The 229394-nt window shown below is 61.6% G+C and carries 191 protein-coding genes, 4 tRNA genes and 3 pseudogenes (1 of these 198 running past the window's edge); 102 read left to right on the top strand and 96 right to left on the bottom strand.

Features of this window, described 5'->3' with window-relative positions; all coding sequences use genetic code 11:
• Together AU074_RS08165 and AU074_RS08160 are read left to right on the top strand one after the other, a co-directional pair.
• Window positions 1-3588: the 3' portion of a non-ribosomal peptide synthetase gene (locus AU074_RS08165; RefSeq protein ID WP_076014289.1), read on the top strand. It extends 6804 nt beyond the left edge of the window; the window shows 3588 of its 10392 coding nt (coding positions 6805-10392); its start codon lies beyond the left edge, outside the window; it ends in the stop codon at window positions 3586-3588.
• A gap of 60 nt (window positions 3589-3648) precedes the next feature.
• Window positions 3649-4608: an alpha/beta hydrolase gene (locus AU074_RS08160; RefSeq protein WP_076014288.1), complete on the top strand. Its 960-nt coding sequence runs from the start codon at window positions 3649-3651 to the stop codon at window positions 4606-4608.
• Between the two features lie 75 nt (window positions 4609-4683).
• Here the strand turns inward: AU074_RS08160 and AU074_RS08155 are convergent, their stop codons facing one another.
• The 5 genes from AU074_RS08155 to pvdM form a co-directional block, all read right to left on the bottom strand.
• On the bottom strand, window positions 4684-7143 hold the full coding sequence (locus AU074_RS08155; RefSeq protein WP_076014287.1) for a TonB-dependent siderophore receptor: 2460 nt from the start codon (window positions 7141-7143) through the stop codon (window positions 4684-4686).
• A gap of 95 nt (window positions 7144-7238) precedes the next feature.
• Window positions 7239-8897, bottom strand: coding sequence for a cyclic peptide export ABC transporter (locus tag AU074_RS08150; RefSeq protein WP_076014286.1), 1659 nt, complete (start codon window positions 8895-8897; stop codon window positions 7239-7241).
• 203 nt (window positions 8898-9100) lie between these two features.
• Window positions 9101-9949: a formylglycine-generating enzyme family protein gene (locus AU074_RS08145; protein WP_076014346.1), complete on the bottom strand. Its 849-nt coding sequence runs from the start codon at window positions 9947-9949 to the stop codon at window positions 9101-9103.
• An 87-nt stretch (window positions 9950-10036) separates the two neighbouring features.
• Window positions 10037-11317: an aminotransferase class V-fold PLP-dependent enzyme gene (locus AU074_RS08140; protein WP_076014285.1), complete on the bottom strand. Its 1281-nt coding sequence runs from the start codon at window positions 11315-11317 to the stop codon at window positions 10037-10039.
• Window positions 11318-11326: 9 nt separating this feature from the next.
• Window positions 11327-12673 carry a pyoverdine-tailoring dipeptidase-like protein PvdM gene (gene pvdM, locus AU074_RS08135; RefSeq protein ID WP_076014284.1) on the bottom strand — a complete coding sequence of 449 codons (1347 nt, stop codon included), beginning with the start codon at window positions 12671-12673 and terminating at the stop codon, window positions 11327-11329.
• A gap of 172 nt (window positions 12674-12845) precedes the next feature.
• Between pvdM and AU074_RS08130 the strand changes: the two genes are divergently transcribed.
• Window positions 12846-14474 (top strand): PvdJ/PvdD/PvdP-like protein, encoded by a 1629-nt coding sequence (locus AU074_RS08130; RefSeq protein ID WP_076014283.1) that lies wholly within the window; start codon window positions 12846-12848, stop codon window positions 14472-14474.
• Window positions 14475-14501: 27 nt separating this feature from the next.
• Here AU074_RS08130 and AU074_RS08125 read toward each other — a convergent pair whose 3' ends face one another.
• From AU074_RS08125 to AU074_RS08115, 3 genes are read right to left on the bottom strand one after another with little or no spacing between them, the layout of a single operon-like run.
• Window positions 14502-15896 carry an efflux transporter outer membrane subunit gene (locus tag AU074_RS08125; protein WP_076014282.1) on the bottom strand — a complete coding sequence of 465 codons (1395 nt, stop codon included), beginning with the start codon at window positions 15894-15896 and terminating at the stop codon, window positions 14502-14504.
• Window positions 15897-15903: 7 nt separating this feature from the next.
• Complete coding sequence (locus tag AU074_RS08120) at window positions 15904-17871, bottom strand: MacB family efflux pump subunit (protein ID WP_076014281.1); 1968 nt, start codon at window positions 17869-17871, stop codon at window positions 15904-15906.
• Window positions 17872-19044: an efflux RND transporter periplasmic adaptor subunit gene (locus AU074_RS08115; RefSeq protein ID WP_076014280.1), complete on the bottom strand. Its 1173-nt coding sequence runs from the start codon at window positions 19042-19044 to the stop codon at window positions 17872-17874.
• Window positions 19045-19314: 270 nt separating this feature from the next.
• On the opposite strand from AU074_RS08115, the gene AU074_RS08110 reads away from it, so the two are divergent.
• The 4 genes from AU074_RS08110 (at window position 19315) to AU074_RS08095 (ending at window position 23498) form a co-directional block, all read left to right on the top strand.
• Window positions 19315-19797, top strand: a complete 483-nt coding sequence (locus tag AU074_RS08110) for a sigma-70 family RNA polymerase sigma factor (RefSeq protein ID WP_076014279.1) — start codon at window positions 19315-19317, stop codon at window positions 19795-19797.
• A 128-nt stretch (window positions 19798-19925) separates the two neighbouring features.
• A complete protein-coding gene (locus AU074_RS08105) occupies window positions 19926-21263 on the top strand; it encodes a lysine N(6)-hydroxylase/L-ornithine N(5)-oxygenase family protein (protein WP_076014278.1) in 1338 nt (445 codons plus the stop codon).
• A gap of 184 nt (window positions 21264-21447) precedes the next feature.
• On the top strand, window positions 21448-22668 hold the full coding sequence (locus AU074_RS08100) for a putative DNA modification/repair radical SAM protein (RefSeq protein ID WP_017476886.1): 1221 nt from the start codon (window positions 21448-21450) through the stop codon (window positions 22666-22668).
• A complete protein-coding gene (locus AU074_RS08095) occupies window positions 22665-23498 on the top strand; it encodes a TIGR03915 family putative DNA repair protein (protein ID WP_076014277.1) in 834 nt (277 codons plus the stop codon). The genes AU074_RS08100 and AU074_RS08095 overlap by 4 nt, the downstream gene beginning before the upstream one ends.
• Window positions 23499-23617: 119 nt before the next feature.
• Here the strand turns inward: AU074_RS08095 and AU074_RS08090 are convergent, their stop codons facing one another.
• The 7 genes from AU074_RS08090 to ctlX all read right to left on the bottom strand — a co-directional run bounded on the left by AU074_RS08090 (window position 23618) and on the right by ctlX (window position 29671).
• Window positions 23618-24115: an Lrp/AsnC family transcriptional regulator gene (locus AU074_RS08090; RefSeq protein ID WP_003208571.1), complete on the bottom strand. Its 498-nt coding sequence runs from the start codon at window positions 24113-24115 to the stop codon at window positions 23618-23620.
• 12 nt (window positions 24116-24127) lie between these two features.
• Window positions 24128-24973, bottom strand: coding sequence for an ABC transporter ATP-binding protein (locus AU074_RS08085; RefSeq protein ID WP_305886493.1), 846 nt, complete (start codon window positions 24971-24973; stop codon window positions 24128-24130).
• A 3-nt stretch (window positions 24974-24976) separates the two neighbouring features.
• Window positions 24977-25690 carry an ABC transporter permease gene (locus AU074_RS08080; RefSeq protein ID WP_076014276.1) on the bottom strand — a complete coding sequence of 238 codons (714 nt, stop codon included), beginning with the start codon at window positions 25688-25690 and terminating at the stop codon, window positions 24977-24979.
• The gene (locus AU074_RS08075; protein ID WP_076014275.1) at window positions 25687-26388 is read right to left on the bottom strand and encodes an ABC transporter permease; all 702 of its coding nucleotides are present in this window, start codon (window positions 26386-26388) and stop codon (window positions 25687-25689) included. Before AU074_RS08075 ends, AU074_RS08080 begins: the two co-directional genes overlap by 4 nt.
• A 144-nt stretch (window positions 26389-26532) precedes the next feature.
• Window positions 26533-27312: an ABC transporter substrate-binding protein gene (locus AU074_RS08070; RefSeq protein WP_076014274.1), complete on the bottom strand. Its 780-nt coding sequence runs from the start codon at window positions 27310-27312 to the stop codon at window positions 26533-26535.
• A 374-nt stretch (window positions 27313-27686) separates the two neighbouring features.
• Window positions 27687-28733, bottom strand: coding sequence for an ornithine cyclodeaminase (locus AU074_RS08065; RefSeq protein ID WP_076014273.1), 1047 nt, complete (start codon window positions 28731-28733; stop codon window positions 27687-27689).
• 11 nt (window positions 28734-28744) lie between these two features.
• On the bottom strand, window positions 28745-29671 hold the full coding sequence (ctlX, locus tag AU074_RS08060; protein WP_076014272.1) for a citrulline utilization hydrolase CtlX: 927 nt from the start codon (window positions 29669-29671) through the stop codon (window positions 28745-28747).
• Window positions 29672-29959: 288 nt separating this feature from the next.
• Between ctlX and AU074_RS08055 the strand changes: the two genes are divergently transcribed.
• Window positions 29960-30856, top strand: a complete 897-nt coding sequence (locus tag AU074_RS08055; protein ID WP_076014271.1) for a GNAT family acetyltransferase — start codon at window positions 29960-29962, stop codon at window positions 30854-30856.
• A gap of 139 nt (window positions 30857-30995) precedes the next feature.
• Here the strand turns inward: AU074_RS08055 and AU074_RS08050 are convergent, their stop codons facing one another.
• From AU074_RS08050 to AU074_RS08030, 5 genes are all read right to left on the bottom strand, one after another.
• Window positions 30996-32015 (bottom strand): branched-chain amino acid aminotransferase, encoded by a 1020-nt coding sequence (locus tag AU074_RS08050; RefSeq protein WP_076014270.1) that lies wholly within the window; start codon window positions 32013-32015, stop codon window positions 30996-30998.
• Window positions 32016-32243: 228 nt separating this feature from the next.
• Entirely contained in the window at window positions 32244-33623 is a 1380-nt protein-coding gene (lpdA, locus tag AU074_RS08045) for a dihydrolipoyl dehydrogenase (RefSeq protein WP_076014269.1), read from the bottom strand.
• A gap of 3 nt (window positions 33624-33626) precedes the next feature.
• Window positions 33627-34910 (bottom strand): dihydrolipoamide acetyltransferase family protein, encoded by a 1284-nt coding sequence (locus AU074_RS08040; protein WP_076014268.1) that lies wholly within the window; start codon window positions 34908-34910, stop codon window positions 33627-33629.
• Window positions 34911-35969 carry an alpha-ketoacid dehydrogenase subunit beta gene (locus AU074_RS08035; protein WP_003212859.1) on the bottom strand — a complete coding sequence of 353 codons (1059 nt, stop codon included), beginning with the start codon at window positions 35967-35969 and terminating at the stop codon, window positions 34911-34913.
• 1 nt (window position 35970) lies between these two features.
• Window positions 35971-37206, bottom strand: a complete 1236-nt coding sequence (locus AU074_RS08030; protein WP_076014267.1) for a 3-methyl-2-oxobutanoate dehydrogenase (2-methylpropanoyl-transferring) subunit alpha — start codon at window positions 37204-37206, stop codon at window positions 35971-35973.
• A 195-nt stretch (window positions 37207-37401) separates the two neighbouring features.
• Here AU074_RS08030 and bkdR point away from each other — a divergent pair, with 195 nt between their 5' ends.
• Window positions 37402-37887, top strand: a complete 486-nt coding sequence (gene bkdR, locus AU074_RS08025; protein WP_003212855.1) for a Bkd operon transcriptional regulator BkdR — start codon at window positions 37402-37404, stop codon at window positions 37885-37887.
• A 122-nt stretch (window positions 37888-38009) separates the two neighbouring features.
• Here bkdR and AU074_RS08020 read toward each other — a convergent pair whose 3' ends face one another.
• Complete coding sequence (locus AU074_RS08020; protein ID WP_076014266.1) at window positions 38010-38873, bottom strand: MBL fold metallo-hydrolase; 864 nt, start codon at window positions 38871-38873, stop codon at window positions 38010-38012.
• A gap of 179 nt (window positions 38874-39052) precedes the next feature.
• Between AU074_RS08020 and AU074_RS08015 the strand changes: the two genes are divergently transcribed.
• Entirely contained in the window at window positions 39053-40297 is a 1245-nt protein-coding gene (locus tag AU074_RS08015) for an FAD/NAD(P)-binding oxidoreductase (protein ID WP_076014265.1), read from the top strand.
• A gap of 9 nt (window positions 40298-40306) precedes the next feature.
• Window positions 40307-41122: a sulfite exporter TauE/SafE family protein gene (locus AU074_RS08010; RefSeq protein WP_076014264.1), complete on the top strand. Its 816-nt coding sequence runs from the start codon at window positions 40307-40309 to the stop codon at window positions 41120-41122.
• Between the two features lie 38 nt (window positions 41123-41160).
• On the opposite strand, the gene AU074_RS08005 is transcribed toward AU074_RS08010, so the two are convergent.
• Window positions 41161-41826 (bottom strand): response regulator transcription factor, encoded by a 666-nt coding sequence (locus AU074_RS08005; protein ID WP_076014263.1) that lies wholly within the window; start codon window positions 41824-41826, stop codon window positions 41161-41163.
• 237 nt (window positions 41827-42063) lie between these two features.
• Here AU074_RS08005 and ercA point away from each other — a divergent pair, with 237 nt between their 5' ends.
• From ercA to AU074_RS07975, 5 genes are all read left to right on the top strand, one after another.
• Window positions 42064-43227 (top strand): alcohol dehydrogenase-like regulatory protein ErcA, encoded by a 1164-nt coding sequence (ercA, locus tag AU074_RS08000; RefSeq protein ID WP_076014262.1) that lies wholly within the window; start codon window positions 42064-42066, stop codon window positions 43225-43227.
• Window positions 43211-44581 (top strand): hybrid sensor histidine kinase/response regulator, encoded by a 1371-nt coding sequence (locus AU074_RS07995; RefSeq protein WP_076014261.1) that lies wholly within the window; start codon window positions 43211-43213, stop codon window positions 44579-44581. The genes ercA and AU074_RS07995 overlap by 17 nt, the downstream gene beginning before the upstream one ends.
• 79 nt (window positions 44582-44660) lie before the next feature.
• A complete protein-coding gene (locus tag AU074_RS07990; RefSeq protein ID WP_076014260.1) occupies window positions 44661-46139 on the top strand; it encodes a DASS family sodium-coupled anion symporter in 1479 nt (492 codons plus the stop codon).
• A 1082-nt stretch (window positions 46140-47221) separates the two neighbouring features.
• The gene (locus tag AU074_RS07980) at window positions 47222-48880 is read left to right on the top strand and encodes an MFS transporter (protein ID WP_076014259.1); all 1659 of its coding nucleotides are present in this window, start codon (window positions 47222-47224) and stop codon (window positions 48878-48880) included.
• Window positions 48877-50022, top strand: a complete 1146-nt coding sequence (locus tag AU074_RS07975; RefSeq protein ID WP_076014258.1) for an HlyD family secretion protein — start codon at window positions 48877-48879, stop codon at window positions 50020-50022. Before AU074_RS07980 ends, AU074_RS07975 begins: the two co-directional genes overlap by 4 nt.
• Window positions 50023-50144: 122 nt before the next feature.
• Here AU074_RS07975 and AU074_RS07970 read toward each other — a convergent pair.
• The 9 genes and pseudogenes from AU074_RS07970 to copC form a co-directional block, all read right to left on the bottom strand.
• Window positions 50145-50973 (bottom strand): annotated as a pseudogene (locus AU074_RS07970) (aldose 1-epimerase).
• A 166-nt stretch (window positions 50974-51139) separates the two neighbouring features.
• Window positions 51140-52420, bottom strand: coding sequence for a TRAP transporter large permease (locus tag AU074_RS07965; RefSeq protein ID WP_010166793.1), 1281 nt, complete (start codon window positions 52418-52420; stop codon window positions 51140-51142).
• Window positions 52421-52948: a TRAP transporter small permease gene (locus AU074_RS07960; RefSeq protein ID WP_076014345.1), complete on the bottom strand. Its 528-nt coding sequence runs from the start codon at window positions 52946-52948 to the stop codon at window positions 52421-52423. It abuts the gene before it with no gap.
• Window positions 52949-53015: 67 nt separating this feature from the next.
• Window positions 53016-53987, bottom strand: coding sequence for a TRAP transporter substrate-binding protein (locus tag AU074_RS07955; protein ID WP_076014257.1), 972 nt, complete (start codon window positions 53985-53987; stop codon window positions 53016-53018).
• A 51-nt stretch (window positions 53988-54038) separates the two neighbouring features.
• A complete protein-coding gene (locus tag AU074_RS07950; protein ID WP_076014256.1) occupies window positions 54039-54914 on the bottom strand; it encodes an SMP-30/gluconolactonase/LRE family protein in 876 nt (291 codons plus the stop codon).
• Window positions 54915-54944: 30 nt separating this feature from the next.
• Window positions 54945-55766, bottom strand: coding sequence for an NAD(P)-dependent oxidoreductase (locus AU074_RS07945; RefSeq protein ID WP_076014255.1), 822 nt, complete (start codon window positions 55764-55766; stop codon window positions 54945-54947).
• A gap of 295 nt (window positions 55767-56061) precedes the next feature.
• Window positions 56062-57330 carry an OprD family porin gene (locus tag AU074_RS07940; RefSeq protein WP_076014254.1) on the bottom strand — a complete coding sequence of 423 codons (1269 nt, stop codon included), beginning with the start codon at window positions 57328-57330 and terminating at the stop codon, window positions 56062-56064.
• Between the two features lie 148 nt (window positions 57331-57478).
• A complete protein-coding gene (gene copD, locus AU074_RS07935) occupies window positions 57479-58336 on the bottom strand; it encodes a copper homeostasis membrane protein CopD (RefSeq protein WP_076014253.1) in 858 nt (285 codons plus the stop codon).
• Window positions 58337-58339: 3 nt separating this feature from the next.
• Window positions 58340-58705 carry a copper homeostasis periplasmic binding protein CopC gene (gene copC / locus AU074_RS07930; RefSeq protein WP_076014252.1) on the bottom strand — a complete coding sequence of 122 codons (366 nt, stop codon included), beginning with the start codon at window positions 58703-58705 and terminating at the stop codon, window positions 58340-58342.
• A 229-nt stretch (window positions 58706-58934) separates the two neighbouring features.
• Here copC and AU074_RS07925 point away from each other — a divergent pair, with 229 nt between their 5' ends.
• Window positions 58935-59555, top strand: a complete 621-nt coding sequence (locus AU074_RS07925; RefSeq protein WP_003207828.1) for a TetR/AcrR family transcriptional regulator — start codon at window positions 58935-58937, stop codon at window positions 59553-59555.
• 38 nt (window positions 59556-59593) lie between these two features.
• On the opposite strand, the gene preA is transcribed toward AU074_RS07925, so the two are convergent.
• The 3 genes from preA to hydA form a co-directional block, all read right to left on the bottom strand.
• Entirely contained in the window at window positions 59594-60868 is a 1275-nt protein-coding gene (gene preA / locus AU074_RS07920; protein ID WP_076014251.1) for an NAD-dependent dihydropyrimidine dehydrogenase subunit PreA, read from the bottom strand.
• Complete coding sequence (locus AU074_RS07915; RefSeq protein WP_076014250.1) at window positions 60868-62235, bottom strand: NAD(P)-dependent oxidoreductase; 1368 nt, start codon at window positions 62233-62235, stop codon at window positions 60868-60870. The genes preA and AU074_RS07915 overlap by 1 nt, the downstream gene beginning before the upstream one ends.
• A gap of 163 nt (window positions 62236-62398) precedes the next feature.
• The gene (gene hydA, locus AU074_RS07910; protein WP_076014249.1) at window positions 62399-63838 is read right to left on the bottom strand and encodes a dihydropyrimidinase; all 1440 of its coding nucleotides are present in this window, start codon (window positions 63836-63838) and stop codon (window positions 62399-62401) included.
• Window positions 63839-64439: 601 nt separating this feature from the next.
• On the opposite strand from hydA, the gene AU074_RS07905 reads away from it, so the two are divergent.
• Together AU074_RS07905 and AU074_RS07900 are read left to right on the top strand one after the other, a co-directional pair.
• Window positions 64440-65927, top strand: coding sequence for an NCS1 family nucleobase:cation symporter-1 (locus tag AU074_RS07905; RefSeq protein WP_076014248.1), 1488 nt, complete (start codon window positions 64440-64442; stop codon window positions 65925-65927).
• 179 nt (window positions 65928-66106) lie between these two features.
• Complete coding sequence (locus AU074_RS07900; RefSeq protein WP_076014247.1) at window positions 66107-67390, top strand: Zn-dependent hydrolase; 1284 nt, start codon at window positions 66107-66109, stop codon at window positions 67388-67390.
• Between the two features lie 18 nt (window positions 67391-67408).
• Here the strand turns inward: AU074_RS07900 and AU074_RS34425 are convergent.
• From AU074_RS34425 to AU074_RS07880, 4 genes and pseudogenes are all read right to left on the bottom strand, one after another.
• Window positions 67409-67498: pseudogene (locus tag AU074_RS34425) on the bottom strand (outer membrane lipoprotein carrier protein LolA); the annotation flags it as partial.
• 228 nt (window positions 67499-67726) lie between these two features.
• Window positions 67727-69163, bottom strand: coding sequence for an efflux transporter outer membrane subunit (locus AU074_RS07890; RefSeq protein WP_076014245.1), 1437 nt, complete (start codon window positions 69161-69163; stop codon window positions 67727-67729).
• On the bottom strand, window positions 69147-70313 hold the full coding sequence (locus AU074_RS07885) for an efflux RND transporter periplasmic adaptor subunit (RefSeq protein ID WP_076014244.1): 1167 nt from the start codon (window positions 70311-70313) through the stop codon (window positions 69147-69149). The genes AU074_RS07890 and AU074_RS07885 overlap by 17 nt, the downstream gene beginning before the upstream one ends.
• The gene (locus AU074_RS07880) at window positions 70303-73524 is read right to left on the bottom strand and encodes an efflux RND transporter permease subunit (protein WP_076014243.1); all 3222 of its coding nucleotides are present in this window, start codon (window positions 73522-73524) and stop codon (window positions 70303-70305) included. The genes AU074_RS07885 and AU074_RS07880 overlap by 11 nt, the downstream gene beginning before the upstream one ends.
• 216 nt (window positions 73525-73740) lie before the next feature.
• Between AU074_RS07880 and AU074_RS07875 the strand changes: the two genes are divergently transcribed.
• Complete coding sequence (locus tag AU074_RS07875; protein WP_076014242.1) at window positions 73741-74151, top strand: hypothetical protein; 411 nt, start codon at window positions 73741-73743, stop codon at window positions 74149-74151.
• Between the two features lie 4 nt (window positions 74152-74155).
• Here AU074_RS07875 and AU074_RS34145 read toward each other — a convergent pair whose 3' ends face one another.
• On the bottom strand, window positions 74156-74317 hold the full coding sequence (locus tag AU074_RS34145) for a hypothetical protein (protein WP_173860366.1): 162 nt from the start codon (window positions 74315-74317) through the stop codon (window positions 74156-74158).
• A gap of 262 nt (window positions 74318-74579) precedes the next feature.
• Here AU074_RS34145 and AU074_RS07870 point away from each other — a divergent pair, with 262 nt between their 5' ends.
• Complete coding sequence (locus AU074_RS07870; protein WP_076014241.1) at window positions 74580-75209, top strand: peptidase C39 family protein; 630 nt, start codon at window positions 74580-74582, stop codon at window positions 75207-75209.
• A 45-nt stretch (window positions 75210-75254) separates the two neighbouring features.
• Here AU074_RS07870 and pbpG read toward each other — a convergent pair whose 3' ends face one another.
• Together pbpG and folD are read right to left on the bottom strand one after the other, a co-directional pair.
• A complete protein-coding gene (pbpG, locus tag AU074_RS07865; protein WP_076014240.1) occupies window positions 75255-76187 on the bottom strand; it encodes a D-alanyl-D-alanine endopeptidase in 933 nt (310 codons plus the stop codon).
• Window positions 76188-76396: 209 nt separating this feature from the next.
• The gene (gene folD, locus AU074_RS07860; protein WP_076014239.1) at window positions 76397-77251 is read right to left on the bottom strand and encodes a bifunctional methylenetetrahydrofolate dehydrogenase/methenyltetrahydrofolate cyclohydrolase FolD; all 855 of its coding nucleotides are present in this window, start codon (window positions 77249-77251) and stop codon (window positions 76397-76399) included.
• Between the two features lie 230 nt (window positions 77252-77481).
• On the opposite strand from folD, the gene AU074_RS07855 reads away from it, so the two are divergent.
• From AU074_RS07855 to AU074_RS07810, 10 genes are all read left to right on the top strand, one after another.
• Window positions 77482-77558 (top strand) — tRNA-Arg (locus tag AU074_RS07855).
• Window positions 77559-77590: 32 nt separating this feature from the next.
• Window positions 77591-77666: transfer RNA gene (locus tag AU074_RS07850), tRNA-His, on the top strand.
• A 55-nt stretch (window positions 77667-77721) separates the two neighbouring features.
• Window positions 77722-77806: transfer RNA gene (locus AU074_RS07845), tRNA-Leu, on the top strand.
• An 83-nt stretch (window positions 77807-77889) separates the two neighbouring features.
• Window positions 77890-77965: transfer RNA gene (locus AU074_RS07840), tRNA-His, on the top strand.
• A gap of 402 nt (window positions 77966-78367) precedes the next feature.
• Window positions 78368-79678 (top strand): trigger factor, encoded by a 1311-nt coding sequence (gene tig, locus AU074_RS07835; RefSeq protein WP_076014238.1) that lies wholly within the window; start codon window positions 78368-78370, stop codon window positions 79676-79678.
• Window positions 79679-79770: 92 nt separating this feature from the next.
• Window positions 79771-80406, top strand: coding sequence for an ATP-dependent Clp endopeptidase proteolytic subunit ClpP (gene clpP, locus AU074_RS07830; protein ID WP_003174822.1), 636 nt, complete (start codon window positions 79771-79773; stop codon window positions 80404-80406).
• A gap of 112 nt (window positions 80407-80518) precedes the next feature.
• On the top strand, window positions 80519-81802 hold the full coding sequence (gene clpX, locus AU074_RS07825) for an ATP-dependent Clp protease ATP-binding subunit ClpX (RefSeq protein WP_003207856.1): 1284 nt from the start codon (window positions 80519-80521) through the stop codon (window positions 81800-81802).
• Window positions 81803-81952: 150 nt separating this feature from the next.
• Window positions 81953-84349: an endopeptidase La gene (lon, locus tag AU074_RS07820; RefSeq protein ID WP_076014237.1), complete on the top strand. Its 2397-nt coding sequence runs from the start codon at window positions 81953-81955 to the stop codon at window positions 84347-84349.
• Between the two features lie 146 nt (window positions 84350-84495).
• Complete coding sequence (locus AU074_RS07815; protein ID WP_003174819.1) at window positions 84496-84768, top strand: HU family DNA-binding protein; 273 nt, start codon at window positions 84496-84498, stop codon at window positions 84766-84768.
• A 230-nt stretch (window positions 84769-84998) separates the two neighbouring features.
• Window positions 84999-86873, top strand: a complete 1875-nt coding sequence (locus AU074_RS07810) for a SurA N-terminal domain-containing protein (RefSeq protein WP_076014236.1) — start codon at window positions 84999-85001, stop codon at window positions 86871-86873.
• A gap of 91 nt (window positions 86874-86964) precedes the next feature.
• On the opposite strand, the gene nhaA is transcribed toward AU074_RS07810, so the two are convergent.
• Both nhaA and AU074_RS07800 read right to left on the bottom strand, forming a co-directional pair.
• On the bottom strand, window positions 86965-88299 hold the full coding sequence (gene nhaA / locus AU074_RS07805) for a Na+/H+ antiporter NhaA (protein ID WP_076014235.1): 1335 nt from the start codon (window positions 88297-88299) through the stop codon (window positions 86965-86967).
• Between the two features lie 115 nt (window positions 88300-88414).
• Window positions 88415-89593 (bottom strand): MFS transporter, encoded by a 1179-nt coding sequence (locus tag AU074_RS07800; protein WP_076014234.1) that lies wholly within the window; start codon window positions 89591-89593, stop codon window positions 88415-88417.
• Between the two features lie 127 nt (window positions 89594-89720).
• Between AU074_RS07800 and AU074_RS07795 the strand changes: the two genes are divergently transcribed.
• The gene (locus AU074_RS07795) at window positions 89721-90620 is read left to right on the top strand and encodes a LysR family transcriptional regulator (protein ID WP_076014233.1); all 900 of its coding nucleotides are present in this window, start codon (window positions 89721-89723) and stop codon (window positions 90618-90620) included.
• Window positions 90621-90709: 89 nt separating this feature from the next.
• Window positions 90710-91540 carry a DUF2242 domain-containing protein gene (locus AU074_RS07790; RefSeq protein WP_076014232.1) on the top strand — a complete coding sequence of 277 codons (831 nt, stop codon included), beginning with the start codon at window positions 90710-90712 and terminating at the stop codon, window positions 91538-91540.
• Here the strand turns inward: AU074_RS07790 and aceE are convergent, their stop codons facing one another.
• Entirely contained in the window at window positions 91541-94210 is a 2670-nt protein-coding gene (gene aceE / locus AU074_RS07785) for a pyruvate dehydrogenase (acetyl-transferring), homodimeric type (RefSeq protein ID WP_076014231.1), read from the bottom strand. It lies immediately after the preceding gene.
• A gap of 145 nt (window positions 94211-94355) precedes the next feature.
• Between aceE and AU074_RS07780 the strand changes: the two genes are divergently transcribed.
• Window positions 94356-94826, top strand: coding sequence for a MarR family winged helix-turn-helix transcriptional regulator (locus tag AU074_RS07780; RefSeq protein WP_076014230.1), 471 nt, complete (start codon window positions 94356-94358; stop codon window positions 94824-94826).
• A 144-nt stretch (window positions 94827-94970) separates the two neighbouring features.
• On the opposite strand, the gene AU074_RS07775 is transcribed toward AU074_RS07780, so the two are convergent.
• The 3 genes from AU074_RS07775 to AU074_RS07765 form a co-directional block, all read right to left on the bottom strand.
• Entirely contained in the window at window positions 94971-95960 is a 990-nt protein-coding gene (locus AU074_RS07775; RefSeq protein WP_076014229.1) for a pyruvate dehydrogenase, read from the bottom strand.
• Window positions 95961-96290: 330 nt separating this feature from the next.
• A complete protein-coding gene (locus tag AU074_RS07770) occupies window positions 96291-97325 on the bottom strand; it encodes an AraC family transcriptional regulator (protein ID WP_076014228.1) in 1035 nt (344 codons plus the stop codon).
• 4 nt (window positions 97326-97329) lie between these two features.
• Window positions 97330-98460, bottom strand: coding sequence for a carbon-nitrogen hydrolase family protein (locus AU074_RS07765; RefSeq protein WP_076014227.1), 1131 nt, complete (start codon window positions 98458-98460; stop codon window positions 97330-97332).
• Window positions 98461-98671: 211 nt separating this feature from the next.
• Between AU074_RS07765 and AU074_RS07760 the strand changes: the two genes are divergently transcribed.
• Both AU074_RS07760 and AU074_RS07755 read left to right on the top strand, forming a co-directional pair.
• Complete coding sequence (locus AU074_RS07760; protein ID WP_076014226.1) at window positions 98672-100711, top strand: NADPH-dependent 2,4-dienoyl-CoA reductase; 2040 nt, start codon at window positions 98672-98674, stop codon at window positions 100709-100711.
• A 57-nt stretch (window positions 100712-100768) separates the two neighbouring features.
• Window positions 100769-101656 carry a 1-aminocyclopropane-1-carboxylate deaminase/D-cysteine desulfhydrase gene (locus AU074_RS07755; protein WP_076014225.1) on the top strand — a complete coding sequence of 296 codons (888 nt, stop codon included), beginning with the start codon at window positions 100769-100771 and terminating at the stop codon, window positions 101654-101656.
• A gap of 97 nt (window positions 101657-101753) precedes the next feature.
• Here AU074_RS07755 and AU074_RS07750 read toward each other — a convergent pair whose 3' ends face one another.
• The 3 genes from AU074_RS07750 to AU074_RS07740 form a co-directional block, all read right to left on the bottom strand.
• Window positions 101754-102314, bottom strand: a complete 561-nt coding sequence (locus tag AU074_RS07750; RefSeq protein WP_076014224.1) for a cytochrome b — start codon at window positions 102312-102314, stop codon at window positions 101754-101756.
• Between the two features lie 123 nt (window positions 102315-102437).
• A complete protein-coding gene (gene phnX, locus AU074_RS07745) occupies window positions 102438-103265 on the bottom strand; it encodes a phosphonoacetaldehyde hydrolase (protein ID WP_076014223.1) in 828 nt (275 codons plus the stop codon).
• 144 nt (window positions 103266-103409) lie between these two features.
• Window positions 103410-104519, bottom strand: a complete 1110-nt coding sequence (locus AU074_RS07740; RefSeq protein WP_076014222.1) for a 2-aminoethylphosphonate--pyruvate transaminase — start codon at window positions 104517-104519, stop codon at window positions 103410-103412.
• A gap of 112 nt (window positions 104520-104631) precedes the next feature.
• Between AU074_RS07740 and AU074_RS07735 the strand changes: the two genes are divergently transcribed.
• Window positions 104632-105489, top strand: a complete 858-nt coding sequence (locus AU074_RS07735) for a LysR substrate-binding domain-containing protein (protein ID WP_003212427.1) — start codon at window positions 104632-104634, stop codon at window positions 105487-105489.
• Between the two features lie 125 nt (window positions 105490-105614).
• Here AU074_RS07735 and AU074_RS07730 read toward each other — a convergent pair whose 3' ends face one another.
• The gene (locus AU074_RS07730; RefSeq protein ID WP_076014221.1) at window positions 105615-106487 is read right to left on the bottom strand and encodes a LysR substrate-binding domain-containing protein; all 873 of its coding nucleotides are present in this window, start codon (window positions 106485-106487) and stop codon (window positions 105615-105617) included.
• Between the two features lie 266 nt (window positions 106488-106753).
• Between AU074_RS07730 and AU074_RS07725 the strand changes: the two genes are divergently transcribed.
• Both AU074_RS07725 and AU074_RS07720 read left to right on the top strand, forming a co-directional pair.
• Window positions 106754-108067 (top strand): MFS transporter, encoded by a 1314-nt coding sequence (locus AU074_RS07725; RefSeq protein WP_076014220.1) that lies wholly within the window; start codon window positions 106754-106756, stop codon window positions 108065-108067.
• Window positions 108068-108176: 109 nt separating this feature from the next.
• Window positions 108177-108884, top strand: coding sequence for a YebC/PmpR family DNA-binding transcriptional regulator (locus tag AU074_RS07720; protein ID WP_076014219.1), 708 nt, complete (start codon window positions 108177-108179; stop codon window positions 108882-108884).
• Between the two features lie 122 nt (window positions 108885-109006).
• On the opposite strand, the gene AU074_RS07715 is transcribed toward AU074_RS07720, so the two are convergent.
• Entirely contained in the window at window positions 109007-110329 is a 1323-nt protein-coding gene (locus AU074_RS07715) for a leucine-rich repeat-containing protein kinase family protein (protein ID WP_076014344.1), read from the bottom strand.
• Between the two features lie 10 nt (window positions 110330-110339).
• The gene (gene zapE, locus AU074_RS07710) at window positions 110340-111455 is read right to left on the bottom strand and encodes a cell division protein ZapE (protein ID WP_076014218.1); all 1116 of its coding nucleotides are present in this window, start codon (window positions 111453-111455) and stop codon (window positions 110340-110342) included.
• 229 nt (window positions 111456-111684) lie between these two features.
• Between zapE and AU074_RS07705 the strand changes: the two genes are divergently transcribed.
• Genes AU074_RS07705 through AU074_RS07675 form a run of 7 tightly spaced genes read left to right on the top strand, consistent with a single transcriptional unit; the run spans window position 111685 to window position 118016 of the window.
• Window positions 111685-112176: a spore coat U domain-containing protein gene (locus AU074_RS07705; RefSeq protein WP_076014217.1), complete on the top strand. Its 492-nt coding sequence runs from the start codon at window positions 111685-111687 to the stop codon at window positions 112174-112176.
• Complete coding sequence (locus AU074_RS07700) at window positions 112170-112712, top strand: spore coat protein U domain-containing protein (protein WP_076014216.1); 543 nt, start codon at window positions 112170-112172, stop codon at window positions 112710-112712. The genes AU074_RS07705 and AU074_RS07700 overlap by 7 nt, the downstream gene beginning before the upstream one ends.
• A gap of 18 nt (window positions 112713-112730) precedes the next feature.
• Window positions 112731-113267: a spore coat protein U domain-containing protein gene (locus AU074_RS07695; RefSeq protein WP_076014343.1), complete on the top strand. Its 537-nt coding sequence runs from the start codon at window positions 112731-112733 to the stop codon at window positions 113265-113267.
• A 52-nt stretch (window positions 113268-113319) separates the two neighbouring features.
• The gene (locus AU074_RS07690; RefSeq protein WP_178124259.1) at window positions 113320-113772 is read left to right on the top strand and encodes a spore coat U domain-containing protein; all 453 of its coding nucleotides are present in this window, start codon (window positions 113320-113322) and stop codon (window positions 113770-113772) included.
• Between the two features lie 26 nt (window positions 113773-113798).
• Window positions 113799-114584 (top strand): molecular chaperone, encoded by a 786-nt coding sequence (locus AU074_RS07685; protein ID WP_076014214.1) that lies wholly within the window; start codon window positions 113799-113801, stop codon window positions 114582-114584.
• Between the two features lie 41 nt (window positions 114585-114625).
• Window positions 114626-117016, top strand: a complete 2391-nt coding sequence (locus tag AU074_RS07680; protein ID WP_076014213.1) for a fimbria/pilus outer membrane usher protein — start codon at window positions 114626-114628, stop codon at window positions 117014-117016.
• Between the two features lie 16 nt (window positions 117017-117032).
• Entirely contained in the window at window positions 117033-118016 is a 984-nt protein-coding gene (locus AU074_RS07675; protein ID WP_371916613.1) for a spore coat protein U domain-containing protein, read from the top strand.
• Here AU074_RS07675 and AU074_RS07670 read toward each other — a convergent pair.
• Both AU074_RS07670 and AU074_RS07665 read right to left on the bottom strand, forming a co-directional pair.
• Window positions 118013-118765 carry an anti-sigma factor gene (locus AU074_RS07670; protein ID WP_076014212.1) on the bottom strand — a complete coding sequence of 251 codons (753 nt, stop codon included), beginning with the start codon at window positions 118763-118765 and terminating at the stop codon, window positions 118013-118015. The two genes, AU074_RS07675 and AU074_RS07670, sit on opposite strands and share 4 nt — an antisense overlap.
• Window positions 118762-119268 carry a sigma-70 family RNA polymerase sigma factor gene (locus tag AU074_RS07665; RefSeq protein WP_076014211.1) on the bottom strand — a complete coding sequence of 169 codons (507 nt, stop codon included), beginning with the start codon at window positions 119266-119268 and terminating at the stop codon, window positions 118762-118764. The genes AU074_RS07670 and AU074_RS07665 overlap by 4 nt, the downstream gene beginning before the upstream one ends.
• Window positions 119269-119439: 171 nt before the next feature.
• Between AU074_RS07665 and AU074_RS07660 the strand changes: the two genes are divergently transcribed.
• Window positions 119440-120522: a catalase family peroxidase gene (locus AU074_RS07660; RefSeq protein WP_076014210.1), complete on the top strand. Its 1083-nt coding sequence runs from the start codon at window positions 119440-119442 to the stop codon at window positions 120520-120522.
• Window positions 120519-121058 (top strand): cytochrome b, encoded by a 540-nt coding sequence (locus tag AU074_RS07655; RefSeq protein WP_076014209.1) that lies wholly within the window; start codon window positions 120519-120521, stop codon window positions 121056-121058. Before AU074_RS07660 ends, AU074_RS07655 begins: the two co-directional genes overlap by 4 nt.
• Window positions 121059-121113: 55 nt before the next feature.
• Here AU074_RS07655 and AU074_RS07650 read toward each other — a convergent pair whose 3' ends face one another.
• Both AU074_RS07650 and AU074_RS07640 read right to left on the bottom strand, forming a co-directional pair.
• Window positions 121114-122265, bottom strand: a complete 1152-nt coding sequence (locus AU074_RS07650; RefSeq protein WP_076014208.1) for a M14-type cytosolic carboxypeptidase — start codon at window positions 122263-122265, stop codon at window positions 121114-121116.
• 467 nt (window positions 122266-122732) lie between these two features.
• Complete coding sequence (locus AU074_RS07640; RefSeq protein WP_076014207.1) at window positions 122733-123095, bottom strand: DUF6124 family protein; 363 nt, start codon at window positions 123093-123095, stop codon at window positions 122733-122735.
• Between the two features lie 130 nt (window positions 123096-123225).
• Here AU074_RS07640 and AU074_RS07635 point away from each other — a divergent pair, with 130 nt between their 5' ends.
• The gene (locus tag AU074_RS07635; protein WP_076014206.1) at window positions 123226-123873 is read left to right on the top strand and encodes a LexA family transcriptional regulator; all 648 of its coding nucleotides are present in this window, start codon (window positions 123226-123228) and stop codon (window positions 123871-123873) included.
• On the opposite strand, the gene AU074_RS07630 is transcribed toward AU074_RS07635, so the two are convergent.
• The 4 genes from AU074_RS07630 to AU074_RS07610 form a co-directional block, all read right to left on the bottom strand.
• Entirely contained in the window at window positions 123870-125807 is a 1938-nt protein-coding gene (locus AU074_RS07630) for an acetyl/propionyl/methylcrotonyl-CoA carboxylase subunit alpha (RefSeq protein ID WP_076014205.1), read from the bottom strand. The genes AU074_RS07635 and AU074_RS07630 overlap by 4 nt on opposite strands.
• The gene (locus AU074_RS07625) at window positions 125804-126610 is read right to left on the bottom strand and encodes a gamma-carboxygeranoyl-CoA hydratase (RefSeq protein ID WP_076014204.1); all 807 of its coding nucleotides are present in this window, start codon (window positions 126608-126610) and stop codon (window positions 125804-125806) included. Before AU074_RS07625 ends, AU074_RS07630 begins: the two co-directional genes overlap by 4 nt.
• Before the next feature lie 133 nt (window positions 126611-126743).
• Window positions 126744-128351 carry a carboxyl transferase domain-containing protein gene (locus AU074_RS07615; RefSeq protein ID WP_076014202.1) on the bottom strand — a complete coding sequence of 536 codons (1608 nt, stop codon included), beginning with the start codon at window positions 128349-128351 and terminating at the stop codon, window positions 126744-126746.
• Between the two features lie 14 nt (window positions 128352-128365).
• Window positions 128366-129529 carry an isovaleryl-CoA dehydrogenase gene (locus AU074_RS07610; RefSeq protein ID WP_076014201.1) on the bottom strand — a complete coding sequence of 388 codons (1164 nt, stop codon included), beginning with the start codon at window positions 129527-129529 and terminating at the stop codon, window positions 128366-128368.
• Window positions 129530-129674: 145 nt separating this feature from the next.
• Here AU074_RS07610 and AU074_RS07605 point away from each other — a divergent pair, with 145 nt between their 5' ends.
• Window positions 129675-131318: an AMP-binding protein gene (locus AU074_RS07605; protein WP_076014200.1), complete on the top strand. Its 1644-nt coding sequence runs from the start codon at window positions 129675-129677 to the stop codon at window positions 131316-131318.
• 1242 nt (window positions 131319-132560) lie between these two features.
• Here the strand turns inward: AU074_RS07605 and AU074_RS07600 are convergent.
• The 3 genes from AU074_RS07600 to AU074_RS07590 form a co-directional block, all read right to left on the bottom strand.
• The gene (locus AU074_RS07600) at window positions 132561-133460 is read right to left on the bottom strand and encodes a hydroxymethylglutaryl-CoA lyase (RefSeq protein ID WP_076014199.1); all 900 of its coding nucleotides are present in this window, start codon (window positions 133458-133460) and stop codon (window positions 132561-132563) included.
• A 12-nt stretch (window positions 133461-133472) separates the two neighbouring features.
• Complete coding sequence (locus AU074_RS07595) at window positions 133473-133871, bottom strand: MerR family DNA-binding transcriptional regulator (protein ID WP_003211806.1); 399 nt, start codon at window positions 133869-133871, stop codon at window positions 133473-133475.
• A gap of 145 nt (window positions 133872-134016) precedes the next feature.
• Window positions 134017-134946 (bottom strand): LysR family transcriptional regulator, encoded by a 930-nt coding sequence (locus AU074_RS07590; protein ID WP_076014198.1) that lies wholly within the window; start codon window positions 134944-134946, stop codon window positions 134017-134019.
• A 150-nt stretch (window positions 134947-135096) separates the two neighbouring features.
• Here AU074_RS07590 and AU074_RS07585 point away from each other — a divergent pair, with 150 nt between their 5' ends.
• Window positions 135097-136326 carry an acyl-CoA dehydrogenase gene (locus AU074_RS07585; protein WP_076014197.1) on the top strand — a complete coding sequence of 410 codons (1230 nt, stop codon included), beginning with the start codon at window positions 135097-135099 and terminating at the stop codon, window positions 136324-136326.
• Window positions 136327-136434: 108 nt separating this feature from the next.
• On the opposite strand, the gene AU074_RS07580 is transcribed toward AU074_RS07585, so the two are convergent.
• Window positions 136435-137775, bottom strand: coding sequence for a substrate-binding domain-containing protein (locus tag AU074_RS07580; protein ID WP_076014196.1), 1341 nt, complete (start codon window positions 137773-137775; stop codon window positions 136435-136437).
• A 97-nt stretch (window positions 137776-137872) separates the two neighbouring features.
• Window positions 137873-138685, bottom strand: coding sequence for an exodeoxyribonuclease III (gene xthA / locus AU074_RS07575; RefSeq protein ID WP_076014195.1), 813 nt, complete (start codon window positions 138683-138685; stop codon window positions 137873-137875).
• Between the two features lie 202 nt (window positions 138686-138887).
• Here xthA and AU074_RS07570 point away from each other — a divergent pair, with 202 nt between their 5' ends.
• The 7 genes from AU074_RS07570 to AU074_RS07540 all read left to right on the top strand — a co-directional run bounded on the left by AU074_RS07570 (window position 138888) and on the right by AU074_RS07540 (window position 149910).
• Window positions 138888-139538 (top strand): N-acetyltransferase, encoded by a 651-nt coding sequence (locus AU074_RS07570; RefSeq protein ID WP_076014194.1) that lies wholly within the window; start codon window positions 138888-138890, stop codon window positions 139536-139538.
• 64 nt (window positions 139539-139602) lie between these two features.
• The gene (locus AU074_RS07565; RefSeq protein ID WP_076014193.1) at window positions 139603-141330 is read left to right on the top strand and encodes an autotransporter assembly complex family protein; all 1728 of its coding nucleotides are present in this window, start codon (window positions 139603-139605) and stop codon (window positions 141328-141330) included.
• A complete protein-coding gene (locus tag AU074_RS07560; protein ID WP_076014192.1) occupies window positions 141330-145001 on the top strand; it encodes a translocation/assembly module TamB domain-containing protein in 3672 nt (1223 codons plus the stop codon). The genes AU074_RS07565 and AU074_RS07560 overlap by 1 nt, the downstream gene beginning before the upstream one ends.
• Window positions 145002-145146: 145 nt before the next feature.
• Complete coding sequence (locus tag AU074_RS07555) at window positions 145147-145620, top strand: MarR family winged helix-turn-helix transcriptional regulator (RefSeq protein ID WP_063028678.1); 474 nt, start codon at window positions 145147-145149, stop codon at window positions 145618-145620.
• Complete coding sequence (locus AU074_RS07550) at window positions 145617-147080, top strand: efflux transporter outer membrane subunit (RefSeq protein ID WP_076014191.1); 1464 nt, start codon at window positions 145617-145619, stop codon at window positions 147078-147080. The genes AU074_RS07555 and AU074_RS07550 overlap by 4 nt, the downstream gene beginning before the upstream one ends.
• 15 nt (window positions 147081-147095) lie before the next feature.
• Complete coding sequence (locus AU074_RS07545) at window positions 147096-148313, top strand: efflux RND transporter periplasmic adaptor subunit (protein ID WP_076014190.1); 1218 nt, start codon at window positions 147096-147098, stop codon at window positions 148311-148313.
• A 64-nt stretch (window positions 148314-148377) separates the two neighbouring features.
• Window positions 148378-149910 (top strand): DHA2 family efflux MFS transporter permease subunit, encoded by a 1533-nt coding sequence (locus tag AU074_RS07540; RefSeq protein ID WP_010166975.1) that lies wholly within the window; start codon window positions 148378-148380, stop codon window positions 149908-149910.
• Window positions 149911-150038: 128 nt separating this feature from the next.
• Here AU074_RS07540 and lpxH read toward each other — a convergent pair whose 3' ends face one another.
• Window positions 150039-150788: a UDP-2,3-diacylglucosamine diphosphatase gene (gene lpxH, locus AU074_RS07535; protein WP_076014189.1), complete on the bottom strand. Its 750-nt coding sequence runs from the start codon at window positions 150786-150788 to the stop codon at window positions 150039-150041.
• Complete coding sequence (locus AU074_RS07530) at window positions 150785-151288, bottom strand: peptidylprolyl isomerase (RefSeq protein ID WP_076014188.1); 504 nt, start codon at window positions 151286-151288, stop codon at window positions 150785-150787. Before AU074_RS07530 ends, lpxH begins: the two co-directional genes overlap by 4 nt.
• Before the next feature lie 246 nt (window positions 151289-151534).
• Here AU074_RS07530 and AU074_RS07525 point away from each other — a divergent pair, with 246 nt between their 5' ends.
• A complete protein-coding gene (locus AU074_RS07525; RefSeq protein WP_076014187.1) occupies window positions 151535-153235 on the top strand; it encodes a glutamine--tRNA ligase/YqeY domain fusion protein in 1701 nt (566 codons plus the stop codon).
• Window positions 153236-153250: 15 nt separating this feature from the next.
• On the top strand, window positions 153251-154639 hold the full coding sequence (gene cysS / locus AU074_RS07520) for a cysteine--tRNA ligase (protein ID WP_076014186.1): 1389 nt from the start codon (window positions 153251-153253) through the stop codon (window positions 154637-154639).
• A gap of 645 nt (window positions 154640-155284) precedes the next feature.
• On the opposite strand, the gene AU074_RS07515 is transcribed toward cysS, so the two are convergent.
• Window positions 155285-155836 carry a dihydrofolate reductase family protein gene (locus AU074_RS07515; protein WP_076014185.1) on the bottom strand — a complete coding sequence of 184 codons (552 nt, stop codon included), beginning with the start codon at window positions 155834-155836 and terminating at the stop codon, window positions 155285-155287.
• Window positions 155837-156000: 164 nt separating this feature from the next.
• Here AU074_RS07515 and lepB point away from each other — a divergent pair, with 164 nt between their 5' ends.
• A complete protein-coding gene (gene lepB, locus AU074_RS07510) occupies window positions 156001-156669 on the top strand; it encodes a signal peptidase I (RefSeq protein WP_076014184.1) in 669 nt (222 codons plus the stop codon).
• 144 nt (window positions 156670-156813) lie between these two features.
• Here lepB and AU074_RS07505 read toward each other — a convergent pair whose 3' ends face one another.
• The 7 genes from AU074_RS07505 to AU074_RS07475 all read right to left on the bottom strand — a co-directional run bounded on the left by AU074_RS07505 (window position 156814) and on the right by AU074_RS07475 (window position 163891).
• Window positions 156814-157734: a hypothetical protein gene (locus AU074_RS07505; RefSeq protein ID WP_076014183.1), complete on the bottom strand. Its 921-nt coding sequence runs from the start codon at window positions 157732-157734 to the stop codon at window positions 156814-156816.
• 87 nt (window positions 157735-157821) lie between these two features.
• Window positions 157822-158190: a Na+/H+ antiporter subunit G gene (locus AU074_RS07500; RefSeq protein ID WP_076014182.1), complete on the bottom strand. Its 369-nt coding sequence runs from the start codon at window positions 158188-158190 to the stop codon at window positions 157822-157824.
• The gene (locus tag AU074_RS07495) at window positions 158187-158465 is read right to left on the bottom strand and encodes a K+/H+ antiporter subunit F (RefSeq protein WP_010209507.1); all 279 of its coding nucleotides are present in this window, start codon (window positions 158463-158465) and stop codon (window positions 158187-158189) included. The genes AU074_RS07500 and AU074_RS07495 overlap by 4 nt, the downstream gene beginning before the upstream one ends.
• A complete protein-coding gene (locus AU074_RS07490) occupies window positions 158462-158950 on the bottom strand; it encodes a Na+/H+ antiporter subunit E (protein WP_076014181.1) in 489 nt (162 codons plus the stop codon). Before AU074_RS07490 ends, AU074_RS07495 begins: the two co-directional genes overlap by 4 nt.
• A complete protein-coding gene (locus tag AU074_RS07485; protein ID WP_076014180.1) occupies window positions 158947-160629 on the bottom strand; it encodes a monovalent cation/H+ antiporter subunit D in 1683 nt (560 codons plus the stop codon). The genes AU074_RS07490 and AU074_RS07485 overlap by 4 nt, the downstream gene beginning before the upstream one ends.
• Complete coding sequence (locus AU074_RS07480; protein WP_076014179.1) at window positions 160626-160970, bottom strand: Na+/H+ antiporter subunit C; 345 nt, start codon at window positions 160968-160970, stop codon at window positions 160626-160628. Before AU074_RS07480 ends, AU074_RS07485 begins: the two co-directional genes overlap by 4 nt.
• Complete coding sequence (locus AU074_RS07475; protein ID WP_076014178.1) at window positions 160970-163891, bottom strand: monovalent cation/H+ antiporter subunit A; 2922 nt, start codon at window positions 163889-163891, stop codon at window positions 160970-160972. Before AU074_RS07475 ends, AU074_RS07480 begins: the two co-directional genes overlap by 1 nt.
• 186 nt (window positions 163892-164077) lie before the next feature.
• Here AU074_RS07475 and AU074_RS07470 point away from each other — a divergent pair, with 186 nt between their 5' ends.
• Window positions 164078-165655, top strand: coding sequence for an ABC-F family ATP-binding cassette domain-containing protein (locus AU074_RS07470; RefSeq protein WP_076014177.1), 1578 nt, complete (start codon window positions 164078-164080; stop codon window positions 165653-165655).
• A gap of 5 nt (window positions 165656-165660) precedes the next feature.
• Here the strand turns inward: AU074_RS07470 and AU074_RS07465 are convergent, their stop codons facing one another.
• The gene (locus tag AU074_RS07465) at window positions 165661-166581 is read right to left on the bottom strand and encodes a DMT family transporter (RefSeq protein ID WP_076014176.1); all 921 of its coding nucleotides are present in this window, start codon (window positions 166579-166581) and stop codon (window positions 165661-165663) included.
• Between the two features lie 92 nt (window positions 166582-166673).
• Between AU074_RS07465 and AU074_RS07460 the strand changes: the two genes are divergently transcribed.
• The 6 genes from AU074_RS07460 to AU074_RS07435 all read left to right on the top strand — a co-directional run bounded on the left by AU074_RS07460 (window position 166674) and on the right by AU074_RS07435 (window position 172597).
• On the top strand, window positions 166674-167237 hold the full coding sequence (locus AU074_RS07460; RefSeq protein WP_076014175.1) for a helix-turn-helix domain-containing protein: 564 nt from the start codon (window positions 166674-166676) through the stop codon (window positions 167235-167237).
• 154 nt (window positions 167238-167391) lie between these two features.
• Window positions 167392-168588, top strand: a complete 1197-nt coding sequence (locus tag AU074_RS07455) for an SfnB family sulfur acquisition oxidoreductase (RefSeq protein WP_076014174.1) — start codon at window positions 167392-167394, stop codon at window positions 168586-168588.
• A 12-nt stretch (window positions 168589-168600) separates the two neighbouring features.
• On the top strand, window positions 168601-168942 hold the full coding sequence (locus AU074_RS07450) for an acyl-CoA dehydrogenase (RefSeq protein ID WP_017477002.1): 342 nt from the start codon (window positions 168601-168603) through the stop codon (window positions 168940-168942).
• Complete coding sequence (locus AU074_RS07445; protein WP_076014173.1) at window positions 168942-170321, top strand: LLM class flavin-dependent oxidoreductase; 1380 nt, start codon at window positions 168942-168944, stop codon at window positions 170319-170321. The genes AU074_RS07450 and AU074_RS07445 overlap by 1 nt, the downstream gene beginning before the upstream one ends.
• 183 nt (window positions 170322-170504) lie before the next feature.
• Window positions 170505-171092 (top strand): AMP-binding protein, encoded by a 588-nt coding sequence (locus AU074_RS07440; protein ID WP_076014172.1) that lies wholly within the window; start codon window positions 170505-170507, stop codon window positions 171090-171092.
• A gap of 86 nt (window positions 171093-171178) precedes the next feature.
• Window positions 171179-172597: an FAD/NAD(P)-binding protein gene (locus AU074_RS07435; RefSeq protein WP_076014171.1), complete on the top strand. Its 1419-nt coding sequence runs from the start codon at window positions 171179-171181 to the stop codon at window positions 172595-172597.
• Between the two features lie 104 nt (window positions 172598-172701).
• Here the strand turns inward: AU074_RS07435 and AU074_RS07430 are convergent, their stop codons facing one another.
• From AU074_RS07430 to AU074_RS07415, 4 genes are read right to left on the bottom strand one after another with little or no spacing between them, the layout of a single operon-like run.
• Window positions 172702-173967 (bottom strand): efflux RND transporter periplasmic adaptor subunit, encoded by a 1266-nt coding sequence (locus tag AU074_RS07430; RefSeq protein ID WP_076014170.1) that lies wholly within the window; start codon window positions 173965-173967, stop codon window positions 172702-172704.
• The gene (locus tag AU074_RS07425; protein ID WP_076014169.1) at window positions 173957-175438 is read right to left on the bottom strand and encodes a TolC family protein; all 1482 of its coding nucleotides are present in this window, start codon (window positions 175436-175438) and stop codon (window positions 173957-173959) included. Before AU074_RS07425 ends, AU074_RS07430 begins: the two co-directional genes overlap by 11 nt.
• Window positions 175431-176630: an ABC transporter permease gene (locus AU074_RS07420; RefSeq protein WP_076014168.1), complete on the bottom strand. Its 1200-nt coding sequence runs from the start codon at window positions 176628-176630 to the stop codon at window positions 175431-175433. Before AU074_RS07420 ends, AU074_RS07425 begins: the two co-directional genes overlap by 8 nt.
• Window positions 176627-177331, bottom strand: a complete 705-nt coding sequence (locus tag AU074_RS07415) for an ABC transporter ATP-binding protein (RefSeq protein WP_076014167.1) — start codon at window positions 177329-177331, stop codon at window positions 176627-176629. Before AU074_RS07415 ends, AU074_RS07420 begins: the two co-directional genes overlap by 4 nt.
• 366 nt (window positions 177332-177697) lie before the next feature.
• Here AU074_RS07415 and AU074_RS07410 point away from each other — a divergent pair, with 366 nt between their 5' ends.
• Entirely contained in the window at window positions 177698-178450 is a 753-nt protein-coding gene (locus AU074_RS07410; RefSeq protein ID WP_076014166.1) for a TetR/AcrR family transcriptional regulator, read from the top strand.
• Window positions 178451-178680: 230 nt separating this feature from the next.
• Here the strand turns inward: AU074_RS07410 and AU074_RS07405 are convergent, their stop codons facing one another.
• A complete protein-coding gene (locus AU074_RS07405; RefSeq protein WP_076014165.1) occupies window positions 178681-179526 on the bottom strand; it encodes an alpha/beta fold hydrolase in 846 nt (281 codons plus the stop codon).
• 106 nt (window positions 179527-179632) lie between these two features.
• Here AU074_RS07405 and AU074_RS07400 point away from each other — a divergent pair, with 106 nt between their 5' ends.
• On the top strand, window positions 179633-180496 hold the full coding sequence (locus AU074_RS07400) for a LysR family transcriptional regulator (RefSeq protein WP_076014164.1): 864 nt from the start codon (window positions 179633-179635) through the stop codon (window positions 180494-180496).
• Here the strand turns inward: AU074_RS07400 and AU074_RS07395 are convergent, their stop codons facing one another.
• The 3 genes from AU074_RS07395 to AU074_RS07385 form a co-directional block, all read right to left on the bottom strand.
• Window positions 180497-181558 (bottom strand): FUSC family protein, encoded by a 1062-nt coding sequence (locus AU074_RS07395; protein WP_076014341.1) that lies wholly within the window; start codon window positions 181556-181558, stop codon window positions 180497-180499.
• Window positions 181559-181718: 160 nt separating this feature from the next.
• On the bottom strand, window positions 181719-183344 hold the full coding sequence (locus AU074_RS07390) for an NADP-dependent glyceraldehyde-3-phosphate dehydrogenase (RefSeq protein WP_076014163.1): 1626 nt from the start codon (window positions 183342-183344) through the stop codon (window positions 181719-181721).
• 78 nt (window positions 183345-183422) lie between these two features.
• Window positions 183423-184685 (bottom strand): MFS transporter, encoded by a 1263-nt coding sequence (locus AU074_RS07385; RefSeq protein WP_076014162.1) that lies wholly within the window; start codon window positions 184683-184685, stop codon window positions 183423-183425.
• A gap of 127 nt (window positions 184686-184812) precedes the next feature.
• Between AU074_RS07385 and AU074_RS07380 the strand changes: the two genes are divergently transcribed.
• Both AU074_RS07380 and AU074_RS07375 read left to right on the top strand, forming a co-directional pair.
• The gene (locus tag AU074_RS07380; RefSeq protein ID WP_076014161.1) at window positions 184813-185535 is read left to right on the top strand and encodes a helix-turn-helix transcriptional regulator; all 723 of its coding nucleotides are present in this window, start codon (window positions 184813-184815) and stop codon (window positions 185533-185535) included.
• A gap of 28 nt (window positions 185536-185563) precedes the next feature.
• Entirely contained in the window at window positions 185564-186424 is an 861-nt protein-coding gene (locus tag AU074_RS07375; protein ID WP_076014160.1) for a Dyp-type peroxidase, read from the top strand.
• A gap of 826 nt (window positions 186425-187250) precedes the next feature.
• Here the strand turns inward: AU074_RS07375 and AU074_RS07365 are convergent.
• Window positions 187251-187697: a winged helix-turn-helix domain-containing protein gene (locus AU074_RS07365; RefSeq protein ID WP_076014158.1), complete on the bottom strand. Its 447-nt coding sequence runs from the start codon at window positions 187695-187697 to the stop codon at window positions 187251-187253.
• Window positions 187698-187769: 72 nt separating this feature from the next.
• Window positions 187770-190988 (bottom strand): type III effector HrpK domain-containing protein, encoded by a 3219-nt coding sequence (locus tag AU074_RS07360; RefSeq protein ID WP_076014157.1) that lies wholly within the window; start codon window positions 190986-190988, stop codon window positions 187770-187772.
• A gap of 563 nt (window positions 190989-191551) precedes the next feature.
• On the opposite strand from AU074_RS07360, the gene AU074_RS34140 reads away from it, so the two are divergent.
• From AU074_RS34140 to AU074_RS07330, 7 genes are all read left to right on the top strand, one after another.
• Entirely contained in the window at window positions 191552-191713 is a 162-nt protein-coding gene (locus AU074_RS34140; protein ID WP_003207273.1) for a hypothetical protein, read from the top strand.
• Between the two features lie 115 nt (window positions 191714-191828).
• A complete protein-coding gene (locus tag AU074_RS07355; protein ID WP_076014156.1) occupies window positions 191829-192722 on the top strand; it encodes an FHA domain-containing protein in 894 nt (297 codons plus the stop codon).
• 28 nt (window positions 192723-192750) lie between these two features.
• The gene (locus AU074_RS07350) at window positions 192751-193107 is read left to right on the top strand and encodes a hypothetical protein (RefSeq protein WP_017477038.1); all 357 of its coding nucleotides are present in this window, start codon (window positions 192751-192753) and stop codon (window positions 193105-193107) included.
• Window positions 193107-193442 (top strand): lipopolysaccharide assembly protein LapB, encoded by a 336-nt coding sequence (locus AU074_RS07345; RefSeq protein ID WP_076014155.1) that lies wholly within the window; start codon window positions 193107-193109, stop codon window positions 193440-193442. Before AU074_RS07350 ends, AU074_RS07345 begins: the two co-directional genes overlap by 1 nt.
• Window positions 193439-195577 (top strand): type III secretion system export apparatus subunit SctV, encoded by a 2139-nt coding sequence (gene sctV, locus AU074_RS07340; RefSeq protein ID WP_076014154.1) that lies wholly within the window; start codon window positions 193439-193441, stop codon window positions 195575-195577. Before AU074_RS07345 ends, sctV begins: the two co-directional genes overlap by 4 nt.
• The gene (locus tag AU074_RS07335; RefSeq protein WP_076014153.1) at window positions 195574-196854 is read left to right on the top strand and encodes a type II and III secretion system protein family protein; all 1281 of its coding nucleotides are present in this window, start codon (window positions 195574-195576) and stop codon (window positions 196852-196854) included. Before sctV ends, AU074_RS07335 begins: the two co-directional genes overlap by 4 nt.
• 14 nt (window positions 196855-196868) lie before the next feature.
• On the top strand, window positions 196869-197249 hold the full coding sequence (locus AU074_RS07330) for a hypothetical protein (protein WP_076014152.1): 381 nt from the start codon (window positions 196869-196871) through the stop codon (window positions 197247-197249).
• A gap of 545 nt (window positions 197250-197794) precedes the next feature.
• Here the strand turns inward: AU074_RS07330 and AU074_RS07320 are convergent.
• Window positions 197795-198559, bottom strand: coding sequence for a tetratricopeptide repeat protein (locus AU074_RS07320; protein WP_076014150.1), 765 nt, complete (start codon window positions 198557-198559; stop codon window positions 197795-197797).
• 48 nt (window positions 198560-198607) lie between these two features.
• On the opposite strand from AU074_RS07320, the gene AU074_RS07315 reads away from it, so the two are divergent.
• The 14 genes from AU074_RS07315 to AU074_RS33085 all read left to right on the top strand — a co-directional run bounded on the left by AU074_RS07315 (window position 198608) and on the right by AU074_RS33085 (window position 208857).
• The gene (locus AU074_RS07315; RefSeq protein ID WP_076014149.1) at window positions 198608-199174 is read left to right on the top strand and encodes a type III secretion protein; all 567 of its coding nucleotides are present in this window, start codon (window positions 198608-198610) and stop codon (window positions 199172-199174) included.
• A gap of 31 nt (window positions 199175-199205) precedes the next feature.
• On the top strand, window positions 199206-199436 hold the full coding sequence (locus AU074_RS07310) for a hypothetical protein (RefSeq protein ID WP_003208330.1): 231 nt from the start codon (window positions 199206-199208) through the stop codon (window positions 199434-199436).
• A 9-nt stretch (window positions 199437-199445) separates the two neighbouring features.
• Entirely contained in the window at window positions 199446-199883 is a 438-nt protein-coding gene (locus AU074_RS07305) for a hypothetical protein (protein WP_076014148.1), read from the top strand.
• Window positions 199884-199887: 4 nt separating this feature from the next.
• Complete coding sequence (gene sctJ / locus AU074_RS07300) at window positions 199888-200670, top strand: type III secretion system inner membrane ring lipoprotein SctJ (RefSeq protein WP_076014147.1); 783 nt, start codon at window positions 199888-199890, stop codon at window positions 200668-200670.
• On the top strand, window positions 200667-201284 hold the full coding sequence (locus AU074_RS07295) for a type III secretion protein (RefSeq protein ID WP_076014146.1): 618 nt from the start codon (window positions 200667-200669) through the stop codon (window positions 201282-201284). The genes sctJ and AU074_RS07295 overlap by 4 nt, the downstream gene beginning before the upstream one ends.
• A complete protein-coding gene (locus AU074_RS07290; RefSeq protein WP_076014145.1) occupies window positions 201277-201855 on the top strand; it encodes a FliH/SctL family protein in 579 nt (192 codons plus the stop codon). The genes AU074_RS07295 and AU074_RS07290 overlap by 8 nt, the downstream gene beginning before the upstream one ends.
• Entirely contained in the window at window positions 201852-203174 is a 1323-nt protein-coding gene (locus tag AU074_RS07285) for a FliI/YscN family ATPase (protein WP_076014144.1), read from the top strand. The genes AU074_RS07290 and AU074_RS07285 overlap by 4 nt, the downstream gene beginning before the upstream one ends.
• A gap of 570 nt (window positions 203175-203744) precedes the next feature.
• The gene (locus AU074_RS07280) at window positions 203745-204194 is read left to right on the top strand and encodes a hypothetical protein (protein ID WP_076014143.1); all 450 of its coding nucleotides are present in this window, start codon (window positions 203745-203747) and stop codon (window positions 204192-204194) included.
• Window positions 204191-205192: a type III secretion system cytoplasmic ring protein SctQ gene (sctQ, locus tag AU074_RS07275; RefSeq protein ID WP_076014142.1), complete on the top strand. Its 1002-nt coding sequence runs from the start codon at window positions 204191-204193 to the stop codon at window positions 205190-205192. The genes AU074_RS07280 and sctQ overlap by 4 nt, the downstream gene beginning before the upstream one ends.
• Window positions 205189-205842 carry a type III secretion system export apparatus subunit SctR gene (gene sctR, locus AU074_RS07270; RefSeq protein WP_003208316.1) on the top strand — a complete coding sequence of 218 codons (654 nt, stop codon included), beginning with the start codon at window positions 205189-205191 and terminating at the stop codon, window positions 205840-205842. Before sctQ ends, sctR begins: the two co-directional genes overlap by 4 nt.
• A 10-nt stretch (window positions 205843-205852) precedes the next feature.
• Window positions 205853-206122, top strand: a complete 270-nt coding sequence (gene sctS / locus AU074_RS07265; protein WP_003208314.1) for a type III secretion system export apparatus subunit SctS — start codon at window positions 205853-205855, stop codon at window positions 206120-206122.
• A 6-nt stretch (window positions 206123-206128) separates the two neighbouring features.
• The gene (gene sctT / locus AU074_RS07260; RefSeq protein WP_003208312.1) at window positions 206129-206941 is read left to right on the top strand and encodes a type III secretion system export apparatus subunit SctT; all 813 of its coding nucleotides are present in this window, start codon (window positions 206129-206131) and stop codon (window positions 206939-206941) included.
• Window positions 206942-206944: 3 nt separating this feature from the next.
• The gene (locus AU074_RS07255) at window positions 206945-207991 is read left to right on the top strand and encodes an EscU/YscU/HrcU family type III secretion system export apparatus switch protein (RefSeq protein ID WP_076014141.1); all 1047 of its coding nucleotides are present in this window, start codon (window positions 206945-206947) and stop codon (window positions 207989-207991) included.
• A gap of 122 nt (window positions 207992-208113) precedes the next feature.
• A complete protein-coding gene (locus AU074_RS33085; RefSeq protein WP_143503548.1) occupies window positions 208114-208857 on the top strand; it encodes a hypothetical protein in 744 nt (247 codons plus the stop codon).
• 72 nt (window positions 208858-208929) lie between these two features.
• On the opposite strand, the gene AU074_RS07245 is transcribed toward AU074_RS33085, so the two are convergent.
• The 6 genes and pseudogenes from AU074_RS07245 to AU074_RS07220 form a co-directional block, all read right to left on the bottom strand.
• Window positions 208930-212400 carry a hypothetical protein gene (locus AU074_RS07245; protein ID WP_076014139.1) on the bottom strand — a complete coding sequence of 1157 codons (3471 nt, stop codon included), beginning with the start codon at window positions 212398-212400 and terminating at the stop codon, window positions 208930-208932.
• 131 nt (window positions 212401-212531) lie between these two features.
• Window positions 212532-212744, bottom strand: a pseudogene (locus tag AU074_RS07240) (GntR family transcriptional regulator); the annotation flags it as partial.
• Between the two features lie 13 nt (window positions 212745-212757).
• On the bottom strand, window positions 212758-214131 hold the full coding sequence (locus AU074_RS07235; RefSeq protein WP_076014138.1) for an LLM class flavin-dependent oxidoreductase: 1374 nt from the start codon (window positions 214129-214131) through the stop codon (window positions 212758-212760).
• Between the two features lie 25 nt (window positions 214132-214156).
• The gene (locus AU074_RS07230; RefSeq protein ID WP_076014137.1) at window positions 214157-214987 is read right to left on the bottom strand and encodes an amino acid ABC transporter permease; all 831 of its coding nucleotides are present in this window, start codon (window positions 214985-214987) and stop codon (window positions 214157-214159) included.
• Entirely contained in the window at window positions 214984-215802 is an 819-nt protein-coding gene (locus AU074_RS07225; RefSeq protein ID WP_076014136.1) for an ABC transporter substrate-binding protein, read from the bottom strand. The genes AU074_RS07230 and AU074_RS07225 overlap by 4 nt, the downstream gene beginning before the upstream one ends.
• 230 nt (window positions 215803-216032) lie before the next feature.
• A complete protein-coding gene (locus tag AU074_RS07220; RefSeq protein ID WP_076014135.1) occupies window positions 216033-217238 on the bottom strand; it encodes a DUF1835 domain-containing protein in 1206 nt (401 codons plus the stop codon).
• A gap of 193 nt (window positions 217239-217431) precedes the next feature.
• Between AU074_RS07220 and AU074_RS07215 the strand changes: the two genes are divergently transcribed.
• From AU074_RS07215 to fetB, 3 genes are all read left to right on the top strand, one after another.
• The gene (locus tag AU074_RS07215; RefSeq protein WP_076014134.1) at window positions 217432-217896 is read left to right on the top strand and encodes a metallophosphoesterase family protein; all 465 of its coding nucleotides are present in this window, start codon (window positions 217432-217434) and stop codon (window positions 217894-217896) included.
• Window positions 217897-218108: 212 nt separating this feature from the next.
• Complete coding sequence (locus AU074_RS07210; protein ID WP_076014133.1) at window positions 218109-218786, top strand: ATP-binding cassette domain-containing protein; 678 nt, start codon at window positions 218109-218111, stop codon at window positions 218784-218786.
• The gene (gene fetB, locus AU074_RS07205) at window positions 218783-219577 is read left to right on the top strand and encodes an iron export ABC transporter permease subunit FetB (protein ID WP_076014132.1); all 795 of its coding nucleotides are present in this window, start codon (window positions 218783-218785) and stop codon (window positions 219575-219577) included. The genes AU074_RS07210 and fetB overlap by 4 nt, the downstream gene beginning before the upstream one ends.
• Window positions 219578-220599: 1022 nt before the next feature.
• On the opposite strand, the gene AU074_RS07195 is transcribed toward fetB, so the two are convergent.
• Together AU074_RS07195 and AU074_RS07190 are read right to left on the bottom strand one after the other, a co-directional pair.
• Window positions 220600-221646: an L-idonate 5-dehydrogenase gene (locus AU074_RS07195; RefSeq protein ID WP_076014131.1), complete on the bottom strand. Its 1047-nt coding sequence runs from the start codon at window positions 221644-221646 to the stop codon at window positions 220600-220602.
• A gap of 12 nt (window positions 221647-221658) precedes the next feature.
• On the bottom strand, window positions 221659-222432 hold the full coding sequence (locus AU074_RS07190; protein WP_076014130.1) for a glucose 1-dehydrogenase: 774 nt from the start codon (window positions 222430-222432) through the stop codon (window positions 221659-221661).
• Window positions 222433-222621: 189 nt separating this feature from the next.
• On the opposite strand from AU074_RS07190, the gene AU074_RS07185 reads away from it, so the two are divergent.
• From AU074_RS07185 to AU074_RS07160, 6 genes are all read left to right on the top strand, one after another.
• Window positions 222622-223494 carry a LysR family transcriptional regulator gene (locus AU074_RS07185; protein WP_076014129.1) on the top strand — a complete coding sequence of 291 codons (873 nt, stop codon included), beginning with the start codon at window positions 222622-222624 and terminating at the stop codon, window positions 223492-223494.
• Between the two features lie 124 nt (window positions 223495-223618).
• Window positions 223619-224239: a glutathione S-transferase family protein gene (locus AU074_RS07180; RefSeq protein WP_076014128.1), complete on the top strand. Its 621-nt coding sequence runs from the start codon at window positions 223619-223621 to the stop codon at window positions 224237-224239.
• A gap of 149 nt (window positions 224240-224388) precedes the next feature.
• The gene (locus tag AU074_RS07175; RefSeq protein ID WP_076014127.1) at window positions 224389-225309 is read left to right on the top strand and encodes a LysR family transcriptional regulator; all 921 of its coding nucleotides are present in this window, start codon (window positions 224389-224391) and stop codon (window positions 225307-225309) included.
• The gene (locus AU074_RS07170) at window positions 225309-226208 is read left to right on the top strand and encodes a LysR family transcriptional regulator (protein ID WP_076014126.1); all 900 of its coding nucleotides are present in this window, start codon (window positions 225309-225311) and stop codon (window positions 226206-226208) included. The genes AU074_RS07175 and AU074_RS07170 overlap by 1 nt, the downstream gene beginning before the upstream one ends.
• A gap of 2 nt (window positions 226209-226210) precedes the next feature.
• Window positions 226211-227176, top strand: a complete 966-nt coding sequence (locus tag AU074_RS07165) for a pyridoxamine 5'-phosphate oxidase family protein (RefSeq protein WP_076014125.1) — start codon at window positions 226211-226213, stop codon at window positions 227174-227176.
• Between the two features lie 134 nt (window positions 227177-227310).
• Window positions 227311-228651 (top strand): sorbosone dehydrogenase family protein, encoded by a 1341-nt coding sequence (locus AU074_RS07160; RefSeq protein WP_076014124.1) that lies wholly within the window; start codon window positions 227311-227313, stop codon window positions 228649-228651.
• Window positions 228652-229394 lie beyond the last annotated feature (743 nt).

Below are 229394 nucleotides of genomic sequence, written 5' to 3'. Positions count from 1 at the left end.
GACATGGCACGGGACGAGCGCCTGCGGGGCTTCAACCTCGACCAGGCGCCGTTGCAGCGTGTGGTGCTGATCCGCCTGGCGGATGACCGTTATCAACTGATCTGGACCTATCACCATATCCTGCTGGACGGGTGGAGCACGTCCCAGTTGATGGGCGAAGTGTTGGCCCGATATTCCGGGCAAACCCTGGACCCTGTGGTGCCGTATCGCAATTACATTGGCTGGTTGCGCCAGCAGGACCGCGTGATCAGCGAAACCTTCTGGCGTCGCCAGTTGGCCGAGTTCCAGGAGCCGACTTACCTGGCGGATGCCTTCGCCAGCGGCGAGCGCGAGCATGGGCACAAAGCCCTGTACAGCCGCTTTACACCCCAGGTGACCCAGGGTTTGAAGGCGTTTGCCGCGGCGCAGCGCATCACCCTGAACACATTGGTACAGGGCGCATGGCTGTTGTTGCTCAGCCGTTACAGTGGCCAGCGCAGTGTGTGTTTCGGGGCTACCGTGGCCGGGCGTCCGAGTGCCTTGCCGGGCGCGCAGAGCATGTTGGGGCTGTTCATCAACACGTTACCGGTGATCCACGACGTCGATCCGCAAGCCCGTGTGGGCCAGTGGCTGCAGGCTGTGCAGCGGGTCAACCTGGAGCTGCGCGACCATGAATACACCCCGCTGGGGGATATCCAGCGTTGGGCCGGGCGTTCCGGGCAGGCTTTGTTCGACAGCATCATCGTCTTTGAAAACCAACCGCTGGATCGCACTTTGCGGGAGTGGAAGGATGATTCGCTGCGTTTCGGCGACGTCGGCGGGGCGGGCCTGACAGACTTCCCGATGGACCTGATGGTGACCCTGGAAGACTACCTGGCGATTGAGTACATGTACCTGCGCCAATGCTTCAGCGATGTGGCGGTGGAAGGGATCCGGGCCAACATGGAAGCGTTGCTGCTGGCACTGTCGGCGAACGCCGACCAGCGTGTCGGCAATCTCGGCCTGCTGCACACGCCGGCCGTGTACGCCCCGACCCCAGTTCAAAACCTGCCGCAGCCTTTGGTCCACCAACGCATCCAGTACTGGGCCGAGCACCAGGGCAGCGCAACGGCGGTCAAGGTCGGCAACCGAAGCCTGTCGTTCGCCGAGCTGGAATCCCGCGCTAACCAACTGGCCCATCAACTGATCGCCGAAGGCGTGGGGCCGGAAGTACGGGTCGGCGTGGCGTTGCCTCGTAGCGAAACCATGATCGTGGCTTTGCTCGCGGTGCTCAAGGCGGGGGCCGCCTATGTGCCTATCGACGCCGCTTACCCGCGTGAGCGCCTGAGCTATTTGATCCAGGACTCCGGCATCGCTTTACTGTTGACCGATTCGCGGCTCGCCGCCAGCCTGCCAATCAGCCCGGCGTTGCATGTGCTGGAGCTTGACCGCCTGGACGGCAGCCAGTGGCCTGTTACCGCGCCAGCGCATCGGGTGCACGAGGAAAACCTCGCCTACGTGATCTACACCTCCGGTTCTACCGGCCAGCCCAAAGGCGTGGTGGTCAGTCATGGACCGTTGGCGATGCATTGCCGTGCGGTGGGCGAGCGCTACGAAATGAGTCCCGCCGACTGCGAGTTGCTGTTTATGTCATTCGCCTTCGACGGTGCCCACGAGCGCTGGCTCACGACGCTCACGCACGGCGGTTGCCTGTTGCTGCGTGACGACGAGCTCTGGACCCCCGAGCAGACCTACGAGGCCATGCACCAACACGGCGTCACTGTGGCAGCGTTCCCACCGGTGTACCTGTTGCAGTTGGCCGAACACGCACGGCTCGATGGCAACCCGCCGTCGGTGCGGATCTACTGCTTTGGCGGTGACGCGGTGCCAGAGGCCAGTTATGCCCTGGCCCGTGAGGCGCTTAAACCGCAGTACATCATCAATGGTTACGGGCCGACGGAAACCGTGGTTACGCCACTGATCTGGAAGGCTGCTGAAGGCCAGGCGTGTGGGGCGATTTATGCGCCGATCGGCGAATGTGTGGGCCAGCGCAGTGCCTACGTCCTCGACATCGACCTCAACCCGCTGCCGGCGGGTGTCGCGGGGGAGTTGTACCTGGGCGGGGAGGGTGTTGCACGGGGCTATCTGAACCGTGCCGCGCTCACGGCCGAGCGCTTCGTGGCCGATCCGTTTACCCCGGGTGGCCGCCTGTACCGCACCGGCGACCTGGTGCGCCAGCGCGAGAGCGGTACGTTCGACTACCTCGGTCGCCTGGATAACCAGGTGAAAATCCGCGGGTTCCGTATCGAGCTTGGAGAGATCGAGGCCCGCCTCAATGCGATGCAAGAGGTCGGGCATGCCGCCGTCGTGGTGCGCGAGGGGCCTGGCGGCAATCAACTGTTTGGGTACGTCACGCTTAACGGCGATGAGGACGGCGGGATCGTCGAGCAACTGCGCGAGCGCTTGAAGCAGGCGCTGCCGGAGTACATGGTTCCGGCGCAATTGATCGTGCTCGACCGGCTGCCGCTCAATCCCAATGGCAAGCTGGACCGCAACGCCCTGCCGATTCCGGATGCACGCAGTGAATATGTGGCACCGCGCAACGAGCTGGAACAGGCCATGGCGGATATCTGGCAAAGCATTCTCAAAGTGGAGCGGGTCGGGGTAACGGATAACTTCTTTGAGCTGGGGGGTGATTCGATCCTCAGCATGCAAGTGGTGGCCAAGTCCCGCAGCCTGAAGAAGTTCGGTTTCACCCTGCGCCTGCGGGACCTGATCCAGAAGCCGAGCATTGCGCAGCTCACCGCCGTGCCTGGCAAGAACGTGCCGCTGCTGGCCCTCAATGCCGAGCTCGGTGCCACGCCTGCGTTGTTCTGTGTACATGCCGGTTTCGGCACGGTATTCGACTATGAGCCGCTCGCACGCCGTCTGAACGGCAAGTGCTCGGTGATCGGTATCCAGGCCCGACAACTGCTGGACCCGAGCTGGCAGGATCAATCGCTGGTGGCCATCGCCCGGGACTACGTCGGCTATCTGCGGAACAAACAGCCCCAAGGCCCTTATCGCTTGTTGGGCTGGTCCTTGGGCGGCACCTTGAGTCTGCTGATGGCGGCTGAGCTTGAGCAGCAGGGGCAGACGGTCGAGTTTGTCGCGTTGCTCGACAGTTTTGTGCCGTCACCCGCCAACGCCGAACAGCAGGACCATTGGCTGGATGATTTGAGCGAGCTGTTGCGGGCGACGGCACCCGACGCGGGGGCCGTGGATGTCAGCGATACCCGCCAGGAAAGCCCGCAGCTTGCGCGTGCCCTGATCAGTGAGGCCCTCAGCCAACGGCCGGCCACGCATGGCCTGGGGGTGGATGAGCTGGCGCAGGTATTTGCCTGCGCCCGTACCCTCAAGCGGCTGTCCCGCGAGCTGGATTATTGCCCGAAAGTGACGGCGCGCCCCCTGAGCTGGTGGGTGGCGGGGCGTGAAGATGAACAACGTGAGCTGGCCCGGCAGATCGGTTGCCCCGACCTGCCTGGCCTCCCGCTGACCTGCGGGCACTTTCAGGTGCCCAGGGAGCTGTCGGTGTTGCTTGAACTGGAAGACGCCCTGGATGGTTTGACCATCGTCGCCGAGCCTTCCTGAACCTTGACCTGTGTCGACAGGCGCCGCCACCGGCGGCGCCTGTCTGGAGAAACCTTGCCCATGCCCCTTAATCCTGATCTCGCCGCCTACCTCCAGTTGGTGGAAAGCGGCCGCCGCAGCGGAAAAGCGCTGCCGATGCACCAGCTGCAACCGGAAGAAGCCCGTCGCCAGTTCGATCAATCCTCGGCACTGATGGACCCGGGTGCCGATGAGCCGGCGTTTATCGAGTCGCGTACCTTCACGGCCCGCGATGGTCACCGTGTAGAGGCCCGGTTGTACCGGCCGCCCGAACTGGACGCTAGCCAACTGAGTGGCGCCGTGCTTTACCTGCATGGCGGGGGTTATGTGGTGGGCAGTCTCGACTCCCACGACGCCCTGTGTTGGAACCTGGCTCAGGAGTGCGGGTTGCCGGTGTTGTCGGTGGGTTACCGGCTGGCCCCGCAGTGGCGGTTTCCGACGGCATTCAATGATGCCCAGGACGCGTGGCAATGGCTGGCGCTCAATGCGCGGGAACTGGGTATCGATGCTGAGCGCATGGCGGTCGTTGGCGACAGCGTTGGCGGTAGCCTGGCGACGGTGCTTGCCAGCAGCCTCGCTGGCCAGGAGGAGCTGCCTCGCCCGTGTCTGCAGGTGCTGATTTACCCGGTGACCGATGCCAGCCGCATCAGTGCTTCGGTGGAGCGCTACGGGGTTGGGCACTTGTTGGAAAAAGACACCCTGGAGTGGTTCTACCAGCAGTATCAGAACGATCCGGCCGACCGCCTGGACCCGCGTTTCTCGCCGCTGCTCGGCGAGGTGAGCGCTCACGTGGCGCCGGCCTTGCTGATCGTGGCCGAGTGCGACCCGCTGCATGATGAAGCGGTGGCCTACGCCCGGCATCTCGAGGCTGGGGGCGTGCAGGTGCAACTGGAGGTGTTCGAGGGCATGTCCCATGATTTCTTGCGCATGGGCTCTATCGTTGATGAAGCCGATGTCGCTCGGGAGCGTATTGTCCTGGCGTTGGCCGAGCGCCTGGGCTGACACACCGGTTTTACGGTGGGCATAAAAAAACCGCATCCCCAGGGATGCGGTTTTTTTTACGCCGTTTAACCGCTATCAGAAGGTGTACTTGGCGGTCACGGTGAAGTTGCGTGGGTCACCGTAGACGTCATACGGGCTCCAGGTGGAGTTGCTGGCGATGCCCTGGTAGTACTTTTTGTCGAACACGTTGTTGACGTTCAGTTGGGTGTCCAGGTTTTTGGTGACCTGGTAGCCGGCCATCAAGCCAACGATGGCATAGGCGTCCTGCTCGACGTGGAAGTTTTGACGCTGGCCGTTGAAGGTGCTGACGCCTTTGTTATACGTACCGCTTTGGCTATAGACGTTGGCACCGATACGCAGTTTGTTCAGGTCACCTTGCAGGTGGTACGTGGTATTGGCCTTGAACAGGTGGCGTGGTACGTCGGTGTCGAACAGGGTGCCTTCCTTGTTCTTGTCGGCATCTTTCTCGTACAGCGCCTGGGCGTAGGTGTAACCGGCACCCACTTGCCAGTTCGGCGTCAGCGCACCGTTGATCTCCAGCTCGATACCCCGGCTCCTGACCTTGCCCGCGGCTTCATAGCAAGCGTAGCTGCCGGTCGGGATGACCTTGCAGCTGGTGTAGTCGGCCACTTCAGCAGCGCGGTTGAGCTGGTCGATCTGGAACAACGAGGCGCTGGCGTTCAACGCGCCGTCAAAGTATTCGCCCTTGATACCCACTTCATAGTTCTTGCCGGTGATGGGCTTGATACTGGCACCGAGCTCGTCCTTCTCGCTTTGTGGCTGGAAGATATCGGTGTAGCTGGCATAGAGCGAGTAGGTGTCGTCCAGGTCATAGATGACACCGGCATAGCGGGTCAGGTTACGCACCACCTTGGTTTTGCCCGAGGTGTAGTACTGGTCGCTGATCTGGTTGTAGACATCATTGGAGTCGTACCAGTCCAGGCGCGCGCCGAGAATCACCTTCAGCGGATCGGCCACATTCCAGCGAGTCGTGACGTAGAGGCCTTCCTGGTTGACCTTTTCGCTGAGGGAGTAAACGTCTGGAACGGTTGGTTTTGGCTGACCTTTGGGGTTGAAATTGTTGATGTCGACGTTGTTGAAGAAGATCGTGCCGCCGGTGGCTTCGGTCTTGAGCTGGCGCTTGCTGGCGCCCACCACCAGTTCATGCTGGCGGCCGAACAGCGCAAACGGGCCACTGGCGAAGAAGTCATAGGTGGACTGGTCGTAGTCGCGGCTCTGGTTGAACACACGTTGCCGGTAGGAGTAGTCGCTGTTGCGTTCCAGCACTGCACCCAGCAGCTTGAAGTCGGACCAGTTTTTCGACGCGCCAAAGTGCAGGCGCCAGTCGTTGTCGAGGCGGTGATCCACTTCGGCGAACACGGTTTTGTTGTCAATGTCCTGGTGCGACCAGTTGTAGCCGAACGTCTGGGAGCGCGAGAAACCCATGCTGCTGCCGTCGGGGTTCACCGGTAAACCGCCCCAGTTGATGTTGTTATTGTCATTCTGATCAGACGCGCCCACGGTCAGGGTGGTGCTGTCGTTGAGGTCAAATTCGGTGATGCCGTAGAACACGCCGCGCTCGCGACCTGCGTAGTCCTGGTAGCTGTCCTTGTCCTGGTAGGCGCCGACGAAGCGACCACGCACGGTGCCGCTGTCATTGACCGGCCCCGACACATCCAGCTCGCTGCGGTAGTTGTCCCAACTGCCGGCGCTGCCGGTGACGCTCGCCTGGAACTCCTTGGTAGGACGCTTGCGCACCATGTTGATGGCGGCCGAAGGGTCACCGGCGCCTTGCATCATGCCCGTGGCACCGCGTACCACTTCGACACGGTCATAGGGGGCCAGGTCGGCGGTGGCGACCCAGTCGGCGGAATAGGTCGTGGGCAGGCCATCGAACATCAGGTTGTTGATGGGGAAACCGCGGGCGAAAAACTCACTGTTGGCCGGTCGCGCCGCGGACAGGCGCAGGCCCGGTGCCGCCTGGACCACATCGTCGAGGCTGCGCATGCCCTGGTCGTCCATGCGCTGGCGAGTGATCACCGTCACCGCCTGCGGGGTTTCACGCAGGGACAAGGGTAACTTGGTGGCCGTCTGCATTGCGCCGGTGGTGTAGGAACCGCTGTTTTCAGTGGTCGACCCCAGTGTCTGGCCATTGATGGTGGTCGCGCCCAGTTCCAGCGCGCCGCCCGCCGAGGCACTGACGGTCACCGCAGAGCCTTGCACCTGGAAATGCACGCCGCTGCCCTGCAGCAAGGTGGCGATGGCGGCAGAAGGGTCCAGGTTGCCATGCACGGCGGTGCTGCGCTTGCCCTCAAGGTCCTGCGGGCTATACAGCACTTGCAGGTTGGATTGGGTACCGAAAGCCTGCAACGCACTGCTCAACGACTGCGCCGGAATGTTGAAGGGCATTTCCTGGGCGTGTACCAGCATGGGCAGAAGCCCTGCCAGGCCAGCCGCGCAAACGCGCAGATTTGGCGTGAGCGCGTGGCGAATCATCATGGCCAGGACGTGGGGGCGAAGTCGATGTGCAGGCATTATTGGAGTGCTCTTAAGGGTCAACGATCGAGAGATCTTAGTGAGATTACTTCTCAGTTACCAAGTGAGACGCACGTCATCGGCAAAACCGGAAATTAAACCTCGGCAATTTCCTGTTGTTGTGCCGTGACCTTGCCCGAGCGCATGTGCACCAGTTGGTCGGCGACGTCGAAATAGCGGTCGTCATGGCTGATGACGATGATGGTCTTGCCCAGGCGCTTGAGGTCCGGCAGCAGTTCGGTATAGAAAATCCGGCGGAAGGTCGGGTCCTGGTCAGCCGCCCATTCGTCAAACACCAGCACCGGCCGTTCCTCAAGCCAGGCATTGACCAGGGCCAGGCGTTTGCGCTGGCCGGTGGAGAGGTCGGTGGTGGTGAAGGCGCCGTCCTTGATGCTGACCTTGTGGGCGATCTCCAGGCGTTGCAGGTATTGGTTGGCGGTGTCGGGGATGTGCAGGTCGTCGCGTACCAGATCATCGAACAGGTAGTAGTCGGCGAAGATCGTGGTGAACAGTTGGCGATAGTCGTCGCGGTTCTCGGCTGTGATGGCGTGGCCGTTGAGGCGCACCTCACCCTGTTGTGGTGCGTAGAGCCCCAGCAACAGTTTGATCAGCGTGGTCTTGCCGCAACCGTTCTCGCCGACGATAAAAATAATGTCGCCTTGCTTGATGTTCAGGTTCACGGGGCCCAGGCGGAAGGGTTCGCTGCCTTCCACGGGAGGGAAATCAAAGCGCACGTTATTCAGCTCAAGGTTGTGCACCACGGTTTTCGGTGCTTCGGCGTCGCTGAGCAACAGGTGTGGCTCCGGCGAAGAGAAACGCTCCGACAGATCGGCAATGCGCCGGAAGGCAATTTGAGCGCGGCTGACGATGGGCAGTGTGCCGATCAAGTGCTCAAGCGGGCCTTTCATGTACAGCAGCACGAGGACGAAACCGCTCATGACGGTCTTGTCGGCACTCGGCCAGTAAGCCTGCAAGGCCAGGGCGAGACCGATGACCACGAAAAACAGCATCGAGCCGAATGTCTTGGCAATGATGAAAATATTGACCGAACGTACCTGGGTGTCGCAGATGCTATTGGCCGCCGCCTGGATGCCGTCCACGTTCATGCGATGGCGACGGGGGCGGTGAATGCGCAACTCCTTGGCGCCGGAAGCAATCGCGGTGTAGTGCTTTTGCAGCTCTTCTTCCTGCTCCCGTGCTGCGTAGAAACCACTCATGCCGCGCGCCCGGGCTATGTACTGGGCAACGCTGCCGATGACGATGGCAATCAGCATGATCAGGAACATTGGCCACGAGAGCATCGCCAGGTAGCCCAGGCAACCGAGGGTTACCGTCAGGGAAATGGCCAGGGGCGCAAAGGCGAAGGAGAAGTCGCTGATGGTGTCGATGTCGTGGGTCAGTACCGGTATGAGCCGGTGATTGCGGTAGCGCTCGATCTGTTCGATGGGCGCCGACAGGACTTTTTCGCCGAGCTCCTTGCGCAGTCGCGCGATGATTTTCTGGCCCACATAGTTGGTGCCGATATCGGAAAAGATCGAGCTGGTCAGCGCCAGTACACACAGGCCGGCGAACAGCAGGACCACGCCTTGGGTCAAGCCTTCGTCCGAGTGCAGCGAGGTGTTGATGGTCGCCAGCAGGGTCGTGATGGCGAGGCCACCTACCATGCCCAGCACAATCGAGAGCGTCACAATGGGCCAGAAGGGTTTGAGCAGGGCGAACAGTTCGCTGATGGCGCCGCGTGGTTGGCTGGTCATGAAATCTTCCTGTGTGTGGGGATGCCCGGCAATTGCGGGCCGAAACGGGCAGGCACGAACGATCCGCAAGGCAAGCCTGGAGGCTTCTGGCCTGCTGGGTTCTTAGCGAATAGACGAAGGGAGTGGTGCGGGATTTAGGGCAGCATCGCGCGGCGCACGCGCAGTGGTGAGGGGCGGGCGCCCTCACCACATGGTTTTGAGCGTCAGAGTTCCCGTGCGACGCGGAACCCCAGGAAATCACCTCTTACATTTTTCTCGCGGCTGTTACGGTTTCCCGATCGGGAGAATACCGGCGCTTCGCCCCAGTCGTTGCCACGGATGTGGGCGTCGTTGCAGTCACCACCGGTCAACCAGGCGCTGCCATCGGCAGGTGCCCCTTCGTAGTTGGGGTGCCAGCAGTCGGCAACCCACTCGTAGACGTTGCCGTGCATGTCGTACATGCCGAACGCGTTGGGCGGGTAGCTGCCTACCGGTGCGCTATAGGTATAGCCATCCTTGGGGCCGTAGGTGTTGGCATGTTTGCTGATCTGGTATTCGCCCTCGTCATCGAACGGGAAGGGGAATGATCCGGTGCTGCCGGCGCGAGCGGCATACTCACGTTCGGACTCGCTGACCATGCGGTACTTCTGTCCGGTTTTTTTCGACAACCATTCGGTGTAGGCCTGGACCTCGAAGTAGTCGATGCACACCGCCGGCTGGCGCGGCCCCTGTTTGTAGCTGGGCTTGCTGGCCTTGCACAGGCGGCCCGGGCGCGTATCACCGTCCTTGATCACTACGCCGGTTTCGCGGATGTAGGCGTCCAGTTCGGCGGCGGTGACATGGAAGCGGCTCATGGCGAAGGGCTTGGCGAACGTCACGGTGTGCTGCGGGCCCTCGTCGCCTTCACGGCCGATCTCGTCTTCCGGCGTGCCCATCAGGTAGCTGCCGGCGGGCAGCACCACCATTTCCGGGCAATTCTTGCAGTCCTTGAACACCTTGCCCGGGGCTGGAGCGGTTGCCGCGTGTGCAGTCAGGGGCGCCAGGTTGGCGAGCAGGGTCGCCAGGCACAGCATCAGCAGCGCTCGCAACGAACGGGGCTGGCGGGTAGGGAGCGGGGCACTGTTCATGTGTCGTCTCTATAGGGGAAGGGAAGTGGCGGGTTACAGGGTCTTTTCGAGCACGGTCATGAAGCGATCAATCTCGCCTTCATTGTTCAGCAGCCCGGGAGCGCTGCGCACCACCGGGCCGGCGTCGCGATTCACGGCATCGACCACGACGCGGTTGTGCATCAGGTAGGCGGCGACCTTGTCGCTGTCCTGGCCCTTGACCCTGAAAAACGTAAACCCGGCTGACAGCTCAGGGCTGCGGGGCGTGACCAGCTCGATGGACGAGTGGGCCTGCAGGCGGCTTTTGAGGTAGTCATTGAGTTCATGGATGCGGGCCTGGACTTGAGCCTTGCCCAGCTGCAAATGCAATTTGAAGGCTTCATCCAGGGCCCAGCGGTGTTCGAAAGCGTGATAACCGCCGGGTGTCATGGTGGTGGCGAAATCCGTGTCCTGGGAAAAGGTCGGCTCGGTGGGGGTGACGTCCTTGAGCTCCTCGGACCGGGCACAAATAATCCCCGTGCCTCGGGGGCCAAACATCCATTTATGGGTGCCGGCGATAAAAAAGTCGCAGTGCATGTCCGGGAACGCCAGGTCTTCGACACCAAATCCGTGCACGCCGTCGACTACGTAGAGGATGCGATCCTTTTCATCGCGATCGCGGTTGTGCTCATCCACCAGTTTGCCGATCTCGCCGATGGGCAGCTTCACGCCGCTGCCCGACTGCACCCAGGTCATGCCCAGCACGCGGGTGTTGGGGCGAATGCCCTTGGCAATCGAGCCAAGCACTTCATCCGCCGACACCTGGTGGGCGTCATCGAAGAGTTTGATCTTGCGCACCTGGGTGCCCTGTTTCTCGACACGGAACTGCAGGCTGTTGCGGGTCGAATAGTGTTCATGAACGGTGGTCAGAATCTCCTGGTCAGGCCGTACATGAATACCGCCATAAATCATCGCCAGGCCTTCGGTGGTGCTGCCGGTGAGTGCGATCTGCCCGGGCTTGGCTTGCAGATAGCGCCCGGCCCAGTCCCGCACCTGGGCTTCACATTTCCAGGTGTGCTGCAGGTCCCAGTCCATGGCCAGCGCGGGGTTGCGGTCCAGCTCGGCCCGGTGGCGTTCAATGGCCTCGCGCACGGGTTTGGGATGGGACGTGATCAGGAAGTTGGAGAAGTGCAGGTAGTCCGGGTCCTGGGTAAACAGTTGGCGCAGCTGCGCCCATTTATCGGGATTGACGACGGGCACGGGTGCTGTGCCAGCCCGGGCCTCGAGGGCTGCGCCCAGGGGCAGGCTGGCAGCCAGAATGCCTGCATGTTTGAGAAAGGTGCGGCGATCAGTCATGGCGGCAGTTCACTTGGCAGAAAGGGAGGCGACGGGTTTGGCTGCTTGTTGGACCTGGTCCCAGACCCGCAGGAAGTTGCCGCCCCACAGTTTGGCGATGTCCGCTTCCGAGTAGCCTCGCTGCAACAGTTCAGCGGTGACGTTACGAATTTCGCTGACGTTGTCCCAGCCCTGCACGCCGCCACCGTCGTTGAAGTCCGAAGCAATACCGACGTGATCAATACCGATCTTGCGCACGGTGTAGTCGATGGCATCTCCCAGGTCCTTGAGGGTTGCCTTCGGCTCCTCATCGAGGATCGCGTACAGGCTGCTGGCGTACTGGCCGAATTTCTGCTCGGGCCAGGCGGCGATTATCGGGTCGCCGGGCATCAGCGCGACATGCAGGTTAGGCAGGGGAGGCAGGTCGAACCGTGCGCGCAGGGCATTGAGTTTGTCCTGGGTCTTTTGCGTCAGTGGGCGTAGGTAGGTGCCGAACCCGACCACCTGCACGACGCCGCCGCTTTGCTTGATCAGCTGCATTTCCTTGTCGCTGAGGTTGCGTGGAATATCCACGGCCGCCCGAGGAGCGGAGTGGGAGGCAACCATCGGCGTGCGGCTCAGTTGTGCAACCTGCTCCAGGGCCTTGGTCGACATCTGCGACACATCAATGATCACCCCCAGATCGTTGAGGCGCTGCACGGCCTGCTTGCCGATATCCGACAGGCCATCGAGCGCGTCCGGTGAGTCATTGAAGAAGGGCAGCGGGCGGGATGAGTCGGACCAGCTGTTGTTGCCGACATAGCTGAACCCGAACATGCGCATGCCACGGGCCGTCCACAGGTTCAGTTGGTCGAGGTCATCGCCCAGGGGATAGGCATTGAGCATGCTGATGAAGATTGCGAACTTGCCTTCACCGTGCAGGCGCCGGAAATCGTCCGGGGTGTAGGCGATGCCCACCTGGTTGGGAAAGTCGCGAACCATGCCCGTGATGATTTTGTAGCGCACTTCCTGTTGGTTGCGGGCCTCATCGACGAACCCGGCAGTGGGCTTATGGGGGGCGTTGTTGCCGTTCCACATTTCGGGCCAGCCAAATATGGTCAGTGCAGCGCCCGACAGGCGTCCACGATTGGCTTTGGCCAGGTCGAATTGCCGCGGGCCGTCCTTGTCAGCCTCGTTGCCCTCGGTGCCGAACGTCAAGGGCACGGTGATATGGCTGTCGAAGGAAATGATGCGGTCCTGCAACTCCGTCGCCTGCTTCATCACCTTGACGGGATAGCCGGAGGAGTAGCTCCAGACAAGCCAGGCCGCGCCGGCGGCCACGGCTACCAGCAGCGGGAGGCCGATATACAGGGCTTTTTTCGAACGAGGTTTAATCATCGCCATCTCAGTCAGGTCTACCGTCGAAATGCAGGCGCAGGGGCCTTTGCTATCTGGGAAGAACGAGCCGCGGGCGAAAAAATTTAGCCGCAGGGGCGCGGCTTAAATTTTCTCGCGCCATGAACGTTCTAGCTTGGATAAAGCCTGCTTCAGGGCTGACACAGGTAGGGCAATGACGATTTCTCGACGATGGTTCATGGCGGGTCTGGCGCTGACCGGAGCAGCCGTTCCGGCAGCGTTCTATGGGCGTCGCGAGCTATTGCGCCAGGCGCATCCCGAAACCCCGGGAGAGGCGACGGTCGAGTTGGCGGACACCGCCGGCCAGCATTTGGCCAATAGCCTGCGCGGGGTTTGGGACATTCAGTTTATCGGCGCCGATGGTGGCCTGGAGGGTTTGCCGGTCGAGGGGCTGGAACTGTTTCTCGACATTGCCCCGCGCGGGCGTGGCCTGGTAGGCGTCCTCGACACCGCCGAGGCGTTGCGCAGTGATGCCGAGCCGCGTTACCAGGTGGTCGGCGACCTGGCCCCGGGCAACGCGGCCCAACTGTATTGGCGAGTGGGGCGCAGCGATGCGGCCGATGGCGCACCTGGCTACGAATTCAAGGCGAGCCTGGACGAAGTATGGGCGGCCTATGGCAACGCCGGGCCCGGCACCCTCAGCGGATCTGTACAGCGATTGGATCGCGCCCTGGCGCTGCCCGAGCTGGACCTGCGCTTTGTGGCTGTCAAACGCCGCTTTCCCGAGGCCCGTGAGCGGATCGGACTGAACGATACCTTGCTCGCCTGGCTGATCGCTCCACAGCATCGGCTGTTCCACCAGTTGTGGCACGCCTCGCGGGACAAATGGCACAAGTTGCCGGAGGACAAGCGCGGTGCCCTGCGCGGTATCGGCTGGCAGCCGGGCCCCAGGGACCAGGAGCGTGGCGCACGCGGGCCGGACAAGGACCGAAACGGCTCCGGGATCGACTTTTTTTTCATGCACCGGCACATGCTTGCCACGGCGCGTTCGATGCAGGCACTGCCCTCCTGGCGCCACTTTCCTTTGCCACAGCCTGAGCTGTTGCGCGATCGACTGGGGTTTGCCCACTATTTCGATAACCATGACGGGTTTGCGTTACCGCCAACCTGGCTGGCGGAAGGGGACGACACCTATAGCCAGTGGGTCAGTGACATCAAGTCCGCCGAGACCTACCACAGCAACTTTCAGGTCTGGGAATCTCAGTGCCGGGACCCCCGTTATTTGTCGAAACTGACCCTTGGCCAGTTCGGCTCCGAAATCGAGCTGGGCCTGCATGATTGGTTGCACATGCGCTGGGCCTCGGTGCCGCGTGACCCGTCCAACAACGCGCCGGTACCCTTTGCCAGGGGGCAGGCCGATTTCTCGCCGCGCTGGTATATCGCCGAAAACGACTTTCTGGGGGATCCTTTTTCTTCCCATGTGAATCCGGTGTTCTGGCATTTTCACGGGTGGATCGACGATCGGCTGGAAGATTGGTTTCGCGCTCACGAGCGCTTTCATCCCGGTGAACTGACGCGCATGGAGGTCAATGGCGTGCCCTGGTTTGCGCCGGGGCGCTGGGTCGAAGCGGGTGACCCTTGGCTCGGCCCCACCACGCACGGGTGCAGCACGACACCCGGGCTGCAGGTGGGTACCTCGGTAGAAATGGATCCGGAGACCATGAAGCTGGCGCTGCGCATCATTTTCGAGGCGGATGAGAGTATGAAGGACCTGTTCCGTCGAGTGCCGCAACGCCCATGGTATGCACGGCACCTGTCCCTCGGACGTTCCTTCTGGGACTGATCGGTTAGCCCTGCGGCAGGCATGGCTTCACTGTGCCTGCCAGCCTCCCCCCAGAGCCTTGTACAGCGCGATACTCGCCTGCATGCGCGCCAGTCGTAATTGCACGTTCAGGTCCTGCGCTGCATACAGTGTGCGTTGAGTCTCCAGCACCGTCAGCAAATCCTCGGCACCTGCTTCATAGCGACTCTGGGCAATCTCAAAAGCCCTCTGCGCCTGGTCCAGCTCTTCACGCTGCCACTGCCGCTGCTCGTCGAGGCCGTGGATGCTGTTGAGGGCTTTTTCAACGTCGGCAAACCCGTTGATGATCGCGCCCCGGTAGAGTTGCAGGAGCTCATCCTGGCGGGCCAGGGTTTTGTCGCGCTCGGCCCCCAGGCGCCCGTTGTCGAAGATGGGCGCGGTGAGCCCGGCGGTGAGGTTGTAGAACGGGCTTCGCAGAATGTCTGACGCGGTGCTGGCGCCCGAGCCGATGCTGGCACCCAACAGGACGGTGGGCAACATGGCCGCACGGGCCACGACCACGTCGGCCTGGGCTGCGGCAAGTCGGGCCTCGGCGCTGGCAATGTCAGGGCGGCGGCTGAGCAGTTCACTGGGAATCCCGGCGGCGATGCCCGGCCAGTTGATGTGTTCGAAGCGTTGTTGCCCCAGGTCGAGCTGTTGCACCGGTACACCGAGCAGGGCCGCCAGGGTGATTACCGCCTCCTGCGCCTGTTGCTGCACCTGCGGCAATTGCCTTTGCTGTGCCGCCACCAGGCTCTTTTGCTGGGCCAGCTCCAGGGCGGTGGCCGAACCTGCGGTGTAGCGTGCCTGGACCAGGTCAAGCACGTTGCGCGCGTTGGCCAGGTTCAGCGCGGCGATACGGTTTTGCTCCTGGAGTGCCAACGCTTGCGTGTAGCTGTTGGCCACGCCGCTGAGCAGGGTCAGTTCTACGGTGGCTTGATCGAATTCGCTGGCACGCACCCCAAGTGTTGCGCTGTCACGCGCGGCGCGGCGGCCACCCCAGAAATCGACTTCGTAGCTGGCGGTGAGGCTCGCGTCAAAGCTGTCCACGGCCTTGTTGTCATCGTCGACATCCAGTTGGCTGTAGCCCTTGCCGCGCAGCAGTTTCTGGCGGCTGGCATTGACGCCGCCCACCACGGAGGGCAGCAGCGGTGCACCGGCGATCACGGCACTGGCTTGCGCCTGATGTACCCGGGCGATCGCGGCAGCCAGGTCGTAACTGCCAAGCTGGGCTTGGCTCACCAGCCGGTCGAGGGCCGGGCTGCCGAAGGTGCTCCACCATTTTCGGGTGTCCTGGCGTGGGGTGTCGGGGTTGGGTGACTGCCAGGCGGCGGGCGCATGCACACCACTGTCTACGGGAGGAGCCAGGTTGCTGCAGGCCGCCAGCATCAGGCTGACGGCGAGGAGGGACAATTGCGCTTTCATGGGGCGATCATTCACTGGTAAGGGCCGTGACCGGGTCAAGGCGAGCGGCTTTGCGGGCTGGCATAAAGCCGAAAACGACACCCGTCACCAACGCGCAGGCGAACGCGCCGAGGCCTGCCGGGAAGGAAAAAGCAACGGCGATATCGCTGAGGGTCAACACACCACCGATGAGCAAGGCCAAGACAATTCCGGTCACGCCGCCTACCAGTGAAAGCATCACGGCTTCAGTCAGGAACTGACGCAGGATGTCCCGCTGGCGGGCGCCGGTGGCCATGCGGATGCCGATTTCCCGGGTGCGTTCCCGTACGGTCATCAGCATGATGTTCATCACGCCGATGCCACCCACCAGCAGTGAGATGGCGGCAATCGCACCCAGCATCAGCGACAGGGTGTTCTGGGTGCGGGCTTCGGCCTGAATCATCGCAGCGTTGTTGGTCAGTTCGTAATCGCGCTTGCCGCCATGCAGGTGCAGCATCAATTGGTCGATGGCGTGTTCAGCGTCTTTGACATTGCGCGCATCGGCGGCGGCGATCGCCACGTATTCGGGATTGCGGCTGCCGAACAGTCGGATGCTGGCGGCGGAATAGGGCACGGCAATCCGGTCGTCGCTGTCCTGGTCGCCAGAGCTTGCGCCCTTGCCGGCCAGTACGCCGACCACCTGGAAGGGCACGTTTTCAATCAGGATGTACTGGCCGATGGGGTCGGCAACGTCTTTGAGCAGGGTGTCCCGGACCTTCTTGCCGATCACCGCCACGGCCGAGGCTGCTTGTTCATCCGCTTCGGTAAAGTAGCTGCCTTCGACCACCGGCCAGTTGAAAATAGTCGGGAAGTTGGTGTCGTTGCCACCCACGTAGGCGGCGTGGTCAAGGTTGCCGAAACGTACCGTCGCCCGCGCGCCGTTGACGGGCATGATGCGTTGCACCTGCGGCAAGTCGGCAAGGGCAGCCACGTCATCCAGGGTGATGATGCCAGGCGGTGAGCGTGGGTTCGGCGTGTGGCCGCTGAGGTAAATAATGTTGGAGCCGAAGGCGCCCATCTGTGCCATGACTTGGCGCTTGCTGCCTTCACCCACGGCCAGCATCACCACCACTGAGGCCACGCCGATAACGATCCCCAGCAACGTCAGCGCCGTGCGAAACCGGTTGATCCACATCACCCGCCAGGCTGCGCGGACCGCGTCCACCAGTTCACCTTTCCAGGCGCCGGTGTGCTCGCTGCCCAGGGCCAGGCGCTGGCGCAGGTCCACCGCCTGAAGGGCGCCTGTGGGGGCATCGGCAGCGGTGGCGTGTCGGGCGGTATCGCTGATGATCTGGCCGTCGCGGATTTCAATGATGCGCTTGGCGCGGGCGGCGACTTCCCGGTCGTGAGTAATGAGAATGACCACGTGCCCCTGGCCTGCCAGCTCATCCAGCAGGGCCATGACCTCCGCGCCGCTTTGGCTGTCCAGGGCGCCGGTGGGCTCGTCGGCGAGGATGATGTGCCCGCCGTTCATCAAGGCCCGTGCAATGGACACCCGTTGCTGTTGGCCGCCGGACAATTGATGGGGGCGGTTGCCGGTGCGGCTGGCCAGGCCCAGGCGGTCCAGCAGTGCAGCGGCACGGGCGTGACGCTCGGCTGCCGGCAGGCCGGCGTAGATGGCTGGCATCTCGACGTTTTCCTGGGCCGAGCCCGACGGGATCAGGTGATAGCCCTGGAATACAAAACCGAACGCTTCCCTACGCAACCAGGCCAGCTCATCGCTGTCGAGTTGGGCGACGTTTTCGCCGGCGAACAGGTAGTCACCCTGACTGGGTCGGTCCAGGCAGCCAAGGATATTCATCAGGGTCGATTTGCCGGAGCCCGAGGTGCCGACAATCGCGACAAACTCGCCCGCATGAATCGACAGGTCAATGCCTCGCAGCACGTCGACCTTGGGGCTGTCGTCACCGCCGTAGGACTTGCGAATATCGCGCAGTTCGATCAGAGGCGTTTGCATTCAGCCGTCCTTGCCGTCGGATGTACCGGTCAGCAGGTGATCGCCCTCGTTCAAGCCCTCCAGTACCTGAATGTGGCGCCGGTCGCTGATACCGGTGCGCACTTCGAGGCGTTTGATCGTGCCATTGGCCGCCACCACCTGGGCGATGTGCCGGTCTGGAGTGGGGCCGCTGCGCAGTGCTGCGATGGGCGCCGTGAGGGTGTTGTGGGCTGCACTGGCGACAAAAAATACCTGGGTGGTCATTTCGGCCATCAGCGCATGGTCGGTGTTTTCGACATCCAGCAACACCGTATAGAGCACCACCCGGCCGCTGCCGCTTTTGCTTGAACTGGCAGGGCTGCCGCCGCCCTGGCTGGTTTCGTTGAGAGGCTTTGGCGGGATCGGCAGGATCTGCCGCACCGTGCTGGTCCAGCGCCGTGCTCCACCACTCAAGGTGGTGAAGTAGGCGCTCATGCCGGGTTTGACGTGGCCGATATCGGCCTCCGACACCTCGGCCCAGACGGTCATGGGCGAAAGCTTGGCGATACGCATGATGAGCGGCGTCTGCTGCTGAGCGTTGAGGGTCTGGCCAACGCGAGCATCCACGGCCACCACTGTGCCCGACATCGGTGCGTAGATGCGGGTATAGCCCAGTTCGGCTTCGTCGCTGCGCAGGCTGGCCTGAGCCTGGCGGATCTGTGCCTGGAACATGTCAACACGCGCCTGGGTGGCGCTCAGTTCAGCCTTGGCGGTCTGGACGTCTTCCTCGCGCGTGGCGTTACTCGTCACCAGCCGTTGCTGGCGCTGATACTTCTGTCGCGCCAGTTCGTGCTGGGCCCGTTGCTCCTGCAACTGGGCCTGCAGGTTTTCAATTGCATAGCGACTCGCGTCCAGCTTGGCTTTTTGCGTGGACGGGTCGATCTCCACCAGCAGTTGGCCTTCCTTGACCTCGTCACCCGCCTCGACGTGGATCTTCTGGATCTGTCCGGACGCCTGGGCACCCACGTCTACATAGCGCCGGGGCTGAAGGGTGCCTAGCGCAGTCACACTGCTTTCGATATCACCCCGGGTCACGGTGACGGTCGTCAGGCGGTCCCGGCCCGGTGGCAGGACCTGCCAGGCAGCGACAGCAATAACAGGAATCAGGCACGCGACCACAAGCAGGGCGCGTCGGGCAGGTCGAGGGCGTTTCATGCTTAGGTTCCAGCCAGGAAAGATCGGGCCGCAGGTGCGGGAAGCTGTCAGGTAAACGAGAGAATTGGCCGAAGATTTAGGCCGTTACATATGTGGTTACAGCTCTTGTCGAAGAAAAAATGGCCTGTCGATGCAAGTCTTCTTTAAAACTAGATGAGAATTACTATAAATTACACACGCCTCAAACTGCCATCATCGAGCAGCGTCACCGAAACGGCGGTTATCTTCGATTTCAAGGACCTAATGCCGCTCTCCAAGCGGTTGGGAGTCATGTTGGAAAACTACTATCGCGAGCTGGTGTGTTTCCTTAATGCCAGGCTGGGCAACCGTCAGGTGGCCGAAGATGTGGTGCATGACGCTTATGTGCGGGTGCTGGGGCGCGCCAGTGAGGTCCCGATCGAGCAGCCCCGGGCGTTTCTTTATCGCACGGCGCTGAACCTGGTGATTGACGGTCATCGGCGCAACGCCCTGCACCAGGATGAACCCCTGGAAGTACTCGACAGCGAAGAGCGTTTTTCGCTGTCCTCGCCCCACCACAGCCTGGATCACGGCCAGCGCCTGGAGATGCTCGATCGCGCCCTGGCCGAACTGCCGCCGCTCTGCCGTGACAGCTTCCTGCTGCGCAAGCTCGAAGGCATGTCTCACCTGCAAATCGCCGAACGCCTGGGTATTTCCCGCGCGCTGGTGGAAAAACATATCGTCAATGCCATGAAGCATTGCCGGGCACGTATGCGTGAGTGGGATGCGCACTGATTCCAGCGGTAGCTAAATTTTTTTTCATTGTCCTCGTCTTCTATCAACACATGACCTGTTGCTGTGCCTTCAGGTCGCTGAGGCTTTCCCGCCCCCAACGCCACGGGGCTTATCCAGAGGACACTGGAATGACACAGGCAATTGCATCGCCCGCGGTTCACGACCTGATCGGTATCGGTTTCGGCCCTTCGAACCTGGCGCTGGCCATTGCCTTGCAAGAGCGCGAGAAAGCCCAGGGCAAGCTGGACGTGCTGTTTCTCGACAAGCAGGCCGACTACCGTTGGCACGGCAACACCCTGGTGGCCCAGAGTGAGTTGCAGATTTCTTTCCTCAAGGACCTGGTGACCCTGCGCAACCCCACCAGTCCGTATTCTTTCGTCAATTACCTGAAAGCCCACGGGCGCCTGGTAGATTTCATCAACCTGGGCACCTTCTATCCGTGCCGCATGGAGTACAACGACTACCTGCGCTGGGTCTCCGGGCAGTTCCAGGCGCAAAGCCGTTATGGCGAGGAAGTGCTGGCCATCGAGCCGATCCTGCATCAGCAGCAGGTTGAGGCGTTGCGGGTGATCTCACGGGATGCCCAGGGTGAGCAGCATGTGCGAACGACCCGTTCGGTGGTGGTCAGCGCCGGGGGTACGCCGCGTATTCCGTCGTCGTTCAAGGCGCTCAAGGACGACGGGCGGGTGTTCCATCACTCCCAGTACCTGGCGCGCATGGCCCTGCAGCCGTGTGTCGATGGCAAACCGATGCGCATCGCGATCATCGGTGGTGGCCAGAGCGCGGCCGAGGCGTTTATCGACCTCAACGACAGTTTCCCTTCGGTGCAGGTGGACATGATCCTGCGCGGTTCGGCGCTAAAACCTGCCGATGACAGCCCGTTCGTCAACGAAGTGTTCTCGCCGGAGTTCACCGACCTGGTGTTCCAGCAGAACGGCAGTGAGCGCGAGCGCTTGGTCAACGAGTACCACAACACCAACTATTCGGTGGTGGACCTGGACCTGATCGAGCGTATCTACGGGATCTTCTACCGCCAGAAAGTCTCCGGCATCGCCCGTCACGCGTTCCGTACCCTGACCACCGTGGAAAAAGCCACCGCCGGGCCGTTGGGCGTCGAGTTGGCATTGCGCAACAACGCCACCGGCGAGACCAGCCTCAACCATTACGACGCCGTGGTACTGGCCACCGGTTACGAGCGCCAGATGCACCGCCAGTTGCTGGCACCGTTGGCCGAATACATGGGCGACTTCGAAGTCAGCCGCGACTACCGCATCGTCACTGATGAGCGCTGCAAGGCCGGCATCTATATGCAGGGCTTCAGCCAGGCCAGCCATGGCTTGAGCGACACCTTGCTGTCGATCCTGCCGATCCGTGCCGACGAGATTGCCGCGTCGCTGTACGAATACGATCGCAGCCGCGGCAAGGGCCGTTCGGTGCAGGATCTCTTGTTCGCGACCGCTAGCTGAGGACTGACCGCTGCCCATTGTAGGAGCGAGCTTGCTCGCGAAGGTCGTCAACGATGACGATGGAAACCTGATACCCCGCAGCGCTCTCAGGTTTTTCGCGAGCAAGCTCGCTCCTACAGACGGCACTTGAACCCCGGGGCTTGCTGCTGATACTGTACAAAAAACCAGTATCGGTAGAAGTCCCATGCAGTTGATCGAAAAACTCAGCATCCTTGCCGACGCCGCCAAGTACGACGCCTCCTGCGCCAGCAGTGGCGCGCCCAAGCGCAGCTCGGAAGGCAAGGCGGGGCTGGGTTCCACCGATGGCATGGGCATCTGCCACAGCTATACGCCCGACGGTCGCTGCGTGTCCTTGCTCAAGGTATTGCTGACCAACTTCTGCCTCTACGACTGCCAATACTGCGTCAACCGCCGTTCCAGCGACGTGCCCCGTGCACGCTTCAGCCCGGAAGAGGTGGTGACCCTGACCCTCGATTTCTACCGACGTAATTGCGTAAGCGGGCTGTTTCTCAGCTCCGGCATCATCCGTTCGGCCGACTACACCATGGAGCAGTTGGTGCGGGTCGCCAAACTCCTGCGGGAAGAGCATGACTTCCGTGGCTATATCCACCTCAAGACCATTCCCGAAGCCGACCCGGCGCTGATTGCCGAGGCGGGGCGGTATGCCGATCGCCTCAGCGTGAATATCGAGTTGCCGACAGACAAGAGCCTGCAAACCCTGGCGCCCGAGAAGCAGATCGTCTCGATCAAGCAGGCGATGCAAACCATCTACACCGGTGAACAGACCGTGCTTAACGAACCCCGCGCGCCGCGTTTCGCGCCGGCCGGGCAGAGCACGCAGATGATCGTCGGCGCCGATGACACCGACGACAGCACCATCCTCCACAGTGCCGAGGCGTTGTACGGCAATTTCAAATTGCGCCGGGTGTATTACTCGGCGTTCAGCCCGATCCCCAACAGCCCGAAAAGCGTGCCCCTGGCCGCGCCGCCGCTGATGCGCGAGCACCGCTTGTATCAGGCGGATTTCCTGTTGCGCAGCTACGGGTTCAGTGCCAATGAGCTGTTTGAAGGGCCGGGTGACCTGGCCCTGGATATCGACCCGAAACTGGCCTGGGCCCTGGAGCACCGCGAGGTATTCCCGCTGGACTTGAACCGCGCCGAGCCGACGCTTATTGCGCGCATTCCCGGGATCGGCCTGCGCACCACCCAGCGGCTGGTGGACCTGCGTCGCCAGCGCAAGATCCGCTTCGAGGACCTGGCGCGCATGCGTTGTGTGCTGGCCAAGGCCAAGCCGTTTTTCATCACCAGTGACTACCATCCGCAACAGGCGGAAAGCACCAGCGTGCTGCTGCGCGAACAACTGCGCGACCGTCCGCAGCCGCAGCAAATGGGGCTATGGGGATGATCAGCCTGGAATGCGACAACCTGTTCAGCACCTGGCGCGAGCAGGCGCGCTGGTTGCTCAGCCATCAGATTGACCCCAGCCACGTGAGTTGGGGCGTGGCCGAGGTGGCGGACCTGTTTGCCACCGACGAGCAGTACCCGGCGGAGTGCGGGCCGTTCCAGGCGCGGATTCCCAAGGCGCTGCTGGAGCTGCTGGAGTCTGCCGCGTGTTATCACGGTGAACAGCGCTGGAGCCTGTTGTACGAGGTGTTGTGGCGCGTCAGCCATGGGGACCGCACGGCGATGATGTCGGGGGACAAGCTGGGCAGCGAGTTGCAGCGGCGGATCAAGCAGGTGCAGCGCGAGGCACATCACCTGCATGCGTTTGTGCGGTTTATCGCGTTGCCGGCAGAGGCGGGGCCGGAGTTGCCCGAGTACGTGGCTTGGCATGAGCCGGCCCACGACATCTTGAAGGTTGCCAGCCAGCATTTTGTCGGGCGCATGGGGCGTCACCGCTGGATGATCGCCACGCCGTTGGACGGGGTTTATTACGACGGGGAGCAGTTGATGCATCGGCGGCAATGCCCGGTGGAGTGGCAGGCGTTGGCACAGAATGTCGAGGATCCCCACAGTGCGATGTGGCTGACGTACTACAGCCATATCTTTAACCCGGCGCGGTTGAATCCCAAGGTAATGGAAGGGCATTTGCCGAGTCGGTTCTGGAAGAATCTGCCGGAGGGCAAGTTGATTCCGGGGTTGATCAGCGAGGCGCGTACGGGCAAGCAGCGGGATGGGCAGGCGAAGATGATCGGGGCGCGTCCAGGCAAGCGGATTTCAAGCGGGCACGGTTAAAGGTGGGAGCGGGCTTGCTCGCGAATGCGGTGTGTCAGCAGCACATCCAGCGACTGATACACCGCATTCGCGAGCAAGCCCGCTCCCACATTTGATCTCTATTGCCTGGAGGGGCGGGTTCAGGCCAGTTCGGTCGCGGTGTTTTTTACGACCGCCAACTCCGGATGCGCCACCAACTTATCAATGTGCAATTCATCATTGTTCAACCAGGTTTCCGTCAGCACCCGATAGTGCTCCATGTCCCGGCAGCGCATGCGCAGGCTGTAGTCGAACGGCCCGCTGATCAGTTGGCATTCGAACACTTGCGGGCAGGCTTTGACGCATGCCTCGAATGCCTTCTGCGCCGAGCGCCCGCTCTGGTTGGAGAGGGCCACCAGTACCAGCAGTGACAGCCCCGGCGAAACCATCTGCACGTCGATGATCGCCCCATAACCCCGGATGACCCCGCGTCGCTCCAGCTTGCGTACCCGTTCCAGGCACGGCCTGGGCGTCAGGTGCACCAGCGACGAGAGTTTTTCGTAGGTGATGCGTCCCTGGTGCCGTAACACGTCGATGATGGCTTCATCGATGCGGTCCAGCACAGGTGAGGCGTTCGGTCCGGTGGCCTTGGTATCCATGGTGTGTGGTGTTCACTTCAATCGGTTGGAAAGAAATTGCTGCAAGCGTTCGCTGTTCGGCTGGTCGAGGATTTCGGCTCCGCCTTGTTCCTCGACGCGGCCCTGGTGCAGGAACAGCACTTGGCTGGACACCTGACGGGCAAAGCCCATTTCGTGGGTGACCATGAGCATGGTACGACCTTCCTCCGCCAACGTCTGTATGACTTTAAGGACTTCTCCTACAAGTTCAGGGTCGAGGGCCGAGGTGGGTTCGTCGAACAGAATAATCTCCGGTTCCATCGCCAGGGCCCGGGCGATGGCCACGCGCTGTTGCTGGCCACCGGACAGGAATGCCGGATATTGATCCGCCACCCGGCCCGGCAGGCCGACCTTGTCGAGGTACAGGCGTGCGCGTTTTTCCGCCTCTGCGGCGCTCACGCCGAGCACCCGGCGCGGGGCCATGGTGATGTTTTCCAGCACGGTCATGTGGCTCCACAGGTTGAAGTGCTGGAACACCATGGCCAGGCGGGTGCGCAGGTTCTGCAATTGCGCCTGGTGCGGCGCCCGGGTGCCGGCGCGGCCTGGCTGCATTTCGATGCTGATGCCGTCGAGGGTGATGACCCCGGCGTCCGGCTGCTCGAGGAAGTTGATGCAGCGCAGCATCGTGCTTTTGCCGGAGCCGCTGGCGCCGATCAGGCTGATCACGTCGCCGTTGCGTGCGTTCAGCGAGACGCCCTTGAGCACTTCATGTTCGCCATAGCGTTTGTGCAGGCCTTCGACCTGGAGTTTGACGTTGGCATTTTCTGCCATGGCCACCGGTTGGGTAGCGGGGCGTACATCGGTTGGATAAGTGGCCAGGGCCTGCGCGGACTGATTCATGGGTTAGCCTCGGGTAGGAACAAGAAAACGCATCCAGCGACGTTCGGCCAGTCGAAACAGGCCCACCAGTGCATAGGACAGCAGCATGTACAACAGGGCCGCGATGCCGAAGGCCTGGAACGTCAGGAACGTCTCGGCGTTGGCATCGCGGGCCACCTTGAGGATGTCGGCGATGGTGGCGGTAAACGCCAGGGAGGTGGCGTGCAGCATCAGGATCATTTCGTTGCTGTAGGCCGGCAGTGCACGGCGCAGTGCGGCGGGCACCACCACAAACAGGTTCAGGCGCCAGCCGTGCAGGCCGTAGGCCCTGGCAGCTTCGATCTCGCCGTGGGGAATGTTGCGAATCGCCCCGGCAAAGATTTCCACGGTGTAGGCGCAGGTGTTCAGCACAAACGCCAGCAGCGTGCAGTTCAGCGCATTGCGGAAAAACTGGTTGAGCAAGGCGTTGTCCTGCACCACGTCCAGGCCATAGAGGCCGGTGTAGCAAATCAGCAACTGGATATACAGCGGCGTGCCGCGAAACAGGTAGGTGTAGACCTCCACCGGCCAGCGAACCCAGAAGTGCTCCGAGACCCGGGCGATCGCCAGCGGGATCGACAGGAAGAAGCCCAGCACCACCGAGATAATGAACAGCCACAGGGTCATGGCCACCCCGGAAAAGCCGTTGCCGTCGGTGAACAGGTAGGCCAGGCCGTATTGCTGGATCAGTTCGATCATCGCGCCATCCCCTTGATACCCACGTTGTAGCGCCGTTCCAGGCGTTTGAAGATGCGGTTGGAGAGGGTGGTAATCACCAGGTACACCAGGCCCGCGAGGATCAGGAAATACAGCGGGTCATTGGTGGTCTTGCCGGCGTTTTGCGCGGCCTTGACCAGGTCCGAGAGGCCGATGATCGACACCAGCGCCGTGGACTTGAGCAGCACCAGCCAGTTATTGCCCAGGCCCGGCAGGGCAAAGCGCATCAGTTGTGGGAACAGCACCAGGCGAAAGCGCTGCCAGCGGCTCAGGCCGTAGGCGGTAGCGGCTTCGAGTTGGCCGGCGGGCACGCTGAGAATCGCCCCGCGAAAGTTCTCGGTGAAATACGCACCGTAGATAAACCCGAGGGTGATGACACCGGCGGTGAACGGGTCGATTTCGAAGTAAGCCCAGCCGAGCATTTCACTCAGGTCGTTGAGCCACAGTTGCAGGCTGTAGAAAATCAGCAGGATCAGCACCAGGTCCGGCACGCTGCGAATCAGCGTGGTGTAGAGCGTGGCCGGAACCCGCAGCAGCTTGACGCTGGAGAGCTTGGCAGCGGCGGCGATCAGGCCCAGGGACAGGCTCAGCAGCAGCGCCAGGAACGCCAGCTTGACCGTCATCCAGGCACCCTGAGCCAGCAACGGGCCGAAGCCTTGCAAGTTGAGGAATTCATTCATGGAGGAGGAGATCTCTCATAGGTAGGAGCGAGCGTGCTCGCGAAAAACTCAAAGGCCCCGCGTTTACTCTGGGTTCACGCGTTATCGTTGACGATTTTCGCGAGCAAGCTCGCTCCTACAGGGGATTTTTGCCAGGCTTGGGCATCACTCGTTGTAGATATCCTGATCGCCGAAGTATTTCTTCTGGATCTGTGTGTAGGTGCCATCGGCCTGGACGGCGGCGATGCCCTTGTTGATCAGCTCCACCAACTCCTTGTCGTTCTTGCGCAGGCCCATGGCGATGTCGAGCGGCAGGGTCGGGTCCTTGAAGGCCGGGCCGGTCTTGAAGTCGGCGCCTTCAGGCTTGGACAGGAAGTTGAGCTGGGCTTCGAGCTTGTCGGTCAGGGTGGCGTCCAGGCGACCGTTTTGCAGGTCGGCGTAGTTCTGCTCCTGGGACTGGTAAGCCTTGATCTGCGCGCCCAGCCTGGCCAGGTGTGCACGGGCGTAGGCTTCTTGCAGCGAGCCTTGCAGCACGCCGACCTGTTTGCCTTTCAGGGATTCGGGGGTGTCGCCGAAGTCGGCGCTTTTGCGGGTGATCACCGAGGTCGGGCTGAGGAACAGGCGGTCGCTGAAGTCGATGACTTTCTGGCGGGCCGGGGTGACGGCCATGGAGGACATGATGGCGTCGAACTTGCGTGCGCGCAGGGCCGGGATCATGCCGTCGAATTCGTTGTGGACCCACACGCATTTGACTTCAAGCTTGGCGCAGATGGCGTTGCCCAGGTCGATGTCGAAACCTTGCAGGCTGCCATCGGCGGCGACTGATTCAAACGGTGGGTATTCGGGGAAGACCCCAAAGCGGATTTCTTTCCATTCCTGAGCCTGGGCAGCGGTTGCGGCCAATGGCAGGAGCAGCGCAGCGAAAAGTGATCGGAGCGGAGTCATGTGTATTCCCTATATTTTGTAATTGATGTCAGGGCAGTAGAAAACTGAACGCTAAGGTGAAGAGGCTTTTTGTGGCGAGGGAGCTTGATCCCGCTGAGTTGCGTAGCGGCCTCAAAATCCTGGGAGCGCTACGCACTCCAGSGGGAGCAAGCTCCCTCGCCACATTGGGCTGCCTCACCACATTGGGCTGTTTGTTGTCAGAGAGAATGCTTCAAGATGGTGCGTTTTTTGTGTCGTTTACCCCTGCCGCGGCGCGCGGAATGTGCTGTTAAAACGCGAGCTACAGCGGAAACGGCTGTCGCACCCGCTAAATCGGCTTGCCGGTTGGGTTTTTCCGGCCTGCTGCTCACGCAAAGCAGCAGGCCAGAGCGGTCTCAGGCGCGCTTTTTCTGCTGTGCGGCCGGTGCTTGTGCCAGGCGGGCAAACAGGTCCTTGGGGTCGGCCAGGTCCGGTACCAGTTCCAGTTCGCTGCCCACGTCCAGCGCCTTGGCCACGTCCAGCACGTAACGCAGGGCGGAGTAGTCTTCGATGGCAAAACCCACCGAGTCGAACAGGGTGACCTGGCGCGCATTTTCACGGCCCGGGGCCTGGCCGTTGATCACTTGCCACAGCTCGGTGACCGGCGAATCTTCCGGCATGTGCTGGATTTCGCCTTCGATGCGGCTTTGGGGTTCGTACTCGACGATCACACGGGCACGTTCGACGATTCGTCGGTCCAGCTCGGTCTTGCCCGGGCAGTCGCCGCCGACGGCATTAAGGTGCATGCCCGGCTCGATCATCTCGTCCGTGAGGATGGTGGCGTAGGCCTTGTCGGCGGTGACGGTGGTGACGATGTCGGCACCTTTCACGGCTTCGGCCACGCTGCCCGCCAGGATCACCTTGATCGCCGGGAAGGCTTTCAGGTTGGCCGCCAGTTTGGCGGTGGCCTTGGCATCGATGTCGAACAGGCGGATTTCAGTGATGCCCAACATCGCGTGGAAGGCCAGGGCCTGGAACTCGCTCTGGGAGCCATTGCCGATCAACGCCATGCTGCGGCTGTTGTCCCGGGCCAGGTAACGCGCTACCAGGGCCGAGGTGGCGGCGGTGCGGATCGCGGTGGTCAGGGTCATTTCCGCCAGCAGTACCGGTTTGCCGGTGTCCACATCGCCGAGTGCGCCGAAGGCCATGACGGTGAGCATGCCGCTCTGGGTGTTTTTCGGGTGGCCGTTGACGTATTTGAAGGCGTAGAGCGAGGCGTCGGACACCGGCATCAACTCGATCACGCCCTCGGGCGAATGGTTGGCCAGGCGTGCGCATTTTTCAAAGTCCTGCCAGCGCAGGTAGTCGGCGCGGATGTACTCGGCCATCTCGGTGATGCAGGTTTGCAGGCCTTTTTGCGAAACCAGGTAGCTCAAGTCGTTGACGTCGATATAGCGGGTCATGGGAAGACTCCTTATTGAAATGAGCGGCGGGTGGGCAGATGCACTTCCGCCAACATGCAGCGGGCACTGCCGCCGCCGATGCGTTCGATGTTGTCGATGTTCACCACCACCGGGCGGGTGTGGCGTTCCACATGCTGGCGCTGGGCCGGCTTGAGCGAGCCCCAGGCGCTGGCCGACATCACCAGCAGCGGCTGACCGTTGCGGTCATGGATTTCCAGCATGTTGCCGGCGAAGGCTTCCAGTTGGTCGAAGTCCAGGGCGACGATGTCTTTGCCGGTGTCGCGCAGGGAGCGTTCCAGGGCCTGGCGCTCGTGGTCGTCGGGCAGGGCTTGCAGGCACACCACGGAAAGGTCGCGGCCGACGCTCATCATCACGTTGCTGTGGTAGATCGGCGCGTGGTGGCGGTCGACGGCGTGGAATACGCAGAGTTGGTAGTCGAGGCGTTCGGCGAACTGGCGCAGGGCGTCCTGATGGGTACGCCCGGAATGGCAGGCGTAGCTGATGCGGTGCTGGCGGTCGAGGACCATGCTGCCGGTGCCTTCCAGGAACATGTTCTGTTGTTCAAGGTGGCTGAAGTCGATGGTGTTGTGGATCGCGAAGCGCTGCTCCAGTACTTGCAGCACGCCTTTGTCGCGCTCCAGTCGTCGGTTCTGGCCTTCCATCGGGTACAGCACCAGGCTGCCGTCGGCGTGGCTGCTCCACCAGTTGTTGGGGAAGATCGAATCCGGGGTGTGGGGAGCGGGGGTGTCTTGTACCACCAGCACTTCCACGCCGTGGTGGCGCAGGGTATCGACGTAGCCGTCGAACTCTTCCAGCGCTTTCTGCTGTGCAGCCAATGGGTCGAGGGGCACGCGCTGGAAGCGGTTGTTGATCGCGGTGTCCGGGTTAAAGGCGAAGTGCGCCGGGCGGATCATCAGGACGGTGTTGGTGGTTTGCATGGGTGCACGGGTCCATGGGGTTGGGCAGTGAAGCTATTTTGTGCGGTGTGACGGAAGAATCCCGGCTGAAGTGAGGGGGTGGCTCAGCCGGGAAAGCTGAAAAGTGGGGTGGTGCAGCCGAATCGGCTGTGAAGGTGAGTGGAGATCGAAATGTGGGAGCTGGCTTGCCTGCGATAGCGGTGTATCAGCCAATCAAGCGTTGACTGACAGACCGCTATCGCAGGCAAGCCAGCTCCCACATTAGTATGGGGACGTTGCAGGAATTGAGTCCGTCATTAAGGAGTGCCCATGCCCACTGAAGTTCGTCTCGCCCAAACCACCGATGCCGAGGGCATCAGCCAGGTCATTCTGGCGGCCCTGCATGACAGCAATGCCCGGGATTATCCGGCTGATGTGATTGCGCGGGTGGCGAGCAACTTTACCCCCGAGGCGGTGCTGGGATTGCTTGGACGTCGAACGGTGCTGGTGGCGATTCAGGATGAGGTGATCGTTGCCACGGCGGCGCTTGATGCCAATGTTGTGCGCTCGGTGTTCGTCAATCCGGCGCTGCAAGGGCAGGGCATCGGGCGTTTGCTGATGATTGAAATCGAGCTGCGGGCGCGGGAGGCCGGGGTGACGACGCTGAATGTGCCGTCTTCGCTGACGGCCGAGCCGTTCTATACCAAGCTGGGGTTTCATACGGTACGCGATGTTTACCATGGTAATGAACGCACGCTGGTGATGGAGAAGTCGCTGTCATCGCGCCATCCCATTGGCGCCTATCGCGACCGGCCGCATCGGGCGCAGGTGGTAGCGCTGTGGCAGGCGGCGTTTGGTTATGACGCGGCGCACAACCTGCCGGGCCTGGCGATCGATAAGAAGCTGGCGGTCAACGATGGGTTGTTTTTTGTGGCCACTGACAAGAAAGCGGTGATCGGCACCATTCTCGCCGGCTACGACGGGCATCGTGGCTGGCTGTATTCGGTGGCGGTGCATAACGATTATCGCCGTCAGGGCCTGGGCGCTTCGCTGGTGCGGCATGCGGAACAGGCGTTGACTGCGTTGGGCTGCATGAAGATCAACCTGCAGATCACCAGCGGCAATGATGCGGTGATGGGGTTTTATGAGGCGTTGGGTTATGGCGCCGAGCCGCGGATCAGCATGGGCAAGAAGATCCTGGAAAACATCCCGACGGATAAAGCCTGAACTTCGGTTTTCCAAACACTGAAATCAAATGTGGGAGCGGGCTTGCTCGCGAATGCGGAGTATCAGTCAATAAATCTGTCGACTGACACTCCGCTTTCGCGAGCAAGCCCGCTCCCACATTTTGGTTTTGCAGTGTTGCTTAGACCTTGACGATCCAGCCCTCAGGCGCTTCTACGTCGCCGGACTGTACGCCAGTCAGCTCTTTGTAGAGCTTCTGGGTGACCGGGCCGACTTCTTTTTCGCTGTAGAACACGTGCAGCTGGTCTTTGTACTCGATGCCGCCGATCGGGGTGATCACGGCTGCGGTGCCGCAGGCGCCGGCTTCCTTGAAGTCCGACAGCTTGTCGATCAGCACGTCGCCTTCAACCACTTCCAGGCCCAGGCGGGATTTGGCCAGCTCGATCAGCGACAGGCGGGTGATGCCTGGCAACACCGACGGCGAGTTCGGGGTGACGAACTTGTTGTCGTGGGTGATCCCGAAGAAGTTGGCCGAGCCGACTTCTTCGATTTTCGAGTGGGTGGCCGGGTCGAGGTAGATGCAGTCGGCGAAGTTGGCTTTTTTCGCCAGGGAACCAGGCATCAGGCTGGCGGCGTAGTTGCCACCGACCTTGGCCGCGCCGGTGCCGTTCGGCGCGGCACGGTCGTAACCGGAGATCAGGAAGTTGTGCGGGGTCAGGCCGCCCTTGAAGTAGGCGCCCACCGGGATGCAGAAGATCGAGAAGATGAACTCTGGTGCGGTGCGCACGCCGATGTTGTCACCGGTGCCGATCACGAACGGGCGCAGGTACAGCGCGCCGCCGGTGCCGTAGGGCGGGATGAACCGCTCGTTGGCGCGGACTACTGCTTTGCAGGCTTCGATGAAGGCGTCGGTCGGCACTTGTGGCATCAGCAGGCGGCCACAGCTGCGCTGCATGCGCGCGGCGTTCTGGTCCGGACGGAACAGGTTGATCGAACCGTCCTTGCAGCGGTAGGCCTTGAGGCCTTCAAAGCATTGCTGGCCGTAGTGCAGGGCGGTGGAGCCCTCGCTGATGTGCAGCACGTTGTCGTCGGTCAGGGTGCCTTCTTGCCAGGCGCCGTCTTTCCAGGTCTGGAGGAAACGCTTGTCGGTCTTGATGTAGTCAAAACCCAGCTTGTCCCAATTGATGCTTTCGTTACCCATGACACCCTCTATCTTTTGTCAACCGCCTGATCGAAGGCAGGCTTATGGTTTATTTCTGGATGGGCGCAACAATACTTCATTCCCCGGTGCGTTCGCACCCCCTGTAGGAGCGAGCTTGCTCGCGAAGGTCGTGAACGATGACGCTGGAAACCTGGTGCCCAGCGGTATTCTCCGGTTTTTTCGCGAGCAAGCTCGCTCCTACAGTTGGGAGTTGGGTGTGATCGCCCGTTACATGTGCAATGCGTGCCCCAGGGCCCGCAGCGCTGCTTCCTGCACCGCTTCGCCGAGGGTTGGGTGGGCGTGGATGGTGCCCGCCACGTCTTCCAGGCGTGATCCCATTTCCAGGCTCAGGCCGAAGGCGGTGGACAATTCCGAGACGCCCACACCGACCGCTTGCCAACCGACGATCAGGTGATTGTCGCGGCGCGCCACTACCCGCACGAAGCCGGTTTTCGACTCCAGGGTCATCGCCCGGCCATTGGCGGCGAACGGGAAGCTCGAGACGATGCAGTCCAGGCCTGCGGCCTTGGCCTCGTCCGGGGTCTTGCCGACTACCACCAGTTCCGGGTCGGTGAAGCACACCGCCGGGATCGCAGCCGGGTTGAATTCGCGGGATTTACCGCTGATCAGTTCGGCAACCATTTCGCCCTGGGCCATGGCGCGGTGGGCGAGCATCGGCTCACCGCTGAGGTCGCCGATGGCCCACACGTTGCGCATGCTGGTCTGGCAACGGCTATCGATCTTGATCGCCGAGCCGTTCATGTCCAGGTTCAAGGCTTCGAGGTTCCAGCCCTGGGTGTTGGGCTTGCGACCAACGGCAACCAGCACCTGGTCGGTTTCCAGCGACAGCGTCTCGCCGCTGGGGTCGCGCACTTGCAGGGTGTTGTTTTCAAAGCCGGTGACGCTGTGTTTCAGGAACACCTTCACCCCCAACTGCTTCAGGGATTCGGCCACCGGTTGGGTCAGTTCGGCGTCGTAGGCCGGCAGGATTCGGTCCTGAGCCTCAACCACGCTGACCTCGGCGCCGAGCTTGCGATAGGCAATCCCCAGCTCCAGGCCGATGTAACCACCGCCCACCACGATCAAGCGTTTAGGGATGCGTTTCGGCGCCAGAGCTTCGGTGGACGAGATGATCGGCCCGCCAATCGGCAGCATTGGCAGGTTGACACTTTTCGAGCCGGTGGCCAGCAGCAGGTGTTCACACTGAATGCGCTGGTCGCCGACGTCGACGGTCTTGCCGTCCACGACCTTGGCCCAGCCATGAATGACCTGGACCTTGTGCTTTTTCAGCAGCGCGGCAACGCCGGTGGTCAGGCGGTCAACGATGCCGTCTTTCCATTCCACGCTTTTGCCGATGTCCAGGGTCGGCACATCGACTTCGATGCCCAGCGGCGAACCCTGGCTGTGGTGCACGGTTTGCTGGAACTGTTCGGCGACATGGATCAGTGCCTTGGACGGAATGCAGCCGATATTCAGGCAGGTGCCGCCCAACGATTGGCCCTCCACCAGAATGGTCGGGATGCCCAGTTGGCCGGCGCGAATCGCTGCGACGTAACCGCCAGGCCCGCCGCCGATAATCAGCAGCGTGGTGTGCAATGTTTGAGACATGGGTTACTCCAGGAACAGGCTGGCGGGTTGTTCGAGCAGGCCACGGATGGCCTGGATGAATTGCGCCGCGTCCATGCCATCGACCACCCGGTGATCGAAGGAACTGGAGAGGTTCATCATCTTGCGGATTACAATCTGGCCCTTGATCACCATCGGCCGCTCGACAATCCGGTTGACTCCGACGATGGCCACTTCCGGCAGGTTCAGCACTGGTGTGCTGACGATCCCGCCCAATGCGCCCAGGCTGGTCAGGGTAATGCTCGAACCCGACAGCTCATCGCGACTGGCCTTGCCATTGCGCGCAGCATTTGCCAGACGATTGATTTCTTCCGCCGTGCCCCACAAGTTGCGGGCTTCGGCGTGACGCACCACCGGCACCATCAGGCCGACATCGCTCTGGGTGGCGACGCCCACATGCACCGCGCCGAGGCGGGTGATGACCTGGGCTTCGTCGTCATAACGCGCGTTGATCTGCGGGTAGTCGCGCAATGCGACGACCATGGCCCGCACCAGGAACGGCAGCAGGGTCAGCTTGCCGCGGGTGGCGCCGTGTTTCTCGTTGAGGTGCACGCGCAACTCGTCGAGGGCCGTGACGTCGATCTCCTCCACGTAGCTGAAATGCGCGGCGCGTCGGGTGGCGTCCTGCATGCGCTGGGCGATCTTGCGGCGCATGCCGATCACCGGGATTTGCTGTTCGTCGTTGCGTTCGGCGTACGGGTTGGAGGCACCGGTATTTTTCGCCGGACCCTGGAGCAAGTAAGCGTCCAGATCTTCATGCAGAATCCGGCCGGCCGGGCCGGAGCCCTGGACCAGTCGTAGCTGGATGCCAGCATCCAGCGCATGTTTGCGCACGGCCGGGGAGGCCAGCGGGCGGTCATCGGCCTCGCGGGCGACGGGCGCTTGCGCAGCCGCCACTGCAGGTTTGGCTGCCGGCTTGGGCTCAACCACCGGCGCGGCCTTGGCTTCGACTTTCGGTGAAGGAGCCGGTGCAGGCGCGACCTCTTCAACCACCGCCGACAACGCCGACTCCCTGGTATTGCCTGCGCCTTCCACTTCAATGCTGATCAAGATACTGCCGACCGCCATGACTTCACCTGGCTCGCCGCCGAGGGAAATCACCTTGCCGTGCACCGGCGACGGAATGTCCACCATGGCCTTGTCGGTCATCACGTCCGCCAGCACCTGGTCTTCTACCACCAGGTCGCCGACCTTGACGTGCCATACCGACAATTCAACTTCTGCGATGCCTTCGCCAATGTCCGGCATCTTGATAACGTGCGTGCCCATTCAGACCTCCATAACCCGATGCAAAGCCGCGCCCACTCGGGTCGGGCCAGGGAAATACGCCCACTCTTGCGCGTGCGGGTAGGGGGTGTCCCAACCGGTGACGCGCTCGATTGGCGCTTCCAGGTAGTGGAAGCAATGCTCCTGCACCAGCGCCACCAACTCGGCGCCGAACCCGCAGGTACGGGTGGCTTCGTGAACGATCACGCAGCGGCGGGTTTTCTTCACGGAATTGACGATGGTTTCCAGGTCCAGCGGCCACAGGCTGCGCAAGTCGATGACTTCAGCATCGATGCCGGTTTCTTCGGCGGCGACTTGCGACACATACACCGTGGTGCCGTAGGTGAGGATGGTCACGTCCTTGCCCGGGCGGGCGATGGCGGCCACGTCCAGCGGCACGGTGTAGTAACCGTCCGGTACTTGCGCTTGCGGATGCTTCGACCACGGGGTTACCGGGCGGTCGTGGTGGCCGTCGAACGGGCCGTTATACAGGCGCTTGGGTTCGAGGAAGATCACCGGGTCATCGTTTTCGATGGAAGCGATCAGCAAGCCCTTGGCGTCGTACGGGTTGGATGGCATCACCGTGCGCAGGCCGCAGACCTGGGTGAACACCGCTTCAATACTCTGGCTGTGGGTCTGGCCGCCGTAGATGCCGCCGCCGCAGGGCATGCGCATGGTCAGCGGTGCAGTGAACTGGCCGGCCGAACGGTAACGCAGGCGGGCCGCTTCGGAAATGATCTGGTCGGTGGCGGGGTACACGTAGTCGGCGAACTGAATCTCGGCCACCGGCCGCAGGCCATAGGCGCCCATGCCGACGGCCACGCCGACGATCCCGCTTTCGGAGATCGGCGCGTCAAACACCCGCGAGGTGCCGTATTTGTTCTGCAAGCCTTCGGTGCAACGGAACACGCCGCCGAAGTAACCGACGTCCTGGCCGAACACCACCACATTGTCGTCGCGCTCAAGCATCACATCCATGGCCGAGCGCAAGGCCTGGATCATGGTCATGGTCGTGGTGGTCATGGCGGTTTCCAGCTCGATATTGTTGTTGTGATCGTTCATGTCAGACCCCCAACTCTTGACGCTGGCGCTTCAAGTGCTCCGGCATCTCTTTATAGACGTCTTCGAACATGGTCGCGGCGCTTGGAATCTGGCCACCGGCCAGGGTGCCGTACTGTTCGGCTTCTTTCTGGGCCTTGATCACTTCGGCTTCAAGTTCGGCACTGACCGCCGCGTGTTCCTCTTCGGACCACTGGTTGATGCGGATCAGGTGCTGCTTGAGGCGAGCAATCGGGTCGCCCAGCGGGAAGTGGCTCCAGTCGTCGGCGGGACGGTATTTGGACGGGTCGTCTGAAGTGGAGTGCGGGCCGGCGCGATAGGTCACCCACTCGATCAGGGTTGGCCCCAGGTTGCGACGGGCGCGTTCGGCGGCCCAGGCGGAGGCGGCGTACACCGCGACAAAATCGTTGCCGTCCACCCGCAGGGAGGCGATGCCGCAACCCACGCCGCGTCCGGCAAAGGTCGTGGCTTCACCGCCGGCGATGGCCTGGAAGGTGGAGATCGCCCACTGGTTATTCACTACGTTAAGGATCACCGGCGCCCGGTACACGTGGGCGAAGGTGAGGGCGGTGTGGAAGTCGGACTCAGCGGTGGCGCCGTCGCCGATCCAGGCCGAGGCAATCTTGGTATCGCCCTTGATCGCCGAGGCCATGCCCCAGCCCACACCCTGTACGAATTGCGTGGCGAGGTTGCCGGAAATCGTGAAGAAGCCGAAGTCTTTTACCGAGTACATGATCGGCAACTGGCGGCCCTTGAGCGGGTCGCGCTCGTTGGACAGCAGTTGGCAGATCAGGTCTGCCAGCGGCACTTCGCGGGCCATCAGGATGCTTTGCTGGCGGTAGGTGGGGAAGCACATGTCGTCGATGTTCAACGCCAGGGCCTGGGCGCTGCCGATGGCTTCTTCGCCGAGGCTTTGCATGTAGAACGACATCTTTTTCTGACGCTGGGCGACCACCATGCGGTTGTCGAAAATCCGCGTCTTGAGCATGGCGCGCATGCCCTTGCGCAGAATCTCGACCGGCACGCCTTCAGCCCACGGGCCGAGGGCCTGGCCCTGATCGTCGAGCACGCGAATCAGGCCTTTGGCCAGGTCGGCGGTGTCGGCGGGTTCTACGTCAATTGGGGGTTTGCGCACCGTGCCTGCGTCAGTCAGGCGCAGGTAGGTAAAGTCGGTCTTGCAGCCTGGGCGGCCCGAGGGTTCGGGGACGTGCAGGCGCAGTGGTTCATACTGCTGAGTCATGGCTTTCTACGCTCTATCTTGTGAATTTCTTGTAGTGGGCGCGGTAGCTGACAGTCCGTCTTCGGGTAGAAGAAATCTTGTCCTACAACAATCATAGGCTCGGGGCAGGAGAATATTTATCTCTGTTTCATTGCGTTGGAGATCATTTGGGGATAAAAAAACTGCATAAACATAATAAACAGGTGGTTTTGTCTCATGCGCAAACTGGACCGTATCGATATCGGTATTCTGAACGCCCTTCAGGAGAACGCCCGCATCACCAACGCCGACCTGGCCCGCTCGGTGAACCTGTCGCCCACCCCGTGTTTCAACCGGGTCAAGGCCATGGAAGAGCTGGGGCTTATTCGCGACCAAGTGACACTGCTGGACGCCGACCTGCTGGGGCTGCACGTCAATGTGTTCATCCACGTCAGCCTGGAAAAACAGAACGAACTGGCGTTGCAGCAATTTGAAGGGGCGATTTCGGATCGTCCCGAAGTGATGGAGTGCTACCTGATGGCCGGCGATCCCGACTATTTGATTCGGGTGCTGGTGCCCACCATCCAGTCCCTGGAGCGCTTCATGATGGACTTCCTGACCAAAGTCCCCGGTGTCGCCAACATCCGCTCCAGCTTTGCCCTCAAGCAAGTGCGCTACAAAACTGCGCTGCCGCTACCGGCGAATGGCATCAACCTCGGTTAATGAGCGACACAAAACAAATGTGGGAGCGGGCTTGCTCGCGAATGCGGTGTACCAGTCTATATCTTCGGTGACTGACACTCCGCATTCGCGAGCAAGCCCGCTCCCACATTTTGTAATGCGTTTCACAGTTGGTTGAGCGGAATCTTCAGATACACCACCCCATTCTCCTCCGCCGGCGGCATCACCCCGGCCCGCACATTCACCTGAATCGCCGGCAGCAACAATGTAGGCATGCCCAACCCGGCATCCCGCGTGGTGCGCATCTCGACAAACGCCGCCTCATCCACCCCATCATGCACATGAATATTCCCCGCCCTTTGCTCAGCCACTGTAGTCAGACACTTGGCGGCGCGCCCTTCGGGCGGATAGTCATGGCAGACATACAGGCGGGTCTGCGGCGGGAACGCCAACAACTTGCGCATCGACGCAAAGAGCTGGCGCGCATCGCCGCCAGGGAAATCGCAGCGCGCCGTCCCCACATCCGGCATGAACAGCGTGTCGCCCACCAGAATCAACTGGTCATCAATCAGGTAAGCCATATCCGCCGGCGTATGCCCCGGTACATGTAGCGCCTGGGCCTTCAGATTACCGATGTGAAACACCTCATCCGGCGCAAACAGGTGGTCGAACTGCGACCCATCTACCCGAAACTCCGGTTCCAGGTTGAACAGGTTCTTGAACACCCCCTGTACCTTGCTGATGGACTCCCCAATCGCGATCTTGCCCCCCAGCTGCCGACGCAGATACGGCGCCGCCGACAAGTGATCCGCATGGGCATGGGTTTCCAGCAACCACTGCACCTGCAAGCGATGCTCGCGCACAAACGCGACCACCTTGTCCGCCTGGCCGGTACCGGTGCGTCCGGAGGCCGGGTCGTAGTTGAGCACCGAATCAACGATGGCGCATTGGCCACCGTCCGTTTCATAGACGACGTAGGTGTAGGTCGACGACGCCTCGTCCAGAAAGGATTGAATCAACGCTGACATGACGTGTTTCCCAGATAGCTAATGGCGACTTACATTCAGTTAGGTTTCCACATAACCTTGTGAGCTTAAGTGAATTAAAGGACCCGAGGCAAAGGATGGCATCGTGGTGGCAAACAGCTAGGGCGTGATGCCATACGGCAACGACCCTTGCGTGCATTAACTAAAAAAGGCCATAGACCATGAACGACCAACACTGGGGACCTACCATCAGTGGCGATATCGTTGTCATCGGTGGCGGCTCGGCGGGCATCGGCCTGTTGGCCAGCCTGCTCAAGCGCGACCCGCACCTGAACATCATCCTGATCGAACCCAGCGACCACCACTACTACCAACCGGCCTGGACCTTGGTGGGCGGCGGCGCCTATGACGTTACCAAGACCGTGCGCCCCATGGCCGACGTGCTGCCCAACGGCGTCACCTGGATCCAGGCGGCGGTCAGCGAATTACTGCCCGACGAGCAAACCCTGGTGCTCGACAGCGACCAGCGCGTCAGCTGGAAAAACCTGATTGTCTGCCCGGGCCTGCGCCTGGCCTGGGAAAAAATCGAAGGCTTGCCAGAGACCCTTGGCCAGCATGGCGTAACGTCCAACTACAGCTACGAACACGCCGCCTACACCTGGCAACTGGTGCAGCAACTCAAGCATGGCACGGCGCTGTTCACCCAGCCGGCCATGCCGATCAAATGCGCCGGCGCCCCGCAAAAAGCCATGTACCTGTCGTGCGATCACTGGCTCAGGCAGGGTGACCTGAAAAACATCAAGGTCGAATTCAACCTGGCCGGCGCTGCCTTGTTTGGTGTACCTACCTTCGTGCCGCCGCTGATGAAGTACGTTGAAAAGTACTCGGCGCAACTGGCGTTCAACTCCAACCTGGTCAAGGTCGACGGCCCGGCGCGCAAGGCCTGGTTCGAGATCAAGGACGCCGAAGGCAATGTGCGCGTCGAAGAGAAAACCTTCGACCTGCTGCACGTCGTCCCGCCGCAAGTTTCTCCGGACTTCATCCGCCAAAGCCCCCTGGCCGATGCCGCCGGCTGGTGCGAAGTGAACCCCCAGAGCCTTCAACACTTGCGCTACCCGCATATCTTCGGCCTGGGCGATGTGTGCTCCACCACCAACGCCAAGACCGCCGCGGCGGTGCGCAAGCAAATCGTGGTGGTGGCGGAAAACCTGCTGGCCCTGCGCAAACAGGCACCGATGCCGCTCAAGTACGACGGCTACGGTTCCTGCCCGCTGACGGTGGAGAAGGGCAAGGTGGTACTGGCCGAGTTCGGCTACGGCGGCAAGCTGCTGCCGACCTTTCCCCTTGACCCGACCGTGGCACGGCGTTCGGCATGGTTCCTCAAGGCGAGTTTCCTGCCGTGGTTCTACTGGAACGGCATGCTCAAGGGCCGCGAGTGGCTGACCCGACTGGCCAAGGTGGATTGAGGCAACCCTATGCTGCTGGCAAGTTTTTTTGGCGTGTTGATGGGGTTGGTCATGGGCTTGACCGGTGCCGGAGGCGGCATCCTTGGCGTCCCGGCGCTGGTGTTGGGGCTGGGTTTGACCATGACCCAGGCCGCGCCCGTGTCGTTGTTCGCGGTGGGGGCCGCCGCCGCCGTGGGGGCTATCGATGGCTTGCGCCATGGCCTGGTGCGTTACCGCGCGGCGCTGCTGATTGCGCTGCTCGGCGCGCTGTTTTCGCCGCTTGGGGTGTTCTTCGCCCATCAGATGCCGGAGAAGGTCCTGATGGGCCTGTTCAGCGCGCTGATGGTGCTGGTGGCCTGGCGCATGCTGCAACGCGAGAAGCTTGAAGCCGGGCCGAGCGACCACGGCACCGCATCCTGGGGCCAGAAGAATTGCATGCTCGATCAACAGACCGGACGCTTTTCCTGGACCGCCAAATGCACCGCCACCCTGGCGGCCCTGGGCGCGGTGACCGGTGCGGTCTCGGGCTTGCTCGGTGTGGGCGGTGGCTTCCTGATCGTACCGGCGTTCAAGCAACTGACCGATGTGCAGATGCGCGGCATCGTCGCCACCTCGCTGATGGTGATCAGCCTGATCTCGTTGATCGGCGTGATCGGCGCGTTTCATGCCGGGGTCAGGATCGAGCCGATGGGCTGGGTGTTTATCGGGTCGAGCATTGTCGGCATGTTGGCGGGGCGGCGCCTGTGCTCGGTGATCAAGGCGCGCACCTTGCAGGTTGGTTTTGCCACGCTGTGTGTGCTGGTGGCGGCGGGCATGCTGTTTCGGGCCCTCATTCAGGTGCCTTGAAATGCGCTCAACATCCCGCTCCTACGGGTATTGCGGTATCAGCGCCGTAGGTAGGAGCCGAAGTCGATGTCCCCGGCACTGAGAATCGCCTGCACCCGATTGTGCACATTCAACTTGCGCAGGATCGCCGAGACATGGGCCTTCACCGTGGTCTCGGCAATCTCCAGGCTATAGGCAATTTGCTTGTTCGAGTCGCCCTTGGTCATCCGCTCCAGCACCAGCAATTGCTTGCGGGTCAGGGCCTGCAGCAGTTCCGGCGCAAGCCCCAGGCAATCATTCATGCGCCGTTGCCCGCCGATTTTCTGGCTGCGAATAATCTCCGGCGGCAAATACACATTGCCGTTGAGAATCTGTTGGATCGCCTCGGTCATCTGCAGCCTGGGCGAGGACTTCGTGATAAACCCCACCGCGCCATAGGTGATGGCTTGCAGCACGACCTGCTTGTCCTGCTCGGCAGACACGATCACCACCGGAATCGTCGGCGACTCGTTGCGCAGGTTGATCAGGCCATTGAGGCCGTGCATGCCGGGCATGTTCAGGTCCAGCAGGATCAGATCCAGGTCATCGTGCTCCTGGCTCAGGGCCAGGGCGCTGTCCAGGTCGCCGGTTTCCATCACTTCGCTGCCCGGGAACCCGTCGCTGATGACGTTGTGGATCGCTTCGCGAAACAGTGGGTGATCGTCGGCAATCAGAATTTTGTACATGGCCGTTCACCTTATTATTTTTGCTTATTTAAGCAGGTCCCATCCATAGGGGCATGCGCCCATTACATGCCAGTCTCGATGCCTTGGGAATGCGACGATAGAGAGGGGAATCAGTACCAAAGTAGTAGATCGTGCCGTGCGTCGCGGTTTCAGCGCTACCCATTGGTCTGATTGCATTCAGTGCCGGATGGGTTAGTGTGGAGTGCATCTTCCAGAATAATAAAAACAGGCTTACCAATGAGCCCGAACCTGAGTCTGCTGCGTAAATTCGTTTCCCCTGAAATCATCTTTGGCGCTGGCTGCCGGCACAACGTCGGCAACTACGCCAAGACCTTTGGCGCGCGCAAGGTGCTGGTGGTGAGCGATCCCGGCGTGGTGGTTGTCGGCTGGGTGGCCGATGTCGAGGCCAGCCTGCAAGCCATCGGCATCGACTACTGCCTGTACACCGCCGTCTCGCCCAACCCCCGGGTTGAAGAGGTGATGCTCGGCGCGGAGGTCTACCGTGAAAACCATTGCGACGTGATCGTCGCCGTCGGTGGCGGCAGCCCGATGGACTGCGGCAAGGCCATCGGCATCGTGGTCGCCCATGGCTGCAGCATCCTCGAGTTCGAAGGCGTCGACACCATCCGCGTGCCGAGCCCGCCGCTGATCCTGATCCCGACCACCGCCGGCTCCTCGGCGGATGTCTCGCAGTTCGTGATCATTTCCAACCAGCAGGAGCGCATGAAGTTCTCCATCGTCAGCAAGGCGGTGGTGCCCGATGTATCGCTGATCGACCCGGAAACCACGGCGAGCATGGACCCGTTTCTCTCGGCCTGTACCGGCATCGATGCGCTGGTGCATGCCATCGAGGCCTTCGTGTCCACTGGCCACGGCCCGCTGACGGATCCCCACGCGCTGGAAGCCATGCGTCTGATCAATGGCAATCTGGTACAGATGATCGCCAACCCCGGCGACATCGCCCTGCGGGAGAAAATCATGCTGGGCAGCATGCAGGCCGGGCTGGCGTTTTCCAATGCGATCCTCGGCGCGGTGCATGCCATGTCCCACAGCCTTGGTGGCTTTCTCGACCTGCCCCATGGCCTGTGCAACGCAGTGCTGGTGGAACATGTGGTGGCGTTCAACTACAGCGCAGCACCGGAGCGTTTCAAGGTGATTGCCGAGACCTTCGGCATTGATTGCCGGGGCCTCAACCACCGGCAAATCTGCGGCCGGCTGGTGGACCATCTGATCGCCTTGAAGCACGCGATCGGCTTCCATGAAACCCTCGGCCTGCATGGGATTCGAGTGGCGGACATTCCCTTTCTGTCGCAGCACGCCATGCACGACCCATGCATCCTTACCAACCCGCGTGAATCCAGCCAGCGTGACGTTGAGGTCGTCTATGGCGAAGCTCTCTGACGATCAGCAACGGGCACTCGCGGGGCTGCTGGGGCTGGGCAACCAATCGGCGCGCAAGAGCCATTACCCCGAACTGACCGCGCGCCTCGACGAACTGGAAGCCGAGCGCAAACGCTACATCCGCCTCAACGACGAATTGGAGCAGCGGGTCGCGGCGCGTACCGACGAGTTGCTGGAAGCCAACCGCAACCTGCAACAGCAAATCGCCCAGCGCGAGAAGATCGAGCAGGACCTGCGCGATGCCCGGGATGCCGCACAGGCCGCCAACCGCAGCAAGGACAAATACCTTGCCGCCGCCAGTCATGACCTGCTGCAACCCCTCAACGCCGCGCGCTTGCTGATCTCCACCCTGCGCGAGCGCAACTTGCCCAGCGTCGAACACGTGTTGGTGGAGCGCACCCACCAGGCCTTGGAAGGCGCCGAGGATTTGCTCACCGACTTGCTGGACATTTCCCGACTCGATCAAGCGGCGGTCAAGCCGGACATTGCCCTGTACCGTCTCGACGAACTGTTCGCACCGCTGGTCTCGGAATTCCAGTCGGTGGCCGCGGCGTCCGGGCTGAACCTGCGGGCGCGTACAGGCCATTACGCAATCAACACCGATCTGCGGCTGGTGACGCGGATCCTGCGCAACTTTCTCAGCAACGCCTGCCGCTACACCAGCGCCGGCTGCATTCTGCTGGGCGCCCGCCGCCGGGGTGAGCGGTTGCGCCTGGAGGTGTGGGACACCGGGCGCGGAATTGCGGCGGACCGTCTGCACTCCATCTTCCTGGAGTTCAATCAACTGGACGTGGGTCGCGCCGCCGACCGCAAGGGCGTGGGACTGGGGTTGGCGATTGTCGAGCGCATCGCCGAGGTCCTCGGTTATCCGGTGGCGGTGCGTTCGTGGCCGGGGCGCGGTTCGATGTTCAGCATCGAAGTTCCCATCAGCGAGGACATGCCGCTGCCCATCAGCGTGGTGGCCGCGCAACCGAGCACCGGCAACCCGCTGCCGGGCCGCCGCCTGCTGGTGCTGGATAACGAAGTCAGCATCCTCGACAGCATGAGCGCGCTGCTTGGGCAGTGGGGCTGCGAGGTGGTCACTGCTACCGATCAGGCCGGCGCACTGGTTGCGTTGCAGGGCAGGGCACCGGAGCTGATTCTCGCGGACTATCACCTGGACCATGGCGTGGTGGGCTGTGAGGTAGTGCGCCAGTTGCGCGAGCATTTTGGCCACAGGATTCCGGCAGTGATTATCACCGCCGACCGCACCGACCAATGCCGCCGTGCATTGCAGCGGCTGGACGTGCCATTGCTGAACAAACCGGTCAAGCCCGGCAAGTTGCGGGCGGTGTTGACCCAGTTATTGGCCTAGCCACTTGATACCCGTCAACACCGGGCGTGACGCTTTGCCTCATGCTGCGGGCCTGATTTAAAGGCCGACGGAGAACCCCATGAGTGCCCCCGCAACAACTGCTGCTTCATTCAAGTTGCCCCTGGGCCTGGTGGCCGGCGTACTGGTGATGGTCGGCGTGCTGCTGTTGCCGCTGCCGGCCGATTTGCCGGTGGCCGGGCACCGGATGCTGGCGATCCTCGCGTTTGCGGTGGTGGTGTGGATCACCGAAGCGGTCTCCTATGAGGCCAGCGCGATCATGATCACATCGTTGATGGCGTTTTTGCTCGGCACCGCGCCGTCGCTGCAAGACCCCACGCACCTGATCGGCTCCAGCCCGGCGATCAGCATGGCGTTGACGGGGTTTTCCAACCCGGCATTGGCGTTGGTGGCGGGTGCGTTGTTTATCGCGGCAGCCATGACCCATACCGGACTGGACCGGCGCATTGCGTTGGTCACCCTGACCCGCGTGGGTACCAGCACCCGGGGGATTCTCGTCGGGGCAATTGCCGTGACCATCCTCCTCAGCCTGGTGGTGCCCAGCGCGACGGCGCGCAGCGCGTGTGTGGTGCCGATCATGATGGGGGTGATTGCGGCGTTCGGCGTGGACAAGCGCTCCAATATCGCAGCGGGGATCATGATCGTCGTGGCTCAGGGCACGAGCATCTGGAACGTCGGGATTCAGACGGCGGCGGCGCAGAACCTGCTGACGGTTGGCTTCATGGACAAGATGCTGGGGCAGCGGGTGTCGTGGATCGATTGGTTGATTGCCGGGGCGCCGTGGGCGGTGATCATGTCGGCGGTGTTGTTGTTTTTGGTGTTGAAGCTGCTGCCGCCGGAAAGTGACAGCATTCCCGGGGGCAAGGAGGCGGTGGCGCAGTCGCTGGTGGATATCGGGCCGATGACGGGGCCGCAGAAGCGGTTGCTGACGGTGTCGGTATTACTGCTGCTGGCGTGGGCGACCGAGGGACGACTGCACAGCTTTGATACGACTTCGACGACGTACGCCGGGTTGGTGTTTTTGCTGATGCCGGGGATTGGGGTGATGACCTGGAAGGATGTGCAGTCGCGGATTCCGTGGGGCACGGTGATTGTGTTTGGTGTGGGTATCAGCCTGGGTACGGCGTTGCTGACGACCCAGGCGGGGCAGTGGCTGGGGGCGCAGGTGGTGGCGCATACCGGCTTGGACCAGGTGGGGTCGCTGGGGGTGTTTGCGATTCTGGGGGCGTTTTTGATCGTGATTCATTTGGGGTTTGCCAGTGCCACGGCGTTGACCTCGGCGTTGTTGCCGATTTTGATTGCGGTGTTGCAGACGTTGCCCGGGGAGTTCAGTCGGCTGGGGATGACGATGTTGCTGGGGTTTGTGATGAGCTACGGGTTTATCCTGCCCATCAATGCTCCGCAGAATATGGTGTGTTTGGGGACCGGGACGTTTACGGCTCGGCAGTTTGCCAAGGTTGGGATTTTGGTGACGCTGGTGGGGTATGGGTTGATGTTGGTGTTTGCTGCTACGTATTGGAGTTGGTTGGGGTGGGTTTGAGGGGGGGGGCATATCCGTTATTTAGGTAACGGCCGCCTATGGTTCCGCTCTTACAGCGGGTCACTTTTGAAAAGCGCAAAAGTAACCAAAACGCTCTGCCCCGCCTGTCGGCGCCTCGCCTAGGCTCGGCGTTCCCTCACTCCGGCATTGCTCCGCGGGCCGCCGCGACGGGCCATCCATGGCCCGGCGCGGCTAAACCGGCGTCCTGCCGGTTTACCCGCTCCGCAATACCTGCGTTCGGCCTCGGGCTGAATGGGGCAGTCAGATCAAAAGCAGATCAAAAGCAAGAGCACAGCGGCCTACCGGCCGGCTTGAGTGTTAAGAGCGAAAGCAAAGCTGCTTTTCTGTAGGAGCGAGCGTGCTCGCGAAAAACCTGAGGTCGCCGCGTTCATTCAGAATGCCAGCGTCATCGTTAACGACCTTCGCGAGCAAGCCCGCTCCCACATTTGGACCGTGCCCGCTTCTGATCTTGCTGTTGCTGTTGCTTCACCACACTCAAGCCGGCCTGTAGGCCGCTGTGCCCTTGATCTGCTGTTGATCTTGATCTTAGGCGCCCCGTTAAACCACGCTGGCCGAACGCAGGCTTTGGAGCGTGGGTAACCCGGCAGGACGCCGGGTTAGCCGCGCTGGGCCAAGGATGGCCCATCGCGGCGGCCCACGCTCCAAAGCCGGAGTGAGGGCACACCGAGCCCAAGCGAGGTGCCGAGTGGTGGGGCAAGAGCGTTTTGCTTACTTTTGCGCTTTTCAAAAGTGAGCCGCTGTAAGAGCCAGCCCTTTCAAGGTCTTTGCCTAAATCGCGTCCTACGCCTATTCCAGGCTGAAATTAAGAAAAAAACGAGTTGAATTTGGTTCAGTCAACATCTCTTTTGGTCAAAAAATGATCATGTTTTGAGGCTTTTTCCAAAGACCTTGAAAGGGCTGGCTGTAAGAGCGGAACCAATAGCGGCCCTGACCGCAGCAACGGATATACACCCCCAACCGCCCAAACCCCTCCCAAGATGGCAAGTTGAACTCCACTCAGGTTTACTACTCCCTGAGTAACCGTTCCACCGGCCCCAAACGCCGGTCATCAAGGCCACTGAATGGACAAATACACCCCCCACACCTGGCAGCCCCACGAACGCCCGAGCCTGCCGGGCTCGCCGTCGACGCCGCTGCATTCCACCCGCAAACGCTGGGCCTACGCCCTCGTCGGCGTGCTCGTGGCAATCACCGGTGGCCTCGGCAACTCGCTGGTGATCGCCAACCTTGTGTACCTCCAGGGTGCCCTGGGCGCCACGACGGCCGAGATGGCCTGGCTCCCCGCCGCCTACGTCATGACCAACGTCTCAATGAACCTGCTGCTGGTAAAATTCCGCCAGCAGTTCGGCCTGCGTGCGTTCACCGAAGTGTTCCTGGTGCTCTACGCCCTGGTCACCTTCGGCCACCTGTTCGTCAACGACCTCAGCTCGGCCATCGCCGTACGCGCCGCCCACGGCATGGTCGGCGCCGCCCTCAGCTCCCTGGGCCTGTACTACATGATCCAGGCCTTCCCCGCAAAATGGCGGATGAAAGCCCTGGTGCTCGGCCTCGGCACTGCGCAACTGGCATTACCCCTGGCCCGATTGTTTTCCGAAGACCTGCTGCAAATCGCCGAATGGCGTGGCCTGTACCTGTTCGAACTGGGCATGGCGCTGACCTGCCTGGGCTGCGTATTCCTGCTCAAGCTGCCCCCGGGTGACCGCTTCAAGACCTTCGAAAAACTCGACTTCCTCACCTTCGCCATCCTCGCCACCGGCGTCGCCTTGCTCTGCGCGGTACTGTCCCTGGGCCGTATCGACTGGTGGCTAGAAGCGCCGTGGATCGGCGTGGCGTCGGCCTGCTCACTGGTGCTGATCATGGCCGGCCTGGCCATCGAACATAACCGCTCCAACCCGTTGCTGATGACCCGCTGGCTGGGCAGCGGGGTGATGATTCGCCTGGCGCTGGCGGTGGTCCTGATTCGCATGGTGCTTTCGGAGCAGTCCACCGGCGCCGTCGGCTTCATGCAAATGCTGAACATGAGCAACGAACAGATGCGCACGCTGTATTGGGTGATGCTGGCGGGGGCGATTGCCGGCCTGGCCACCAGCGCGCTGACCATCAACCCCTCGCATTTGCTGATGCCCTTGATCATCTCCCTGGCCTTCATGGCCACGGGTTCAGTGATGGACAGTTTTTCCAGCAACCTCACGCGCCCGCAAAACATGTACGTCAGCCAGTTCCTGCTAGGCTTTGGCGGCACGTTCTTTCTTGGGCCGACCATGGTTTTAGGCACGAAAAACGTGCTGACCAACCCCAGGAACCTGGTGAGTTTCTCGGTGCTGTTCGGGATCTGCCAGAACCTCGGCGGGCTGATTGGCGCGGCGTTGCTGGGCACGTTCCAGATCGTGCGGGAGAAATTTCATTCCAGCATGATCGTCGAACACCTGACCTTGCTCGACCCGCGTGTGGCGGCGCGGGTGGCCAGTGGCGGCTCGGCCTATGGCGGGGTGATCGCCGACCCCGAGTTGCGTAACCTGATGGGCATTCGCAGCCTGGCCACCGCGGCCACCCGTGAGGCGAATGTGATGGCCTATAACGATGTGTTCATGCTGATTGCGATCATCGCCATACTCACCATGATCTGGATTTTTATCCGCAGCCTCTGGCTGATAAGTACCACTAAAGCTGCCGCCAGTGCAGCGCCTCCCGTTCAACCCAGCGGCGCACTTTCTTCATGACCGAACCGACGACGACCACCACCAACGCCATCGCTTCCACGCCGGAAGGCACCGCACCGCCGAGCATGCCGGCTACCGAACCGCGCTCCTTGCGGGTGCGCATCATCTCCTCCATGGGCTTTGCCGCAATTGCGATTATCGGCGTGCTGATCGTGCTCTACGCCTGGCAGTTGCCGCCCTTCAGCAGCGCCGTGGAAACCACCGAGAACGCCCTGGTGCGTGGCCAGGTGACGATCATCGGGCCACAGCTCAGCGGCTACGTGTATGAAGTGCCGGTGACGGACTTCCAGTACGTCAAGGCCGGGGATTTGCTGGTGCGCCTCGATGACCGCATCTACAAGCAGCGCCTCGACCAAGCCCTGGCGCAACTGGCGGTGCAGCAGGCGTCCCTGGCCAATGTGGTGCAGCAACGCAACAGTGCCGAGGCGACCATCAAGCTGCGTCAGGCTGCCTTGGCTGACAGCCAGGCCCAGGCGCGCAAGAGCACCGCTGACCTGCGCCGCAACGAAGAGTTGATCAGCGACGGTTCGGTGTCCAAGCGTGAGCTGGACGTGACCCGTGCGGCCAATGCGCAAACCATCGCAGCCGTGGCCCAGGCTCAAGCCAGCCTGGAAATCGCCCGGCAGGATTTGCAGACGGTAATCGTCAATCGCGGTTCGTTGGAGGCGGCGGTGGCCAATGCCGATGCGGCGGTGGAGCTGGCACGTATCGACCTGTCGAACACCCGCATCATCGCCCCGCGTGACGGGCAACTGGGGCAGATTGGCGTGCGCCTCGGAGCCTACGTCAACAGCGGTGCGCAGTTGATGGCGCTGGTGCCGAACCAGCTGTGGGTGATTGCCAACATGAAGGAAACCCAGATGGACAACGTGCAGGTTGGCCAGCCGGTGACCTTCACTGTGGATGCCCTGGACCATCGCAAGTTTCACGGCACGGTGCAGCGTATTTCACCTGCGACCGGCTCGGAGTTCAGCCTGTTGCAGGCGGATAACGCCACTGGCAACTTTGTGAAGATCGCCCAGCGGGTGCCGGTGCGGATCACCGTCGACCCGGGGCAGGAGCAGAGTGAGCGGCTGCGGCCGGGGTTGTCGGTGGTGGTGAGTATCGACACGGCGGGGCGCCTGAAAAACACCCCACCCTAAGACACAATGGAGATCAAAATGTGGGAGCAGGCTTGCTCGCGAATGCGGAGTGTCAGTCGCAGATGGGTTGACTGATCCACCGCATTCGCGAGCAAGCCCGCTCCCACATTGGTTTTGTGTTGCTAGAGGGGGTTGTATTGCAGGCTGAAGCCGAGTTCGGCTGATTCGCTTTGCTCTAGCATCTTTAGCCCCGGCCTGCCCGGCAGGTGATGGGCATTCACCGGATGACTCACCGGCTCGAAGCAGAAAAAGTCCAGCCCCGGCGGGCAGTACAGCAGGTAGTAGTCGCTGCCGGTGGCCTGGCATTCCAGGGTATAACCCAGGTCTGGCTGCTGGATGACGCAGCGCCCGTCCCATTGGCAAAAACCGTTATCCACCAGCGTCTCGGGCAACGATTTGAGCTGCTGGAAATCCCACTCGACGGGTACGGCAGCCAGCCCCGTAGGTAATTTCGATGCATCACTCATCCACACCTGCCCAGCCTTGGCCTGCAATTGTGTGCCGGGCCTGCGGGGCAGATACGGATGCAATCCCAGCCCATGCCACGCCGCTTTTTCCGCCAGATGGGTGACGCGCAACGTGATGCTCAACCTGCCGTCTTTCAACTGAACCCGCTGCTCGGCGCGATACGCAAAGGGTGTGCTGCAGTCCAGTTGCAGCACCACCTCATCCACCGACTGCCTGACCACGTGCCACGCCTGCTGCCGGGCTGTTGGGTTCGAGTGCCAACCACCCAGACGGGTTATCAAAGCCACCCTCGGCAATCCGATTCGACCAGGGCGCCAGTGGGAAACACCCCAGCTTGCCCGGTAGGCCGCTGGCCAACGCCTGTTGATCGGTGTGGCGCAGCAAGGGCTGGCCGCTGCTGCGCACGGTCCAGTTGACGAGGCTGCCACCCAACGCTGGTGCCAGCGTCAGGTGGGTGAGGTTGTCTTCGAGTTCAAGCATCATGAGTGTCAGCAGACCTATTGGATGATGAATGCTTCTGTGGCAGGGGGCGAGGGAGCTTGCTCCCGCTGGGCTGCGTAGCGGCCCCAAAAAAGCGGGAGCGCTTCGCACTCCAGCGGGAGCAAGCTCCCTCGCCACAACAGCTCCCTCGCTACACACAGTGTGGGGCTTATAGCACCAACCCCGGCAACCACAACGACAACGCCGGAATGTAGGTCACAGCCATCAGCACCAGAAACAGTACGCCATAAAACGGCAGCAGCGCCTTCACGGTCTTCTCAATGCTGACCTTGCCCACCGCCGCCCCCACAAACAGCACCGCGCCCACGGGCGGGGTGATCAGGCCGATCCCGAGGTTCACCAGCATGATCATGCCGAAGTGCACCGGGTCGACGCCGATGCCCAGCACGACCGGCAACAGGATCGGCGTGAGGATCAAAATCAGCGGCGCCATGTCCATCACCGTGCCCAGCAACAGCAACATGGCGTTGATGCACATCAGGATCACATAGCGGTTGTCCGACAGGGTCAGGAACATCGTGGTGATCTTCGCCGGGATCTGCATCAGGGTCATGATGTAGCCGAAGCTGGCGGCGAACGCGATCAGGATCATCACGATGGAAATGGTGCGCACCGTGCGGTGCATCAGCTTGGGCAACTCGCTCCATTTGTAGTCGCGGTAGATGAACATGGTCACGAAGAATGCCCACAACACGGCAATCGCCGCCGACTCGGTAGCGGTGAAGATACCCGACAGAATCCCGCCAAGAATGATCACCATGGCCATCAAGCCCCACAGGGCGTCGGCGCAGATTTTCAGTGCCTGTTTCAGGGGAATCACTTCGCCTTTGGGGTAGTTGCGCTTTTTCGCGAAGATCAGGCACAGCACCATCAGGCACGCGCTCATCAGCAGGCCCGGGACCACGCCGGCCATGAACAGCGAGGCGATGGATACGGTACCGCCGGCCGCCAGGGAGTAGAGCACCGAGTTGTGGCTGGGAGGCGTCAGCAAGGCCTGCACCGAGCCGCTCACGGTGACGGCGGTGGCGAACTCACGGGGATAGCCCTGGCGTTCCATTTCCGGAATCAGCACCGAACCGACGGAGGCCGTATCAGCCACCGACGAGCCGGAGATCGCCCCAAAAAACGTCGAGGCCATGATGTTCACCAGGGACAAGCCGCCGCGTACAAAGCCCACCAGCACCCCGGCAAACGCCACCAGCCGGCGGGACATGCCGCCCTCGGCCATGATCGCCCCGGCCAGTACAAAGAACGGAATCGCCATCAACGAAAACTTGTTCACCCCGCCAGCCACCTGAATCATCAGGGCCTGGAACGGAATGTCGATCCACCACGCGCCGATCAGCGCAGAAAGCCCCAGGGCGTAAGCCACCGGCATGCCAATCAGGATCAAGGCGATAAAGCTGCCCAACAGAATCAATGCGTCCATTCAGGCAGCCCCTTCACTTTCTTCAACCAGGTCGAAGCGCACGACCCGACGGTTGCTCTGGTCACCCAGCAGGAGTTTTTCCAGCACAAAAATCAGCGTCAGCAAGCCGCCAATCGGGATCGGCATGTAGGTGATGCCCACCCGCAAGGTCGGCATGGCGCTCATGAACTGGTTCCAGGTGGACAGGCACAATTTGCTGCCCCAGATCGTCATGAACAGGCAGATGGTGCCCATCAGCAATTGCGAAATGATACCGACGATTTGGCGCTGGTCAGGTGGCAGGCGGTCGGTGACCATGGCCACCGACATATGCGCCCCGGCGCGGTAACTGGCGGCGGCGCCGACAAAGGTGAACACCAGCATCAACAGGATGGCGGTGGGCTCCGGCCAGCTGGAACCGGTGCCTAGAATGTAGCGGGCGAAGATGCCCCAGGGGATGATCAGCGCGACGCCGAGAACGGCGAGGCCGGCGACCCAGATGCAGCTCATGTAAATGCGGTCGTTGATGCGCAGCAGTAAATTCTTCATGGCGTTCACCGTGACCGGGCGCATCGATATCGACCGCGCCGGGCCTTTTCTATGAGAGGCGGGTGGTTTACTCGACGGCTTCGATGCGCTTGATCAGGTCGGCGTATGGGGCGCCGTACTTGTCGCGGATCGAAGCGGTGGCCTCGTAGAACGGTTTCTTGTCGATGTCGATGAACTCCACACCGGCGGCCTTGAGCTTGGCTTCACTGCTGGCGGACTTGGCGTCCCACAGCTCGCGCTCCTGGATCTGCGCGGCCTTGGCGGTGTTTTTTACCAGCACCTGTTGCTCGGGGGTGAGCTTGTTCCAGGTGATTTTCGACATCACGATGGGCTCGGGCAGGATCAGGTGGCCGGTGAGGCTGTAGAACTTGGCGTTCTGGTAGTGGTTGTGTTCCAGCAGGGTGGGCGGGTTGTTCTCCGCGCCGTCGATCACCCCGGTCTGCAGGGCGCTGAAGATCTCGCCGGTGTCCATGGCAATGCCGTTGCCGCCCATGGCGTTGATGGTTTCGATGAAGATCGGGTTGCCCTGCACGCGAATCTTCATGCCCTTGAGGTCTTCGATCTTGCGCACCGGTTTCTTGGTGTAGATGTTGCGCGTGCCGCCGTCCATCCAGGCCAGGGCCACCAGGTTGAATTCGGAGTCGGTGATTTTGGCGAGGATTTCATCGCCGATTTCGCCGTCTATGACCTTGCGCATATGCACCTGGTCGCGGAACACGAACGGCATGTTGAACACGTTCACGTCCGGCACCACCGGCCCGACGATGCCGAGGCTGACCCGGGCCATTTGGATCGCGCCGACCTGAGCTTGTTCGACCACTTCCTTTTCCGAGCCCAGCACGCCGCCGGGGAACATCTTGAAGGTCAGGCCGCCGTTGCTTTCGGCGACCAGGGTTTTACCCAGTTGTTCTTCGGCGACGACGGTGGGATAGCCGGCGGGGTGGATGTCGGCGAACTTGATTTCCAGTGCGTGGGCGGTGTTGCTGAGGGTGAACACGAACGGGAGTGCAGCGGCGAGCAAGGTGCGTTTGAAGTCCATGGGGTGTCTCTCCAGTCTTGTTATTGTTTTGTTCAAGGCACAGCGATGCAGCTAGAGGATGAACTGCGGTTCGGGCATTCCCTGTACGCCAGGGTTCAGGGCAAAGACGCCGCCGGCGAGGGAGTGCGGGCTGTGGTCGTCGCGGATCGAGGTGACGAACAAGGTGTCCAGGCGGCTGCCACCGAAGGCGCACATGGTGGGCTTTTTTACCGGTATGGCCAGTGAACGGTCGAGGCGACCGTCGGGGGTAAAGCGGTGGATCAGCCCGGCGTCGTTGGCGCAGATCCAGTAGCAACCTTCAGCATCGACGGCCGCTCCATCGGGGCGGCCGAGGAACTGGTGCATGTCGACAAACAGCCGGCGGTTGGACGGCGTGCCGCTGTCGATGTCGTAGTCGAAGGCCCAGACCTGCTGGATCAGCGGGTGTGAGTCCGAGAGGTACATCGTGCGCCCGTCGGGGCTGAAAGCCAGGCCGTTGGGGGTGATGAAACCGTTGAGTGCGGCGTGAACGGGCTGACCTGTTTCGTAGCGGTACAGTGCGCCGTCGGCGGCATTCGCGCCCATATTCAGCACCATGCTGCCGGCCCAGAACCGGCCCTGGCGATCACAGCGGCCATCGTTCAGGCGCATGTCCGGGCGGGCGTGCTCGACGCTGGCCAACGGCGTGGTGTCGAGGCTGCCATCGCTGTGGGGCGTCAGCTGGAAAAAGCCGGTTTCCATGCCCGCGACCCAATTGCCCGCGCGGGTGCGCGCCATGCAGGCGAGCATCTGCGGGGCTTTCCAGGCATGGACATGGCCGCTGGCGGCACTCCAGCGTTGCAGGCCGCCGTTGGGAATATCCACCCAGTACAGGGCATTTTCCTCAGGCACCCACACCGGGCATTCACCCACTGCGTTGCGGGCGTCGACAATCAGTTCTGCTTGCATGGCCACTCATTCCCTTGGGTTGGTCTGTGGTCAGTCACCGAATGGGCCGGCGGCACAAAACGCGCCGCCCTGGTACACCCTCGCCGGGTCGTCGATGGCGGGCAGCGGCTGGGCTTCCACCTGTTTGCGGAACACTTCGGAGGTGTCTCGCGGGGTGAAACCCAGGTGGGCGGCGAAGCGGTTGTCCCACCAGACGTCGAGGTTATCCGACATGCCGTAGACCACGGTGTGGCCGACATTCGGTGTGTACAGCGCACGCTCGAGCAGTTGGGTCAGGTCGTCGAAGCTCAACCAGGTGTGCATCATCCGGCGGTTTTGCGGTTCCGGGAACGAGGAGCCGATGCGGATGCTGACGGTTTCGATGCCATAGCGATCGAAGTAGAAACTGGCCATGTCCTCGCCGTAGGATTTGGACAGACCGTAGTAACTGTCCGGGCGGCGCGGGGAGTGGGCGTCGAGGGCTTCGTCCTGCTTGTAGAAGCCGATGACGTGGTTGGAGCTGGCGAAGATGACGCGCTTGACCCCATGGCGGCGGGCGGCTTCGTAGATGTGGAAGACCCCGCAGATGTTTGCGCCCAGCACTTCCTCGAACGAGCGCTCCACCGATACGCCGCCGAAATGCAGGATCGCATCGACGCCTTCCACCAATTGGTGCACGGCCTGTTTGTCGGAAAGATCGCAAGGCAGCACTTCTTCGCCGTTGTCAGCGGCTGGGGCCATGTCGGCTATATCCGACAGGCGCAGTACCTTTGCGTAAGGGCGCAGGCGTTCGCGCAAGACTTTGCCCAGGCCACCAGCGGCGCCAGTGAGCAGCAAGCGGTTGAACGGGGTAGGGGCTGTTGTGGTGGTCATGGTGGTCCCGTTATTGTTGTAGGTTGTCGTATGACTAATCCGAAGTATCGTTAGGCTTTCCTACACTTGTCAACGCGCTATTGGTCGAAGTTGATAGAGGGTCATCGCTGTCCTGTGGCGAGGGAGCTTGCTGTGGTGAGGGGGCGAGGGAGCTTGCTCCCGCTGGAGTGCGAAGCGCTCCCAAGATTTTGGGGCCGCTGCGCAGCCCAGCGGGAGCAAGCTCCCTCGCCACAGCAGCTCCCTCACTCCAGCAAGCTCCCTCACCACAAAAGCCTTTCCTGTTGCTTGTAAACCGCTATAACAACGAAATCGGGTAACTGATGAATATCCGGTTTTCATCAAACTCGTTGGTACTGAAATCCCGGCGCATTGTTGCGTTGCGCCAGCGCACATTCAGGTCCCGCAGTGGACCGCTTTGTACCGTGTAGGCCAGTTCCGACTCGCGCCCCCATTCCTTGCCGTTGGTGATCGCCCCGGTGTGCACGTTATCGCCGCTGATATAGCGGTTCATCATGGTCAGGCCGGGAATGCCCAGCACCACGAAGTTGAAGTCGTGCCGCACCTGCCAGGATTTTTCCTTGGCGTTGTCGTAGCTGGCGTTGTAGCTGTCGTTGGCCAGGGTGCCGCCGCTGGTGCCGTTGACCCGCATCCAGGCGCTGTCACCGGTGAGTTTCTGCAGGCCGATATAGAAGCTGTTGCCTTTGTATTTGGCCGAGAGCAGGGCGAACGCGGTTTTGTTGTCGAGGTCGCCCGCAAGGGCCTTGCCGTCTTCCTTGCCGGTGAAGAACCCGAGATTGGCGCCCAGGGTCCAGTCGCCCACGGGCTGGCTGTGTGTCAGGTTGAAATACTGCTGCTGGTAGATGTCGCTGAGTTCGGCGTACCACACGCCCACTTGGGTGCGCTTGTCGTTGAAGGTGTATTCGCCGCCGCCGAAGTTGAAGCGGTCCGAGGTGAATGCGGCTTTGCCGTTGAGAAACATGTCATCCATGCTCGCGTCGTTGCGCGGGCTGTTGCCGCGGAACTGGCCGCCATACAAGGTCAGGCCGGCAATTTCGCTGGAGGTGACCTGGCCGCCACGGAAGGTCTGCGGCAGTGAGCGGCCGTCATCCGAGCGCAGGATCGGCAGCACCGGCATCCATTCGCCGACTTTCAATTCGGTGTTCGACAGTTTGGTTTTCAGCGCCACGCCCAGACGCCCGAAATTGTCGGCGGGGCGGCCATCGCTGCGGGTCGGCAGCAATTGGGTGCCGGAGGTGCCTTTGCCACCGTCGAGCTTTTGCGAATACAGCCCCAGCACGTCCAGGCCGAAACCGACGGTGCCTTGGGTGAAGCCGGACCGGGCATCAAGGATGAAGTTTTGCGTCCACTCCTCGGCCTTGCCCTGGGGATAAGCGGGGTTGGTGAAGTTGCGATTGAAGTAAGCATTGCGCAGGTTAAGCGTGGCTTTGGCGTCGTCGATGAAGCCCTCTGCCGAGGCGGTGACGGGGAGGGCGAAGGCCAGGCTGCTCAAGCCGATGGCGGCAAAACGGGCGGTGCAGGAGAAATGGCGGACGTGTTGGCTCACAGTGACGCTCCGTTGTCTTTTTGTTGTTTTTATTTTTTGTTATACGTTGTCGTACAACATTGGAGGCGATATTTGCGAGGTTTTAGGGGCTTGTCAATCGAAAGTTATACGATGACTCCCCGTGTGAAGGGAGCCACTGGAGGAGGGATTATCCTGCTGCAACCATGGGCGGCAAGGTACCAAGCAGGGAAACGGCGGCCACCGCTGAAATACCTAGTAACCATTCAATCATCACGCTGGCCTTCAACGCAGGTAACCGCTGCTCACAGTTGTGAATCCGCAGGCGGTTCAACAGTGCCAGGGCGAGCATGCCGAATACCAGCAACACCTTGATCAGCAGGATCAGGGCGAACCCGCTGAACAATGGCGTGGGCCAGAACTGCCCGGTGAGCACTCGCACGTTAATCAGGCCGGTCACCAGCAGCCCCGTCACCAGGCCATAACCGATGCCACTGAAGCGCTTGAGGATCGGTTCCAATGGATAGCGGGGCGATTGCCTGAGGATCAACACCAGCATCAGCAATCCGCCCAGCCAGGCACCGACACACACCAGGTGCACCACCTGATTGAGGATCAGCAGTTGCCCGGCCAGGCCATTGAGCATGGCGCCATGGCCCACCGGTGCCAGCGTCGCCAGCAGTAGCGCACAGAGCGGCAGGCGCAACGCCTTCCACGGCGTCATTAAGCCGAGCACCAGCAGTACGTTCAGCACCAGGTGCCAGGTCCAGACCTGGCCGAAGAAGGTTTTACCCAGCACCAAGTGCACCGTCGACAGCTCCAGCGCGCCCAGCCCGACCCCGGCCATGCTCGCGCTGATCAACAGCAACCACGCCACCCCCGACACCAATGCCAGCCACGCCAAGCCTTGGGTGATGCGCGACAGGTGTCGGTCCAGCACCGGTTGCGGCCCTGCTCCCAGCAACCAGGGCCTCAACACACAGGCCCCGAACATCAACAACACCACGATGAAATGCAGGAAGCGGCACAGCACCAGCAGGGTGGCCATGAATTATTGGCCGACCTTGAAGCTGTATTCACCGTTGCTCTTGTGGGTATCCACCGAGACCGCGTTCCACACCACTTTGTAGTTACCGGCGGCCAATGGAGCGGCCGGAGTCACCACCAGAACCTTTTTGTCGGCGTCCGGGGTTTCCAGGCCCTTGATCGCGACTTCGGTGCCGTCCTTGCTCAGGGACACCTTGGTGAACGTCGCTTCAACGCCTTCGGAGAACGTCAGGCGCAGGTCCTTGGGCGCGGCGACGCTGCTGTCGGCGGCAGGCTCCGAGCTTTTCAAGTGGGCGTGGGCAAAGGCGGCCGAGGCGCCCAGCAGGGAGGCGAGCAGGGCGACGGTGGTGAGGGTTTTCTTGATCAACATTGTTCAATACCTTCAGGTGAGAGTCAGTTGTTCGGCAGAGCCGCAAGCACCGGGCCGTCGCACGCGTCTCGCAGTCGAATCGTCATGAAGATGATCCTTCGAGGGGATGGCGATGCTAACCAATCCGCTATCCACGGGGAAGGTGCTTGTACGAAGTTTCACAGTGGCGTGTCGCCGCGGTCTAGAGCGGATGGTAGTCTTGAAGTCATGTTGTTGTCAGGGAGCCCTTATGGGCAATCACAAGATCGGTATTCGTCGGGTCAACGTCGAAAAGATTCTGCTGGCGGCTGAAAAGGTCTTCGCCGAGAAGGGCTATGGCAGCACCGCCATGGCCGACATCGCCGAAGAAGTGCAACTGCCGCGCTCCAACCTGCATTACTACTTCAGCACCAAGAGCGAGCTGTACAGCGCGGTGTTGTTCGACCTGCTGGAAGTGTGGAAGCAGGACGCCTTGTGCTTCGAGATGTTCGACGACCCGCGGGTGGTGCTCAGCAGCTACATCCGCGCCAAGATGCAACATTCCCGCAGCCGGCCCTATGGTTCCAAAGTATGGGCCAACGAAATCATCCACGGCGCACCGACCCTGGGTGAGGCGCTGGACGTGAGCCTGTACGACTGGGCCAAGATGAAGGAAGCGAAGATTCGTCAGTGGGTGGAAGACAAGCGGATCTTGCCGGTGGAACCGTCGAGCCTGCTGTATATGATCTGGGCGTCGACCCAGCACTATGCCGACTTTGATCATCAGGTGAAGATCCTGAATGATCATCAGCCGTTGTCGGATATGCAGTTTGAACGGGCAGTACAGACGGTGACGAGTGTGATCTTGCGGGGGATTGGGTTGGAGCCGTAGATCGTTCCCACGCGGAGCGTGGGAACGATCATCCAGGGCTACACGGCTTCCCGGTAGGGATTCCTCGGATCCTGTGTCCAGTTCAAAAACGGCTTCCCGGTCTCCACCGGCACCATCTCGATACAGTCCGCTACCGGGCAGGTGATCTGGCACAGGTTGCATCCCACGCATTCATCATCGATCACCTCGTACTTATGCGTCCCATCCGCCTGCCTCAAGCTGGCAATCGCCTGGTGTGAGGTGTCCTCGCAAGCAATATGGCAACGCCCACAGCCAATACACGCCTCCTGGTCAATCTTGGCGATCACCTGGTAATTGATATCCAGGTACTTCCAATCCGTCGTATTGCCCACCGCTCGCCCGGAAAATTCCTGCAGGCTGCTGTAGCCCTGGCTGTCCATCCAACGCGACAGCCCGTCCTTCATCTCTTCGACAATCCGAAACCCATGCAGCATTGCTGCCGTGCACACCTGCACCGCGCCGCAGCCCAGCGCAACGAATTCCGCAGCATCGCGCCAGTTGCCAATCCCGCCAATGCCGCAGATCGGCAAACCCTGTGTCTGTGGATCCCGGGCGATCTCCGCCACCATGTTCAACGCAATCGGCTTCACCGCCGAACCGCAGTAGCCACCGTGAGTGCTTTGGGTGCCCACCATCGGCAGGGCGACCATGCGCTCCAGGTCGACACTGGTGATGGAGTTGATGGTGTTGATCAGCGACACAGCATCCGCGCCCCCGCGATACGCCGCTCGCGCTGCCACGCGAATGTCGGTGATGTTTGGCGTGAGCTTGACGATCACCGGCAGCGAGCAATAGGTCTTGCACCAGCGCGTCACCTGTTCCACGTACTCCGGCACCTGGCCCACCGCCGCGCCCATGCCGCGTTCCGGCATGCCGTGGGGGCAGCCGAAGTTCAGCTCGATGCCGTCGCAGCCGGTGGCTTCCACCAGCGGCAGGATGTGTTTCCACGACTCTTCAACACAGGGCACCATCAGCGACACGATCAGTGCGCGGTCCGGCCAGTCCTTTTTCACCTGGGTAATTTCCCGCAGGTTGATCTCCAGTGACCGATCGGTAATCAGCTCGATATTGTTGATGCCGAGCACTTCACGGTTGGCGCCAAAGTGTGCCGAGTAGCGTGATGAGACGTTGACCGCAGCCGGGTCTTCGCCGAGGGTTTTCCAGACCACACCGCCCCAGCCTGCTTCAAAGGCGCGGACCACGTTGTAGGCCTTGTCGGTAGGCGGCGCGGAGGCCAGCCAGAACGGATTGGGGGCTTTGATGCCGGCGAATACAATCGAGAGATCGGCCATTACGCAGCCTCCACTTTCAGCATTAGTTGAGCGTGCATGGCTTCAGCGGCCAGCTTGCCGTGTTGCACGGCCTGGACGGTGAGGTCCTGGCCGAGGCTGACGCAATCACCGCCGGCATACACACCCGGGATGCTGGTGCGCAGCTGTTCGTTGACGAAGATGCGATCGCCCTGGCGTTGCAACTGGTGGGCCAGCGGGTCGTGCAGCGCCGCGTCGTCGAAACCTTGGCCGATGGCCTTGAAAATCGCGTCAGCGGCCAGTTCGAAGGTTTCACTGGTGGCCTGCAGGCGGCCATCGACCATGCGGGTGCGGGCGAAACGCATGCCGCGAACATGGCCCTGATCATCGAGCAACACTTCCTCCGGTTGAGCCCACGTCAACAGGCGTACCTGGTTGGCCTTGGCGATATCTTGCTCGTGGCCGGTGGCGCCCATTTCAGTCAGGCCACGGCGGTACACCAGGTTGACGTCATGGGCACCGAGGCGGGCCATTTGCACGGCCATGTCGATGGCCGTGTTGCCGGCGCCGAGGACAATGCAGCGGTCGGCCAGGGGCAGTTGGCTGAGGTCATCGGCCTGGCGCAGTTCACGGATGTAGTCGGTGGCGGCGAGCAGGCCGGGGGCGTCCTCGTGAGGCAGGCCGAGTTGTTTGCTGGCGGCCAGGCCGAGGCCGAGGAACACCGCATCGAACTGCTGGTGCAGCTCGCTCAAGGTCAGGTTGTCGCCGAGACGCTGGCCGTGACGGATTTCGATGCCGCCAATTTGCAGAAGGAAATCCAGTTCCTTTTGCGCGAAGTCATCCACCAGTTTGTACTTGGCGATCCCGTATTCATTCAGGCCGCCGGCTTTTTCCCGGGCTTCGAAAATCACCACGTCATGGCCGTGCAAGGCGCTGCGATGGGCGCAGGACAACCCTGCAGGCCCGGCGCCGACCACCGCGATGCGCTTGCCGGTGGGCGCGGCGCGCTGGAACGGGTGTTCGCTGAAGTGTGCGTTGTCCACCGCGTACCGCTGCAACAGGCCGATCAGCACCGGGGCGCATTCCTCGGCGTTGTTGCGCACGCAGGCTTGCTGGCAGAGGATTTCTGTCGGGCAGACCCGGGCGCAACTGCCGCCGAGGATATTCGCCGAAAGGATCTTCTGCGCGGCGCCTTGGACGTTTTCGGTGTGGATATTGCGGATGAACGACGGGATATCGATCTCGCTGGGGCACGCGTTAACGCACGGCGCGTCGTAGCAGTAGAGGCAGCGCGACGCTTCCAGTTGGGCTTGCCGAGCATTGAGCGGCGGCGCCAGGTCGGTGAAATGCGCGGCGAGGGCCGCCGCATCTTCATGGGGGTGGGGAAGATGGTTCAGGGTCTGGATCACGGTATTGGCCTCACGGTTTTTGAGGTGCTGCCTCTGGTGGGCAGTGGTTTTTTTGTTGCCTGTACCGGCCTCTTCGCGAGCAAGCCCGCTCCCACATTCGACTGCATTTATCCTGTTGGAATGGGGGCGAATGTGGGAGCGGGCTTGCTCGCGAATGGCGGCCTCAGCGTTTCACAGCAACCGGCCTGGAACGCTCCGCCCGCTTGCTCAACTGCTCAAACACCGACGGATACGCCGGCCGTTCGATGTACCGCCCCGCACCTCGCTCGGCGCGCAAATCCCCATCTGCCCAGACCAGCTTGCCCTGGCTGATGGTGTGGCTCGGCACGCCGCGTACGGTCTTGCCTTCGAAGATGTTGAAGTCGACTTTCTGGTGGTGAGTCTTCGCGGAAATGGTCCGTGTGCCTTGCGGGTTCCACAGCACCAGATCAGCATCGGCCCCCACGCGGATTGCACCTTTGCGCGGGTACAGGTTGAAGATCTTCGCGGTGTTGGTAGAGGTCAGCGCAACGAACTCCTGCATCGACAACCGCCCGGTGTTCACGCCCTCGTCCCACAACAGCGCCATGCGGTCTTCGATACCGGCGGTGCCATTGGGGATCTTGCTGAAGTCATCTCGCCCGGCGGCCTTTTGCTCGGCGCAGAAGCAGCAATGGTCGGTGGCGGTGGTGTGCAGGTTGCCCGATTGCAGGCCATGCCACAGCGCCTCCTGATGCCCGCGCGGGCGGAAGGGCGGGCTCATCACGTAGCCGGCGGCGGTCTGCCAGTCGGGGTGTTGATACACGCTGTCGTCCAGCAGCAGATGCCCTGCCAACACTTCGCCGTATACCGGCTGGCCTTTGCTACGGGCATAGGTGATTTCATCCAGCGCTTCCTGGGTGGACACGTGCACCAGGTACAGCGGCGTACCGATGGTTTCGGCAATCCGGATCGCCCGACTGGCCGCTTCGCCTTCCACCTGCGAAGGCCGCGACAGCGGGTGCGCCTCAGGCCCGGTAATGCCCTGGGCCATCAGCTTGCGTTGCAAGTGGTACACCAGTTCGCCGTTTTCGGCATGCACCGTCGGCACCGCGCCCAGTTCCAGGCAGCGTTCGAAGCTCGCCACCAGGGTGTCGTCAGCGGCCATGATTGCGTTTTTGTACGCCATGAAATGCTTGAAGCTGTTGATGCCGTGATGGCTGACCAGCTCGGCCATTTCCTCGCGGACCTGCTCGCTCCACCAGGTAATGGCGACGTGAAAACCGTAGTCGGAAGCCGACTTCTCGGCCCAGCCGCGCCACTGGTGGAAGGCTTCCAACAGGGATTGCTGCGGGTTGGGAATCACGAAGTCGATGATCGACGTGGTGCCGCCCGCTAACCCGGCAGCCGTGCCACTGAAAAAGTCTTCACTGGCCACGGTGCCCATGAAGGGCAATTGCATATGGGTATGGGGATCGATGCCGCCGGGCATCAGGTATTGACCGCTGCCATCGAGTATCTCGGTGCCAGCGGGAATATCCAGATCAGTGCCAATGGCGCGAATTAGACCGTCTGCGCATAAAACATCGGCTCGATAACTTTCATCATGGGTAATAACGGTAGCGCCACGGATCAACAGCGACATGTCGAGTTCCTCACAGGCTTGACCGGCTTGTGCCAGTTCTAAGTGTTGTAATGCATCGCGCCGCTGGAGAATTAATTCCTGTCAGCGGTGACAGGAATAGAAACTAGCCCGAGTTTTTCGAATGAGCAAGGATATTTTTCATAAGCTTATATTCGTATTAACTGATTGATTTTAAAAGATAAAAAATCAAAATCACCAAAATGTAGCGGCCTCTCACCATTTTGACGCACTTGACAGGTTCCCAATATGAGCAACATTTCTTATTGCAAATCAGACGCTTGAGACATGCCTCTTGACGGGGCCGGTAAATAAAAATAATTGTGTTGCACCAGATTGAGTCCTGATGGTTCGGACAACTTCTGCGTTATTTGGCCTGAGTAACGCTGAAAGTAACGAGGGGCTCTTCGGTCGAGACAATAAAGCTGATAAACATCAGCGAGTTATATAAGCGGTGCGGGAAGGGCAACGGTTTACGGCACGGTTATTGAGTGCGGTGGCGGTTGGCCGGGTCCCGGATGTCATGTTGTCAACGAGGTACTCCGGCCATCCCGTGCACGTCACGGGGTGAGCAAAAATAATTCGAAAAAACCGTGGAGCGGCCATGCAACAGAACAGATCGCAAGTCATTGAGCGCAACGGCCTGTACGAACTCGACGCCGGCCCCGACGTCCTCGACAGCCCCCGCTACAACCACGATATGGCACCGACCAAGGTGCACGAGCGTACCTGGAACAAGTGGCACATCACCGCGCTGTGGATCGGCATGTCGGTGTGCGTGCCGACCTACACCCTGGGTGGCGTGCTCACCGCGTACTTCGGGTTGTCGGTGGGCGAGGCGCTGATGGCGATCCTGCTGGCCAATATCGTGGTGCTGATTCCGCTGACCCTCAACGCCTTCCCCGGTACCAAGTACGGTATTCCGTTCCCGGTGTTGCTGCGCTCGTCCTTCGGCGTACTTGGCTCCAACGTGCCGTGCCTGATTCGCGCCCTGGTGGCGTGCGGCTGGTTCGGCATCCAGACGATGTTTGGCGGGTTGGCGATTCACCTGTTCCTGGGCTCGATTTTCGAGGGTTGGAAGTCCCTCGGCGGCACCGGTGAAGTGATCGGCTTCATGATCTTCTGGACGCTGAACCTGTGGGTGGTATTGCGCGGCGCCGAGTCGATCAAATGGCTGGAAACCCTGTCTGCTCCGCTGCTGGTAGCGGTGGGAATCGGGCTGCTGGTGTGGGCGCTGCCGAATGTCTCGCTGACCGAGTTGATGGCGATCCCGCCCAAGCGTCCCGAAGGCGCGAGCCTCACCGGCTACTTCATGGCAGGCCTGACGGCGATGGTGGGTTTCTGGGCCACCTTGTCGTTGAACATCCCCGACTTCAGCCGCTACGCCAAGAGCCAGAAAGACCAGATACTCGGGCAGATTTTCGGCCTGCCGCTGACCATGTTCCTGTTCGCCGCCCTCGGCGTGATCATGACCGCTGCCTCGGTGAAACTGGTGGGCGTCAGCGTCTCCGACCCGGTGACCCTGATCGGCCATATCCAGAGCCCGGTGTGGGTAGCCGTGGCCATGGCGCTGATCATCATCGCCACCTTGTCCACCAACACCGCGGCGAACATCGTGTCGCCCACCAACGACTTCCAGAACATCGCGCCCAAGCTGATCAACCGCACCACGGCGGTGGTCCTTACCGGCTTGGTGGGCCTGGCGCTGATGGCCCATGAACTGCTGAAAAAGCTCGGGCTGATCATCTCCGACGTGAGCCTGGAAACCGTCTACTCCAACTGGCTGCTGGGTTACTCAAGCCTGCTGGGGCCGATTGCCGGGATCATGGTGGTGGACTATTTCATCATCAAGAAACAGCAACTGGACCTTGCCGGCTTGTACCGCGATGACGTGTACCCGGCGTGGAACTGGCATGGCTTCCTGGCGTTTGGCGTGCCGGTGGTACTGACGCTGTTGTCCCTGGGCAGCGACGCGTTCAGTTGGTTCTACAGCTATGGCTGGTTCACCGGTTCGGCACTCGGCGGGTTGCTGTATTACGCCCTGTGCATGAAGCGCGGGGCTCGCGTGGTCGCCGTGAAAACACCGCTCTAATCGATGTGCAATGCGATCAAATGTGGGAGCGGGCTTGCTCGCGAAGGCGGTGGTTCAGCTAACACATCTGGCGACTGACACACCGTATTCGCGAGCAAGCCCGCTCCCACATTTTTGATCGCAGTCCGCCAGTGAGAGCCTGGTCAAATTCATAAGAATTACTGTCTGAGGAGATCCCCATGAACGCTGCCATAGACGTTCTGCAATCCACCCATCAGCACATCAACCGCGATCGCCTGTGGCTGTCCCTGATGGAACTCGCCAAGCTCGGCGCCACCCCCAAGGGCGGCGTCTGCCGCCTGGCCCTGACCGACCTCGATCGCCAGGCCCGCGACCTGTTTGTGAAGTGGTGCGAGGAGGCGGGCTGTACCGTGACCATCGATGGCGTCGGCAATATCTTCGCCCGCCGGCCGGGGCGCAATCCCAAGTTGCCGCCGGTGATGACCGGCAGCCATATCGACACCCAACCCACCGGCGGCAAGTTTGATGGTTGTTTTGGGGTGTTGGCGGGAGTGGAAGTGCTGCGAACCCTCAATGACCTGAAAGTGGAAACCGAAGCGCCGCTGGAAGTGGTGGTGTGGACCAACGAAGAAGGCTCGCGCTTTCCGCCATGCATGATGGGGTCCGGGGTGTTTGCCGAGAAATTCACCCTGGCCGATACGCTGGCCAAGACGGATGCCGACGGCGTGACCGTGGGCGATGCGCTGAATGCTATTGGTTATGCCGGTACGCGGCCAGTGAGCGGGCACAAGGTCGGCGCATATTTCGAAGCGCATATCGAACAAGGCCCGATTCTTGAGGATGAAAAGAAAACCATCGGCGTAGTGCTGGGCGCCCTTGGCCAGAAATGGTTCGACCTGAAATTACGCGGTGTCGAGGCGCACGCCGGCCCAACGCCCATGCACCTGCGTAAAGACGCATTGGTAGGCGCTGCTGCTGTGGTCGCCGCCGTCAATGCGGCTGCGTTGGGTCATCAGCCTCACGCCTGTGGCACCGTCGGTTGCCTGCAAGCTTATCCCGGTTCACGCAACGTCATTCCTGGCGAAGTGCGCATGACCCTGGATTTCCGTCATCTGGAACCGGCACGACTGGATTCGATGATCGCCCAGGTGCGCAAGGTAATCGACGAGACCTGCGCCAAGCACGGCCTCACGTTCGAGATGACACCCACCGCTGACTTCCCGCCGCTGTACTTCGACAAAGGCTGCGTGGATGCCGTGCGTGATGCGGCCAATGGGTTGGGGTTGTCGAACATGGACATTGTGAGCGGGGCAGGGCATGACGCAATTTTCGTCGCAGAGCTGGGGCCGGCGGGGATGATCTTTGTGCCATGTGAAGGTGGCATCAGCCATAACGAAATCGAGAACGCCGCGCCGGATGATCTGGCGGCGGGCTGTGCGGTGTTGCTGAGGGCGATGGTGGCGGCGTCGGTGGCGATTGCCAGCGGCAAACTGGCTGCATAAATCACGGCCCTAGAAACCTACTGTAGGAGCGAGCTTGCTCGCGAAAAACCTGAGGGCGCCGCGTACATCAAGGCTGTACGCGTAATCGTTGACGTTTTTCGCGAGCAAGCTCGCTCCTACAGTTATAACCTCAAAGGCCAAGTGCGCGGCGATGGCATTGATGGATTCCTGATCCTGAGAGGTATTAAGCAGCAGGGTTTTGCGATCGTTCCCACGCTCTGCGTGGGAATGCATCCCGTGACGCTCTGCGTCACCACTGCGCATGACTTTAACCTTGCATCGCCAGTTGGACGCAGAGCGTCCGAGGCGGCATTCCCACGCAGAGCGTGGGAACGATCATCCAGTGGGCTCGAGATTTGTGTCAGGCTTCCAACCGCCGCCGAGTGCTGTCACCAAACTCACACTCGCCTGCAACTGCCGTGTCTGCACCGCTTGCAACGTGCGCTGTGCCTGCAACGCCGCGGTCTGTGCCGTCACCACATCCAGGTAACTCACAGCCCCTGCCTGATAACTGTTCATCGCCAGCGCTTGGGTGTGCTCCGCAGCATTCGCGGCGGCCTGTTCATCCATCGCCTCCTGCTGCAAATCACGCAGTTGCCCAAGGTTGTCTTCCACCTCACGCACGGCTCTTAACACCTGGCTACGATAGTGCGCCGAAGCCTCTTCAAACTCCGCCTTGGCCTGGCGTTCATTGGCGCTCAGCCGTCCGCCATCAAAGATCGGCAGGTTGACCAAGGGCCCCAGCGCCCAGTACCGATTGGCCGCCGAGAACAGGTTGCCGACGCCTTGGGTCTGCCCGCCAATCAACCCGGTCAAACTGAAATCCGGATACCACGCGGCCTTTGCCACGCCGATATTCGCGTTGGCCGCAAACACCCGTCGCTCCGCCGCCGCAATATCCGGCCGGCGTTGCAGCAGATGGCTCGGCAGCTGTTGCGGAATCCCCGGCAACGCAATCAATTGCCGGCTCGGCGGCAGCTGGAATTCACTGGCCGACACACCCACCAATTCACCAATCGCATGCTCGGTGAGATTGCGCTGACCGCGTACATCGTCAAGCTGGGCCTCGGCTTCAGCCAGCTGATTCTGTGCGCGGGTCAGGTCGAGTTCCGAGGCGATCTGTCCTTCATACCGGCTGCGGGTCAGTTGCAGCGCCTGGCCAAAATCATCCAGCGAACTGCTGAGAATCCGGCTCTGCGCATCCAGCCCGTTGAGCTGCACGTACAGCGTCGCCAACTGATGCTGCAGGCTCAGGCGTGCCACCGCCAAATCATCCCCGGAGGCTTGGGCCTGCGCATCGCCAGCCGCCACTTGGTTGCGGATTTTGCCCCACAGATCCAGATCAAAGCTCAGCGCAAACCCCGCCGTGTTGCTGTTGTACACCGAAGGCTGGGTATCGCCCCGCAGCGGCCGGGAATCCGATTGGCGCTGACGCAACGGCTGTGCGCTGGCGGTGATTTGCGGGAACAATCCGGCATGCAACTGGCTGGCATACGCCTGGGACGCATCGAAATGCGCCAGCGCCGCCGCCAGGTCCGGGTTGGCCTTGAGCAGTTGTTCCTGCAGGTCGTTCAAGCGCTGGTCCTGGTAAAGCTGCCACCACTTCGGCGCCAGTTGGTCGGAGGGTTGGGCGCTGTGCCACGGACCGTCGCTGGTCTGTTCGCGGTATTTGGCCGGCAGGTCAATGGTCGGTGCCTTGTAGGTGGGCGCCAACGAGCAACCGTGCAGCGCCAGCAACACCAAGGCTGCGAGGGGTTTAAGCCTTGGGTGCATGGGCACCTCCGGCGTCGGCCAGTTGCACGGCGTCGCCTTCGCGCAGGGCGTCGGGCGGGTTGTCGACTACGCGATCGGCGGGTTTCAGGCCTTGATCGATGACCAGGCGCTCGCCGAGGTCGAGGCCGATGTGGATGTCTTGCAGGTGCACATGGTTCTTGGCGTCCAGAACCGCGACCTGGGTGCCTTGGGCGCGGAAGATCAGGGCGCTGGCCGGGATGCTCACACCATGGGTGTCTGCCGGAATCGCCAGGGTGGCTTCTGCGTAGTCGCCGGGCAGCAACTTGCCGTCCGGATTGTCTGCCACGAACTGCGCGAGCAGGGTGCCGGAGCGGCGGTCGATGGCGGTGGAGTCGCCCATCAGCTTCGCGCTGAAGTGTTCGCCGGGGTGCTCGGGTACCGTCAGTTGGGCGGCCAATCCGGGATGAATCACCGCCGCATAGTTCTGCGGCACCGGCACATAGAGCCGCAGTTGGTGGGTGTCGGCGATGTCGAACAGTTCCGGATCGCTGTCGCTGTCGGCCTTGATCAATTGGCCGATGTCGGTATTACGCGCGGTGATTACGCCAGCGAACGGCGCGCGGATGGTCTTGTAGTCTTCCAGGGCCGACAGCCGCGCATAGTCTGCCTCTGCTGCCTGGGCATTGGCCTTGGCAGCCAGGGCGTTGGAGGTTTTTTCATCGGCCTCCTGGCGCGATACCGAATGGCTGTCCAGCAGGTTTTTCCAACGGGTGGCGGTGGTTTCCGCCAGTCGTGCGTTGGCCTGTTCCTGCACCATGCGCGCGTGGGTTTGTGCCACTTGCTGGTCGAGGTCGGGGCTGTCGATCTCGGCGAGGATTTGCCCGGCCTTGACCTGGGTGCCGATGTCGACCTTCCAGTCTTTGAGATAACCGCTGACCCGCGCATGAATCGGTGCCTTGCTCCAGGCTTCCAGGTGTGCGGGCAGGCGCAGGGTGTCGCCGGCCGCGTTCTGCTTCGGCTGGAACACCAGCACCTGCGGCACTGCGGCGGTTTCGGTCCAGGCGGTGACGGATTTTTCATGCATCGTACGGGCGTGCAGGCCGTTGGCGACCAACAGGGCAGCCAGTGTCAGGCCGCCGACACCCATGAACATCAGACGCTTGCGCGAGGGTTTGTGATCAGACGACATGTGGGGTTTCTCCAGCAGCAGCGCGAGTAGGGTGACGACCGTGGACCAAACTGAAGACCACGGGTACAAACAGCAAAGTGGCAGTGGTGGCGAGGATCAGGCCGCCGATCACGGCACGTCCCAGCGGCGCGTTTTGTTCTTCGGACAAGGCCAGCGGCAACATGCCGATGATCATCGCCAGAGCGGTCATGCACACCGGGCGGAAACGTGTGTAGCCGGCTTCCAGTGCGGCCTTGAGTGCGTCGCCATGTTCGGCCAGGCGCTCTCGGCAGAAACTCACCACCAGGATCGAGTTGGCGGTGGCCACGCCCATACAGAGGATGGCCCCCGTGAGTGCGGGCACCGACAGCGAGGTGCCGCTGAGGAACAGCATCCACACGATGCCCGCGAGGGCCGCCGGCAGCGCGGTGATGATCACGAACGGGTCAGTCCAGGACTGGAAGTTGACCACGATCAGCAGGTAGATCAGCACCACTGCGCCGAGCAGGCCGAAGCTCAAGCCGTTGAACGCTTCATGCAGCGCATCGATCTGCCCGTGCAGGCTGATGGTCGCGCCTTTGGGGCGCATCGGGGCCATGTCATTCAGCACCTTTTGCACATCGCTGGCGACGCCGCCGAGGTCGCGGCCCTGCACGTTGGCGTACAGGTCCAGGGTCGGTTCGATGTTGTAGTGGGTCACCACCGCCGGGCTTTGTACCCGTGAAATCGTCGCCACGCCGCCGAGGATTTGCGACTGCCCATCGGCACCGGTCACCGGCAGCGCTTCCAGGGACGGCAGGCTGTCGAGGCGATACTGCGGGGTGGCAGCCACGATCGAATACGACACGCCATTGGCCGGGTTCAGCCAGAACGTTGGTGCGGTTTGCGAGCTGCCGGCCAGGGACGCAACCATGCTGTTGGTCACGTCGCGCTCGGTGATGCCCAGGCCGTTGGCGCGCATCCGGTCTACGTTGACTTGCAGTGACGGGTAGCCGGTGGACTGCTGGATACGCAGGTCGGCAATGCCCGGTACATGTTTCAGGCGACGTTCCAGTTCCACGGCGTAGGCGCGGTTTTCTTCATCGCTGCGCCCGGAGATTTTCACATCCAGCGGGGCCGGTGAACCGAAGTTGAGGATCTGGCTGCTGATGTCGGCCGGCAGGAAGGCGAACTGGCTGCCGGGGAAACTTTCGGGCAGGGCTTCACGCAGCTTTTTCACGTAGTCAGCAGTTGGCGCGTGGTCTTTTTTCAGGGTGACCTGGATATCACCGTCCTGTGGGCCGATGGTGCCGCTGCTGCTGTAGGCCATGTCGATGCCGCTCAGCGGAATGCCGATGTTGTCGACGATAGTGTCTAGTTCGTCGGCCGGAACGATCTCGCGAATCCGCGCTTCGATCCGGTCAAACGCTGCGGCGCTTTCTTCGATCCGCGTGCCCAGCGGCAAGCGCACATGCAGGGCCATGGCCCCGGCGTCGGTGGCCGGGAAGAAGTCCTGGCCCAGGCTTGGCAGCAGCAGGAACGAGGCAAGAATGCAGGCCAGGAAGCCGACGATGAAACGCTTGCGAGCACCCAGGGCCAGGGTCAGCAGGCTGTGGTAGACGTCGCGCACGTTGGAGAAGTGACGCTCGAAACCCTGCTGGAAATTCAGCACCGATTGCAGCACGGCGTTGCGCTGGGGTTTGTGCTGGTCGCCCTCGTGATGGTTGATGAATTCATCTTCCGGGTGATGGCCCTGGCCTTGCTCCGGCACGTGCGGCTTGAGCAGGAACATCGCCAGGGTCGGCACCAACGTTCGCGACAGAATGAACGAGCTGGCCATGGCGAAGATCACCGCCAACGCCATCGGGCGGAACAGATAACCGGCGATGCCTTGCAGCATGAACATCGGCACGAACACGATGCAGATACACAGCAGGGACACGAACGCCGGGCCGACAATCTGCTTGGCGCCGTCGAGGATCGCGTCTTTCACCGCCTTGCCTTGTTCCAGGTGCCAGTTGATGTTCTCGATGGTCACCGTGGCGTCGTCCACCAGAATCCCCACCGCCAACGCCAGCCCGCCGAGGGTCATGACGTTGAGGGTTTGCCCGGTGGCTGCAAGCAATGCGATCGCCGAGAGCACCGCCAGAGGAATCGACGCGGCGATGATGATGGTCGAGCGCCAACTGCCGAGGAACAGCAGGATCATTGCGCTGGTCAGCAACGCCGCGATGATGCCTTCCTGGGCCACGCTGCCCACCGACTGTTTAACGAACACCGAGGCGTCGCCGAGCAGTGAGGTCTTCAGTGAAGGCGGCAACGTTTCATTGATGCGCGGCAGCATCTGGCGGATGCCGTCGATAATCGACAGGGTGGAGATGCTGCCGTTTTTCAGGGCCGGCATCAGCACCGCACGGTGGCCGTCGACGCGCACGATGTTGGTCTGCGGCGGCGAGCCGTCACGCACGTGGGCCACCTGGCCGATGGTGATGATCGCACCGTCGACCGTCTTGATCGGCAGGTCGTTGAGCTCGTCAATCGCCTTGGGGCTGTTGTTGAGCAAGATCGTGTATTCGTTGGGGCCGAGTTTGGCGGTACCCACCGGGATGATCTGGTTCTGCAAGGCGAGAGCGTTGCCCACGTCCTGTGCCGACAGGCCTTTGGCGGCCAGCGCCTGCGGGTCGAGGTCGAGGGTGATCTGGCGTTGCTTGCCGCCCATTGGCGTGGGCATGGCCAGGCCGGGCAGGGCACTCAGGGGCAGGCGGATATTGTTCTGTACCAGGTCGCGGATTTTCGCTTCCGACAGGCTGGGGCTGGAGAACGCCATCTGCAGGATCGGCACCGTCGAGGCGCTGTAGTTGAGGATCAGCGGTGGGGTGATGCCCGGTGGCATCTGCTTGAGCACGGTTTGTGACACCGCTGTTACCTGGGCGTTGGCGGTGCGGATATCCACGCCGGGCTGGAAGAAAATCTTCACGATGCCCATGCCGGGTAACGACTGCGATTCAATGTGTTCGATGTCGTTGACGGTGGTACTCAGGGAGCGTTCGTAGGTGTAGATCACGCGACCGGCCATGGCGTCCGGGGACAGGCCGTTGTACTGCCAAACCACCGCGACGACGGGGATGCCAATGTCGGGAAATACGTCAGTGGGGGTACGCAAGGCCGCCATGGGCCCAATGATGCAGATGAATATTGCCAGCACGATAAACGTGTAGGGCTTGAGCAGTGCGGTCTTTACCAGCCCGAGCATGCCGTAACCTCCAAAGGAGTGGGATTGCAAACCCCGGCAGTCTTGCCCGACCCACCTAACACGCACCTTTCAGCCAGGTGAAGGAAGATTTAGTTAACGGCTGAAGATCCTTTCATATGTATTCATTTGTTCAATAATGGTGACAGTACCAAGCTGGATACCGATCGAACGGGAGCTGTTTTGCCCCTTCACTCTTTATCCATTTGGAGTTCTGCCATGTCTCTTAAACCCTTGTTGTTGATCCCGGCCTTGAGTGCGGTCCTGCTGTTGTCGGCGTGTGCCGGCCCGATGCCGAAGGCGGACCCGAGCGAAGCCTGGATCGGCCTGCAAGAGGAGGCGCCCAACGACCTGATGGCCGAGCGGGTAGACGGTAAAAACATTAATGATGGCCGCTACTTCGAAGTGAAACCTGGAGCCCATCGCCTGGATGTCACCTTGTTTGAAGAAGAGGCGGGGGATGACAATCAGCAGGATTGTCGCGGGCATGTTACTTACGGCAACTTCAAGGCCGGTGAACATTACACCTTGGTGGAATCCAGTCTGGGTACCACGGTGCGTGCCGAGTTGAAGGACGGCCACGGCAAGGAAGTGGCGCAGACCGATGACTTCAGTTGCATGCCTGGCTAAGGCGTCAGGCGTGGTGCCCGGCAGGTTTGTGCAGGTTGTCGGGCGCTGCGGGTTTTACCTGTGGGTGATGGTGCCGGCGGGTCACGCGCATCACGCCCCAAAGCATGGCGGCGGCGACGGCCAGCCAGCCACAGATCAAAAGTAGAATCGTTGTTGTCAGGCTCATAAGTGCCTCCTTTGCCCGGTACGGGGCACACACTGTCTTCTCAATGGACAGTCTAGCTATCCGCAGGTTGCCTGCTATTGACCAATGGTCGTGTGCATCCAACTTGTTTGCTCTATGGCGGGCCCTTTACTGCGGTACAAGGCTATACCCGCGCCCCTGAGCGTCCTATGATCAGGGCCCATGTCGGCAGTTGATCAAGTGAGTGAAGAAGTTGCGGTTTCCCTCGAACATTAAAACCTCCTGGTGGGTCGCAGCCTGTTTCATGGGGCTGGCGGCCTGCACCTCGCACCCTAAACCCACGAGCATCCCGGGCCTGCCGGAGAGCGTCGAACTCAAGGGCGTGCCGGCGTTTCGCGGCGAGACTTACCTCGGTGGCCCGGCCGCTCTGGCCAGCATGCTGTCCCAACAAGGCATTGTGATTACACCGGGGCTATTGGATAAGCCTCTGCATTTGCCGGGCGCCGAAGCGGACCTCGAGCGCAACATGCAGGTGTTGGCCCGTGAATACGGGATGTTGGTGTATCCGCTGGAAGGTCAGCTGCCGGCGCTGCTGGCACAGGTCGCGGCTGGGTACCCGGTGATGGCGCGTATCACCCAGGGCTCGACCTTCTGGGCCGGGCCGCGGTATGTCGTGGTGGTGGGTTACAACAAGCAGAAGAGCATGGTGTTGCTGCGTTCGGGCTTGGAGCGACGCATGCCGATGAATTTCAGCGCGTTTGAGTCGGCGTGGAAAGACGGCGGCAAGTGGGCGGTACTGATTCAGCGGCCCACCCAGTTGCCGGTCAAGGTCGACGCCCAGCGCTGGCAGCAGGCGGCAAGCGCCACGGCCCAGGCCGGACAGGAGCAGGCCGCGGCTCAGGCGGTCAAGACGCTGGCCAGTCAGGCCAAATAAAAAACGGCGCTCAAGGGCGCCGTTTTTTATGGGGTTATTTAGCTGTCAGCGCGACTCGGTCACCTGAACGTTCGCCCGTGGGCGGTTCTTCAGGTTCTTGTCAGCCTTGTAGCGCAAGGCGACGTCCGGCACCGAGCCGCTCTTGCCGGTCTCGACCCAGCTGCGGATGCGACTGGCATCGGCAAAGTGGGTGAACTTGCCGAAGGCGTCGAGGATCACCAGCGACACCGGGCGATTACCCATGCTGGTCACCAGCACCAGGCAGTGGCCGGCCTGGTTGGTAAAGCCGGTCTTGGTCAGCTTGATGTCCCAGTTGGCGCGGTTGATCAGGTGGTCTGTGTTGGAGAAACCCAGGGTGTAGTTGGGCTTGCGGAACGAGACGGTCTTTTCCTTGGTGGTACTCAGCTGGCTGAGCATCGGGTATTTGCGCGCGGCGGCCAGCAGCTTGCTCAAGTCGCGGGCGGTGGACACGTTGTGGATCGACAGGCCGGTGGGTTCTACATAGTGGGTGCTGGTCATGCCCAGCGCCTTGGCCTTGGCGTTCATCGCCGCGATAAAGGCCGGGTAGCCGCCCGGGTAGTGGTGGGCCAGGCTGGCGGCGGCGCGGTTTTCGGAGGACATCAGGGCAATCAGCAACATCTCTTTGCGCGGCATCTCGCTGCCGATCTTGACCCGGGAGAACACGCCTTTCATCTCCGGCGTGTCCTTGATGTTGATGTCGATGTATTCATCCATGTTCTGCTTGGCTTCCAGGACGATCAGGCCGGTCATCAGTTTGCTGACTGAGGCGATCGGCACGATGACATCCGGGTTGCTGGCATAGATGACTTTGTTGGTCTGCAGGTCTACCACCATCGCACTGCCGGAGGCGATGTGCAGGGTGGACATGTCGCGGGGGGCCATAGTGGTTTCGCCGGCGTTCGCGAAGGTGCCTGTAAATGCAAAAAATAGGCTGATGATGGAAAGATGAATTTTCACGCGGATGAACTCGCTAAAAAAAGTAGGGATATACCGTTTTGCACGGACTTTCTGATAAATGCCGTTACATTTTAGGAGTATGGATCAGAAACTGTCGAATGTTCATCTGAAAACAGATGAAAGCCCTTAAAAACTAAGAAAAAAGTACTTTTTATCCGGCCAATAAAAAGCCCTGCGATAAGGCAGGGCTTTTTCAGAGCAGCTGGTTATTAGCTGTGCAGGGTTTCGGCTGCGTACAGGGTATTTTCCAGCAGGCAGGCGCGGGTCATCGGGCCAACACCACCCGGTACCGGGGTGATCCATCCGGCGCGGGGCAGGGCTGTTTCGTACACCACGTCGCCCACCAGCTTGCCGTCGTCCTGGCGGTTGATGCCTACGTCGATAACGATGGCGCCTTCCTTGATCCACTCACCCTTGACCAGGCCGGGTTTGCCGGCAGCAACCACTACCAGGTCGGCGCGGCCAACGTGGCCAGCCAGGTCCTTGGTGAAACGGTGGGTGACGGTCACGGTGCAGCCGGCCAGCAGCAGTTCCATGGCCATCGGGCGACCGACGATGTTCGATGCGCCGACAACGACGGCATCCAGGCCATACAGATCGACGCCGGTGCTTTCCAGCAGGGTCATGATGCCCTTCGGAGTGCACGGGCGCAGCAGCGGAATACGCTGGGCCAGGCGGCCGACGTTATAAGGGTGGAAACCGTCGACGTCTTTGTCCGGGCGGATGCGTTCAAGCAATTTCGACGCGTCCAGGTGCTCGGGCAATGGCAGTTGCAGCAGGATACCGTCGATGGCCGGATCGTCATTGAGGCTGTCGATCAGGTCGGTGAGGGCCTGCTGGGTGGTGTCGGAATCCAAGTCGTAGGCTTTTGAGATAAAGCCGACCTCTTCACAGTCTTTACGCTTGTGCGAGACATAAACCTGAGAGGCAGGATCGCTGCCGACCAGGATCACCGCGAGGCCCGGCGTGCGTAGGCCTTGTTGGCTGCGCTCGGCGACTCGTTTGGCGATCTGCTGGCGCAGGCTGGCGGCGATTGATTTGCCGTCGATAAGTTGTGCAGTCATTACGCGTGATTAACCATCGAGAGGGGGAAGAAAAGTGCGCGCATTCTCGCATGCCATGGCGCGAGGGCAAAGGCGCTTGGTCTGCAAATTCCCCTAACCCCTTAAATAAAATGAATTTTTTATAAAAAGGATTTGACGGGTTTCGGGTGCATCTATACTATTCGTCGCACTTGTCGGGCACAGCCTAGCACTGGTTAGTTTGTAATCCTCCAAGAGTACAGATTAATAAGGCGCCCGTAGCTCAGCTGGATAGAGCATCCGCCTTCTAAGCGGATGGTCGCAGGTTCGAGTCCTGCCGGGTGCGCCATTAGGCAGCTTTGGCACAAGTAGCGCAATATGGTGGGCGTAGCTCAGTTGGTAGAGCACGGGATTGTGACTCCCGTTGTCGAGGGTTCGATCCCCTTCGTCCACCCCATATTTAAAAGGCGCCAGATTAATAGTCTGGCGCCTTTGCTTTAAAAGCTTCAAGCGCGGATGTGGTGGAATTGGTAGACACACTGGATTTAGGTTCCAGCGCCGCAAGGTGTAAGAGTTCGAGTCTCTTCATCCGCACCAAATAAAGCTTCATGAAAAGCCTGCTGGCTTTCCTGAGGCTCAACAAATAGCCATTTTGACGGGCTTTTTGGTCACGCAATATGGTGGGCGTAGCTCAGTTGGTAGAGCACGGGATTGTGACTCCCGTTGTCGAGGGTTCGATCCCCTTCGTCCACCCCATATTTCGAAAGGCGCCAGATTAATAGTCTGGCGCCTTTTTTGTTTCAGCGGTTTGAGTTTTAACGCAGTCGCAGGTGCTGGGCTGCAAGGGCAGGGCGTTTCGTCGTATTTATGTTTCGCGATGATGCCGCACTGCTCGCTGGCCTTGTCCGCAGGGTCGGTTGTCAGGGAGATGATTGGCAGCTGCTTCTATATATAGAAGGGTTGGCGCAGAGCCCTGGCGTGATGGGATGTATTTGCTACCGGGGCGAGCTGCACTCGTGCATTCGTACCTATAAATTGCCCGCTGTTTTTTTACCCGTTTTCAGTAGGGTGACTTCTTGAGTTTGACCCACTAGAATGCATGCCCTTGATTCTGGGGTCGGAAACGGCCAGCTAACGTCTGTGCAACGAGGAATATCCATGCAAGTTTCTGTTGAAAATACTTCTGCTCTTGAGCGCCGCATGAGCATCACCGTGCCGGCCGAGCGCATCGAGACCCAGGTCAACAAGCGTCTGCAGCAGACTGCCCAAAAGGCCAAGATCGCTGGTTTCCGTCCAGGCAAAGTGCCAATGAGCGAAATCAAGCGCCGCTTCGGTGCTGATGCACGTCAGGAAGCAGTAGGTGACGTGATCCAGGCTTCCTTCTACGAAGCCGTTGTCGAGCAAAAGCTGAACCCGGCTGGCTCGCCTTCCATCGAGCCTAAGTCCCTGGAAGCAGGCAAGGATCTGGAATACGTTGCAATCTTCGAAGTGTTCCCTGAATTCGAAGTTGCCGGTTTCGATTCGATCGCCATCGAGCGCCTGAGCGCTGATGTTGCTGACTCCGATCTGGACAACATGCTGGAAATCCTGCGCAAGCAGAACACTCGTTTTGAAGTGGCCGATCGCGCTGCCCAGAACGAAGACCAGCTGAACATCGATTTCGTTGGCAAGGTTGACGGCGAAGTGTTCGCTGGCGGCTCCGCCAAAGGCACTCAGCTGGTGCTGGGTTCCAACCGCATGATCCCTGGTTTTGAAGACGGCCTGGTTGGCGCCAAAGCCGGCGAAGAGCGCGTTCTGAACCTGACTTTCCCGGCTGACTATCAGAACCTGGACCTGGCTGGCAAAGCCGCCGAGTTCACCGTGACCGTCAACACTGTTTCCGAGCCTAAGCTGCCAGAACTGAACGAAGAGTTCTTCAACCAGTTCGGCATCAAGGAAACTGGCATCGAAGGTTTCCGCACCGAAGTTCGCAAGAACATGGAGCGTGAGCTGCGTCAGGCGATCAAATCCAAGGTCAAGAACCAGGTGATGGACGGTCTGCTGGCCGCCAACCCGATCGAAGTGCCTAAGGCCCTGCTGTCCAACGAAGTTGATCGTCTGCGCGTGCAGGCTGTTCAGCAGTTCGGTGGCAACATCAAGCCTGACCAACTGCCGGCCGAGCTGTTCGAAGAGCAAGCCAAGCGCCGCGTTGTACTGGGTCTGATCGTGGCTGAAGTGGTCAAGCAATTCGACCTCAAGCCTGACGAAACCCGCGTTCGCGAAATGATCCAGGAAATGGCTTCTGCCTACCAGGAGCCTGAGGCTGTTGTGTCCTGGTACTACAAGAACGACCAGCAGCTGAACGAAGTGCGTTCGGTTGTGCTGGAAGAGCAAGTTGTGGATACTGTTCTGCAGAAGGCTAAGGTGACCGATAAAGCGGTCTCTTACGAAGAAGCAGTCAAGCCGGCTGAAGCAGCACAAGCCGACTGATCGCTCAACTCGTTTGAAAATACACCCATAAGCCAGCCTCGCGCTGGCTTATGCGTATTCAAGACATGACTATTTGGGAGTAACTGCAGAGCATGTTCCGTAATTCGTATATTCAGCAGAACTCTGATATCCAGGCCGCTGGCGGCCTGGTCCCGATGGTTGTCGAGCAATCTGCTCGTGGCGAACGCGCCTATGACATCTACTCGCGCCTGCTCAAGGAGCGAGTGATCTTTCTGGTTGGTCCGGTAGAGGACTACATGGCCAACCTGATCTGTGCGCAGCTGCTGTTCCTTGAAGCGGAAAACCCGGACAAGGACATCCATCTCTACATCAACTCCCCGGGCGGTTCGGTAACGGCTGGCATGTCGATCTACGACACCATGCAGTTCATCAAGCCGAACGTATCGACCACCTGTATCGGTCAGGCGTGCAGCATGGGTGCTTTCCTGCTGACCGCTGGTGCTGAGGGCAAGCGTTACTGCCTGCCGAACTCTCGCGTGATGATTCACCAGCCACTGGGCGGTTTCCAGGGCCAGGCATCGGACATCGAAATCCATGCCAAGGAAATCCTCTTTATTCGTGAGCGTCTCAACACGCTGATGGCCAAACATAGCGGGCATACCCTGGAAGAGATCGAGCGCGACACCAACCGTGACAATTTCATGAGCGCCGAAGCGGCTCGTGAATACGGGTTGATCGACGCAGTGATCGAAAAGCGCCCCGCTTAATATAAGCAGCTCAAAATAGGGCTGGTCGGCAGGTCCGACCACCAGTGGGCTTGAAAAAGCCCTCAATAGCCTTCATCTTGTGTTGCAAGCCTATCGGATTTGGATCGAACGAATGACTGACACCCGCAACGGCGAGGACAACGGCAAGCTGCTCTATTGCTCCTTCTGTGGCAAAAGCCAGCATGAAGTACGCAAGTTGATTGCCGGCCCCTCGGTCTTTATCTGCGACGAGTGCGTCGACCTGTGCAATGACATCATCCGTGAGGAGGTGCAGGAAGCCCAGGCCGAAAGCAGCGCGCATAAATTGCCTTCGCCTAAAGAAATCAGCGGCATCCTTGATCAGTATGTGATTGGTCAAGAGCGTGCAAAGAAGGTTCTGGCCGTAGCGGTGTACAACCACTACAAGCGTCTGAACCAGCGTGACAAGAAAAGTGACGACGTCGAGCTCGGCAAAAGCAACATCTTGCTGATCGGTCCTACAGGCTCGGGTAAAACCCTGCTTGCAGAAACCTTGGCTCGCCTGCTGAACGTTCCCTTCACCATCGCCGACGCAACCACTCTTACCGAGGCCGGTTACGTAGGTGAAGATGTCGAGAACATCATTCAGAAGTTGCTGCAGAAATGCGATTACGACGTGGAAAAGGCCCAGATGGGCATTGTCTACATCGATGAAATCGACAAGATTTCGCGCAAATCCGACAACCCGTCGATCACCCGGGACGTTTCCGGTGAAGGCGTGCAGCAAGCGCTGTTGAAACTGATCGAAGGTACAGTTGCTTCCGTACCGCCACAAGGCGGCCGCAAGCATCCACAGCAGGAATTCCTTCAGGTTGATACGCGCAACATCCTGTTCATCTGTGGCGGTGCGTTCTCCGGTCTGGAAAAGGTTATTCAAAACCGTTCCACCCGTGGTGGCATTGGCTTCAGTGCAGAAGTACGCAGCAAGGAAGAAGGCAAGAAAGTCGGTGAATCCCTGCGTGAAGTCGAGCCTGACGATTTGGTCAAGTTCGGTCTGATCCCGGAATTCGTTGGCCGTCTGCCGGTCCTGGCGACGTTGGACGAGCTGGATGAGGCTGCGTTGATGCAGATCCTCACCGAGCCGAAAAACGCCCTGACCAAGCAATACGCCAAGCTGTTCGAGATGGAAGGTGTGGACCTCGAGTTCCGTGCTGACGCGCTCAAATCGGTGGCCAAGCGGGCACTGGAGCGCAAGACCGGCGCCCGTGGTTTGCGCTCGATCCTCGAAGGCGTACTGCTCGACACCATGTATGAAATCCCCTCGCAGTCCGAGGTGAGTAAAGTGGTGATCGACGAAAGCGTTATAGAAGGTAAGTCCAAGCCACTGTATATCTACGAAAACAGTGAGCCGGCTGCCAAGGCTGCGCCAGACGCGTAAGCGTTGCACCGCCGAGCTGTACAAAATAAAGGGGCCTTAACGGGCCCCTTTGTTTTTACTGCGTTTAACTGATGCCATTACGCTTGTTTTTTTTGCAGGCAGCCCCCATCTTGGTTTCAAGTTACTTTCATCTGTCATAGAGGCGAAATCATGAAGACAACCATCGAATTGCCTCTCCTGCCGTTGCGTGATGTCGTCGTCTATCCGCACATGGTTATCCCGCTGTTCGTGGGGCGCGAGAAGTCTATCGAAGCCCTCGAGGCCGCGATGACGGGCGACAAGCAGATCCTGCTGCTGGCCCAGAGAAATCCTGCTGACGATGATCCGGGCGAAGATGCCCTGTATCGCGTTGGTACCGTTGCAACTGTCCTGCAACTGCTCAAGCTGCCTGATGGCACCGTCAAGGTGCTGGTGGAAGGTGAGCAGCGCGGTGCGGTCGAGCGCTTCATGGAAGTGGACGGCCACCTGCGCGCCGAAGTGGCGTTGATCGACGAAGTCGATGCCCCTGAGCGCGAATCCGAAGTGTTCGTTCGCAGCCTGCTGTCCCAGTTCGAGCAATACGTACAACTGGGAAAGAAAGTCCCCGCAGAAGTCCTCTCTTCCCTCAACAGCATTGATGAGCCAAGCCGCCTGGTCGACACCATGGCCGCGCACATGGCGCTGAAAATCGAGCAGAAGCAGGACATTCTCGAAATCATCGATTTGTCTGCCCGGGTCGAACACGTCCTGGCGCTGCTGGATGCCGAAATCGACCTGCTGCAGGTCGAGAAGCGCATTCGCGGCCGTGTCAAAAAGCAAATGGAGCGCAGCCAGCGCGAGTACTACCTGAATGAGCAGATGAAGGCCATTCAGAAAGAGCTGGGTGACAGCGAGGAAGGCCACAACGAAATCGAAGAGCTGAAAAAGCGCATCGATGCCGCCGGCCTGCCAAAAGACGCCTTGACCAAGGCCACTGCCGAGCTGAACAAGCTCAAGCAAATGTCGCCGATGTCGGCCGAAGCCACCGTGGTTCGCTCGTATATCGACTGGCTGGTGCAGGTGCCGTGGAAGGCCCAGACCAAAGTGCGCCTGGACCTGGCCCGCGCCGAAGATATTCTGGACGCCGATCACTACGGCCTCGAAGAAGTCAAAGAACGCATCCTCGAATACCTCGCCGTGCAAAAGCGCGTGAAGAAAATTCGTGGACCGGTGTTGTGCCTGGTCGGTCCTCCTGGTGTGGGTAAAACCTCGCTGGCTGAGTCGATTGCTCACGCAACAAACCGTAAATTCGTACGCATGGCCTTGGGTGGTGTGCGTGATGAAGCGGAAATTCGTGGTCATCGCCGGACTTATATCGGTTCGATGCCAGGAAGATTGATTCAAAAGATGACAAAGGTGGGTGTGCGCAACCCGCTGTTCCTGCTTGATGAAATCGACAAAATGGGCAGCGACATGCGTGGCGATCCGGCCTCTGCCTTGCTGGAAGTGCTCGACCCCGAGCAGAACCACAATTTCAACGACCATTACCTGGAAGTCGACTACGACCTGTCCGACGTAATGTTCCTGTGCACCTCCAACTCGATGAATATTCCGCCAGCCTTGCTGGACCGGATGGAGGTGATTCGTCTGCCGGGTTACACCGAAGACGAGAAGATCAACATCGCTGTCAAATACCTTTCGCCCAAGCAGATTGCGGCCAACGGCCTGAAAAAAGGCGAGATCGAATTTGATGCCGACGCGATCCGCGACATCATTCGTTTCTACACCCGCGAGGCCGGTGTACGGGGCCTTGAGCGTCAACTGGCGAAGATCTGCCGCAAGGCCGTGAAGGAACATGCGCTGGAAAAACGCTTCTCGGTGAAGGTCACCGCTGAGCTGCTGGAACACTTCCTGGGCGTGCGCAAATTCCGTTACGGCCTGGCTGAGCAGCAGGACCAGGTGGGTCAGGTCACGGGCCTGGCGTGGACTCAAGTGGGCGGCGAGTTGCTGACCATCGAGGCCGCTGTTATCCCGGGCAAAGGGCAATTGATCAAGACCGGTTCCCTGGGTGACGTGATGGTCGAATCCATCACTGCCGCGCAGACCGTGGTGCGCAGCCGTGCGAAGAGCCTGGGAATCCCCCTGGACTTCCACGAGAAGCACGACACCCACATCCACATGCCGGAAGGGGCGACGCCGAAAGACGGCCCTAGCGCAGGCGTAGGCATGTGCACGGCACTGGTATCAGCCCTGACCGGCATTCCGGTGCGCGCCGATGTTGCCATGACTGGGGAAATAACCCTGCGTGGGCAAGTGCTGGCCATTGGTGGCCTCAAAGAGAAATTGTTGGCTGCACACCGTGGTGGTATCAAGACCGTGATCATTCCTGAAGAGAATGTTCGCGACTTGAAGGAGATTCCTGACAATATCAAGCAGGATCTGCAGATTAAACCGGTTAAATGGATTGACGAGGTCCTGCAAATTGCGCTGCAATACGCGCCGGAGCCCTTGCCGGATGTGGCTCCGGAGATAGTTGCAAAAGATGAAAAGCGCGAGACTGACTCTAAGGAAAGAATTAGCACGCATTAATACGTTTAAGCCTGGGGGCTTCCTTGACAGCTTTTTAGAGCCCTTGTTATAAAGCGGCTCTTAAGTGTCTGTAGGCCATTCAGCACTGGTTTTTGCTTTCACCAAAAAACTTAGAATCATACTCAATAGATATAAGGGGACTTAGAGTGAACAAGTCGGAACTGATTGATGCTATCGCTGCATCTGCTGATATCCCGAAAGCCGCTGCTGGCCGTGCGCTGGACGCAGTAATCGAATCCGTCACTGGCGCTCTCAAGGCCGGCGACTCTGTGGTACTGGTTGGTTTCGGTACTTTCTCTGTGACCGATCGCCCAGCTCGCACTGGTCGTAACCCACAGACTGGCAAGGCTCTGCAAATCGCCGCTGCCAAAAAGCCAGGTTTCAAAGCCGGTAAAGCCCTGAAAGAAGCCGTTAACTAAGCTTCTCTCAAGCCTTACCCATCCGGGTCGGACGCAGGTCTGACCTGGCAGCGGAGCGGCAGCTGACCCAAGTATCCATCGGGTCGCCACGCCGGGGGTGTGGGTTCAAACCCCCGTCCGCTCCGCCAGCTACGAGAAGGCGCATCCTCGGATGCGCCTTTCTTCTATCCGGACTCTACCCACGCTCCACGGTTGCCTAATTTTGAAGTTCAACCGTTTCTGGGGGACGCATGCTGCAGAATATCAGGGACAATTCACAAGGCTGGATTGCCAAGACCATTATCGGGATCATCGTCGCATTGATGGCGTTTACCGGTATCGAGGCTATTTTTCAGGCTTCGACCAACAACAAGCAGGACGTGGCCAAGGTCAACGGTGAAGAAATCACCCAAAGTGAACTGGGCCAGGCCGTCGACATGCAACGTCGTCAACTGATGCAACAGCTGGGCAAGGACTTCGATGCTTCCTTGCTGGACGAAAAGCTGCTGCGCGACGCCGCGCTCAAGAGCCTGATCGATCGCAAACTGCTGCTGCAGGGCGCGGCCGATTCGAAATTCGCTTTCTCCGAAGCCGCGCTGGATCAAGTGATCCTGCAGACACCGGAATTCCAGGTGGATGGCCAGTTCAACGCTGAGCGTTTCGACCAGGTGATCCGTCAGCTGGGCTATAGCCGTATGCAATTCCGCCAGATGCTGAGCCAGGAAATGCTGATCGGCCAGGTTCGTGCTGGTATTGCCGGCAGCGGTTTTGTGACTGATGCCGAAGTGCTGGCTTTTGCCCGTCTGGAAAAACAGACCCGCGATTTCGCCACCGCCAGCGTCAAGGCCAACCCTGATGCGGTGAAACTCACCGACGACGAGGTCAAGGCTTACTATGACCAGCACGCCAAAGAGTTCATGACCCCGGACCAGGTGGTCATCGACTATCTGGAGCTGAAGAAGGCTTCCTTCTTCGACCAGGTCGCGGTCAAGGACGATGAGCTGCAGGCTCTCTATCAGAAAGAAACCGCCAACCTCGCTGAACAGCGTCGCGCGGCGCACATCCTGATTGAAGTCAACGACAAGACCACCGACGAGCAGGCCAAGGCCAAGATCGAAGAGATCCAGGCACGCCTGGCCAAAGGCGAGAAGTTCGAAGCCCTGGCCAAAGAGTTCTCCCAGGATCCGGGTTCTGCAAACAACGGCGGTGACCTCGGTTTCGCCGGCCCTGGCGTCTACGACCCAGCCTTCGAAACAGCGCTGTACGCGTTGAACAAGGACCAGGTTTCGGCGCCGGTGCGTTCGAGCTTCGGCTGGCACCTGATCAAGCTGTTGGGCGTTGAGGCACCTGAAGTGCCATCGTTCGCCAGCCTGAAAGACAAGCTGACCCGCGAGCTCAAGACCCAGCAGGTTGAACAGCGTTTCGTCGACGCGACCAAGCAACTGGAAGACGCTGCATTCGAAGCTTCCGACCTGGCCCAACCGGCGTCGGACCTGAAGCTGACCGTGCACACCTCCGCGCCATTCGGCCGTGAAGGTGGCGAAGGCATTGCTGCCAACCGTGCCGTGGTGACCGCTGCATTCAGCCCTGAAGTACTGGATGAAGGTGCCAACAGCACCGCCATCGAGCTGGATCCGGAAACCATCGTGGTGCTGCGTGCCAAAGAGCACTTGAAGCCTACTCAGCTGCCGCTGGAAAGCGTTGCCACTGCCATCCGTGCCCAGTTGACCAAGGAGCGCGCAAGCGCTGCGGCGAAGACTCACGCGGACGAGCTGATTGCCAACCTGCGTGATGGCAAGACACCGCTGAATCAGCCGGTGGATGGCCAGGCCTGGAAAGTCACCGAAGCGGCCACCCGTGGCCAGGAAGGCGTCGAGCCAGCCGTGCTGCAAGCCCTGTTCCGCATGCCAAAGCCTGCGGCCAAGGACAAGCCAACCTTCACCAGCGTGACTCTGCCAGACGGTAGCCTGGTGATCGTGCGCTTGAACGCAGTCAACGAAGCCGCTGCCCCGACCGATGACGAGAAGGCTCAGTACCGCCGCTTCCTCGCGTCCCGTGTGGGCCAGCAAGACTTCGCCGCGTATCGCAAGCAGTTGGAAACCAAGGCTGAGATCAAGAAGTTCTGATCTCGTTACTGCCTGAATAAAAAGACCCCGGCCTGAAGAGGCCGGGGTCTTTTTTTATCCACTCAAGCAGCTGACTGAACCAGTCCTTGATTCAACGCGCAAACTTGAGCTTGCCCCAACTCAAGCCAATCACAGCCGCCAGGGTCGAAGCGCTCAGCACACTCAGCTTGGCAGCCGACAGCAGCGTCGGATCGGAGAAGGCCAGCGACGAGATGAAAATCGACATGGTGAAACCAATCCCGGCCAACAGGCCGACCAGGGCGACGCCGTTCCAGGTCACGCCTTCCGGCAGTTGGCAGATGTTCAGTTTGACCAGCACGAAACTCGCCAGCATCACCCCCAGCGGCTTGCCGAGCACCAAGGCCAGGATGACGCCCATGAACACGCCGTGGGGCAGCGGGTCGTCCAGATTGAACCCTTGCAGGCTCACCCCCGCGTTGGCCAGGGCAAACAGCGGCATGACGCCGAAGGCTACCCACGGGTGTAACCCGGCTTGAATCCGCTGCACCGGCGGCAACATTTCTCGCTGGGCCTTTCTCAACTGCTGCAACGGTTTGGCCACCTGATGAGCGCTTTCAGCGGGATGCGAAAGCCGGTCCATCAGTTCGTTAAATGTGCGCCCGATGGTGTCCAGCGGGCGTTCACGGGTGGGCCTTGAAATGACAGGCGTCATCAAGCCAAGCACCACGCCGGCGAGCGTAGGATGTACACCTGTCTTCAGCAGCCCGAACCAGACAATCGCCCCGGGCAGCAGGTACACAACCGCCTTGCCAATCCCCATCCGCTGAAAGACCAGCACCAGTGCCAGCCCGCAGGCTGCGATCACCAGGCCCATGTAGTCCAGGCTCGCGGTGTAGAAGATCGCAATGATCAGGATGGCGACGATGTCATCAATGATCGCCAACGCCAGCAACAGAATGCGCACGCCGGCCGGAATGGATTTACCCAACAGCGCCAGCACACCTACGGCAAACGCGATGTCGGTGGCGGTGGGCACCGCCCAGCCGCTGGCCGCTTCAGTGCCATGGTTGAGCAGGGTATAGAGCAGCGCCGGCATCAGCACGCCACCGAGTGCAGCGCCCAAGGGCAGGGTGGCCAGTTTCAGGTTGGCGAGTGCACCGTCCCTGATCTCCTGGCGAATCTCGGCGCCCACCACCAGGAAGAAGATGGTCATCAGCCCGTCGTTCACCAGGAAGTGCAACGAGCGCGAGACCGTGAAGTCTCCCAGCCCGATAGTGAGTGGGGTGTTCCAGAAGTGTTCGTAGGAATCGGCGACCGGGCTGTTGGCCCAGATCAGCGCGACAATCGCCGCCAGCAGCAACACGATGCCGCTGACGGCCTCGATGCGTGAAAACCGCTCCAATGCAGAAAGAGCGCCTTCGACCAAAACCTGGGGGCGAGGAATAGCAGGGTGTTTATCAGGCACGACAAGTCTCCATTGGCGGCCCGACCAATGCTTATCCTTTAACCTGCGCTGTGCCGTATGCAGCAGCGCACCCAGGGCGATCATAAGAGTTAAGAAACATTACGTCACGTTTCGTTTAAACATCGGTTAAACGCAGCGTCGCCATCAGGGCCAGCACGACCAACGCGACGACCGCCCACGGAAACGCTGTCACGCCCCAACCCTGTAGCAACATGCCGCCGAGCAGTCCACCGCCGGCGATGCCCAGGTTCCACACCGTCACCAGCATCGACTGCGCGGCATCGGCTGAATCCCCGGCCGACTTGGCCAGCGCTGTTTGCAGCAATGCCGGCAGGCCGCCAAACGCCAGCCCCCATAACGCCACTGTGGTGTAGATCACGGTCGCCGAGGTGATCCAGAACGCCAGCGCCAGGGCCGACAGTGCGAACATTGCGCAGCTGATCACCAACAACGCACGCAGCCGCTGATCAATCAACGCGCCGACAATCCAGATGCCCAGCAGCGCCGCCAGGCCAAATACCAGCAACACCTGATCGATGTCCGCCGCAATCCCGGCAGGTACCAGGAATGGCGCTATATAGGTGTAGAGAATGTTATGGGCCAGCACGTAGGTAAGGGTCACAAACAGCACCGGACGAATCCCGGGCAGTGCCAGCACCTGGCGTAGCCCCAAGCGTTTTTCCGCTCGCTGCCCGGCAAAGTCCGGAACCTGCCAGCGCACCCAGGCCAGCAGCACAACCGTAAGACCGGTCATGATCGCAAAGCTCAGACGCCAGCCCACCGTGGTGCCCAGGAATGTCCCGGCGGGCACGCCCAGTGACAGCGCCAAGGGCGCCCCGAGCATGGCCACGGCAATCGCCCGGCCTTGCAAGTGTGGCGCAACCATGCGGCTGGCGTAACCGGCGAGCAGCGCCCAAAGCAACCCCGCGAACACCCCGGCGAAGAACCTCGCCACCAGGGTCAGCAGGTAATCGCTGGAAAACGCTGTCACGCTGTTAACCAAGGCAAACCCGCCGATGGCAATCATCAGCAACGGCCGCCTGCGCCAGCCCCGGGTGGCGATGGTCAGGGGAATCGCGGCCAGCAGCGAACCAAGGGCGTAAAGGGTCACCAACTGGCCCACCAAGGCGTCGGACACCCCGAGCCCGGCGCCCATTTGCGGGAGCAAGCCCGCTGGCATGGCTTCGGTGAGGATGGTGATGAAGCCGGCGGTTGCCAATGCCAGCAAACCGCCCAGTGGCAGGCGTTCACGGCTCGCCGCAAGGGCCGGGGAGGGTAAGGCGTTGTCGCTCATGTTTATTGGCTCCGGTTTTCAAACGAAAGGGCAGGGAGCCAGAGTAGGGTGCTGCGCGGTGTAGAAAAACAGGCTAAGGTTCCGAACTTATCGGACGCCAACGTCCGCAATCTTCGGGAGCGAGACGATGGACAGCCTCGGCAGTATTTCAGTGTTTGTGCAGGTGGCGGAAACCCGCAGCTTTACCGAGGCTGGCCGACTGTTGGGAGTGTCGTCCTCGGCGATTGGCAAAAGCATTGCGCGCATCGAAGAGCGCCTGGGTGTGCGCCTGTTCCATCGCAGCACCCGCAGCATCACCCTGACCAGCGAGGGCGCGCTGTTTCTCGAGCGATCCCGACGGATCCTGGCCGAAGTCGAGGCCGCAGAGCAGGAGCTGAGCCAGGCATCCGCCACACCAAAAGGCAAGCTGCGCGTCAGCCTGCCCCAAGTGCGGGGCCTGTTGATGCCGGTGCTGACGGACTTCATGCGGGCCTATCCCGAGATCGAACTGGACGTGGACTTCTCCGACCGCATGGTGGATGTGATCGAGGAAGGCTTCGATGCGGTGATCCGTACCGGCAAACCCGAGGATTCGCGCTTGATGGCACGCCATCTCGGGTATTACCGCCTGGTGCTGGTGGCGTCCCCGGAATACCTGCGTCTGCACGGCACACCGCGCCAGCCCCGGGACTTGAATGACCACGCCTGTTTGCGCCACAAGTTCTGCGCCACCGGCAAGCTGGAAGCCTGGCCATTGCGCCCCGAACCTGGCCTGCCGGAGCCGGTCCTGCGAGCGCCGCTGGTCTCCACCACCATCGAATCGCTGATGTACGTGGCCCATGCAGGCCTGGGGATTGCCTGCCTGCCGGACTTCATGGTCCGCGAGTCGGTGGAGCAGGGCCGGCTGCAACGGGTGCTGGACTATTACCTGGACCACAGCGGCAGCTTCTGGATGCTCTGGCCATCAAGTCGCCATGCTTCGGCGAAATTGCGCGTGTTTATTGACCATATGGGCGAGCGGCTTTTTCCCGCAGACACCGTCCCATAAGGCTGTGACGTTTTACCGACAGGAATTCGCGCGCCAAGGCCACGTTCTGTTGCACAATACCGCCCTGACTGTTTTCCTCAGGATTTTCGATGTCGACATCATTTCACTTGCGTAGCCTCGGGTTGGCGCTGGTGCTGGCGGGCGCTGCGGGCTGCTCGTCACCCAAGACCGCTATTTATGAACATGAGAATTTCGACGACTCCGGTACGTTTTCCCGGGATTACCCGGTCAGTGATACCGCCGCCTGCGAAGCGGCGCGGCGTGCGCTGTTGAGCCAGGGTTACATCATTACCAGTAGCGATCCAAAGCTGGTGGCAGGTAACAAGAGCTTCCAGCAGACCGGCGAAACTCACCTGCAGATCAGTTTCAACGTGGTGTGTGCCGACGATGGCAGTGGCAATCATCACTCGACGATGTTCGCCAACGCCTTGCAGGATCGCTACGCGCTGAAGAAGGTCAACAACTCCGCGAGTCTCGGCGTGGGTGTGTTGGGCTCGGTGTCGATGCCGATTGGCTCCACCGATGACTCGATGGTCAAGGTGGCCAGCGAGACGGTGTCTGCGCCAAAGTTCTATGAGCGTTATTTCGCGCTGGTGGATGTTTTCCTGCCCCAGGAAGTGAAAAAGGCTGCGCATATTCCAGAGAAGCCCAAGGCTGACCTGGGCATTCCAGAACCGAAGGCAGCTCCGGTGGCCGATAAGGTGGAGGCGCCTAAAGAAGCGCCGAAAGAAGTGCCCGCCACCCCGGCTGCCCCCGTGACGCCGGCGGTTGAGCCAGCGGCATCGGAGCCGGTCGTACCGCCGGCAGAACCTGCACCGATTGCGCCAAAGGAAACCCCGGCACCTGCGCCGGAGGCTACCCAACCAACGCTGCCGGCGCCGACCGAAGCGATTCCGCCTCTGCCGACGCCTGCGCAGTAACTACACCGCTACGGGGTTGGCCTTGTCGACGTTGATCTCGTAGCGGCTGATCGCCTCCGCCACCTTGGTGCGGCTGATCAGGCCGTCATCCGCCAGCGCCTTCAAGGCCGCCAGTGCAATGAAATACCGGTCCACCTCGAAGAACTCACGCAAGGTTTCGCGGGTATCCGATTGCCCGAAGCCATCAGTGCCCAGCGCTACAAAACGCCGGCCCGGTACGAACGGGCGGATCTGGTCAGCAAAGATCTTCATGTAGTCGGTAGCGACCACCACGGGCCCGGGCTGGTCCTCCAGGCACTGCTCGACATAGCTGGTACGCGGCTCGCTTTCCGGGTGCAGCAGGTTCCAGCGCTCCACGGCATGGCCTTCCCGGCGCAGCTCGGTCAGGCTGGTGACGCTCCACACATCACTGGCCACGGCGAAGTCATCCCGCAGCAAATCAGCGGCGGCGATGACTTCGCGCAGGATCGAACCGCTGCCCATCAGCTGTACCCGTGGTTGCGCGGTGTCTTCAGCCGCCTTCAACCGATACATGCCCTTGAGAATCCCATCCTCGACGCCGTCGGGCATCGCCGGGTGCGGGTAGTTTTCGTTGAGCAGGGTGATGTAGTAGTAAATGTCCTCTTGCTCGACGTACATCCGGCGCATGCCCTCGCGAATGATCACTGCGAGTTCGAAGGCAAAGGTCGGGTCGTAGGAAATGCAGCACGGGATCACCGATGACAGCACATGGCTGTGGCCATCGTCATGCTGCAAACCTTCGCCCATCAAGGTCGTGCGCCCGGCGGTGGCCCCCAGCAGGAAACCCCGTGCCCGAGCATCGCCCGCGGCCCAGGCCAGGTCACCCACTCGCTGGAAGCCGAACATCGAATAGAAGATGTAGAACGGTACGGTCATCAACCCGTGGTTGGCGTAGGACGTACTCGCGGCGATCCACGAGGAAATGGCGCCGGATTCATTCAGGCCTTCCTGCATGATCTGTCCGTCCTTGCTCTCCTTGTAGTAGGAAAGCTGACCGGCATCCTGTGGGGTGTAGAGCTGGCCGACCGCGGAGTGAATGCCGATCTGGCGGAACAGGCTTTCCATGCCGAAGGTGCGGGACTCGTCCGGCACGATCGGCACGATCAACTTGCCCAGATTCGGGTCCTTGAGCAGGGTGCCAAGGATGCGCACGAAGGCCATGGTGGTTGAAATCGAGCGCTCGCCGGTGTCCTTGAGCTGGGTGGCGAAGGCTTCCAGTTCCGGGATCTTCAACGACTCGACCGCGCTGTGGCGAGCCGGTACGTAACCCCCTAACGACTGGCGGCGCGCGGCGAAATAGCGCGCTTCTTCGCTGTCGGCAGCGGGTTTGAGATAAGGGATTTCGGCCAGTTGATCGTCGGCCACTTCCAGTCCGAAGCGGTCGCGGAAAGCTTTGACGGCTTCAGCGCCCATCTTTTTCAATTGGTGGTTGATGTTCTGGCCTTCGCCGGCCTCGCCCATGCCGAAGCCCTTGACGGTTTTCGCGAGGATCACCGTAGGCTGGCCGCTATGGCGCACGGCGGCGGCATAGGCGTTGTAGACCTTGTCCGGGTCATGGCCGCCTCGTGAGAGTTTCCAGATATCGTCGTCGGACATGTCCGCCACCAGCGCCAGCAACTCCGGGTATTTGCCGAAGAAGTGTTCCCGCACGTAGGCGCCGTTTTGCGATTTGTAGTTCTGATAGTCGCCGTCCACACACTCCATCATGCGCTGGCGCAGCAAGCCGCTTTTATCCTTTTCCAGCAGCGCATCCCAGCCGCCGCCCCAGATCACCTTGATCACGTTCCAGCCGGCGGCGCGGTACAGGCTTTCGAACTCCTGGATCACCTTGGCATTGCCACGCACCGGGCCATCGAGTCGTTGCAGGTTGCAGTTGACCACGAAGATCAGGTTGTCGAGTTTCTCGCGCCCGGCCAGGGAGATAGATGCCAGGGATTCCGGCTGATCCATCTCGCCATCACCGAGGAATGCCCACACCTTTCGGCCCTGGTGTTGCTTGAGGTCGCGGAACTCCAGGTAGCGCATGAAGCGCGCCTGGTAGGCGGCGGTGATCGGTCCGAGGCCCATGGATACTGTAGGAAACTGCCAGAAATCGGGCATCAGCCGTGGGTGCGGATAGGACGATAAACCGTCGCCGCCGGCTTCCCGTCGGAAGTTGTCCAGTTGCGCTTCGCTGATTCGGCCTTCGAGGTACGCACGCCCGTAAATGCCCGGCGCCGAGTGGCCCTGGATGTACACCAAGTCGCCATCGAACCTCTCGGTACGCCCACGGAAAAAGTGGTCGAAGCCTACGTCATACAGCACGGCAGCCGACGCGTAGGTCGCGATATGCCCACCCACGCCGGAATGTTTGCCGGCGCGCAGCACCATGGCCATCGCGTTCCAGCGAATAAACGCATTCAGCCGCCGCTCGGTGGCCAGGTTGCCGGGGTAGGGCAACTGGCGGTCCACCGGGATGGTGTTGACGTAAGGCGTGGTCACCCGCCCGTAGAAGTCGCCATGCCGCGCCACGTCGAAATCCAGCAACTGATCAATCAGGTAATGCGCGCGCGGGCGGCCTTCGGTGGACAGCACCGATTCGATGGACTCCAGCCATTCGCGGGTTTCCTGTGGATCGTCGTCGAGGCGTACTGCAGTGTTCGGGGTCATGTCAGGCTCCAGGGTGGACGGGTTTCAGCGTGTGGGCTCCTTGTGGGAGCTTCGCGAATGTAGTTGCAATTGCAACTACATGACTGAATCTAGCGCGGGATGAGCTACTATTGCAACCTTCTTGAAATTCCCCGGATGGTGTTGCATGTCGTCGAAAGAGCCTGATGTCTGGTTCCGTTTTGTTCGGGCCCACAGGACGGTCATCCGTGAAATCGAGCGGCGCCTGGCCGATGCCGGTCTGCCGCCGTATGCCTGGTACGACGCTTTATGGGGCCTGGAAAGTGGCCCCGATGGCACCCGGCGCATGCATGAATTGGCCGATGTGCTGGCCATCGAACGCTACAACCTGACGCGCCTGGTGGACCGCCTGGAAAAGGACGGCCTGGTGGTGCGTTCGCGCTCCGACGGTGACGGTCGTGCAGCCTTTGTATCGATCACCGATGCGGGCCGGGTGTTGCGTAAAAAGATGTGGAAAATCTACGAAAGCAGCGTGGATGAGTTGTTTTTGTCGCAGCTCGACAGCGAGCAACGCCGGGGCTTTGCCGAGGCGCTGGAACGCACGGCGGGGCTGGCGGTGGAGGCGGGCGTGCAGACCCGTGGGCGGCGTAAGACCTGAAGCCAATATTCCAGGCGACGCGGATCCCGTGTGGGAGCGGGCTTGCTCGCGAAAGCGGTGTGTCAGCAACAGAAATATCAACAGGCACACCGCCTTCGCGAGCAAGCCCGCTCCCACATTTGATCTGTGATGGATTACAGATCGTCATTTCAGGTGATATCGATGCAGGGCGGCTTCTACCTGTTCTGCTTCGATAAGGCCGTCATCCGCCAAAGCCTTCAATGCCAGCACCGCGATCCAATATCGACCGGGTGCTGACGCCTCTACCGAGCCCGCCCCCAACGCCACAAACCGCGCATCCACATACCCCGCCAACTGGTCAACGATCGGCTGCGGATACCCGGTGACCGCGACCACCGGCGCGCCATCCCCAGCCAGGCAATCCCTTAGATGGCAACTGCGCTTCGGTGCCAGCGGGTGCAGGCGGTTCCAGCGTTGCGCCGCATCCGCCTCACGGGCCAGCCGTGTGTAGCTGGGGCAGCTCCACAGTTGCGTCTCGACGTTCCACTCCGTTTCGAGCAACAGCGCGGCGTGCACGACTTCTTCAAACGCTCGACCCGCGCCCAGCAACCGCACCTTCAACTCGCTTGTGTATGAGCGTCGGACCCGGTACATGCCCCTGAGCGCATGGTCACAATCCTGCGGGCTCAACCTCGGCCCGTCGTGCTGGTCGTGCAGTGCCAGGTAGTAAAACCCCGACTGGCCGTCGACATACAGCGCCTGCAAACCTGCCAGCACAATCGCCCGGGCTTCCTCGCCGGAGGCCGGGTCATAAGGTGTGCAGTGGGGATTGCTGGCCAGCCATAAGGGCAGTGAAGGGGAGGGCCGGGTTTCATTGTCGTTGCACAAGATGCCCCGCTGGCGGGTTTCGCTGGACAGTGCGCGCAACTGCGCCGATGACGCGGCCGTGTGCAGGTACAACATGGGCTTTTCCCCGGTGTTGCGCGCGAACCACGTGGGCCAGCTCATCACCCGGCGGGAGCGCGACTGGCCGCGAATCACCCATGCCTGCCGGCTGGACTCCAGGGTGTTAGCCATGGTCATCACGCTATACAGCGGCGAACAGCGGGGCTGCTGCATTGCATTCAGGGCGTCGATACAGATCAGGGCAGAGCGTTCGGTGCTGGCAGTCATGAGCAGGGTCGCTTGGCAACGGGTGCCCTTACCCTAATGGAATTCAGCTTGTGATTGCAATTGCAATGATTGCAGTTGCATCTAAAATTCACCCGGCTAAATCAACCCAACCCTGCTACGTTTAATTTTGAAGTGCAGGAACGTCATGCCACGGACATTTTTTCGTCATGACGGCACTTTAGGCTGGTTGTGCAGGTCACTTAGCAACCCCTTTTCATAATACAAGGAGTCAACCATGGACGATTACCAGGAAGAACTGCTGGAGTTCCACGCCTTCGAACTGGATCCGCTGGATCCGGCCGATGATGCAACCGAGCTGTAAGACAGACGTCAGGCGGAATGCCGCTGACTGCGGCGAAATTCCCCTGGGGTCTGGCTGTTCCAGCGCTTGAAGGCCCGTTGAAAGGCTTCCGCTGAGGCAAAACCGAGTAAATAGGCAATTTCACCGAACGCCAGTTCGGTATCGCGAATATAGGTCATGGCCAGGTCGCGGCGAGTGTCATTGAGAATCGCCCGGAACTGCGTCCCTTCTTCCGCCAGCTTGCGCCGCAAGGTCCAGGTCGGCAGTTTCAAGCGTGCCGCCACTTCTTCCAGGTCGGGTTCCCGGCCACCATTGAGCATCGGCCCGAGCAACCGGGTAATGCGCTCGCGCAGGCTGCGGGTGCGCGTCAACTGCTCCAATTCCCGTTCACACAACTGCACCAGTAATTGCCAGGTACTCGGGCAATGTTCCGGGTTGCGCATGGCCAGGGTTTGCTGGCTCAGGCGCAGTTGATTGTGCTCGGCGCCAAACTGGATCGGGCAGTCCCCCAGCACGCTATAGCGTTCGCTGTAGTCGGGGGCCTCGAATTCGATTTCGATGCGCTGCGCCTGCACCGGTTGCAAGCTTATGCTCGACAATTGATGCAGCCAGCCGGCGATGATCGAGTCCACCACGAAGCGGTTGTACGCGTTGTACGGGCTGATGGAATAGAAGCGCAGCCAGGCGCCGTCAGTGTCCTCGTGAAAGCTCGACTGGCCTCGATAGTTGGAGCCGTACAAGGCTTCGAAGCGCGTCAGAGTGCGGGCGGCTTCGCGAACGGTGGGCGCTTGGGCGGCTGTAACACCGGCGAGGCCGGCCTGGCTCAAGCGGCTGAGCTGGCCCATGCGCAGACCCAGGCTGGGGTCGCCGGTCAGCTGGATGGCGGCGTGGCCCAGGCGCATATACCGCGGGATCGACAAGCGAGCACCCGCCTCGGCCAGGCGCGCAGGGTCAAAGCCGTATTGCAGCAACAACGGTTGCGGGTCCAGGCCATGGCTGTGGATCGCATCGGCCAAGGTGTGGACAAAACCCACCGACAGGTCCCCAAGCCGCACCGGTTTCATCGCGTTACAGCCACACGTTCAGCAGGCGTGCGCCACGGGCATTGCCGTCGGCGAACACCTGGCCGTTGCTGCTGAGGAAGCTTTGCCCGGCGCTGCCCATGTCGAAGAATTGCCCACGCAGGAACACGCTCATGCCGGCGGTGGCCTGGCTGATGGGTTGCTGGCTGATCAGGGTCAGGCGGTGCCAGGCTTCGCCTTCGCTGAGTTCTTCCGGCTTGAGGCTGATTTCCGGTGGTGTCGACACGCTTTTGAAACCGCGCCACGGCTTGTCCCAGGTCTCGCGGCCAATCACGAAGGCCGGTACCGCCACCAATTGCGCGCCTTGCTCGTTGAGCTTGCGGTAGTTGTCCGGGTACCAGCTGTCACTGCCGATCAGGATGCCCAGGCGCCCGGCCGGGGTGTCGACCACGCTGACGGTGTTTTCGTCGCCGGGCTCGATAAAGCCGCGTTCATCGAAAATCGGATACAGCTGGCGTTGCGGCTGGCCCACCGCCAAGCCATCACGGTCAAAGACCACGCTGGTGTTGTACAACGCGCCGTGGCCGATCTGCAGTTGGCCCTGGCTGACGCTCGGGTTGGGCAGGGCAATGGAGCCGGCCACCAGGGTCACGCCGAATTCCTTGGCCAGGCCGCCGAACAGCACCTGATAGTCGCGGGCCATTGCCGGGGCCTTCATGCGCAGGTAGGCGTCGTCGATGCGGTCATCACCCTTGGCGCTGATCAACGCCCGCACGAACAACAACGGGTTGCTCGCCGACAGCCAGTTCATCGCTTCCTTGAGGTTGGTGGCCTGGTACAGCTCGTTCTTCTCGCCACTGACCATCAGCCAGGTGCCGATATGTTCCGGCAGCACCACGATGGTCTTGTCGTTGATCAAGCCCTGGTCGCGGGCCTTTTGCAGGTAGGCCGCCAGCTTCAGGTGCAGGCGTTCCAGGCTCTGGTAGTCGGCGGGGAACAGTTCCGGCTGGATGCCCAGCAGGTTGCCGCGGTCGGCGGGTACGCCTTGGTCGACGGCCAGGTTGATCCGCAGGTCGGACAGGTAATGGCCCACTGGGCGTTCCTGGGTCCAGACCAGATAGGCGGAAACGGCGGCGACCAGGGCCATGATGAGGGTGAATCCAAGAAGTTTACGCATGGGAAAAAAACAACGGACCGGGTGCAGGGTTCGGTACCTAGGGTAGGGCTCATGTACGCAGTTGCCAAGGGGCGCTGCGCATTTGGATCAATAACTTGTCAGTTACAGTCATTGAGCGGCAACCGGCAGCCTCTTAGTCTGTGGGACATAAACCGATGGAGTGCCATTCGAGCGCTCCACGTCCCGTGATGATCCGTTGTGGAGCTGTACCATGACCGCTGCTGCCTACCCGCACCTGCTGGCCCCGTTGGACCTGGGTTTTACCACCCTGCGTAACCGCACCCTGATGGGCTCGATGCACACCGGCCTTGAAGAGAAACCCGGCGGCTTCGAGCGCATGGCGGCCTATTTTGCCGAGCGCGCCCGTGGCGGCGTGGGCCTGATGGTCACCGGCGGCATTGGCCCGAACGATGAAGGTGGGGTGTATGGCGGTGCAGCCAAGCTGACCACCGACGAAGAAGCGCAGAAGCACAAGATCGTGACGAAAGCGGTGCACGAGGCGGGCGGCAAGATCTGCATGCAGATTCTCCACGCCGGGCGCTATGCCTACAGCCCGAAACAGGTGGCGCCAAGCGCAATCCAGGCACCGATCAACCCGTTCAAGCCCAAAGAGCTGGACGAAGAAGGTATCGAAAAGCAGATCAATGATTTCGTCACCTGCTCGGTACTGGCCCAGGTCGCCGAGTACGACGGCGTGGAAATCATGGGCTCCGAAGGCTACTTCATTAACCAGTTCCTCGCGGCTCACACCAACCACCGCACCGACCGTTGGGGTGGCAGCTACGAAAACCGCATGCGCCTGCCGGTGGAAATCGTGCGCCGGGTGCGCGAAGCCGTAGGCCCGAATTTCATCATCATCTTCCGCCTGTCGATGCTCGACCTGGTGGAAGGCGGCAGCACCTGGGAAGAGATCGTGCAGTTGGCCAAGGCCATCGAGCAGGCCGGTGCAACGATCATCAACACCGGCATTGGCTGGCACGAAGCGCGCATCCCGACCATCGCCACCAAGGTGCCGCGTGGAGCGTTCAGCAAGGTCACTGCGAAGTTGCGAGGGGCGGTGCAGATTCCGTTGATCACCACCAACCGGATCAACACCCCGGAAATCGCCGAGCAGATCCTGGCCGAAGGCGATGCCGACATGGTCTCGATGGCGCGCCCATTCCTGGCCGACCCGGACTTCGTCAACAAGGCTGCCGAAGGCCGCGCCGATGAAATCAACACCTGCATCGGCTGCAACCAGGCGTGCCTGGACCACACCTTCGGCGGCAAGCTGACCACCTGCCTGGTCAACCCGCGTGCGTGCTACGAAACCGAACTCAACTACCTGCCGGTCAAGCAGATCAAGAAAATCGCCGTGGTGGGTGCCGGTCCTGCGGGCCTGGCGGCCGCCACCGTTGCCGCCGAGCGTGGGCATCAAGTGACGCTGTTTGATTCGGCCAGCGAGATCGGCGGCCAGTTCAACATCGCCAAGCGCGTGCCGGGCAAGGAAGAGTTCTTTGAAACCCTGCGCTACTTCAAGCGCAAGTTGCAGACCACCCACGTCGAGCTGTGCCTGAACACTCGGGTCGACGTTGAGCAGCTTGTTGCGGGCGGTTACGACGAGATCATTCTCGCCACCGGCATCGCGCCGCGTACGCCGGCCATCCCGGGTGTGGAAAACGCCAAGGTGCTTAGCTACCTGGACGTGATTCTGGAGCGCAAGCCAGTGGGCCATCGCGTGGCCGTGATCGGTGCCGGCGGTATCGGTTTTGACGTGTCGGAGTTCCTCGTGCACCAGGGCGTGTCCACCAGCCTGGACCGCGAGGCGTTCTGGAAAGAGTGGGGCATCGACACCCACCTTGAAGCCCGCGGCGGTGTGGCCGGGATCAAGCCCGAGCGCCATGCGCCGGCGCGTGAAGTGTTCCTGTTGCAGCGCAAGACGTCCAAGGTCGGCGACGGCCTGGGCAAGACTACCGGCTGGATTCATCGCACCGGCCTGAAGAACAAGCAGGTGCAGATGCTTAACAGCGTCGAGTACCTGAAGATCGACGACGACGGCCTGCATATCCGCATTGGCGCCGAGGGTGAGCCGCAGGTGCTGGCGGTGGACAATATCGTCATCTGTGCCGGCCAGGACCCGCTGCGGGAACTGCAGGACGGCCTGGTCGCAGCCGGGCAGAACGTGCACCTGATCGGCGGTGCGGATGTGGCGGCCGAGCTGGATGCCAAGCGCGCCATCAACCAAGGTTCGCGCCTGGCGGCCGAGCTGTAAACACTCAAAAGGGGCGGTGGTAGACTACCGCCCCTTTTCTTGTGCAGAACCGCCCTAATGGGTCCTTTCGACTGGCTTCCCCACGCACCCCTTGAACCCCTGAAGCTGGACTGGATGGGGCCGGTGGAAGTGGCCGTGCTGCGCCTGGATCGCATCGACCCGCTGATCAGCGGCAACAAGTGGTTCAAGCTCACCGAGCACCTGGCGCAAGGCCGGGCGGTGGGGGCCAGCGGGATCATCAGCCTGGGCGGGGCTTACTCCAATCACCTGCATGCACTGGCGGCGGCCGGGAAACGCTTCGGGTTTCCTACCGTTGGCTTGCTGCGTGGCCATCCGCAAGACACGCCCACGGTGCTCGACCTCAAGGCCTTCGGCATGCAACTGCATTGGTTGGGGTATGGCGGCTATCGCGCGCGCAATGAGCCGGACTTCTGGCTGCCCTGGCGCGAGCAGTATCCGCACCTGCACCCGGTGCCTGAAGGCGGTGGTGGCGTGGCCGGTGCGTTGGGCTGCGGGGTGTTGGTCCGTCAGGCACAGGCGCAGTTAAGTGGCCTGGGCTGGGCGGATTATCACGGTTGGTGGCTGGCGGCGGGTACCGGCACCACGCTGGCGGGATTGGTGCTGGCCGAGGCGGGCGCGCATCCGGTGTATGGCGCGCTGGCGGTGCCCGACGACCACGGGGTGGCGCAGCAGGTACACACGCTTGTGCAGGAGGGTTATGAATTGCTGGACGCCAGCCGGGGCGGCTTTGCCAAGGTCGATCCGGAGTTGCTGGCCTTTATCGACACCACCGAGCAAGCCTGTGGCCTGCCCCTGGAGCCGCTTTACACCGGCAAAGCGTTATTGGCGTTGAAGCAGCAGATTGAAGCCGGAAGATTTTCCCCCGGCACCCGCCTGATCTTCGTCCACACCGGTGGCCTGCAAGGCCGCCGGGGCTTTCTGTAGGAGCGAGCTTGCTCACGAAAAACGTCAACGATAACGCAGCGCTATCAGGTTGCCCGTGTCGCCTATTCGTTTTTCGCGAGCAAGCTCGCTCCTACAGTCATCCATGATTTCGCTCGCGCCCCGGCATCATTCGCAGCGCTGTAGTATCGCGCAGGATGTAATGGTGAACGATCGCAGCCAACGCATGCAGCCCGATCAACCAGTAACCCACCTTGCCGAACAGCACATGCCAGCTTTCAATCTCCTTGGCCAACGCCTTGTTTTCGGCAATCAGCGGCGGCAGCTCAATGCCGTAGAACATCACAGAGTGCCCCTCGGCGCTGACGATCAGCCAGCCGGCGATGGGCATGCCGATCATCAAGGCATACAGCGCCATGTGCATCAGGGTGGCCAGGAAGGATTGCCACTGCGGTGGGGCTGGCACGATCTTCGGCGCCACCCCCAGGCTGCGGGCGAACAACCGTAGCCACACCAGCACAAATACCGTCAGGCCGAACATGAAGTGCATTTCCACGATCAACGTACGTGCGCCGCTGCCTTTGGGAAACTGCCCGCGTAACTCAATGCAGGCGTAGACCACCGCCAGCAGCACCACCATCAGCCAGTGCAACGCAATCGACATGGTGCTGTAACGCGTATCGGAATTTTTCCAGGGCATCGCTTTCTTCCTCACTCATCAGGGCAAACCTCCGTTCTTTGGCGACGGAGTCCTTTCAATGTAAGCCTGTTTTACGAGGTTTGCCCGTGAGAGGAGGGTGTATAGGCGATCTTTTGATCTCGATCAGTTGCCCTGCGGCATTTCACCCCGTGCCAGGCGCAGGTTGATGTCGGCGATCACGGCAGGCAGGTCGGTGATGGTGTCGATCATGTAGTGCGGGCGAGAGCCTTCGAACATGGCTTCGATGCGCGTGCGTTCGCTGGCGAGCGTGCCGGCATTGAGGGCGCGGAACTGCTCGTAGGTCAGGCCCAGGGCGTTGCCCGAACAGGTCAGCGCCACGGTCCACATCCCGGCGCGACGGCCTTCGAGAATGCCCGGCACGGTGTCGTCAATCTTCACGCAGGCCGCGACATCATCAATCCCGAGGGCGATCACGTTGGCCAGAGCCTGGGCTGGCCATGGGCGACCGTTGGGTACTTCGTCGGTGGCGACCACGTGGTCGGCAACGTAGCCGTTGGTGGCGGCCAGTTCGACGACTTTGTCCATTACCTGCTTGGGGTAGCCGGAGCACGAGCCGATCTTGATCCCTTGCTTGCGCAGGTTGGCGATGGTGTCCAGGGCGCCGGGGATCAATGCCGAGTGCTCGGCGATTTTCTCGATCTGCAGCGGCATGAAGCGTTGGTAGATGGCGGTCACGTCATCGTCAGTCGGCGTGCGGCCAAAGGCCTTGCGATAGCGCTCGGCCACTTGCGGCTGGTCGCACAGGGTGCGGATGTGGTCCCACTTGCCCATGCCCATCGGGCCACGGGCTTCTTCGATGGAAACCTGCACGTCGAATTCAGCGAAGGCTTCGACAAAAATCTGCGTGGGGGCGAACGAGCCGAAATCGACCACGGTGCCGGCCCAGTCGAGGATCGCGGCTTGAAGCTGGGTTGGGTTTGCGTAGTTCATGGTTCAGATCCTGTTTAAAAGCGGATTTATGTAGGAGCGAGCTTGCTCGCGAAGGTCGTTAACGATGGCGTTGGCATCCTGAATGAACGCGGTGCCCTCGGGTTTTTCGCGAGCAAGCTCGCTCCTACAGGAGGCAATTCAGTTTTATATTTCGAGCACGTTCATTTCTTGCAGCACCTCGGCCACCGCCGCGACAGCGGCTTGCATCTCGGCCTGGTTTACATGGCCGATGCAGCCCACGCGGAAGGTTTCCACCTGGGTCAATTTGCCGGGATACAGGATGAAGCCCTTGGCCTTGACCCGTTCGTAGAACTCCTTGAACTGGTAGCGCGGGTCTTTCGGCGCATGGAAGGTGACGATGATCGGTGCCTGGATCGCCGCAGGCAGGAAGCTGCGCAGGCCCAGTTCGGCCATGCCGTCCAGCAGCGCCTGGCAGTTGTTGGCGTAGCGCTGGTGCCGGGCGGGCAGGCCGCCTTCTTCGTTGTATTGCAGCAGCGCTTCGTGCAGTGCGGCGACCACGTGGGTCGGCGGAGTGAAGCGCCACTGGCCGGTCTTGGCCATGTAGCTGTGCTGGTCGAACAGGTCCATCGCCAGGGAATGGCTGTTGCCTTGGGCAGCGGCCAGCGCCTGCTTTTCAGCGAACACAAAACCCATCCCCGGTACGCCTTCCAGGCACTTGCCGGAGGCGGCGATCAGCGCGTCGAATGGCACCTCGCGGGCGTCGATCGGCAGCGCGCCGAAGGAACTCATGGCGTCGATGATCAGGCGCTTGCCGTGGCGGGCGATGACCTGGGCGATCTCGGGCAGCGGGTTGAGAATCCCGGTGCTGGTTTCGCAATGGATCAGTGCGACGTGGGTGATGCCCTTGTCGGCGTGCAACAGGCGGTCGACGTCGGCGGCGGTGGTGGGTTCGTCTTCGGCGGTTTCAAACGTACTGAACTCGCGGCCGAGCACTTCGCAAATCTTCGCCAGGCGTTTGCCGTAGGCGCCGTTGATCAGCACCAGCACCTTGCCGTCCCGTGGGACCAGGGTGCCGATGGCCGCTTCCACGGCGAAGGTGCCGCTGCCTTGCAACGGCACGCAATCGTGGCTGTGGGTGCCGTTGACGATCACCAGCAGCTGCTCGCAGAGGCTGGCGGTCAGTTGATTGAAGCGGTCATCCCATGAACCCCAGTCGACCATCATGGCCTGGCGGGTACGGGCCGAAGTGGTCAAGGGCCCGGGGGTCAGCAGGATCGGCGCGGCAGTGCTCATTCGTGTGTCCTCGCAAAACAATGGGATGAACTTACGGCGCCTAAATTGCAGTTTGGCTTGTCATCAATCAAATTGTTTGTTGTTATGCGAGCTATCAGTGAGGCCGATAGCTATGAACCTGTTTCAACTGCGTGCATTTGATGCCGTCGCCCGCGAGGGCAGTTTTACCCGGGCGGCCGAGCGCCTGTTCATCAGCCAGCCGGCGGTGACCGGGCATATCAAGGCGCTCGAGGAGCACTACCAGATTGCCTTGCTGCGGCGTACCGCGCGACGGGTGGAGTTGACCGAGGAGGGCACCAAGCTGGCGGCGATCACCCGGGCGATCTTCGGCCTGGTGGAGGAGGCGCAGACCTTGCTGGAGGCCAACCGGCAACTGCTCACCGGGCGCCTTGAAGTAGCGGCGGACGGGCCGCACATGGTCATGCCGATGTTGGCCAGCCTGCGGCAGCGGTATCCGGGGATTACCGTCAATTTGCGCCTGGGCAACGCTCAGGAAACCCTCGCGGCGCTGTTGTCTGAGCGGGCTGATGTAGCGGTGTTGACGGAGGTGGAACCGCGCAAGGGCCTGCATTTGCAGCCGTTGATCGAGTCCCGGATTTGCGCGTTGGTGCCGGCCGGCCATCCGTGGTTGGCGGAGCCTGCGGGGATTCGGCTGGAGCAGTTGGATCAGGTAATCATGGTGTTGCGTGAGCCCAGCTCGATTACCCGACGCACTTTCGACGATGCCTGCGCCCAGGCCGGTGTGCAGCCCAGGGTGTTGCTCGAGTTGGACAGCCGTGAGGCGGTGACGGAAGCGGTGGCAGCGGAATTGGGGGTTGGGGTGGTGTCGTCGATGGAGGTCAGCCGGGATCCGCGGGTGCACGCGATTCCGATCCAGGGTGAGGGGCTGGTGAACCGGCATGTGATCGGGTGCATGGAGCGGCGGCGGGAGTTGCGGTTGATTCAGGCGTTTTTCGAGTTGGCGCCTTAGAGGGTGTTGGCTCAAGGTCTAGTTGGCCCCTTCGCGAGCAAGCCCGCTCCCACATTTGACCGCATTCCATGGGTAGAACTCGGTCAAGTGTGGGAGCGGGCTTGCTCGCGAAGGGGCCCTCAAATTCACCGCAAACTTTCCCGCACAATCTCCAGAAAAGTCGCCACCACCCGCCGTGAACTCTGCTCTTTCAAACACACCAGGGTTTCCTTCATCCGCTGCGTACAATCACGGATCGGCATCGCGTACACCCGTGAGTCCGCCCCAAACTCCGCAGCCGACACCACCCCCACGCCAATCCCCACCACCACCGCTTCCCGCGCGGCTTCGCGGCCTTCCACCTGGATCGCCGGGCGAATCCGCAGCCCGGCCTGGTGCATCTCCTGTTCCAGGGTCTGACGGGTCACCGAGCCGATTTCCCGCAACACCAGCGGCGTATCGTCCAGGTCCGCCAGGCAGATCGACTCGCGCCCGGCCCACGGATGGTTGCGGGCGACAAACGCGAGCAATTGATCATCGGGCAAGCGCAGTGACAGCAGCCGCTCGTCGTCCACATCGCGCCCCAGCAGCGCAAGGTCGGCCTGATAGTTGTAGAGGCGAAACAGCGATTCATCGGTGTTGCCGGTTTCGATCTTCACGCTGATGCCCGGATATAACTGGCAGAAGCGCGCGATCTGCGGCAACACATGCACGGGCGCATCCACCGCGAGCGTCAGAGTGCCGGTTTGCAAGGCGCGGGAATCCTGCAGCAGCTCTTCGGCTTCCGCCGCGACGGCAAACAAGCGCTGGGTAATACTCAGCAGGCGCTCTCCGAGGTCGGTCAATCGCACCGAGCGTTTGTTGCGATGAAACAGCAGCACGCCGAAGCGTTCTTCGAGTTTGCGCACCTGGTCGGAAATGGCCGGCTGGCTGAGGAACAAGCGCTCGGCGGCGTGGGTAAAACTGCCGTGCACGGCCACCGCATGGAAGGCTTTGAGTTGGGCGTGGGACACCGACATCGCGAATCCTCTTACAAGCTCAGCTTATATTTGAAATACGATAAATCGATTTTACCTATTAGTCAGCCATTGCTTTTATAGCCCCAGTCGCCGTAGGTCGAGCCCTACACCTTTGGCGGCCATGGGTCTTTTGCGTGTTTACCAGCAGGACTCATCTGACCAGCACCGCCGCCTCCCAGGCGCCGGTACTGCAGTGCTCAACAATAAAAATACAGGCGTTTGCTTTTCATTCTGCCGGCACACTCACACCCGAGGTCAGAACCACCATGAATACTCCCTTGAGTAGCATCAAGCGTTGGCGCGTGCAGATTTTCGCCATCACCTGGCTGGCGTACGCCGCCTTCTACTTCACCCGCAAAGCCTTTTCGGTGGCCAAACTGGGGATCGTCGACGACCCGAGTTTCCCGCTGGACAAGATGATGATGGCCAACCTGGATGGCATCTACCTGGCGGCCTACGCCGTTGGCCAGTTCACCTGGGGCATGCTCGCCGACCGTTTCGGGCCACGTGTGGTGGTACTCGGCGGGTTGCTGATTTCCGCCGCCGCCGCCCTGGTGATGGGCACGTTTGCCACTTTGCCGATCTTTGTCACCTGCATGTTGATCCAGGGCCTGGCCCAGTCCACCGGCTGGTCCGGGCTATGCAAGAACCTTGGCAGTTTCTTCCCGGCGCAGCAGCGTGGGCGGGTGCTGGGGTTATGGAGTTCGTGCTACGCCTTTGGCGGCCTGGTGGCGTCGCCCTTTGCGGGTTGGTGGGCGTATACGCTGATCGGCACCTGGCATGCGGCGTTTATCTCCAGTGCCGCTGTGGTCGCCGTGGTCGCGGTGCTGTTTTTCATTTTTCAGCGCAACACGCCACAGGATGTGGGCTTGCCGGCGGTGGAACCGGAGCCGGAACAGACTGCTGCTGAAAAGAACGCCAGTGTGCTGGAGCCGCTGCGTGCCATTTTGCGCAACCGCACGGTGTTGACCCTGGGGCTGGCGTATTTTCTGTTGAAACCGGCGCGTTACGCGATCCTGTTGTGGGGGCCGGTGATTGTGTATGAGCAGATGCCGTCGGTGGGCAAGGTCGGTGCAGCGATTGTGCCCACGGCGTTCGAGCTGGCGGGGTTGCTGGGGCCGATCATGATCGGCATGGCATCCGACAAACTGTTCGGCGCCCGGCGCATGCCGGCCTGTGTCCTCAGCCTGTTGGCGCTGACGGTGGCCCTGGCGTTGTTCATGGGCGCCTTGCACACCGGCAGTGTGGCGCTGGTGATGGCGTTGCTGTTTGTGATGGGCCTGACCCTGTACGGGCCGGACTCAATGATCAGCAGCACCGCCGCCATCGACTTCGGCACCGCCAAGGCCGGCGCGACGGCGGCGGGGTTCGTCAACGGCTGCGGTTCGGTGGGGGCGATCCTTGGCGGCTTGCTGCCGGGCTACTTCGACACGGTCACAGTGTTCATTGTGTTTGCCGGTGCCGCGCTGTTTTCCTCGCTGGTGTTGATGCCGTACTGGAACGCCAGGCCGGCGGTGCTGGCGCAGGTGGGCGACTTCGTGCCCGACCGTGAGCGCGCAATCAATCCCTTGCGGACCTGAGGGGCATGGCCGGTTTTTTGGTGGATTAGAGTGTTTCAGCGCTATAAACTCTGCCCCCAAAGCGCCGGCCAGTAGACGTCTCGGCGCGATGGACAGAAGAGAGTGAGTCATGGGCGCACAGTGGAAAGTCAAACATAAAGAAGCGGCATCCAATGCCAAGGGCAAGATCTTCGGCAAGTTGGTGAAAGAGATCACCATTGCTGCCCGTAACGGTGCCGACACCTCCACCAACGCACACTTGCGCCTGGTGGTGGAGCAGGCCAAAAAAGCCTCGATGCCCAAGGAAACCCTGGAACGCGCGATCAAGAAAGGCGCCGGTCTGCTCGGTGAGACCGTGCAATACCACCGTGTGACCTACGAAGGTTTTGCCCCGCACCAGGTGCCGCTGATCGTTGAATGCGTGACCGACAACATCAACCGCACCGTGGCAGAAATCCGTGTGGCGTTCCGCAAAGGGCAACTCGGTGCGTCCGGCTCCGTGGCCTGGGACTTCAATCATGTGGGCCTGATCGAAGCCTCGCCGGACAGCCCGGAAGCCGATCCGGAAATGGCCGCGATTGAAGCCGGTGCGCAGGATTTCGAAGAAGGCGAAGAAGAGGGCACGACCCTGTTCATCACCGAGACCACCGACCTGGACGCCGTGCAGAAAGCCTTGCCGGAGCAGGGTTTCACCGTGTTGTCGGCCAAGCTGGGCTACATCGCGAAGAACCCGGTGAGCGGTTTGAGCGATGAGCAAATGGCTGAAGTCGAAGCCTTTCTGGAAGGCTTGGACAACCATGATGACGTGCAGGATATGTTCGTCGGGTTGGCGGGTTAATTCTAATCTGATGTGAACTCGGTCCAAATGTGGGAGCGGGCTTGCTCGCGAATGCGGTGTACCAGCCAAGTATGTATTGACTGACACACCGCCTTCGCGAGCAAGCCCGCTCCCACATGGGTTTAGCGGTGTTTAGAAGACTGCAACAGGGTTGTGATTTCCTTGAACCCTGGCCGGGTCAGCACCTCCGGCTGGCAGCAGTCATCCCGCAAGGCTTCCAGCGCCGCGCGCTTTTCCTCGCTTAACCCCGTATCAATCCTTTCCAGCAACTCCCCCAGCAAAACCCCAAACGCCCGCACTTCAATGCGCTGCAACGCGCGGGCTTCCTCGCTGTCGACCGTGGCATGAAACGACGCAGCACCAAAGTCTCCAAGCAAACACTCACCGGCCTCATTCCACAGAATGTTATGCCCGTACAAATCGCCGTGGGTGATGCCTTGCGCATGCAGGTGCGCCGCCACCGAAGCGATGCCCCGGGCCATGCGCAACGCCACGTCCGCGCTGAAGCGGGTGGTGGGCTCGTAGATATCCCGGGTGCACGACGCCAGGCTCGGCAGGGCCGCGAGGTTGCGGTAGCTCGGCTCGATCAGTTGCATCACCAGCGCCGCCTGGCCTTGCGGGTGGTCGACGACACGGCCTTCTACCTTGATCAGGTTGGCATGCAGTCCGGCAGCGATGCAGGCGTGCATTTCGTGCAGGGGCGAGCCGTCGCTGGTAATGCTGCCCTTATAGAGCTTGACCGCGACCGCCTTGGCCAGCCCGTTTGGCGGGATCCAGGACGCCTTGCGTATGATCCCGGAAGCGCCTTCGCCCAATACGTCGTCCAACACCAATTCTGACCAGGGAATGTTTGGCGTCGGGTCATGCCGGGCCTCTTCCGCGGCCATTTCTACCGGGTTGCCGGCGTAGGCCAGCCAGGTCAGGCTCGGCAAGGTCAGCAGCCAGTCGGGCAGACGGGTCAGGCGGTTGGAGGCGATGCGGATCAGTTCGAGGTTTTTGCACTGGGCCAGGCTTGGCGGCAACTGCTCCAGGTGGTTGCCGGCCAGCATCAGTTTTTGCAGCAACGGCCGTTCACCCAGCTCGCTCGGCAACTGGCTGATGCGGTTATCAGTGAGGATCAGCCAGCGCAGCAGTGGCGGCAGCGATGCCGCCGGCACGCTGCTGATCTGGTTCGACTTGAAGCCGATCATGCTCAGCCGCGCGCACTGGCCCAGGCATTCCGGCAGTTCGGTAAAAGCGTTTTCCGAACAGAACAGCACGCGCAAATGAGGCAGGCGGTGCAAGTCATCCGGCAGGCTGCTGAGGGCGTTACCGGTGAGGTTGAGGATTTCCAGGGAGTCGGCCAGGTCGAAGATCTCCCGGGGGAACTCGGTCAGCCCGCAGCGCAGGTCCAGGCGTTTGATGCCGGCCAATTGGCCGGCCTTGAGTTGGGCAAGGGTATCCATGAACGGCGCGTCACTCGGCAATAGGGGCGTGAATGGCGCTCATGATAGCGGGTTGCGGCCCGATCTTCTGCAACTGCCCGAGGCGGCTGGCGGTGCGGGCCAAGTCGATCGCCTGGCCACTGAGGGATTCTTCCAGCGGCTGCTCGCCGATGAGCACTAAGTGTTTGTCCTGGTCGTAGAGCACGTCCACCAGGTTGATGAACCGTTGCTGGGTGGCAATCGGGCACTCCGCCAGATGCGGCAGGCCATCGATGATCCAATGGTCATAGTCGCGGCACAGTTGCAGGTAGTCCATGACCGCGGTCGGTTGTTCGCACAGGTCGCTGAAGGTGAAGGCGATGCTGCGGCCCTGATGCCTGCGGGCAATCAGTTGCCGGGCACCGACCGCCAGGCTCAGTGGTGGGTGATCCGCTGACGGCAGGCCCAGGGCCTCGCGTTGCGCAGGTGTGCCGGGCCAGACGAACCGGCCTGCCGTAAAGCGCTGATCGCCATGGGCCTGGGCCAGGCCGCGATAATCCTGGGGGGCACTGACTTCCATCACGTCCATGCGCGCACTGATCAGCTCGATCACCGGCTTGAATCGCTGGTGGTACAACGGGTTCGGCAACAGCCCGGCAGGCGGGTAATTGGAGGTCACCAGCACCCACACCCCGCGCCGGAACAGCGCCTTGAAGAGTCGGCTGATCAGCATCGCGTCGCCGATGTCGTGCACGTGAAACTCGTCGAAGCACAGCACGCGGCAGCCATCGAGCAGTTCATCCAGGGTCACGCCCAGGGCATCGCGCTGCTGGCGATGGGTAAACATGCCGCGGTGCAGGTGGGCGAAGAAGTCGTGGAAGTGCACGCGCTGCTTCTCGGCCATCGGCAGTGCCTGGAAAAACCCGTCCAGCAGCCAGCTTTTGCCCCGGCCCACGGCACCGTGCAGGTACAGGCTGCGGGTAGGGCGCCCGGCCAGCAGGTGCGCGGTTTGCCGGGCCATGGTCTCGATGACCTGCAACTGGCTGGGGCTGAGGGTATAGCCCTGTTGCCGGGCCTTGCCTTGAAAAAAAGCCGCGATGCCGGGGTCGGCGTCGGTGGCCGCAGGTTTACCCAGCAACCGTTTGAGCAGGGGCGGTAAAGCAGCCAATGTCAGTCACTCTGTGTTTCGGTGGTCGCTCACTTTAGAGCGCCGGTTGCGGTTTGACCAATAGAGAAGCACAGGGTGAGCTATCTGGAAAAGGCATGGCTGAATGGATCCAAAACAACGACTTGACTGGCGGATTCCCCTCAAGTGACTAACCTCATACACAGCAGTCACCCCTGTATAAGGATTTGGGGCAGTGAAGGGACAAGCAGTCTTGGCAATCATGAGCGCGATGCTCTGCAACACGGTTTATGGCGCTCAGCTCCAGGTTGAAGTGCGCATCGACGTGCAGCGGGGGTGCCAGTTGGTCGGCACCACGCGCGAAGCAGGTATCGAGCAGCTCGGTGTGCTGGATTTTGGCAGCGGCGCCCGCCTGGATGACCCGGCAGGTCCGTTGAGTGCAGCCTTGATCAGCCAGCGCCAACCACGCCTTGAGTGCAACCCGGACACGCCGTATCAGATGCGTGTCGACGGGGGCCTGCATGGCGGCGTCGGCGAAGTGCGTTACCTGGGCGCCGCAACCCCTTCGATCAAGCCCATCCCCTACCGAATTTATGCCGACGCCGCGCGCCGCATCCCCCTGGCTGTGGACGTGCCGGTGAGTGGGCGCGTGCCCGACTCCGGCACCGTGGACTTGCCCCTCTACGGACGCATCGAACCGCTCAAGGACATTCCCGCCGTGGGCCGTTATTCCGACCTGCTCAAAGTGACGGTGACATGGTAAGCCGCGGCCTGGCCTGCGTGGCGCTGGGCGGCCTGTTGCTGCTGGCCGAGGACGCCCAGGCGGCGGTGGCCGGGCAGATTCATGCACGGCTGGTGATCACCGCCAGTTGCCAGGTGAGCAAGGGCACCGAAAGCGCGCCGGTGAGCCCGGATGGCGGCTCGGCCTTGCTGGATTTCGGCAGCCACGGGCCTACCTGGGACAAGGGCCTGGGCGCCGGCATCAGTGATGGCGACAAGGCGGCGCTGGCGGTGTCCTGCAACCCTTCGGTGGTGAGCAGCTTCACCGTGACCATCGACGGTGGCGCCCATGGCGATGGCACCACCCGGCGCCTGAGCAATGGCCGGCAAACCATACCGTATCGGCTGTCGGCCGACCCCGCAGGCCTGAGCACCTACAGCATCGGCCAGCAACGCAATTTCGTCGTGACCAAGGGCGCACAGGTACCGATCCCGGTATTCGGCTCGGTGGTGGCGAATACCAGGGCCCTACCGGCCGGCATCTACACAGACACCCTGACGGTGACTCTGGATTGGTAAATCATGAGGATGGACATCATGCATGCACTTGTATCTAAAGCAGTTTTTCCATTAATCGCACTGGTGTGGGTGTCGGGCGCCCAAGCGGCCACCACGGTCACCGGGCAGATCAGCTCCACGCTGATCCTGACCAACAGCTGCCTGGTCAACGGCGTGGGCGGCACCACCGGTTTGAACTTCGGTACGATCAATTTCGGCACCACCAACAGCCAGTTCACCACCCAGTCCGGCCAAGTGCTGGGCGGTGGCGGGGGCGCGTTGTCGATCCAGTGTTCGTCGGGTACCTCGCCGGTGATCACCGTCGGCGCCGGCTCCCATGACGGCCAGTCCACCGGCGGCACCCGGGCGCTTTACGACGGTGTTGCCAACTATGTGCCGTATGACTTCTACACCGACACCGGGCATTCGACGCTCCTGGCGATCAACGGAACCATCAACGTAGGCGCGAGCACGGGGGTTGCGCAAACCGTGAATATCTACGGCCAGGCCGTGGGCAAGGTAGGGCTGCCGGCCGGTACCTATACCGATACGGTGTCCGTGCAACTGACGTTCTAGTGCCATGAAACGGGCCTGCTGGACGGCGCTGGCGGTCATCACGGGTTGGGGGATGCCGTTGTCGTTGCTGGCGGTGACTACCCAGACAATCCAGGTCAGCGCGACGATTGCCGCAGGCTGCCTGGTGGTGGGCGGTGGCACGAATTACGGCAGCCTGGCGTTCGGCAGCTACTCATCGTTGTCCACCAGCACAGTGTCGGTGGCGCTGAGCGGCGGGGTCACGCTGCAGTGCACGCCGGGAGTCACCTTGAACATGACCGTCGATGGCGGTTTGCACAACGTCAGTGGCCGGCGCATGCAGCTCAATAGCGGCAGTGCCCAAGTGGCGTATCAGCTGTTTCGGGACGCGGCGTTCAGTCAGAGCCTGGGGATCAGTCAAAGCGTCAGCGTGGCCTATAGCAACGCAAACAATATAACCCTGCCGATTTACGGCCGGGTGGTGTTACCGGGTAATCAGCCTGGGGGGACGTACAGCGACGTGCTGCAGGTGCAGCTGTCCTGGTAAGGCGATTGGCATGAGGAGTGGAATCTATGTTTGCAGCTTCCCGGCGGTATTGGGTCGCGGGTTTTATCGGCTTGGTGGCATTGGGCGCCGGGCAGGTCCAGGCCGCCAGCTCGGTGCTGATCTGGCCCATTGACCCGGTGCTGGAAGCCGATCAACAGGCCAGCGCCTTGTGGTTGGAGAACCGCGGTACAGAGACCGCCAACCTGCAGATTCGGGTATTTGCCTGGAGCCAGGGCGGTTTCGACGAGCAATACCAGAACCAGCGCGACGTGATCGGCAGCCCGCCGGTGGCGAAGATCGAGCCGGGGCAGAAGCAACTGGTGCGCCTGACCCGCACGCGAGAAATACCGCCGGGCCAGGAGCTGGCGTATCGGATCATCATCGACGAAATTCCTGGCGCCGTGCCTGAAACGCCTGCCGCCGATGGCAAGACGGCCGCCGCAATCCGCTTTCAGATGCGCTATTCGGTGCCCTTGTTCGCCTACGGCGCAGGCCTGTGGAGCAAGGACGACGCGACCCGCCAGCGCGACCCCAAGGGTGCGGGCAAGCCGGAGCTGAGCTGGAAGAAAGTCACGGTGGGCGGTCGCAACTATGTGGAGATGCGCAATCAGGGCGCGGTGCATGCGCGGCTGACCGATGTGGCGTTCAAGCAGGGCGGGCAAACCCGGCCGCTGGTGGACGGCTTGCTGGGCTACGTGCTGCCGGGCGCAACCATGCGCTGGCCGGTGCCGGAAGGTGTAGCGGGCGACCAGCCGTTGCAGGTACGGGTCAATGGCGCAACGCAACTGGAGAACCTTGTACCGGGACGGTAACGCAATGGAATAGGGCATGGAGTCGCCCTTGATCTTAACGGATGGAGATGTCCATTGATGGACACAATGCCTTGGTGAGCCATGAACGGGCTCGTATTCGATGGCGATCGGTGTGGGTGGGCGGCCTGTCTGGCCTGGCGCTTGCGCCGCTTGGCATGGCCGCGCCGCTGCCGCCGCCCCCCAGCAACATGGAGGCTGTGGCCGATGCACAGTTGTTCCTCGAACTGGTGGTCAACCAGTTGGATACCGGCCGGGTGGTCGCCGTGGATCAACGCGCCGGTGGCTTGTTTTTGCCGGCGGCGACCTTACGGGATATCGGCATGAAGCTGCCGGCCGGCATCACCACTGAAGTCGCACTGGACCAGGTGCCCGACTTGCACACCGATTACGACAGCCAGGGCCAGCGCCTGATGCTGACAGTACCGCCGGCGTGGTTGCCGGCGCAGTTCATCGGCAACCGCAATAACTACCCGCGCACCCAGGCGCTCACCAGTTTTGGTGCGTTGCTCAACTACGACGCCTACTTGAATGACACCGATGATGCCGGCACTTACCTGGGTATCTTCAACGAAGTGCGGTTGTTCGACACGTGGGGCACGTTGTCCAATACCGGCCAGTACCGCACCACCTTTGGCGGCCAGACCAGCGGCAGTACCCTGGACAATGGCTACCGGCGCTATGACACCACCTGGCGCTTTTCCGACGATGAACGCCTGCTGACCTACGAGGCGGGCGACGTGATCAGCGGCGCGTTGCCGTGGAGCAGTTCGGTGCGCCTGGGCGGGGTGCAAGTGTCGCGAGACTTCGGTGTACGCCCGGACCTGGTGACTTATCCCTTGCCGCAGTTTGCCGGGGAGGCGGCGGTGCCGTCGTCGGTGGACCTGTTTATCAACGGCTACAAATCCAGCAGCGCCGACCTGCAGCCAGGCCCCTACACCTTGACCAACGTGCCGTTTATCAACGGTGCCGGCGAAGCGGTGGTCGTCACCACCGATGCGTTGGGTCGGCAGGTTTCAACCACGGTGCCGTTCTACGTCACCAGTACCCTGCTGCAAAAAGGCCTGTCGGACTTTTCGGTGGCGGCCGGTAATTTGCGCAGGGACTACACCATTCGGGATTTTGGCTACGGCCCCGGCGTGGCCAGCGGCACGTTTCGATACGGGGTGTCGGACTACTTCACCTTGGAAAGCCATGCCGAAGCCTCGGGCGACCTGACCCTTGGCGGGCTCGGCGGCAACGTGCGGCTGGGCAACTTCGGGGTGCTCAACACGGCCCTCAGCCAAAGCCAGTTTGACGGCGAGACCGGCCAGCAACTGAGCTTCGGTTATCAATACAGCAACCAACGCTACAGCCTGTCTTACCAGCGGGTAGAGCGCCGCGACCAGTACGCCGACCTGACCCTGGTCGACACCCCTTATGCGAGCCTCAGCAAACGCAGTGAGCAGGTGACCCTGAGCCTGAACCTCAACGATTTCGGCAGCATCGGTGCCGGCTATTTCGATGTGCAGGCGGCCGATGACTCCCGCACCCGGCTGATGAACCTCACCTGGAGCAAACAGCTGTGGCGCAACACCAGTTTCTACCTGTCGGCCAACCGCGAGGTCGGTGACAGCAACTGGGCCATGCAGGCGCAGCTGGTCATCCCGTTCGACATCTACGGCAGCCTGGCCCTGAGCAACGAGCGCAGCCAGGCCGGCGAGAGTCGCCAGCGGGTCAACTACAGCCGGGCGGTGCCGTCCGAAGGCGGCGTGGGCTACAACCTGGGGTATGCCAGTGGCGACGGGCCGGCCTATCGCCAGGCCGACCTGACCTGGCGCATGCAGTCGGTGCAATTGCAGGCAGGCGTGTATGGCAGCAGCGACGCCGAGACCCGTTGGGCGGATGCCAGCGGCTCGCTGGTGTGGATGGACAAGCAAGTGTTCGCGGCCAACCGGGTCAATGACGCGTTTGTGGTGGTGAGCACCGACGGCTATGCCGGGGTGCCGGTGCTCTATGAAAACCAGTTGGTGGGTGAAACCGATCGCAACGGGCATCTGCTGGTGCCGTGGAGCAGCGCTTATTACCGCGGCAAGTATGAAATCGACCCGCTGAACCTACCGGTCAACGTGCAGACCCCGAATGTCGAGCAACGCGTGGCGGTGCGTCGCGGCAGCGGCTACCTGCTGGAGTTCCCGGTGCGCCGGGTGATCGCGGCCAGTATCACCCTGGTGGATGCCCAGCATCAGGACCTGCCCCTGGGCAGCCAGGTGCGCCACGAGCAAACCGGGGCGCGGGCGGTGGTGGGTTGGGAGGGCCTGGTGTACCTGGAGAACCTGGCGGCCCACAACACCTTGCAAGTCACTGTGGGTGAGGGCCGTACCTGCCAGGCAACGTTTGATCTGGACATCAACGAGGAGCAGGTGCCGCTGATCGGGCCGCTGGTTTGCCAATGAAATAAGGAGTGTGAGTGTGAGGGGCAAGGAATGGATAGTTGGACTGCTGGGGCTGGCGGGGCTGGGGTTTTCGGCACAGGGTATGGCCGCGTGTTCGGCGCCGGGAGCTACGTCGCCGGCCAGCTTTGGCTCGATCAGTTCGATGACGGTGCGCACCGCCCCCCAGACCAGTTCCACCACCAACGCAGGCTTGAACTGCGGGGCCACGTTGATTTCGCTGCTGGCAGCGAGTGATCACTTCTATGCAACCATCACCTCGGCCACCAGCGGCATGGTCGGCCCTACCGGGGATGTCATCGGTTATACGATTTACGGCAACAACAGCACCAGTTACCCGATCAACCGTGGCACCCAATTCGATTTCGGCGCGACGGGCATTGCCCAAAGCGTTGGCCTGGTTTCCGGGCCGGGCACGAAGACCTTGCCGCTTTACCTGAGCTCGATCACCGGCAGCAACGTGGCGGCCGGCCTCTACACGGAGACACTCAGCATCGCCTGGGTCTGGAACTATTGCTCGGTGCTGGGGGTTGGGTCGCTGTGTGTCTTCCGGGATTCCGGCTCGGGCACATCTTCCCTGACGGTCAGCATGACGGTGAGCAACGACTGCCAGATCACCGCGCCCAACATCAGCTTCGGCAGCGCGCCGGTGATCAGTGGCTTTTCCAGTGTGACCGGGCAGGCCACGATTGCCTGCACCAAGGGCAGCGCCTACACCGTGGGCATCAGCGACGGCCAGAACCCGGTGAGTGTGGGTGGGCAGCGGCGGATGGTTTCTGGCAGCAATTTCCTGAATTACGACATTTTCAAAAGCGCCACCACCACCCGCTGGGGCAGCGTGAGCACCGCCCGGCGCGCCAGCTCCACGGCTGAGGTGAATCCCGGGAATGGCCTGGGCACCGGCAGCCAGGTGTTCAATTACAACGCGGCGATCTATACCAACCAGGCCACACCGCCGGCGGGCGTCTACGTCGACAACGTGGTACTGGATGTAGGTTTCTAAAAGCGCATCGTCTGCTTGAGCATCCGCGTGGTCGACGGGTCTTGCGGGCTGACCATCGCATAGTTGTAGCCCGCGCCCGACCAGTATTCGGCCTGCAGCCCGTCGGCACTGCGGCTGCCACGGGGCAGGAATTTGTTTTCCGGGCCCGGCGGACGGATATAGAAACTGATGCGTCGCCCTTGGGGGTCTTCATACAGCACCATGGCTGCGGCGCCTTGTTCGGTGCTGAGCAGGCGCCCACTGACCGCCTTGAACCCGGCCTGGCTCAGGTCCGGCAGGCGGTAGGCCTGGTTGAAGTAACGGTCGAGCCAGCCTTGCATGTCGCCACCGCCTTGCACGTGGTAGTCGGCGGGCAGGATGCCGTCCTGGGCAAACAGGCGGTAGGCCTGCATTGCGTCGCTCATGGGCGCCATGCTCTCGAGGAGGGTGGCCTGGCGGGCCTGCCAGCCACCGAGCCCGCCGACACTGACGGCAATCAACAGCATGGCGGCCGTCGCGAGATGGCGGCGTGACTGGCGTTTGACTCGCTGACGGATCAGGGCCGGGTCCAGCTCAGGGTTGGCCGGCTGTTGCAGCAAGCCGCTCAAGGACGCCCGCAGGTGCTGCGCGTCCTGTTGCCAGGCGTGCACCTGGGCGGCGACGTCCGGGTGGGCTGCCAGCCAGGTTTCGAGCTGGCGGCGGTCAGCGTCCAGGAGCTGGTGATCGACGTAGGCATGCAAATCGCGTTCGCTGGGAGGCAAGCTGATCATTTGAGTATCCGCAGGGCAGGGCTGGTGATTTCGCCGTCGCTGAGCTGGCGCAGGGCCTGGCGTGCGCGGGACAGGCGAGACATCACGGTGCCCAGGGGCACCTCAAGGATGTCGGCGACTTCTTTGTAGCTCAAGCCTTCCACCGAAACCCACAGCAGCAGGGCACGTTGCTCGGTGTTCAATTTATCGAAGGCTTGCAGGGTCGATTGCGCGATGACGGTGCGCTCGACCGACGGCTGCGAATCATCGCGGCCGGTGAAAAATTCCAGCATGCGCGTGTACCGCCGGGAACGTCGATGGGCATCGAGAAACTGCCGGTAGAGGATCGAGAACAGCCAGGCGCGTAAGTCGCCTTCGAGGCGTTTGTCGGCCCAACTGATGATCGCGCGTTCAAGGCTCGCCTGCACCAGGTCATCGGCACTGCTGGTGTTACGCGTGAGGGACACGGCAAATCGCCGCAGCCTGGGGATGAGTTCACGTAACTGTTCGTCGAGTTCGTGCATGGGATTCTGGCTAGTCACTACGCTGGGACTAGGAAGACGTCCGGCGTTGAAGGTTATTCCAGGCCAATAAAAATAAACAGCAGGCCAGGGAATAGAGTGCGCTGGCGTTCGTCCCAAGTGTTCCGACCTTATGTTTCACCCACTCAAGGCCCCTGGCCCTGGAGTTATTTCATGGTAGATCACTCATCACCGCCCCGTCCGCCGCTGAGCACCGCAAGCCTGATAATTCGGTTGGCCAGCATCGGCGTGGTGGTTGCGGTTGTGGCCGGGGCGTTTGCCTACGTTAACGGCAGCCTCGACCCACAACGCTTGCGCCCAAAAACCTTGGTCAACGCCCTGGAAACCAACAACGGCCTGCACCCTGGTTACCGTCGCAACCACGCCAAGGGCGTGTGCGTGGCCGGTTATTTCGAGAGCAGCCCCGAGGCGCGCCAGTACTCCAGTGCCCAGGTATTCAGCGAAGCGCGCACCCCGGTGATCGGGCGCTTTGCGCTGCCCAGCGGTAACCCGTATGCGCCGGACAGCAGCGTGCCGATCCGCAGTTTTGCCCTGCAATTCAGCTTGGCCAACGGCCAGCAATGGCGCACGGGGATGAACAGCATGCCGGTGTTCCCGGTGGGCACGCCTGAGGCCTTCTTTGAGATGCTCAAGGCTGGCGCACCTGACCCGGCCACTGGCAAGCCGAACCCGGCAGGTATGCCGGCGTTCTTCGCGGCGCATCCCGAGACCGCGCCGTTCCTGGCCTGGGTCAAGACCGCCAAGCCTTCCGCCAGCTACGCCACCGAAACCTATAACGGGATCAACGCGTTCTACCTGGTAAACGCCAGCGGTCAACGCCAGGCCGTGCGCTGGGGCGTCGTGCCCCAAAGCCAGGATGCAGCGGGGGCCACGGCGCCCGCCGGCAGCGATTTCCTCGAAAAAGACCTGGCCCAGCGCCTGGTGGCCGGGCCGCTGCGCTGGCAGTTGAACGTCACTCTGGCCAACCCGGGAGACCCGGTGGATGACGCCAGCAAGACCTGGACCGGTGAGCACAAAGTATTGAACGCCGGCACCCTGGTGCTGGAAAGCAGCCAGCCGCAAATGGACGGCGATTGCCGCGACATCAACTTTGATCCACTGGTTCTGCCGAGCGGTATCGAAGCCTCGAATGACCCACTGCTGGCCGCCCGTTCGGCGGCGTACGCCAGTTCCTACCTGCGTCGCACCAGCGAAGTCAGCCAGTTGCACAGCGCCCCTCAGGAGTCGAAGCCATGAATGCCCAACCCCGGTTTTTCGCTCCACTGGCGCGGCTGCTGCATTGGCTGATGGCGTTGATGATCATCGCCATGCTGTTTATCGGCGCGGGCATGGTGGCCTCGGTATCGGAACGCCACGAGTGGCTGATCCACCTGCACAAGCCGTTGGGGATTGCGATCCTGGCGCTGGTGATCGTGCGCTTGGTGGTGCGGTTTTCCACCCGTCAGCCGCCGCTTCCGGCGGACTTGCCGCTGTGGCAAGTGCTGGCGGCCAAGGCGTCCCATGTGGTGCTGTATGCGTTGATGCTGGTATTGCCGCTGTTGGGCTGGGCGATGATTTCGGCGGCCGGTGATCCGGTGATGCTCAGCAACTCGGTGCAATTGCCGGCACTGGTGGGGGCGAATGCGCCGCTGTTTGCGGTGTTGCGCAAGGCTCACGGTTATCTGGCTTATTTGCTGTTTCTGACGGTGCTGCTGCACCTGGCGGCGGCGCTGTTCCACGGGCTGATCCGGCGTGACGGCGTGCTGCAAAGCATGACCGGGACCAAGGACTGAAGCTTTGCCCGACGACGGCAGCCGTGGTGCCGCCGTCGTCGGGGACAGTGGAGGGTTAGCGCAATACGCCGACGATATCCGCCACGCTGCTCAGCACATCTTTGCCCAATTGCATCGAACGTTTGCCCGACCAGCCGGTGAGGGGGTTGGGCGCGTCGTCGTTGTCCTTGAAGGGCATTTCCAGGGTCAGCGACAGGCAATCGAACTTCTCGCCGACGCTGTTGCACGCCAACGTCATGTTGGCTTCGCCCGGCAGGTCGCGGGTGTAGCCGTGCACGGTCTGGAAGTCGCGGGTGAGGCCGCTCAAGTGGCTGCGCAAGTGTTTCTCCAACTGCTCGATGCGCGGTGTGTAGCCGGGGTTGCCTTCACAACCGGCGGTGAACACGTAGGGGATTTCTTCGTCGCCGTGGATATCCAGGAACAGATCGACGCCGTATTTTTCCATTTGCTGCTGCACGAACAGCACTTCCGGGCTGATCTCCTGGCTCGCACTTTGCCAGGCGCGGTTGAGGTCCTGGCCCATGGCGTTGGTGCGCAGATGGCCGTGGAACGCGCCATCGGGGTTCATGTTCGGCACCAGGTAAAGATCGGCGGCGGCCAGCAGTTTTTTCAGCTCGGTGTCACCGTCCTGTTGCAGGCGTTCGATGACGCCTTCCATAAACCATTCGGCCATGTGTTCGCCGGGGTGCTGCTGGGCGATGATCCAGACCTTGCGCTTGCCGGCTTCGCCTTTGCCACGGCGCAGCAGTGGGATATCACGGCCTTCGACACTTTTGCCGGTGGCCAGCAATTGCGTGCCGGCGCGGTTCAGCGCCTGGTCGATCAGCCAGTCGTGGCGTTCGCGGCTGTAGGGTTCGAAGTAGGCGAACCAGGCTTGTTTTTCACGGGTTTCGAGGGTGATGTGCAGTGTCTCGCCATCAAAGCGGGTGGGCACCCGAAACCAGTTGATATGGTCGTAGGACGCTACTGCGTTGTAGCCACTCCACGCGTGCTTGTAGGAAGAATGGCCCGCGTTGCTCAGGCGGAACGTGTGGGTGTGGCCCACATGCATGCCTTCGGCCTTGAAGTGGAACCACTGGAAGTGCTGGCTGCGCGTATCGGGCTTGATAGCCAGCAGCAACTGGTGGGCATCACTGGCGTCGAGCACCTGGATATTGCCGCTGTCGAAGTCGGTGCTGATCTTGATAGAGGTCAAGGCCACGGTCATAGTCTGGTTGCCTGAATATGAGTGTTGTGGCGGGCATTTTACACCGGAGCGGGGTAAAGCCTGGATGCAATTTTTGCGGGGAATAGAGGGGGGCGTCGTCCTTGACGCCGCAGCAGCTTAGAATCTATGAGATTGATTCTCAAGTGCTATTTTGGGAAGAACCGGCCTAGAGCGCTCGATCGACTTTCTTTTGGCGATGGTCTTTTGCTACCATGCGCGCCATCAAGCAACACACAGTCTTCATTAGCCTGAAGCCACGCCAGGAAAAACTGGCAAAAAAAAGACCCGGCCAAAGAGCCGGGTCAAAAACCGTGATTAGCCTGATGAGGAGATATTCCAAGAGTCCGACCTAAGGTCTCTTGGTCTATCGACTGATCTCGCGATCAGCTAGGTCCAATAATAATCATTATCATTTGCAAGTCAAATGTTTTTATCCCTCAGATAGAAATATTTTTCCTTCGCGTCTGTTACATCCTGGCCGACTGTTCGGTGTCCCTCGCCGAAACCCGCAGCGACCGCTCCACCATCACCTTCGCCATATCAATCAAATAGACCACTGAAAACGCCAGGTCCCGGCTGCTGCCGTGGGCGCTGTTTGCCGATTCGTACGCGGTGGCCGCAGCGCTGCGCAGCAGGTCGGAGGCGTGGACCAGGGCTTCCTCGTCGCTGATGCCTGGCTTGACCGCGAACAGGGTGTCGTCAACGGCGGGCGGCGTGCCATCCTCTTTCAAGTAATAGTCCAGTGCGCGCTGGGCGGCGCCGCTGCTGCGCATGAACAGCAGTTCGTCTTCATCGCAGATTTCGGGCAGGGAATACGGGGTTGTCGTCATAAAGGTCGGTGCTCTGGGTGGATGTCGAAAGCCTGCAACCGATATTAGTACTAATCGTATTTATGGCGTTTTATTGATTACTACAAACTGTTTATTGTCGTTGTGACTACACAACGTATTGTCAGGCCCCATGGATAAGTGGATAGCGTTGGTCAAGGCCAGCATGAAAGACCGCAAGGTCACGCAGGACCAACTGGCGTCGCGCCTGGGCATGTCTCAGGGCGGAGTCGGCCACTGGCTGAACAAGCGCCGGGTGCCAAGCCTCGCCGACATGAACCGGGTGATGCAGGAACTGGGCCTCGATTATCTCGAGGTGGCGCTGGTGATTCGCGAAAAAGCGCTTGCACCGGTGGAGCAGGAATTGGAGCCAGTGCCGCACTACAACCCGAATTACCGGTACCCGCTGAGCGACGGAAAGGGAGCGTACCAAGTGCAGGAAGAATCTCGGCCTTACAACGCTACCCGTTTCCAGATGAGCGACTATCACGCCCGTGGCAAAGCGTTCTGGATGCGGGTGATCGGTGATGCCATGGCTGCCCCCAGCGGCTTGAGTATCCGCGAGGGTATGATGGTTCTGGTGGACCCGGCCATCAAGGCCGAGCCCGGCAAATTGGTGGTGGCCCAATGGGCATTCAATCCCCAGGCCACCTTGCGCAAACTGGTGAAGCAAAGCGGCCAGCTTTACCTGGTACCGCTCAACCCGACCTACCCGAAAATGCTCTTCAGCGAAGAATGCCGGATCATCGGCGTGGTGGTGCAGGCGGTCACGAGGTTTTAGCTCGCGGCTTCCAGTTCCACCAGGGCGCTGCCTTCACCGACCATTTCACCTTCCTGGCAGTACAGCGCCTTGACCACGCCGGCATGGGGCGCGCGGATGCTGTGTTCCATCTTCATGGCTTCCAGCACCACCAACTGCGTACCGGCTTCAACCGTTTGCCCGACCTCCACCAGCACCCGCACGATGCTGCCGTTCATCGGCGCGGTCAGGCCGCCCTGATGGGACTGGCTGGCGTCGACGGCGGCAATCGGGTCGAACAGGCTGACGCTATGCACCTCGCCATCCCAACGCAGAAACACACGGCCGCCCTCGCGGACCGCCAGATGGGAGCGGCGTACGCCTTGCTGGTCGATCAGCAACTGCTCGCCACGCAACTGTGGCGGGTTAACGCCGGCTTGCAGCATCACCAGGCGATCCTGGCCGTTGCAGCTCAAATGCAGGGAAACCTCGGCCGGCAACCCGGCGCGAAAGCCGCGCATGTCTGCCCAAGGCGAACTGGAATCACTGCTCGATTGGGTCTGCATGAACGCCTGGCCTGCTGCCTGCCAGAACTCATCGCTCAGATCGCCTGGTGCAGGTAGCAGCTCATCCTGATAACGCGGGATAAACCCGGTATCCAGTTCAGCCGCCGCAAACGCCGGATGGCCGATGATGCGCCGCAAAAAGCCCAGGTTGGTCTTCAGGCCACCCACGGCAAACTCATCGAGCATCCCCAGCAACCGCAGGCGCGCCTGCTCGCGGTCTTCGCCCCAGGCAATCAGCTTGCCCAGCATCGGGTCGTAGAACGGTGAGACGTTGTCGCCTTGCTCGACACCGCTGTCCACCCGGCGCCCCGGCCCTGGCGTGGATTCGCGGTACAACGCCAGGTGCCCGGTGGCTGGCAGGAAATCATTGGCCGGGTCCTCGGCGTACAAACGTACTTCAATCGCATGCCCCAGCAGCGGCACTTGCTCCTGAGTCATCGGCAGTGGCTCGCCCTGAGCCACACGGATCTGCCAGGCCACCAGGTCCAGGCCGGTGATTGCCTCGGTTACCGGGTGTTCCACCTGCAGCCGGGTGTTCATCTCCATGAAGAAAAACTCGCCCCGGGCGTCCAGCAGAAACTCTACAGTGCCCGCGCCCACGTAACCGATGGCCTGGGCGGCACGCACCGCTGCTTCGCCCATGGCTTTGCGCTGCTCGGCACTCAGGCCCGGCGCGGGGGCTTCTTCGACGACTTTTTGATGGCGACGCTGGATCGAGCAATCACGCTCATTCAGGTACAGGCATTGGCCGTGCTGGTCGGCGAACACCTGGATTTCCACGTGGCGCGGCTTGAGTAAATACTTCTCTACCAGCATCTGCGCGTTGCCAAACGAGGACAGCGCTTCACGCTGCGCCGAGGCCAACGCTTCGGCCAGTTGGCTGACGTCCTCGACCACTTTCATGCCCTTGCCGCCACCGCCGGCCGTGGCCTTGAGCAACACCGGGTAACCGATACGCTCAGCCGCCTGGCGAAAGGTCTCCAGGTCCTGGGCGTCACCGTGGTAGCCGGGCACCAACGGCACACCGGCGGTTTCCATCAGCGCCTTGGCGGCAGATTTACTGCCCATGGCATCAATGGCCGAGGCGGGCGGGCCGAGGAAGATCAGCCCGGCCGCTTCAATCGCGCGGGCAAACCCTGCGTTCTCCGAAAGAAACCCATAACCCGGGTGAATCGCCTGGGCGCCACTGGCTTGGGCCGCGGCGATCAATTTGTCGATTTGCAGGTAACTGTCGGCGGCCTTGCTGCCGCCCAGGTCAACGCGGATATCCGCTTCGCGGGCATGCCGCGCGTCGCGGTCCGTGGCGCTGTGCACGGCCACGGTGGTCAAGCCCATGGCCTTGGCGGTGCGCATCACCCGGCAGGCGATTTCGCCGCGATTGGCCACCAATACAGTGGTAAGCGTCTTCATGAACGCGGCTCCTGAGGCTGCCAATTGGGCGCGCGTTTTTGCAAAAAGGCGCGCAAGCCTTCCTGGCCTTCGGCGCTGACGCGGATCCGGGCGATGGAGTTTTCGCAATAGCGACGCAACGCTGGCGTCAGCGCGCCGTGGCCGACTTCGCGCAACAAATCCTTACTGGCGCGCATGGCTGCCGGGCTGTTGAGCAGCAGGTTGGTAATCCACACTTCAACGTGGACGTCCAAATCATCAGCCGGATAACTTTCCGCCAGCAAACCGATTTCCCGCGCCCGCTGGCCACCAAAGCGATCCGCCGTCAGGGCATAGCGTCGCGCTGCCCGCTCACCGATTGCCTGCACCACGAACGGGCTGATCACCGCCGGCGCCAGGCCAATGCGTACTTCCGAGAGGCAGAACTGCGCATCATCGGCACCAATTGCCATGTCGCAGCAACTGATCAACCCAAGGGCACCGCCGTAGGCCGCACCCTGAACCACTGCCAGCGTCGGGATCTTGAGCTTGGCGAGGTTGTACATCAGCTCTGCCAGCTCACGGGCATCGTCCAGGTTGGTGTGATAATCCAGCTCGGCCGATTGCTGCATCCAGGCCAGATCGGCACCGGCACTGAAATGCTTGCCGCGCCCGCGCAGTACCAGGAAGCGCAGGGCCGGGTCGCCTTGCACCTGATCCAGGGCAATGATCAATTCGCGGATCATTTCGGCGTTGAACGCGTTGTTCTTGGCTTCACGACTGAGCCACAAGGTGGCAAAGCCACGCGGGTCGATGACCAGTTCGAGGGTATTGAAATCGCTCATGTAAGGAGCTCCATGATGATGTGATGCATGTTGTAGGAGCGAGCTTGCTCGCGAAAAACCTGAGGGCGCCGTATTCATCCAGACTGCCCGCGTCAGCATTGACGACCATCGCGAGCAAGCTCGCTCCTACAGGTCACATGCGGAACACGCCGAAGCGGCTCGGCTCGATAGGGGCGTTCAGCGCGGCGGACAAGGCCAGGGCCAGCACGTCGCGGGTCTGCAACGGGTCGATGACGCCGTCGTCCCACAGCCGTGCGCTGGAGTAGTAGGGGTGGCCCTGGGTTTCGTACTGGTCGAGGATCGGCTGCTTGATCGCGGCTTCCTCGTTGCTGCTGAAACCCTGGCCTGCGCGCTCAGCCTGCTCACGCTTGACCTGCACCAAAACGCCGGCCGCCTGTTCAGCCCCCATCACGCCGATGCGTGCGTTGGGCCACATCCACAAGAAACGCGGGTCATAGGCGCGGCCGCACATGCCGTAGTTACCGGCGCCGAAGCTGCCGCCGATGATCACGGTGAATTTCGGCACCTTGGCGCACGCCACGGCCGTCACCAGCTTGGCACCGTGCTTGGCGATGCCGCCGGCTTCGTATTTCTGGCCGACCATAAAGCCGGTGATGTTTTGCAGAAACAGCAGCGGAATCCCGCGTTGACAGGCCAGCTCGATAAAGTGCGCGCCTTTCTGCGCGGCCTCGGCGAAGAGGATGCCGTTGTTGGCCAGGATCGCAATCGGGTAGCCGTGCAGGTGCGCAAAACCGCACACCAGGGTGGTGCCGAACAATGCCTTGAACTCATCGAACACCGAGCCGTCCACCAACCGTGCGATCACTTCGCGCACATCGAACGGTTGCTTGGCGTCAGCCGGGATCACGCCGTACAGCTCCTCGCTGCTATAAAGCGGTGCCAGCGGCGTGCGTTGTTGCAATTGCCCCAGCTTGCGCCAGTTGAGGTTGGCCACACTGCGCCGGGCCAGGGCCAGCGCATGTTCGTCGCTGTCGGCATAGTGGTCGGCGACTCCGGAAATCTTGCAGTGCACATCGGCACCGCCCAGGTCTTCGGCGCTGACCACTTCACCGGTCGCCGCCTTCACCAGCGGCGGGCCGGCGAGGAAGATCGTGGCTTGCTGGCGCACCATGATTGCTTCGTCCGCCATCGCCGGGACATACGCGCCACCGGCGGTGCAGGAACCCATCACCACGGCGATCTGCGGAATGCCCTGGGCGCTCATGTTGGCCTGGTTGAAGAAGATCCGCCCAAAGTGTTCGCGGTCCGGGAACACTTCGTCCTGGCGCGGCAGGTTGGCGCCGCCGGAGTCCACCAGGTAGATGCACGGCAGGCGGTTCTGCTCGGCGATGGTCTGGGCGCGCAGGTGTTTTTTGACCGTCAGTGGATAGTACGAGCCGCCTTTCACGGTGGCGTCGTTGGCGACGATCATGCACTCGACGCCTTCCACCCGACCAATCCCGGCAATCACCCCGGCCGCCGGCACGTCTTCGCCATACACCTGGTAAGCGGCCAGTTGGCTGAGTTCAAGGAACGGCGAGCCAGGATCGAGCAAGCGATTGATCCGCTCGCGGGGCAACAGTTTGCCTCGGGACGTATGCCGCTCCTGAGCCTTGGCGCCGCCGCCTTGCTGCACTTGGGCGAGCAGGGTATGCAGGGCGTCGACCTGTTGGAGCATCACCGCGCTGTTGGCGGCGAATTCCGCCGAGCGCGGGTTGAGCTGGGTGTGCAGGGTAGCCATGGTGCGCGCTCCGTTCAGCGGGTTTCGTTAAACAGTTCGCGACCGATCAACATGCGCCGGATCTCACTGGTGCCGGCACCGATTTCGTACAGCTTGGCGTCACGCAGCAGACGGCCCGCCGGGAATTCATTGATATAGCCATTGCCGCCGAGAATCTGGATCGCGTCGAGGGCCATCTGGGTGGCGCGTTCGGCGCTGTACAGGATCACCCCGGCGGCATCCTTGCGCGTGGTCTCGCCGCGCTCGCAGGCCTGGGCCACCGCGTACAGGTAGGCGCGGCTGGCGTTGAGTTGGGTATACATGTCGGCGACCTTGCCCTGGATCAACTGGAACTCGCCGATGCTCTGGCCGAACTGCTTGCGGTCGTGGATGTAGGGCACGATCAAATCCATGCAGGCCTGCATGATTCCGGTCGGGCCCCCGGAGAGCACCACGCGTTCGTAATCGAGGCCGCTCATCAGCACCTTTACGCCGCCATTCAATGCGCCGAGGATGTTTTCTTCCGGCACTTCGACGTCATCGAAAAACAGCTCGCAGGTGTTGGAGCCGCGCATGCCGAGCTTGTCGAACTTATTGCTGCGGCTGAAGCCTTTCGAGTCGCGCTCGACGATAAATGCAGTGATACCGTGGGCGCCCTTTTCGAGGTCGGTCTTGGCGTAGATCACGTAGGTGTTGGCGTCGGGACCGTTGGTGATCCAGGTCTTGCTGCCGTTGAGCACATACACACTGCCGCGTTTATCGGCGCGCAGCTTCATGGAGACCACATCGGAACCGGCGTTCGGCTCGCTCATCGCCAGGGCGCCAACGTGTTCGCCGCTGATCAGCTTGGGCAGGTACTTGAGTTTTTGTTCGTGGGTGCCGTTGCGATTGATCTGGTTGACGCAGAGGTTGGAGTGCGCGCCGTAGGACAACGCCACCGAAGCCGAACCCCGGCTGATCTCTTCCATGGCCACCACGTGGGCCAGGTAGCCCAGGCCGGCGCCGCCGTATTCTTCCGGCACGGTGATGCCCAGCAGGCCCATGTCGCCGAACTTGCGCCACATGTCGGCGGGGAACAGGTTATCGATGTCGATCTGCGCAGCCCGCGGCGCCAGCTCCTTGGCCACGAAGGACTGCACCTGGTCGCGCAGCATGTCGATGGTTTCACCGAGGGCGAAGTTCAGGGAGGGGTAACTCATGGACGGGCACCTTCTAGCGTTGTTTTTGTGTGGTCAATGCGCCGGGGAGGGCGATCACCTTTACGTTAACGTAAACTTGCGTTGCAGGCCTGTCAATCGTAGTTTACGTTTACGTCAACCTACAAAAAAGACAACAGGGGTCGTTATGGATCAATCGAATCAGAGCTACAGCCGTGGCTCTCAGGACAAAGCCCTGCTGGCCATGACTATCGGCCAAGCCTTCGATCACACGGTTTCGCGCTACCCCGACGGCGAAGCCCTGGTCGTGTGCCATCAACCGCATCGCTATACCTGGCGGCAACTGGCAGAGACGGTTGATTTGCATGCACGTGCGTTCCTGGCCATGGGGATGCAAACCGGCGACCGCCTGGGCATCTGGGCCCCCAACTGCGCCGAGTGGTGCATCAGCCAGATTGCCAGCGCCAAGCTCGGCGTGATTCTGGTCAATATCAACCCGGCGTATCGCAGCAGCGAACTGGAGTACGTACTCAAGCAGTCCGGTTGCCAGTGGCTGGTGTGCGCGGGGTCGTTCAAGGCCTCCGATTACCACGGCATGCTGCAGGAATTGAAGCCCGACCTGCGCGGCATCATCAGCCTGGATCCCAGCCCGCCCCCGGGGTTCACGCCCTGGTCGCAATTGGCGGCGCTCGGCGCGGGCATTCCACCCGAGCAACTGCACACCCGCCAGGCCAGCCTGCACTTCGATCAACCCGTCAACATCCAGTACACCTCCGGCACCACCGGCTTCCCCAAGGGCGCCACGCTCAGTCACCACAACATCCTCAATAACGGCTACATGGTTGGCGAAAGCCTGGGCCTGACCGCGCAAGACCGCCTGGTGATCCCGGTGCCGCTATACCACTGCTTCGGCATGGTGATGGGCAACCTGGGCTGTATCACCCACGGCACCACAATGATTTACCCGAATGACGGTTTCGACCCGTTGCTGACCCTGACCGCCGTCGCCGAAGAACGGGCCACGGGGCTTTACGGCGTGCCCACGATGTTTATCGCCATGCTTGATCACCCGCGCCGCGCTGAATTCGACCTGTCACACCTGCGCACCGGGATCATGGCCGGCGCCACCTGCCCGATCGAAGTGATGCGCCGGGTCATCAGCGAGATGCACATGAGTGAGGTGCAGATTGCCTATGGCATGACTGAAACCAGCCCGGTGTCGTTGCAGACCGGGCCGGATGACGACCTTGAGCGGCGGGTGACCACCGTCGGTCGTACCCAGCCACAGCTGGAAAGCAAGATCATCGACGAGGCGGGTAACACGGTTGCTCGGGGGCAGGTGGGTGAGTTATGCACCCGTGGCTATAGCGTGATGCTCGGTTACTGGAACAACCCCGACGGCACTCGGGAGGCCATTGATGACGCGGGGTGGATGCACACTGGCGATCTGGCGACCATGGATGAAAACGGCTACGTGTGCATTGCCGGGCGTAACAAGGACATGATTATTCGTGGCGGCGAGAATGTGTACCCGCGGGAGTTGGAGGAGTTTTTCTTCACCCACCCGGCGGTGGCGGATGTGCAGGTGATCGGGATTCCGGATGAGCGCTATGGTGAGGCGATTGTGGCGTGGGTCAAGTTTCATCCGGGGCATGTGGCCAATGAGCTGGAGCTGCAGACGTGGTGCAAGGGTCGGATTGCGCACTTCAAGACGCCTAAGCATTTCAAATTTGTGGATGAGTTTCCGATGACGGTGACGGGGAAGATTCAGAAGTTTCGGATGCGGGAAATTATGATTGAGGAGTTGGGGGAGGGGGAGGGGGAGGATTGATGGTGTACATATCCGTTGCAGCGGTAACGGCTACTTAGGGTTCCGCTCTTACAGCGGGTCACTTTTGAAAAGCGCAAAAGTAACCAAAACGCTCTGCCCCGCCTGTCGGCACCTCGCCTAGGCTCGGTGTGCCCTCAGCTCCGGCATTGCTCCGCGGGCCGCCGCGACGGGCCATCCATGGCCCGGCGCGGCTAAACCGGCGTCCTGCCGGTTTACCCGCTCCTCAATACCTGCGTTCGGCCTCGGGCTGAATGGGGCAGTCAGATCAAAATCAAAAGCACAGCGGCCTCCCGGCCGGCTTCCTTCTCTGTAGGAGCGAGCTTGCTCGCGAAAAACCTGAGACCGCCGCGTTGAATCAGGATGCCCGCGTCATCGTTAACGACCTTCGCGAGCAAGCCCGCTCCCACATTTGGACCGTGCCCGCTTCTGGTTTTTCTGTTGCTGTTGCTGTTGCTTCACCACACTCAAGCCGGCCGGGAGGCCGCTGTGCCCTTGATCTGCTTTTGATCTTGATCTTAGGCGCCCCGTTAAACCACGCTCCAAAGCCGGAGTGAGGGCACACCGAGCCTAGGCGAGGTGCCGAGTGGTGGGGCAAGAGCGTTTTGCTTACTTTTGCGCTTTTCAAAAGTGAGCCGCTGTAAGAGCGGAACCATAGGAGGCCATCACCCAAACAACGGATATACACCCAAATCACCCTCCCCGAGAAAGCACAAAGGGGACCCGAAGGTCCCCTTTAATTTGTCGTTGCGTGCTCTTTTTTTATTATTGAGGGGCGGTCTGTTGTTGTTTTTGGCAACCGTGGCCCTTTACCGCTGTTTTTGGCGACCCCCATCCGGGGTCAAGAGCAAACGTATTTTTTTGAGCGCTGATCTGCTTCTTCGCACGCGATCCAACCAGTGGGTAGCTACCTGAAGGTAGTTTTGTTCTTCTCTATCCGGTTGCGGGTTTCGGCATCTGCCGTACCCTGCGAAGCACATCTTCTCCAAAAAAATCTGTTAGCTGCGTCTCTGCCGTGTTGTTTTTGTTATGTCAGAGTCGTTACGTCTTATTTTTATTAGGTTTGGTGCTTTTTATTCTTGTTATGCAATAGAGATAGCAGAAGCCGTGCCAACTTTGTAAAGTCCTTTAAAATCAATGGCTTGATTTTTAAGCGGGAAATTTCCTTCAGGAAATGCGACAAGATATGTTCCCGTGTTACCCGATGTGTAGCCGCGAGGTAACACATCGTCACAGGCGCGCTACTCAACCGGCGCTACGAGCCTTCGCCACACGCGAACCCGTGGGGCGGCCGAGCACCGTACAAATCTGCTGACCCGCCAGAATCAGCTTGTCCATGTCGATACCCGTCTCGATGCCCAGGCCATTGAGCAGGTACAGCACATCCTCCGTGGCAACGTTACCGCTGGCACCCTTGGCATAGGGGCAGCCGCCGAGGCCCGCAATAGAGCTGTCGAACACTTGGATACCTTCCTCAAGACTGGCGTAGATATTGGCGATGGCCTGGCCATAGGTGTCATGGAAGTGACCGGCCAGCTTGTCCCGTGGCACCTGCGCGCCGACCACCTCGAACATCCGCCGCGTGGCGCCTGCAGTGCCCGTGCCGATCGTATCGCCCAGGGACACCTCATAGCAGCCCATGGCAAACAGCTCGCGAGCGACTACCGCGACGTGTTCCGGTGCGACCTGACCTTCATAGGGGCAACCCAACACACACGACACATAACCCCGCACACTCACGCCATGCTGCCTGGCCGCGTCCATGATCGGCACGAAGCGCTCCAGGCTTTCGCTGATGGAGCAGTTGATATTGCGCTGGGAAAACGCCTCGGACGCCGCCGCAAACACCGCGACTTCCTTCACGCCCGCCGCCAGTGCATCTTCAAAACCCCGCAGGTTCGGCGCCAGTGCGCCATAGGTCACCCCGGCCTTGCGCTGGATCTGCGCAAACACCTCGGCCGACCCGGCCATCTGCGGCACCCACTTGGGCGACACAAAGCTGCCGACTTCGATGTAACCCAGGCCGGCGGCGCTCAGGGCGTCCACCAATTGCACCTTGTCGGCGACGCTGATGGGTTGCGCTTCATTCTGCAGGCCGTCGCGCGGACCGACTTCCACCAGGCGCACATGAGAGGGAAGGGACATGGCAGCTACCTTTTATGAATGGCCAACCTGGCCCTGAATGGTCTGTTCCAGCGCCTGGGTGCACCGCTCTTCGGCGGTGTCCAGCTCCAGCTTCATCTGTTCGATGTCCAGCAACTGTTGTTCCAGCTGCTCGCGGCGCTCGGCGATTTTCGCCAGCATGCTGTGCAGCTGTTTCTGGTTACCGCTGGTGGGGTCGTAGAGTTCGATCAGCTCCCGGCACTCGGCCAGGGAGAAACCGATGCGCTTGCCCCGCAGGATCAACTTCAGGCTGACCTTGTCCCGGGGCGAGTAAATGCGCTCCTGGCCCCGGCGTTCCGGGGACAGCAGGCCTTGTTCTTCATAGAAGCGAATGGCGCGGGTGGTGATGTCGAGCTCGCGGGCGAGGTCGGAGATGCTGTAGGTCGTGCTCATGGGGGCGCTCAAGGAGTGTCTTGAGCGTTAAGCTAATGGCTGGTTGACGTTAACGTCAAGCGCATTGCCACTGCAACGTTAACGATAACGTGGGCTGTCTGGTTTTTACGCGGCGCTCTCAGGTTTTTCGCGAGCAAGCTCGCTCCTACAGTTTGTCCAGCTTCTTCTCATGGGCCGTCACTTGCTGGCATAACTCGATCATTTGCTCGCGCATCCAGCGGTTGGCCGGGTCCTGGTCGGTGCTTTCGTGCCAGTACAGATGGGTTTCCACCATGGGCACATCATTTACCGGCAGGTTGAACCAGTGCAGTTCATGGCGCCGGGCAAACCGCTCCGGTACGGTCATCACCATGTCGGTCTGCTGCAACACTTGCGAGGCCATCAAGTAATGTTGGGAACGCAGAGCGATCTTGCGCTGCAGGCCCATCTTGCCCAATGCCAGGTCAACGTGGCCCAGGCCGTTGCGCCGGCTGGAGATATGAATGTGGGTCAGCGACAGGTAGTCATCCAGGGTGAGCTTGTCCTTGCCCGCCATCGGATGCCCCTTGCGCATGGCACACACGTAGCGGTCTTCCATCAGCTTCACATGGCGTACTTGCGGGTCGGTGTTGAGCGGCGCATCCACCGCAAAGTCCAGGCGACCGGCGGCCAGTTCCTTGGTGGTTTCCCGGCGTTTGGACAGGAAGCTCTCGATCACCACCGTCGGCGCCAGGCGGCGCAGGCGCTGGAACAGTGCGGGCAAGATCACCGCTTCGGTGAGGTCGGTCATGCTGATGCGGTAGGTCTTGGCGGCCTGTTGCGGGTTGAAAATCCGGCTTTCCTGCACGGACACCCGCAGCAACGACAGCGCATTACGTACCGGGCCGATGATGTTCTGGGCCATGGGCGTGGGCACCATACCCTGGGCGGTACGCACGAACAGCGGGTCGTTGAAGGTCTCCCGCAGGCGGGCCAGAGCGTTCGACACCGCCGGCTGGGTAATCCCCACAATCTGCCCGGCGCGGGTCAGGTTGGCTTCGGTGTAGATCGCGTCAAAGACGATGAAGAGGTTGAGATCGACCTTGCTCAGATTCATTTCGCTGCGCTCTTATTGTTAGGTGTCCATACGCCGATCATATATCGGTGATGAATGTTAATACACGCCGAGAATAGGCTAGGTAAATTATCAACGCTGTTCTAGCATCGATTCATGACCTCAACAACCTCCATTGAGAAGGTGCTGCCCATGGATTTCGCCTATTCGCCCAAGGTTCAGGAACTGCGTGAACGCGTCACCGCATTCATGGACGCCTACGTTTACCCGGCCGAGCCTGTGTTTGAACGCCAGGTTGCCGAAGGTGATCGCTGGCAGCCCACCGCGATCATGGAGGAGTTGAAAGCCAAAGCTAAAGCCGAAGGCCTGTGGAACCTGTTCCTGCCGGAATCCGAACTGGGCGCGGGCCTGACCAACCTGGAATACGCACCCCTGGCGGAAATCATGGGCCGCTCTTTGCTGGGGCCGGAGCCGTTCAACTGCTCGGCGCCGGATACCGGCAACATGGAAGTGCTGGTGCGCTACGCCAACGAAGAACAGAAACAGCGCTGGCTGGAGCCGTTGCTGCGCGGCGAGATCCGCTCGGCATTCGCCATGACCGAGCCGGACGTGGCGTCTTCCGACGCCACCAACATGGCGGCCCGTGCGGTACGTGACGGCGACGAGTGGGTGATCAACGGTAAAAAATGGTGGACCTCCGGCGCCTGCGACCCGCGTTGCAAGATCCTGATCTTCATGGGCCTGAGCAACCCGGATGCGCCGCGCCACCAGCAGCACTCGATGATCCTGGTACCGGTAGATGCACCGGGTGTGAAAATCGTGCGCCCACTGCCGGTGTTCGGCTACGACGACGCGCCCCATGGACACGCCGAAGTACTCTTCGAAAACGTCCGTGTGCCGTACGAAAACGTCCTGCTGGGCGAAGGCCGGGGCTTTGAAATTGCGCAAGGTCGCCTTGGCCCGGGCCGTATCCACCACTGCATGCGCTCCGTCGGCATGGCCGAGCGCGCGCTGGAGTTGATGTGCAAACGCGCCGTCAGCCGTACCGCTTTCGGCAAACCGCTGGCTCGCCTGGGTGGCAATATCGACAAGATCGCCGACTCGCGGATGGAAATCGACATGGCGCGCCTGCTGACATTGAAAGCCGCCTACATGATGGACACCGTGGGCAACAAGGTCGCGAAAAGCGAAATCGCCCAGATCAAGGTGGTGGCGCCGAACGTGGCGTTGAAGGTGATCGACCGCGCCATCCAGATCCACGGTGGCGCTGGCGTCTCCAACGACTTCCCGCTGGCCTACATGTACGCCATGCAGCGCACCCTGCGCCTGGCCGACGGCCCGGACGAAGTGCACCGCGCAGCGATCGGCAAGTTCGAGATCGGCAAATACGTGCCGCGGGAGATGATGCGCAGCGGCCAGTAAAACCGAGGTGTCTTCATCGCAGGCAAGCCCACAGGGGAATGCAGTCAACTGTGGGAGCCGGGCTTGCCCGCGATGAGGCCAGTCCGGGCAATAAAGATCTTTAAGTCCTCAATACACCCAAACCTCCACCCGCCGATTCTTGATCCTTCCCTCATCCGCCGTATTCGCCGCCACCGGCATCTCCGCGCCAAACCCGCGTATGTCCCTCAGCACCACGCCGCTCTTGACCAACTCCCGCCGCACCGCCATCGCCCGCAATTTCGACAACAGCGCCGCCCGTTGCGCATCACTCTTGGCATCCCCAAACCCCACCAGCGTCACCTGCTTGTCCAGCTTGCCGTGGCGCTTTATATAAGCCACCACCCGCATCAAGTCCTGGCGCGCCTTGTTGTCGAGGCTGGCGCTGCCTTCCTCAAACCGGAAATTCACGGTCAGCCGCTGCGCCTGCCGGGCAATCGCCTGGTAATCCTCGGGCATCGGCGCCCGCGGTTCCACGGTCATGGCTTGCACCTGCTGCGCGATAAAGCCATTGGCGGCCACGATCGCCTGGCCCTTGCTGCTTTGCGCAAAGTCCACCAAGGCCTTGGCCCAGGGATTGTGCTCAATCGGCGGCAAATAGAAAAACAACCGGCGTGACAGCGGGTAATCCTCGGTGGCAATCAGGCTGTTCAACGGCAGCATGGGCTGTGAGTCGCCATCGACAATGGCGACTGCCTTGGCCTGGCGCACATAAGGCAAACCAATAAAACCGATACCCTGCGGGTCATGGCTGACGGCATCCGACAACGCCTCGCTGGACTCGAACCGCTTGGCGCTGGCATCCAGTGCTTTGCCGCGACGGCTGAGCACCAGCTCCTTGAAGGTATCGTAGGTGCCGGACTGATCATCCCGCGCGTACAGGTGAATCTGGCCGCCGATGCCGCCAATTTGCTCCCAAGTCGAAACCTCGCCGCTGAAAATCTGCGCCAATTGCTCGGTGTTCAACCTACCCAACGGGTTGCGCGGGTTGAGGATGATCGCCAGGCCATCAATGGCGATGACTTGTTCAGCATCCGGGCTCTTCAGGTCGCCTAGGGGTTCCAGGTCCACCAGTTCACTGTCCTTGATCGGCCGGGAAGACGCCGCAAGATCGGCGCTGGCTTTTTTCAGTGCGCCAAACCCGGTGCTGGAGCCATGGGCGGCCACTTCCACCGTCACCCGCTGGCCCTGGCGAGTCTTGCCGATGATGTGCTGTTCGTTGGCCTGCTCAGATGGCTCGCTGTGCACCGCTTGCAACCCCTGTTGCTCCATCAGTCCCTTGACCAGTGCCGGGCCAAGCGCCGCGCCGATAGTGTTGGAACCCTGGATGCGCAAGGCCGGGCCATGTTCGGGGAAGGGCAGTGGGGTGGAAAAAGCGGCGAGGGGAAATGCGCTGAGCAGTGCCAGCAGGGATAGAACGCGCAGCATCATGCCGGCACCTTCTCAAACCAAAGGGAGTGCCGCGAGATTAAGTCAGGAAGGTTGCATAAATGTGACGAGGGCCGGTTTCCCGACCCTCTGTGCTGAATCAGCTCAATTCCAGCCAGATCGGCGCATGATCGGAGGGTTTTTCCATGCCGCGCAGGTCGTAATCCACACCGGCATCCTTCACCCGGGGCAACAAGCCTTGGGAAGCCAGGATCACGTCGATTCGCAGCCCGCGTTTTGGCTCGTCTTCAAAACCACGGCTGCGGTAATCGAACCAACTGAAGCGATCCGCCACGTCCGGGTTGAGGTGGCGGAAGCTGTCCACCAGGCCCCAGTTCTTCAGGCGTGCCATCCACTCGCGTTCTTCCGGCAGGAAGCTGCATTTGCCGGTCTTCAGCCAGCGCTTGGCATTGTCGGCGCCGATACCGATGTCGCAGTCTTCCGGGGAAATGTTCACGTCGCCCATCACCACCACGGCCTGGTCATTGCTGAACTGCGACTCCAGGAGGGTTTGCAGGTCCTCGTAGAAGCGCTGCTTGGCCGGGAATTTGGTGGGGTGGTCGCGACTTTCACCCTGTGGGAAATAGCCGTTCATGATGGTAATCGGGTTGCCGTTGGCGTCGGCGAAGGTGCCCCAGATAAAGCGGCGCTGGGCGTCTTCTTCGTCACTGGCAAAGCCTTTATGCAGCGCCAGCGGTTCCTGGCGCGAGAGCAGGGCGACACCGTAGTGGCCTTTCTGCCCGTGGTAATAAACGTGATAACCCATGGCCTGCACCTCGGCCAGCGGGAACTGGTCGTCGTGGACCTTGGTTTCCTGCAAACCGATAACGTCCGGCTGATGTTTCTCGATCAGTGCCGCCAGCTGATGAGGGCGGGCGCGCAGCCCGTTGATATTGAAAGACACGATTTTCATGGTCGGCGGTCCAGTCTGGCAAAAGGGCGATGCTAGCCGACAAGTCGGACGGGGGCCAGCCTTGTAGCCGCTGCCGAGGCACGAGGCTGCGTTGGGCTGCGAAGCGGCCCCCGGTGGCTACACTGAACGAAACAGTGCCGCAGACGTTCGTAATAACAAGAGCGCAACCTTTTGAGTCAGCGCCCAGGGGAGATTCACTGTTATGCCTGACACCTCGACTGCCATCGCCCAGATCCACATGCTCGACAGCGGCTATTCCCGCGAAGCCCGTTCGCTGTTGTACCAGGCCTACCGGCATGAGCCGACGTTCGCCTACATCTTCGAAGCCGAACGTCCCGGCTACGAACAGCGGGTGCGCGCCACGGTGCGTGAACTGGTCAAGCAACACTTCTTCCAGAAACTGCCGGCCATTGGCTTGTTGGTCAACGACCGACTGATCGGCATCGCCCTGATCGCGCCACCGACACGCCGCCTGGGCATCACCGAAAGCTGGGCCTGGCAGTTACGTATGTGGCTGAGCACCGGTGTGCGCGGCACCCGGCGCTACCTGGAATACCATCAGGCAGTGCTGGCGTGCCTGCCCTCGGATTCGGTGCATGTGCTGCCGTTGCTGGGGATTCACCCGCAATTCCAGGGCAAACACTACGGTGAGCAATTGCTGGAAGCGGTGCACAACTGGTGCGCCGAAGACCCGCATTCATCCGGCGTGGTACTGGATACGGGGAATTCTCGCTATCTGGAGTTTTATAAGCGTCAGGGCTATGAAGAGATTGGCGAGGTGGCTGTAGGACCGGTTCTGGAACACGTGTTCTTTCACGCAAATCCGCAAGTGTTACAGGCTGCAACCCTTTAGGTCAGAATTATTCAGACAAATCAGGGTTCTAAGACGCTCCCAAGCTCGTGTAGCATCCCGGCCTATGAAGTTTCCAGGAAGATTTACCAGCGGCTTGATTCTGCTGTTCACGAGCTGCGGCGCCTTGGCGCAAAGCGAATTGGATGTGCGCATCAAGCCTTCAAACGACGCGTTGAAAGCCAACATCGAAGGCTATATCGGCGGGGTCGGCGATCGTGACGAAGAAGCCCTGCTGCGCTTCAGCCGTGGCGCTGAGGAGCAGGCCCGCAAGGCCGCCCAGGCGCTGGGTTTCTACCAACCGCAGATCGCCAGCGATGTGAAGGGCGGCAAGAACCCGCGCCTGATTCTGACCATCGATCCCGGCGAACCGGTGCATTTGCGCAATGTGACGATTCGGGTCGATGGCCAGGCCGCCGACCTCAAAGCCTTTCGCGTGCCCGCCAGCGACCAACTCAAATCCGGCGCCGTGCTCAACCACGGCAACTACGAAGACGCCAAGCGTGTCATCCAGAACCAGGCGTCACGCTTCGGCTTTTTCAGCGGGCGCTTTACCAGCCAGAAACTCTCGGTCGACCCCAAGGCGGGTGTGGCCGATATCGAACTCATTTATGACAGTGGCCCACGCTACACCTTGGGCAAGGTCAGCTTTGCCGGCGACACGCCGTTTGATGAAGACCTGCTGCAACGCATGGTGCCGTTCAAGAGCGGCGCGCCTTACGACTCCGAACTGATCGCCGAACTCAACCAGAACCTGCAATCCAGCGGTTTTTTCGAGGGCGTGCGCGTGGACGCTGCCCCGGCAGCCTCGGCCAATGACGTGATCCCGGTGGCCGTGCAACTGGAAACCCGCAAGCCCCGCACCATGGGCCTCGGCCTTGGTTACTCGACGGACGTCGGCCCGCGGGGCAAGGCCAACTGGACGCGCCACTGGGTCAACCCCCAGGGCCACAGTTATGGCTGGGAAGCCGAACTGTCGGCGCCGCGGCAGAACGTCGGGCTGTGGTACGACATTCCAATGGACCCGCCACTCACCGACAAACTGCGTTTCGCCGGCGGCTACCAGAATGAAGAAATCGCCAACACCGACACCCTGAGTAAATTGCTGACCCTCGGCCCCGAGTGGCACAGCAAGTTGCCCAGCGGCTGGACGCGGGTGATCTCGCTCAAGTGGCAGCGTGAAGAATATCGCCTCGGCAACGACTCGGGCCTGAGTACGCTGCTGATGCCCGGCATCAGTTATTCCTACTTGCGCAGCGACAACCGCATCGACCCGCACAACGGCTATCGCCTGCTGTTCGACGCCAAGGTCGCCAAGGAAGGCTTGGGCTCCGACACCAACCTGCTTTACGGCACGGCGACGATCAAGGGCTTGACCACCCTGTGGGATAACCATCGTTTCCTGGCTCGGGCGCAGTTTGGCGGCAGCGCCACCAACGGCTACAAGTCCGTACCGCCGTCGTTGCGCTTTTTTGCCGGTGGCGACCAGAGCGTACGGGGTTACGAGTACCAGACCCTGTCTCCGGAAAACGATCGCGGCGACCGCATCGGCGGCCGCTACATGGTTGCCCTGAGCGCCGAGTACCAATATTCCATCGCCGAAAAATGGCGGATCGCGACCTTTATCGACCAAGGCAACTCGTTCAACACCCTGGAAATGCCGAGCCTGAAAACCGGCGTGGGTGTTGGCGTGCGCTGGGTGTCGCCGGTCGGCCCGATCCGCCTCGACCTGGCCCATGCCCTCGAAGATCCGGGCGGCATTCGTTTGCACTTTTCCATGGGGCCTGAGCTGTGATGCGTGGTTTGAAAATAGCGGGGCTGGCCATTCTGGCGGTCCTCGCGGTGATACTGCTGGCGCTATGGACGGTGCTGGGTACTCAAGTCGGCAGCCGATGGGTGCTGGACCAGGTGCCGGGTTTGACCGTGGAGAATTTCCAGGGTCGCCTGGGCGGCCAGTGGAGTGCCGACCATCTGTTATGGCAGCAAGACAGCAGCCGCGTGGAGCTGCAGGCGCCTAAGTTCGACTGGTCGCCGGCCTGTTTGATGCGCATGACCTTGTGCATCAACCAACTGGATGTAGAGCAGGTGAGTCTGCAATTTCCACCCAGCACCGAAGACAGCAGCGGGCCGATTACCCTGCCGGACTTGAAACTGCCGGTCGCCCTTCAGTTGGGCGACATTCGTGTCGGCAGCCTGCTGTTCAATGGCAGCGAAGAACTCCGGGGCCTGCAACTGGCGGCGCACTGGACTGCCGCCGGGATGCAGATCGACTCGGTGCACCTGCAACGGGACGGCCTGGTACTCGACCTGTCCGGCCTGCTGCAACCCACTGGCAACTGGCCGTTGGCCGCCAGCGGTAACCTGAGCCTGCCTTACGCTCCGAGCGGTGCGCCCTGGACGCTGGCGCTCAAGGTCGATGGCGATTTGCTCAAGACCCTCAAGCTCGATGCCGACAGCAGCGGCTACCTGCCTGCCAAGCTCAGCGGCGAGTTGCAACCCCTGGTGGAAAACCTGCCGGCGCAACTGCACATCACCGCCGACGGCTTTAAACCCAGCGCCGATTTGCCCGATACCCTGCAACTCAATCAGTTGGACCTGACGGCCAAGGGCGACCTGAGCAACGGTTACCAGCTGCTCGGCAAAGCCGTCCTGCCAGCGGAAAAAGGCCCAGTGGACCTGCTGCTGCAAGGCAAGGTCGACGCCAAGGGCGCGCAGATCGCCGGGCTGGACCTGAATGCCGGCGACAAACAAAGCCTCAAGCTCAGTGCCAATCTGGACTGGCAGCAAGGCTTCAGCGCCGACGCGAAAATCGACTGGCTGGATTTCCCGTGGCATCGCCTGTACCCGGTGATCGACGAACCCCAAGTCGCCTTGCGTACCTTCAATGGCGAAGTCTCCTACAAGGACGGTAACTACCTGGGCAACTTCAAGGCCGACCTCGACGGCCCGGCGGGCAAGTTCAGCCTGGCCAGCCCGTTCAGCGGCGACCTCAAGCAAGTGTTCCTCCCCGAGTTGAAACTCGCCGCCGGTCAGGGCAAGGCCGAAGGCCACCTGAACCTGCAGTTTGCCGATGGCATCGCCTGGGACACGGCGCTGGACCTGTCGGCCATCAACCCGGCGTACTGGGTCGCGGAACTGCCGGGTACTCTGGCCGGCCCGCTGCGCAGCAAGGGTGAAATGAAGAACGAGCAACTCAAGCTCAACGCCGACCTCGACCTCAAGGGCCGTCTGCGCGGCCAGCCCGCCGTGCTCCAGGCCAAGGCCGAAGGCGCAGGCGAGCAGTGGACCCTCGGCGCCCTCGACATCCGCCTCGGCGACAACCGCGTCTACGGCAGCGGCAGCCTGCAGCAACGGCTGGCTGGGCAGATCGACATCAAACTGACGCGCCTCGCCCAACTCTGGCCGCAACTGCGCGGGCAGATGAACGGCCGCCTCGACGTCGCGGGCACTCTGCAGGCGCCCCAAGGCAAGCTCAACCTGGTGGGGCAACAACTGGCGTTTGAGGACAATCGCCTGCAAAACCTGACCCTGGACGCGAACCTTGATAACGCCCAGCGCGCCAAAATCGACTTGAAGGGCAGTGGCATCCAGACCGGTGAAACCCAGCTCGGCACCTTCACCGCCAGCGCTCAGGGCGATATCAAAAGCCAGAAAGTCCAGCTCGACCTGGCCGGCCCGCTACTCAAGCTGGCCCTGGCCCTCGACGGCAATCTCGACAAAGGCAACTGGCGCGGGCGCCTGGCCAGCGGTGATGTGCAAGCCGGTGGCCAGGACTGGAAGCTGCAAGCGCCGGCGAAAATCGAGCGCCTGGCCGACGGCAAATTGACCTTTGCAGCCCATTGCTGGGTCTCCGGCCCGGCGAGCCTGTGCGGCGAAGACCAGCGCTTGATGCCCGAGCCGAAGCTGCGTTACCACCTCAAGCAGTTCCCCATCGACAGCCTGGCCCAGTGGTTGCCCAAGGATTTCGCCTGGCAGGGCAAGCTCAATGCCGACGTGCAGCTTGACCTGCCGGCCAGCGGCCCTAAAGGCGTGGTCTCGGTGGATGCCAGCGGCGGCACCCTGCGGGTCAAGGACAAGGACCAGTGGCTGGACTTTCCGTACGACACGCTGAAGCTGGAAACCACCCTTAACCCCACGCGCATCGACACCCAGCTCAACTTCCGTGGCGGCAAGCTCGGCGAGTTGCTGTTGCAGGCGCAGATCAATCCGCTGCCGAAGAACAAACCGGTCACCGGCAATTTCACCCTGACCGGCCTCGACCTCGCCGTCGCCCGGCCATTTGTACCGATGGTCGAGAAACTCAATGGCAAGCTCAACGGTAGCGGGCGAATCGGTGGCAGCCTGCTGTCGCCCCAGGTCAATGGCAGCGTCACTCTGGTCGGCGGCGAAATCTCCGGCCCGGAACTGCCCACCAGCTTCGAAGGCCTGAATATCCAGGCATTGATTGCCGGTGAGAGCGTGCAGCTCAATGGCGGCTGGCGCAGTGGCAAGGCCGGGCAGGGCACCATCAAGGGTCAGATCGACTGGGGCCAGGCCCTGGCGGTGGACATCGCCCTGCAAGGCATGCAACTGCCGGTCACCGTGGAGCCGTACGCCGACCTGGAAGTGGCACCCGACCTGAAAATCAGCATGAGGAACGACAAGCTGGCGATCTCCGGCAAGGTGCAGATTCCCAAGGGCGAGATCACTGTGCGCGAACTGCCGCCATCGACGGTCAAGGTCTCGGATGACACGGTGATCGTCGGCAGCCAGACCGAGGAGGGCAAGCCGCCGATGGCCATGGCGATGGACATCGACGTCGAGGTGGGCAAGGACAAACTGAGCTTTGCCGGGTTTGGCCTCACCGCCAACCTGCAAGGCCACGTACACATCGGCGACAACATGGACACCCGTGGCGAACTGTGGCTCAACGACGGCCGCTACCGTGCCTACGGCCAGCGGCTCACGGTGCGCCGTGCGCGGCTGCTGTTCGCCGGGCCGATTGACCAGCCCTACCTCGACATCGAAGCCATCCGCCAGACGGATGACGTAACCGCCGGGATTCGCCTGAGCGGCAGCGCCGAGCAGCCCACCACGCAGATCTTCTCGGAACCGGCGATGAGCCAGGAGCAGGCGTTGTCTTACCTGGTACTGGGTCGACCGCTGAGCACCACGGGCGAAGACAACAACATGCTGGCCCAGGCAGCGCTGGGGCTGGGGTTGATGGGCAGTGCCGGAGTGACATCGGACATTGCCAAGAACCTGGGCATCCAGGATTTTGAACTGGACACCCAGGGCAGTGGCAACAACACCGCCGTGGTCGCCAGCGGCAAGATCTCCGAGAAGCTCAGCCTGCGTTATGGCGTCGGGGTTTTCGAACCGGCCAACACCATTGCCTTGCGCTACCTGCTGAGCAAGAAGGTGTACCTGGAAGTGGCCAGCGGCGTCGCCAGCTCCCTGGATATTTTCTACAAGCGCGATTTCTGATCCGTACACGTTAATGGTGGGAGCCCGGCTCCCACCTTTTATCCGCTAATTACCAAGCAACCTAACTATTCGTTTGACATTCGCTGCCTAGGCAGTAACATCGTGTCACACATTCACTGCTTAGGCAGTTAATAGGCTGGTCACGATGAAGCACTTCACCCCCGAAAACTTTCACAACTGCCACCTCGGCTTGCTGCTGGGCCGGGCTGCGCTGCTCAAAGACAAGATCATCGACACCCATATGGAACCCCACGGCATCACGGCCGCGCAGTTCAAGGTGTTGATCATCATGGCCCAGTACGGCGTCGACACCCCGGCCGAACTGTGCCGCAACCTGTCCCTGGACAGCGGCTCCATGACCCGCATGCTCGACCGCCTGGAACAAAAGGACCTGCTGGCGCGCAAGCGCTCCGAACAGGACCGGCGCCAGGTGCAGTTGGTGCTGACCGCGGAAGGCCAACGCGTGGCGGACATGTTGCCGCACATCGGCGCCCAGGCCTTGAACCAACTGGCAGGTGCGCTGGAACCGGGTGAACTGCAAACCCTGGAAAAAATCTTGAAGAAAATTCTTATAGCTGCGGGTGACCCCATCACCATTCAGCGGGTAGGTGGTGCATGAACAATCGCTCCTTGCGTGCCGGCCTCAGCCTTGTGCTGGTGGCCATGACTATGGCCGGTTGTGCCAATTTCAGCGGCTTGAACACAGAAGGCAAACGCCTCGAAGCCAATAACCTGCAAACCGGCAAGTCTCTCAGTGGCGTGACCCTGTCCGCCGCCGCCTGGCCCACCGCCGATTGGTGGAAAGGCCTTGGCGACCCACAGCTCGATGGCCTGATCCAGGAAGCCCTGCAAAACAGCCCCGACATGCAAGTGGCCAGCGCCCGCGCCCACCAGGCCGAAGCGGCTGCTTATGCCGCCAATGCGGCGCGCATGCCGACCCTGGATGCCAGCGCCGGTGTCAGCCGTTCGCGCCTGGCCAAGGACCAGGACCCGCGGGGCGAGGGGGATGCCTACGCCACGGTGCGCAACATCGGTGCCAGCTTCAATTACAACTTTGACCTGTGGGGCGGCCAGCGCGCCGCCTGGGAAGCCGCGCTGGGCCAGGCCCGCGCCGCCGAAGTCGATCAACAGGCCGCGCGCCTGACGCTGGCGGCCAACGTCGCCAAGGCCTACAGCGACCTGGGCCAGGCCCATATCGTGCGCGACCTGGCCAACGATGACCTCAAGCGCACCCGGCAAATGCTCGACCTGGGCCAGCGTCGCCTGAACTCCGGGATCGACAGCCAGTATCAGTACCAGCAAACCGAGAGCCTGGAAGCCAGCTCCCAGTCGCAACTGATCGATGCGGAAAAACAACTGCAGAGCGCCAAGATCGCCCTCGCCGTGTTGCTCGGCAAAGGCCCCGACCGTGGTGGCGAACTGGTACGCCCCAACGTGCTCAAGCCCAGCGCCGTTGCCGTGCCTTCGGTGCTGCCTGCCGAGCTGGTGGGCCGTCGTCCGGACCTGATCGCCGCACGCTGGCGTGTCGAGGCGGCGAGCAAAGATATCGCGGCCAGCAAGACCCGTTTCTACCCCAACCTCAACCTGAGCGCGAGTGCCGGGGCCGAGTCGTTGCTGGGGGATGCGATGTTTGGTTCGGCCAGCCGTTTCTTCAGCATTGCGCCGACCATATCGCTGCCGATCTTCGACGGTGGCCGCCTGCGTGCCGACCTCGATGCCCGCGACGCCGACTACGACCTGGCCGTGGCCCAGTACAACAAAACCCTGGTGCAAGCCTTGGGCGATATCGGCAACACCCTCGTGCAATTGCGCGAGACCGGCCGGCAGATCCAGGCCCAGCAACACGCCGCTGACATTGCCCAGCAGTCCTACGACACCGGCGTCCAGCGGTACAGCTCAGGTATCGGTAATTACCTGGACGTGCTCAGCATCGAACAGCAATTACTCCAGGCCCAACGTCAGTTGGCCACCCTGAATGCCGAGCAAATCGATCTTTCGATTCAATTGATGCAGGCCCTGGGCGGCGGTTTTCACGCCGATAACGTGGCCTCGACCACCCCAGCCACGCGCACTGAATAATTCAAGGTACTTGTCATGGCCACTGCCGAAACCAGCAACAACGCTCCTGAAACAAAAAAGCCTGAACAACCGTCCACCAGCAACCCGCGCAAACGCAAAATCATGCTGTTTGTCCTGGCGCTGATCGTCATCCTCGGCGCCGTGGGCGTGTGGGGTTGGTACGAACTGTATGGCCGCTTCAGCGAAAGCACCGACGACGCCTACGTCAACGGCAACGTGGTGGAAATCACCCCGCTGGTGACCGGCACCGTGGTGAGCATCGGTGCCGACGATGGCGACCTGGTTCATGAAGGCCAGGTGCTGATCAACTTCGACCCCAACGACGCCGCCGTCGGCCTGCAAAGTGCCCAGGCCAACCTGGCCCGCACCGTGCGCCAGGTGCGTGGCTTGTACAGCAACGTCGATGGCATGAAAGCCCAGGTGCTGGCGCAGAAAGCCAACGTGCAAAAGGCCCAGGACAACTTCGCCCGTCGGAAAAACCTGGCGGCCGGCGGGGCGATTTCCCAAGAGGAACTGTCCCACGCTCGTGATGACCTGACCTCGGCACAAAACGCCCTGGCCAACGTTGAGCAGCAGTTCAAGACCACCAGCGCGCTGGTGGACGACACCGTGATTTCGTCCCACCCGGACGTGCAAGCCGCCGCCGCGCAGTTGCGCCAGGCCTATCTGACCAACGCCCGCAGCACCCTGATTGCACCGGTGACCGGCTATGTGGCCAAACGTACCGTGCAACTGGGCCAGCGGGTTCAGCCGGGCACTGCGCTGATGGCCGTGATCCCGCTGGATCAACTGTGGATCGACGCCAACTTCAAGGAAACCCAACTGCGGGATATGCGTATCGGCCAGCCGGTGGATATCGAATCTGACATCTACGGCAGCGACGTGAAGTTCAGCGGCACCGTGGACAGCCTCGGCGCGGGCACCGGCAGTGCATTTGCCTTGCTGCCGGCGCAGAACGCCACCGGTAACTGGATCAAGATCGTGCAACGGGTACCGGTGCGTATCCATGTGAACGCCGATGAGCTGGCCAAGCACCCGCTGCGCGTGGGCCTGTCCACCGTGGTCAACGTCGACCTGCACGACCAGAGCGGCCCGGTATTGGCCCAGCAGGCGCCGCAAAAGGCCTCGTTCACCACCAACGTGTACGACCGCCAGTTGGCCGAAGCCGACGCCATGATCACCCAACTGATCCATGACAACAGCGTTGCCGCTCCCAAGGCTGCCCAGCGCTGATTCGCCAATCCATCAGCTACGGCCCCAGCGGCCGTAGCGCCAATCATGTTGCACAGGATTCGCGATGAGTAACGCTAACGCCTCCTTCACGCCGCCCAGCTTGCTGATGGCCACCATCGGCCTGTCCCTGGCGACCTTTATGCAGGTGCTCGACACCACCATCGCCAACGTGGCGTTGCCGACGATTTCCGGCAACCTCGGTGTGAGTTCGGAGCAGGGCACCTGGGTAATCACCTCGTTTGCGGTGAGCAACGCCATCGCGCTGCCGCTGACCGGCTGGTTGAGCCGTCGCTTCGGCGAGGTGAAGCTGTTTCTGTGGGCCACCATCCTGTTTGTTCTGGCCTCGTTTCTCTGCGGCATCTCCACCTCGATGCCCGAGCTGATCGGCTTCCGGGTGCTGCAAGGCCTGGTCGCCGGCCCGCTGTACCCGATGACCCAGACGCTACTCATCGCGGTCTATCCCCCCGCAAGGCGAGGCATGGCCCTGGCGTTGCTGGCGATGGTCACGGTGGTGGCGCCGATTGCCGGGCCGATCCTCGGCGGCTGGATTACCGACAGCTACAGCTGGCCGTGGATCTTCTTTATCAACGTACCCATCGGCATCTTTGCGGTGATGGTGGTGCGTTCGCAGCTGAAGAAACGCCCGGTGGTCACCAGCTACCAGCCGATGGACTACGTCGGTTTGCTCAGCCTGATCGTCGGCGTCGGCGCCCTGCAGATCATCCTCGACAAGGGCAACGACCTGGACTGGTTCGAGTCGAACTTCATCATCATTGGCGCGGTAATCTCGGCGATTGCCCTGGCGGTGTTCGTGATCTGGGAAATGACCGACGAGCACCCGGTGGTCAACCTGCGGCTGTTTGCCTACCGCAACTTCCGCATTGGCACGATTGTGTTGGTGTTGGGGTATGCCGGCTTCTTCGGGATCAACCTGATCCTGCCGCAATGGTTGCAAACCCAGATGGGCTACACCGCCACCTGGGCGGGCCTGGCGGTGGCGCCGATCGGGATTCTGCCGGTATTGATGTCGCCGTTTGTGGGCAAGTATGCGCACAAGTTCGACCTGCGCTTGCTGGCTGGCCTGGCGTTCCTGGCGATTGGCTTGAGTTGCTTCATGCGGGCTGGCTTCACCAATGAAGTCGACTTCACGCACATCGCCCTGGTGCAGCTGTTCATGGGTATCGGCGTGGCGTTGTTCTTCATGCCGACCTTGAGCATCCTGATGTCCGACCTGCCCCCGGCGCAAATCGCCGACGGCGCAGGCTTGGCGACCTTCCTGCGGACCCTGGGCGGCAGCTTTGCAGCCTCGTTGACCACCTGGATCTGGATTCGCCGGGCGGACCAGCACCATGCCTACATGAGCGAAAACATGACCACCTACGACTCGGCCACCCGGGACGCCTTGCAGGCGCTCGGTGGGGCAGGGCACAAGGCGTATGCGCAGCTTGATCAGATACTGACGAGCCAGGCGTACATGATGTCCACCGTGGATTACTTCACGTTGCTGGGGTGGATGTTCATGGCGTTGATCGTGATTGTGTGGCTGGCGAAACCGCCGTTCGCGGCGAAGGCCGGGCCGGAGGCTTCGGGCCACTGATGTTGCTTATGATCGTTCCCACGCTCCGCGTGGGAATGCCGCTTTGGACGCTCTGCGTCCGCTTGTGAAGGTCGTGACGCAGAGCGTCACAGGATGCGTTCCCACGCAGAGCGTGGGAACGATCTGGGTCAAGCGCCGGGCAGTGCCAACTGTGGGTTGACGAAGTCAAACGCCGCCAGTTGAAACCCTTGCTCATCCACCTGCAACGCCCACCCTTGCTTGTCCCAATCCCCCAGCACAATGCGCTTGGCCGCCTGCTCGCCAATCTGCAGCTTGTGAATCGCCGGGCGGTGGGTGTGGCCATGCACCAACGTACGCACGCCAAACGCCTGCATCACCCTCGGCACTTCCTCAGGCGTCACATCGACAATATCGTTGGCCTTCATCCGCACCTGGGCGCTGCTTTCACTGCGCAGCTTGCGAGCGAGCTTGTGCCGCGTGCGCAAAGGCAGGTGGCGCAGGATGAACAGGGTGATGGGGTTGCGCAGGATGCGCCGCAGCTTCATATAGCCAAGGTCGCGGGTACAAAGGCTGTCGCCGTGCATCAATAGCACGGGCTCGCCTGCGAGCTGCACCACACTCGGGTCCTTGAGCAAGGTTGCGCCTGCGGCTTTGCAGAACGCCTTGCCGATCAGGAAATCCCGATTGCCATGCATGATGAAAATCTGGGTGCCGCTGTCGCTCAGCTCGCGCAGAGCCTCGCAAATCGAGCGCTGGAAGGGCGTCATCCCATCGTCGCCAATCCAGGCTTCGAAGAAGTCCCCCAGAATGTACAACGCCTGGGCGGAACGGGCGCGGCCGTTCAGTAAATCCAGAAACGCCCGGGTTATGTCCGGGCGCTCCTCTTCCAGATGCAAATCTGAAATCAGCAATATCACTCAACGATCTCGGCTTTCTCGACGATAACGTCTTCTACCGGTACATCCTGGTGACCTGCCTTGCCGGTGGTTTGCACACCTTTGATCTTGTCGACAACGTCGGTGCCGGCGGTGACTTTACCGAATACCGCGTAACCCCAACCCTGCACGTTCTTGCCGCTGTGGTTCAGGAAGGCGTTGTCGGCAACGTTGATGAAGAACTGCGCGGAGGCCGAATGCGGCTCCATGGTACGGGCCATGGCGACGGTGTACTTGTCGTTGGAAAGGCCGTTGTCCGCTTCGTTCTGGATGCTAGGACGCTTGTCTTTCTTTTCTTTCATGCCAGGCTCGAAACCGCCGCCCTGGACCATGAAGTTGCCGATGACACGGTGGAAAACAGTGTTTTCGTAGTGGCCGGCTTTAACGTACTCGATGAAGTTGGCGACGGTGATCGGCGCTTTCTCGGCGTTCAGCTCGATGACGATGTCACCGTGGTTGGTGGTCAGTTTGACTTGAGTCATGTTCACTACTCTTTCAAGGAATTCGTGGGTTTGGGCGTTTTGCGCCTTACCTGCTTGGCAAAAACGGCAGCCAAGGCGCGCAGTTTAGCGTGACCTGCGGGAATTTCGAGGTGGTTTTTTACCGCCCGTGCAATAAATGCAGCAGTTTTTGGCCACGCTCTGTCAGGGCCTTGACAGCATCGGCTATGATAAGCCCTTTGTTTGTCGGCCTCACCCGGCCAAGTACTTCGTCTGTTCAAGGATCCTATGAGCAAGCCCACTGTCGACCCTACCTCGAATTCCAAGGCCGGACCTGCCGTCCCGGTCAATTTCCTGCGCCCGATCATCCAGGCGGACCTGGATTCGGGCAAGCACACGCAGATCGTCACCCGCTTCCCGCCTGAGCCCAACGGTTACCTGCACATCGGCCACGCCAAGTCGATCTGTGTGAACTTCGGCCTGGCCCAGGAGTTCGGTGGCGTCACGCACCTGCGTTTCGACGACACCAACCCGGCCAAGGAAGACCAGGAATACATCGACGCCATCGAAAGCGACATCAAGTGGCTGGGCTTTGAATGGTCCGGTGAAGTGCGCTATGCCTCCAAGTATTTCGACCAGTTGTTCGACTGGGCGGTGGAATTGATCAAGGCCGGCAAGGCCTACGTCGACGACCTGAGCCCGGAACAAGCCAAGGAATACCGTGGCACCCTGACCGAGCCGGGCAAGAACAGCCCGTTCCGCGACCGTTCGGTAGAAGAGAACCTGGACTGGTTCGCCCGCATGAAAGCCGGCGAATTCAAGGACGGCGAGCGCGTACTGCGGGCCAAGATCGACATGGCCTCGCCGAACATGAACCTGCGCGACCCGATCATGTACCGCATCCGCCACGCCCACCACCACCAGACCGGTGACAAGTGGTGCATCTACCCGAACTACGACTTCACCCACGGTCAGTCGGACGCTATCGAAGGCATCACCCACTCCATCTGCACCCTGGAGTTCGAAAGCCACCGTCCGCTGTACGAATGGTTCCTCGACAGCCTGCCGGTACCGGCGCACCCGCGTCAGTACGAATTCAGCCGCCTGAACCTGAACTACACCATCACCAGCAAGCGCAAGCTCAAGCAACTGGTTGATGAAAAGCACGTATTCGGCTGGGACGACCCGCGCATGTCGACGCTGTCGGGCTTCCGCCGTCGCGGCTACACCCCGGCGTCGATCCGCAATTTCTGCGACATGGTCGGCACCAACCGTTCCGACGGCGTGGTGGATTTCGGCATGCTCGAATTCAGCATCCGTCAGGACCTCGACGCGAACGCACCGCGCGCCATGTGCGTGCTGCGTCCGTTGAAAGTCGTGATCACCAACTACCCGGAAGACCAGGTCGAAAACCTCGAACTGCCGCGTCATCCGCAGAAAGAAGAACTCGGCGTGCGCAAGCTGCCGTTCGCCCGTGAAATCTACATCGACCGCGATGACTTCATGGAAGAGCCGCCAAAAGGCTACAAGCGCCTGGAGCCGAACGGCGAAGTGCGCCTGCGCGGCAGCTACGTGATCCGTGCCGACGAAGCGATCAAGGACGCCGATGGCAACATCGTCGAACTGCGTTGCTCCTACGACCCGGAAACCCTGGGCAAGAACCCGGAAGGCCGCAAGGTCAAAGGTGTGGTGCACTGGGTGCCGGCCGCGGCCAGCATCGAATGTGAAGTGCGCCTGTACGATCGCCTGTTCCGCTCGCCTAACCCCGAGAAGGCTGAAGACAGCGCCAGTTTCCTGGACAACATCAACCCTGACTCGCTGCAAGTTCTCACTGGTTGTCGTGCCGAGCCATCGCTTGGCGACGCACAGCCGGAAGACCGTTTCCAGTTCGAGCGCGAAGGTTACTTCTGCGCGGATATCAAGGACTCGAAACCCGGTGCTCCGGTATTCAACCGTACCGTGACCTTGCGTGATTCGTGGGGCCAGTGATCTAAGGGATTCATCGTGCTAACGATCTACAACACACTCAGCAAAACCAAAGAAGTCTTCAAGCCGCTGGATGGCAACAAGGTGCGCATGTACGTGTGCGGCATGACCGTGTACGACTACTGCCACATCGGCCACGGCCGCAGCATGGTTGCCTTCGACCTGGTGACCCGCTGGTTGCGTTTCAGCGGTTATGACCTGACGTATGTGCGCAACATCACCGACATCGACGACAAGATCATCAATCGCGCCAACGAAAACGGCGAGTCGTTCGACGCGCTGACCGAGCGCATGATTGCTGCGATGCACGAGGACGAGGCGCGCCTCAACATCCTTAAACCGGACATGGAACCGCGCGCCACGGACCATATCCCGGGCATGCACGCGATGATCCAGACCCTGATCGACAAGGGTTACGCCTACGCCCCGGGCAACGGCGACGTGTACTACCGCGTCGCCAAGTTCATGGGCTACGGCAAGCTGTCGCGCAAGAAAATCGAAGACCTGCGCATTGGTGCGCGGATCGAAGTCGACGAAGCCAAGCATGACCCGCTGGACTTCGTGCTGTGGAAAGGCACCAAGCCCGGCGAGCCGAGCTGGGAGTCACCTTGGGGCGCCGGGCGTCCGGGCTGGCACATCGAATGCTCGGTGATGTCCACCTGCTGCCTGGGCGAGACCTTCGACATTCATGGCGGTGGCAGCGACCTCGAATTCCCGCACCACGAAAACGAAATTGCCCAAAGCGAAGCGGCCACCGGCAAGACCTACGCCAACGCCTGGATGCACTGCGGCATGATTCGCATCAATGGCGAGAAGATGTCCAAGTCCTTGAACAACTTCTTCACCATTCGCGACGTGCTGGAGAAATACCACCCGGAAGTGGTGCGCTACCTGTTGGTATCGAGCCACTACCGCAGCGCGATCAACTACTCGGAAGACAACCTCAAGGACGCCAAAGGCGCCCTGGAGCGTTTCTACCACGCGTTGAAAGGCCTGCCCTCCGTGGCACCTGCGGGCGGCGAAGCGTTCGTTGCGCGGTTTACCGAAGTGATGAACGACGACTTTGGCACACCGGAAGCCTGCGCGGTGCTGTTTGAAATGGTGCGTGAGATCAACCGCCTGCGCGAGAGCGATCTCAACGCAGCGGCGGGGCTTGCCGCACGTTTGAAAGAGCTGGCGAGCGTGCTGGGCGTATTGCAGATGGAAGCCGATGACTTCCTGCAGGCGGGCGCTGAAGGGCGTGTGGATGCCGCTGAAGTTGATGCGCTGATTCAGGCACGTTTGACTGCCCGAGCCAACAAGGACTGGGCGGAGTCTGACCGTATCCGTGACCAACTGACCGCGATGGGTGTGGTGTTGGAAGACGGGAAGGGTGGGACGACGTGGCGGTTGGCTGATCAGGCTTGATGGGTGAATGCTGAATGAAAACGCCCCGATTGGTTCGGGGCGTTTTTTTTGGTGCATAACTTACAACGAGTCGCTGACCGGACCCCTGTGCGCAGACATAGTTGACACATTCAAGTGCAGGCAAAGCCTGCTCGAGTTCAAAAACAAAGCTGCTCCCCTGTAGGAGCGAGCTTGCTCGCGAAAAACCTGAGAACGCCGCGTTCATCCAGAATGCCAACGTCATCGTTAACGACCTTCGCGAGCAAGCCCGCTCCCACATTTGGACCGTGCCCGCTTCTGATCTTGCTGTTGCTGTTGCTCCACCACACTCAAGCCGGCCGGTAGGCCGCTGTGCTCTTGCTTTTGATCTTGATCTTAGGCGCCCCATTAAACCACGCTGGCCGAACGCAGGTATTACGGAGCGGGTAAACCGGCAGGACGCCGGTTTAGCCGCGACGGGGCAGGGACGCCCCGTCGCGGCGGCCCGCGGAGTAATACCGGAGATGAGGGCACACCGAGCCTAGGCGAGGTGCCGAGTGGTGGGGCAAGAGCGTTTTGCTTACTTTTGCGCTGTTCAAAAGTGAGCCGCTGTAAGAGCGGAACCCATATCTGCCCTGACCAAAAAAACGGATATGTACTCGATTCAACCCACTCGCTCAATGAGCATCAGCGCTTGCCACTGACCTCATACAGGCTTTGAACAAACCCATTATCCGACGCATACGTGCCGATATGCCGAAGCTCATGCTCGCCACCCGACTGGCTGAACAAGGGAATCCCCTGACCCAGCACAACCGGAATACGCGTGATGATCATCTCGTCAATCAACCCCGCCTCAAGAAACGCCTGAATCGTCTGGCCTCCATCGATATACAGGTGTTTCATCCCGCGCTCGGCTAACGCTGCCACGAGGCTGGTGACATCCTGGCTCACCACCTCAACCTTGCCCTTCAACTCCGCAGGTATCTCAACCGATTGCCGAGAGAGCGCTATAACCGGCATACCCTCATAGGGCCACTCCGGGAAGGACAACACTTTCTCCAGGGTCTTGCGTCCCATCACCAAGGCATCAACCGTGCCAATGAAGTTTTCATAGGTCACACCGCTCAATTCGGCCCCGTCGTACTCCGGCCGATGAAGCCACTCGATATCCCCGTCAAGCCGGGCAATAAAGCCATCGACGCTGGCTGCGATAAAGACCGAGCATTTGATATCCATGGGGCGTGAAACTCCTTTTCTGTGGGCTTGAAAACACCGGCTGTGATTGGCCGGTAACGCTAATGTTAATTTAATCTTCCGATGCAATAAGCGACCATTACCAAAAATAACCATGGGTTGCCTGGCGCAGGCCGACACCCCTTTTTTTTGCAGTGCGAGGATCTATGCGCCGTTGGTTAATCCGCTACCGTTACGCAATCATCTTCTGGCTGTGCTTCGGCGTTTTCCGCACGTCCCTGGCCGACTGGAACCCCATCCCGTCCGGCTCCATGCGCCCGACGTTGCTAGAGGGCGACGTGGTACTGGTCAACCGCGTGGCATACGACCTCAAGTTGCCCCTGACGGACATATCCCTGGCCAAACTGGATAACCCCCAGCGCGGCGATGTAGTCACGTTCTCCTCACCCAAGGACGGCATCCGTTTGATCAAACGCATCGTCGGCATCCCCGGCGACACCCTGGAAATGCGCGATGAGGTGCTGTGGGTCAACGGCACACCGGCCACCTACAGTCATGGCCAAGACATCAGCGAGCCTATCGCACCTGGCCAGACCGTCCCAGGGATCAAACTGACCGAGCTTGCGAACAACAGCCAGCGCACGATTCAGTTCATGCCGACAGTACGGGCGTTACGAAACTTCGGCCCGGTGGTGGTGCCCGCCGACAGTTACTTCATGCTGGGCGACAACCGCGACAACAGTGATGACTCCCGATACATCGGGTTCGTGCCGCGTCGGCTGTTGATCGGACACGCCCACCATATCCTGGCGTCAGCGCAGATCCTGGACCATTGGATGCCACGATTGGGCCGATTTGGCGCGCCGATACTGTAGTGGGCTGATCACGCTTTCGGACCCAGCGCCCTTAGCGCGAACCATCAGCCGGGGCCGTGAAAAAAACGCTCGCAGAAACTACGCTAAGCGCTCGCGGCACGGGGTCGCGGTCGAATGTTGGGGGGCTTGCCACGGTTACCTCGGTTATTTCATATCGCTGTAGGTCAACCTGAACTCCGACAGGGCCGGATGATCGGCTTTCCACTGGCGGCCATACGCCTTGGCGGTTTCTATTTGCTCGGCGCTCAATTCGGTGCCTAGCTGTTGCAGGCAGGTCGCAGCCTCACGATGCCGGGCATTTTGCCGGGTGCTGTCCATGACCAACCAATACAGGCCATAGGCATGGGTCAGGTTGATGGGATAGTAGTAGCGGCTGGTCTCTTCGACATTGATACCGGCAAGCGCCGCGGCGTAGGTCATGACCCCGTCGAGTTCATTGAGGGCCAGTCTTTTTTCAAGGTGAATGCGCTGGTAGGAGAGGTTGCGGTAATAGGTTTGCATATTCCCCAGCCACGTCATCGCGGGTGGAAAATCCTTGAAGGCCGCATACCTCAACATGGAGTCGCGATTGTCACTGGCCTGGTTTTTGTCAAACAGCAGCGCGGCGATGTAATAGGCCTCTGCGCAGCCTGCATCACCTGCCTTGACAAGCCATGAGCGGTCTTGGGTCAGCTCGTACAGTTGCAGCATCGCCTCGCCCTCGCCTGCATCGGCACCCGACTGGGCGAGGGTCTTGGCTTTGGCCAGGTTGGTTTCGCCACCCAGGCGCATCAGGGCGTACACATGATCCTGGTCGGCAGCCAGGCGATAGCACGCCTGGGCCTCGGGGCTGACACTGCCGACCCGGCGCCGAATGGCTTCGCCCAAGGCGTATTGGGACGGGGCATCGCCGGCCAAAGCGGAGATGGTCAGGTGAGTTTCGCACTCTTCGAATTCACCGAGTTGATACAACTCGAGACCTCGCTTTTTGGCGGCCTGTTGCTGGGTGGTCAATTGTGAAATCAGCGCGTTCAGCGAGTTGAGTAAATCAAACAGCGTGGTCAGTGCATCGGAATGGGTATACATGGTCTTTACCTGTATCGGAAAGGTAGGTTGTCCGATAAAGGTACGAGGGGGAGTCATGGCCGGGGTGACAGATAGTTATCTGTATTTTCAGCTGCCGCTGTCGGTCCCACGGCTACTGACTTCAGCCGGCACGTCGTCCCCGGCCATGCGCTTGCGGAACAACGCCGTACGCGCCAGCAGCAACGTGGTCACCGGTACCGTGATCGACAGCAGGATCGGAATCAACCAACCGTGCAACACCGGCCCGGACTTGAGCACCGAAAAGTAGATGATCGAGGCCAACGCCACACACCACGCCCCCAGCGTCGAGGCCAGTGCCGGTGGGTGCATGCGCTGAAAGAAGTCCTTCATCCGCAACAGCCCAATCGCTCCAATCAGCGCAAACAGGCTGCTAAGCACCAATAAAACCGCGACGATCACTTCAACCCACAGCGGTAACACACCCATATTGATCATTCGATCACCTCCCCACGCAGCAGGAATTTCGCCAGGGCAAACGACCCCACAAAACCAAACAGCGCAATCAACAATGCCGCTTCAAAATACGTGTCACTGGCATACCGAATGCCCAGCACCAGCATCATCAGCATGGCCAGGATGTACAGGTAATCCAGCGCGAGGACCCGGTCCTGGGCCGACGGGCCTTTGAACAGGCGAATCAACGTCAGCACCATGGCCAGGGAAAACAGGAACAGGCTCAACAGGATCGCATTGGAGAGCAGGGCGCTCATTCGAAGATCTCCATCAGGGGCCGTTCGTAGGCGTGTTTGAAGTGCTCGATAAACTGCGCTTCGTCATCCAGGTCGAACACGTGGATCAGCAGGATGCTGCGGTCCAGGGCCAGTTCCGACCACACGGTGCCCGGCGTCACGCTGGTGATCATCGCCAGTACGGCCAGGCCGTTTGCATCCCGCAGGTCCAGCGGGATCTTGATAAAACGCGAGCGCGGAGGACGCGAACTGCAGACCAGGATGCCCCAGGCTACGGCAAGATTGGAGATGATCACGTCACGGCCCACCATGAAGAACAGGCGGATCATCACGCCCGGGCGGCGGATGCGGATCGGCAACGGGCGCAGCGGCGCCATCATCAGCGGTGCGGCAAAACCGAGAATCGCACCCAGCAGCAGGTTGCCGGGGCTGACGGACAGGTTCAACACCAGCCACAACAACCACAGCGCCAACGACAGCCACGGGGCAGGGAACAGACGCTTCATGGCTGCATCTCCAATGCGGCGGCCTTGGCTTCAGGGCTCGGCACCGGGCGCGTCGCCATGACCGCCATCACATAATGCTCCGGGTTGTTCAGGCTTTCGGCGGCGGCCTGGGTGTAGCGCATCAGCGGCTCGGCCTTGAAGGTCAGGACGATGCTCAGGCCCAGCAGGAAGAAAATCGGCACGCACTCGAAGCGGCGCAACAGCGGCGACGGGCGTTCTTCCGGGGTCCAGAAACGCTGGATACCGAGGCGGGCGAAGGCGATCAGCGAGGCCAGGCCGGAGAAGATCAACAGCGCCACCAGGCCCCACGCCGCCGGGCGCACCGGTTCGTCGACGGCATTGCCCAGCCCCATCGGGTTGATCAACGCGCTGAGCAGGCTGAGCTTGCCGATAAACCCGGACAGCGGCGGCATGCCGATGATCAGCAGGGCACAGGCGATAAAGCTCAGGCCGAGGAACGCTACGGTCCAGGGAATCACCTGGCCGACTACGGCTTTCTGTTCATCGTCGAGGTTGGTGCCGGGCGGTGGATGCAGGGATTCCATGGCCTTGGGCAGGGCTTCGATTTCATCGTCCAAGGGCATGTCGTTGGCCGAGCGCGAACGCTCGATCAGCTCGGCCAGCAGGAACAGCGCGCTCAACGCCAGGGTGGAACTGACCAGATAAAACAGCGCCCCGGCCGTCAGGCTTGGCTGGGCAAACCCCACCGCCGACAGCAGGATCCCGGCGGACACCAGAATGCTCAGGCTGGCCATGCGTTCCAGGCGTTGCGCGGCGATCATTGCCAGCGCCGCGCAGACGATGGTCGCCATGCCGCCATAGATCAGCCAGTCACCGCCAAACAGCGCCGAGGCCCCGGCCTGGCCGGAGAACAGCAGGTTCCACAGGCGCAGCACGGTGTACACGCCGACCTTGGTCATGATCGCAAACATCGCCGCCACCGGCGCACTCGCCGAGGAGTAGGCGGGTGCCAGCCAGAAGTTCAGCGGCCACATGCCGGCCTTGGCCAGGAAGGCGACGGCGAGGATACCTGCACCGGCGTGCAGCAGGCCGCGATCGGCCTCCGGTACCAACGGGATTTTCAGGGCCAGGTCGGCAAAGTTCAGGGTGCCGGTGACGCCGTAGATCAGCGCTGCGCCAATCAGGAACAAGGTCGAAGCCAGCAGGTTGATCGAGATGTAATGCAGCCCCGATGACACCCGCGCCCGACCGGAGCCGTGGAGCATCAAGCCGTAGGACGCCGCCAGCAGCACCTCGAAAAACACGAACAGGTTGAACAGGTCGGCGGTCAGGAAGGCGCCATACAGGCCCATCAACTGAATCTGGAACAGTGCATGGAAGCTGGTGCCGGCACGGTCCCAACGGGCCATGGCAAACAACAGGGCGCTGACGCCGATGATCCCGGTGAGCACCAGCATCATCGCCGACAGTTGGTCCACCACCAGCACGATGCCGAATGGCACCTGCCAGTTGCCCGGCAGGTACACGCCGATGGAGCCGGGGCCGCCTTTTTGGGTCCAGTACAGCAACAGCACGGCGATGCCGAGGCCGACCATGCTGGAGAACAGGTTGATCCGTGCCTTGAGCGGGCGGTGTTTCTCGCCGAGCATCAGCATCAGCGCGGCGGTCAGCAACGGCAGCAGGATCGGCGCGATGATCAGTTGATTCATCCAGGTCATTCCTTGGGCTCCCGGCCGTCCACATGGTCAGTGCCGGTCAGGCCCCGGGACGCCAGCAGCACCACCAGGAACAGCGCGGTCATGGCGAAGCTGATCACGATTGCCGTCAGCACCAGGGCCTGGGGCAGCGGATCGGTGTAGTTGAGCAAGTCTTGCGGCACGCCGTCCTTGATGATCGGCTCCTTGCCGATAAACAGGCTGCCCATGCTGAAGATGAACAGGTTGACCCCGTAGGAGAGCAGGCACAGGCCCGTCACCACCTGGAACGTCCGTGGCCGCAGGATCAGCCAGACGCCGGAGGCCGCCAGGACCCCAATGGCAATTGCGATGACTTCTTCCATCAGGCGGCTCCTCCTTGGCTGGCAACGGCTTTCGCCTGGTTGCTGGGTTTATGGGCACGCACCGATTGGTGGCCCAGGGCGGTGAGCATCAGCAAGGTCGAGCCGACCACCATGGCGTACACGCCGACGTCGAAGAACAGCGCGCTGGCGACGTGGATGTCGCCCAGCACCGGCAGGCTGAAGTGCCAGGTGTGGGTGGTGAGGAACGGGTAGCCGGCAAACAGTGCGCCAAGCCCGGTCAACGTTGCCGACAGCAAGCCAAAGCCCATCCAGCGCATCGGCCGCAGGCTCATCTGCGCCTCGACCCACTGGGTACCGGCGACCATGTATTGCAGGATGAACGCCACCGACATCACCAGCCCGGCGACAAACCCGCCGCCCGGTTGGTTGTGACCACGCATGAACAAATAGAACGAGACCACCAGGGCAATCGGCAGCAGCAGGCGCACCAGCACGGCCGGCACCATCATGAAGCCCAGGGCGGTGTCGCTGGCCTGGCGCGGGTTGACCAGGTCGGTGGCTACGTCGGGTGCGAGCTGGCGCTGTTGCGCCGGCAATTCCATGCTTTCTTTCGAAGGGCGGAAGCGGCGTAGCAGGGCGTAGACAGTCAGCGCCACGGCGCCGAGCACGGTGATTTCGCCCAGGGTGTCGAACCCGCGGAAGTCCACCAGCATCACGTTCACCACATTGCTGCCGCCGCCTTCGGGCAGGGCGCGGCTGAGGTAGAACGAGGAGATATCGTTGGGGGTCTGGCGGGTCAGCATCGCGTACGAGAGCAGCGCCATGCCGCCACCGACCACGGTGGACAGGAGGAAGTCCCGCAGACGGCGGATGCGTGCCTTGCGCAACGAGCTTGGCAGTGGCGAAACTTCTTCGATCCGCCGTGGCAGCCAGCGCAGGCCCAGCAGGATCAGCACGGTGGTGACCACTTCCACCACCAGTTGGGTCAGCGCCAGGTCCGGCGCGGAGAACCAGACGAAAGTCACGCAGGTCATCAGGCCGCACACGCTGACCATGGTCAGGGCCGCCAGCCGGTGGTACTTGGCTTGCCAGGCGGCGCCCAGGGCACAGGCGATCGCCAGCAGCCACAGGGTGACGAACACGATGGAGCCCGGGATCTTCGGCCGGTCGCCCCAACTGATACCGCTGTAGAGCATCGGGATCAACCCGGCGATCACTGCCGCCAGCACCAGCAGGAACAACTGGGTTTGCAGGCGCTTGGTGCTGATGCGTTTTTCGATCTTGCGCACCCCACGCATCATCACCACCAGGCAGCGCTCGAAGCCGCGCTTGCCGTTGAAGTAGCTGATGATCGGCGGGTATTTGAAGCGGCCCAGCTTGAGCTGCTTGCGCAGTAGCAGATAGAGCACGACACCGCCGGACATGGCCACCAGGCTCATGATCATCGGCGCGTTCCAGCCGTGCCAGATGGCGAGGCTGTACTCTGGCAGCTCACCGCCGACCACCGGCAGGGCGGCAGCGGCGAGGATCGAACCGACCACCTGGGCCGGGAAAATCCCCACCAGCAGGCAGGTAAACACCAGCAACTCCACCGGCGCGCGCATCCAGCGTGGTGGCTCGTGCGGAGTGTGAGGCAGGTTGGTGGCTTTAGGGCCGAAGAACACATCCACGGTAAAGCGCAGGGCATAGGCCACGCTGAAGGTACCGGCGATAGTCGCGATGACCGGCAGGGCGATTTCAACCCAGGCGGTGGCGGAGATAAATACGGTTTCGGCGAAGAACATTTCCTTGGACAGGAAGCCGTTGAGCAGCGGCACGCCGGCCATGGACGCACTGGCGACCATCGCCAGCGTCGCGGTAAACGGAATCAGCTTCACCAAGCCGCTGAGCTTGCGAATGTCACGGGTGCCGCTTTCGTGGTCGATGATCCCCGCCGCCATGAACAGCGACGCCTTGAAGGTGGCGTGGTTGAGGATATGGAACACCGCGGCGACGGCGGCCAGCGGGCTGTTGAGGCCCAGCAGCAAGGTGATCAGCCCGAGGTGGCTGATGGTGGAGTAGGCCAAAAGGCCCTTGAGATCGTTCTGGAACATGGCGCAATAAGCGCCGAGCAGCAGGGTAATGGCGCCGGCACCGCCGACAATCCAGAACCACTCTTCGCTGCCGGACAGCGACGGCCACAGGCGGGCCAGCAGGAACACGCCGGCCTTCACCATCGTCGCCGAGTGCAGGTAGGCCGACACCGGCGTCGGTGCAGCCATGGCGTGGGGCAGCCAGAAGTGGAAGGGGAATTGCGCGCTTTTGCTCAGGGCGCCGATCAGCACCAGGGCGAGCATGATCGGGTACAGCGAATGGGCACGGATCTGATCACCGGCCGCCAGGACCTGGTCCAGGTCGTAGCTGCCGACGATATGCCCGAGCAGCATCACCCCTGCCAGAAGGCACAAGCCGCCGGCGCCGGTGACCATCAGCGCCATATAGGCGCCACGCCGGGCATCGGCGCGGTGGTGCCAGTAGCCGATCAACAGGAACGAGAACAGGCTGGTGAGCTCCCAGAAGAAGACGATCTGGATCAGGTTGCCGGAAATCACCAAGCCAAGCATGGCGCCCATAAACGCCAGGAAAAACGCGAAGAAACGCGGCACCGGGTCTTCCGGCGACATGTAATAACGAGCGTACAGCGACACCAGGGTCCCGATGCCCAGTACCAGCATCGAGAACAACCAGGCAAAACCGTCCATGCGCAATACGAAGTTCAGCCCGAGGCTGGGCAACCACATGAATTCTTCACGTATCACGCCACCGTGGGCGATCTGGGGGTAGAGCAGGGCGACTTGAACCGTCCCGACCAGGGCGACGAGGCCGGCCAGCAGGGACTCTGTATTACGTGCGTTGTGCGGCAGCAAGGCCGCGAGACAGCTGCCGATAAAGGGCAGAAGCAGTAGAACTATCAGGGACATAGGCTTCTAATCTGCGGGAGTTTGGGATGCATCATACGTGCCGGAATCTTGATCACCAAACGGCAAGATGTGGCAGGATCCTACAAGGTAGGCTGAAAAAGACTGTTTGGCATTGTTTCAATGCCTGTATTCAGGGCAGGTATGCTGTTCAAAGGTTTTTTTCAGCCTGTTGCATAAGGACGTGTCATGACCCAACGATTGCTTCAACTTGACCATGTCGCCTACAGCCTGCCGGACGGGCGCATGCTGTTCGACAACCTGAACCATGCCTTCAGCGCCCGGGCGACCGGCCTCGTGGGGGCCAATGGGACTGGCAAGTCCTTGTTGGGCGCAATGCTCGCGGGCACCTTGCAGCCCACCCGCGGGCATGTGCGCCGTGAGGGCAGTGTGTACGCGGTGACGCAACTGCTGGAGCCCGAGCGCTATCCCACCGTAGCGGCGCTGGCAGGTGTCGACCAAGTGCTGGCGGCGTTGGCGCGTATCACCGAGGGCAGTCTGGACGAGCACGACCATGCACTGGCGGTCGATCAATGGGATTGCGCGCCTCGACTGGCGGCGGCCCTTGAACACATAGGCCTGGGGCACTTGGCTGCCGACTCGCCTACCGCGGCCCTCAGTGGGGGCGAACGCCAGCGCGTCGCTTTGCTGGGCGCCTGGTTGTCCAGGGCAGACTGGTTGATCCTCGATGAGCCCAGCAACCACTTGGACATTGATCAGCAACACAAGCTTGCCCAGCAGATTGATCGGTGGTCCGGCGGCCTAGTGCTGATCAGCCATGACCGTGGGTTGCTGGAGCACGTAGACGAGATTGTCGAACTGTCGCCCAAGGGCTTGGCGGTGTACGGCGGTAATTACAGCCACTATGCGGCGACACGGGAGCAGGAGCAGCAAGCGTTCCAGTCGGCGTTGCAGGGGGAGCGCGCGCACGCCAGACGTGAGCAGCGTGAAGCGGTCATCCAGATGGAGCGTCAGCAGCGCCGCAATGCCCGGGGCGACCGCCAGGCCCGGGATGGCAATCAGACCAAACTGATCACCAACGCCCAGAAAGAGCGCAGTGAAAACAGCCAGGGCAAGTTGCGCCTCAATCAGCAGCTGGCGCGTGAGCAGCAACAGCAGCGGATCGCCGAGGCGCGTGCACGGTGTGCGCCCGAGATCCAGCGCATGATGCTGTCGCCGGAAAGCGTGGTGCCTCAGGGCAAGCTGGTGTTGCAACTCAACGAGGTGGTGCTGCCGTTTGGCAGCCGCGCACCGATCAATCTCACCCTGACCGGCCCGATGCGCATGGCGATCCTGGGGGCCAATGGCAGTGGCAAGTCGACCCTGCTGCGGGTGATTGCCGGCCAGTTGCCGGTGGCTGCCGGTGAGTTGGCGCGCAGTTGCCATATCGGCTGGCTGGACCAACACGCCGGGCTGGAGCACCCCGAACGCACGGCGGTGCAATGGCTCTACGAAAGTAATCCGCTATTGACGCAAAGCGAAGCGCGTACCCGGCTGGCGCAAATGGGCATTGATGCTGACCGCGCGATGCTCGACACCTGCCAACTGAGCGGTGGCGAGCGCCTGAAAATTGCCCTGGCCGCACAGCTCTACGCCCAGCGTCCGCCGCAATTGCTGTTGTTGGACGAACCCGATAACCATCTGGACTTGCCCAGCCGGATTGCCCTGGAGCAAATGCTCAATCAATACCAGGGGGCATTGATCGTGGTGTCCCATGACGAGGCGTTTCTGCAATCCATTAACCTGGACGGCGAGTTGCGCCTCTGAGGCGTTTAACCCTGCTTTTCGTGTTCCAGTTCGATCTCGTGTTCGGCGAGCCGCTGCCGGCGGGTTTTCATCTCACTGACAATCACCGCCGCCACAATCAACGCCGCGCCCACCATGGCAATCGGTGGGAAGCGCTCGCCGGCAATCCGCCCGACCACGCCGGCCCACACCGGCTCCCCGGCATAAATCAGCGTGGCGCGAGTCGGCGAGACGCTTTTCTGCGCCCAGTTCATCGCCACCTGAATCACCGCGCTGGTGAGTCCCAGGCCCACCGCGCTGAACAGCAGCAACCAGGAAAACTCCGGCAGCGCCTCGCCCATCGGCACCACCATCAGGAACGACAGCACTGAAGCCGTGGCCAGTTGCACCACCGTCACCCGACGCACATCCACCTGCCCGGCAAAGGCGCTGATCAGGATGATCTCGGCGGCAATCGCCACCGCACCGATCAGCGTGGCGATTTCACCGGGGCTGAAATTCAGTGATGCCCCGGCCGGGCCGGTCAACAGCATCAACCCGGTAAACGCCAGCATGATGCCGATGCTCGGCATCAACCCCGGCCGCCGTCCCAGTACCAGCCATTGCAGCAGCGGCACGAATGGCACATACAGCGCAGTAATAAATGCCGACTGGCTGCTCAGGATCGTCTGCAAGCCAATGGTCTGCAAACCGTAGCCAAACATGATCGCCACACCGATAAAGCACCCGGCCTTCAACTCAAACAGCGTCAGGCCTCGCAGGCTGCGCAATGAAAACGCCCCGACGATCACAGCCGCCGCCGCAAACCGCAGGCCGACAAAAAACATCGGGCCGCTCACGGCCATGGCGTGCTGCACCAGCAAAAAGGTGCCGCCCCAAAACATGGTGATCACCACCAATACACATTCGGCTTTGCTGAAACGGGAAAACAATGGGGAGGTGGTCATGGCGGCTCGGTCTTGCACAGTAGGGGCGCGGACCGCACAATGCGCCGCAAGCTGGGCAGTATACTGCGCAACCCCACCCTGTGAGCAATATAGTGCACAAAGAAAATCCACAACGGGCCTCGGTCCTGCAACACGTCAGCCAGAACGTTCGGCGTTTGCGCCATGCGGCCGAATTGAGCCAGACGGCGTTGTCCGAAAAGTCCGGCGTCAGCCGGCGCATGCTGGTGGCAATCGAGGCGGGGGAGAAGAACGTCAGCCTGTCGACCCTCGACCGAGTGGCCGAAGCCCTGGACGTGGCCTTCAGCGACCTGATCCAGGCCCCGGATGCCGCTGATCACAGCCGTATCAACGAACTGGCCTGGGCCGGTGACATCCCCGGCAGCAAAGCCGTGCTGCTGGCCAAAGCCACCGCGCGCCGCGAGGTGGAACTATGGGAGATGCGCCTGGAGCCCGGCGATCGCTACATGCCCGAACCGGACCCCGAGGGCTGGAGCGTGCAGTTGTTTGTGTTCGAAGGCACGCTGACGCTGGTGCTGGGTGACGAGGAAAAACACGTCGCCACCGGTGAGTTCCTGATGTTCGCCAGTCGCCACCTTCACGCCTATCGCAATGACGGCGAAGTGGCGGTACGGTTTGTGCGTAACGTGGTGATCTAACTGTTGGCAGCGCAACAGTGGTTGGACACTTTGCTGTTTTGAACCGCCAACGACTTCCCTGACTTACCGGCAACCCGCTGATTTCATTGATCATTGGATTCAGGCACGACTCCTGCAATTACCCCAGTATCTCTCTGGAGCCTGGAGTCGGCCCATGTCAGCCCAACCCCTGCAACCTGCCCACATCATTCGTTCAGACGCCGAAGCCATTGCCGTCGCCACCGAGCTGGCCAAGCGTTTTGCCGTCGAGGCCGGTGTGCGTGACCGCGAACGACGCCTGCCGGTAGCCGAGCTGGATGAATTTTCCGCCAGCGGCCTGTGGGGCATCACCATTCCCAAGGCCTACGGTGGCGCCGGCGTGTCCTATGTGACGGTGGCCGAGGTGATCAAGCTGATCTCCGCCGCCGACCCGTCCCTGGGGCAAATTCCGCAGAACCACCTGGGCGTCGTCGACATCCTCCTGCAAACCGCCAGCGAGGAACAAAAACAGGATTACTTCGCCAAGGTCTTGCAGGGTTATCGCTTCGGTAATGCCTTCTCCGAGGCCAAGAGCAAAAACGCCGGTACCTTTGATACGCAAGTGCGCTTTGACGGCGACAGCGCGTACATCAATGGCGAGAAGTTCTACTGCACCGGCGCACTGTTCGCCCATATCGTGCCGACTGTGGGCGTCAACGAAAAAGACCAGGCCTTCATTGCCTTTGTCGAACGCGACGCGCCGGGCCTGCAAGTGATCGACAGTTGGGACGGGTTTGGCCAACGTACCACGGCCAGCGGGGGCGTGACCCTCGACGGCGTGAAGGTGCCGCTCAGTGCGGTGATTCCCGCCCACCAGGCGTTCGATCAGCCCACCGCCAACGGCCCGATTTCGCAAATCATCCAGGCGGCCGTCGACACCGGCATCGCCCTCGGTGCCCTGGAACAAGCCAAGATTCATGCCCGCCAGGCCCGGCCCTGGATCGACAGCCAGCAGGATCACGGTTGGCAAGACCCGTTCACCATTGCCGCCATCGGCGACCTGGAATGGCGGGTCCACGGCACCGAAGCGATCCTCGCCAAGGCCGGCGTTGCCGTAGACCAGGCCTTGGCCAATCCCAACGAAGACACGGTGGCCAACGCGTCGCTGGTGGTCGCCCAGGCCAAGGTGTTGTCAGCCGAAACCGCGCTGCTCGCCAGCAGCAAACTCTTCGAACTGGCCGGCACCCGTTCGGTGTCCGGCAAGCACAACCTCGACCGCTTCTGGCGCAACGCGCGCACCCACACCCTGCATGACCCGGCCCGCTGGAAATACCACCTGATCGGCAACTTTGTGCTCAACGGCGTCAAGCCTGCACGCCATGCCTGGAACTGAGGAGCTTTATCCATGACCGCACTGAATCAGGCGCGCCAACTGCTGGAAAGCACCCGGCGCTTTGTCGAGAAAAGTGATGACCCCTACGTGATCAGCCGCTTCGGCGATTTGCAGATTCGCGTGGAGGTCGCGGCCGCTTTGTTCGAGCGTGCCGAAACCCACCCCAGCCCGGTTGCCCTCACCGAAGCGCAGATCGCGGCGGCCGAAGCTCTTATCGCCGCCAGCAACGCCGAATTCGAACTCACCGGCCAGCGCACCGCACTGCCACCCACCCTTGATGATCCCTTGCGCTGGAAATACCAGATTGTCGGCAACTACCACCTCAACGGTGTCGCCCCCCGGAGTACTGTTTAATGCCTCGTGAAATCCGCTTGAATGCCTTCGACATGAACTGTGTCGGCCACCAGTCGCCGGGCCTGTGGGCGCACCCGCGTGACCGCTCGTGGCAGTACAAAGACCTGGAATACTGGACCGACCTGGCGAAAATCCTCGAGCGCGGCAAGTTCGACGGCCTGTTTATCGCCGACGTGCTGGGCATCTACGACGTCTACAACGGCAACGGTGACGCGGCGATTCGCCAGGCTACCCAAGTGCCGGTCAACGACCCACTGTCGCTGATCGCACCGATGGCGCTGGTCACCGAACACCTGGGTTTTGGCCTGACGGCTTCACTGTCCTTCGAACACCCGTACCCGTTCGCCCGGCGCCTTTCCACCCTCGATCACCTGACCAAGGGCCGCGTCGGCTGGAACATCGTCACCTCGTATCTGGAAAGCGGCGCGAAGAACCTCGGCCAGAAAGCCCAGACCGAACACGATGCGCGCTACGACTACGCCGAGGAATACCTGGAGGTTTGCTACAAACTCTGGGAAGGCAGCTGGGAGGAGGGCGCCGTGTTGCGCGACCGCGAGCGGCGGATTTTCAGTGACCCGAGCAAGATCCACGAGATCCGTCACGTCGGCAAACACTTCCAGGTGCCCGGCATTCACCTCTGCGAGCCTTCGCCACAACGCACCCCAGTGCTGTACCAGGCCGGCGCTTCCAGCCGGGGCAAACAGTTCGCCGCCGAGCAGGCCGAGTGCGTATTCGTTGCCGCACCTTCGAAAGTACTGCTGAAGAAAACCGTCGCTGACATCCGCCGGCGTGCGGCTGAGGCAGGCCGTGATCCGAAGAAAATCCTGATCTTCAACCTGCAGACGGTGATCGTTGGCGAAACCGACGCCAAGGCCAAGGCCAAGTTTGAAGAGTACAAATCCTACGTCAGCTACGAAGGCGCAATGGCCCTGATCTCCGGCTGGACCGGCATTGATTTCAGCCAGTTCAAGCCTGATGAACCCCTCAAGCATGTGCACACCAACGCTATTCAATCGGCTGTGGAAGCGTTCTCCACCGCAGACCCGAACAAGGTCTGGACCCCGAATGAACTGGCAGACTGGGTTGGCATCGGCGGCTTCGGCCCGTTGTTTGTCGGCGGCCCGGAAACCGTGGCCGATCTGTTGCAGGAATGGGTTGAGGAGACCGATGTGGACGGCTTCAACCTGGCCTATGCACTGACCCACGAGACCTTTATCGACGCGGTCGAGCTGCTGGTGCCGGAGCTGCAGAAGCGTGGCGTGTACAAGACTGAGTATGCCCAGGGCACCCTGCGGGAGAAGTTGTTTGGAGACGGCGCACGCTTGGCGGATAACCATCCTGGAGCCCGCTATCGTGACCTGAAGGCCACTGCGATCTAACGGGAGAAACTGAATCAATGTGGGAGCTGGCTTGCCTGCGATAGCGGAGTATCAGCCGGTAGAGATGCAAGCTGACTCACCGCCATCGCAGGCAAGCCAGCTCCCACATTTGATCTTCATCGATCCAACGATTTCAGCCAGCGGACCACCGCATGCTTGTTTCACCAATAGGAGCATCACCCTATGAGCGTGCATGAACTCGAACTTCCGCTGGATGTGGAATGGCCCGCCGAACGGGTCACGGTGCTGCCCGAGGCGTTGGCGCAACTGCGCCATTGGGCACAAGTGACCCCGTTGCACAGCGCCCTGCGCCACAAGCGTGACGGCCAGTGGTACGCCTGGCGCTGGATTGACACCCTGCGCGACGTCGAGCGTCTGGCCGATGGCTTGCGTCAGCAGGGTTTTACCGAACAGTCGCGGCTGGCCCTGAGCGGTGCCTTCGAACCCGGTTTGTTGCTGCTGGCCCTGGCCGCCCAGGTGATCGGTGGCCAAATCCTGACCCTGGCGGACGACCTGGAGCCCGCCGCCTTGCAGCAACAGGTGTGGCGCATTCGTCCTACCCACGCATACATCCAAGGGCTGCAGCCGGTGGCGCTTGTGCAACAGGTCGGCCCCGTGGACACCTCGCAACGGCTCTGCCGCTGGTGGCAGCCATCCGGCAAAACCGAATTGTGGAGCGAGGAGAGCACCCACTGGCAAGGCGGCCTGGCGACGGTGCTGGCGCAATGGCTGAGCAGCGGCCAAAGCCTGGGCTTCCCACAGTCGGGCTGAACTAGGCGTCCCGGGTCGATGTGCTGGATACTGCACGGGGCGATTTTTACCACAACCATTCAGGCAGACAGTAAGGGCGCAATTTCATGAGTGAAACCGAACGCGGACAGGCGACGAGCGCCATTCGCAACGCTGATGTGCTGATTGTCGGCGGCGGCCTGAGCGGGACGATGCTGGCGGTGCAACTGCTGCGCCTGCCGGGCAAGCGGCAGATCCTGGTGATTGAACCGCGTCAGGAACTGGGGCGCGGCGAGGCCTACAGTGCGGTGGAACTCGGCCACACCCTGAACGGCAACGCCGCACGTATGAGCGTCGACCCGGACAACGCCGATGACTTGACCCAATGGCTGACGGATTACATTGCCAAAGGCGGTTGGCCGGAGTCGGACCAACAACACGTGCCCATCAGCGAACTGTTTCCGCCCCGCGGAATTTTTGGCTTGTATGCGCAACAACGGCTGGCGGAGGCCAGGGCGCTATCGGCGTCGACCGTCGAGCATGTCCGGGCTGAGGTGACAGACCTTGAGGTGGATGAACACGCCACGCTGCTGACCTTGAGCGACGGCCAGCAACTGCGCGGTGCGTTTGCCGTATTAGCCACCGGCATGTTCCCGGCAGCGCGTACACCTCAGACCGAATCCAGCGGCTTGAATGCCGCGGCGGTCGACCCGTGGGATGTGCAGGCCATGACCCAATTGGACCCGCACTCCACGGTGCTGATCATCGGTTCCGGGCTGACCATGGTGGATGCCGTAGTCTCACTGGAACAGGCCGGCCATCGCGGGCCCATCGAGATTTTTTCGCGCCACGGCCTGCTGCCCCACGTGCGCCGGCAGCCGCCGGCCTGGGTCGATTTCCTGGGAGAAGACCACCGCTTGCGCAGCCCTCGGCAATTGCTGCGGGAAGTACGCCGCCAATGCAAGCTCGCGCTGGAGCAGGGGATTGACTGGCAAGCGCCGCTGGACACTGTGCGCGCCAATATCGGACGTTTGTGGAGCCAGGCCAGCGAGGCGGAGAAACGCCAGTTCGTGCGGCATATTCGGCCTTGGTGGGAAAGCCATCACCACCGCTCGCCGCCCCTGAGTGCCGAGTTGGTGGCGCGGTTGCACGGGGAAGGGCGGTTGCGGATTCGGGCAGCTTCGTACAAGGGGCTGGTGCCTTCGGCGGGTGATGTCACCATTCGCCTGCGCCCTCGTGGCGAGCAGGAAGTCGTCCAGGTGTCAGGGGCGGCGCTGATCAACTCCAGCGGGATTGAATACGACTGGCGGCGCGTGGCCAGGCCGTTGCCCCGACAGTTGCTCAAACGTGGGTTGATTCAACCCGGGCCGTTGGCCTTGGGGATTGCGGCGGATGTGTCGGGTGCCGTGCTGGACGCCCACGGCCAGGTCAGCCAGCGACTGTTTGCCATGGGCCCACCGTTGCGCGGGATGTGGTGGGAAAGTACCGCGGTGACGGATGTGGCGATTCAGGCCAAGGCCCTCGCCGCCAGGTTGGCACACCTCTAAATCTAATGTGGGAGCTGGCTTGCCTGCGATAGCGGTGGGTCAGCTGCATTTTTATCAACTGACAGATTGCTATCGCAGGCAAGCCAGCTCCTACAGGTCGGGGTTCATGGCCCGACCTTCACAAACCCCGGCTTCAACCCAAACACCTCCACCCCCTGCGCCGTCGACTGCCCGGTTGTCACCGTCACCCGCTCCACCGGCTTATCCATCGCCGCGCGATATTCCACAGTCGTCACCCCCTCCCCGCGACTGATCGCCTGGGCCGGCACGACAATCGCCTGGTCATTGTTGTAGGTCACGATGGTCAACCGCGCACTCATCCCCAACCTTACCCGTTGCAGCTGCTGCGGCGTCAGCTTGGGAATCGACAGGGTTACCGGAAACTGCGCGCTGCCCTGGCTGTCGCTGGCAATCGCCAAGCCACTGACCACACTGACCGACCCTGTCAGCCGTTCCCCGTCAAACCCGTCGCCCAGCACCTCCACCGCCTGCCCTTGGTGCAACTGGTTGATATCCAGCTCCGAGACCTTCGCGACGATTTTCAGCTTCTCGATGTTCGCCAGGCCAAACAGCACCTGGCCCTGGCTGACCTTGCTCCCGGCCTGCACCGGTGTGTTGTTGTTCCCGCCACCCTGGGCCGATGAGTTACTGCCCGGCGCCGGCACCACAATGCCGGAGAACGGTGCCTTGACCTCCTTGCCATCCAGCAAGGTGCGCAGGGCGTCATATTTCACCGTGGCGTTGGTCAGCTCCATATCGGCGATCTGTCGGTATTCGCCCTTGCCTTGCTCCATCGCCTGTTGCAGTTCGCCACGGGCGGCCACCAGGTCCAGCTGTTGCTGGGTGGCCTGTTGCTTGAGGTCATCGAGTTCGTTGCGCGGGATGATGCCGCGCTTGAACAGGTTCTCGCTTTCGGTGAGTTTGCGCTGGGTGTTGCTGGCGGTCATCTCGGCGGTGCGCAGGGTGCGGCGGGCGCGCCCGACTTGCTGGCCGCTGTCCCAGTCCTGCATTTCCTGCACGGTGCGTCGGGCCTTGAGCTGCGCCGAGAGGGCGTCGCGCAGTTGCACTTCAACGGTGGCCGGGTCCATGCGCAGCAGCACCTGGCCGGCTTCCACTCGCTGGCCCTGTTCCACCAGGTTGGCCTGCACATTGCCGTCGAACGGTGCGGTGAGGGTGATGGTGGTGTCAGGCTCGATCTTGCCCACCAGGCCGATCTGATGCACCAGCGGGTCGACTTTCACCTCCAGCCACTGTTCGGCGTTGCCGGTCGGGTTGGCGGCCGGGCTTTGACGGCTGAGCAGCGTGATGCCGACACCGGCCACCAGCACAATCAACACGGCACCCAGCAGGCGCTTTTTATTAGTAGTCATTGAGGGCGATTTCCCAACTTTCCAGCGTCATGCCCAGGGTCAGGTCGAACTGAGTCTGGGCGTTCAAATAGGCAATCAGTGCATTGAGCCGCGAGTTTTCGGCGTTGCGCAGGTCGGTTTCGAAACTCAGTACCTGGAAGTTGGTGGAGCGCCCGGCGCTGAGTTTTTCCCGTTCGATTTCGATCTTGCGCTTGGACAACTCCACCGCCCGCTGGGAAATTTCATACTGACGCCAGCGGGTGCCCAGGTCGCGTACCACGTCGTTGACGTCGCGCTCCAGTTGCTGGCGCGCGTCGGCGATGATGATCTCCTGGTTTTCCACGTCGACTCGCGCGTGCACCTCGGCCTGGTGGGTGCTGATATCACCGATGGGAATCTGCACCTGCACACCGGCGTAGCTGTCCCAGCGCCGGTTATTCGAAGAGCCGTTGTCGTTGTCGGTGGCGGCCCGAATCTGGTTGGCGCCGGCCACCAGGTCCACTTGCCAGCGTCCGGAGTCCTTGGCGATCACCAGGTTGAGGTCGGCCTGCTGGCTGCCGAGCAGGGTGGCGAGGTATTCCGGTTGCTGGTTCTGCGCCAGGAGGAAAGCCTGGCGCTTGTCGATGTCCATGCGCTTGGCTTCAAGGGCTTCGGTAGCACGGATAGGTGTCGACAGGTCGAGGGCCAGCAGGCGCAGCAGGGCCAGGCGGCTGGTGTCCAGTTGGTTCTGGGCTTCTTCCACTCCCAGTTGCTGGGTGGCGATATCGGCTTCGGTCTGCACGATCTCGAACTCGGCCATGCGCCCGGCACTGATCAGCGCCTTGTTCACCTCCAGCAAGGTGTCGGAGCGCTTGAGGGCGTCCTGGACGATGCTTAACTGTTCCTGGGCCCGCAGCAGTTCGCGGTAGGTGGCGATGATATTGCTGATGGTCTGCGCCACGTTGGCCTTGAGGTTCAGGCGGTTGGCCTGCTCCGCCAGGCGTGACAGGCGCAGCGGCGCGGTGGTGGCGTTCCAGCCGGCGCCACGCATCAGGGGCTGGATCACCGACAGGTCGAGGCCGTCGCTGCGGTAGCGCCCGGCGCGATCGGCATTGTTCAGTTGCTGGGTCCAGTTCATGCTCAGCCGCGTGCCGTACTCACTGAGCAAGGTGGCATTGGGCGCGAGGTTAGCGTTGCGGGAGCTGTCTTCAGTGCCTTTAGTGGTGCGGTAATAGCTGTTCAGGGTCAGCTTGGGGTTGAAGGTGTCTTCGGCCACCCGCAGGTCGAATTTCTGCGCCACCCGCTGCAGGTAGGCGCTGCGAATCGCCGGGTTGTTGCGCAGGCCCAGGTACACCGCATCCCCCAGGGTCAGTGTGGTGGACTGGGCATTCAGCGACACACTGCGTTCGTAGCCACTGCGGGTGGTACTGGGCGCGGAGGGGCGAATCACCACGTCGGCGGCCACGCTGTGCAAGCTCACCAGTGCGATCAACAACAGCAGCCGTTTATTCATCGCGCAGGGCCTCCACCGGCTGCAGCCGCGAGGCGGAGACTGCCGGGTAGATCCCGAAAAACAGACCTACCAGCAACGTACTGCCCACCCCCAGCGGCAGCGCGGCCACCGCCAGGGAAAACTGCCAGCCGGACAGCCAGGCATACAGATACGCGGCGGTCATGCCCAGCACCGCGCCGCACAGTGCCCCCACGGCAGTCAACGTCACGGCCTCCAGCAGGAACAGGTTGCGAATGTCTCGTTGGCGCGCGCCGAGGGCCATGCGAATCCCGATTTCCCGGCGTCGTTCCGAGACGTTCATCAGCATCACGTTCATCACCCCGACGCCGCCGCCCACCAGGGATATCGCGCCCAGCGCCAGCAGCAGGTAGGCGAAGGTGCGGCTTTGCCGGGTCATGCCGTCGATCATTTGCTGGGGCACCTGGATGTCGACATCGTGATCGGTGAGTTGATTGCTTAGCGCCACGGTCGCCTCTTGGGCAACACGTTCCATATCCTGGCCGGGGGTGGCGCGGATAATCACATTGCCGACTTGCGGGCTGGCATAGATCCGGCGCATGCCCGGGGCGGGCAAGAACAGCGATTCGTTGGCCTGTACCGGGATCAGCATCGCCCGGGGCTGGCTGTGCAGAATCCCCACCACCAGGAACAGGTAATCGTTGATGCGCACCCGGTCGCCCAGTTGCAGCGGGTCGCCGGGCGCGCTCAAGGCCTGGACGATCTGGTCACCGATCACCACATAGGTTTCGCCCGCATCGAAACTCGACAGGAAACGCCCGTCGCGCAGGGATAGGCGCATCGCGTCCTTCAAGTCTGGCGTCGTGCCAACAAAGCTTGCGTTGAAGGTGCGGCCATGGAACACCACTGGCCCGCTGAACAGCGAGACCGAGGCGATATGGGCGATGCCGGGAACGCTGCGGCGCACGGCTTCCAGGTCGAGGCTGGCCGGCATCTGTGCGTTGCTGGCGCCTTTGGGTGGAAATTGCGCCACCAGGGTGTCGGTGCCCATGTCCTTGAAAATCATCGCCGCGTCCTCGGCGGCGTTGTGCCCGATATTGATCAGTGCCACCACTGAGGAACTGCCGATGACGATACCCAACAGGGCCAGGATCGAGCGCTTGCCCAGGGTGCGCAGGCTGACAAACGCCTCGTGCAGCAACTGGCTCAGGCTTTGTTCGATCCGCAGGCTCATAGGCGCCCGGCCTCTTGCACCACGCCATTGCGCACCAGGATCTTGCGATTCAGGCGCTCGGCGATATGCGGGTCGTGGGTGACAATAATCAGCGTCACCTGCTGCTCGCGATTGAGCGCCAGCAGCAGGTCCATGATCTCCTGGGCGGTGGTGCTGTCGAGGTTGCCGGTGGGTTCGTCGGCGAGGATCACCGACGGGTTGCCGACCAACGCCCGCGCGATGGCGACCCGTTGGCGCTGGCCGCCGGAGAGGTCGGCCGGGCGATGGTGAGCACGGTCGGCCAGGCCCACCTGGTCGAGCATGCGCAAAGCCTGTTCCACCGAGTCATGGCGTGATACGCCGCGATAGCTCAGGGGCAGGGCAACGTTGTCCAGCGCACTGAGGCGTGGCAGCAAGTTGAAGCTTTGAAAGACGAAACCGATCTGCTGATTGCGGATCGCGGCCAGTTGGTCGGGGCTGGCGCTGAAGATGTCATGGCCGGCAAAGCGGTACTGGCCACAGTCGGGCAAGTCGAGCAGGCCGAGGATATTGAGCAGGGTACTTTTACCGGAGCCGGACGCGCCGAGAATGCCGCAGCTGTCGCCGGTTTCGATGGCCAGGCATACATCGTTGAGAATCGACAGGTGTTGCCCGGCCAGCTGATAGCTTTTGCCGATGCCTTGCAGGGAGATGAAGCCTGGGTGCGCGGGGGTATCTGTCATCGTGACTACGCCTGCAGCCTCGACAGCGCCGTGCTTCCCCCGAAAATCCTTGTAACAAGTTCAGGAGCTGCCTGGTACGCGTCACGGACTGGTTTTATTTCTTGTTTTTAAAATATTGTTTGAATACTAACCGCGATCCAGCTGTTCCGCCAGCCATGGATATAGAGCGGTTTTACCCTTTGAAACGATTCTTGAATGGGGCATTTCAAGCGCTTCAAAAGTCCTTTGACTACCCTCAACGAGCCCGTCGCTGTTGGCTTTGAATAGTATGGCGCAGTGTCACTACTTGCTTTCGGGCAGCGGCCCCGGTATAAAAAATCAAATTATTTTTTAAAACAATATTTCCGCAGTGGAACCCCACCCCCTATGGTCGCGAAGAAACTCAGCGCTCCAAACGTTACCAAGACTCGATTGCTGGATGCGACAGAGGCTCTTTTCATCAAGTACGGCTATGACGCTGTTTTGTTGCGGCAGATTACCGAGAGGGCTCAGGTCAATCTCGCTGCGGTGAACTACCACTTCGGGGACAAGGATTCCCTGATGAAAACCCTGCTGATGCAGCGCCTGGAGCCGCTCAACGAGCAGCGCCTGGAGTTGCTGGCAAGGTGCGAAGCCGAATCCGACGGCCCGCTGGATTGCGACACTTTGCTCGGCGTGCTGTTCGCGCCGGCCATGGGCCTGGAGCGCAGCGATCCGGCCAGTGGGGAAGGGCGTTCATTCATCCGCTTCCTGGGACGGGTTTACAGCGACACGTCGCCGTTTATCCAGGAATACCTCAAGGTGCATTACCAGCCGGTGTTCCAACGCTTCTTTGAAGCATTCGCCCTGGCCTTGCCGGACTTGCCGCGTAATGAGTTGGGGGTGCGCCTGCAATTTGCCCTCAAGGCAATCTCCGGGGTAATGGCCGGTACCGAGCTGCGTTTGCTGATGAATTCCATGAGCCTGGGGCGGCCGGCGACGGACGCCGAGGTGATGGCTAAGCTGATCACCCTGGTGTCGGCTGCGATTCGCGTGCCGCAGCAAAGCCCCGAAGCTGAAACGGCCCTGGCGCGGGTGCTCGACACTCAGCGTGCGATTCGTGAGCAAGCGTCGTCGCCTGTCAACAAGGTTGCTCGCTGACACATCAAGGCCGGCTCGCAATGAGCCGGCTTGCTTGATCCCACCTGTACACATCCTTGCGAACACTCAACTCCCGGGCAAAAAAAAGCCCGCTGGGGCGGCGGGCCTTGATGTGCAACGTTTGTAACGGATGAGGCTTTACCCTACGTCTCTGGATGTGAATAAAACGTGAAAAATATGTAAGAGAAAGTGTGAAGTCTAATAGCTTGTGTAAACCCGACAAATGGCTGTCAGCGTTGACAGTGAGCCCGGCCAATAAAGTCCAAAAGGTACTTGCTCACCCGTTCAGGCGCATCCTCCATCAGAAAGTGCCCGGCGTTCTCCACCACGTGCAGCTCTGCCCCACGAATGTCCTGTTGCAAGCGATGTGCATAAACCAGCGGCTGCCATTCATCTTCAGCGCCCCACAAAATCTGCACCGGCAAATCCATGCCCGGCAGGCGCTCAGCGAAATCGGCGGTATACCGCGAGTCGTAATGCGCCACCTGATGCTGGTAGAACGCCGGCTGGCCGATAACGCCACTGATCGGCGCCAGGTATTCCTCCAGCAGCGCGCCCTGCATCACGCTCTTGTCGGACACGGCCATGGCCAGTTGTCGGATCATCAACGTGCGGTGTTCATCCGGCGCCATGCGCGCATGTTCGGCAAATCGCTGATGAATCCCGCGCCAGGTGGGTGATGGCCACGAGTCATAGCTGGGCGCGTCGGCAACCGTCAATGAGTGCACCCGCTGTGGATGGTCAAGGGCAAACAGCAGCGCGTTGACGCCGCCGATGTCATGGCCCACCAGGTGCACACGCTCGAGCCCCCAGTGGTCCAGCAAATCGCCAATCAAGCGGCTTTGCACAGCCACCGACGTATCCCCCTGGAGTGGACGCTCCGAAGCGCCAAAACCCAACATGTCGAACAGGTGGACCTGCATGCCGGCGGCAGTCAGGCGTGGCACCACCTTGCGCCAGATGATGGAGTGGGCGGGCGTGCCGTGCAGCAACAGCACCGGCAGCCCCTCGCCATGGCGGCCAGTGGCAATGCGCCAACCGTTGATCAGAGCGGTTTCGTTAAGCAGGGCAGTCATGGCAAATCCTCGCGGTAAATAAAGGCGTTACCCTAAAGCGCAGCTGGTCATGACACCAATGACAACTTACTCTCTAGCAATCCTGTTTTTGTCATAGGTGTTGATCATGAACCAGCGACTGCCCATCGATGTGCTGCGTGCCCTGCAAACCGTGGTCGAAACCGGCAGCGTTACCCGTGCAGCCGAGCGCCTGAACCTCAGCCAGTCGGCGGTCAGCTGGAAGATCAAGCGCCTGGAGAAACAGCTTGAGCGACCGCTGATCCAGCGCGACGGCCAGCGCTTGGTGGCCAGTGACGACGGCGCGCAGTTGTTGATTCATGCCCGGCGCATCCTTGAAGCCCATGACGCAGCATTGGCGCATTTCAACCCAGTGCAATTGCAAGGCTCCATCCGCCTGGGCGCCACCGAACAGGTGCCGATGGCCGAATTGTCGAACTTGCTCGGCCAGTTTTCTCGGCAGCACCGCCAGCTGGATGTGCGGATCGTAGTGGAACAGAGCCACGTACTGCGCCAGGCCCTGGTGGACCGTGAGCTGGACCTGGCGCTGCACCAGGATTTCATCCCGCGTATCGAAGCGCGGGATCAATTGCTGTGGACCGAACAGGTGCACTGGTGCGCCCGGCCCGGCTGGCAGTACACCGCTGATTCTTGCGTGCGGCTGATCACCTTCGGCCCCGGCTGCTTTTACCGGCAACTGGCGCAGGAACGCCTGAGTGCAGTGGGGATTCGTTGGCAGGTGGTGGTGGAGTGCGGGTCGGTGGAAGGCGTGGTATCGGCCATCGCCGCCGGGCTGGGCGTCGGCCTGCTCAGCAGCGACCACCTCGACAAGCGTGTGGAAGTGCATCGCCCCTTCGACCAGCAGATGCCGTTGCCCGAAGTGGCGAACGTGTTGCGCTTTGCCGAGCACGGCCCCGAGCCCCGGTTGCAGGCATTGCAGCAACTGTTGGTACAGGCGCTGCACCGGGGCTGATCAGATTTTCCAATGGCTGGCGGTTTTAGCCAGCCGCTGGCGCATGCCATCAATATTGGCCGCCAGTTGCAGGGTCAATAACCGGTAACCATCCAGGGCGTTGACCACCGGCACTTCAAAGGTCTGCTCGTGGGTCGGCGTATTACTCGGCCGTTCCAGCCGGTCGGTCGCCCCGGATTGCAGCGCCCGCGCCATGCCGATCAACTGCACCCGAATCTGCCGATGCTCGGCCTTCAACCCCACCTGCATCCGCGCCAGGGCTTCCTTGTCCCGCGGATCGGGCCGGGTGTTGCCGAGAATCTCCAGGGTGCTGATGCACATCCGCAAATGCCGCTGCAGGGTGTCCAGCTCGGTCATGGAAATCCGCACTTCCTTGGACACCGACGGCATCAACGAGCGCAATTGCAGCATCGCCGCATTCAGTCGATTCAGCAGCTTGAGGTGCTCATCATCGGTGACCGACTGGCCGCTGATGATCCGGCTATAAATCGCTGCGCAATCGCGCAAGGCACTGGCCAGGTTGTAGCGCCAGGAATACACCGCATACAGCGGCAGTGCGAAGGAAAACGCCAGGGCCAGCACGATGCCGATCAGAATGTCGACGGTGCGCCACAACCCGTCCGACAACGGATTGTCGCCATGGCCGGCGACGATAAACACGGTGATTGCCGACAACAACGCAATGTACCCACCCTTGCCGATGGCGTGATAGGAAAAGAACCCGCACACCACCGACATCAGCAAATAGGTCAACAGCGGCTGGCCCAGGTACGTCTCCTGCACCACCAGCAGCAAACCGACGCTGGCACCGATCAACGTCCCGTAGGCGCGTTCGACGGCTTTTTTGCCGATATTGCCGTGGTGCTGCAAGCCGCCGATCACGATCAACATCGTCACCGAGGCCCACTCACCGTGGGGCAGATTGATGCCGGTGGTGAGCAGGATCGTCGCGAGCAACCCAATGGAAACCCGTACCGCATGGATCAATTTGGCGTGACGGTAGCGCCGATACGGGTCCAGCAGAGGGCGCAGCAAGCGGCGCGCGAAGAGGGGCAAGTGCAGGTTCATCAATCTGGATGTGGCCTCGTCAATAAGGATTCACACGGTCCAAATGTGGGAGCGGGCTTGCTCGCGAAGGCGGCGTGTCAGTCAATACATCCGGCGACTGAACCACCGCCTTCGCGAGCAAGCCCGCTCCCACATTTTTAGATCGGTGTTGGGCTCAGAAAATATAGTCAGTGGTCAAGAAGCTCGACGTGCGCTCCTGCAGGATATCGCTCACCAGTTCCTTATTGCTCGCCTGGAACTTGGTCGCCACCAGCGTACGGATCGAAAACACCCGCAACGCATCATGTACCGACAGCGTACCCTCGGCCGAGTTCTTGCGCCCGTTGAACGGGAAGCTGTCCGGCCCGCGCTGGCACTGGGCATTGATATTGATCCGGCCCACCTGATTGGCGAACGCGTCCACCAGGCGTCCGACTTCACCCGCGTCGGTGCCAAAGATACTCAGTTGCTGGCCGAAGTCCGATTCCAGCACGTAGTCGATCACCGTCTCAAGGTCGCGGTAAGGCACGATCGGCACCACCGGGCCGAACTGCTCCTCGTGGTACACGCGCATCTGCGGGTTCACCGGGTACAGCACTGCCGGATAGAAAAACGAGCCACGGCTGGCGCCGCCATTTTCGTTCACCACCTTGGCGCCGTGGGCCAGTGCGTCGGTGACCAGGCCGCCGAGGTAATCGACCTTGCCCTGCTCGGGCAGCGGCGTCAGCGACACGCCGTCTTCCCACGGCATACCAGGCTTGAGGGTCGCCAGCTTGCGGTTGAATTTCTCGATAAAGCTGTCGACCACATCTTCATGCACAAACAGGATCTTCAACGCGGTGCAACGCTGGCCATTGAAAGAGAGCGAACCGGTAACCGCTTCGCTGACCGCATTGTCCAGGTCGACCTGAGGCAGCACGATCCCGGGATTCTTCGCATCCAGGCCCAACGCCGCGCGTAGGCGGTGCGGTTTCGGGTGCAGTTTCTTCAAGTCACTGGCGGCCTTGTTGGTGCCGATAAACGCAAAGATATCGATCTTGCCGCTGGCCATAAGCGCGCTGACCGTCTCGCGGCCGCTGCCGTAGATCACGTTGATCACGCCGGCCGGGAAGCTGTCGCGGAACGCCTCCAGCAACGGGCGAATCAGCAGCACGCCGAGCTTGGCCGGCTTGAACACCACGGTGTTGCCCATGATCAGCGCCGGGATCAACGTGGTGAAGGTCTCGTTCAGCGGGTAGTTGTAAGGCCCCATGCACAGCGCCACTCCCAGCGGCACCCGGCGGATTTGCCCGAGGGTGTCCTGTTCCAGCTCGAAGCGGCTGGAGCGGCGGTCGAGTTCCTTGAGGGCATTGATGGTGTCGGTGATGTAGTCGCAGGTGCGGTCGAACTCTTTCTGCGAGTCCTTGAGGTTCTTGCCGATCTCCCACATCAGCAGCTTGACCACCGCATCGCGCTGTTCACGCATGCGCCGCAAAAACGCTTCGACATGCTGGATGCGATCCACCACGCGCATGGTCGGCCACGCGCCCTGGCCACGGTCGTAGGCGGCCACGGCGGCGTCGAGGGCGGTCAAGGCCGTGTCGGCGTCCAGCAGCGGTGTGCTGCCGATGATGACCGGCGTGTCGCCGTCGGCGCCGCGCAACTGCACCGGGCTGCGCACTTCGGCCAAGGGGCCGTTCCACACATGCAACTGGCCGCCGACCAGGTAATCACGTTGTTCAATGGGCGCCGCGAGCCGGAATTGCTCGGGAATCTCGGCGGCAGTGGGAAACAGCTGGGCGAGCAGGTTGTCGGTGGTCATGTCGCTACCCCTGGAATGGTTGCAAAACGTGACTAGAGATTCACCCATCAACGCCCCGCGTGGCAAGGGCTAGACGCATTACGCCCACAAGTGGCCCGTCAACAGGCCGCCGAAAAGCGCCACCCCCAGCGCCGCGCCCACCTGTCGGGCGGCGTTGAGGGTACCGGCGGTAATGCCCGCGCGGTGCTTGTCCACGGCGCCCATCAAGGCACTGGTGGCGGCGGGGGTGATCAACCCGGCGGCGAGGCCGATCACCGGCATCGGCAGGGCGATCCACAGGTAGGATGTGGTGGGGCCGTAGAGCAACATCGGGCCGAAACCCGCCAGGTATAAAAGCAACGCGACGCCAATCAACCGTTCGCTGCCCCAGGCTCGGACCAGACGGCTGGCGACCAGGCTGCCCAGGCTCACCAGCGCGGTCAGCGGCAGAAACGCCAGGCCCGTCCATAACGGGGAGTAGCCCAGTACTCGTTGGAAATACAGGCTCAGCAGAAACACCAGACCGTAGAGCATCAGCGCCGATATCAGCGACACCGCGACACAGGCGCTGAACACCGGGTTGGCGAACAACTTGAGCGGCAGCATCGGCTGCGCCTGGCGGGTTTCAATCCGCAGGAAGGCGATCCAGGCCACAACGCTCAGCAGGCTGGCCAACAGGATCGGCGTGGAAGACCAACCGCGCACCGGGCCTTCGATCAGCACGCCGATCAACGTTGCCAGTGCCAGGATCGCGCTCAACTGACCGCGCAGGTCCAGCGCCCTTGGCGAGCGCTCACTGGCGTTGAGGCGGGCACTCAAGGCAATCGCAATCAGCCCCAGCGGCAGGTTGGCGAGGAAAATACTGCGCCAGCCAAACAGCTCGATCAGCACGCCGCCCACCAGCGGCCCGGCCGCCATCGCAATACCGCCGCAACCCGCCCACACCCCGATGGCCGTCGCGCGTCCGGCCGCGTCGTTGACAAACGCCTGGTTGATCAGCGCCAGCGAACTGGGCACCAACAGCGCCGCCCCCACGCCTTGCAACACCCGCGCTGCCACCAGGGTCATCCAGTCCCCGGACACACCACACAGCAACGAGGCCAGGGTAAACAACAGCAACCCCACCAGATAAAGGCGGCGGGCGCCGAAGCGATCCCCCAGCGCGCCGCCACTGAGCAACAGGCTGGCAAAGCTCAAGGTATAGGCGCTGACCACCCATTGCAGCCCGCTGATGCCGGTGTGCAACGTGGTTGCGATGCGTTCCAGGGCGACATTGACGATGGAGGTGTCGAGTATCACCAACACATAACTCAGGCTGGTGGCGGCCAGTACCCGGCGTTGTGCAAGAAGAGGAGAAGGCATTACGGATCATCCTTGAAGAACCAGGCGGCGAATCTAGCGTGAGCGCCCGGGCCGATGCTTCGACGGTGATCGAAGCATGGCGTCGTCCGGTGCGCCTATACTGGCGCGGTCCTGCTGGAGACCTGCCATGCCCATTGCTGCCAACTTTTCCGACGTCGCTGCCCTGATCGCCGAGCCCGCCCGCGCGGCGATCCTGTTGGCGCTGTTCGACGGCCGCGCGCTGCCCGCCGGTGAACTGGCGCATGCCGCTTCCGTCACCCCGCAAACCGCCAGCACCCACTTGGCCAAGCTGTTGGCCGGTGGTTTGCTGACCTGCGAAACCCAGGGCCGGCATCGTTATTACCGCCTGGCCGGTGAGCACGTGGCGCGGGCCATCGAGTACCTCAGCGTGATCACACCGGTGCCGGCCAAACCCCTGGAGCGCCAGGCACAGGGCCTGCGATTTGCCCGCTGCTGCTACAACCACCTGGCCGGGCAAATGGGCGTCGCCATCACCCAGGCCCTGGAGAACGGCGGCTATATCCTTGCGGTGGAGGACAAACGCTACGAACTCCTTCCGGCTGGGGCGCAGTGGTTTGCCGGGCTCGACGTCGACGTGGCAGCTCTCAAGCCCACGCGGGAGGGTTTGGCGCGCCAGTGCCTGGACTGGACCGAACGCACCCATCACCTGGCGGGTCCCCTGGGCGTTCAACTGCTGAATGCCCTGTGCGAAGCCGACTGGCTGCGCCGCTCGAAAACTTCCCGCGCGGTGCTGGTCACGCCCAAAGGCTGGGCGCAACTCAAGGCGCAGTTGAACCTCGACCCGCGAGCCCTTGAAAACCTTGAGCACAACCGGGCGCTCGCCGGGTAAACTGCGCGGCTTTCTTGAAGGAGTTCACATGAGTCAATACCAGCCGGGCATTCTTGCCGCACCGGTGCCGTTGCAGGCACGCCATCTGTTTTTTGCCATTGAGTCGCTGGACGCCGTACCTGCCGCACTGGATGCGCTGGTGCAACTGGTGGACGCGAATGCGGTGGTCGGTTTTGGTGAGCCGCTGGTCAATGCCCTCGGCGCCCGGATTGACGGGTTGCGGGCGTTTCCTCATGTGAGCGGGCCGGGGGCGGAGAATCCGTCGACCCAGCAGGCGCTGTGGGTCTGGTTGCATGGTGTGGATCGCGGTGAGTTGCTGTTGCGCAGCCGGGCGTTCGAGAAGGCCCTGGCGCCGGGGTTTGGTCTGGTGCAGATGACCGAGGGGTTTCGCTACAAGACCGGGTTTGATCTGACTGATTATGAGGATGGTACTGAGAATCCGCATGATGATGCGGCGGTGGATGCGGCGGTGGCGCCGGGTGGTGCGAGCTTTGCGGCGATCCAGCAGTGGCAGCATGATCTGGATGGGTTTGCGGCGTTGCCGGCTCTGGAGCGGGATCACATTATTGGTCGGCGTCATGGTGATAACGAGGAGCTGGAGGACGCGCCGGAGTCGGCGCACACCAAGCGTACGGCTCAGGAGAGTTTTACCCCTGAGGCGTTTGTGGTGCGGCGGTCGATGCCATGGGCCGAGAATGGTCAGGCGGGGTTGATGTTCCTGGCGTTTGGGCATTCGTTTGATGCGTTTGAAGCGCAACTGCGGCGGATGAGTGGGCTTGAGGATGGGATTGTTGATGGGTTGTATCGCATTAGTAAGCCTTTGACTGGTGGGTATTACTGGTGTCCGCCGGTGCGTGATGGGCGGGTGGATTTGAGCTTGGTGCTCTGAGGTTTTTGTTCTGGGTACATATCCATTATTTAGGTAACGGCCACCTATGGTTCCGCTCTTACAGCGGGTCACTTTTGGCAAACGCCCCAAAAGTAACCAAAAGGTCTTTGCCCCACCACTCGGTGCCTCGCCTGGGCTCGGCATGCCCGCACTCCGGCCCGATTCCGCGGGCCGCCGCGACGGGCCATCCATGGCCCGGCGCGGCTAAATCGGCTTCCCTGCCGATTTACCCGCTCCACCGTGCCTACTTGCGGCCATCGTGGTTGACGGGGCCCGTAGATCAAGATCTCAAGCAGATCAAAAGCAAGAGCACAGCGGCCTACAGGCCGGCTTGAGTGTGGTGAAGCAGAGGCAAGATCCAGAGCGAAAGCAGGGCTGCTTTTCTGTAGGAGCGAGCTTGCTCGCGAAAAACCTGAGACCGCCGCGTTCATCCAGAATGCCAGCGTCATCGTTAACGACCTTCGCGAGCAAGCCCGCTCCCACATTTGGACCGTGCCCGCTTTAGCTTCTGATCTTGCTGTTGCTGTTGCTCCACCACACTCAAGCCGGCCGGTAGGCCGCTGTGCCCTTGATCTGCTTTTGATCTTGATCTTAGGCGCCCCGTTAAACCACGCTGGCCGAACGCAGGTAGTACGGAGCGGGTAAACCGGCAGGACGCCGGTTTAGCCGCGACGGGGCAGGGACGCCCCGTCGCGGCGGCCCGCTTCGTGCTGCCGGAGCTGAGGGCACACCGAGCCTAAGCGAGGTGCCGAGTGGTGGGGCAAGAGCCTTTTGGTTACTTTTGGGCTCCTTTCAAAAGTGACCCGCTGTAAGAGCGGAACCCCTATCAGCCGTTACCCAAATACTGGATATGCCCCCGATCCAAATCCCCCCCCAAACAACGCCGACAGCTATAAACCCCCAACACCACCGGCTTTTTCAGCGCCTCACGCTCAACCCAGGTCGGCGCGACAAACCGATACCCCTGGCCCGTCGCCGTCGCGATATACACCGAATCTTCATCCCCCAACGCCCGGCGGATCGCCTTGATCTGCGCCCGCAGGTTGCATTCCTCCACCACCAACCGTGGCCAGGCGATGTCCAGCAATTGGGTCTTCTCCAACAGCTCACCAGGCCGGGAGGCGAGGGCAATCAGCAACGTCAGGGCCCGATTCCCCAAACTCACCGGCTCACCGTTTTTCAGCAGCAGATGACGTTTGGGCAGCAGGCGATAAGGCCCAAAGTGAATTTCAAAAGCGCTGTCTTCAAGTTGGCTGCGTTGTGAATACGTCATGTGATTAACCTTTATGCTTGTTCAGGACACAGCCCCACGCGCCTCCCTTTCACGCAAGGCTGCAAGGAAGGTTCAGGTGTTGATCGCCGGGATCGGATCTTCCGGATAATCGCCCGGTTCCGTCGGCCCGCCAGTCAAACCATATTGCTTGAGCACCGGCACAAGCTGCCCATAGAACGCGTCCTGCGCCTTGCCATGAGCATCGGCCAGGGCGAAGGGCAGGAAGGCGCTGCCGATCCCGCCGAGAATCGCCGTAGCCCCACCGAGGATGCCGCTGATGGTCCCGGCCACCGCGCCGATTTCCGTAGCGCCATACAACCCGGCCCCAGCCTCCACCAATCCGGCCACCGCCGCACCCGTGCCCAGCACACCGGTGGCCACCGAGAAACTGCCGCTCAGGTAATCACCTTTTTTCAACGAGTCGACACCGCCAATCACCCCGATCACGCCGCCGATAATCCCGCCCGCCGAGCCGATAATCTTGCCGACCGCACCAAGATTGGCGATTTGCTGCGGGCTGAGCGGGCCCTTGCCCACGGGCACCTTGCCGGGGAAGTCACCGATGGTGCCGCCGTCCGGACGATTGACCCACGTGATGCCGTAACCCGCCTCCTTGGCGTATTTGGTGCCACCCTCCATCAACAACCCGGCAAATTGCAGGCCGGCGGATACCCGGTTCGCATCCGCCACCGGCGTGTTGCTGCCGCTGGCCGAACGGGCCATCAGCACGCCGCTCATCAGCACTGCACTGCCGATGTGCAGCAGGCCTTGCTTGAACGCCGGGCTGACGTCGCCGAACTTCATGCCTTCGATGGCCTTGGGCAGTGCGTCGGCGATCTTGTCGCCCTGGCGCCCGATGTCCCATACCGAACGCAGCATCGACACCACTTGCGCCGGGTCGATCTTGCCGCCGTCCGAGGTGACGAACATCTGCGGGTCTTTCTGCTGGGCGTCGTTGATCGCCGCGGTGACTTTGGCTTCGTCGAAGTTGCCCTTGCCGTCCCCCAAAGTGATGTTCAGGGTGTCGGTGGTGGCGCCGCCGAGCAGCGCATCGCCAAGCGCTTCGTTGAAGTTCACCTGCAAGGTGGCGGCGTCCTCTGCTGAGGCTTTGTCGCCGAGGAAGGCCTGGGCCGAGGCAGTGCTGGCGGCGAAGCTGCTGGCCGCGACGGTCGGGTCCATGCCACCGGCCACCGCGTCGGTGAAGGCTTTGCCGGTCACCAGTTCGGTCTTGTAATACTGCTGGACGTTGTCGCTTTGCCCGGCCTTGTCGGCGATGCCGGTCAGGTCCACGTGGCCGTTGCCCCCCAGCGCCAGGTTGGCGATGGTGGTGTCGTTGGCCGCGTTTTGCAGGCCCATGCCCATGTCGATCTGCTTGCCGTTCTGGTCCTTGGCGTTGAGGTTGTCGTTGAGGTTTTTGCCGGTCTCGATGCTATTGGTGTAGTAGTCCTGCATCGCGACTTTCAGGCTCGGGTTGCTGTCGACGATGTCGGCCAGTGCCGGGCCGCGATTGTTTTGCAGGAAGCCTTGCACGTCCGGATCGGCCGAGAGGGTTTCGATGCCGCTTTGCAGCTGCGCCTTGATCTTGTCTTCGTTGGGGTTGAGGCCGTAGTGGGGCGAGGTGTACTTGTCCATCAGCCCGGAGTGGGGTACGTAGTCGCTCACCAGCAGGCGGGTTTGCGCATCGGTGAGTTGCACCAGTACTGCGGCTTTCTGTTCGCCGCTGTAGTTCTGCGGGTTGGCCAGGATGTCGGCGGTCAGGCCCGAGGTGTCGACGCCGGCGACGGCATCCCGGGTGGCGGCACCGTCGAGGAAGGTCAGGGTGTCGCTGTCGGTTTTCGGTGCCTGTTTTTCCAGCCAGGCGCCGATGTTGTCGCGGGTGCCGATGCCGTCCGACTTGCCGGTGGCCGGGTTGTCGCCACCGGTTTCCAGGGCATGGAACATCCCGGGTCTGGACCACATGGCCGCCGCGCCGGTCAGCTCGGTGCTCAGGGCTGAATCGCTGCCCAAGGCTTGCAGGTTGTCGGTGCGCAGCATGCCGTCGTTGCTGCGCTGGTTGGCGTCACCGGGGCGCATCGCTGAACCGGCGCCGGCGGCCAGGCTCTCGTTGGCCATCAGGATTGCCGCCGACTTGGCATTGGCCTTGGCCAGGTCGCCGGGGTGGCCGCCGAGGAAGCTGCCATAGGATTTCGACGCGGCGCCGAGGTCCTTGCCGGCGTTGTCGATGAAGTGGTCGACGTCCGAATGGGTGATCACGTTGTCGGCCTTGCCGCGCCCGCCGGTGTCCAGCGCGGCCATCAGGCTCGGGCTGCTGGCCACGTACTTGAGCACGGCCTGGGCCTCGGGTGGCAGGGTCGTCGGCGGGTTGGCGAAGTCGATCGGCGCGCCGTGCAGACCCCAGGCGTCCCAGTTTTGCGAGAGCAATTGCGCGGCCGCCTTCGGCCGGTTCAGGTCGAGTTCTTCCTTGGTCGGCGTGCCGCTGGTGTTGCCGGTGATGGTGTCCCAGTCCTTGGCGCCGGATACGCCGAACGACGACGTGTCGATCCAGGACGTGTCCGAGGCACCCGCGGCGCCGGTGCTGCCGGCATACAGTTTGGCCACCTGGTCGTACAGCGCGGGGGTAATGTCCTGGGACACGATCACCTTGTCGCCCGAAGCCGTGGTATAGCGAATCAACCCCGGGCCGACTTCTTCGGGCGGGCCGATATTCGCTGCCGGGTCCATGGTTTCCGTGGGGCCGGCCAGGCGGTAGCCCTCGGACTGGCTGGCGTTGATCGCGAAGAGCTTGGCCGAATCGCCGCTGACCTGAGCGAACAGCGCGGGCGTTTCCTTCTGGCTGACCACGATTTTGTCGCCGGCGCTGGTCTCGTAGCGGATCAACCCCGGGCCCAATTCCGTGGTACTGCCGATCGCCTTGTAATTGCCCAAGCCGGGCGCCACGGTGCTGGCGTCGGCCTCCTTGTAGCCGGCGCTTTTGCTGTCAGCCAGGTTCTTCTCAAGCGTCGCGTCGCTTTGCTGCGCGTTGTACTGGTTGACCAATTGCTCAAACAGCCGGGGGTTGTCGATCTGCTTGAGGGTCACCGGTTTGTCGCTGCCCAGCGGGGTGTAGGTGATGCTGTTGTTCACCGGTGCCTGCACGTTCTGGTAAGGCAGCGGGATGGACGGGCCGCGGATTTTCGAGGGGTCGAATACCGGCCGGTCGACGGCGGTGAACAGGGCTTTTTCGAACGTGCTCTGGGAGCCATCCGGGCCCTTGTTGTCAGCAGGATCAAGGCCATTCGGGATCGCAGTCATAGATCACCTGGAAGTTGTCTTATATCAATCGATATTTAGTGCAAGTGCACTAACTGGGGCGGGCGAAAGTTGCGAAGTGTTATTGAACAAGCCCGCGCCGAGCTATCAAACGCGATGATCAAGTCGCTTTTGTTACAAATGGCAATATCTGCAAAGTTGGGCAATTGGCTATTAGGTAAAAGTGTGAAGTTGTTTGCGTTATTTTCATAAATTGTTGGGTAGTCAACATTTTTGCCCTGGCGTTATTGGCTTCCGCATTGTTCAAAACCGTTCATGATTAAGCGAAAGGCCCCGTAATCATTGGGTTTCGTCATGTATTGGGTTTTCAACAAAAGTTCCACGACTGCCTTGGGATGAGATTTTCTCAACGGCAGGTTGAGCCGGATTTTTCACAGCGCCCACCGCGAACGTTTCACAAGCTTTCACAGCGAAGGCGTTTTATTCGTGAGTAGTATGGGTCCCATGCAAACCGACAGCTGCATTGCCAACTCACTGTCTGACGCTGGGAGTTCGGTTCGGTTTGCATGCGGCTTAACTTCCCTATCGATGCAAGGAGATTGAACATGGCTACTACTCCACCAGTAAGTGCAGGCGGCGCCGACGACGCTATCGCGAAGATGGAAGCAACTTTCAACATGGCCATCGAGAAGTCGGCCAAGATCACCGAGATCAGCACCGCGAAAAAAGCAGAGCTCGACGCCACCAAACAGCGTCCGCAGAACTGATTCGCCATACGGGCAGCGCCGGCGCTGCCCGTATACCTGCGTTACCCCGTTGCACCGTTGTTGATCGGCACAGGTGTGGTTGCGACCTGTGATTCTCAAGGGGGCAAACCCAACCATGACAGCCTTGATTTCCCTGGGCCTGCCCGCCGCGAACGGCGCGCCGACCCTGCTCGTGACCCACGGTTTGCACCAGGGCAGTTCCCTGATGCTCGACCAGCCGGTCTACACCCTTGGCGCCGCGCTGGCTGCCGACCTTCTGCTCAGCGATCCCGGAATCGCCGAGCTGCATCTGCGCCTGCGTTTTGAAGGTGCACAGGTGGCCGTCGAAGCCCTTGGCGGTGATGTCCTGATCACTGGCACTGCCGGTGATATCCGTATTCCCCAAGGCAGCGGCCATCGCGCGCGGCTGCCGCTGCAACTGCGCATCGGCACGGCGGGTGTGAGCCTGGTGCTGCCGGGCAGCTCTGAAAAACCGCTTGTGGCAACACGCACATTCACCCCGTGGATCATCGCCAGCGCCTTGCTGTTCGTGTGCGCAGGTGCCTTGGCATTTCGCAACGATCCACCGCAAGCGCAAGCCGTACAGCCGGTCACCGAAAAAACCGCAGCCAAGCCTTCCCGTGCCGAGGCCAAGGCCTGGTTCGAAGGGCAATTACAAGCCGCCCACCTGGACGCCGTGAAGGTCAGCGACGTCGACGGCCAGCTCAATGCCGTCGGCTCTTTCGAGCGGGCACAGAAGCCCCAGTGGGTGGCCTTGCAACAAGCCTTCGACCAGCGTTATGGCCAGCAGATTGTGCTCAACCCGCGGGTCGCGGTGCGTGCGGATGCGGCCCGACCCCGGGTGCGCTTTCAGGCGGTGTGGTTCGGCACTCATCCCTATGTGATCAACGACAGCGGCAAGCGCCTGTACCCCGGCGCGGCCCTGGCCGACAACTGGGTACTGGAACGCATCGAGAACAACCAGGTGATCCTCGCCCGTGGCGAAGAACGCTTCACCTTCACCCTATGACGCTGCTTTTTTCAGCTAAGGCCCCGGGATGAAAGTCGAACCCCGTCCGTTGATTCCCAGTGATGTGCGCAGCGCGCCGGTCGAGGCGATCCGCCCGGTCAATTCGCGCCAGGCCACCGCCTTCGAGGCCGTGCTGAAAACCCGCAAGGTCCAGTCCCGCCGCTCCCTGCGCAGTGACCTGGAAGAACTCACCAGCGCCGCCGGCGTCGACTCGCTGCTGTTCGGCAGCGCACGTTCCCTGGAGTTGCTGGATCACGTGATGCAGCACCTGTTGCCGAACCTCGACGCCGAGCCGCAGATCAAGGCGCTGGCCCATGACCTGATCAGCGAGGAAATCGAGATGCGCCGCACCCTCGAACAACAACGCTCGGAGGTCCAGGCCTGATGTCCCGGGATAACGATGACGCAGTGCAATTGCTCAAGGGCATTGGCGAGCTGTACCGGCGCAACGGCCAGTCTCAGCGTGCGCTGGTGATGTTGCTGATTGCCGTGAGCGTGGCGCCCGACGACCGCCTGCTGCTGCGCTCGCTGGTGCTGGCGTTCACCGACAGCGGCGACTTTACCCGCGCACTCACGGCCCTGGACCGCCTGGTGGCGCTGGAAGGCGAGTCCGCCAGCCTGTTGCTGCTGCGCGCTCGGGCGCTGTGGTACGGCGAACGCAAGGACGAAGCGCGCCAGTGCTTCAAACGCTACCTGGCTGCACGGAGAGTGGCGCCATGAACCTGCTCAACCGCCTGAACGGCATCGCACGCATGGCCGCCCAGCGTACCGACGTGATCATCGTCGCGTTCATGCTGATGGCGATTGTGATGATGATCATCCCGCTGCCCACCTACCTGGTGGACATGCTGATCGGCCTGAACATCGCCCTGAGCATCCTGATCCTGATCGTCGCCTTCTACATCGGCCACTCGGTGGAATTCTCGGCGCTGCCGCCGCTGATTCTGCTCAGCACTCTGTTTCGCCTGTCGCTGTCCATCACCACCACCCGCTTGATTCTGCTGCACGGCGACGCCGGCCACATCGTCAAGGCCTTCGGCGACTTCGTGATTGCCGGCCAGGTGGTGGTGGGCATGGTGGTGTTCCTGATCATCACCGTGGCGCAGTTCGTGGTGATCACCAAGGGCGCCGAGCGGGTCGCGGAAGTGGCGGCGCGCTTCACCCTGGACGCGATGCCCGGCAAACAGATGAGCATCGACAACGACCTGCGCAACGGCGATATCGACCAGGCCGAAGCCCGTCGCCGGCGCTCACGCCTGGAGCGCGAGAGCCAGATGTTCGGCGCGATGGACGGGGCGATGAAGTTCGTCAAGGGCGACGCGATTGCCGGGTTGGTGATCCTCGCGGTCAACCTGCTGGGCGGCATGCTGATCGGCATGATCGAGCGCGACATGGCGTTCGGCGCGGCGGTGCACACCTATTCGCTGCTGACCGTGGGCGACGGCTTGATCGCACAGATCCCGGCGCTGCTGATCTCCGTCGCGGCGGGCACCGTGGTGACGCGGGTCAACAGCGACGGCGAGGCGGGTGACCTCGGCAGCGAGATTCTCAAGCAGTTGGGCGCCAGCTACCGGGCCCTCGGCCTGACCGCATTGATCATGGTCGGCGTCAGCGTGATCCCGGGCTTTCCGACCTGGGTATTCCTGGGTTTGTCACTGGTATTTGGTGGCGCGGCGTTCGTGATGTACCGCCGCCATACCCGTGAAAATCAGGTGGAACCCGAGGCGCTGATCGAGACCCTGGAACCGGAGGTGGAAGTGCAGGCCGAGCAGGATTATGGCGTGGCCCCCGACACGCGGGTGCTGCTGACCCTCGGCAGCGCCTTGGCCCTCAGCGCACCGCGCCAGCTGTTGAGCCAGCGCATCGAAGCGCTGTGTCACGACATTCGCAGCGACCTCGGCGTCGATATGCCGGTGCCGGGCATTCACATGGACGCCAAGGCCACGCCGGGCAGCTTCCGCGTGTCCCTGGAAGGCGTGCCGGTCAGCGAAGGCGAGATGCCGATCAACTGCTTGTTGTTGCAGGACGATCCGGTGCACGTGCAACTGCTGGACATCGCCACCCTGCAAGCCGATTCGCCACTCAATGGCCGCGCCGCGCACTGGATCGAGCGTCAGCACGAAGACGCGTTGCGCGCTGCCGGCATCGGCTTCCTGCTGCCGGACGAAGTGCTGCGCGGCGTGCTGGAGCGCAGCCTGCGCCGCTATGCCGCGGACTTCCTCGGGATCCAGGAAACCCGCCTGCTGCTTGAACGTACCGAAGCCACCTACGGCGAACTGGTCAAGGAAGCCCTGCGCCTGGTGCCCTTGCAGCGCGTGGCCGAGACCCTGCGCTTGCTGGTGGGCGAGGGCGTGTCGATCCGCAATCAACGGGCCTTGCTCGAAGCCATGGTGGAGTGGGGCGCCCGGGAAACCGACGCCGGCCGCCTCGCCGAACACCTGCGCGCCGCGTTGGCGCGGCAGATCAGCCATCAATACGCCGACCGCAATCGGGTGATTGGCGCCTTGGTACTGGCGCCGGGTTTGGAAGACCAACTGCGCGCGTCCCTGCGGCGCCAGGAGCCGAGCCGCGAAGTGATCCCGGAGGAGGTCAACCGCGCCTTGCTCGCCCAACTGCGCCAGGCCTGCGACAAAACCCTCGAGGCCAACAGCGCGGTATTGCTGGTGCATCCGGAATTGCGCCGCAGCCTGCGTCGCTTGGTGCTGCGCGGTGAACTGGAGCTGGCGGTGCTGTCGTTTCGCGAACTGGCCACCGAATACAACCTGCAAGCGCTGGTGACCATCAGCCTCACCGATATCTCCAACCGCCGTGCACCTGCCGCGGCTTCCGTCACTTCCCTGGCGTCTGCCTCATGATCCGTTTTTCTCTGTTGTTGCTGACGTTGGCGTCGTTTTTGTGCAGCGCCCAGGACATTGCCAATGGCGCCCAAGGCTCCATCAGCCTGGCCTCCGGAGAAGGCCGGATCCTGCATTTTGTGGCCCCGGTGGAGTCGGTGCTGGTGGCCGAACCGGGGATTGCCGACCTGCAAGTGGTGTCGCCCGGTGTGATCTACATCTTCGGCAAGGCCCCGGGCAATACCAGCCTGATTGCCCTCGGCAGCGATGGCAAACAGCTCGCCAGCCTGTCCCTGGCTGTCAGCAGCGCCACCCAGGCGGTGACCGCGCCGATGCAGGAATTGCATCCCGGCAACGGCGCGCAGATCAGCGGCGCGGGTAATCGCTTGATCGCCAAGGGCACGGTGCGCAGCGTGGGCGAGGCGACGGATTTGAATGCCTTGCTCAACCCCCAGGGCCAGGGTTTTCAGAGTGCGGTCAACACGACGGAGTACGCCGGTGCGGCCCAGGTCAATTTGCGGGTGCGGTTCGCTGAAGTGTCCCGCTCGGAGCTGCTGCACTACGGCGTGAACTGGAACGCCATGTTCAGCAACGGCACGTTTTCCTTCGGGCTGATCACCGGTGGGCCATTGGCAGCGGCGACCGCAGGTGGCTTGGCGGCGGCGGGCAGCGGTTCGGGCAACACCAATATCGACGGCATGCTCGACGCGTTGCAGGCCAACGGGATTCTGCAAATCCTGGCCGAGCCGAATATCACCGCGATGACCGGGCAGACCGCAAGCTTCCTGGCGGGCGGCGAAGTGGCGATTCCGGTGCCGGTGAATCGGGATCTGGTGGGCATTGAATACAAGTCGTTCGGCGTGTCGCTGCTGTTCAACCCGACCTTGCTGCCCAACGGCCGTATTGCCCTGCAAGTGCGCCCGGAGGTCAGCAGTGTGGTGAGTGGCGGGACAGTGGATTTCGGCAATTTCCATGTGCCGTCGTTCAGCGTGCGCCGCGCCGATACGCGGGTGGAAGTGGGCAGCGGGCAGACGTTTGCGATTGCCGGTTTGTTCCAGCGTGAGAGCAGCCAGGACATCGAGAAGCTGCCGTTGCTGGGGGACTTGCCGATCCTGGGCAACCTGTTTCGCTCCAAGCGTTTTCAGCGCAACGAAACCGAGTTGGTGATTTTGATCACGCCATATCTGGTGGAGCCGGTGCGCAGCCGCACGTTGGCCACGCCGCTGGATGCGCAGCCTGCAACCGCCGCAGCGGCGGGGCCGCGCAGTGGTGGGGCGTTCGGTTTTTACATGAATTGATGAGGGGGCATGTCATGAAAGTTTCGCGTTTGTTGATGTGTTTGCCCTTGTTGGTGGTGGGCTGCAAGACGCATTTGGCACCGGTGTATTACTCGCCGCAGTATCAGGCGGATGGGTTGCCGAGCCAGTGCCAGCAGCCGCCGGCCAAGGATGAGATTGGGCTGGATGAGGATTTCAAGGCGACCTTGCCGTTGGGGTGTGCCAACAATTTGAATTTGATGCAGATGGTGGAGCAGCGGCAGGATTTGAATCAGGGGCGGGCCACCGGCCCGGCGATGGCGGCGCCGGTTGGGCGGGCGGCGCAGGTGTATATCGAGGGGTTTGATCGGGAGCAGTTGCAGCGGCGTCAGGCTCAGCAAGAGGCCAAGGCGGGCGCTCCGGGAGCGGAGCAATGACCCTGCGTATGCATTCCCCCTGTGGGAGCTGGCTTGCCTGCGATAGCGGTATTCCGGGTCCAGCAGATCCATCTGTCACACCACAGACTAACTGTGGGAGCTGGCTTGCCTGCGATAGCGGTTTTCCAGGCCCAGCAGATATGTCTGTCCCACCACTGCCCAAATGTGGGAGCGGGCTTGCTCGCGAAAGCGGTCTGGCAGGCGACCGGGATCTTGAAGCTTACCGTGTACATATCCATTCCTGCGGTAACGGCTTCTTATGGTTCCGCTCTTACAGCGGGTCACTTTTGGCAAACGCCCCAAAAGTAACCAAAAGGTCTTTGCCCCACCACTCGGTGCCTCGCCTAGGCTCGGCATGCCCGCACTCCGGCCCGGCTCCGCAGGCCGCCGCGACGGGCCATCCATGGCCCGGCGCGGCTAAATCGGCTTCCCTGCCGATTTACCCGCTCCACCGTGCCTGCTTGCGGCCATCGTGGTTGACGGGGCCTGATAGATCAAAAGCAAGATCAAAAGCAGGGCAACAGCAACAGCAACAGCAGTTGGGTTTAGTGCGTGTCCACCAACCCCAACTCACGCGCTTGCGCGACCGGATCGCTGATGGCTTTGATGCGGTTGGCTTCTGTGATCAGGCGTGCACGCTCAGCCGCCGGTATATCGTCCAGCGGCAAACCGGCCACTCGTTGTTCGTATCCCGCCAATACCAGCACCAACAATTCATTTCGCTGATGCCGTGGCAACGCGCGGGGCGATTGGGTGACGGGGGCGATGGTGTCCAATGCCTGTTGCGACTGGCCGCCAAGGGCGTAGGCCAGGGCCAGGTTGCAGCGGCTGTCGAGGTCGTCGGGTTGCAGACCCAGGCTTTTGCCGAAGGCGGTTTGTGCCGCCACCGCCTGGCCGTTCAGCACTTGGGCGATGCCCAGTCGGGTGTACGCGACCGGCGACTGGCTGGCCTCTGCGGCTTGGCCCAGGGCCGTCACGGCGCGTTGGGTTTTGCCAAGGCGCAGTTGCGCGGTGCCCAGTCCCAGCAAGGCGTCGGCGTTGTGCGCCTGGAGGCCGAGGGCTTGTTGGAAGGCGCGTTCAGCACCGGGCGCGTCGTTGCCGTCGAGCCGCGCCTGGCCGAGTTTGAGCCACAGGTCGATGCCGGCGCCCGGTTGCTGGGCCGCACGTTCGTACAGCGCCGCCGCGCTGGCGTAGTCGCCGCGTTTGTTCAGGTCGTTGGCCAGTTGCACCGAGCGATCGGTATCGCTCGGCGCAGTACTGGAACAGGCGGCCAGCAACAGGCTGCCGGCAAGCAAAAAGTGTTTGGTCATCGTCACAACTCGTTGGGCGAAGGCGGACGTCATGTAAGCATATTTTCCATGGCGCTCCTATGTCTGTCGGTGCTGTTTGGCGCCTCGATTGCCCACGCCGACGAAGAGCCCGAATGGTTTGCCAAACCCTACGCCTACGTACTGGTGGATCAGGACGTGCGCGCCGCCCTCGAGGAGTTCGGCCACAACCTCGACATCCCGCTGGTGCTCTCGGACAAGGTGCGTGGCAAGGCCCGCAGCACCGTGCGCGCCGCCACCGCCGGGGAGTTTCTGCAGACGCTGTGCAGCACCAACGGCCTGACCTGGTACTTCGACGGCAACCTGTTGTACCTCAATGCCAGCGACGAAATCACCACCAAGCTATTCAAGGCCAGTGCCCTGAACCTGGACCAGTTGCAGGCGTATTTGAACAACCTCGATGTGTTCGGCCAGCAGTTGTCGATGCGCAATGGTCCCGAGGGCGATGAAGTCTTTGTGTCCGGGCCGCCGCCGTACCTGGCGCTGGTTCAGCAGCATGTGGATCACCTGCAACCCAAGGCCGCGGCGCCCGTCGTCGCGCGCGAGCACGGCGTGCGAGTGTTTCGCGGTGCCCAGGTGAGCACTGAAACCCCTTGATTCACCCCAACCCCAGTAAAGGAGCATGACCATGTCCGTAACCGCCGTAGACAGCAACCTCGCCCCCGGTGGCGCCAGCCCTGAAGCCAAGTTCAACGCCGCGGTGGATAACGCCAAGAGCGCCGACAAACCGGAGATGACCGACGCCGAATTCACCGATGCCCTGATCACCCAGGCGGTCACCATCGGCGGTCAATTCATCATCATGCCCAAGGCGCAGGAAATGCTGAATGACGCCATGTCCGATGACGACGAAGAGTAGGGCGCACCCATGACCATCAGTCTCGCTGCCAGCGCCACGGCCTTGCCGCCGTCCGCCGGCGCGGGGCCCGCCGGGGCCTCGCAGAATCTGTTCGAGCACATGGCCAATACGGCCAAGGGCATGCCCGAGGGCGCCAGCCCCCATCAGATTGGCTCCGGCCTGATGGAGCGCCTGAACAGTTTTATCGACCGCTCCCGGACCTTTTCCGAGCGCGCCGATTTGCTCACCAATAACCCGTCGGCGCCGCCGCCAGTGGTCGCTGCGGATATCCGCACCTCGAGTGCCTCGCCCACTGCAGAACCGGGCAAGAAAGTCGCCGAACAGCAGGTCGACCAGATCGTCCATTCACTGGGCAAGATGTTCGACTACTCCATCGAAACCCAGATGGTGGTGCGCGGTGCGACGCAGATTTCCGGTTCCGCCAACACGCTGCTCAAGGGTCAATAACGCCATGCCAAGCCCAAACCGTGCCCTGCGCCTGCTGCTGATCGGCATGCTCGCCAGCCTCTTGCAGGCCTGCGACATGGACCTCTACACCAACCTCAGCGAGCGCGACGCCAACGCCATGGTCGCGGTGCTGCTGCGCGACGGCATCCCGGCGACGCGCAAGGTGCAGGACAACGGCCAGCTGAAAGTGGTGGTCGACGAACAGCGCTTCGCCGAAGCCATGACCCTGCTGGACAACGCCGGCCTGCCGCAGCAGAGTTTTTCCAACATGGGCGAGGTGTTTAAGGGCAACGGCCTGGTGTCGTCGCCGGTGCAGGAGCGGGCGCAGATGATCTACGCCTTGAGCGAAGAGCTGTCCCACTCGGTGTCGCAGATCGACGGCATCGTCTCGGCGCGAGTGCATGTGGTGCTGCCGGACAATGACCTGCTCAAGCGAGTGATCTCGCCGTCGTCGGCCTCGGTACTGGTGCGCTACGACCCGGGCACCGATATCAATACGCTGATCCCGCAGATCAAGACCCTGGTGGCCAACGGTATTTCCGGCCTGAGCTATGACGGTGTCTCGGTGACGGCGATCAAGGCCGCGGTGTCCATCAGCCAGAACCCGGCGCAACCGCGATTGGCGCGCTTCTTGGGCCTGTGGCTGTTGGAAGACAACCTGAACCAGGCGCGGTTGCTGTTCGGCGGTTTGCTGCTGCTCGCCCTCGGCGCGTGCGGCGTGCTGGCCCGGCAACAGTGGGCGCGGCGCCAGTCCCAGGCGTTGTATGTGCTCAAGGAGGGTGAATGAGCCTGGTTGAGCGTTGGCAGGGCCTGATCGCCCAGCCGTTGCAGTTTGTGCGCGAGCAAAGCCTCGGCGAATGTTTTGGCGAAGGCCTGCCCGCCGAGGTGCTGCAAGCCTTGCACGGGCAGCCGCGTTTTCGGTCGCGCCTGGAGCAGTTGCTGGCCAGCCATTATCAGCTGGCGCCGCTTGCGCATCTGGTCACGCCGCCGGCCGCCGATTTGCCGGTGCTGCTGCTGAGCCCGGCGCAATTTGAGCGCCTGCCCAGGCTATGTGGTGCGATTTGGCATGCCTCGACCTTGAGCCGGGAGATCCGCCGAGAAGTGGTCAATGAGCTGCGCGAAGGCCTCGGCCAGGAAGCCTTTGCCCTGGCCCTGGCGAACCGGCAGTTGGGCGGCGCGGCCGACCTGCTGCGTGAACCCGCCGAGTTGATCGACGCGATCGACCGCGATGGCCTCACCTGTGTCGCCGCCTGGCTGCAGGCCCAGCCCGCCGAGTTGCAGGGCTGGCTGCCCCTGCGTTTTGTCGCACCCAAAGGCTATAGCGGGCGCTTGCCCCGCGACCTGGAAATTGTCCAGACCGTCGCCGCCCGGTTACTCGCCGAGGAGCTTGCCCATGAGTGAATTACCCAGCCGTCCTGCTGCGCGGATTTTGCGCGCCGATGAAGCGGCGTTGTGGACCGATGGTTTCGCCTTCGTGCAAGCCGCCAAGGAACACGCCGAGCAGATCAAGGCCGACAGCGACCAGTGGCTGCACACCGCACGTGCCGAAGGCTTTGAAAGCGCGCGGCGCGAAGGCGCCGAACAGGTCGCGCAGTTGCTGCTGGAAGCCCAGGCCCAGGTTCAGCAATACCTGGCCGGGCTTGAAGCATCGCTGGCGGATTTGGCCCTGGGCATCGTGCGTGAAGTGCTCGGCGAGCTGGACGACACCGACCGCGTGGTGCGCTGCACGCGCCAGGCGTTGAGCGCGTTTCGTCAGGGCCAGGCGCTGACCTTGTGGGTGCCACCGGCCGAAGTGAATGCCCTGCGCCAACAGTTGCTGAAGGACGGCATCGCCGTGGAGGCCGATGCGCAACTGAGCGCTGGCCAGGCCCGCCTCAGCAGCCCGGCGGGCTCGGTTGAGTTGGGGCTGGAAGCGCAGTTGCAATCCCTGCGCCGGAGCCTGTTGCCCTTTGCCGAAGAGGGCGTGGCATGAACCTCAATCAACTGCTGCCGCGCCTGACCGAGCGCTTGTCCCTGGCCCGCTTGCGTCCGATGCAAGGCACGGTGCTGAGTATTCGCGGGGTGTTGCTGCGGGCCAGCGTGGCGGGGGCGAGCATTGGCGAGCTGTGTCATTTGCGCGATCCGGTCAGTGGCCGCAGCCTCAGCGCCGAGGTGATTGGTTTTGATGGTGATGAAGCGATCCTGTCGCCCATCGGCTCCATGGAAGGCCTGTCGACCCGCACGCAAATCATCGCCACCGGCGAAAGCCTCGGTGTGGCGGTAGGCGATGCGCAACTCGGACGAGTGATCAGTCCCATGGGCGAGTTTCTCGACGGTGATGGTGTATCGCCGACCCTGAACTTGCAGACCTATCCCTTGCATGCCGAGCCTCCGGCACCGTTCTCACGGCAACTGATCGTACGCTCCATGGCGTTGGGCATTCGCTCCATCGATGGTTTGCTGACCCTTGCACAAGGCCAGCGCATGGGCATCTTTGGCGAGCCTGGGGTGGGCAAGTCCTCATTGTTGGCGAGCATCATCCGTAACAGTGAAGCCGATGTGATTGTGATCGGCCTGATCGGCGAGCGGGGCAGGGAAGTGCGCGAACTGCTGGACGTGCAACTGGACGCCCAGGCCCGCGCGCGTACCGTCGCGGTGGTTGCCACCTCGGATCGCCCGGCGGCCGAGCGGGTACGTGCGGCGTTTGTCGCCACCACCCTGGCCGAGTACCACCGCGACCAGGGCCGTAACGTACTGCTGCTGATGGACAGCCTCACACGGTTCGCCCGGGCCCAGCGCGAAATCGGCCTGGCCGTGGGTGAGCCACCGACACGTCGCGGTTATCCGCCGTCGTTTTTTGCCACCTTGCCCAAGTTGCTGGAGCGCGCCGGCCCGGGCCCCACAGGCAGCATCACCGCGCTGTACACCGTACTCACCGAAGGCGACGCCGCCAGCGATCCGGTGGCCGAGGAAGCACGTTCGATCCTCGACGGGCACATCGCCCTCAGCGCCGAACTGGCTCAGCGCAACTACTTCCCGGCGGTGGACGTGCTGCGCAGTCGCAGCCGGTTGATGGAGCAGGTGGCGGGTGACGAACACAAACGCCTGGCAATGCGCATCCGTGAATTGATGGCGCGTTACGGCGAAATCGAAATGCTGATCCGCGTCGGCGAGTACTCCGCCGGCAGCGACCCCCTGGCCGACGAAGCGATCGCCCGCCATGCCGCGATCGAAGCCTTCCTGCGCCAGAACGCCGACGAACCCAGCAGCCCCGAACACACCTTGATCCGCATGCGCCAGGTGCTGGCATGAGCCCGAAAGCGCAGCAAGATCCAGTGTGGGAGCTGTCGAGCTTCAGCGAGGCTGCGATGGCGCCAGCACAGCCAACATCAATGTTGCCCGGCCCACCGCTATCGCAGCCTCGCCGGGGCTCGACAGCTCCCACATTTGATCTTCATGCACTCAATCGACCCCAGCAGCCCCGAACACACTTTGACCTGCATGCGACAGGTGCTGGTGTGAGCCCAAATCCAGTGTGGGAGCTGTCGAGCTTCAGCGAGGCTGCGATGGCGCCAGCACAGCCAACATCAATGTTGCCCGGCCCACCGCTATCGCAGCCTCGCCGGGGCTCGACAGCTCCCACATTTGATCTTCATGCACTCAGTCGAGCCCGGCAGCCCCGAAAACACCTTGACCTGCATGCGCCAGGTGCTCGCATGAGCCCGAATCCAGTGTGGGAGCTGTCGAGCTTCAGCGAGGCTGCGATGGCGTCAGCACTGCCGACATCGCTATCGCAGCCTCGCCGTAGCTCGACAGCTCCCACATTCAATCTTCATGCACTCAGTGAGTGCGCTGTTGGTATGACGATGGAGAAAAGAACCGATGAAGACTGAACAACTGCGCACTCTGCAAACCCTGCGGGTGCTGCGGGAACAACGGGCGGCCAGCCAGTTGGCGGCGCAGCAGCAACGCTGCGCGCAAACCCACGGCGCCCTGACTGATGCCAAGGAGCAATTGCGCCTGCACCGCGAAGCCGTTGCCCGTGAGGCCGGCGAGATTTACGCCTCACTCACAGAGGGCTTGTCGGTGGCCAGTTGGCAGGCCGCCCAGGATCGCCTGCGGGGCTTGTCCGACGATGAGCGCTTGCTTGAGGGCGACGTCACCCACGTGTCCAGCACCCTGCAAACCCAGGAGCGCGAGCGTGAGCTGTTTCGCCAGGAACGCCTGAGCCGCCAGCGCCAGTCCGATGCCTGGCAAAGCCTGTTGGACGGGCGTGAAAGCTGCGAGCGGGTCGCCGGTGAGTTGCGTGAAGAACAAGGGCTCGGCACATGATCGTCGCCCTTGCCGACCCGTTGGGCCCCTGGCTCGAACACCACGACCCGGCGCTGCTCACCGTGCATAACCAGCTGCACCGCCGGCGCCATGCGTGGCAGGGCCGTTGTGCCGGGCAGGACTTGAGCGTCGCCTGGGCCGCCGATCCCCAGCCGCTGAAATCGCCTCGGGATGTGCAGCTGTTGCTCGGCCAGTCGCCGGTGCGCCTGCGTCTGTCCGCCGCCGCTGTGGAGCAAGTGCTGGTGCCGCTGGCGTTGCAGTTCGACGCGCAGGTGCTGCCGTCATTGCCACGTTCGCTGTTGCTGGAGCTGGCCGTGCTGGATCTGATCGAGCGCCTCGAACCGTTGCTCGGCCACCCCGTGCAGTTGCTCGAAGCCAGTGACGAGGCGCGGTCTTACCCCGTGCACCTAGCGCTGACATTGACCTTCGGCAACACCCCGCCAATGGCCGCCCAGCTCGACCTGAGCGAAAGCGCTGCGTTCCTGGTGGCGCAGTTGCTGGAGCAACACGGCCAGGTCCAAGCCGACCCGTTACCCGCGCTGCGCCAGACACTCTCGGTGCTCACCGGGCAGCAATGGCTGAGCCTCGGTGAGTTGCGCAGCCTGCAGCCCGGCGATGTGCTGATGCTCGAAGCCGGCAGCGGACTGCTGCTGGACCTTGAGGGCCGCCTGCAAGCCCGCTGCCGACGCGACGGCTCATCGCTGCAGCTACAGGAACCTTTGAAATCGCCCCTTTTGGACATGGAGAACACAATGACTGATGTCGATGCCGCCGCGGCCCTGGACGATTTGCCCCTCAAGCTGGTGTGCCAGGTCGGCAGCCTGGAACTGACCCTGGCGCAACTGCGGGAGTTGGGCGCGGGCAGCCTGCTGCAACTGAATACGCCGACGGTGGATGGCGTGGACCTGATGGTCAACGGCCGCCGCGTCGGCCAGGGCCAACTGGTGAAAATCGGTGACGGCCTGGGTGTGCGCCTGCTGAGTTTCGCCACCCCATGACCGGTTATCAGCCGAACCTGATCGAGATCATCCTGGTGGTTGCCACCATCGGGTTGATCCCGTTGGCGGTGGTGACCCTTACCGGCTTCATGAAAATCTCGGTGGTGCTGTTCCTGATCCGCAACGCCCTGGGCGTGCAGCAAACGCCGCCGAACCTGGTGCTGTACGGCATCGCGCTGATTCTCTCGGTGTACGTCACTACGCCGTTGATTGGCGACATGTACCGCCAGGTGGAAGGGCGCGACCTGAACATCGAACACGTCGAGCAACTCAAGGACCTTGGCGACGCCTTGCGCCCGCCGTTACAGGCGCACCTGGCGCGGTTTGCCAATGAGTCCGAGCGCGGCTTTTTCGTGCAGGCCACCGAGACCATCTGGTCGCCGGAAGCCCGTGCCGACCTGCGGGATGACGACTTGGTGGTGCTGATCCCGGCGTTCGTCAGCTCAGAGCTGACCCGGGCCTTCGAGATCGGGTTCCTGTTGTATATCCCGTTCCTGGTGGTGGATTTGCTGGTGTCCAACGTGTTGATGGCGATGGGCATGTCGATGGTCTCGCCGAACCTGATTTCGATCCCGCTGAAAATCTTCCTGTTCGTGTCATTGAGCGGCTGGTCGCGCCTGATGCACGGTTTGATTCTGAGTTACGGCTGAGGCACGACCCATGGGCCAGGACGTTTTCCTGTCATTGATGAAACAGGCACTGATGACCGTGCTGATGCTCTCCGCGCCAGCGCTCGGGGTGGCGATTATCGTCGGCTTGAGTGTGGGCCTGTTCCAGGCGCTGACCCAGATCCAGGACCAGACCTTGCCCCAGGTAGTGAAGCTTGTGGCGGTGCTGCTGACCATCGTATTCCTGGGGCCGGTGCTGGCCGGGCAAGTGGCGGAACTCGGCAGCCAGGTGCTGGATAACTTCCCGTTGTGGACGCGCTGACCGCCCATGGATGCCAGCCTTACCGCACAGTTTCTCGAAGTCGCCTACCCGGTGATCAGCTCGGCTTCGCTGGCGGCCTGCCGGGCCATGGGCGTGGTAGTGATCACCCCGGCGTTCAACCGCCTCGGGCTCACCGGGATGATTCGCGGCTGCGTCGCCGTGGCGATTTCGATCCCGATGTTCATGCCGGTGTTCGACGCCATGACCTCGATGCCCAACCACGGCAGCCTGTTTATCGCCGGATTGCTGATCAAGGAATTCCTGATCGGCATCCTGATCGGCCTGTTGTTCGGCATACCGTTCTGGGCGGCGGAAGTGGCGGGGGAGTTGATCGACCTGCAGCGCGGCTCGACCATGGCGCAACTGGTGGACCCGTTATCCACCGGGGAATCAAGTGTGATGTCCACGTTGCTGACGGTGATGTTGATCACGCTGTTCTTCATGTCCGGCGGTTTTATCCTGATGGTCGACGGCTATTACCACAGCTACCAATTGTGGCCGGTCACCGCGTTCACCCCGGTATTTGCCAGCTCCGCGTTGCTGGCGGTGCTGTCGATCCTTGACCAGATCATGCGCGTCGGGGTGCTGATGGTGTCGCCGCTGATCATCTCGCTGCTGGTCACCGACCTGATGCTGGCGTACCTGTCGCGCATGGCGCCGAACCTGCATATTTTCGACCTGTCGCTGCCGGTGAAAAACCTGTTTTTCTCGATCCTGATGGTGATCTACATCGGCTTCCTGATTCCATTGATGCTGGACCAACTGGCAGAGTTTCGCGGCACCGTGGAGCTGCTGAAAACGCTGGCGGGCATGGAGTAACGCATGGGCGATACCAGCGAAGAAAAATCCCAGCCGGCCACGGACAAAAAGCTCAAGGACGCGCGCAAAAAAGGCCAGGTCGCCAAGAGCCAGGACCTGGTCTCGGGCATGGTCATCCTGTTTTGCACCCTGTGCATCTCAATCCTCGCGCCACGGGCCCAGGCCCAGGTCACCGCGCTGATCGACCTGACCGCGCAGATCTACATCGAACCCTTCGCCACGGTGTGGCCACGGGTGCTGGACCACGCCGAGCAACTGGTGATCGGCATCACTTTGCCGGTGATGGCGGTGACCACCGGGGTGGTAATCCTGACCAATATCATCACCATGCGCGGCTTTGTGTTTTCCGTGGAGCCTATCAAGCCGGAGTTCAAGCGCATCAACCCGGCGGAAGGCTTCAAGAAGCTGTTCGCCTTGCGCAACTTTGTGGAGTTCATCAAGGGCCTGATCAAGGTGCATGTGCTGGCCGTAGCGTTCTACGTGGTGGGGCGGCACGCGTTGCAGGCGTTGATGGAGTCGTCGCGGTGTGGCGCGGGGTGTATCGAGTCGACGTTTTTCCTGGTGCTCAAGCCGCTGGTGTTTACTGTACTGGCGGCCTTCATCCTGGTGGGCGGGGTAGACGTGTTGATGCAACGCTGGCTGTTTGGCCGCGACATGAAAATGACCCGCAGCGAGACCAAGCGTGAGCGCAAGGATATCGATGGCGACCCGCTGATCAAGAGCGAGCGGCGGCGCCAGCGCCAGGAGATGCAGGCGCTGGCCACCAAGCTGGGGCTGGGCCGGGCTTCGATGATGATCGGCACCACCGACGGCTGGGTAATCGGTGTGCGCTATGTGCGTGGGGAAACGCCGGTGCCGGTGGTGGTGTGCCGGGCTTCGCCGGAGGAGGCGTTGGGGATGTTGCAGGAGGCGTTCGACCTGGGCATACCGCAGGCGCCAGACAAAAACCTGGCGGAGGCAATTGCCAGGAAGACAGTACCGGGGGACCCGGTACCGGATGCTTCGTTTCAGGCGGTGGCGGATTGGTTGGTGGCGGCGCGGTTGATTTAGGTCGAGCGTAAGTCTCTGGAACCGATCCAAAGTTAGTCGCCACAGAGTGACAGCCCTCTGCCTCTGCGTTTTCTTGAAGGAGTGCAGAGCGGGAATGTCGAACAATCCAGGAAAACAAACTCATGGCAGAAATCCACCGTCACTTCACGTCTAATGCTCATAGCGCGCAACTCAACAGTCAGGTCCTGCATGCCCAGCGTCCCCCTGCGGATCCCTATAAACGGCTGTCGGATTCTGACTTGGCGTTGGCGCTTGATAAAAATTTCGATGCGTTCAGGCCCTCGGGTACGTCCTATGCAACGTCGGGGAAAATTCGTGAAGTGGCGCAGCGCCAACTGACAGGAAATCCCCAGCAGGACAACCTGACGATGCTGGCCAGGCAGGTAGTCGAGCGCGACCACGTAATGAACGAGCTGGATACGGTGGACCATCGAAGCAATGCACCACGAGATGGCCGTATTGGCCGGTGGAATCCGAAGTTGGCCGCCGAAAAGTTGTCCAAGTCCACGCCCGGCTGCCCACCTCCACACCCTCAACCTTGCCGTCCCGACCCGTGCCATGCGTCGCCTATAAATATTTATGACCGGATGTCCGACTCCAGCGTGGCGCTGGCTTTTGGCAATAACTACAAGGCGTTTGGCAAACCGGAAAATGGCGTGGCCGACGTTGAGCAGATCTACAACATTGCGGGGCGTCAGCTGTCTGGCAACTGGGCAGAGGACAACATGACGTTGCTTGCCCGAGAAATCGTCAAGCGGCCTCATGTGAGCCACGCGTTGGACTCCATCGATGACAACGGCAGGCAGGACGGCATTATCGGTTATCGCAATGCTCAACTGACATCCGCTCACCTGGCGCGCCGCTAAGCACACCGCCCTGGTACTGAACCCCTGTGGAGCCGTTCAGCTACACAGGGTTTTTACCTTGTGTCAGGGCGATCAGGGCTTGTCTACATCATGATACTCACCGCCATACCCATCCCCCACGCGCCAGATGATGTCGTGGTTCTCATTGGTCCATTCCGACGGTTTCAGTGAGTATTTGTAGTCCTCTGAATTGCGGTTGTTCCCGTCGCCGATAAAGTCCGGATGGTCCCGCCGATGATCGCCGCCACGGATGCTCGAGCGTGCATCCCACTCTTCCTTGCGGAAATCAAAAATACTCTGGTCCTGCGGCGCATCCCGCTGGCCCCAGTCGGACAGGTACGTCTGCAACCACACATACGCCTCATCCCCGTTGGGCTTGAGCAGCCCGTCCTGCTTGAAGTCCTGGATCTGGTTCCAGTTCTGCATCGAGATCTTGTGCAGTTTGTGGGACTGCACGGTGCTCAGGATCGCCCCGACAAACGACAGCGCGCCGGAAATCAAAAAGCCCACCGGCCCCAGGAACGGAATGATCCGCCCGGTTACCCCCAGGGTGGTGAGCACGCCGCCGCCAGCCGCTACCAGGCTGCTGACGCCACCGGCCATGGACAGTGAACCGGAGGCGATTTTCACCGGGTCTTTCTCGCGCACTCCATCACGCAAGGTAAACGCCGCCTGGACCACACTGATCACGCCGCCCGCCACGTCGGTGGCCATGCCGATCACCTTGATCGCGCTGCTGGCGAACTTCGCGCCAAACCCGGCACCTGCCACGCCGCCGCGGCTGGCGATGCCTTTTTCGATACCTTCCTGGACCTTCTTCGCGCCTTCGTCGCTCCAGCCGCCACTGTTGAGGGCCTTGCCCACGTCCTTGCCGTCGTCCATGGCCTGGTCGACGATGTCGAAGTACTTCTTTTGCACCGCCTCGGCGTCCTTGGGCAGCGCGTGGTATCCCTCGCCGGGCTTGGCCCACAGGTCGGGCAAGGAACGGTCGAAGCCCATCAGTTTGTAGGCGTTGGTGCCGCGCAACTTGTCGTAGACCTTCAAGCCCAGCGTGGCGAAGTGTGAGCCGGTACCGAGGAAGCCAAGGAAGTCGTTGGCGATGCCCAGGCGCTTCATCGGCGTATCCGCCAGCTTGCCGCCCTGGCCCGCGAGTTGGTAGACGATCCGGCCCATGCCGATCGCCCCGCCCACCGAGCCGAGTACGCCGTTGTCCTTGAGGAAGTTGAGGTTCTTCACGAAGGAGCTGCGGTTCTCTTCGCTGAGGCCCGGCATGATTTCCTTGCTCACCGCCTTGTCGATGTCGCTGAAGCTGATCACGCCGTTTTTCTGCCAGGTATCGCCGAGGGAAATCATCGCCTTGCCGAAGTCGGCGGCGGCGTTTTTGTCCTTGAGCAATTGGTCGACGAATTTCGAATACACCCCCAGCGCCTGGCGCGGCAGGCCGTCGGCGCCGCCCTTGAGCATCGACAGGATCGCCATGGTGTTGTCGGTGGTGGCCAGGGCGGTATTGTCGTCGGAAATCTTGGTGGGATCGTCCATCAGCTTTTCAACGGCATCGGTGTAGCCGTCGATTTGCAGGTTTTGCAGGAAGTTGTCGGCCTTGGCCGGGTCGATGTCGGCGAGGGCGGTGTAGGCGGTCTGGATTTCCTGGGTGGCCAGTTCGGTCTTGCCGCCGTCCTGCAAGGACTTGATGTACTTGGTGAAATTCTCCGAGGAGGTGCTGTCGATCAGTTTCTGCCGGGTCTCGTCGACCTTGGCCTGGCCGCCGTCGACCTTGCCCAGGGCCGCGTCGTGGTTGGCCTTGATGTCGTGCTGGATGGTCGAGTCGCCCAGCAGGTCGTTGATGGTCTGGTCGATGGCCTTGGTGTCGAAGATGTTGTCGCGCACGTCCCGCGAGGTCACGTCAATGGGTGTGGTGGCAATGCCCTGGTTGCCGAAACCGTGCTCGGGAATGATCGACATGCCGTTGTCGGCCATGCTCCGGGCTTCCACCGCTCGCAGGAACTTGGCGCGCGGATCGTCCTTGCCGATGCTGCCGTCCTTGACCCCGGCGCGGTAGCTGTCCACCAGGGTTTTCATTGACAGGTCCTGCACCGACAGCGGGTTGCCGCTTTCATCTTTTTCGGTGGTGGTCAGGTTGTCGACGGACACATCCTTGAGGGGCGGCAGGCCGTTGTCGGTGCGCAGCTTGTCGACGTCGGTGGTCTGCGCGGCGATGTCGCTGCGGTAGCTGGAAATCTGCTCGAACAGCTGTGGGTTGCTGTCTTCCGACACCACGATTTTCTCTTCGCTGCCCCCCGGCTTGTGCTGGGTGAAGGCGATCAGGCCGGGGCCATAATCACCGGCACCGCCAACGCTCATGATGTCCTCGGTGGAGGGCAGGTACGCGTCCGGGCCGGCGAGGGTATAACCGTCGCCCTTGGCCTTTTCGATGCCGGCCAGGGTTTGGCCCTTGGTGGTGTAGGCGGCGAAGGCTTCGGGGGTGATGTCCTTGGACACCACCAGCAATTTGCCGTCGACCTGGTTGACCACGAGGATGCCGTCCATGGGCGCGTCGACCTTGCTGATGTCCCCCATCTTCAGGCTGGCTTCGTCCTTGCGCAGCAGCGCCTGGCCGGGCAGGGACTGGGCGTTCTTGATGTAGTCGAAGGCTTGCGAACCTTCACTGGCGTGCACGGCGTGGAGGAAGTTGTAGAACGTCCCGCCGGCATTGGGGTTGGGATTACTGAGATCGGCGCCGGGTTGCGGCAGGTCGGCTTCGGACTTGCTGATCATGTACTTGTGGCCCTGGTGTTCAAACAGGATCACCCCGGCGCTGCTGTCTTCGGACACCACTTTCAACTGACTGAAATCGAGGTCTCCCGGCAGGCTGGTGACTGCTTCATAACCCTTGGTCTTGCCGTCATTCAGAGCCTGCTTGGTCACCCCAGCCTGGGTGTAGGTGCTGAACGCTTGAGGCGTAAGCAATTCGGAGATGACCAGGGTCTTGCCGTTTTCCAGGCTCACCTTGAGGATGCCGTCTTCGGCCTTGCCCACGGATTTGATATTGGCCAGGCGTACGCCGTCGCCGTCTTCGCGCAGCAGTTGCTGGTCGGGGTTCTTCAGGCTTTCGACGATGGCCTTGCCGGCCGGGGTGCCCTGGGTTTCGGCCAGGGTCTGGAGGAAGGTGTACAACGGCGTGCCTTCGTCGGGACCGCCCTGGTTGACCGGGGCCACGGCATGGCCGAAGCGCAGGTTTTTCAGCACGTCGAACCCGTCCTGGGCGTTGGTCGCGCCCTCGGCGCTGATCTTGTATTTGGCGCCGTCCTGTTCGAAGTAGATCACCCCGGCGTCTTTGTCCTGGGAGATGACCTTGAGCTTGTCGATATCGAGTTTGCCCGGCAGGGCGGTGACTTCCTTGTAGTCCTCGGGCTTAAGGGTTTTGTCGCCCGGTCCGCTGCTGGCCAGGACTTTGGCTTTGTTCAGGACGGCGTCGAAAACGCGCTCGGGAGCGTTGGGTTGATCGACGCGGGGCGACGTGGATTTTTCGGGACGGGTGATCATCGGTTCAGTCCATGTGAGGGGGCGCACGAGGACTCGATCTTAGGGGCTGAAAGCGGGTAAAAGCGGGTTTGTTGGCAACAAGTCACAAGCTTTCACGGGTGTGAAATTCACGTCCCGGGGCAGCGCGTCTCCATCACGTTGGACAACGCATCGCCTGCCGGGCGCAACTGCGCCTGCAGGCATTCGGTGCGGGGCGAGCGCCCCTGGGTACTCACATGCTCCATGAAGGCGCTGATGCGTGTCGGGTCATAGCGGGTGCGCCGGGGGCTGACAAACCAGCCGCGACGGTTTTCCCGATACACCAGGCCTTCGGCTTCCAGCTGCTGCAAGGCTTGGCGCAAGGTGCCCACGAGTACCTTACTCAAAGCGGAACGAAGCCCCATAGGCTGAGGCTGGCAGGCGATCACTGCCCTCGGCGCCGAGGCGGGAACGTAGGGTGCCGGTCTGTGGTGTGGTGCGATACAGGCCGCGTTTTTGCAGAGCCGGGATCACCAGCTCGACAAAGTCATTCAGCGAGCCAGGGCTGATCAACGGGTTGAGCATGTAGCCACTGGTACCGGAGATTCTGGCGTGTTCCTCAATTTTTTCCGCCACCTGCTCCGGGGTGCCCACCAGGATCAAATCGCTGCCCCGCGTCACGTTGGCGAAGCGCTGTCTGACCTCGCCGGCCGTCAACGGTTTGCCGCTGCCATCGGGTTTCATCACATAGGAGGTCATGCCTTCGGTGTGGGTGGACAGCGCTTCATTGTCGGCGTAGCGGCTGATATCGATGCCGGTGTCGCCCGCGTAGCTCACCAACTGCGCTTGCAGGTGGTAGTTGCTTTGCAGGGTGTCGTATTTCTGTTGGGCCTCGATGGCGGTGGGGGCGGTGACGATGCGCAGCACGGTCAGGGACTTGACGTCTTGTTGCCTGCGTCCGCGGGCTTCGGCCTGGCGCCAGATATCTTCGAGCCCCTGGCGTATTTCCTGCGGGTTGGATTTGGCGATGAACACCAGCTCCGCATGCTTGGCCGCGAACTGCCGGCCACGGCCCGACCAACCCGCCTGGATCAGCAGCGGCGTGCGTTGCGGCGAGGGTGACGTGAGGTGCGGCCCGGCCACCCGGTAATGTTCGCCGGCATGCTGGATCGGCCGTACGCGCGAGCCATCGGCATAGGAGCGGGCGAGTTTGTCGGCGAGCACGGCGTCATCCGCCCAACTGCCTTCCCAGAGCTTGTACACCACGTCGAGAAACTCTTCGGCGCGCTCGTAGCGGTCGTCGTGCTTGATCATCTGCTCCAGGCCGAAGTTGCGTGCGGCGCTGGAGAGGTAGGAGGTGACGATATTCCAGCCGATACGCCCATCGGACAGATGGTCCAGGGTGCTGAAGCGCCGAGCATGGGTGAACGGGTGTTCGTAGGAGGTGCTGACTGTGACGCCAAACGCGAGTTTCTCGGTCAGCGCCACCAGTGCCGGGATGATGGTCAGCGGGTCATTGGCGGGGGCTTCCACCGCCCATTTCAACGCCGCCGCTTCGGAGCTGCCGAACACATCGTAGAAACCCAGTACATCACCGAAGAACATCAAGTCGAGGTTGGCTTCATCGGCCGTGCGGGCCAGGTTCGACCAGTACTTGAGGGTGTTGATACCCAGCCGCTCATCCGCCGGGTGGGTCCACAGGCTGGGCGCGCCGCCGCAGCCGACACTGGCTTGTTCGTACAGGCCGAATAACAACGGGGTTGGATCAGACATGATGCTTCCTGCAAATAAAAAGAGGTTATCGGCCGTGAAGGTAGGCCTTGCCGTAGTGCCGCTCCAGGCGGGCCTGAATCAGTTCCAGGCCAATGGACAGCAGCCAGTAGATGACGGCGGCGGTGGTGAGCATTTCGATGTAGCGGTACGACGAGCGCCCGTAGGACTGCGCGAGGAACATCACTTCCCAGACGCCCATGACCGACACCAGCGAGGAGTCCTTGAGCATCGAAATGAACTGGCTGGTGGTCGGTGGAATGATGGTGCGCATCGCCTGGGGCAACACGATTTGCCAGAACGTCACCGTGGGGCCCATGCCCAGCGCGGCTGCAGCGTTACGCTGGCCCTGGGAAACACCGATGATGCCCGCGCGAAAGATCTCGCTCAGGTAGGCCCCGTAGTTCAACGACAGGGCAATGATCCCGGCACTGATGGCGCCCGGCACCACGCCCAGTTGCGGCAGGCCGAGGTAGATCAGCAGAATCTGGATCAGCAGCGGCGTGCCGCGAAAGAACGAGGCATAGAAACTGGCGATGCCGAATGCCACCGCGCTGTTCGACAAGCGCGCCAGGGCCGTCGCAAAGCCCAGGGCCAGGGACAGCCAGATCGAGCAGAAACACAGGAACAGTGTCAGCGCCGCGCCCTGCAGGAAACCGTTGGGCGACAGGTGCAGGCCTACCAGGTTTTGCCACTTGGCCGCGACGATCGCAAACTTCAGGTCGAAGCTCATGAACAAAGCGGCGAACAGACACAGCATCACGCCCCAGGTCAGCCACAGGCGTACCTGGAAGGACAGCCACTGGCGTTTGACGGGCGGTGGTTTCACCACAGTGGGCGGGGTGGGAAAAACACTCATTGGGTGATGTCTGCGCCGATCCATTTCTGGGAAATCTTCGTCAGCGTGCCGTCGCTTTTCAGGTCGGCCAGCACTTGGGTCAGCCTGGCGTCCCACTGTGGGTCGCCTTTTTCGGTGGCGACCACGTTGGGCTCGCTGTACAGCTGTTTGCCGACGACCTTGAAGCGTGGGTCGTGCTTGATCCGTTCATTGGCGGTCACCAGGTTGGTGAGCATTGCATCCAGGCGTTTGCCGGTGCCCAGTGCGAGGTCCTGGAAGGCCACGATTTCATTGTCGTACGGCACGGCTTGAATCTGGCTGAACGGGTAGTCGATGGGCGTGTTGGCGCCTTCAATCACCAGGTCTTTGTTCAGGTAGGCTTCGTAGGTCGAGGCACTGCCCACGCCGACTTTTTTCCCGGAAAGGTCACTGGCCGAGTGGATGGAAGACTCATCAGCGTTGACCACGATGACCGCCGGCGAGGCGTAATACTCGACAGGGAAGTTGAACACTTGCCCGCGGGCGGCACTGGGGGTCATGGAGCAGATGCACACGTCATAACGGCCTTGCCAGCGACCGGCGGCGATCACTTCCCAGGACGGTGTTTCCAGTTTCAAGGTGACGCCGAGCTTGTCCGCGACGGCCTTGGCGACATCCACGTCGAAGCCATCCAGCTGGTTTTGTTCATTGAGAAAAGAGAAGGGCGGATAGTTCTCCATCAGTACGCCGACCAACTGTTTGGATTGCGTGATGCGATCCAGTGTGGCTCCGGCGAACACCGTCGGGCTTGCCACTAACAGGGACAGGCCCAGGGTCACGACAGTACGTAAGTTCATAAATATGCCCATGGGATTTTTTATATTTAAACGCGATAAGGGCTTTATGTTTAATGATTTTATGTACTGTAAACCGCTGTTTTAGTTATATGTTTTCCCAACTGTTGGCCTGGCAACAGTTGGGAAATAAACACCATGTTCATGCTTTACCGACACCATCGCTTGCTACCCCAACCTGCAGTCTCGTGAGGGGCGTGATGTGTGCCGGGATCGCTCAGCTTCAGCCGCTTTTAGCTGCGCCAGACGGGAACAAGATGCTCATCAATCATCCAGTGACCCTCGCCAGGCCGGATACAGGTCCCACCGATCCAGCGTTCCTGGCTGGCGTGGTCCGGCCAGTAAGCCTTGCCGTTCAGAACCTGGCGACCCAGCGCAGTCAACGCCAACAAACGTTGAGGCCACGGCAGTTGAGTCTCGGACTCGATCAACAGCGGATTACCGCCATCAATCAGTGGCCGCATCAGCGCATGGAACATCATGTCCCCCAGGTAAGGCAGCGGTTCGCGCTTGCCCATCAACTCGGCAAACACCCTGCCAAACGGCACAGGCCCGGCCTCATCCACGTAGTGCAGGGACAGGCGCTCGGTCAGTGACAAACCGTCCCGCACACCCGGTAACTCCTGCAACTGCCGACGCAACGCCAGGGCCAGGAAGGGCAGGGCTGTATGGTTGTCCCGGGCCAGTTCCGCCAGCTTGACCGGCGAACTGTCGCAGTACGCCAGCCAGGCCTGTCGCGCCAGCTTCAGCATGTCCTCATCGACCCGCCGACGCTGTGGCCACAGCCACGCCAACACTTCAGGCGCCAGTTGGCCAATGCCGATAAAGCGTTGCACGCCGGGGACACGGTCGACCTCGATCAGCTCGAGCTTTTCAGGCAAACGCTCAAGCCCTGCCAGCGCCCGAATCAGGAACAACTGATCGTAAGCATCCGCCTCACACCACAACACGCTATGACCGGTGTTGGCCAGTTGCTCAAGATGCTTGTATTCGTCTGCATGTCGGCGGGACACCTCGGCCTCGTCCATTGCAAATACCTGGCTGATATAGCGGCTGCGAACGGCTTGGTATTGCTCGGCTGGCAGGTCCTGGACCGGGCCCATGCACAGCGGATCAATCAGCATCCGAAAGTGCCCCTTGAACCCCGCCACACCCAGGCTGTGGGCAATGTCATTGCCGCAGCGCCAGTGGGTGGTGCGGGCCTCGTCGCTGGCCTCGAAACCCGGATGGCGGGCGGCAAAATCCACTGCATCTATGTGTGCTTTGAGTTTGGGCCAACTAGGGAAACCGAGTTCCTTGGCGATCAGCCATTGAGCATCGGATAAGGTGGGCGTAACGGCGGCATCGGGGCTTTTCAGGCGGCGCAACAGCTCCTTGGCGCGCTTGCGTTGCTGCTCAAGGTTGATACGGCCGTTAGTGGACGAGAATGCTTGCGACATACGATCTCCTTGCACAAACCTTGTCCGCTTTAAGGTTGGGAGTCGTAGAAATGTGATATTCAGTCAAGGTCTTGGGCGCAGCCCTTTCCGCGGATGGTGGCGTAGATGGCGCCAGGCGGGAAATATAGGCAGTGCAATGATTGATTGCAAGCCGCGCGGTGGATAGCGCGGCTGAGTTGAGCAGGAGAGCGAAATGAAAGTTGGTGTGATTTCCGATACCCACGGCTTGCTCCGTGCCGAGGCCCTGGCGGCCCTGGAAGGCTGCGAGCAGATTGTTCACGCCGGGGATATCGGTAGCCCTGAAATTCTTGAGCTGCTGGCCTCGATCGCAACGTTGCACGTGGTGCGCGGCAACAACGACCTGGATGCCGCCTGGGCAGAGCATCTGGCGGATCGCCTGGATTTCGAGCTGAATGGCTGGCGGGCACTGCTGGTGCATGACATCGCCGATGTGCCGAAGGAGCTGGATCCGGGTATCAGGCTGGTGATCACAGGTCACTCTCACAAGCCATTGATCGAGTGGCGCGGCGAGCGGTTGTTTCTCAATCCCGGCAGTGCAGGGCGGCGCCGTTTCAAGTTGCCGGTGACCCTGGCGCTGCTTGAGGTGCAGGAGAAATCGCTCAAGCCACGCCTGGTGTCGCTTGAGCCCAAGCGCTGAAGCACCTGTGGCGAGGGGGCTTGTTGTGGCGAGGGAGCTTGCTCCCGCTGGGATGCGAAGCGGCCCCAATAAAGTCACTGCGATACACCTGAAAAAACACCGTTAATTTCTKGGGGCTGCTGCGCAGCCCAGCGGGAGCAAGCTCCCTCGCCACGGGGGACGTACCCTGTCTTACCATTGCGCATAAATCAGGAACAAGGATCATCAAGTCCATGAGCGTATTAGTAGAAACCCGTGCGCTCACGCGTATGGACGAGCGCCGTCAGCTTCAACTGCTGCACCCTACGGATTTCCAGTTGCACCGTGCCGACCGCATCTCCATTACCGGCTCATCCGGTTCCGGCAAAAGCGTATTCCTTAGGGCACTTGCCTTGCTCGACGCGCCCACCTCAGGGGACATTTTCTGGCACGGGCAACCCATCGCCAACGCGCAAATCCCGCAGTACCGCAGCCGTATCAGCTACCTCTCCCAACGCCCGGCACTGATCGAAGGCTCGGTGGAGGACAACTTGCGTTTCCCCTACAGCCTCAAGGCCCTGCACCACCTGAGTTTCGATCCGGATGCGGTCAAGGCACTGCTGGCCCACGCGGGAAAAGAGCCTGGCTTCCTGGCAAAAAATGCCGGCGATTTATCCGGCGGTGAGTCCCAGGTGGTTTCGCTGATCCGTACCCTGCAACTCAATCCCGATGTACTGCTGCTGGACGAACCCACCGCCGCCCTCGACCCGGCGTCATCCCGAGACGTCGAGGCGTTGATCAACGCCTGGGCCGAAGCGGATAACGACCACGCCTACATCTGGGTGTCCCATGATCTTGAGCAGGCACAACGCATGAGCACCACTCGCCTGCATATGGACGCTGGCGTGCTGACGGGAGCCGTGCAGCCATGAACTATCACGACCTTACGGCACTGGACATGGCCATTGCCGCCTCGCTGATTTTGATCAACGGCGCGCTGTCGCTGCTGTTGCGCCTGGGCCTGGAACGTCAGCTGTTCTGGGCCGCCGTGCGCACGGTGGTGCAACTGCTGGCGATTGGTTACCTGCTGGGCTGGGTGTTCGAGTTCGCCTACTGGTACGTGGTGTTGCCGCTGATGTGCCTGATGACTCTGATCGCCGGGCTCTCGGCCGCCGGGCGCGGCAAGCGGACCTACGCCGGCCAGCGGGCCGACAGCATTGTGTCGGTGTGGGGCAGTTCGTGGTTGGTGACGGCCATCGGCTTGTTCGCGATCATCCGGATTCACCCGTGGTACGAGCCGCAGTATGCGATTCCGATCCTTGGCATGATTCTTGGCAATACGCTCACGGGCGTGTCCTTGGGCATTGAGCGCATGACCCAGGAATTGACCTCGGGGCGCAACACCATCGAGATGATCCTGGCCCTGGGTGGCTCACGTTGGGAAGCGGCGCAGGATGCGATTCGCCAGGCGGTGCGGGCGGGGATGATCCCGACTCTGAACCAGATGACGGTGGTGGGGATTGTCAGCCTGCCGGGCATGATGACCGGCCAGGTGCTGGCGGGAGAAAGCCCGGTGGACGCGGTGCGTTATCAGATCGTGATTATGTTTTTGATCGCTGCGGCGTCGGCGCTGGGCACGGTAGGTGCGGTGTTGCTTACCTACCGTCGGTTGTTTTCTCCGGGGCATCGGTTCTTGCGCTACCGGCTTGAAGAGCGGGTGTGACCTTGATGGTGAGGGGGTAGCATTTTTTAGGCGGGAACTGTGTACATATCCGTTGCTGCGGTAACGGCTGCTTAGGGTTCCGCTCTTACAGCGGGTCACTTTTGAAAAGCGCAAAAGTAACCAAAACGCTCTGCCCCGCCTGTCGGCGCCTCGCCTAGGCTCGGCGTTCCCTCACTCCGGCATTACTCCGCGGGCCGCCGCGACGGGCCATCCATGGCCCGGCGCGGCTAAACCGGCGTCCTGCCGGTTTACCCGCTCCGCAATACCTGCGTTCGGCCTCGGGCTGAATGGGGCAGTCAGATCAAAATCAAAAGCAAGAGCACAGCGGCCTACCGGCCGGCTTGAGTGTTAAGAGCGAAAGCAGGGCTGCTTTCCTGTAGGAGCGAGCTTGCTCGCGAAAAACCTGAGAACGCCGCGTTGAATCAGGATGCTCGCGTCATCGTTAACGACCTTCGCGAGCAAGCCCGCTCCCACATTTGGACCGTGCCCGCTTGAGCTTTTGATTTGGCTGTTGCTTCACCACACTCAAGCCGGCCGGTAGGCCGCTGTGCCCTTGATCTGCTGTTGATCTTGATCTTAGGCGCCCCGTTAAACCACGCTGGCCGAACGCAGGCTTTGGAGCGTGGGTAACCCGGCAGGACGCCGGGTTAGCCGCGCTGGGCCAAGGATGGCCCATCGCGGCGGCCCACGGTCCAAAGCCGGAGTGAGGGCACACCGAGCCCAAGCGAGGTGCCGAGTGGTGGGGCAAGAGCGTTTTGCTTACTTTTGCGCTTTTCAAAAGTGAGCCGCTGTAAGAGCGGAACCATAAGCAGCCGTTACCCAAATAACGGATATACACCCGGTCCATCTCCACCAACCCACTTCCTCAGCCCTAACAGCTCCGTAGATATCTGTCAGCTCCCACAGCTTCACCTGTCCTTGCGCAAATAAGGCGCTGACACGCCCCCGTGGAGCGACTGGAACGACTCCTTGCTCCACTCAGGTCAGCGCGTAGACCACCATGGGAGCCGTTCCAGTCCGGTTCAATCACCCACACCGAAATCCAGCTGCACCTTCATCGCCCGGCTCTTGTCCGCCGCCAGTTCAAATGCCTGCACCGCCTCGCTGTATGGCACGGTGTGGGAGATTACCGGGCGCACATCAATCACCTGGCGATTCAGCAAATCCACCGCCTGGGCGAACTCCGAATGGAAGCGGAAGGTGCCCCGCAAGTCGATCTCACGGCTCACCAGCATATTCAGCGGAAGCGAGACTTCGCCGCCCAGGCCAACGGTCACCAGCACGCTGCGCGGGGCCATGCATTCCAGGCCGTTGCGCAGGGCCTGGGCGCTGCCGGAGACTTCGAACATCACGTCGAAGTAGCCTTTTTCGGCGGTATAGCGCTTCAACGCGTCGGCGTCTTCCGCCAGGTTATGGGTACGGCTGGCACCCATTTTCTCGGCGCAGGCCAACGGCCCGGCGGCCAGGTCCACGGCGACGATTTCTCCCGCACCCGCTGCCCGCAGGCTGCCGATCAACAGGTTGCCGATAGGGCCGCAGCCGGTCACCAGCACACGCTTGCCGAAGATCGCCCCGGCGCGCTGGATCGCATGCAAACCCACGGACAACGGTTCGGCCATCGCACCTTCGGCGAGGCTGACGTGATCGGCCAACAGGTGCGCCTGTTGCGTCTCGATCACCAGGGACTGTTGAAACGCGCCTTGCACGTGGGGGAAGGGCATCGCACTGCCGTAAAAGCGCATGTTCAGGCAATGGTTCGGCAGCCCTTGATGGCAATAACGGCAACCCCCGCAAGGCCGCGATGGCGAGACCGACAAGCGTTGGCCGACCTTGAACGGGCCGCCCTCACTGCCCACGGCATCGATCACCGCCGACACTTCATGGCCCAGCACCATCGGCTCGCGCAGGCGCACTGTGCCAAAACCCCCGTGCTGGTAGTAATGCAGGTCCGAGCCGCAAATTCCGCCCCGGGCAATGCGCACCCGTAACTGGTCGGGGCCGAGGGTGTGAGGTTCGGTTTGCGGTTCTATCCGCAGGTCTTTCGAGGCATGGCAGACGATAGCGTGCATGAATTCTCCGGGTTACAGCGAGGCGGTGATGCCACCGTCCACGTACAGGATATGACCGTTGACGAAACTCGCCGCGTCGCTGGCAAGGAACACCGCAGCGCCCGCCAGTTCGGCGACGTCGCCCCAGCGCCGGCTCGGCGTGCGTTGCACCAGCCAGTCACTGAACTCGGGGTTGGCCACCAGGTTGGCGTTCAGTTCAGTCTTGAAATAGCCGGGGCCGATGCCATTGATCGTCAGCCCGTGTGGGCCCCAATCGATGGCCATGCCTTTGGTGAGCATCTTCAACGCACCTTTGCTGGCGGCATACGGGGCGATGCCCGGGCGCCCCAGTTCGCTTTGCACCGAGCAGATATTGATGATGCGCCCACGCTTGCGCGGGATCATCGCCCGGGCCACGGCCTGGCCGACAAGGAAGGCGCTGTCGAGGTTGGTGCTCATCAACTCGCGCCAGTGGGTTTCGCTGTAATCCTCAAGCGGTCCGCGCCGCTGCATGCCGGCGTTATTCACGAGGATTTCCAGCGGGCCCAGGCGCTCTTCGATATCCGCCACGGCGGCCAGCACCGCCGCGCCGTCGGTGACGTCGAATGCCTGGGTGTGCACCTCCAGGCCTTCCGCCGCCAGCAACGCGGCACTGTCACGCAAGGTGCTGCGGTTGCGCCCGTTGAGCACCACCCGCGCGCCGGCCTGAGCCAGGCCACGGGCGATGGCCAGGCCGATACCGGCGCTGGAGCCGGTGATCAAGGCCAGGCGGCCATCGAGGCGGAAGCTGTCTAAAACGCTTTGCATGGATCAATCTCCGGAGGCTGCGACAGTGATCAACCCTAACAATCCGAGTACGGGGCGCCGTCCTTATTGTTATAGGCCAAACCCTGTCATATCGTGCATGACGGGCCTTACTTCACCGCAGCACGGGTTCAGCGTCCAATTTTCATTTGTGATCCCGTGATCAAAAACCGTGATAACAGGAGCCTTCTGATGGAACTCAAGCACCTACGCGCCTTTGTCGTGCTCGCCCAGGAACTGCATTTCGGCCGGGCAGCGGCGCAGCTGTCGATCGTGCAACCGGCGCTGAGCATGCAGATCAAGCTGCTCGAAAGCGGCCTGGGCGTGCGCCTGCTCGACCGCAACCGGCACTCGGTGACGTTGACCGAAGCCGGGCGGGTGTTTTTGCCGGAAGCCCAGGCCACGCTGCACCAGGCCGCCCGCGCCGCCGATGCCGCCCGTGCGTCGAACCGTGGGGAAATCGGCCGAGTGCGCCTGGGATTTGTCTCCTCGGTGTTGCCGGAATTGCTGCCGGGGTTGATTCGCGCGGTGCATCAGCGCTACCCGCGAATTGAACTGGAACTCAAGGACATGCCCGGCCCGGATCAGGCGGCGGCGTTGAAAAACGGCCAGCTGGATTTCGGCCTGATGCGTTTACCGGCGGCCTATCTCGGCGTGCAGACCCGCGCGGTGTTGCAAGAAAGTTTTGTGGTTGCCTTGCCCGCGGATCATCCGTTGGCATCGCAGCAATCAATACAACCGGCGGATTTGCTCAAAGTCCCGGTTTTTATCCTGGCCCGACGGTATGCCCCGGGGTTCTATGACGAGTTCGTCCAGGCCGTGGGCGTGCCCCTGGAGATCGCCTCTGAACTCGGCGAATTCACCACCATGCTGGCGCTGGTCTCGGCCGGGTTGGGTGTGGGGGTGTTGCCGCAGCAGGCGGCCCGGGCGTTGCCGGCCAATTGTGTATCCAGGCACCTGGAATTGGGAGCGTTCAGGGCCAGGACCGGCCTGGCCTGGACCAAACTCGACAGCGCAGTGAAAACCACCGTGTTCAACCTGATCTGCGAGTTGTTTGGTGAATGATTGTTTCATCCGGTGAAATGCTGGATTGTAAAAACTGGCTATTCTGCTGCGTGCCGTAGCGGCGGAAGATAGCGCCATCGACACGATTACCGGGTCGAGTCCCTGGCACATCGCGGAGCCTGTCATGATCAAACTGTACCGTTACCCCTTGTCTGGCCATTCCCATCGGGTCGAGCTGATGCTGTCGCTGCTGGGCGTGCCCGCCGAACTGGTGCTGGTGGACCTGAAGCAAGGCGCACATAAAGCCCCTGAGTTCCTCGCTACCCTCAACAGCTTCGGCCAGGTGCCGGTGATCGATGACGACGGTGTGGTGCTGGCGGATTCCAACGCGATCCTGGTGTACCTCGCCGGTAAATACGGCAACACCCAGTGGCTGCCGACCGAGCCTTTGGCGTTGGCCCGTGTGCAGCGTTGGCTTTCGGCGGCTGCGGGCCCGCTGCATACAGGGCCGGCTGCGGCGCGATTGGTGACGGTATTTGGTGCCGCACTCGATGCCGAGGCGACCATCAGCCGTTCCCATGCGTTCCTCAACGTGGTGGAGCAACAGTTGCGACAGGGCCGTTTTCTCACCGGTGACCTGCCGACGATTGCCGATATCGCGCACTACACCTACATCGCCCATGCGCCGGAAGGTAACGTCTCGCTGGACGACTATCCGCAGGTTCGCGCCTGGCTGGGCAGTATCGAGGCGCTGCCGGGTTTTGTCGGTATGCAACGCACCGCCGTGGGCCTGGCGAAGGCTTGAAGACTTTGTGGCGAGGGAGCTTGCTCCCGCTGGGCTGCGTAGCGGCCCCAAAATCCTGGGAGCGCTGCGCGCTCCAGCGGGAGCAAGCTCCCTCGCCACAACGCTCCCAAGCCACTGGTTTGGTGTACTACATTCGATTAAGGGGGCTCATGGACCGTTTCCAGGAAATGCAGATTTTCCTCGCAGTTGCCGAAGAGCAGGGTTTTGCCGCGGCGGCCCGGCGCCTGAAAATCTCGCCCCCCAGTGTGACCCGCGCGGTTGCCGCGATGGAAGCGCGTATCGGCACGCAGTTGCTCTCGCGCACTACCCGCAGCCTGCACCTGAGCGAGGCAGGCCAGCGTTACCTTGACGATTGCCGGCGCATCCTCGCCGAACTGACCGAGGCCGAAGAGGCGGCGGCCGGCAGCTTCTCGATCCCGTGGGGGCACCTGACGGTCACCGCGCCCGTGTTGTTTGGTGAGTTGTTCGTCGCACCGATCCTGGGGGAGTACCTGGACCAGTTTGCCCAGGTCAGCATCAACGCCTTGCTGGTGGACCGTGTGGTCAATATGACCGACGAAGGTGTCGACGTGGCCGTGCGCATCGGGCATTTGCAGGAAAACGGCCAGCAGGCGATCAAGGTCGGCGAAGTGCGCCGCGTGGTATGCGCCGCGCCGGCTTACCTTGAGCGGCACGGTCGGCCACTGCATCCCGGGCAACTGCGGGAGGCGAAGATTGTCACCTCGTCTTCCAGCCAGTTGGTCAGCGAATGGCAGTTCAGGGAGGGCAGCCAGCCATTGAGCGTGGCCGTTGAGCCACGCCTGGTGGTCACCGCCAACAACGCGGCAATCAACCTGGCGCGCCTGGGCTGGGGCGTCACGCGGGTGCTGTCTTATCAGGTAGCCAGCGATGTGCGTGCAGGCGCACTGGAAATCATCCTGCAAGACTTCGAGCCGCCGGCATTACCGATCCAGGTGGTGTTCCAGAACAGCGCCCGGGTGCCGGCGAAAATCAATACCTTCGTGGACTTTCTGGTCAGTCGGCTCGGGCAGGACGCCGCGCTCAACCCCGCGATAAAGCGGCCTGCCTGATGGACCGCTATCGCGACATGCAGATTTTCCAGGCGCTGGCCCGACAGCCGAGCCTTGCTGCGGCAGCCCGCTGCCTGGGCGTCTCGGGGCCCACAGTGATTCGTGCGATTGACCGGCTGGAGGCGCGCTTGCGGGTGCCATTGGTTCAGCGCAGCACCCGGGGTATTCGCCTCACCGAAGCCGGAGTGACGTTCATGGCGGACTGTTCGCGGATCCTTGACGGCGTGAGCGCCGCCGAAGCGTCTGCCAAGGGCGCGCATGCGCAGGCCGAGGGCAATCTGCGGGTGTTTTTTCCGTTCTTGTTCAGCCGTTATGTGATGGCCCCGCTATTGGCCGACTACCTGGATCTCTATCCCGGGGTCCGGGTGTTTGCCCACTACTACGATCACTATCCGAACCTGAATGAAGACGGTCTGGACGTGGCAATCCTGGTGGGAGAGTTGCCCGGTTCATCCCTGATTGCGCGGCCCGTGGGTCATGTACGCAACATCGTCTGCGCCAGCCCTGGCTATCTGCGTGCCCATGGCGAACCGCTGCAACCCGAAGCGCTCAAACAGCATCGACTGGTCGCCAGCCAAGCTTATTCGGACTGGGTGCAATGGGATTTCCAGGCCTCCAGCATCAAGGCCCGCGCGCGTCTCGGTTGCACCACCGTGCAGGGCGCGATCAATGCGGCGGTGCAGGGCGCAGGGTTGATCCGGTGCTTGAGTTATCCGGTCCACGATCACCTGGCGAGCGGCGAACTGCGTCGGGTATTGCAGGCCCATGAACCGCCGCCGCTGCCGGTGCATGTGGTCTACCGCGAAGGGCGCAACGCTTCGATGCGAGTGCGCAGTTTTGTTGATTTCAGTGTGGCGGCTTTGCGTGAACATCCGGCGTTTCATCCACCGAGGGCTTGATCATGAATTACCAGGACGCGTCCCCCGTCTCGCCATGGCATGCCGGCGAGCGGCAATTGCAGCAAAGTGCCGGCGTGGCCGAGCGCATGGAGGTGATCGGCGCGAAGGTCATACGGGATCACTTGCCGGAGCAGCATCGGGCGTTTTATGAGTTGTTGCCCTATCTGGTGGTGGGCGCCGTGGATGATCAGGGGCTTGCGTGGGCCACGCTGCTGGAGGGGGCGCCGGGGTTTGTGTATTCGCCCGACCCCTACAGCTTGCGTATCGACAGCCTGCCTGCGGTGGCTGATCCCGCCGGGGCGGGGCTGAAGAAAGGTGCGGCGGTGGGGCTGTTGGGCATTGATCTGAATACGCGGCGGCGCAACCGTATGAATGGGGTTGTGGGGACGGCTGGCGCTGATGGTTTTGCGGTGGACGTGGTGCACACCTTTGGCAATTGTCCGAAGTACATCCAGTTGCGTGCAGTGGACCCGGGTGTTCGGGGGCAGCGTTCTGCTGAAGGTGCGGTGCAGAGGGCCAACTCGCTCGATGAGTCTGCCCGAGCGCTGATTCGTAGCGCGGATACGTTCTTCGTCGCCAGTTATGTGGACCTGGAGGGGGATGCGGCCAAGCGTTCGGTGGACGTTTCGCACCGGGGTGGCGACCGTGGGTTTGTGCGGGTGGACGGGGACGTGCTGACGATTCCCGATTTTACCGGCAACTCGTTTTTCAACACCTTGGGCAATTTGCAGCTCAACCCGGTTGCCGGGTTGTTGTTTGTGGATTTTGCCACGGGTGATGTGTTGCAGGTTGCCGGGCGTGCCGAGGTGATTCTTGAAGGGCCAGAGGTGACGGCGTTCCAGGGCGCCGAGCGGTTATGGCGGGTGACCGTGGAGCATGTGGTTCGGCGGGAGGCGGCGCTGGCGCTGCGTTGGCAGTTCGAAGCGTTTTCGCCCTACAGTCTGTCATTGGGACCTTGGAGAACCTGAGAGGTGCTGGCGAGCCACTCGTGCGACTGAGTTAAAACTCAATTGCGCGGGAGGCGGTGTTTGGTGCCGGGGAATGACGCAATACTCCGTCGGGATTTTGCCTGCCCAATGATGGGCTGTCCCGAGGTTTTCCAATGAATGCACCAAGCCGCCTTGCGCTGCTGATCACTGCCACTGCTGCCCTGAGCGCCTGTGGCGAATCCTCCAAACTGCCGTTTCAGGCCGGGGTAGGGCCAAGCCCGCAACTGCCCGGACCTACCGAATCGCTGATCCCGACACTCAAGGTGTCCAAGGCAGTTGGTTGGCCAGGCGATGCCCAACCGACGGCGCCGGAAGGGTTTGCGGTGTCGGCGTTGGCCGAGAACCTGGACCATCCACGCTGGGTGTACACCTTGCCCAATGGCGACGTATTGGTCGCCGAGAGTAACCATCCACCCATGCCTGAAGGCGCCACGGATGGCGGCACCGGCCTGCTCGCTTGGGCGCGTCGTACGGCGATGGGGTTTGTGATGGGGCGGGTGGGTGCCGACACGCCGAGTGCAGACCGAATCACGCTGCTGCGGGATGCCGATGGTGATGGGCATGCCGAGGTGAAGAGCGTGTTTCTGACTGGGCTGACGTCGCCGTTTGGCATGGCGTTGGTGGGTGATGCGTTGTATATCGGCAATGCCGATGCGGTGGTCAAGGTGCCTTACGTCCCGGGCCAGACTCACATCGATGCCACGCCGGTGAAGGTCACCGATCTGCCGGCCGGGATCAATCATCACTGGACCAAAAACGTTCTGGCCAATCCTGAGGGCACCAAGCTTTATGTGACCGTGGGCTCCAACAGTAATGTGGGTGAGAACGGGCTTGCGGCCGAGGACGGGCGTGCGGCGATCTGGGAGTTGGATCTTGCCAGTGGTCAGAAGCGTCTGTTCGCCAGTGGGTTGCGCAATCCCAATGGGCTGGCGTGGAAGCCTGGTTCCTCGCAATTGTGGACGGTGGTGAATGAGCGCGATGAGATCGGCAGCGATCTGGTGCCGGATTATCTGACTTCGGTGCGGGAGGGCGCTTTTTACGGTTGGCCTTGGAGTTATTACGGGGCCCATGTTGATACGCGGGTTCAGCCGCCGCGTCCAGACAAGGTTGCCCAGGCTATCGCGCCGGACTACGCCCTTGGAACTCACGTGGCGCCGTTGGGGTTGACCTTTTCGGATGCGCGGGGGATGCCGGCGGGGTTCGCCGATGGGGTGTTTGTGGGGGAGCATGGGTCTTGGAACCGTAATCCGCAGGCGGGGTACAAGGTGGTGTTTGTGCCGTTCCGGGATGGTAAGCCTTCGGGTCAGCCTGTTGACTTTCTGACAGGTTTTTTGAATGGTGATGGAGAGGCTCAGGGTCGGCCGGTAGGTGTGACGCTGGACGGGCAGGGTGCTTTGCTGGTGGCGGATGATGTGGGGAACAAGGTGTGGCGGGTGGCGCGGGTGAAGCCTTAGGGGTTTGCTGATGTTGGGGGCATATCCGTTATTTGGGTCAGGGCCGCGTATGGTTCCGCTCTTACAGCGGCTCACTTTTGAAAAGCGCAAAAGTAAGCAAAACGCTCTTGCCCCACCACTCGGCACCTCGCCTAGGCTCGGTGTGCCCTCACTCCGGCTTTGGAGCGTGGGCCGCCGCGATGGGCCATCCTTGGCCCAGCGCGGCTAACCCGGCGTCCTGCCGGGTTACCCACGCTCCAAAGCCTGCGTTCGGCCAGCGTGGTTTAACGGGGCGCCTAAGATCAAGATCAAAAGCAGATCAAGGGCACAGCGGCCTACCGGCCGGCTTGAGTGTGGTGAAGCAACAGCAACAGCAAAATCAGAAGCTAAAGCGGGCACGGTCCAAATGTGGGAGCGGGCTTGCTCGCGAAGGTCGTTAACGATGACGCGGGCATTCTGGATGAACGCGGCGGTCTCAGGTTTTTCGCGAGCAAGCCCGCTCCCACAGAAAAGCAGCCCTGCTTTCGCTCTGGATCTTGCCTCTGCTTCTAACACTCAAGCCGGCCGGTAGGCCGCTGTGCTCTTGCTTTTGATCTGCTTGTGATCTTGATCTGCAGGCCCCGTCAACCACGATGGCCGCAAGTAGGCACGGTGGAGCGGGTAAATCGGCAGGGAAGCCGATTTAGCCGCGCCGGGCCATGGATGGCCCGTCGCGGCGGCCCGCGGAGCCGTGCCGGAGTGCGGGCATGCCGAGCCCAGGCGAG

The organism is Pseudomonas sp. ATCC PTA-122608 (genome assembly GCF_001952855.1).
Lineage (GTDB): Bacteria > Pseudomonadota > Gammaproteobacteria > Pseudomonadales > Pseudomonadaceae > Aquipseudomonas.
This window is presented reverse-complemented; position numbering and strand designations above follow the sequence as displayed.

What these genes read in the sequence shown, in the direction of transcription:
- AU074_RS07660 (WP_076014210.1), top strand. Translation starts at nt 119,440, where the DNA reads ATGGTAGATCACTCATCACCGCCCCGTCCGCCGCTGAGCACCGCAAGC.
- copC (WP_076014252.1), bottom strand. Translation starts at nt 58,705, where the DNA reads ATGTTGATCAAGAAAACCCTCACCACCGTCGCCCTGCTCGCCTCCCTG.
- AU074_RS07495 (WP_010209507.1), bottom strand. Translation starts at nt 158,465, where the DNA reads ATGAGCGCCCTGCTCTCCAATGCGATCCTGTTGAGCCTGTTCCTGTTT.
- AU074_RS08100 (WP_017476886.1), top strand. Translation starts at nt 21,448, where the DNA reads ATGCAGTTGATCGAAAAACTCAGCATCCTTGCCGACGCCGCCAAGTAC.
- AU074_RS07595 (WP_003211806.1), bottom strand. Translation starts at nt 133,871, where the DNA reads ATGAGCACGACCTACAGCATCTCCGACCTCGCCCGCGAGCTCGACATC.
- aceE (WP_076014231.1), bottom strand. Translation starts at nt 94,210, where the DNA reads ATGACCCCGAACACTGCAGTACGCCTCGACGACGATCCACAGGAAACC.
- AU074_RS07320 (WP_076014150.1), bottom strand. Translation starts at nt 198,559, where the DNA reads ATGACCAAACACTTTTTGCTTGCCGGCAGCCTGTTGCTGGCCGCCTGT.
- AU074_RS07740 (WP_076014222.1), bottom strand. Translation starts at nt 104,519, where the DNA reads ATGAGCACTGCCGCGCCGATCCTGCTGACCCCCGGGCCCTTGACCACT.
- AU074_RS07680 (WP_076014213.1), top strand. Translation starts at nt 114,626, where the DNA reads ATGGAGATGTCCATTGATGGACACAATGCCTTGGTGAGCCATGAACGG.
- AU074_RS33085 (WP_143503548.1), top strand. Translation starts at nt 208,114, where the DNA reads ATGGCAGAAATCCACCGTCACTTCACGTCTAATGCTCATAGCGCGCAA.
- AU074_RS08005 (WP_076014263.1), bottom strand. Translation starts at nt 41,826, where the DNA reads ATGTACAAAATTCTGATTGCCGACGATCACCCACTGTTTCGCGAAGCG.
- AU074_RS07705 (WP_076014217.1), top strand. Translation starts at nt 111,685, where the DNA reads ATGCTCTGCAACACGGTTTATGGCGCTCAGCTCCAGGTTGAAGTGCGC.
- AU074_RS07220 (WP_076014135.1), bottom strand. Translation starts at nt 217,238, where the DNA reads ATGTCGCAAGCATTCTCGTCCACTAACGGCCGTATCAACCTTGAGCAG.
- AU074_RS07980 (WP_076014259.1), top strand. Translation starts at nt 47,222, where the DNA reads ATGGACAAATACACCCCCCACACCTGGCAGCCCCACGAACGCCCGAGC.
- AU074_RS07440 (WP_076014172.1), top strand. Translation starts at nt 170,505, where the DNA reads ATGAGCGTGCATGAACTCGAACTTCCGCTGGATGTGGAATGGCCCGCC.
- AU074_RS07995 (WP_076014261.1), top strand. Translation starts at nt 43,211, where the DNA reads ATGGCGAAGCTCTCTGACGATCAGCAACGGGCACTCGCGGGGCTGCTG.
- AU074_RS07390 (WP_076014163.1), bottom strand. Translation starts at nt 183,344, where the DNA reads ATGACCACCGACAACCTGCTCGCCCAGCTGTTTCCCACTGCCGCCGAG.
- AU074_RS07450 (WP_017477002.1), top strand. Translation starts at nt 168,601, where the DNA reads ATGACCGCACTGAATCAGGCGCGCCAACTGCTGGAAAGCACCCGGCGC.
- AU074_RS07580 (WP_076014196.1), bottom strand. Translation starts at nt 137,775, where the DNA reads ATGATGCTGCGCGTTCTATCCCTGCTGGCACTGCTCAGCGCATTTCCC.
- bkdR (WP_003212855.1), top strand. Translation starts at nt 37,402, where the DNA reads ATGCGCAAACTGGACCGTATCGATATCGGTATTCTGAACGCCCTTCAG.
- AU074_RS07565 (WP_076014193.1), top strand. Translation starts at nt 139,603, where the DNA reads ATGAAGTTTCCAGGAAGATTTACCAGCGGCTTGATTCTGCTGTTCACG.
- AU074_RS07900 (WP_076014247.1), top strand. Translation starts at nt 66,107, where the DNA reads ATGAACGCTGCCATAGACGTTCTGCAATCCACCCATCAGCACATCAAC.
- AU074_RS07540 (WP_010166975.1), top strand. Translation starts at nt 148,378, where the DNA reads ATGAGTAACGCTAACGCCTCCTTCACGCCGCCCAGCTTGCTGATGGCC.
- AU074_RS08020 (WP_076014266.1), bottom strand. Translation starts at nt 38,873, where the DNA reads ATGTCAGCGTTGATTCAATCCTTTCTGGACGAGGCGTCGTCGACCTAC.
- AU074_RS07905 (WP_076014248.1), top strand. Translation starts at nt 64,440, where the DNA reads ATGCAACAGAACAGATCGCAAGTCATTGAGCGCAACGGCCTGTACGAA.
- AU074_RS07385 (WP_076014162.1), bottom strand. Translation starts at nt 184,685, where the DNA reads ATGCCTTCTCCTCTTCTTGCACAACGCCGGGTACTGGCCGCCACCAGC.
- AU074_RS07630 (WP_076014205.1), bottom strand. Translation starts at nt 125,807, where the DNA reads ATGAAGACGCTTACCACTGTATTGGTGGCCAATCGCGGCGAAATCGCC.
- AU074_RS07665 (WP_076014211.1), bottom strand. Translation starts at nt 119,268, where the DNA reads ATGCACGAACTCGACGAACAGTTACGTGAACTCATCCCCAGGCTGCGG.
- ctlX (WP_076014272.1), bottom strand. Translation starts at nt 29,671, where the DNA reads ATGCAAACCACCAACACCGTCCTGATGATCCGCCCGGCGCACTTCGCC.
- AU074_RS07245 (WP_076014139.1), bottom strand. Translation starts at nt 212,400, where the DNA reads ATGATCACCCGTCCCGAAAAATCCACGTCGCCCCGCGTCGATCAACCC.
- AU074_RS07490 (WP_076014181.1), bottom strand. Translation starts at nt 158,950, where the DNA reads ATGAAGCGTCTGTTCCCTGCCCCGTGGCTGTCGTTGGCGCTGTGGTTG.
- AU074_RS07500 (WP_076014182.1), bottom strand. Translation starts at nt 158,190, where the DNA reads ATGATCAATATGGGTGTGTTACCGCTGTGGGTTGAAGTGATCGTCGCG.
- AU074_RS07755 (WP_076014225.1), top strand. Translation starts at nt 100,769, where the DNA reads ATGGGTCCTTTCGACTGGCTTCCCCACGCACCCCTTGAACCCCTGAAG.
- AU074_RS07425 (WP_076014169.1), bottom strand. Translation starts at nt 175,438, where the DNA reads ATGAATAAACGGCTGCTGTTGTTGATCGCACTGGTGAGCTTGCACAGC.
- AU074_RS07560 (WP_076014192.1), top strand. Translation starts at nt 141,330, where the DNA reads ATGCGTGGTTTGAAAATAGCGGGGCTGGCCATTCTGGCGGTCCTCGCG.
- AU074_RS07160 (WP_076014124.1), top strand. Translation starts at nt 227,311, where the DNA reads ATGAATGCACCAAGCCGCCTTGCGCTGCTGATCACTGCCACTGCTGCC.
- AU074_RS07295 (WP_076014146.1), top strand. Translation starts at nt 200,667, where the DNA reads ATGAGCCTGGTTGAGCGTTGGCAGGGCCTGATCGCCCAGCCGTTGCAG.
- AU074_RS07365 (WP_076014158.1), bottom strand. Translation starts at nt 187,697, where the DNA reads ATGACGTATTCACAACGCAGCCAACTTGAAGACAGCGCTTTTGAAATT.
- AU074_RS08110 (WP_076014279.1), top strand. Translation starts at nt 19,315, where the DNA reads ATGTTGGAAAACTACTATCGCGAGCTGGTGTGTTTCCTTAATGCCAGG.
- AU074_RS08010 (WP_076014264.1), top strand. Translation starts at nt 40,307, where the DNA reads ATGCTGCTGGCAAGTTTTTTTGGCGTGTTGATGGGGTTGGTCATGGGC.
- AU074_RS07780 (WP_076014230.1), top strand. Translation starts at nt 94,356, where the DNA reads ATGTCGTCGAAAGAGCCTGATGTCTGGTTCCGTTTTGTTCGGGCCCAC.
- AU074_RS08155 (WP_076014287.1), bottom strand. Translation starts at nt 7,143, where the DNA reads ATGCCTGCACATCGACTTCGCCCCCACGTCCTGGCCATGATGATTCGC.
- AU074_RS07475 (WP_076014178.1), bottom strand. Translation starts at nt 163,891, where the DNA reads ATGTCCCTGATAGTTCTACTGCTTCTGCCCTTTATCGGCAGCTGTCTC.
- AU074_RS08105 (WP_076014278.1), top strand. Translation starts at nt 19,926, where the DNA reads ATGACACAGGCAATTGCATCGCCCGCGGTTCACGACCTGATCGGTATC.
- AU074_RS07890 (WP_076014245.1), bottom strand. Translation starts at nt 69,163, where the DNA reads ATGCACCCAAGGCTTAAACCCCTCGCAGCCTTGGTGTTGCTGGCGCTG.
- AU074_RS07230 (WP_076014137.1), bottom strand. Translation starts at nt 214,987, where the DNA reads ATGAGTGTTTTTCCCACCCCGCCCACTGTGGTGAAACCACCGCCCGTC.
- clpX (WP_003207856.1), top strand. Translation starts at nt 80,519, where the DNA reads ATGACTGACACCCGCAACGGCGAGGACAACGGCAAGCTGCTCTATTGC.
- AU074_RS08035 (WP_003212859.1), bottom strand. Translation starts at nt 35,969, where the DNA reads ATGAACGATCACAACAACAATATCGAGCTGGAAACCGCCATGACCACC.
- AU074_RS08160 (WP_076014288.1), top strand. Translation starts at nt 3,649, where the DNA reads ATGCCCCTTAATCCTGATCTCGCCGCCTACCTCCAGTTGGTGGAAAGC.
- AU074_RS07485 (WP_076014180.1), bottom strand. Translation starts at nt 160,629, where the DNA reads ATGACCTGGATGAATCAACTGATCATCGCGCCGATCCTGCTGCCGTTG.
- AU074_RS07290 (WP_076014145.1), top strand. Translation starts at nt 201,277, where the DNA reads ATGAGTGAATTACCCAGCCGTCCTGCTGCGCGGATTTTGCGCGCCGAT.
- AU074_RS07310 (WP_003208330.1), top strand. Translation starts at nt 199,206, where the DNA reads ATGTCCGTAACCGCCGTAGACAGCAACCTCGCCCCCGGTGGCGCCAGC.
- AU074_RS07415 (WP_076014167.1), bottom strand. Translation starts at nt 177,331, where the DNA reads ATGACAGATACCCCCGCGCACCCAGGCTTCATCTCCCTGCAAGGCATC.
- AU074_RS07305 (WP_076014148.1), top strand. Translation starts at nt 199,446, where the DNA reads ATGACCATCAGTCTCGCTGCCAGCGCCACGGCCTTGCCGCCGTCCGCC.
- AU074_RS07735 (WP_003212427.1), top strand. Translation starts at nt 104,632, where the DNA reads ATGAACCTGTTTCAACTGCGTGCATTTGATGCCGTCGCCCGCGAGGGC.
- AU074_RS07515 (WP_076014185.1), bottom strand. Translation starts at nt 155,836, where the DNA reads ATGGATATCAAATGCTCGGTCTTTATCGCAGCCAGCGTCGATGGCTTT.
- AU074_RS07335 (WP_076014153.1), top strand. Translation starts at nt 195,574, where the DNA reads ATGATCCGTTTTTCTCTGTTGTTGCTGACGTTGGCGTCGTTTTTGTGC.
- AU074_RS07505 (WP_076014183.1), bottom strand. Translation starts at nt 157,734, where the DNA reads ATGTATACCCATTCCGATGCACTGACCACGCTGTTTGATTTACTCAAC.
- AU074_RS07945 (WP_076014255.1), bottom strand. Translation starts at nt 55,766, where the DNA reads ATGACCACCACAACAGCCCCTACCCCGTTCAACCGCTTGCTGCTCACT.
- AU074_RS07695 (WP_076014343.1), top strand. Translation starts at nt 112,731, where the DNA reads ATGCATGCACTTGTATCTAAAGCAGTTTTTCCATTAATCGCACTGGTG.
- fetB (WP_076014132.1), top strand. Translation starts at nt 218,783, where the DNA reads ATGAACTATCACGACCTTACGGCACTGGACATGGCCATTGCCGCCTCG.
- AU074_RS07185 (WP_076014129.1), top strand. Translation starts at nt 222,622, where the DNA reads ATGGAACTCAAGCACCTACGCGCCTTTGTCGTGCTCGCCCAGGAACTG.
- AU074_RS08115 (WP_076014280.1), bottom strand. Translation starts at nt 19,044, where the DNA reads ATGAAACGCCCTCGACCTGCCCGACGCGCCCTGCTTGTGGTCGCGTGC.
- AU074_RS07210 (WP_076014133.1), top strand. Translation starts at nt 218,109, where the DNA reads ATGAGCGTATTAGTAGAAACCCGTGCGCTCACGCGTATGGACGAGCGC.
- AU074_RS07770 (WP_076014228.1), bottom strand. Translation starts at nt 97,325, where the DNA reads ATGAAACCGGTGCGGCTTGGGGACCTGTCGGTGGGTTTTGTCCACACC.
- AU074_RS07950 (WP_076014256.1), bottom strand. Translation starts at nt 54,914, where the DNA reads ATGCAAGCAGAACTGATTGTCGACGCCCGCAACGCAGTGGGTGAATGC.
- AU074_RS08075 (WP_076014275.1), bottom strand. Translation starts at nt 26,388, where the DNA reads ATGAATGAATTCCTCAACTTGCAAGGCTTCGGCCCGTTGCTGGCTCAG.
- AU074_RS08150 (WP_076014286.1), bottom strand. Translation starts at nt 8,897, where the DNA reads ATGACCAGCCAACCACGCGGCGCCATCAGCGAACTGTTCGCCCTGCTC.
- AU074_RS07795 (WP_076014233.1), top strand. Translation starts at nt 89,721, where the DNA reads ATGGACAGCCTCGGCAGTATTTCAGTGTTTGTGCAGGTGGCGGAAACC.
- lpdA (WP_076014269.1), bottom strand. Translation starts at nt 33,623, where the DNA reads ATGTCTCAAACATTGCACACCACGCTGCTGATTATCGGCGGCGGGCCT.
- AU074_RS07975 (WP_076014258.1), top strand. Translation starts at nt 48,877, where the DNA reads ATGACCGAACCGACGACGACCACCACCAACGCCATCGCTTCCACGCCG.
- AU074_RS07170 (WP_076014126.1), top strand. Translation starts at nt 225,309, where the DNA reads ATGGACCGCTATCGCGACATGCAGATTTTCCAGGCGCTGGCCCGACAG.
- AU074_RS07545 (WP_076014190.1), top strand. Translation starts at nt 147,096, where the DNA reads ATGGCCACTGCCGAAACCAGCAACAACGCTCCTGAAACAAAAAAGCCT.
- AU074_RS07635 (WP_076014206.1), top strand. Translation starts at nt 123,226, where the DNA reads ATGGATAAGTGGATAGCGTTGGTCAAGGCCAGCATGAAAGACCGCAAG.
- AU074_RS07650 (WP_076014208.1), bottom strand. Translation starts at nt 122,265, where the DNA reads ATGACCGTGGCCTTGACCTCTATCAAGATCAGCACCGACTTCGACAGC.
- AU074_RS07330 (WP_076014152.1), top strand. Translation starts at nt 196,869, where the DNA reads ATGAAAGTTTCGCGTTTGTTGATGTGTTTGCCCTTGTTGGTGGTGGGC.
- copD (WP_076014253.1), bottom strand. Translation starts at nt 58,336, where the DNA reads ATGGCCACCCTGCTGGTGCTGTGCCGCTTCCTGCATTTCATCGTGGTG.
- AU074_RS07870 (WP_076014241.1), top strand. Translation starts at nt 74,580, where the DNA reads ATGGGGCTGGCGGCCTGCACCTCGCACCCTAAACCCACGAGCATCCCG.
- AU074_RS07445 (WP_076014173.1), top strand. Translation starts at nt 168,942, where the DNA reads ATGCCTCGTGAAATCCGCTTGAATGCCTTCGACATGAACTGTGTCGGC.
- AU074_RS07345 (WP_076014155.1), top strand. Translation starts at nt 193,107, where the DNA reads ATGTCCCGGGATAACGATGACGCAGTGCAATTGCTCAAGGGCATTGGC.
- AU074_RS07225 (WP_076014136.1), bottom strand. Translation starts at nt 215,802, where the DNA reads ATGAACTTACGTACTGTCGTGACCCTGGGCCTGTCCCTGTTAGTGGCA.
- AU074_RS07955 (WP_076014257.1), bottom strand. Translation starts at nt 53,987, where the DNA reads ATGGACTTCAAACGCACCTTGCTCGCCGCTGCACTCCCGTTCGTGTTC.
- AU074_RS07410 (WP_076014166.1), top strand. Translation starts at nt 177,698, where the DNA reads ATGGTCGCGAAGAAACTCAGCGCTCCAAACGTTACCAAGACTCGATTG.
- AU074_RS08140 (WP_076014285.1), bottom strand. Translation starts at nt 11,317, where the DNA reads ATGACTGATCGCCGCACCTTTCTCAAACATGCAGGCATTCTGGCTGCC.
- AU074_RS07715 (WP_076014344.1), bottom strand. Translation starts at nt 110,329, where the DNA reads ATGGATACCCTTGCCCAACTCAAGGCCGGCCAATTGGCCGGCATCAAA.
- AU074_RS08085 (WP_305886493.1), bottom strand. Translation starts at nt 24,973, where the DNA reads ATGAATCAGTCCGCGCAGGCCCTGGCCACTTATCCAACCGATGTACGC.
- AU074_RS07405 (WP_076014165.1), bottom strand. Translation starts at nt 179,526, where the DNA reads ATGACTGCCCTGCTTAACGAAACCGCTCTGATCAACGGTTGGCGCATT.
- AU074_RS07615 (WP_076014202.1), bottom strand. Translation starts at nt 128,351, where the DNA reads ATGGCTACCCTGCACACCCAGCTCAACCCGCGCTCGGCGGAATTCGCC.
- AU074_RS07625 (WP_076014204.1), bottom strand. Translation starts at nt 126,610, where the DNA reads ATGAGCGATTTCAATACCCTCGAACTGGTCATCGACCCGCGTGGCTTT.
- AU074_RS07430 (WP_076014170.1), bottom strand. Translation starts at nt 173,967, where the DNA reads ATGACTACTAATAAAAAGCGCCTGCTGGGTGCCGTGTTGATTGTGCTG.
- AU074_RS07420 (WP_076014168.1), bottom strand. Translation starts at nt 176,630, where the DNA reads ATGAGCCTGCGGATCGAACAAAGCCTGAGCCAGTTGCTGCACGAGGCG.
- sctQ (WP_076014142.1), top strand. Translation starts at nt 204,191, where the DNA reads ATGATCGTCGCCCTTGCCGACCCGTTGGGCCCCTGGCTCGAACACCAC.
- xthA (WP_076014195.1), bottom strand. Translation starts at nt 138,685, where the DNA reads ATGAAAATCGTGTCTTTCAATATCAACGGGCTGCGCGCCCGCCCTCAT.
- AU074_RS07800 (WP_076014234.1), bottom strand. Translation starts at nt 89,593, where the DNA reads ATGAGCGACAACGCCTTACCCTCCCCGGCCCTTGCGGCGAGCCGTGAA.
- AU074_RS07255 (WP_076014141.1), top strand. Translation starts at nt 206,945, where the DNA reads ATGGGCGATACCAGCGAAGAAAAATCCCAGCCGGCCACGGACAAAAAG.
- AU074_RS07525 (WP_076014187.1), top strand. Translation starts at nt 151,535, where the DNA reads ATGAGCAAGCCCACTGTCGACCCTACCTCGAATTCCAAGGCCGGACCT.
- folD (WP_076014239.1), bottom strand. Translation starts at nt 77,251, where the DNA reads ATGACTGCACAACTTATCGACGGCAAATCAATCGCCGCCAGCCTGCGC.
- sctS (WP_003208314.1), top strand. Translation starts at nt 205,853, where the DNA reads ATGGGCCAGGACGTTTTCCTGTCATTGATGAAACAGGCACTGATGACC.
- AU074_RS07530 (WP_076014188.1), bottom strand. Translation starts at nt 151,288, where the DNA reads ATGACTCAAGTCAAACTGACCACCAACCACGGTGACATCGTCATCGAG.
- AU074_RS07195 (WP_076014131.1), bottom strand. Translation starts at nt 221,646, where the DNA reads ATGCACGCTATCGTCTGCCATGCCTCGAAAGACCTGCGGATAGAACCG.
- AU074_RS07375 (WP_076014160.1), top strand. Translation starts at nt 185,564, where the DNA reads ATGAGTCAATACCAGCCGGGCATTCTTGCCGCACCGGTGCCGTTGCAG.
- AU074_RS08040 (WP_076014268.1), bottom strand. Translation starts at nt 34,910, where the DNA reads ATGGGCACGCACGTTATCAAGATGCCGGACATTGGCGAAGGCATCGCA.
- sctR (WP_003208316.1), top strand. Translation starts at nt 205,189, where the DNA reads ATGACCGGTTATCAGCCGAACCTGATCGAGATCATCCTGGTGGTTGCC.
- sctJ (WP_076014147.1), top strand. Translation starts at nt 199,888, where the DNA reads ATGCCAAGCCCAAACCGTGCCCTGCGCCTGCTGCTGATCGGCATGCTC.
- lon (WP_076014237.1), top strand. Translation starts at nt 81,953, where the DNA reads ATGAAGACAACCATCGAATTGCCTCTCCTGCCGTTGCGTGATGTCGTC.
- AU074_RS07880 (WP_076014243.1), bottom strand. Translation starts at nt 73,524, where the DNA reads ATGCTCGGGCTGGTAAAGACCGCACTGCTCAAGCCCTACACGTTTATC.
- AU074_RS07280 (WP_076014143.1), top strand. Translation starts at nt 203,745, where the DNA reads ATGAAGACTGAACAACTGCGCACTCTGCAAACCCTGCGGGTGCTGCGG.
- AU074_RS07720 (WP_076014219.1), top strand. Translation starts at nt 108,177, where the DNA reads ATGGGCGCACAGTGGAAAGTCAAACATAAAGAAGCGGCATCCAATGCC.
- AU074_RS07725 (WP_076014220.1), top strand. Translation starts at nt 106,754, where the DNA reads ATGAATACTCCCTTGAGTAGCATCAAGCGTTGGCGCGTGCAGATTTTC.
- AU074_RS07455 (WP_076014174.1), top strand. Translation starts at nt 167,392, where the DNA reads ATGTCAGCCCAACCCCTGCAACCTGCCCACATCATTCGTTCAGACGCC.
- clpP (WP_003174822.1), top strand. Translation starts at nt 79,771, where the DNA reads ATGTTCCGTAATTCGTATATTCAGCAGAACTCTGATATCCAGGCCGCT.
- AU074_RS07180 (WP_076014128.1), top strand. Translation starts at nt 223,619, where the DNA reads ATGATCAAACTGTACCGTTACCCCTTGTCTGGCCATTCCCATCGGGTC.
- AU074_RS07760 (WP_076014226.1), top strand. Translation starts at nt 98,672, where the DNA reads ATGACCGCTGCTGCCTACCCGCACCTGCTGGCCCCGTTGGACCTGGGT.
- AU074_RS08120 (WP_076014281.1), bottom strand. Translation starts at nt 17,871, where the DNA reads ATGCAAACGCCTCTGATCGAACTGCGCGATATTCGCAAGTCCTACGGC.
- AU074_RS07750 (WP_076014224.1), bottom strand. Translation starts at nt 102,314, where the DNA reads ATGCCCTGGAAAAATTCCGATACGCGTTACAGCACCATGTCGATTGCG.
- AU074_RS07435 (WP_076014171.1), top strand. Translation starts at nt 171,179, where the DNA reads ATGAGTGAAACCGAACGCGGACAGGCGACGAGCGCCATTCGCAACGCT.
- AU074_RS07605 (WP_076014200.1), top strand. Translation starts at nt 129,675, where the DNA reads ATGGATCAATCGAATCAGAGCTACAGCCGTGGCTCTCAGGACAAAGCC.
- AU074_RS08065 (WP_076014273.1), bottom strand. Translation starts at nt 28,733, where the DNA reads ATGACCCGCTATATCGACGTCAACGACTTGAGCTACCTGGTTTCGCAA.
- AU074_RS07355 (WP_076014156.1), top strand. Translation starts at nt 191,829, where the DNA reads ATGACAGCCTTGATTTCCCTGGGCCTGCCCGCCGCGAACGGCGCGCCG.
- AU074_RS08055 (WP_076014271.1), top strand. Translation starts at nt 29,960, where the DNA reads ATGCCCACTGAAGTTCGTCTCGCCCAAACCACCGATGCCGAGGGCATC.
- AU074_RS07775 (WP_076014229.1), bottom strand. Translation starts at nt 95,960, where the DNA reads ATGACTGCCAGCACCGAACGCTCTGCCCTGATCTGTATCGACGCCCTG.
- AU074_RS07350 (WP_017477038.1), top strand. Translation starts at nt 192,751, where the DNA reads ATGAAAGTCGAACCCCGTCCGTTGATTCCCAGTGATGTGCGCAGCGCG.
- AU074_RS07465 (WP_076014176.1), bottom strand. Translation starts at nt 166,581, where the DNA reads ATGACCACCTCCCCATTGTTTTCCCGTTTCAGCAAAGCCGAATGTGTA.
- AU074_RS07875 (WP_076014242.1), top strand. Translation starts at nt 73,741, where the DNA reads ATGTCTCTTAAACCCTTGTTGTTGATCCCGGCCTTGAGTGCGGTCCTG.
- AU074_RS07190 (WP_076014130.1), bottom strand. Translation starts at nt 222,432, where the DNA reads ATGCAAAGCGTTTTAGACAGCTTCCGCCTCGATGGCCGCCTGGCCTTG.
- AU074_RS07480 (WP_076014179.1), bottom strand. Translation starts at nt 160,970, where the DNA reads ATGGAAGAAGTCATCGCAATTGCCATTGGGGTCCTGGCGGCCTCCGGC.
- AU074_RS07790 (WP_076014232.1), top strand. Translation starts at nt 90,710, where the DNA reads ATGTCGACATCATTTCACTTGCGTAGCCTCGGGTTGGCGCTGGTGCTG.
- AU074_RS07730 (WP_076014221.1), bottom strand. Translation starts at nt 106,487, where the DNA reads ATGTCGGTGTCCCACGCCCAACTCAAAGCCTTCCATGCGGTGGCCGTG.
- AU074_RS07215 (WP_076014134.1), top strand. Translation starts at nt 217,432, where the DNA reads ATGAAAGTTGGTGTGATTTCCGATACCCACGGCTTGCTCCGTGCCGAG.
- AU074_RS08130 (WP_076014283.1), top strand. Translation starts at nt 12,846, where the DNA reads ATGACGATTTCTCGACGATGGTTCATGGCGGGTCTGGCGCTGACCGGA.
- AU074_RS34145 (WP_173860366.1), bottom strand. Translation starts at nt 74,317, where the DNA reads ATGAGCCTGACAACAACGATTCTACTTTTGATCTGTGGCTGGCTGGCC.
- AU074_RS07690 (WP_178124259.1), top strand. Translation starts at nt 113,320, where the DNA reads ATGCCGTTGTCGTTGCTGGCGGTGACTACCCAGACAATCCAGGTCAGC.
- AU074_RS07610 (WP_076014201.1), bottom strand. Translation starts at nt 129,529, where the DNA reads ATGAGTTACCCCTCCCTGAACTTCGCCCTCGGTGAAACCATCGACATG.
- AU074_RS07990 (WP_076014260.1), top strand. Translation starts at nt 44,661, where the DNA reads ATGAGTGCCCCCGCAACAACTGCTGCTTCATTCAAGTTGCCCCTGGGC.
- AU074_RS07235 (WP_076014138.1), bottom strand. Translation starts at nt 214,131, where the DNA reads ATGTCTGATCCAACCCCGTTGTTATTCGGCCTGTACGAACAAGCCAGT.
- AU074_RS08145 (WP_076014346.1), bottom strand. Translation starts at nt 9,949, where the DNA reads ATGCTGTGCCTGGCGACCCTGCTCGCCAACCTGGCGCCCCTGACTGCA.
- preA (WP_076014251.1), bottom strand. Translation starts at nt 60,868, where the DNA reads ATGGCCGATCTCTCGATTGTATTCGCCGGCATCAAAGCCCCCAATCCG.
- AU074_RS07655 (WP_076014209.1), top strand. Translation starts at nt 120,519, where the DNA reads ATGAATGCCCAACCCCGGTTTTTCGCTCCACTGGCGCGGCTGCTGCAT.
- AU074_RS07360 (WP_076014157.1), bottom strand. Translation starts at nt 190,988, where the DNA reads ATGACTGCGATCCCGAATGGCCTTGATCCTGCTGACAACAAGGGCCCG.
- AU074_RS07400 (WP_076014164.1), top strand. Translation starts at nt 179,633, where the DNA reads ATGAACCAGCGACTGCCCATCGATGTGCTGCGTGCCCTGCAAACCGTG.
- AU074_RS07765 (WP_076014227.1), bottom strand. Translation starts at nt 98,460, where the DNA reads ATGCGTAAACTTCTTGGATTCACCCTCATCATGGCCCTGGTCGCCGCC.
- AU074_RS08090 (WP_003208571.1), bottom strand. Translation starts at nt 24,115, where the DNA reads ATGGATACCAAGGCCACCGGACCGAACGCCTCACCTGTGCTGGACCGC.
- AU074_RS07165 (WP_076014125.1), top strand. Translation starts at nt 226,211, where the DNA reads ATGAATTACCAGGACGCGTCCCCCGTCTCGCCATGGCATGCCGGCGAG.
- AU074_RS07960 (WP_076014345.1), bottom strand. Translation starts at nt 52,948, where the DNA reads ATGAAGAATTTACTGCTGCGCATCAACGACCGCATTTACATGAGCTGC.
- hydA (WP_076014249.1), bottom strand. Translation starts at nt 63,838, where the DNA reads ATGTCGCTGTTGATCCGTGGCGCTACCGTTATTACCCATGATGAAAGT.
- AU074_RS07550 (WP_076014191.1), top strand. Translation starts at nt 145,617, where the DNA reads ATGAACAATCGCTCCTTGCGTGCCGGCCTCAGCCTTGTGCTGGTGGCC.
- AU074_RS07570 (WP_076014194.1), top strand. Translation starts at nt 138,888, where the DNA reads ATGCCTGACACCTCGACTGCCATCGCCCAGATCCACATGCTCGACAGC.
- AU074_RS07700 (WP_076014216.1), top strand. Translation starts at nt 112,170, where the DNA reads ATGGTAAGCCGCGGCCTGGCCTGCGTGGCGCTGGGCGGCCTGTTGCTG.
- AU074_RS08030 (WP_076014267.1), bottom strand. Translation starts at nt 37,206, where the DNA reads ATGACTCAGCAGTATGAACCACTGCGCCTGCACGTCCCCGAACCCTCG.
- AU074_RS07285 (WP_076014144.1), top strand. Translation starts at nt 201,852, where the DNA reads ATGAACCTCAATCAACTGCTGCCGCGCCTGACCGAGCGCTTGTCCCTG.
- AU074_RS07175 (WP_076014127.1), top strand. Translation starts at nt 224,389, where the DNA reads ATGGACCGTTTCCAGGAAATGCAGATTTTCCTCGCAGTTGCCGAAGAG.
- lepB (WP_076014184.1), top strand. Translation starts at nt 156,001, where the DNA reads ATGCGCCGTTGGTTAATCCGCTACCGTTACGCAATCATCTTCTGGCTG.
- pvdM (WP_076014284.1), bottom strand. Translation starts at nt 12,673, where the DNA reads ATGATTAAACCTCGTTCGAAAAAAGCCCTGTATATCGGCCTCCCGCTG.
- AU074_RS08050 (WP_076014270.1), bottom strand. Translation starts at nt 32,015, where the DNA reads ATGGGTAACGAAAGCATCAATTGGGACAAGCTGGGTTTTGACTACATC.
- AU074_RS07640 (WP_076014207.1), bottom strand. Translation starts at nt 123,095, where the DNA reads ATGACGACAACCCCGTATTCCCTGCCCGAAATCTGCGATGAAGACGAA.
- AU074_RS07555 (WP_063028678.1), top strand. Translation starts at nt 145,147, where the DNA reads ATGAAGCACTTCACCCCCGAAAACTTTCACAACTGCCACCTCGGCTTG.
- AU074_RS07590 (WP_076014198.1), bottom strand. Translation starts at nt 134,946, where the DNA reads ATGAATCTGAGCAAGGTCGATCTCAACCTCTTCATCGTCTTTGACGCG.
- AU074_RS08125 (WP_076014282.1), bottom strand. Translation starts at nt 15,896, where the DNA reads ATGAAAGCGCAATTGTCCCTCCTCGCCGTCAGCCTGATGCTGGCGGCC.
- AU074_RS08095 (WP_076014277.1), top strand. Translation starts at nt 22,665, where the DNA reads ATGATCAGCCTGGAATGCGACAACCTGTTCAGCACCTGGCGCGAGCAG.
- AU074_RS08070 (WP_076014274.1), bottom strand. Translation starts at nt 27,312, where the DNA reads ATGACTCCGCTCCGATCACTTTTCGCTGCGCTGCTCCTGCCATTGGCC.
- AU074_RS07965 (WP_010166793.1), bottom strand. Translation starts at nt 52,420, where the DNA reads ATGGACGCATTGATTCTGTTGGGCAGCTTTATCGCCTTGATCCTGATT.
- ercA (WP_076014262.1), top strand. Translation starts at nt 42,064, where the DNA reads ATGAGCCCGAACCTGAGTCTGCTGCGTAAATTCGTTTCCCCTGAAATC.
- AU074_RS07600 (WP_076014199.1), bottom strand. Translation starts at nt 133,460, where the DNA reads ATGTCCCTTCCCTCTCATGTGCGCCTGGTGGAAGTCGGTCCGCGCGAC.
- sctT (WP_003208312.1), top strand. Translation starts at nt 206,129, where the DNA reads ATGGATGCCAGCCTTACCGCACAGTTTCTCGAAGTCGCCTACCCGGTG.
- AU074_RS07670 (WP_076014212.1), bottom strand. Translation starts at nt 118,765, where the DNA reads ATGATCAGCTTGCCTCCCAGCGAACGCGATTTGCATGCCTACGTCGAT.
- AU074_RS07685 (WP_076014214.1), top strand. Translation starts at nt 113,799, where the DNA reads ATGTTTGCAGCTTCCCGGCGGTATTGGGTCGCGGGTTTTATCGGCTTG.
- tig (WP_076014238.1), top strand. Translation starts at nt 78,368, where the DNA reads ATGCAAGTTTCTGTTGAAAATACTTCTGCTCTTGAGCGCCGCATGAGC.
- AU074_RS34140 (WP_003207273.1), top strand. Translation starts at nt 191,552, where the DNA reads ATGGCTACTACTCCACCAGTAAGTGCAGGCGGCGCCGACGACGCTATC.
- AU074_RS07470 (WP_076014177.1), top strand. Translation starts at nt 164,078, where the DNA reads ATGACCCAACGATTGCTTCAACTTGACCATGTCGCCTACAGCCTGCCG.
- AU074_RS07925 (WP_003207828.1), top strand. Translation starts at nt 58,935, where the DNA reads ATGGGCAATCACAAGATCGGTATTCGTCGGGTCAACGTCGAAAAGATT.
- AU074_RS08015 (WP_076014265.1), top strand. Translation starts at nt 39,053, where the DNA reads ATGAACGACCAACACTGGGGACCTACCATCAGTGGCGATATCGTTGTC.
- AU074_RS07315 (WP_076014149.1), top strand. Translation starts at nt 198,608, where the DNA reads ATGGCGCTCCTATGTCTGTCGGTGCTGTTTGGCGCCTCGATTGCCCAC.
- AU074_RS07885 (WP_076014244.1), bottom strand. Translation starts at nt 70,313, where the DNA reads ATGTCGTCTGATCACAAACCCTCGCGCAAGCGTCTGATGTTCATGGGT.
- AU074_RS07380 (WP_076014161.1), top strand. Translation starts at nt 184,813, where the DNA reads ATGCCCATTGCTGCCAACTTTTCCGACGTCGCTGCCCTGATCGCCGAG.
- AU074_RS07810 (WP_076014236.1), top strand. Translation starts at nt 84,999, where the DNA reads ATGCTGCAGAATATCAGGGACAATTCACAAGGCTGGATTGCCAAGACC.
- phnX (WP_076014223.1), bottom strand. Translation starts at nt 103,265, where the DNA reads ATGAACTACGCAAACCCAACCCAGCTTCAAGCCGCGATCCTCGACTGG.
- AU074_RS07585 (WP_076014197.1), top strand. Translation starts at nt 135,097, where the DNA reads ATGGATTTCGCCTATTCGCCCAAGGTTCAGGAACTGCGTGAACGCGTC.
- AU074_RS08080 (WP_076014276.1), bottom strand. Translation starts at nt 25,690, where the DNA reads ATGATCGAACTGATCCAGCAATACGGCCTGGCCTACCTGTTCACCGAC.
- sctV (WP_076014154.1), top strand. Translation starts at nt 193,439, where the DNA reads ATGAACCTGCTCAACCGCCTGAACGGCATCGCACGCATGGCCGCCCAG.